212 protein-coding genes, 7 tRNA genes, 1 rRNA gene and 6 pseudogenes (1 of these 226 running past the window's edge) are annotated in these 228,776 nt (G+C 60.4%); 107 read left to right on the top strand and 119 right to left on the bottom strand.

The window, feature by feature from the left end:
• Positions 1-540: the 5' portion of a lipid asymmetry maintenance ABC transporter permease subunit MlaE gene (gene mlaE, locus BM017_RS01145; protein ID WP_003188592.1), read on the bottom strand. 258 nt of this gene lie to the left of the window's left edge; the window shows 540 of its 798 coding nt (coding positions 1-540); it begins with the start codon at positions 538-540; its stop codon lies off the left edge, out of view.
• The gene (locus BM017_RS01140) at positions 540-1,349 is read right to left on the bottom strand and encodes an ATP-binding cassette domain-containing protein (RefSeq protein ID WP_003171811.1); all 810 of its coding nucleotides are present in this window, start codon (positions 1,347-1,349) and stop codon (positions 540-542) included. Before BM017_RS01140 ends, mlaE begins: the two co-directional genes overlap by 1 nt.
• A 298-nt stretch (positions 1,350-1,647) precedes the next feature.
• Between BM017_RS01140 and BM017_RS01135 the strand changes: the two genes are divergently transcribed.
• From BM017_RS01135 to BM017_RS01090, 10 genes are all read left to right on the top strand, one after another.
• The gene (locus BM017_RS01135) at positions 1,648-2,622 is read left to right on the top strand and encodes a KpsF/GutQ family sugar-phosphate isomerase (RefSeq protein ID WP_092240746.1); all 975 of its coding nucleotides are present in this window, start codon (positions 1,648-1,650) and stop codon (positions 2,620-2,622) included.
• Positions 2,623-3,147, top strand: coding sequence for a KdsC family phosphatase (locus BM017_RS01130; protein ID WP_058414321.1), 525 nt, complete (start codon positions 2,623-2,625; stop codon positions 3,145-3,147).
• An 8-nt stretch (positions 3,148-3,155) separates the two neighbouring features.
• A complete protein-coding gene (lptC, locus tag BM017_RS01125; protein WP_071491151.1) occupies positions 3,156-3,728 on the top strand; it encodes an LPS export ABC transporter periplasmic protein LptC in 573 nt (190 codons plus the stop codon).
• Positions 3,715-4,248 (top strand): lipopolysaccharide transport periplasmic protein LptA, encoded by a 534-nt coding sequence (lptA, locus tag BM017_RS01120; RefSeq protein WP_032893554.1) that lies wholly within the window; start codon positions 3,715-3,717, stop codon positions 4,246-4,248. Before lptC ends, lptA begins: the two co-directional genes overlap by 14 nt.
• Positions 4,248-4,973, top strand: a complete 726-nt coding sequence (lptB, locus tag BM017_RS01115) for an LPS export ABC transporter ATP-binding protein (protein WP_016974288.1) — start codon at positions 4,248-4,250, stop codon at positions 4,971-4,973. The genes lptA and lptB overlap by 1 nt, the downstream gene beginning before the upstream one ends.
• A gap of 184 nt (positions 4,974-5,157) precedes the next feature.
• Complete coding sequence (locus BM017_RS01110; RefSeq protein ID WP_016974289.1) at positions 5,158-6,651, top strand: RNA polymerase factor sigma-54; 1,494 nt, start codon at positions 5,158-5,160, stop codon at positions 6,649-6,651.
• A gap of 75 nt (positions 6,652-6,726) precedes the next feature.
• On the top strand, positions 6,727-7,032 hold the full coding sequence (hpf, locus tag BM017_RS01105) for a ribosome hibernation-promoting factor, HPF/YfiA family (protein ID WP_092240743.1): 306 nt from the start codon (positions 6,727-6,729) through the stop codon (positions 7,030-7,032).
• 10 nt (positions 7,033-7,042) lie between these two features.
• The gene (gene ptsN / locus BM017_RS01100) at positions 7,043-7,507 is read left to right on the top strand and encodes a PTS IIA-like nitrogen regulatory protein PtsN (protein WP_092240741.1); all 465 of its coding nucleotides are present in this window, start codon (positions 7,043-7,045) and stop codon (positions 7,505-7,507) included.
• 2 nt (positions 7,508-7,509) lie between these two features.
• Positions 7,510-8,367 (top strand): RNase adapter RapZ, encoded by an 858-nt coding sequence (gene rapZ, locus BM017_RS01095; RefSeq protein ID WP_092240739.1) that lies wholly within the window; start codon positions 7,510-7,512, stop codon positions 8,365-8,367.
• Positions 8,368-8,383: 16 nt separating this feature from the next.
• Positions 8,384-8,656, top strand: coding sequence for an HPr family phosphocarrier protein (locus tag BM017_RS01090; RefSeq protein WP_058422993.1), 273 nt, complete (start codon positions 8,384-8,386; stop codon positions 8,654-8,656).
• Between the two features lie 44 nt (positions 8,657-8,700).
• On the opposite strand, the gene BM017_RS01085 is transcribed toward BM017_RS01090, so the two are convergent.
• From BM017_RS01085 to pmbA, 6 genes are all read right to left on the bottom strand, one after another.
• Positions 8,701-9,594, bottom strand: coding sequence for a ZIP family metal transporter (locus tag BM017_RS01085; RefSeq protein WP_071491150.1), 894 nt, complete (start codon positions 9,592-9,594; stop codon positions 8,701-8,703).
• A gap of 31 nt (positions 9,595-9,625) precedes the next feature.
• Positions 9,626-10,237 carry a superoxide dismutase gene (locus BM017_RS01080; RefSeq protein WP_071491149.1) on the bottom strand — a complete coding sequence of 204 codons (612 nt, stop codon included), beginning with the start codon at positions 10,235-10,237 and terminating at the stop codon, positions 9,626-9,628.
• A gap of 1 nt (position 10,238) precedes the next feature.
• Positions 10,239-10,667, bottom strand: a complete 429-nt coding sequence (locus BM017_RS01075; protein WP_092240737.1) for a hypothetical protein — start codon at positions 10,665-10,667, stop codon at positions 10,239-10,241.
• Between the two features lie 27 nt (positions 10,668-10,694).
• Complete coding sequence (locus BM017_RS01070; RefSeq protein WP_092240735.1) at positions 10,695-12,071, bottom strand: class II fumarate hydratase; 1,377 nt, start codon at positions 12,069-12,071, stop codon at positions 10,695-10,697.
• A complete protein-coding gene (locus BM017_RS01065; RefSeq protein WP_071491146.1) occupies positions 12,064-12,459 on the bottom strand; it encodes a FagA protein in 396 nt (131 codons plus the stop codon). Before BM017_RS01065 ends, BM017_RS01070 begins: the two co-directional genes overlap by 8 nt.
• Before the next feature lie 152 nt (positions 12,460-12,611).
• On the bottom strand, positions 12,612-13,958 hold the full coding sequence (gene pmbA, locus BM017_RS01060) for a metalloprotease PmbA (RefSeq protein WP_092240733.1): 1,347 nt from the start codon (positions 13,956-13,958) through the stop codon (positions 12,612-12,614).
• A 108-nt stretch (positions 13,959-14,066) separates the two neighbouring features.
• Here pmbA and yjgA point away from each other — a divergent pair, with 108 nt between their 5' ends.
• Positions 14,067-14,588: a ribosome biogenesis factor YjgA gene (yjgA, locus tag BM017_RS01055; RefSeq protein WP_058423000.1), complete on the top strand. Its 522-nt coding sequence runs from the start codon at positions 14,067-14,069 to the stop codon at positions 14,586-14,588.
• 45 nt (positions 14,589-14,633) lie between these two features.
• Here the strand turns inward: yjgA and tldD are convergent, their stop codons facing one another.
• The 8 genes from tldD to mreB all read right to left on the bottom strand — a co-directional run bounded on the left by tldD (position 14,634) and on the right by mreB (position 25,824).
• Positions 14,634-16,076, bottom strand: coding sequence for a metalloprotease TldD (gene tldD, locus BM017_RS01050; protein ID WP_092240731.1), 1,443 nt, complete (start codon positions 16,074-16,076; stop codon positions 14,634-14,636).
• Positions 16,077-16,092: 16 nt separating this feature from the next.
• Positions 16,093-16,941, bottom strand: coding sequence for a carbon-nitrogen hydrolase family protein (locus BM017_RS01045; protein ID WP_092240729.1), 849 nt, complete (start codon positions 16,939-16,941; stop codon positions 16,093-16,095).
• 48 nt (positions 16,942-16,989) lie between these two features.
• Positions 16,990-20,805: a YhdP family protein gene (locus BM017_RS01040; RefSeq protein ID WP_092240728.1), complete on the bottom strand. Its 3,816-nt coding sequence runs from the start codon at positions 20,803-20,805 to the stop codon at positions 16,990-16,992.
• Positions 20,806-20,881: 76 nt separating this feature from the next.
• Complete coding sequence (rng, locus tag BM017_RS01035; protein WP_071491141.1) at positions 20,882-22,339, bottom strand: ribonuclease G; 1,458 nt, start codon at positions 22,337-22,339, stop codon at positions 20,882-20,884.
• 70 nt (positions 22,340-22,409) lie between these two features.
• Positions 22,410-23,006, bottom strand: coding sequence for a Maf family protein (locus tag BM017_RS01030; protein WP_071491140.1), 597 nt, complete (start codon positions 23,004-23,006; stop codon positions 22,410-22,412).
• A gap of 51 nt (positions 23,007-23,057) precedes the next feature.
• The gene (gene mreD, locus BM017_RS01025; RefSeq protein ID WP_071491139.1) at positions 23,058-23,546 is read right to left on the bottom strand and encodes a rod shape-determining protein MreD; all 489 of its coding nucleotides are present in this window, start codon (positions 23,544-23,546) and stop codon (positions 23,058-23,060) included.
• Positions 23,546-24,646: a rod shape-determining protein MreC gene (gene mreC, locus BM017_RS01020; RefSeq protein WP_083351538.1), complete on the bottom strand. Its 1,101-nt coding sequence runs from the start codon at positions 24,644-24,646 to the stop codon at positions 23,546-23,548. Before mreC ends, mreD begins: the two co-directional genes overlap by 1 nt.
• 140 nt (positions 24,647-24,786) lie before the next feature.
• Positions 24,787-25,824, bottom strand: coding sequence for a rod shape-determining protein MreB (mreB, locus tag BM017_RS01015; RefSeq protein ID WP_002555108.1), 1,038 nt, complete (start codon positions 25,822-25,824; stop codon positions 24,787-24,789).
• 210 nt (positions 25,825-26,034) lie between these two features.
• Between mreB and gatC the strand changes: the two genes are divergently transcribed.
• From gatC to BM017_RS00985, 6 genes are all read left to right on the top strand, one after another.
• Complete coding sequence (gene gatC / locus BM017_RS01010; RefSeq protein ID WP_071491137.1) at positions 26,035-26,322, top strand: Asp-tRNA(Asn)/Glu-tRNA(Gln) amidotransferase subunit GatC; 288 nt, start codon at positions 26,035-26,037, stop codon at positions 26,320-26,322.
• Between the two features lie 16 nt (positions 26,323-26,338).
• Positions 26,339-27,790, top strand: a complete 1,452-nt coding sequence (gatA, locus tag BM017_RS01005; protein WP_071491136.1) for an Asp-tRNA(Asn)/Glu-tRNA(Gln) amidotransferase subunit GatA — start codon at positions 26,339-26,341, stop codon at positions 27,788-27,790.
• A gap of 10 nt (positions 27,791-27,800) precedes the next feature.
• Positions 27,801-29,246 (top strand): Asp-tRNA(Asn)/Glu-tRNA(Gln) amidotransferase subunit GatB, encoded by a 1,446-nt coding sequence (gene gatB, locus BM017_RS01000; RefSeq protein WP_092240726.1) that lies wholly within the window; start codon positions 27,801-27,803, stop codon positions 29,244-29,246.
• Between the two features lie 158 nt (positions 29,247-29,404).
• Complete coding sequence (locus BM017_RS00995) at positions 29,405-29,776, top strand: septal ring lytic transglycosylase RlpA family protein (protein WP_071491134.1); 372 nt, start codon at positions 29,405-29,407, stop codon at positions 29,774-29,776.
• 58 nt (positions 29,777-29,834) lie between these two features.
• Complete coding sequence (locus BM017_RS00990; RefSeq protein ID WP_092240724.1) at positions 29,835-30,881, top strand: calcium/sodium antiporter; 1,047 nt, start codon at positions 29,835-29,837, stop codon at positions 30,879-30,881.
• On the top strand, positions 30,878-31,261 hold the full coding sequence (locus BM017_RS00985; RefSeq protein ID WP_092240723.1) for a carboxymuconolactone decarboxylase family protein: 384 nt from the start codon (positions 30,878-30,880) through the stop codon (positions 31,259-31,261). The genes BM017_RS00990 and BM017_RS00985 overlap by 4 nt, the downstream gene beginning before the upstream one ends.
• A gap of 107 nt (positions 31,262-31,368) precedes the next feature.
• On the opposite strand, the gene BM017_RS00980 is transcribed toward BM017_RS00985, so the two are convergent.
• The 5 genes from BM017_RS00980 to kdgD all read right to left on the bottom strand — a co-directional run bounded on the left by BM017_RS00980 (position 31,369) and on the right by kdgD (position 37,913).
• A complete protein-coding gene (locus BM017_RS00980; protein ID WP_092240722.1) occupies positions 31,369-32,310 on the bottom strand; it encodes an AEC family transporter in 942 nt (313 codons plus the stop codon).
• Between the two features lie 163 nt (positions 32,311-32,473).
• Positions 32,474-34,027 (bottom strand): galactarate dehydratase, encoded by a 1,554-nt coding sequence (gene garD / locus BM017_RS00975; protein ID WP_092240720.1) that lies wholly within the window; start codon positions 34,025-34,027, stop codon positions 32,474-32,476.
• 11 nt (positions 34,028-34,038) lie between these two features.
• The gene (locus BM017_RS00970; protein WP_071491129.1) at positions 34,039-35,403 is read right to left on the bottom strand and encodes an MFS transporter; all 1,365 of its coding nucleotides are present in this window, start codon (positions 35,401-35,403) and stop codon (positions 34,039-34,041) included.
• Positions 35,404-35,501: 98 nt separating this feature from the next.
• The gene (locus BM017_RS00965; RefSeq protein ID WP_012722211.1) at positions 35,502-36,947 is read right to left on the bottom strand and encodes an aldehyde dehydrogenase family protein; all 1,446 of its coding nucleotides are present in this window, start codon (positions 36,945-36,947) and stop codon (positions 35,502-35,504) included.
• 54 nt (positions 36,948-37,001) lie between these two features.
• Positions 37,002-37,913: a 5-dehydro-4-deoxyglucarate dehydratase gene (gene kdgD, locus BM017_RS00960; protein WP_092240718.1), complete on the bottom strand. Its 912-nt coding sequence runs from the start codon at positions 37,911-37,913 to the stop codon at positions 37,002-37,004.
• A gap of 234 nt (positions 37,914-38,147) precedes the next feature.
• On the opposite strand from kdgD, the gene BM017_RS00955 reads away from it, so the two are divergent.
• Entirely contained in the window at positions 38,148-39,305 is a 1,158-nt protein-coding gene (locus tag BM017_RS00955) for a phospholipase (protein ID WP_092240716.1), read from the top strand.
• 24 nt (positions 39,306-39,329) lie between these two features.
• On the opposite strand, the gene BM017_RS00950 is transcribed toward BM017_RS00955, so the two are convergent.
• The 8 genes from BM017_RS00950 to rplM all read right to left on the bottom strand — a co-directional run bounded on the left by BM017_RS00950 (position 39,330) and on the right by rplM (position 45,127).
• Positions 39,330-40,079, bottom strand: a complete 750-nt coding sequence (locus tag BM017_RS00950; protein WP_092240714.1) for a FadR/GntR family transcriptional regulator — start codon at positions 40,077-40,079, stop codon at positions 39,330-39,332.
• Positions 40,080-40,237: 158 nt separating this feature from the next.
• Positions 40,238-40,657 (bottom strand): ClpXP protease specificity-enhancing factor, encoded by a 420-nt coding sequence (locus BM017_RS00945; protein ID WP_071491124.1) that lies wholly within the window; start codon positions 40,655-40,657, stop codon positions 40,238-40,240.
• A 17-nt stretch (positions 40,658-40,674) separates the two neighbouring features.
• A complete protein-coding gene (locus BM017_RS00940; RefSeq protein ID WP_049710008.1) occupies positions 40,675-41,292 on the bottom strand; it encodes a glutathione S-transferase N-terminal domain-containing protein in 618 nt (205 codons plus the stop codon).
• 149 nt (positions 41,293-41,441) lie between these two features.
• A complete protein-coding gene (locus BM017_RS00935) occupies positions 41,442-42,221 on the bottom strand; it encodes a cytochrome c1 (RefSeq protein WP_071491123.1) in 780 nt (259 codons plus the stop codon).
• Positions 42,221-43,432, bottom strand: a complete 1,212-nt coding sequence (locus BM017_RS00930; RefSeq protein WP_016971568.1) for a cytochrome b — start codon at positions 43,430-43,432, stop codon at positions 42,221-42,223. The genes BM017_RS00935 and BM017_RS00930 overlap by 1 nt, the downstream gene beginning before the upstream one ends.
• Positions 43,432-44,025 (bottom strand): ubiquinol-cytochrome c reductase iron-sulfur subunit, encoded by a 594-nt coding sequence (petA, locus tag BM017_RS00925; RefSeq protein WP_016976232.1) that lies wholly within the window; start codon positions 44,023-44,025, stop codon positions 43,432-43,434. The genes BM017_RS00930 and petA overlap by 1 nt, the downstream gene beginning before the upstream one ends.
• 266 nt (positions 44,026-44,291) lie before the next feature.
• The gene (rpsI, locus tag BM017_RS00920; protein ID WP_002555064.1) at positions 44,292-44,684 is read right to left on the bottom strand and encodes a 30S ribosomal protein S9; all 393 of its coding nucleotides are present in this window, start codon (positions 44,682-44,684) and stop codon (positions 44,292-44,294) included.
• 14 nt (positions 44,685-44,698) lie between these two features.
• Positions 44,699-45,127, bottom strand: coding sequence for a 50S ribosomal protein L13 (gene rplM, locus BM017_RS00915; RefSeq protein ID WP_003188508.1), 429 nt, complete (start codon positions 45,125-45,127; stop codon positions 44,699-44,701).
• Between the two features lie 248 nt (positions 45,128-45,375).
• Between rplM and BM017_RS00910 the strand changes: the two genes are divergently transcribed.
• Entirely contained in the window at positions 45,376-46,416 is a 1,041-nt protein-coding gene (locus tag BM017_RS00910) for an NADP(H)-dependent aldo-keto reductase (protein ID WP_058423021.1), read from the top strand.
• A gap of 113 nt (positions 46,417-46,529) precedes the next feature.
• On the opposite strand, the gene BM017_RS00905 is transcribed toward BM017_RS00910, so the two are convergent.
• Positions 46,530-47,666: an acyl-CoA dehydrogenase family protein gene (locus BM017_RS00905; RefSeq protein ID WP_092240712.1), complete on the bottom strand. Its 1,137-nt coding sequence runs from the start codon at positions 47,664-47,666 to the stop codon at positions 46,530-46,532.
• A gap of 220 nt (positions 47,667-47,886) precedes the next feature.
• On the opposite strand from BM017_RS00905, the gene BM017_RS00900 reads away from it, so the two are divergent.
• Positions 47,887-48,807 (top strand): GlxA family transcriptional regulator, encoded by a 921-nt coding sequence (locus tag BM017_RS00900; protein ID WP_170856032.1) that lies wholly within the window; start codon positions 47,887-47,889, stop codon positions 48,805-48,807.
• 250 nt (positions 48,808-49,057) lie between these two features.
• Positions 49,058-49,318 carry a hypothetical protein gene (locus BM017_RS00895; protein WP_092240710.1) on the top strand — a complete coding sequence of 87 codons (261 nt, stop codon included), beginning with the start codon at positions 49,058-49,060 and terminating at the stop codon, positions 49,316-49,318.
• 62 nt (positions 49,319-49,380) lie between these two features.
• Here the strand turns inward: BM017_RS00895 and zapE are convergent, their stop codons facing one another.
• The 3 genes from zapE to BM017_RS00880 all read right to left on the bottom strand — a co-directional run bounded on the left by zapE (position 49,381) and on the right by BM017_RS00880 (position 52,564).
• Positions 49,381-50,475 (bottom strand): cell division protein ZapE, encoded by a 1,095-nt coding sequence (zapE, locus tag BM017_RS00890; RefSeq protein ID WP_092240708.1) that lies wholly within the window; start codon positions 50,473-50,475, stop codon positions 49,381-49,383.
• Between the two features lie 79 nt (positions 50,476-50,554).
• Positions 50,555-51,910, bottom strand: a complete 1,356-nt coding sequence (locus BM017_RS00885) for a tryptophan--tRNA ligase (protein ID WP_092240706.1) — start codon at positions 51,908-51,910, stop codon at positions 50,555-50,557.
• 24 nt (positions 51,911-51,934) lie between these two features.
• Positions 51,935-52,564, bottom strand: coding sequence for an alpha/beta hydrolase (locus BM017_RS00880; RefSeq protein ID WP_092240704.1), 630 nt, complete (start codon positions 52,562-52,564; stop codon positions 51,935-51,937).
• A gap of 147 nt (positions 52,565-52,711) precedes the next feature.
• On the opposite strand from BM017_RS00880, the gene BM017_RS00875 reads away from it, so the two are divergent.
• Positions 52,712-53,149, top strand: coding sequence for a Z-ring associated ZapG family protein (locus tag BM017_RS00875; protein ID WP_032893585.1), 438 nt, complete (start codon positions 52,712-52,714; stop codon positions 53,147-53,149).
• A gap of 110 nt (positions 53,150-53,259) precedes the next feature.
• On the opposite strand, the gene BM017_RS28735 is transcribed toward BM017_RS00875, so the two are convergent.
• Both BM017_RS28735 and BM017_RS00870 read right to left on the bottom strand, forming a co-directional pair.
• A complete protein-coding gene (locus BM017_RS28735; RefSeq protein WP_139212846.1) occupies positions 53,260-53,532 on the bottom strand; it encodes a hypothetical protein in 273 nt (90 codons plus the stop codon).
• A gap of 96 nt (positions 53,533-53,628) precedes the next feature.
• Positions 53,629-55,353: an ABC transporter ATP-binding protein/permease gene (locus BM017_RS00870; protein ID WP_092240702.1), complete on the bottom strand. Its 1,725-nt coding sequence runs from the start codon at positions 55,351-55,353 to the stop codon at positions 53,629-53,631.
• A 64-nt stretch (positions 55,354-55,417) separates the two neighbouring features.
• Between BM017_RS00870 and BM017_RS00860 the strand changes: the two genes are divergently transcribed.
• The gene (locus BM017_RS00860; protein ID WP_139216837.1) at positions 55,418-58,213 is read left to right on the top strand and encodes a dermonecrotic toxin domain-containing protein; all 2,796 of its coding nucleotides are present in this window, start codon (positions 55,418-55,420) and stop codon (positions 58,211-58,213) included.
• Positions 58,214-58,272: 59 nt separating this feature from the next.
• Here the strand turns inward: BM017_RS00860 and BM017_RS00855 are convergent, their stop codons facing one another.
• Positions 58,273-58,833 carry a response regulator transcription factor gene (locus BM017_RS00855; RefSeq protein WP_003171731.1) on the bottom strand — a complete coding sequence of 187 codons (561 nt, stop codon included), beginning with the start codon at positions 58,831-58,833 and terminating at the stop codon, positions 58,273-58,275.
• Positions 58,826-60,088, bottom strand: coding sequence for an ATP-binding protein (locus BM017_RS00850; RefSeq protein ID WP_058423028.1), 1,263 nt, complete (start codon positions 60,086-60,088; stop codon positions 58,826-58,828). The genes BM017_RS00855 and BM017_RS00850 overlap by 8 nt, the downstream gene beginning before the upstream one ends.
• 205 nt (positions 60,089-60,293) lie before the next feature.
• Here BM017_RS00850 and BM017_RS00845 point away from each other — a divergent pair, with 205 nt between their 5' ends.
• The 11 genes from BM017_RS00845 (at position 60,294) to BM017_RS00795 (ending at position 74,332) form a co-directional block, all read left to right on the top strand.
• Positions 60,294-61,007 (top strand): SIMPL domain-containing protein, encoded by a 714-nt coding sequence (locus BM017_RS00845; RefSeq protein ID WP_071491113.1) that lies wholly within the window; start codon positions 60,294-60,296, stop codon positions 61,005-61,007.
• Positions 61,008-61,097: 90 nt separating this feature from the next.
• Positions 61,098-62,699: an ABC transporter substrate-binding protein gene (locus tag BM017_RS00840; RefSeq protein ID WP_071491112.1), complete on the top strand. Its 1,602-nt coding sequence runs from the start codon at positions 61,098-61,100 to the stop codon at positions 62,697-62,699.
• 258 nt (positions 62,700-62,957) lie between these two features.
• Positions 62,958-64,586, top strand: a complete 1,629-nt coding sequence (locus BM017_RS00835; RefSeq protein WP_092240696.1) for an ABC transporter substrate-binding protein — start codon at positions 62,958-62,960, stop codon at positions 64,584-64,586.
• A 304-nt stretch (positions 64,587-64,890) separates the two neighbouring features.
• A complete protein-coding gene (locus tag BM017_RS00830) occupies positions 64,891-66,495 on the top strand; it encodes an ABC transporter substrate-binding protein (RefSeq protein ID WP_092240694.1) in 1,605 nt (534 codons plus the stop codon).
• A 171-nt stretch (positions 66,496-66,666) separates the two neighbouring features.
• The gene (locus tag BM017_RS00825) at positions 66,667-68,064 is read left to right on the top strand and encodes an OprD family outer membrane porin (protein WP_092240692.1); all 1,398 of its coding nucleotides are present in this window, start codon (positions 66,667-66,669) and stop codon (positions 68,062-68,064) included.
• An 80-nt stretch (positions 68,065-68,144) separates the two neighbouring features.
• Entirely contained in the window at positions 68,145-69,740 is a 1,596-nt protein-coding gene (locus BM017_RS00820) for an ABC transporter substrate-binding protein (RefSeq protein ID WP_092240690.1), read from the top strand.
• Between the two features lie 76 nt (positions 69,741-69,816).
• Positions 69,817-70,827 (top strand): ABC transporter permease subunit, encoded by a 1,011-nt coding sequence (locus BM017_RS00815; RefSeq protein ID WP_025856266.1) that lies wholly within the window; start codon positions 69,817-69,819, stop codon positions 70,825-70,827.
• A gap of 10 nt (positions 70,828-70,837) precedes the next feature.
• Complete coding sequence (locus BM017_RS00810) at positions 70,838-71,749, top strand: ABC transporter permease subunit (protein WP_010213191.1); 912 nt, start codon at positions 70,838-70,840, stop codon at positions 71,747-71,749.
• A gap of 10 nt (positions 71,750-71,759) precedes the next feature.
• Positions 71,760-72,728 carry an ABC transporter ATP-binding protein gene (locus BM017_RS00805; RefSeq protein WP_092240688.1) on the top strand — a complete coding sequence of 323 codons (969 nt, stop codon included), beginning with the start codon at positions 71,760-71,762 and terminating at the stop codon, positions 72,726-72,728.
• Positions 72,728-73,699 (top strand): peptide ABC transporter ATP-binding protein, encoded by a 972-nt coding sequence (locus BM017_RS00800; RefSeq protein WP_016971590.1) that lies wholly within the window; start codon positions 72,728-72,730, stop codon positions 73,697-73,699. Before BM017_RS00805 ends, BM017_RS00800 begins: the two co-directional genes overlap by 1 nt.
• Positions 73,700-73,984: 285 nt before the next feature.
• Entirely contained in the window at positions 73,985-74,332 is a 348-nt protein-coding gene (locus BM017_RS00795; RefSeq protein ID WP_092240686.1) for a hypothetical protein, read from the top strand.
• 57 nt (positions 74,333-74,389) lie between these two features.
• On the opposite strand, the gene BM017_RS00790 is transcribed toward BM017_RS00795, so the two are convergent.
• The 3 genes from BM017_RS00790 to BM017_RS00780 all read right to left on the bottom strand — a co-directional run bounded on the left by BM017_RS00790 (position 74,390) and on the right by BM017_RS00780 (position 76,844).
• A complete protein-coding gene (locus tag BM017_RS00790; RefSeq protein ID WP_092240684.1) occupies positions 74,390-74,644 on the bottom strand; it encodes a hypothetical protein in 255 nt (84 codons plus the stop codon).
• A 96-nt stretch (positions 74,645-74,740) separates the two neighbouring features.
• A complete protein-coding gene (locus tag BM017_RS00785) occupies positions 74,741-74,986 on the bottom strand; it encodes a hypothetical protein (protein WP_071491105.1) in 246 nt (81 codons plus the stop codon).
• A 274-nt stretch (positions 74,987-75,260) separates the two neighbouring features.
• Complete coding sequence (locus BM017_RS00780; RefSeq protein WP_078046847.1) at positions 75,261-76,844, bottom strand: peptide chain release factor 3; 1,584 nt, start codon at positions 76,842-76,844, stop codon at positions 75,261-75,263.
• 295 nt (positions 76,845-77,139) lie between these two features.
• Between BM017_RS00780 and BM017_RS00775 the strand changes: the two genes are divergently transcribed.
• The 5 genes from BM017_RS00775 to BM017_RS00755 all read left to right on the top strand — a co-directional run bounded on the left by BM017_RS00775 (position 77,140) and on the right by BM017_RS00755 (position 82,193).
• Positions 77,140-77,892, top strand: a complete 753-nt coding sequence (locus BM017_RS00775) for an ABC transporter permease (RefSeq protein WP_258539690.1) — start codon at positions 77,140-77,142, stop codon at positions 77,890-77,892.
• Positions 77,893-77,901: 9 nt separating this feature from the next.
• The gene (locus tag BM017_RS00770; protein ID WP_092240680.1) at positions 77,902-78,798 is read left to right on the top strand and encodes a glycine betaine ABC transporter substrate-binding protein; all 897 of its coding nucleotides are present in this window, start codon (positions 77,902-77,904) and stop codon (positions 78,796-78,798) included.
• Positions 78,799-78,809: 11 nt separating this feature from the next.
• A complete protein-coding gene (locus BM017_RS00765) occupies positions 78,810-79,463 on the top strand; it encodes an ABC transporter permease (protein WP_058423040.1) in 654 nt (217 codons plus the stop codon).
• Positions 79,460-80,617 carry an osmoprotectant ABC transporter ATP-binding protein OsmV gene (locus BM017_RS00760; protein WP_071491102.1) on the top strand — a complete coding sequence of 386 codons (1,158 nt, stop codon included), beginning with the start codon at positions 79,460-79,462 and terminating at the stop codon, positions 80,615-80,617. Before BM017_RS00765 ends, BM017_RS00760 begins: the two co-directional genes overlap by 4 nt.
• Positions 80,618-81,029: 412 nt before the next feature.
• A complete protein-coding gene (locus tag BM017_RS00755; protein ID WP_071491101.1) occupies positions 81,030-82,193 on the top strand; it encodes a type III PLP-dependent enzyme in 1,164 nt (387 codons plus the stop codon).
• Positions 82,194-82,242: 49 nt separating this feature from the next.
• On the opposite strand, the gene BM017_RS00750 is transcribed toward BM017_RS00755, so the two are convergent.
• Both BM017_RS00750 and BM017_RS00745 read right to left on the bottom strand, forming a co-directional pair.
• Complete coding sequence (locus BM017_RS00750) at positions 82,243-82,992, bottom strand: tetratricopeptide repeat protein (RefSeq protein ID WP_071491100.1); 750 nt, start codon at positions 82,990-82,992, stop codon at positions 82,243-82,245.
• 1 nt (position 82,993) lies between these two features.
• Entirely contained in the window at positions 82,994-83,674 is a 681-nt protein-coding gene (locus BM017_RS00745) for a Fe2+-dependent dioxygenase (protein ID WP_071491099.1), read from the bottom strand.
• 205 nt (positions 83,675-83,879) lie between these two features.
• Between BM017_RS00745 and BM017_RS00740 the strand changes: the two genes are divergently transcribed.
• Positions 83,880-86,165 (top strand): TonB-dependent receptor, encoded by a 2,286-nt coding sequence (locus tag BM017_RS00740; RefSeq protein ID WP_092240678.1) that lies wholly within the window; start codon positions 83,880-83,882, stop codon positions 86,163-86,165.
• 136 nt (positions 86,166-86,301) lie between these two features.
• Entirely contained in the window at positions 86,302-88,827 is a 2,526-nt protein-coding gene (locus BM017_RS00735; RefSeq protein ID WP_092240676.1) for a sulfite reductase flavoprotein subunit alpha, read from the top strand.
• Positions 88,828-88,899: 72 nt separating this feature from the next.
• Here the strand turns inward: BM017_RS00735 and BM017_RS00730 are convergent, their stop codons facing one another.
• From BM017_RS00730 to ptsP, 4 genes are all read right to left on the bottom strand, one after another.
• Positions 88,900-90,441 (bottom strand): alkaline phosphatase D family protein, encoded by a 1,542-nt coding sequence (locus BM017_RS00730; protein ID WP_092240674.1) that lies wholly within the window; start codon positions 90,439-90,441, stop codon positions 88,900-88,902.
• Positions 90,442-90,624: 183 nt separating this feature from the next.
• Positions 90,625-92,328, bottom strand: coding sequence for a PTS fructose-like transporter subunit IIB (locus BM017_RS00725; protein ID WP_092240672.1), 1,704 nt, complete (start codon positions 92,326-92,328; stop codon positions 90,625-90,627).
• Between the two features lie 11 nt (positions 92,329-92,339).
• A complete protein-coding gene (gene pfkB, locus BM017_RS00720) occupies positions 92,340-93,260 on the bottom strand; it encodes a 1-phosphofructokinase (protein ID WP_092240670.1) in 921 nt (306 codons plus the stop codon).
• Positions 93,261-96,119: a phosphoenolpyruvate--protein phosphotransferase gene (gene ptsP, locus BM017_RS00715; RefSeq protein ID WP_092240668.1), complete on the bottom strand. Its 2,859-nt coding sequence runs from the start codon at positions 96,117-96,119 to the stop codon at positions 93,261-93,263.
• A 294-nt stretch (positions 96,120-96,413) separates the two neighbouring features.
• Between ptsP and cra the strand changes: the two genes are divergently transcribed.
• Both cra and BM017_RS00705 read left to right on the top strand, forming a co-directional pair.
• Positions 96,414-97,409 (top strand): catabolite repressor/activator, encoded by a 996-nt coding sequence (gene cra, locus BM017_RS00710; protein ID WP_071491092.1) that lies wholly within the window; start codon positions 96,414-96,416, stop codon positions 97,407-97,409.
• Between the two features lie 2 nt (positions 97,410-97,411).
• Positions 97,412-98,188 (top strand): TatD family hydrolase, encoded by a 777-nt coding sequence (locus BM017_RS00705; RefSeq protein WP_092240666.1) that lies wholly within the window; start codon positions 97,412-97,414, stop codon positions 98,186-98,188.
• Here the strand turns inward: BM017_RS00705 and BM017_RS00700 are convergent.
• The 5 genes from BM017_RS00700 to BM017_RS00680 all read right to left on the bottom strand — a co-directional run bounded on the left by BM017_RS00700 (position 98,135) and on the right by BM017_RS00680 (position 104,544).
• The gene (locus BM017_RS00700; protein ID WP_092240664.1) at positions 98,135-98,566 is read right to left on the bottom strand and encodes a hypothetical protein; all 432 of its coding nucleotides are present in this window, start codon (positions 98,564-98,566) and stop codon (positions 98,135-98,137) included. The two genes, BM017_RS00705 and BM017_RS00700, sit on opposite strands and share 54 nt — an antisense overlap.
• Positions 98,567-98,691: 125 nt before the next feature.
• Positions 98,692-99,396, bottom strand: coding sequence for a methyl-accepting chemotaxis protein (locus BM017_RS29560; RefSeq protein ID WP_371322044.1), 705 nt, complete (start codon positions 99,394-99,396; stop codon positions 98,692-98,694).
• A 1,539-nt stretch (positions 99,397-100,935) separates the two neighbouring features.
• Positions 100,936-101,772 carry a regulatory signaling modulator protein AmpE gene (gene ampE / locus BM017_RS00690; protein WP_092240660.1) on the bottom strand — a complete coding sequence of 279 codons (837 nt, stop codon included), beginning with the start codon at positions 101,770-101,772 and terminating at the stop codon, positions 100,936-100,938.
• Complete coding sequence (gene ampD, locus BM017_RS00685) at positions 101,769-102,332, bottom strand: 1,6-anhydro-N-acetylmuramyl-L-alanine amidase AmpD (protein WP_071491087.1); 564 nt, start codon at positions 102,330-102,332, stop codon at positions 101,769-101,771. Before ampD ends, ampE begins: the two co-directional genes overlap by 4 nt.
• A 61-nt stretch (positions 102,333-102,393) precedes the next feature.
• The gene (locus tag BM017_RS00680) at positions 102,394-104,544 is read right to left on the bottom strand and encodes a DUF1631 domain-containing protein (RefSeq protein ID WP_092240658.1); all 2,151 of its coding nucleotides are present in this window, start codon (positions 104,542-104,544) and stop codon (positions 102,394-102,396) included.
• 190 nt (positions 104,545-104,734) lie between these two features.
• On the opposite strand from BM017_RS00680, the gene nadC reads away from it, so the two are divergent.
• Complete coding sequence (gene nadC / locus BM017_RS00675) at positions 104,735-105,583, top strand: carboxylating nicotinate-nucleotide diphosphorylase (protein ID WP_092240657.1); 849 nt, start codon at positions 104,735-104,737, stop codon at positions 105,581-105,583.
• A 46-nt stretch (positions 105,584-105,629) separates the two neighbouring features.
• Here the strand turns inward: nadC and BM017_RS00670 are convergent, their stop codons facing one another.
• From BM017_RS00670 to BM017_RS00655, 4 genes are all read right to left on the bottom strand, one after another.
• A complete protein-coding gene (locus tag BM017_RS00670) occupies positions 105,630-105,935 on the bottom strand; it encodes a DUF6388 family protein (RefSeq protein ID WP_033903347.1) in 306 nt (101 codons plus the stop codon).
• Between the two features lie 144 nt (positions 105,936-106,079).
• Positions 106,080-106,152: transfer RNA gene (locus BM017_RS00665), tRNA-Thr, on the bottom strand.
• Between the two features lie 48 nt (positions 106,153-106,200).
• Positions 106,201-107,601, bottom strand: a complete 1,401-nt coding sequence (locus tag BM017_RS00660; protein ID WP_092240656.1) for an O-antigen ligase family protein — start codon at positions 107,599-107,601, stop codon at positions 106,201-106,203.
• 35 nt (positions 107,602-107,636) lie between these two features.
• A complete protein-coding gene (locus BM017_RS00655; protein WP_092240655.1) occupies positions 107,637-108,059 on the bottom strand; it encodes a pilin in 423 nt (140 codons plus the stop codon).
• Positions 108,060-108,252: 193 nt separating this feature from the next.
• Between BM017_RS00655 and BM017_RS00650 the strand changes: the two genes are divergently transcribed.
• From BM017_RS00650 to yacG, 4 genes are read left to right on the top strand one after another with little or no spacing between them, the layout of a single operon-like run.
• Entirely contained in the window at positions 108,253-109,461 is a 1,209-nt protein-coding gene (locus BM017_RS00650; protein WP_092240653.1) for a type II secretion system F family protein, read from the top strand.
• Positions 109,458-110,324, top strand: coding sequence for a prepilin peptidase (locus BM017_RS00645; RefSeq protein ID WP_092240651.1), 867 nt, complete (start codon positions 109,458-109,460; stop codon positions 110,322-110,324). The genes BM017_RS00650 and BM017_RS00645 overlap by 4 nt, the downstream gene beginning before the upstream one ends.
• Positions 110,321-110,944 (top strand): dephospho-CoA kinase, encoded by a 624-nt coding sequence (gene coaE / locus BM017_RS00640; RefSeq protein ID WP_071491080.1) that lies wholly within the window; start codon positions 110,321-110,323, stop codon positions 110,942-110,944. Before BM017_RS00645 ends, coaE begins: the two co-directional genes overlap by 4 nt.
• The gene (gene yacG, locus BM017_RS00635; protein ID WP_092240649.1) at positions 110,941-111,141 is read left to right on the top strand and encodes a DNA gyrase inhibitor YacG; all 201 of its coding nucleotides are present in this window, start codon (positions 110,941-110,943) and stop codon (positions 111,139-111,141) included. The genes coaE and yacG overlap by 4 nt, the downstream gene beginning before the upstream one ends.
• On the opposite strand, the gene BM017_RS00630 is transcribed toward yacG, so the two are convergent.
• Complete coding sequence (locus BM017_RS00630; protein ID WP_003171680.1) at positions 111,138-111,353, bottom strand: hypothetical protein; 216 nt, start codon at positions 111,351-111,353, stop codon at positions 111,138-111,140. The genes yacG and BM017_RS00630 overlap by 4 nt on opposite strands.
• 66 nt (positions 111,354-111,419) lie before the next feature.
• Complete coding sequence (locus BM017_RS00625) at positions 111,420-112,109, bottom strand: energy-coupling factor ABC transporter permease (RefSeq protein WP_092240647.1); 690 nt, start codon at positions 112,107-112,109, stop codon at positions 111,420-111,422.
• A 99-nt stretch (positions 112,110-112,208) separates the two neighbouring features.
• Here BM017_RS00625 and BM017_RS00620 point away from each other — a divergent pair, with 99 nt between their 5' ends.
• Genes BM017_RS00620 through BM017_RS00610 form a run of 3 tightly spaced genes read left to right on the top strand, consistent with a single transcriptional unit; the run spans position 112,209 to position 114,427 of the window.
• Positions 112,209-112,838 carry a DUF1780 domain-containing protein gene (locus BM017_RS00620; RefSeq protein WP_010213242.1) on the top strand — a complete coding sequence of 210 codons (630 nt, stop codon included), beginning with the start codon at positions 112,209-112,211 and terminating at the stop codon, positions 112,836-112,838.
• 56 nt (positions 112,839-112,894) lie between these two features.
• Positions 112,895-113,068: a DUF3094 family protein gene (locus BM017_RS00615; protein WP_046034083.1), complete on the top strand. Its 174-nt coding sequence runs from the start codon at positions 112,895-112,897 to the stop codon at positions 113,066-113,068.
• A 60-nt stretch (positions 113,069-113,128) separates the two neighbouring features.
• Positions 113,129-114,427, top strand: coding sequence for an NAD(P)/FAD-dependent oxidoreductase (locus BM017_RS00610; RefSeq protein ID WP_071491077.1), 1,299 nt, complete (start codon positions 113,129-113,131; stop codon positions 114,425-114,427).
• Positions 114,428-114,620: 193 nt separating this feature from the next.
• On the opposite strand, the gene BM017_RS00605 is transcribed toward BM017_RS00610, so the two are convergent.
• The 7 genes from BM017_RS00605 to rluD all read right to left on the bottom strand — a co-directional run bounded on the left by BM017_RS00605 (position 114,621) and on the right by rluD (position 119,731).
• Positions 114,621-114,697 (bottom strand) — tRNA-Pro (locus BM017_RS00605).
• Between the two features lie 94 nt (positions 114,698-114,791).
• A tRNA-Lys gene (locus tag BM017_RS00600) sits at positions 114,792-114,867 on the bottom strand.
• 5 nt (positions 114,868-114,872) lie between these two features.
• Positions 114,873-114,949 (bottom strand) — tRNA-Pro (locus tag BM017_RS00595).
• Between the two features lie 10 nt (positions 114,950-114,959).
• Positions 114,960-115,035: transfer RNA gene (locus BM017_RS00590), tRNA-Asn, on the bottom strand.
• A gap of 300 nt (positions 115,036-115,335) precedes the next feature.
• Complete coding sequence (clpB, locus tag BM017_RS00585) at positions 115,336-117,900, bottom strand: ATP-dependent chaperone ClpB (protein ID WP_092240645.1); 2,565 nt, start codon at positions 117,898-117,900, stop codon at positions 115,336-115,338.
• Between the two features lie 146 nt (positions 117,901-118,046).
• Entirely contained in the window at positions 118,047-118,772 is a 726-nt protein-coding gene (gene pgeF, locus BM017_RS00580) for a peptidoglycan editing factor PgeF (RefSeq protein ID WP_092240643.1), read from the bottom strand.
• The gene (gene rluD, locus BM017_RS00575) at positions 118,769-119,731 is read right to left on the bottom strand and encodes a 23S rRNA pseudouridine(1911/1915/1917) synthase RluD (protein WP_058423068.1); all 963 of its coding nucleotides are present in this window, start codon (positions 119,729-119,731) and stop codon (positions 118,769-118,771) included. Before rluD ends, pgeF (BM017_RS00580) begins: the two co-directional genes overlap by 4 nt.
• Before the next feature lie 149 nt (positions 119,732-119,880).
• Between rluD and BM017_RS00570 the strand changes: the two genes are divergently transcribed.
• Positions 119,881-120,906, top strand: a complete 1,026-nt coding sequence (locus tag BM017_RS00570) for an outer membrane protein assembly factor BamD (RefSeq protein WP_058423069.1) — start codon at positions 119,881-119,883, stop codon at positions 120,904-120,906.
• A 124-nt stretch (positions 120,907-121,030) separates the two neighbouring features.
• Positions 121,031-121,264 (top strand): PP0621 family protein, encoded by a 234-nt coding sequence (locus BM017_RS00565; RefSeq protein WP_092240641.1) that lies wholly within the window; start codon positions 121,031-121,033, stop codon positions 121,262-121,264.
• Here BM017_RS00565 and thiO read toward each other — a convergent pair.
• The 5 genes from thiO to pilV all read right to left on the bottom strand — a co-directional run bounded on the left by thiO (position 121,251) and on the right by pilV (position 124,563).
• Positions 121,251-122,360, bottom strand: a complete 1,110-nt coding sequence (gene thiO, locus BM017_RS00560) for a glycine oxidase ThiO (RefSeq protein ID WP_092240639.1) — start codon at positions 122,358-122,360, stop codon at positions 121,251-121,253. The genes BM017_RS00565 and thiO overlap by 14 nt on opposite strands.
• A gap of 62 nt (positions 122,361-122,422) precedes the next feature.
• Positions 122,423-122,824 carry a type IV pilin protein gene (locus tag BM017_RS00555; protein WP_071491074.1) on the bottom strand — a complete coding sequence of 134 codons (402 nt, stop codon included), beginning with the start codon at positions 122,822-122,824 and terminating at the stop codon, positions 122,423-122,425.
• 11 nt (positions 122,825-122,835) lie between these two features.
• Entirely contained in the window at positions 122,836-123,366 is a 531-nt protein-coding gene (locus tag BM017_RS00550) for a PilX N-terminal domain-containing pilus assembly protein (protein ID WP_256572930.1), read from the bottom strand.
• A 7-nt stretch (positions 123,367-123,373) separates the two neighbouring features.
• Entirely contained in the window at positions 123,374-124,081 is a 708-nt protein-coding gene (locus tag BM017_RS00545) for a PilW family protein (RefSeq protein ID WP_092240635.1), read from the bottom strand.
• A complete protein-coding gene (gene pilV / locus BM017_RS00540) occupies positions 124,078-124,563 on the bottom strand; it encodes a type IV pilus modification protein PilV (protein ID WP_092240633.1) in 486 nt (161 codons plus the stop codon). Before pilV ends, BM017_RS00545 begins: the two co-directional genes overlap by 4 nt.
• A gap of 193 nt (positions 124,564-124,756) precedes the next feature.
• On the opposite strand from pilV, the pseudogene BM017_RS00535 reads away from it, so the two are divergent.
• Positions 124,757-125,339, top strand: a pseudogene (locus BM017_RS00535) (GspH/FimT family pseudopilin).
• On the opposite strand, the gene ispH reads toward BM017_RS00535, so the two are convergent.
• The 6 genes from ispH to murJ all read right to left on the bottom strand — a co-directional run bounded on the left by ispH (position 125,293) and on the right by murJ (position 132,769).
• The gene (ispH, locus tag BM017_RS00530) at positions 125,293-126,240 is read right to left on the bottom strand and encodes a 4-hydroxy-3-methylbut-2-enyl diphosphate reductase (RefSeq protein WP_071491070.1); all 948 of its coding nucleotides are present in this window, start codon (positions 126,238-126,240) and stop codon (positions 125,293-125,295) included. The pseudogene BM017_RS00535 and the gene ispH overlap by 47 nt on opposite strands.
• A 139-nt stretch (positions 126,241-126,379) precedes the next feature.
• Positions 126,380-126,817, bottom strand: coding sequence for an FKBP-type peptidyl-prolyl cis-trans isomerase (gene fkpB, locus BM017_RS00525; RefSeq protein ID WP_170856031.1), 438 nt, complete (start codon positions 126,815-126,817; stop codon positions 126,380-126,382).
• Positions 126,818-126,824: 7 nt separating this feature from the next.
• On the bottom strand, positions 126,825-127,334 hold the full coding sequence (lspA, locus tag BM017_RS00520) for a signal peptidase II (RefSeq protein WP_058423077.1): 510 nt from the start codon (positions 127,332-127,334) through the stop codon (positions 126,825-126,827).
• Complete coding sequence (gene ileS, locus BM017_RS00515; protein WP_092240629.1) at positions 127,327-130,158, bottom strand: isoleucine--tRNA ligase; 2,832 nt, start codon at positions 130,156-130,158, stop codon at positions 127,327-127,329. Before ileS ends, lspA begins: the two co-directional genes overlap by 8 nt.
• Positions 130,159-130,172: 14 nt before the next feature.
• Positions 130,173-131,111: a bifunctional riboflavin kinase/FAD synthetase gene (ribF, locus tag BM017_RS00510; protein WP_170856023.1), complete on the bottom strand. Its 939-nt coding sequence runs from the start codon at positions 131,109-131,111 to the stop codon at positions 130,173-130,175.
• A gap of 119 nt (positions 131,112-131,230) precedes the next feature.
• Positions 131,231-132,769, bottom strand: coding sequence for a murein biosynthesis integral membrane protein MurJ (gene murJ / locus BM017_RS00505; RefSeq protein ID WP_092240625.1), 1,539 nt, complete (start codon positions 132,767-132,769; stop codon positions 131,231-131,233).
• Positions 132,770-133,022: 253 nt separating this feature from the next.
• Here murJ and rpsT point away from each other — a divergent pair, with 253 nt between their 5' ends.
• Complete coding sequence (gene rpsT, locus BM017_RS00495; RefSeq protein WP_016976313.1) at positions 133,023-133,301, top strand: 30S ribosomal protein S20; 279 nt, start codon at positions 133,023-133,025, stop codon at positions 133,299-133,301.
• A gap of 176 nt (positions 133,302-133,477) precedes the next feature.
• On the opposite strand, the gene BM017_RS00490 is transcribed toward rpsT, so the two are convergent.
• The gene (locus BM017_RS00490; protein ID WP_027606858.1) at positions 133,478-133,963 is read right to left on the bottom strand and encodes an FKBP-type peptidyl-prolyl cis-trans isomerase; all 486 of its coding nucleotides are present in this window, start codon (positions 133,961-133,963) and stop codon (positions 133,478-133,480) included.
• Between BM017_RS00490 and BM017_RS00485 the strand changes: the two genes are divergently transcribed.
• From BM017_RS00485 to BM017_RS00475, 3 genes are all read left to right on the top strand, one after another.
• On the top strand, positions 133,962-134,252 hold the full coding sequence (locus tag BM017_RS00485; protein ID WP_102591632.1) for a DUF3565 domain-containing protein: 291 nt from the start codon (positions 133,962-133,964) through the stop codon (positions 134,250-134,252). The two genes, BM017_RS00490 and BM017_RS00485, sit on opposite strands and share 2 nt — an antisense overlap.
• Positions 134,253-134,331: 79 nt before the next feature.
• Positions 134,332-136,431, top strand: a complete 2,100-nt coding sequence (pta, locus tag BM017_RS00480) for a phosphate acetyltransferase (protein ID WP_058423082.1) — start codon at positions 134,332-134,334, stop codon at positions 136,429-136,431.
• A complete protein-coding gene (locus BM017_RS00475; RefSeq protein ID WP_092240623.1) occupies positions 136,432-137,331 on the top strand; it encodes an acyltransferase in 900 nt (299 codons plus the stop codon).
• 175 nt (positions 137,332-137,506) lie between these two features.
• Here BM017_RS00475 and cysN read toward each other — a convergent pair whose 3' ends face one another.
• From cysN to BM017_RS00460, 3 genes are all read right to left on the bottom strand, one after another.
• On the bottom strand, positions 137,507-139,405 hold the full coding sequence (cysN, locus tag BM017_RS00470) for a sulfate adenylyltransferase subunit CysN (RefSeq protein ID WP_092240621.1): 1,899 nt from the start codon (positions 139,403-139,405) through the stop codon (positions 137,507-137,509).
• A 9-nt stretch (positions 139,406-139,414) separates the two neighbouring features.
• Positions 139,415-140,332 carry a sulfate adenylyltransferase subunit CysD gene (cysD, locus tag BM017_RS00465; protein ID WP_005784641.1) on the bottom strand — a complete coding sequence of 306 codons (918 nt, stop codon included), beginning with the start codon at positions 140,330-140,332 and terminating at the stop codon, positions 139,415-139,417.
• Positions 140,333-140,468: 136 nt separating this feature from the next.
• Entirely contained in the window at positions 140,469-141,227 is a 759-nt protein-coding gene (locus BM017_RS00460; RefSeq protein ID WP_071491061.1) for a Nif3-like dinuclear metal center hexameric protein, read from the bottom strand.
• 101 nt (positions 141,228-141,328) lie between these two features.
• On the opposite strand from BM017_RS00460, the gene algW reads away from it, so the two are divergent.
• Positions 141,329-142,483, top strand: coding sequence for a Do family serine endopeptidase AlgW (algW, locus tag BM017_RS00455; RefSeq protein WP_092240619.1), 1,155 nt, complete (start codon positions 141,329-141,331; stop codon positions 142,481-142,483).
• A 112-nt stretch (positions 142,484-142,595) separates the two neighbouring features.
• Complete coding sequence (locus BM017_RS00450) at positions 142,596-144,692, top strand: TonB-dependent siderophore receptor (RefSeq protein WP_092240617.1); 2,097 nt, start codon at positions 142,596-142,598, stop codon at positions 144,690-144,692.
• A gap of 59 nt (positions 144,693-144,751) precedes the next feature.
• On the opposite strand, the gene hemH is transcribed toward BM017_RS00450, so the two are convergent.
• Positions 144,752-145,777 (bottom strand): ferrochelatase, encoded by a 1,026-nt coding sequence (hemH, locus tag BM017_RS00445; RefSeq protein WP_092240615.1) that lies wholly within the window; start codon positions 145,775-145,777, stop codon positions 144,752-144,754.
• Positions 145,778-145,791: 14 nt separating this feature from the next.
• Positions 145,792-146,691: a TIGR01777 family oxidoreductase gene (locus BM017_RS00440; protein WP_092240613.1), complete on the bottom strand. Its 900-nt coding sequence runs from the start codon at positions 146,689-146,691 to the stop codon at positions 145,792-145,794.
• A gap of 211 nt (positions 146,692-146,902) precedes the next feature.
• On the opposite strand from BM017_RS00440, the gene BM017_RS00435 reads away from it, so the two are divergent.
• From BM017_RS00435 to BM017_RS00380, 12 genes are all read left to right on the top strand, one after another.
• A complete protein-coding gene (locus tag BM017_RS00435) occupies positions 146,903-147,889 on the top strand; it encodes an NAD(P)/FAD-dependent oxidoreductase (RefSeq protein ID WP_071491056.1) in 987 nt (328 codons plus the stop codon).
• Positions 147,886-148,101: a TIGR02450 family Trp-rich protein gene (locus BM017_RS00430; RefSeq protein ID WP_092240611.1), complete on the top strand. Its 216-nt coding sequence runs from the start codon at positions 147,886-147,888 to the stop codon at positions 148,099-148,101. Before BM017_RS00435 ends, BM017_RS00430 begins: the two co-directional genes overlap by 4 nt.
• 112 nt (positions 148,102-148,213) lie before the next feature.
• Entirely contained in the window at positions 148,214-149,173 is a 960-nt protein-coding gene (locus tag BM017_RS00425) for a YbgA family protein (protein ID WP_092240609.1), read from the top strand.
• A 3-nt stretch (positions 149,174-149,176) separates the two neighbouring features.
• Positions 149,177-150,106: a MerR family transcriptional regulator gene (locus tag BM017_RS00420; RefSeq protein WP_092240607.1), complete on the top strand. Its 930-nt coding sequence runs from the start codon at positions 149,177-149,179 to the stop codon at positions 150,104-150,106.
• Positions 150,107-151,546 (top strand): deoxyribodipyrimidine photo-lyase, encoded by a 1,440-nt coding sequence (gene phrB, locus BM017_RS00415; protein ID WP_092240605.1) that lies wholly within the window; start codon positions 150,107-150,109, stop codon positions 151,544-151,546.
• Positions 151,546-151,968 (top strand): nuclear transport factor 2 family protein, encoded by a 423-nt coding sequence (locus BM017_RS00410; RefSeq protein WP_092240603.1) that lies wholly within the window; start codon positions 151,546-151,548, stop codon positions 151,966-151,968. The genes phrB and BM017_RS00410 overlap by 1 nt, the downstream gene beginning before the upstream one ends.
• On the top strand, positions 151,965-152,747 hold the full coding sequence (locus tag BM017_RS00405; RefSeq protein WP_092240601.1) for an SDR family NAD(P)-dependent oxidoreductase: 783 nt from the start codon (positions 151,965-151,967) through the stop codon (positions 152,745-152,747). The genes BM017_RS00410 and BM017_RS00405 overlap by 4 nt, the downstream gene beginning before the upstream one ends.
• Entirely contained in the window at positions 152,744-153,991 is a 1,248-nt protein-coding gene (locus BM017_RS00400; RefSeq protein WP_092240599.1) for an NAD(P)/FAD-dependent oxidoreductase, read from the top strand. Before BM017_RS00405 ends, BM017_RS00400 begins: the two co-directional genes overlap by 4 nt.
• A complete protein-coding gene (locus tag BM017_RS00395) occupies positions 153,988-154,797 on the top strand; it encodes a DUF1365 domain-containing protein (RefSeq protein ID WP_092240597.1) in 810 nt (269 codons plus the stop codon). Before BM017_RS00400 ends, BM017_RS00395 begins: the two co-directional genes overlap by 4 nt.
• Positions 154,784-156,055 carry an SAM-dependent methyltransferase gene (locus BM017_RS00390; RefSeq protein WP_092240595.1) on the top strand — a complete coding sequence of 424 codons (1,272 nt, stop codon included), beginning with the start codon at positions 154,784-154,786 and terminating at the stop codon, positions 156,053-156,055. Before BM017_RS00395 ends, BM017_RS00390 begins: the two co-directional genes overlap by 14 nt.
• Positions 156,048-156,527, top strand: a complete 480-nt coding sequence (locus tag BM017_RS00385) for a DUF2878 domain-containing protein (RefSeq protein WP_092240593.1) — start codon at positions 156,048-156,050, stop codon at positions 156,525-156,527. The genes BM017_RS00390 and BM017_RS00385 overlap by 8 nt, the downstream gene beginning before the upstream one ends.
• A gap of 54 nt (positions 156,528-156,581) precedes the next feature.
• Positions 156,582-156,887: a YkgJ family cysteine cluster protein gene (locus BM017_RS00380; RefSeq protein WP_092240591.1), complete on the top strand. Its 306-nt coding sequence runs from the start codon at positions 156,582-156,584 to the stop codon at positions 156,885-156,887.
• A gap of 59 nt (positions 156,888-156,946) precedes the next feature.
• Here the strand turns inward: BM017_RS00380 and BM017_RS00375 are convergent, their stop codons facing one another.
• The 6 genes from BM017_RS00375 to hemA all read right to left on the bottom strand — a co-directional run bounded on the left by BM017_RS00375 (position 156,947) and on the right by hemA (position 162,313).
• Positions 156,947-157,465 (bottom strand): acyloxyacyl hydrolase, encoded by a 519-nt coding sequence (locus BM017_RS00375; RefSeq protein WP_071491044.1) that lies wholly within the window; start codon positions 157,463-157,465, stop codon positions 156,947-156,949.
• A gap of 112 nt (positions 157,466-157,577) precedes the next feature.
• Positions 157,578-158,372 (bottom strand): glutamate racemase, encoded by a 795-nt coding sequence (gene murI / locus BM017_RS00370; RefSeq protein ID WP_071491043.1) that lies wholly within the window; start codon positions 158,370-158,372, stop codon positions 157,578-157,580.
• Positions 158,365-159,120 carry a molybdopterin-synthase adenylyltransferase MoeB gene (locus BM017_RS00365; RefSeq protein ID WP_092240589.1) on the bottom strand — a complete coding sequence of 252 codons (756 nt, stop codon included), beginning with the start codon at positions 159,118-159,120 and terminating at the stop codon, positions 158,365-158,367. Before BM017_RS00365 ends, murI begins: the two co-directional genes overlap by 8 nt.
• Positions 159,114-159,944: a peptide chain release factor N(5)-glutamine methyltransferase gene (gene prmC, locus BM017_RS00360; RefSeq protein ID WP_071491041.1), complete on the bottom strand. Its 831-nt coding sequence runs from the start codon at positions 159,942-159,944 to the stop codon at positions 159,114-159,116. Before prmC ends, BM017_RS00365 begins: the two co-directional genes overlap by 7 nt.
• Positions 159,945-161,027, bottom strand: coding sequence for a peptide chain release factor 1 (prfA, locus tag BM017_RS00355; RefSeq protein WP_092240587.1), 1,083 nt, complete (start codon positions 161,025-161,027; stop codon positions 159,945-159,947).
• Positions 161,024-162,313, bottom strand: coding sequence for a glutamyl-tRNA reductase (gene hemA, locus BM017_RS00350; RefSeq protein ID WP_058423108.1), 1,290 nt, complete (start codon positions 162,311-162,313; stop codon positions 161,024-161,026). Before hemA ends, prfA begins: the two co-directional genes overlap by 4 nt.
• Positions 162,314-162,495: 182 nt before the next feature.
• On the opposite strand from hemA, the gene BM017_RS00345 reads away from it, so the two are divergent.
• The 16 genes and pseudogenes from BM017_RS00345 (at position 162,496) to BM017_RS00255 (ending at position 176,859) form a co-directional block, all read left to right on the top strand.
• Entirely contained in the window at positions 162,496-164,220 is a 1,725-nt protein-coding gene (locus BM017_RS00345) for a tetratricopeptide repeat protein (protein WP_071491039.1), read from the top strand.
• A 4-nt stretch (positions 164,221-164,224) separates the two neighbouring features.
• The gene (gene lolB, locus BM017_RS00340) at positions 164,225-164,842 is read left to right on the top strand and encodes a lipoprotein insertase outer membrane protein LolB (protein WP_092240584.1); all 618 of its coding nucleotides are present in this window, start codon (positions 164,225-164,227) and stop codon (positions 164,840-164,842) included.
• A 1-nt stretch (position 164,843) separates the two neighbouring features.
• Positions 164,844-165,695: a 4-(cytidine 5'-diphospho)-2-C-methyl-D-erythritol kinase gene (gene ispE / locus BM017_RS00335; protein ID WP_071491037.1), complete on the top strand. Its 852-nt coding sequence runs from the start codon at positions 164,844-164,846 to the stop codon at positions 165,693-165,695.
• A 36-nt stretch (positions 165,696-165,731) separates the two neighbouring features.
• A tRNA-Gln gene (locus BM017_RS00330) sits at positions 165,732-165,806 on the top strand.
• Between the two features lie 46 nt (positions 165,807-165,852).
• Positions 165,853-166,794, top strand: a complete 942-nt coding sequence (locus BM017_RS00325) for a ribose-phosphate pyrophosphokinase (RefSeq protein ID WP_003208392.1) — start codon at positions 165,853-165,855, stop codon at positions 166,792-166,794.
• Between the two features lie 137 nt (positions 166,795-166,931).
• A complete protein-coding gene (locus tag BM017_RS00320; protein ID WP_092240582.1) occupies positions 166,932-167,528 on the top strand; it encodes a 50S ribosomal protein L25/general stress protein Ctc in 597 nt (198 codons plus the stop codon).
• Positions 167,529-167,695: 167 nt separating this feature from the next.
• Positions 167,696-168,280: an aminoacyl-tRNA hydrolase gene (gene pth, locus BM017_RS00315; protein ID WP_092240580.1), complete on the top strand. Its 585-nt coding sequence runs from the start codon at positions 167,696-167,698 to the stop codon at positions 168,278-168,280.
• A 21-nt stretch (positions 168,281-168,301) separates the two neighbouring features.
• Entirely contained in the window at positions 168,302-169,402 is a 1,101-nt protein-coding gene (gene ychF / locus BM017_RS00310; protein WP_003171595.1) for a redox-regulated ATPase YchF, read from the top strand.
• A gap of 312 nt (positions 169,403-169,714) precedes the next feature.
• A complete protein-coding gene (locus BM017_RS00305; RefSeq protein WP_092240579.1) occupies positions 169,715-170,638 on the top strand; it encodes a sigma 54-interacting transcriptional regulator in 924 nt (307 codons plus the stop codon).
• 235 nt (positions 170,639-170,873) lie between these two features.
• Entirely contained in the window at positions 170,874-171,053 is a 180-nt protein-coding gene (locus tag BM017_RS00300) for a hypothetical protein (protein WP_092240577.1), read from the top strand.
• A gap of 126 nt (positions 171,054-171,179) precedes the next feature.
• Positions 171,180-171,548, top strand: a complete 369-nt coding sequence (locus BM017_RS00295) for a hypothetical protein (protein ID WP_092240575.1) — start codon at positions 171,180-171,182, stop codon at positions 171,546-171,548.
• A 5-nt stretch (positions 171,549-171,553) separates the two neighbouring features.
• Positions 171,554-172,354 (top strand): type III secretion system inner membrane ring lipoprotein SctJ, encoded by an 801-nt coding sequence (gene sctJ, locus BM017_RS00290; RefSeq protein WP_092241378.1) that lies wholly within the window; start codon positions 171,554-171,556, stop codon positions 172,352-172,354.
• A gap of 573 nt (positions 172,355-172,927) precedes the next feature.
• The gene (gene sctL, locus BM017_RS00280) at positions 172,928-173,521 is read left to right on the top strand and encodes a type III secretion system stator protein SctL (RefSeq protein WP_092240573.1); all 594 of its coding nucleotides are present in this window, start codon (positions 172,928-172,930) and stop codon (positions 173,519-173,521) included.
• Positions 173,522-174,235: 714 nt separating this feature from the next.
• Positions 174,236-176,365, top strand: coding sequence for a type III secretion system outer membrane ring subunit SctC (gene sctC / locus BM017_RS00265; RefSeq protein WP_092240570.1), 2,130 nt, complete (start codon positions 174,236-174,238; stop codon positions 176,363-176,365).
• Entirely contained in the window at positions 176,362-176,565 is a 204-nt protein-coding gene (hrpT, locus tag BM017_RS00260; protein ID WP_092240568.1) for an HrpT family type III secretion system protein, read from the top strand. Before sctC ends, hrpT begins: the two co-directional genes overlap by 4 nt.
• Before the next feature lie 11 nt (positions 176,566-176,576).
• Positions 176,577-176,859 (top strand): annotated as a pseudogene (locus BM017_RS00255) (transcriptional regulator).
• A 42-nt stretch (positions 176,860-176,901) separates the two neighbouring features.
• Here BM017_RS00255 and sctU read toward each other — a convergent pair.
• The 11 genes from sctU to sctW are packed head-to-tail and all read right to left on the bottom strand — an operon-like array spanning position 176,902 to position 187,003.
• Positions 176,902-177,999, bottom strand: coding sequence for a type III secretion system export apparatus subunit SctU (gene sctU, locus BM017_RS00250; protein WP_092240566.1), 1,098 nt, complete (start codon positions 177,997-177,999; stop codon positions 176,902-176,904).
• On the bottom strand, positions 177,996-178,784 hold the full coding sequence (gene sctT / locus BM017_RS00245) for a type III secretion system export apparatus subunit SctT (RefSeq protein WP_092240564.1): 789 nt from the start codon (positions 178,782-178,784) through the stop codon (positions 177,996-177,998). The genes sctU and sctT overlap by 4 nt, the downstream gene beginning before the upstream one ends.
• 10 nt (positions 178,785-178,794) lie before the next feature.
• On the bottom strand, positions 178,795-179,058 hold the full coding sequence (sctS, locus tag BM017_RS00240; protein ID WP_065888055.1) for a type III secretion system export apparatus subunit SctS: 264 nt from the start codon (positions 179,056-179,058) through the stop codon (positions 178,795-178,797).
• Positions 179,059-179,065: 7 nt separating this feature from the next.
• The gene (gene sctR, locus BM017_RS00235) at positions 179,066-179,719 is read right to left on the bottom strand and encodes a type III secretion system export apparatus subunit SctR (RefSeq protein WP_092240562.1); all 654 of its coding nucleotides are present in this window, start codon (positions 179,717-179,719) and stop codon (positions 179,066-179,068) included.
• Positions 179,716-180,732, bottom strand: a complete 1,017-nt coding sequence (locus BM017_RS00230) for a FliM/FliN family flagellar motor switch protein (RefSeq protein WP_092240560.1) — start codon at positions 180,730-180,732, stop codon at positions 179,716-179,718. Before BM017_RS00230 ends, sctR begins: the two co-directional genes overlap by 4 nt.
• Positions 180,729-181,187: a type III secretion system HrpP C-terminal domain-containing protein gene (locus BM017_RS00225; RefSeq protein WP_092240559.1), complete on the bottom strand. Its 459-nt coding sequence runs from the start codon at positions 181,185-181,187 to the stop codon at positions 180,729-180,731. The genes BM017_RS00230 and BM017_RS00225 overlap by 4 nt, the downstream gene beginning before the upstream one ends.
• Complete coding sequence (locus tag BM017_RS00220) at positions 181,184-181,612, bottom strand: type III secretion system stalk subunit SctO (RefSeq protein ID WP_092240557.1); 429 nt, start codon at positions 181,610-181,612, stop codon at positions 181,184-181,186. Before BM017_RS00220 ends, BM017_RS00225 begins: the two co-directional genes overlap by 4 nt.
• Positions 181,599-182,957: a FliI/YscN family ATPase gene (locus BM017_RS00215; RefSeq protein WP_092240555.1), complete on the bottom strand. Its 1,359-nt coding sequence runs from the start codon at positions 182,955-182,957 to the stop codon at positions 181,599-181,601. Before BM017_RS00215 ends, BM017_RS00220 begins: the two co-directional genes overlap by 14 nt.
• Entirely contained in the window at positions 182,954-183,853 is a 900-nt protein-coding gene (locus tag BM017_RS00210; protein ID WP_170856030.1) for an FHA domain-containing protein, read from the bottom strand. Before BM017_RS00210 ends, BM017_RS00215 begins: the two co-directional genes overlap by 4 nt.
• A gap of 10 nt (positions 183,854-183,863) precedes the next feature.
• Positions 183,864-185,957: a type III secretion system export apparatus subunit SctV gene (sctV, locus tag BM017_RS00205; RefSeq protein WP_092240553.1), complete on the bottom strand. Its 2,094-nt coding sequence runs from the start codon at positions 185,955-185,957 to the stop codon at positions 183,864-183,866.
• Complete coding sequence (sctW, locus tag BM017_RS00200) at positions 185,954-187,003, bottom strand: type III secretion system gatekeeper subunit SctW (RefSeq protein ID WP_092240551.1); 1,050 nt, start codon at positions 187,001-187,003, stop codon at positions 185,954-185,956. The genes sctV and sctW overlap by 4 nt, the downstream gene beginning before the upstream one ends.
• A gap of 261 nt (positions 187,004-187,264) precedes the next feature.
• On the opposite strand from sctW, the gene BM017_RS00195 reads away from it, so the two are divergent.
• From BM017_RS00195 to pgeF (BM017_RS00175), 5 genes and pseudogenes are all read left to right on the top strand, one after another.
• Complete coding sequence (locus BM017_RS00195; RefSeq protein WP_092240549.1) at positions 187,265-187,816, top strand: RNA polymerase sigma factor; 552 nt, start codon at positions 187,265-187,267, stop codon at positions 187,814-187,816.
• A gap of 192 nt (positions 187,817-188,008) precedes the next feature.
• Positions 188,009-188,085 (top strand) — tRNA-Met (locus BM017_RS00190).
• A gap of 189 nt (positions 188,086-188,274) precedes the next feature.
• Positions 188,275-189,062 (top strand): annotated as a pseudogene (locus BM017_RS00185) (PhzF family phenazine biosynthesis protein).
• Positions 189,063-189,098: 36 nt separating this feature from the next.
• On the top strand, positions 189,099-190,916 hold the full coding sequence (gene ggt / locus BM017_RS00180; protein ID WP_092240547.1) for a gamma-glutamyltransferase: 1,818 nt from the start codon (positions 189,099-189,101) through the stop codon (positions 190,914-190,916).
• 27 nt (positions 190,917-190,943) lie between these two features.
• Positions 190,944-191,669 carry a peptidoglycan editing factor PgeF gene (gene pgeF, locus BM017_RS00175; RefSeq protein WP_092240545.1) on the top strand — a complete coding sequence of 242 codons (726 nt, stop codon included), beginning with the start codon at positions 190,944-190,946 and terminating at the stop codon, positions 191,667-191,669.
• Here the strand turns inward: pgeF (BM017_RS00175) and ddlA are convergent.
• Together ddlA and BM017_RS00165 are read right to left on the bottom strand one after the other, a co-directional pair.
• Positions 191,659-192,753, bottom strand: a complete 1,095-nt coding sequence (gene ddlA / locus BM017_RS00170; RefSeq protein WP_092240543.1) for a D-alanine--D-alanine ligase — start codon at positions 192,751-192,753, stop codon at positions 191,659-191,661. The genes pgeF (BM017_RS00175) and ddlA overlap by 11 nt on opposite strands.
• A gap of 44 nt (positions 192,754-192,797) precedes the next feature.
• The gene (locus tag BM017_RS00165; protein WP_092240541.1) at positions 192,798-193,436 is read right to left on the bottom strand and encodes a LysE family translocator; all 639 of its coding nucleotides are present in this window, start codon (positions 193,434-193,436) and stop codon (positions 192,798-192,800) included.
• Between the two features lie 140 nt (positions 193,437-193,576).
• On the opposite strand from BM017_RS00165, the gene BM017_RS00160 reads away from it, so the two are divergent.
• Positions 193,577-194,386, top strand: a complete 810-nt coding sequence (locus BM017_RS00160; protein ID WP_092240539.1) for an AraC family transcriptional regulator — start codon at positions 193,577-193,579, stop codon at positions 194,384-194,386.
• A 6-nt stretch (positions 194,387-194,392) separates the two neighbouring features.
• On the opposite strand, the gene BM017_RS00155 is transcribed toward BM017_RS00160, so the two are convergent.
• The 4 genes and pseudogenes from BM017_RS00155 to BM017_RS00145 all read right to left on the bottom strand — a co-directional run bounded on the left by BM017_RS00155 (position 194,393) and on the right by BM017_RS00145 (position 196,777).
• The gene (locus tag BM017_RS00155) at positions 194,393-194,968 is read right to left on the bottom strand and encodes a flavin reductase family protein (protein ID WP_092240537.1); all 576 of its coding nucleotides are present in this window, start codon (positions 194,966-194,968) and stop codon (positions 194,393-194,395) included.
• Between the two features lie 53 nt (positions 194,969-195,021).
• A pseudogene (locus BM017_RS29555) lies at positions 195,022-195,453 on the bottom strand (methyl-accepting chemotaxis protein); the annotation flags it as partial.
• Between the two features lie 108 nt (positions 195,454-195,561).
• Positions 195,562-196,248: pseudogene (locus BM017_RS29550) on the bottom strand (PAS domain-containing protein); the annotation flags it as partial.
• A gap of 196 nt (positions 196,249-196,444) precedes the next feature.
• Complete coding sequence (locus BM017_RS00145) at positions 196,445-196,777, bottom strand: DUF2790 domain-containing protein (protein ID WP_092240533.1); 333 nt, start codon at positions 196,775-196,777, stop codon at positions 196,445-196,447.
• A gap of 225 nt (positions 196,778-197,002) precedes the next feature.
• Here BM017_RS00145 and BM017_RS00140 point away from each other — a divergent pair, with 225 nt between their 5' ends.
• From BM017_RS00140 to BM017_RS00130, 3 genes are all read left to right on the top strand, one after another.
• Complete coding sequence (locus BM017_RS00140) at positions 197,003-198,322, top strand: OprD family porin (protein ID WP_092240530.1); 1,320 nt, start codon at positions 197,003-197,005, stop codon at positions 198,320-198,322.
• Between the two features lie 343 nt (positions 198,323-198,665).
• The gene (locus BM017_RS00135; RefSeq protein ID WP_071490997.1) at positions 198,666-199,340 is read left to right on the top strand and encodes a heavy metal response regulator transcription factor; all 675 of its coding nucleotides are present in this window, start codon (positions 198,666-198,668) and stop codon (positions 199,338-199,340) included.
• Positions 199,337-200,782 carry a heavy metal sensor histidine kinase gene (locus BM017_RS00130; RefSeq protein WP_092240528.1) on the top strand — a complete coding sequence of 482 codons (1,446 nt, stop codon included), beginning with the start codon at positions 199,337-199,339 and terminating at the stop codon, positions 200,780-200,782. Before BM017_RS00135 ends, BM017_RS00130 begins: the two co-directional genes overlap by 4 nt.
• On the opposite strand, the gene BM017_RS00125 is transcribed toward BM017_RS00130, so the two are convergent.
• From BM017_RS00125 to BM017_RS00115, 3 genes are read right to left on the bottom strand one after another with little or no spacing between them, the layout of a single operon-like run.
• Complete coding sequence (locus BM017_RS00125) at positions 200,697-203,834, bottom strand: CusA/CzcA family heavy metal efflux RND transporter (RefSeq protein ID WP_092240526.1); 3,138 nt, start codon at positions 203,832-203,834, stop codon at positions 200,697-200,699. The two genes, BM017_RS00130 and BM017_RS00125, sit on opposite strands and share 86 nt — an antisense overlap.
• Before the next feature lie 18 nt (positions 203,835-203,852).
• On the bottom strand, positions 203,853-204,959 hold the full coding sequence (locus BM017_RS00120) for an efflux RND transporter periplasmic adaptor subunit (protein ID WP_092240524.1): 1,107 nt from the start codon (positions 204,957-204,959) through the stop codon (positions 203,853-203,855).
• A gap of 18 nt (positions 204,960-204,977) precedes the next feature.
• Entirely contained in the window at positions 204,978-206,198 is a 1,221-nt protein-coding gene (locus tag BM017_RS00115; protein ID WP_092240522.1) for a TolC family protein, read from the bottom strand.
• A gap of 242 nt (positions 206,199-206,440) precedes the next feature.
• Here BM017_RS00115 and BM017_RS00110 point away from each other — a divergent pair, with 242 nt between their 5' ends.
• A complete protein-coding gene (locus tag BM017_RS00110) occupies positions 206,441-207,811 on the top strand; it encodes a GntT/GntP/DsdX family permease (RefSeq protein ID WP_092240520.1) in 1,371 nt (456 codons plus the stop codon).
• A gap of 84 nt (positions 207,812-207,895) precedes the next feature.
• Here BM017_RS00110 and BM017_RS00105 read toward each other — a convergent pair whose 3' ends face one another.
• The 3 genes from BM017_RS00105 to BM017_RS00095 form a co-directional block, all read right to left on the bottom strand.
• Complete coding sequence (locus BM017_RS00105; protein WP_371914414.1) at positions 207,896-208,111, bottom strand: DUF4411 family protein; 216 nt, start codon at positions 208,109-208,111, stop codon at positions 207,896-207,898.
• On the bottom strand, positions 208,108-209,244 hold the full coding sequence (locus tag BM017_RS00100; RefSeq protein WP_092240518.1) for an ImmA/IrrE family metallo-endopeptidase: 1,137 nt from the start codon (positions 209,242-209,244) through the stop codon (positions 208,108-208,110). The genes BM017_RS00105 and BM017_RS00100 overlap by 4 nt, the downstream gene beginning before the upstream one ends.
• 70 nt (positions 209,245-209,314) lie before the next feature.
• Positions 209,315-210,619, bottom strand: a complete 1,305-nt coding sequence (locus BM017_RS00095) for an MFS transporter (RefSeq protein WP_092240516.1) — start codon at positions 210,617-210,619, stop codon at positions 209,315-209,317.
• Positions 210,620-210,804: 185 nt separating this feature from the next.
• Here BM017_RS00095 and BM017_RS00090 point away from each other — a divergent pair, with 185 nt between their 5' ends.
• Positions 210,805-212,223: a short-chain fatty acid transporter gene (locus BM017_RS00090; protein WP_092240514.1), complete on the top strand. Its 1,419-nt coding sequence runs from the start codon at positions 210,805-210,807 to the stop codon at positions 212,221-212,223.
• A 36-nt stretch (positions 212,224-212,259) separates the two neighbouring features.
• Here the strand turns inward: BM017_RS00090 and BM017_RS00085 are convergent.
• Both BM017_RS00085 and BM017_RS00080 read right to left on the bottom strand, forming a co-directional pair.
• Positions 212,260-212,604: pseudogene (locus BM017_RS00085) on the bottom strand (DUF86 domain-containing protein).
• Positions 212,601-212,891 (bottom strand): nucleotidyltransferase family protein, encoded by a 291-nt coding sequence (locus tag BM017_RS00080; RefSeq protein WP_076955290.1) that lies wholly within the window; start codon positions 212,889-212,891, stop codon positions 212,601-212,603. The pseudogene BM017_RS00085 and the gene BM017_RS00080 overlap by 4 nt, the downstream one beginning before the upstream one ends.
• Positions 212,892-213,146: 255 nt before the next feature.
• Here BM017_RS00080 and BM017_RS00075 point away from each other — a divergent pair, with 255 nt between their 5' ends.
• From BM017_RS00075 to BM017_RS00060, 4 genes are all read left to right on the top strand, one after another.
• Positions 213,147-213,467 carry a hypothetical protein gene (locus BM017_RS00075; protein WP_092240512.1) on the top strand — a complete coding sequence of 107 codons (321 nt, stop codon included), beginning with the start codon at positions 213,147-213,149 and terminating at the stop codon, positions 213,465-213,467.
• Between the two features lie 93 nt (positions 213,468-213,560).
• Positions 213,561-215,261: an acid phosphatase gene (gene acpA, locus BM017_RS00070; RefSeq protein ID WP_092240510.1), complete on the top strand. Its 1,701-nt coding sequence runs from the start codon at positions 213,561-213,563 to the stop codon at positions 215,259-215,261.
• A 122-nt stretch (positions 215,262-215,383) separates the two neighbouring features.
• Positions 215,384-216,553, top strand: a complete 1,170-nt coding sequence (locus BM017_RS00065; RefSeq protein ID WP_092240508.1) for a hypothetical protein — start codon at positions 215,384-215,386, stop codon at positions 216,551-216,553.
• Positions 216,554-216,700: 147 nt separating this feature from the next.
• On the top strand, positions 216,701-217,222 hold the full coding sequence (locus BM017_RS00060) for an SET domain-containing protein (protein WP_092240505.1): 522 nt from the start codon (positions 216,701-216,703) through the stop codon (positions 217,220-217,222).
• Here BM017_RS00060 and can read toward each other — a convergent pair.
• Positions 217,219-217,863 (bottom strand): carbonate dehydratase, encoded by a 645-nt coding sequence (gene can / locus BM017_RS00055; protein WP_010213394.1) that lies wholly within the window; start codon positions 217,861-217,863, stop codon positions 217,219-217,221. The genes BM017_RS00060 and can overlap by 4 nt on opposite strands.
• A gap of 154 nt (positions 217,864-218,017) precedes the next feature.
• On the opposite strand from can, the gene BM017_RS00050 reads away from it, so the two are divergent.
• Positions 218,018-218,383: a serine kinase/phosphatase gene (locus BM017_RS00050; RefSeq protein WP_092240503.1), complete on the top strand. Its 366-nt coding sequence runs from the start codon at positions 218,018-218,020 to the stop codon at positions 218,381-218,383.
• A gap of 117 nt (positions 218,384-218,500) precedes the next feature.
• Here the strand turns inward: BM017_RS00050 and rimI are convergent, their stop codons facing one another.
• Together rimI and BM017_RS00040 are read right to left on the bottom strand one after the other, a co-directional pair.
• Positions 218,501-218,953: a ribosomal protein S18-alanine N-acetyltransferase gene (gene rimI, locus BM017_RS00045; RefSeq protein WP_003188286.1), complete on the bottom strand. Its 453-nt coding sequence runs from the start codon at positions 218,951-218,953 to the stop codon at positions 218,501-218,503.
• On the bottom strand, positions 218,946-219,692 hold the full coding sequence (locus tag BM017_RS00040) for an energy transducer TonB (protein ID WP_092240501.1): 747 nt from the start codon (positions 219,690-219,692) through the stop codon (positions 218,946-218,948). The genes rimI and BM017_RS00040 overlap by 8 nt, the downstream gene beginning before the upstream one ends.
• Before the next feature lie 187 nt (positions 219,693-219,879).
• Here BM017_RS00040 and mksB point away from each other — a divergent pair, with 187 nt between their 5' ends.
• From mksB to mksF, 3 genes are read left to right on the top strand one after another with little or no spacing between them, the layout of a single operon-like run.
• Positions 219,880-221,157, top strand: a complete 1,278-nt coding sequence (gene mksB, locus BM017_RS00035; RefSeq protein ID WP_092240499.1) for an Mks condensin complex protein MksB — start codon at positions 219,880-219,882, stop codon at positions 221,155-221,157.
• Positions 221,147-221,854 (top strand): Mks condensin complex protein MksE, encoded by a 708-nt coding sequence (gene mksE / locus BM017_RS00030; protein WP_016974932.1) that lies wholly within the window; start codon positions 221,147-221,149, stop codon positions 221,852-221,854. Before mksB ends, mksE begins: the two co-directional genes overlap by 11 nt.
• Entirely contained in the window at positions 221,851-224,691 is a 2,841-nt protein-coding gene (mksF, locus tag BM017_RS00025; protein WP_092240497.1) for an Mks condensin complex protein MksF, read from the top strand. The genes mksE and mksF overlap by 4 nt, the downstream gene beginning before the upstream one ends.
• Before the next feature lie 61 nt (positions 224,692-224,752).
• Here mksF and BM017_RS00020 read toward each other — a convergent pair whose 3' ends face one another.
• From BM017_RS00020 to rrf, 4 genes are all read right to left on the bottom strand, one after another.
• Positions 224,753-227,056 carry a PqiB family protein gene (locus tag BM017_RS00020; RefSeq protein ID WP_092240494.1) on the bottom strand — a complete coding sequence of 768 codons (2,304 nt, stop codon included), beginning with the start codon at positions 227,054-227,056 and terminating at the stop codon, positions 224,753-224,755.
• Complete coding sequence (locus tag BM017_RS00015) at positions 227,049-227,672, bottom strand: paraquat-inducible protein A (RefSeq protein WP_071490979.1); 624 nt, start codon at positions 227,670-227,672, stop codon at positions 227,049-227,051. Before BM017_RS00015 ends, BM017_RS00020 begins: the two co-directional genes overlap by 8 nt.
• The gene (locus tag BM017_RS00010; RefSeq protein WP_092240492.1) at positions 227,659-228,318 is read right to left on the bottom strand and encodes a paraquat-inducible protein A; all 660 of its coding nucleotides are present in this window, start codon (positions 228,316-228,318) and stop codon (positions 227,659-227,661) included. The genes BM017_RS00015 and BM017_RS00010 overlap by 14 nt, the downstream gene beginning before the upstream one ends.
• 159 nt (positions 228,319-228,477) lie before the next feature.
• Positions 228,478-228,593, bottom strand: a 5S ribosomal RNA gene (rrf, locus tag BM017_RS00005).
• Between the last annotated feature and the right edge of the window lie 183 nt (positions 228,594-228,776).

The raw sequence follows: 228,776 nt of genomic DNA, 5'->3' as shown, positions 1-228,776 counted from the left end.
GTCCACCGCCACCCACGAACCACCCCAGATCCCGACCACGCTGAAGATCATCGCCAGCAGTGGCAGGGAAATGAAGCCGGCCCACAGGCGTGGGGCAACAATGTACTTGAGCGGGTCCACGCCGATCATTTCCAGGCTGGACAGCTGTTCGGTGGACTTCATGTTGCCGATTTCGGCAGTCAGCGCGGAGCCCGCGCGCCCGGCGAACAGCAGGGCGGTCACCACCGGCCCCAGTTCACGCAACAGCGTCAGGGCGACCATCTGCCCCACCGCCTGCTCCGAACCATAGCTGGACAGGATATTGAAGCCCTGCAACGCCAGCACCATGCCAATGAACACCCCGGAGACCACGATGATCACCAGGGACATCACGCCCACCGAATGCAACTGCTTGACCAGCAGGCCAAAGCCGCCGCCAATGCCGCCACGGCCGAGCAATGCGTGGAACAGGAAAATCGTCGAACGGCCCAGCACTTCGACGATGTCGATGCCCGAGCGACCGAAAAGGCGAACCTTCTCGATAAGAGATGTCTTGCGCATCAGCGCTTCCCCAGAAGATCTGAGCGGTAATCCGCCGCCGGAAAGTGAAAAGGCACCGGGCCATCAGGATCGCCGGTCATGAATTGGCGAATGCGCGGGTTGTCGGCGTTCATCAGCTCTTCGGGCGTGCCCTGCCCCAGCACCTGGCCATCGCCCACTACATAGAGGTAATCGGCAATGCTCGCGGTTTCTGCAAGATCGTGGGAGACCACGATGCTGGTGATGCCCAGTGCATCGTTGAGCAGACGGATCAGACGCACCAGCACGCCCATGGCGATGGGGTCCTGGCCGACGAAGGGCTCGTCGTACATGAGAATCTGCGGGTCGAGGGCGATGGCACGCGCCAGCGCCACACGGCGCTTCATCCCACCAGACAATTCATCGGGCATCAGGTCGATGGCGCCGCGAAGGCCTACGGCCTGCAGTTTCAGCAACACAATGTCACGAATCATCTCATCGGACAGCTGGGTATGCACCCGCAGCGGAAAGGCCACGTTCTCGAAAACATCAAGATCGGTGAACAGCGCACCGCTCTGGAACAGCACACCCATGTGCTTGCGTGCATCGAACAGATCGCTGCGCGACAGCGTCGGCAGGTTCTGGCCGTTGACCCACACTTCTCCCGCACTGGGGCGCAATTGCATGCCCATCAGGCGCAGCAGCGTGGTCTTGCCGCAACCGGAAGGCCCCATGATGCCCGTGACCTTGCCGCGCGGAATGCGGATATCGACGTTATTGAAGATGCTGCGCGTCCCGCGCTTGAAGGTCAGTCCCTTCAGCTCGACCGCGTAGGCGTTATCGGCACTCATCTAAACTCCTTGGGATGCAGCCTCTCACTCAGACACCACGCTTGCGACAAACGTTTGCAACCTTTGTGCAATAGTTGGCCACGTGGGCTGGGCGGACCGAACTGGCGGCGAACTATATCACTGCTGGTACAAGGCGCCCAAGGCCGGAACAGTGCTTGTTCAGATTGGGGACAGGGAAAAATCGTTGCTGGGGTTGAATCTCAAGCACATTGCGAACAAACCCTGACGAACTTGCGTGAGGGAATTGATCATTACCGCTATAATCGCCGACTTTTCGTCAGGCTATACGATTTCAGACATGAGCCAATCCAGCGACCTTATTCAATCCGCACAACGCACCATCCGCCTCGAGCTTGAAGCCGTAGAAGGCTTGCTGACGCATATTGACGCGGATTTCGTACGCGCCTGCGAGATGATTCTGGCCAGCAAGGGCCGCGTCGTGGTGGTCGGCATGGGCAAGTCGGGCCACGTCGGCAACAAGATCGCCGCCACCCTGGCCAGCACCGGAACCACCGCGTTTTTCGTGCACCCGGCCGAAGCCAGCCACGGCGACATGGGCATGATCACCAAGGATGACATCATCCTTGCCCTGTCCAACTCCGGCACGACCAACGAAATCGTGACCCTGTTGCCGCTGATCAAACGCCTGGGCATCAAGATGATCAGCATCACCGGCAACCCGGAGTCGACGCTGGCCAAGGCCGCCGAAGTGAACCTGAACGTCCACGTGGACCACGAGGCCTGCCCGCTGAACCTGGCACCCACCTCCTCCACCACCGCGGCACTGGTCATGGGCGATGCCTTGTCCGTAGCACTGCTGGAAGCCCGGGGGTTTACCGCTGAAGACTTCGCGTTTTCCCATCCAGGCGGCGCCCTGGGCCGCCGCCTGCTGCTGAAAGTGGAAAACGTCATGCACTCGGGCGATGAATTGCCTCACGTCCAGCGCGGCACCCTGCTGAAAGACGCGCTGATGGAAATGACCCGCAAGGGCCTGGGCATGACCGTGATCCTCGAGGCCGATGGCCGCCTGGCCGGGGTCTTCACCGACGGCGACCTGCGCCGTACCCTGGACCGCACGATTGATATCCACACCGCCACCATCGACGCGGTAATGACACCCCACGGCAAGACCGCGCGCCCCGAGATGCTGGCAGCCGAAGCCTTGAAGATCATGGAAGACCACAAGATCGGCGCGCTGGTGGTGGTTGATGGCGACGACCGCCCGATTGGCGCCCTGAACATGCACGACTTGCTGCGTGCAGGAGTGATGTAGATGACCAGCGACCTGTTGCAACGCGGCAAAAATATCAAACTCGCGATTTTCGACGTTGACGGTGTGCTGACCGACGGCCGCCTGTACTTTCTCGAAGACGGCAGCGAATTCAAGACATTCAACACGCTGGACGGCCAGGGCATCAAAATGTTGATGGCGGCGGGCGTGCAAACGGCAATTATCAGCGGCCGGAAAACGCCCGTTGTGGAACGGCGTGCACAAAACCTGGGGATTCCTCACCTGTATCAGGGCCGCGAGGATAAACTGGTGGTTCTGGACGAGCTTCTTGGCCAACTCAACCTAAGCTATGAGCAGGTCGCCTACTTGGGTGACGACCTGCCAGACCTGCCGGTGATTCGCCGAGTAGGCCTGGGCATGGCCGTCGCCAATGCGGCGGCGTTTGTTCGCGAACACGCCCATGGCATCACCAGCGCCCGCGGCGGCGAAGGTGCCGCCCGCGAGTTCTGCGAGCTGATCCTGCGTGCCCAGGGCAGCCTTGAAGCGGCCCACGCCGCCTACTTATAGAGCGTTTTATGCCGAGCAAAAAGATTCGCAACTTCCTGTTATTCGGGGTCATCGCCGCGCTGTTCCTGGCGGTGGGCTACTGGAATATCAGCCCGGAGCGCTTTCTCGACCAGCCTGCTGCGCAGGTTGACGAGGGCGCTATCGACTATTACGCCATCAATGCCAAAAGCGTGCAGTTCCTGCCTGACGGCAAGGTGCAATACGAGATGACCTCGGACAAGGTCGAGCATGTGAAGGCCACCGAAGTCACCTTGCTGACCAACCCGGACATGAACATTTACCGCGGTACCGAGTTCCCATGGCACGTCACCAGCAAGCGTGGCGAGGTCAACCCGGACGGTACCGAGGTGGAACTGATCGACTCGGTGCGCATTGCGCGCACTGACGATAAAAGCCGTGAGACCGTGATTACCAGCAGTCGCATGACCGTATTCCCGCAGAAGCAATATGCGCAGACCGAGCAAGACGTTAGAATCGACGGCGCTGGCGGTGTATCGACTGGCAAGGGAATGAAAGCGTATTTGAAAGAAAGCAGGATACACCTGCTATCGAACGTAAGAGGACAGTATGAGGCTCGTTAAAACTCTCCCTATTTTGCTCGGCCTGGGCGCAGCACTGGGAAGCGTGAGCGCCTGGGCTCTGCCGAACGATAGCCAGCAGCCGATCCACATTTCAGCTGATGATGCGCAACTGGATGACAAGCAAGGCGTGGCCACCTACACCGGCGGCGTGATCATCACGCAGGGTTCGATGAAAATCACCGGCAATACCGTGACGCTTACGCGCACCAAGACCGGCGATATCGATGTCGTGACCTCGGTCGGCAACCTGGCTTACTTCGAACAGAAGCAGTCCGCGACCGATACCGGACCGATGAAGGGCTACGGCAAGACCATCCAGTACCATGCCCAGCAGAACCGCATCGTCCTGATCGACCAGGCCAAGGTGCTCAGCCCCGATGGCAACTCCACGGAAGGTGAGAAGATCACCTATGACACCGTGAAACAGATTGCAAACGCCGGTCGTGCCAATGGCAACAAGGTCACCGCGCCTCGTCCACGGATCGACATGGTTATCCAGCCGAAGAAGAAGGCCGAGTAATGGCAACCCTGAAAGCCCAGCATCTGGCCAAGGCCTATAAAAGCCGTCAGGTCGTGCGCGACGTCAGCCTGTCGATCGACAGCGGCCAGATCGTCGGCTTGCTCGGCCCTAACGGCGCCGGCAAGACCACTTGCTTCTACATGATCGTCGGCCTGGTCCAGGCGGACCAGGGGCGCGTGCTGATCGATGACCTGGACGTGAGCCACCAGCCAATGCACGGCCGCGCCCGTGCCGGTATCGGCTATCTTCCACAGGAAGCGTCGATCTTCCGCAAACTGTCGGTGTCGGACAATATCATGGCGATCCTCGAGACCCGCAAGGAACTCGACCGTGACGGCCGTCGCAAGGAGCTGGAAAGCCTGCTGCAGGAGTTCCACATCAACCATATCCGCGACAACCTCGGCATGAGCCTGTCCGGTGGTGAGCGTCGCCGCGTGGAAATCGCCCGCGCCCTGGCCACTGCACCCAAGTTCATCCTGCTGGACGAGCCGTTTGCCGGCGTCGACCCGATCTCGGTCGGCGACATCAAGCAGATCATCCATCACCTCAAGGCCAAGGGCATCGGCGTGCTGATCACCGACCACAACGTCCGTGAGACGCTCGACATCTGCGAAACCGCCTATATCGTCAATGACGGCCAGCTGATTGCCGAAGGTGATTCCGCCACAATCCTGGCCAATGAACTGGTCAAGGAAGTGTATCTGGGTCACGAGTTCCGCCTGTAAACACCGTGGTGTCACGGCGTTCGCCAAGGTGCGCGGGAGTCAATGAAAACCTCCGGATTTTTATTGTTACCGCGCTCTAGGCAAAGCACCCGACATCAGGCATATAATTTGCTTATGTTTGGCGCTCACGCGCCCTGTCGTGGATGGCGCATTGCGCCGGCGAATAAGGTGTTAAGCCCCTGCCATGAAACCATCGCTAGTCCTGAGAATGGGCCAGCAGCTGACGATGACACCGCAGCTGCAACAGGCCATCCGCCTGCTCCAATTGTCGACCCTGGACCTGCAACAGGAAATCCAGGAGGCCCTGGAGTCCAATCCGATGCTCGAACGCCAGGAAGAAGGCGACGACTTCGATAATGCAGACCCGCTGGCCGATAACATCGAGCAAAAACCCAATTCCGACGTGCAGGAACCCTCCTACCAGGAAACCGCCCCCACGGTGGACAACCTTGAGGAAGGCGAATGGAACGAACGCATTCCCAACGAGCTTCCGGTCGACACCGCCTGGGAAGATGTCTACCAGACCAGCGCCAGCAGCCTGCCCAGCAACGACGATGACGAGTGGGATTTCACCACCCGCACCTCTGCCGGCGAGAGCCTGCAGAGCCATCTGCTATGGCAACTGAACCTGGCACCGATGTCGGACACCGATCGCCTGATCGCCGTAACCCTGATCGACTGCATCAACAATCAGGGTTATCTAGACGAGACGCTCGAAGAAATTCTTGAAGCCTTCGACCCCGAACTGGATATCGAACTGGACGAGATCGAAGCCGTCCTGCACCGCATCCAGCAGTTCGAGCCTGCCGGTATCGGCGCGCGCACCCTCAGCGAATGCCTGCTGCTGCAATTGCGCCAGCTGCCGGCCAAGACCCCATGGCTCGCCGAGGCCCAGCGCCTGGTCACCGACTACATCGACCTGCTGGGCAGCCGCGACTACAGCCAGTTGATGCGCCGCATGAAGCTCAAGGAAGACGACCTGCGCCAGGTCATCGAGCTGGTACAGAGCCTCAACCCGCGCCCTGGCTCGCAAATCGAGTCCAGCGAAGCCGAGTACGTGGTTCCCGACGTGATCGTGCGCAAGGACAACGAGCGATGGCTGGTGGAACTGAACCAGGAGTCGGTGCCACGCCTGAGGGTCAACCCGCAATATGCCGGTTTCGTCCGCCGCGCCGACACCAGCGCCGATAACACCTTCATGCGCAACCAGTTGCAGGAAGCCCGCTGGTTCATCAAGAGCCTGCAAAGCCGCAACGAAACCCTGATGAAAGTCGCCACCCAGATCGTCGAGCACCAGCGCGGCTTCCTGGAATACGGCGACGAGGCGATGAAGCCGCTGGTACTGCATGACATCGCCGAAGCGGTGGGCATGCATGAGTCGACCATTTCACGCGTGACCACGCAGAAATTCATGCATACCCCACGGGGTATTTATGAACTGAAATACTTTTTCTCCAGCCACGTCAGCACCTCCGAAGGCGGTGAATGCTCGTCCACGGCGATCCGCGCGATCATCAAAAAACTGGTTGCCGCGGAAAATCAGAAAAAGCCATTGAGTGACAGTAAGATCGCTGGTTTACTGGAGGCACAAGGCATTCAGGTCGCCCGTCGAACCGTCGCCAAGTACCGCGAGTCCCTCGGGATCGCGCCTTCCAGCGAGCGTAAGCGTTTGATGTGACGGGCGGGCCACAGCGTTCCAGTGGCAGGCGCCTTTGCCTGCCGCTTTATGCACTGGCAACGAAGGAGAAGCTGTATGCAAGTCAACATCAGTGGACACCATGTAGAAGTCACCCCTCCACTACGCGACTATGTCGAGCAGAAGCTGAGGAAGCTTGAGGGTCATTTCGACAAGATCACCAACGTGCAGGTCATCATGAAGGTCGACAAGCTTCAGCAGAAAATCGAAGCGACTCTTCAGATACCCGGTGGAGAAGTGGTCGCCAATGCCGAACATGATGACATGTATGCAGCAATCGACTTGCTCACCGACAAGCTTGACCGCCAACTCAAAAAGCATAAGGAAAAGAATCTGAGCCTGCTTCAGGGCACAGGTCGTTAACTCTCCCCCCATGATCCGACTTGAAACCATCCTGACCCCCGGCCGTTCCCTCGTGAACGTGCCGGGTGGCAGCAAGAAGAAAGCCCTCGAACAAATTGCCAACCTGATCGCGCGCGAAGTGCAGGATCTGGAGATGCAGGATGTCTTCGACGCGTTGATTGCCCGTGAAAAACTCGGCTCCACCGGTTTTGGCAACGGCATCGCCATTCCTCACTGTCGCCTCAAAGGCTGCGAAACACCTGTCAGTGCCCTGCTGCACCTGGAAGCCCCCATCGATTTCGACGCCATCGACGGTGCGCCGGTAGACCTGCTGTTCGTCCTGCTGGTCCCGCAAGCCGCTACCGATGCGCACCTGGAACTGCTCCGGCAGATCGCCAGCATGCTCGACCGCAAGGAAGTACGCGACAAACTGCGTAGCGCCAGCAGCAATGAGGCGTTGTACCAGGTTGTCCTGGATGAACAGAGCGGGCAGTAACCATGCGCTTGATCATCGTCAGCGGCCGCTCCGGCTCGGGTAAAAGCACCGCCCTCAACGTTCTTGAGGACAACGGGTTCTATTGCATCGACAACCTGCCCGCTGGCCTGCTGCCAGAGTTGGCGGAACGCGCCTTGATCCATACCGAACTGGCCCAACCGCTTGTCGCCGTTTCGATTGATGCCCGTAACCTGCCCAGCCACCTCGAGCGATTCCCGCAATTGCTCGAGGAAGTGCGGGGCAAGCACATTCATTGCGACGTGCTGTACCTGGACGCCGACGAAGAGACCCTGCTCAAACGCTTCTCCGAGACCCGCCGGCGCCACCCCCTCAGCAGCTCCCATCGCTCTCTGGCCGAAGCCATCGAAGACGAAACCAAGCTGCTGGGACCGATCATTGACCTCGCCGACCTCAAGATAAACACCACCAGCCTCAACCTGTACCAGTTGCGCGATGCCATCAAGCTGCGCCTGCTGAACCAGCCGGAGCCGGGCACGGCATTCCTCGTGGAGTCGTTCGGGTTCAAGCGCGGCATGCCGGTCGACGCCGACCTGGTGTTCGATGTGCGCTGCCTGCCTAACCCGTACTGGAAACCGGAGCTGCGTGACCAGTCCGGGCTGGATCAGCCCGTGGCCGATTACCTGGCGGCGCAACCGGATGTGGAGGAGATGTTCCAGGATATTTCCACCTACTTGCTCAAATGGCTGCCACGCTTTGCTGCAAGCAACCGCGCCTATGTCACCATTGCCATTGGCTGCACTGGCGGCCATCACCGCTCCGTCTACCTGACCGAGCGCCTGGGCCAGGTGCTGCAACAAACTCTCAAGAACGTCCAGGTCCGCCACCGCGACCTTAGCTGAAAGGAACACCCCCGCGATGCCCGCTCTGGAAATTGAAATCATCAACAAGCTGGGCTTGCACGCCCGCGCCTCGGCCAAGTTCGTGGGCGTAGCAGGGCAGTTCCCCTGCCAGATCCGCGCCGGGCGTACACCGGAATCCATGGTCGACGGCAAGAGCATCATGGCCATGATGATGCTGGCGGCCGGCAAGGGCACCCGGATTCACTTGAAGACGGAAGGCGAGCAGGAAGACGAAGCAATGGCCGCGCTGGTGGCGCTGATCAACAATTACTTCGACGAAGGTGAATAACCCTCTGTAGAAGCGAGCTTGCTCGCTCCTACAGTAGACTTTACCTACCCCAAAGCGGTGTCCATCACCATCATCAAGCAAAAACCGATGCACAGGCCCAGGCTGGCGAGTTTTTCGTGACCATTGCGTCGCGATTCGGGGATGACTTCGTGGGTCACCACCAACAGCATCGCGCCAGCAGCCAGGGCCAACCCCAAAGGCAACAACACTTCGGCCAGGCTGACCAGCCAGGCGCAGAGCACAGCGAATACGGGCTCCACCAGACCTGATGCAGCGCCGATCAGGAACGCCTTGACCCGCGACATTCCCGCCCCGGCCAACACCAACGCAATCACCAGTCCTTCGGGCACGTCCTGCAACGCGATGCCCATGGCCAGGCTGTCGGCATCCGGCATGCCACCACCGGCGGAAACGCCTACCGCCATGCCTTCGGGGATGTTGTGGGCGATGATGGCGAACACGAACAACCAAATTCGCGGAGGAATTACCGGCTTGTCCGGCGTGCCCACCAGCATTTCCGGACTCGCCCCGGAGACCTTACGGTCAACCAAGTACAACCCGAATGCTCCCAGCATGATGCCAAAGCTGATCAAACCACTGGCACCCCACGGTGAGAGCCCCAGGCTTTCAGCCGCGGCAATGCCCGGGACGATCAGCGAAAACGCCGTCGCCGCCAGCATCACCCCTGCACCAAAACCCAGCAATGTGTCGCTCAGCGCCACCGGCATGCGTCGGATCACCAGTACCGGGACCGCGCCCAGCGCCGTCCCCAGAGCGCAAATGGAGCCGCCTTGCAGGGCGCGCAGGATACGCGGTTCCAGGTTCAGCCAGGCCAGCCCGTGGGCCACCAGCAATGCAGTACCTGCCAATAGCAGCAGCGAGCCAAACGCATAACGAAACATTCGTCCGCTGCTGATCGCCAGTGTGTCAGTCCCCATAGTCGGCCTTAGATCTTGTCGAGGGTGGTTTTCAGGCCAAAGCGGCCTGATAGCGGGCGGCAACTTCTGGCCAGTTGATAACACTGTAGAAGGCATTGATGTATTCGGGGCGGCGGTTCTGGTACAGCAGGTAGTAGGCATGCTCCCAGACGTCCAGACCGAGGATCGGTGTATTGCCGTTCATCAATGGACTGTCTTGATTACCACTGCTCTCCACCACCAGAGTCTTTTGCGGGGTGACGCTCAGCCAGGCCCAACCGCTTCCGAAGCGCGTCAACGCGGCTTTGGTGAAGGCTTCCTTGAAACTCTCAAAACCACCCAACTGTTCGTCGAGGGCTTTGCCCAACGCACCTTCGGGCTTGCCACCGCCTTTGGGCGACATCACCGCCCAGAACAACGAGTGGTTGGCATGGCCGCCGCCCTGATTGATCACCGCTGCGCGCAGTTTTTCCGGCAGTTGCTGCACGCTGGACACCAGTTTCTCGACCGGCCAGCCCGCAAACTCGGTGCCTTCGACCGCTGCGTTGAGGTTATTGATGTAAGTCTGGTGGTGCTTGGTGTAGTGAATCTCCATGGTTTGCGCATCGATATGCGGTTCCAGGGCGTCATACGCGTAAGGCAAGGCAGGCAAGGTGTAAGTCATTTCAATGTGCTCCGTAGTGGGGCGTGGCGGGCTGCGCCGCAGTACCGCCCAGCAAGCGATGGGTGCGAGGGTATTCGCCGTGATCGCTGATGAAATTCAACAGTTCGACATAGGTTTTGCTGCTCTGGCGCAGCGCCGCTTCCCGCAACTGCGGGCTCAGGCGCGGGTCCTGCATGGTCTGCAACAGACGCTGGTGGATAGCGCAAAGGTATTCCGCGCTTTCTTCCGGCTGGTTCAGCCGCAGGTGCAGGTCCGCCAGGTTGTGATGGGAAATGACGCAAGCCGCCACTGCTTCGTCGGCATCTGCCCAGCGCTCGAACAGCACTTGGGCCAGGGCCAGGGCTTGCAAGTAAGCCTCGCGAGCGTCAACCAATTCACCCGCCATAAAGCAGCGATTGGCCCGTTCGATCGTGCGTTTCCAGTGCTCCATGGTGAGCCTCCAAAGCAGAGTCGGTGATTACACGCCGCCGGCCGTGAGCTTTTCCGGATCCAGCAGGATTTCCAGTTGGCTGCGCGGCAAGTCGGTGTGCTCAAGGGCGACATCAATCACCGGACGGCCCTGCTGATAGGCCTTCTTGGCGATTTCAGCGGCCTTTTGGTAACCGATGATCGGGTTGAGTGCGGTGACCAGGATCGGGTTGCGCGACAGCGCTTCCTTGAGCTTGGCCTCATTGACCTTGAAGCTGGCAATGGCCTTGTCTGCCAGCAAACGACTGGAGTTGGCCAGCAACTCGAGGCTGCTGAGCAGGTTATTGGCGATGATCGGCAGCATCACATTCAGTTCGAAGTTGCCCGACTGGCCGGCGACCGTGATGACCGTATCGTTGCCGATGACTTGTGCGGCCACCATCGCGGTGGCTTCAGGGATCACCGGGTTGACCTTGCCGGGCATGATTGACGAACCAGGCTGCAGGCCTTCCAGCTCGATTTCCCCCAGGCCTGCGAGTGGGCCGGAGTTCATCCAGCGCAGGTCGTTGGCGATTTTCATCAGCGACACGGCGGTGGCTTTCAACTGCCCGGACACAGCGACGGCGGTGTCCTGGGAGCCAATCAGGGCGAAAAGGTTCTTGCCCGGGGTGAATTTCACACCGGTCAGGCTGCTCAATTGCTGACTGAAACGCACCGCGAATTCCGGGTGTGCGTTGATTCCGGTGCCGACCGCAGTACCGCCCTGAGCCAACGCTTGCAAACTCGGCAGAAGGTCCTGCAAATGCCCGATATTGGCCTTGAGCTGCTGCGCCCAACCGTTGAGCACCTGGCTCATGCGCACCGGCATGGCGTCCATCAAGTGAGTGCGGCCAGTCTTGATGAACGGGTGAACCTCTTGCGCCTTCTGCTCGATCACCTGCACCAGATGCAACAGTGCGGGCAGTGTTTGCTCATGCAGCACCAGCGCGGCGCTGACGTGGATCGTGGTCGGAATGATGTCGTTGCTGCTTTGGCCGCAGTTCACGTGGTCATTTGGGTTGACCGGCTCACCCAGCAAGCGGCTGGCAAGGGTTGCAATCACTTCGTTGGCGTTCATGTTGGAGCTGGTGCCGGAGCCGGTCTGGAAGATGTCCACCGGGAAGTGCTTCATGAAGTCGCCTTCCAGCAAGCCTTGGGCGGCATCGACGATGGCCTTGCCCTGCCCTTCGCTGATCTGCTTGAGGTCAACGTTAACCTTGGCAGCAGCTGCCTTTGCCAGGATCAGAGCGCGAATGAATTGCGCGGGCATACGTTGATGACTGATTGGGAAGTTGTTCACCGCGCGCTGGGTTTGTGCGCCATACAAGGCTTCGGCAGGCACCTGCAGTTCGCCCATGCTGTCGCGTTCGATACGGGTGTTACTCATCGTTAGATCCTTGCACCAGGTCAGAAACAGAAATGGAAGGCAGCAATTCGCAGGTCGCCAATTGCCAGGCAAAGGTCTGCCAGCGCTTGAGGCGGCAGGCACAGTGGGAGAGTTTTTCCAGGTCGCGCAGCGGGCGCCAGGCCTGGTCCAGGCACAGGGAACGCCAATGCCACGGCAGTGCGATATCGCTGGCAGTGTCGAGCAACAGGCGGAATGAGGTTTCAGCGATCGTCCACGGATGGGTCGCGGTGCAGCACGCCAGGTATCGACCCTCATTGAGGTAGTGTTCGATCAGGCGCGGCTCGTTGGGGTCTAGGCCGCAACGAATCTGGCGACTCATCCAGCGCCAGCTCTCCAGGTAAGGATCCTCATGCAGGACAGAACTCATGATCCACGCTCACTCGGTAATGATATTTATTATTAAATGATATTGAGAATCAAAACAAGAGTAGCAGGATAATCCTCCTGACACGCAGCCACAAAAAAAGGCGCGCCATCTATAAAGATGGCGCGCCTTCTTGTTGAAGCGCGTCTGAAGGATCAGCTGCCAGCGACGGTCATCCGCTCGATCAACACCGAACCCGTACGGATATTGCTACGCAACTCCAAGTCGTTTCCGACAGCGACGATCTGCTTGAACATATCGCGCATGTTGCCGGCAATCGTCACCTCTTGAACGGCAAACTGAATCTCGCCGTTTTCCACCCAGAAACCCGCTGCACCACGGGAGTAGTCGCCCGTAACCATATTCAGGCCATGGCCCATCAACTCGGTCACCAGCAGGCCACGCCCCATGCGCCGCAGCAACGCCGCCTGGTCTTCATCACCATGAGTAACGAACAAGTTGTGCACGCCACCGGAGTTTGCTGTGCTTGGCAGGCCCAATTTACGACCGGCGTAAGTACCCAATACGTAGGACACCAATTCCCCGTTCTCGACAAACGGCTTGGCATACGTGGCCAGACCATCACCGTCGAACGCCGAACTGCCCATGGCGCGCATCAGGTGCGGACGCTCATCGATGGTCAGCCATTCGGGGAACAGCTTCTGGCCGATCGCACCTTCAAGGAACGACGACTTGCGGTACAGGTTGCCGCCGGAAATCGCCCCCAGGAAACTGCCGAACAAGCCGCCGGCCAACTCCGCCGAAAACAACACCGGCACCTCGCAGGTTGGCACCGGGCGCGCGCCCAGGCGGCTCGCCGCACGCTGTGCAGCGCGCTGGCCAATGCTGACCGGGTCGGCCAGCAAATCGCCCTGGCGGTTCACGTCATACCAGTAATCGCGCTGCATCTGGCCGTTGGCCTCGGCGATCATCACGCAGCTCAGGCTATGGCGAGTGGACGCATAACCACCGATGAAACCATGGCTGTTGCCATATACGCGGCAGCCCTGATGAGTACTCAACGTGGTGCCATCAGCGTTCTTGATGCGGGCATCGGCGTCGAACGCGGCGGCTTCGCAGGTCAGCGCCTGCTCGATGGCCTGCTCCGGCGTGATATCCCAGGCATGGAACAGATCGAAGTCCTTCAGCTCCTTGGCCATCAGCGCCTTGTCGGCCAGGCCCGAGCTTTCATCCTCGGACGTGTGCTTGGCAATCGCCAGCGCAGCGGCGACTGTCTCGCGAATCGCTTCCGGGCCACTGGCCGAGGTGCTGGCCGAACCTTTGCGCTGCCCCACATACAAGGTGATGCCAAAGCCCTGGTCACGATTGAACTCGACAGTTTCCACTTCCCGCTGGCGCACCGACGTCGACAGCCCCTGCTCCAGCGACACCGACACCTCACAGGCACTGGCCCCCTGGCGCTTGGCCTCGGCAAGGATCTGCTCGACTTGTTCCTGCAGTGCCGGTAACGCTTGCGGACCGACGCTTTGGGCTGCACTCATGGTTTTCTCCACTCAAATTCTGCTTTCGGTTAAGGCCATCGAGCGACCGGGCCGGACAAGCGACCCCCGACTGGTTATCATGGCGGCGTTTCTTTGCGGACTGCCACCATGGTTGATTCTTACGACGACTCCCTCGATGGGGAGAAAAGCAAAACCCAGGTCAAACGCGAGCTGCATGCGCTGGTTGACCTCGGCGAGCGCCTTACAACGCTCAAAAAAGATTTAATTGCAAAACTGCCACTGACCGACGAAATGCGCCGGGCCCTGGCCGATGCGCCCAAGCACACCGCGAATATCGCGCGCAAACGGCACATCATGTTTATCGGCAAGCTGATGCGCGACCAGGACATCGACGCCATTCTGACTTTGCTCGATCAAACCGATGCCTCCACTCGCCAGTACAACGAACGCTTCCATAACCTGGAACGTTGGCGTGACCGCCTGATCTCGGGCGATGACGCGGTGCTGGAGAAATTCGTGCTGGACTACCCGGACGCGGACCGCCAGCAACTGCGCTCCCTGATCCGTCAGGCCCAGCACGAGCTGGCGCATAACAAGGCGCCGGCCACCAGCCGTAAAATCTTCAAGTACATCCGTGAGCTGGACGAGACTCAACGCGGCCTGCGTTGATGCCCTTCCCCGGGTGGCGGCCTTCGCCACCCGAAGCTCCACCGCTTACGACCCCGTGCCACCCACGGTGATCGCATCAATCTTCAGCGTTGGCTGGCCGACACCCACCGGTACCGACTGCCCATCTTTCCCGCATGTGCCCACGCCGCTGTCCAGCGACAGGTCGTTACCGACCATCGACACCTTGCTCATGGCTTCCGGACCGTTACCGATCAAGGTTGCGCCTTTGACCGGCGCGGTGATCTTGCCGTCTTCGATCAGGTAAGCCTCGCTGGTGGAGAACACGAACTTGCCGCTGGTGATATCCACCTGGCCACCCCCGAGGTTGGCGCAGTAGATGCCGCGCTTCACCGAGGCGATGATTTCAGCCGGATCGCTTTCGCCGCCCAGCATGTAGGTGTTGGTCATGCGCGGCATCGGCAGGTGCGCATAGGATTCACGACGGCCATTACCGGTACGCGCCACGCCCATCAGGCGGGCGTTGAGCTTGTCTTGCATGTAGCCCTTGAGCACACCGTTTTCGATCAGAGTCGTGCACTCGGTCGGCGTGCCTTCGTCGTCGACGCTCAGCGAGCCACGGCGCCCGGCCAGGGTGCCGTCATCCACGATGGTACAGAGCCTGGACGCAACCATCTCGCCCATGCGCCCGCTGTAGGCCGAACTGCCCTTGCGGTTGAAGTCACCTTCCAGGCCGTGGCCGACTGCTTCGTGCAGCAACACGCCGGACCAACCCGAGCCCAGTACCACCGGCAATGTACCTGCCGGTGCCGGGATGGCTTCCAGGTTGACCAGCGCCTGGCGCAGCGCTTCACGGGCATAGCCCATGGCACGGTCGTCGGTGAGGAAATAACGATAGTCGGTACGCCCGCCGCCGCCATGGCCGCCGCGCTCGCGGCGGCCGTTCTGCTCGACGATCACACTCACGTTGAAGCGCACCAGCGGCCGCACATCCGCCGCCAGGCCGCCATCGGTGGACGCCACCAGGATGCGCTCCCACACGCCGGCCATGCTCACGGTGACCTGCTGGATACGCGGGTCCAATGCACGGGTCGCGGCATCGACACGCTTGAGCAAGTCGACTTTCTCGGCACGGGTCATCACTTCCAACGGGTTTTCCGGCCCGTACAACTGGGTCACATCCTGGGTGCTGAACGCCTGCACCGTGCCGTTTTGCCCGGCACGGGAGATCGAGCGTGCGGCACGTGCGGCCAGGCCCAAAGCCTCCAGGGTGATCGCATTGCTGTAGGCAAAACCGGTTTTCTCACCGGACTGCGCCCGCACGCCCACACCCTGGTCAAGGTTGAAACTGCCTTCCTTGACGATGCCGTCTTCCAACGCCCAGGACTCGGAAATCTGCCCCTGGAAATACAGGTCGGCCGCGTCGATGCCCGGCCCGGCAAGATCGCCCAGCACGGTTTGCAAGCTTTCGATGGTCACGCCACCGGGTGCCAGGAGGTGTTCACTGACTGAGGACAACAACTCGCTCATAGGTATGGCCTTAAATTCATCGTTCCGAAGCAGGTCGCTGTGCGCCCTGCGAGAAAAAGCGCCGATGGCTGACCACCGGCATGCGCGCCCTTATCGACGCCTGTTCACTGCTATCGCGTTCGGCCAGCAACACCGCTTCGCCTTGATCCTGTTGTGTCAGCACGCGCCCCCAGGGGTCGACAATCGCCGCATGACCATAGGTTTCCCGCGGCCCCGGATGCACACCCCCCTGGGCGGCCGCCAGCAGATAGCACTGGGTCTCGATGGCCCGTGCACGAATCAGCACATCCCAGTGCGCAGCGCCGGTCACCGCGGTAAACGCCGATGGCGCGGTAATCAATTCAGCCCCCGCCGCGCGCAATTCGCTGTACAGCTCGGGGAAGCGCAGGTCGTAGCACACGGTCAGGCCCAATCGGCCGACCGGCGTATCCGCCACCACCACATTGCTCCCGAAAGCATAGTCGTCCGATTCGCGATAACGACCACGAGCGTCGGCAACGTCCACATCGAACAGGTGCAGCTTGTCGTAACGGGCAACGATTTCGCCCTGATCATCGATCAACAGCGAGCAGGCGTTGGACTTGGCGTGCGGTTGGTCCTTGGGCGGCAATGGCAAAGTACCGGCCACTATCCATAAGGTGAGGTCGCGAGCAGTCTGTTTCAACCATGGCAGGATCGGGCCTTCGCCCAGCGCCTCGGCGCGGCCGATATCGGCCACGTCACGACGGCCCATGGCGGCGAAGTTTTCCGGCAGTACCGCCAGCTTCGCACCACCAGCCGCCGCGTCTTCCAGCAAGCGACGGGCCTGGGCCAGGTTGACCAGCACGTCGCTCTGGCTGACCATTTGAATTACCGCAAAGGACATGGGCCGACACTCCATAAAGGGCATGGGGCCATGCTACTCCACAGCCTCTCAGTTTGGCTTTTCAAATGGCTTGTCGAAGGTGATTTTCGGGTCCTTCCACGGGCCTTCGACCTTGTACTGGACACTGGCGAAGCGTGAAACACGGTCGCCGATCAGCTTGTCGATCAGGAACAACGCACCACCAATGGCCGGCGCACCCACGATCAACGCCGCGATCGGCAGGTTGTTGGTCACCGGCAGCGTTACCAGCAGCTTGGCATCGACGCGGTCAGCCACCAGGTCCAGGGTACCGTTGAGCTCGAGGTTGCTCGACGGCCCCGTCATGGTGATCGGTTCGCGGGTCACGAACACGCCATTGCTGGCGGCCAGCAGGCCTTTGACCCGGTCATAGCTCAAACCCTTGCCGAGCAGGTCCGAGAAATCCAGGCGCAACCGCCGCCCGATGGAGTTGAAGTTCAGCAGGCCGAATACCCGCAGGGCCTGGGCTCCGCCTTCCACTTCGACGAACTGGCCGTTGCGGAACGCCGCATCCAGGCTGCCGGAGAAACGCTTGGGCCCTACATAGGCCGGAGAACCAGGCCAACGTCCGTCCACATCCAGATGGAAATCCTGGCTGGTGACGGTCGGCGCATACCCCCACCCCTTGAGTACATCGCCAATATTCTTGCCGTCCAGGCGCCCCTTGTACCAGCTGCTGCTGTCTCCCGCCGCGCCCTCCCAGCCACCCGCCCCCTTGAGCTGCATACCCTTGAGACCCAGGTCCAGGTTGTTGAAGGCCAGGCCCTTGGCGGTCGGGCGGATTTTCAGCGACCAGGCGCCGATCAGGTCCGGGCCCTGGAACAATTGATCAATGGCGATATCCAGCGCCGGAATATCCTTGGGGTCGATGTTCGCCAAGGGGTCCGGCGCGTTTTCATCCGCCTGCACCGAAGGGTCTACCGCCGGCAGCTTCACATACTGCAGGTTAATCGCAATCGGTGCGCCCTTGGCGTCCGGCAGGTTGACCGAGCCCTTGGCCTGCTGGCTGTCGAGCTGCACGCCCCACGCTGCAGGCTTGCGGTCCAGTTGCAAATTGACTCGATCGAACTGCGTGCCGAAACCGGTCAGCTTGCCGATCTTGAAGTCAGCGCCGCTGAGCAATTGCTTGGCACTGCCGCCCGGGTCATTGCCCGCATAACGATCCACCAGTTTCTTCCACGGGTCGATATCCAGCTCCGACAGCACCCCACGAATGCGCAAGCCCTTGGCGCCCGGCAGCACAGCATCGCCATCACCGAGGAACAGCTCGCCGCGCCCGTCATTGAATTTGTCCGGCGGTGCAGCAAAGGTAAAGTTGGCCAGCTCGCCATAATCGAACCAATAGCGGCGCTCGGCGCCCTGCAAGGTCATGCGGAACACACTGTCACGCCCCTGGCTGGCCGGCATGCCGAACGGCGCCGGCAGGTCCACAGCCACGCCCTTGAGGTTGGAGCTGACCATCAGTTGGCTGTCGGCGCCATCCAGGGTCACCTGCAACTGGTACGGAATATCGCCGGATACCGGTAACGGCTGGCTGATTTTCAACCAGTCGGTCAGCCGCTTGACCGTAACCTGACCCTTGGCATTCACACGGGTGCTGATATTGCCCGGCTTGCCGTCGGCAACGATCTGCGCGGTGATCGGCCGATCAAACGCCTGAGCGGTGATGTTCTGGCCACTCAGGCCCTTGGCGCTGTCGAAACGGAACTCGCCCTTGAGCTGGGTCAGGTCCAGGGGCGGCTCGGCCAATTGCAGGCGCGCCTTGTCGGTCTTGAAGTCCACCACGATTTTCGGTTCGGCGCCCTTGGCCAACGGAATATCCAGGTCAAGGCCGCCTTGCAGGTCGCCCTCGCCCTTCCAGCCAGAAAAGGTCGATGCAGTGCCGATCGGCGCTTCCTGAAGGATTTTCAGGCCATCGCCCAAGCCACCGGCAAAACCGCCCGTAAGCAGCAGATGACTGTCCTTGCCCGCAGGTGCATGGGGAATATTGACGTAGATGTCCTTGACCTTGGTATCAAGCAACTGGCCCTTGCTGGCCAGGATGCGCACACCGCTCTCCTCGACAAACACTTCGCCGTTGACCTTGCTCACGTGAGGCCAGCCCGGCTGGAACGCCAGCTCGGCATCATGCACCTTGAAGAACAGGCTGATATTGCGTGAAGCCGGCAGCGCATCGTGGTTCAACGACCCCTGATACTGGAAGAAGCCTTGATCCACCGCGCCCTTGAGAATCGCGGTACGCAGCCATTCATCCAGGGCGGGGCTCAACACCGCCGGCAGGTATTTGGGGGTGAAGCGCCCGTCGCCATCGACCATACCGACCCGCAGGTCCATGTAGTCTTCCTGGTTGTGGTCGAAATGCAGGCGGATCAGGAAGTCGGCGGCGATCTTGCCCTCCTCGCCCAGCACCTTGATGTATGGGGCGATCAGGGTGAAGCCTTCTTTGTCCAGCTTCCACGTCAGGCGTGCATTGGCCTGGAGGTACTGCCAGGGCTTGGCGAAGATCGGGTCGAGGTGCAGGGAAAAGTCCTTGCTGTCCATGCGCAACTCGCCCTGACCCAGGTCGCCGCTGATGCTGCCGGATACGTTACGCGCAGCCGGTGCGCCGAAGTAGGCATCGAAGCCGATGCGTTCGAGGTTGGCGGCGAAGCTGACCTTCTTATCGGTCGTGTCCTGGGGACGGAAGTCCACCAGCACATTACGCAGCAGACCAGTGGCCTTGAGGTGCTCGACCGTCTTGGCAAAACCTTCCGGCAGCGGCGCCAGCGCGTTGAGCAATGGTGTGATAGGCGTCAGGTCCAGGCGGTCGGCCTGGAGCTTCCAGACTTCCAGGTCCTTGTCGGTGGCCAGGGTCTGCCGCAATTGCAGGCGGGATTCCCAGCGAGTCTCGCCCAGGCTCATCGCCAGCGAGTCGAACAGCACGCTGAGACCGGTGTCACTGCGTTGCAGGTAGGCCGTAAGCGCGAGGTTTTCGATGTGCACCGGCTTGCGCTCGGCGTATTGGCCCTTCACCTGTGGCGAGTTGAGGCGCACTACCGCACTCTGCACGGCACCTTTGGCCCAGGTCAGCCAGAATTCGCCGCCCGCCTTGAACTGCGTGAGCTTCCACTGTTGAGTCAGCTTCGCCGGGATCCACCTGGCCCAGTCACTCTGGGGCAGGCTCAGATAAGCCTGGACTTCGCCGTCCTTCCACTGGCTGGCGCGGATGCGGGTGCGCAGGCTCATGGCGAGGGGCTGGCCATCGGGCAGGGTCAGGCGTGCATCCAGGCGTTGGCGGGTAACGCCGGTGTGCAGGTTCAGACCGACATACGTCAGGGTCACCGGCGCCTGGTCGAACGGTTGCAGTGTCACCTGGCTGTCGAGCAGTGACACGCGCTTGACCTTCTGCATGTTCGTGAGCAACTGCTCAGGGTCCAGCGGCTGATCGTCCTGAACCGGCAGGCCTTGCAAGGCCCACTTGCCGTCCTTGTCTTCCTTGACGCTGAGTTGCAGGCCACTGACTTGCAGGTGGACAATCCGCACTTCGCGCGCCATCAGGCTGGCCCAGACATCGGGCACCACCTCGACCTGGTCCAGGCGCAAGGCACTGCTGCCCTCGCCCAGCATCACATCATGGGCCAGCAATACCGGCGCGAAGCCGCTCCAGCGGCCTTCGAGGCTGCCGATATGCAAAGGCATGTCCACGGCTGCCTGGGCCTTGGCTTCGACTTCGGCACGGTACTCGGCCACCAGCGGCGTCAATTCACGCCCCAGGCTCACGTACACCGCCGCCAATACCAGCGACAAGGCGCAGAGGCCCAGCCCCCAACGGGTCAAAGCGGCAAAAAAGCGTATCAGACGCTCCATGTCAGGCGACCCTCAAGGCAGTAGTCGGACGGCAGATCAAGGCCTGCCTGTCTCATAAAAGGAAAGCGAATGGGGATCAGAGCAGCACCACGTCGTATTGTTCCTGGGAATACATGGTTTCAACCTGGAAGCGTATCGTGCGCCCGATAAATCCCTCCAGCTCGGCAACGTTGCCGGACTCTTCGTCCAGCAGCCGGTCGACCACTTTCTGGTTGGCAAGCACTCTATAACCTTCGGCCTGGTAGGCACGCGCTTCACGCAGGATCTCGCGAAAAATCTCGTAGCAAACCGTTTCCGGGGTCTTCAACTTACCGCGCCCCTGGCAACTGCTGCACGGCTCGCACAGCACTTGCTCGAGGCTTTCTCGGGTGCGTTTGCGGGTCATCTGCACCAGGCCCAACTCGGTAATGCCGATAATGTTGGTCTTGGCGTGATCACGCTCCAGCTGTTTCTCGAGGGTCCGCAGCACCTGGCGCTGGTGCTCTTCGTCTTCCATGTCGATGAAGTCGATGATGATGATGCCACCCAGGTTGCGCAGACGCAGTTGGCGAGCAATCGCGGTAGCCGCTTCGAGGTTGGTCTTGAAGATGGTTTCTTCGAGGTTGCGATGGCCCACGAACGCACCGGTGTTGACGTCGATGGTGGTCATGGCTTCCGCCGGGTCCACCACCAGGTAGCCGCCGGACTTGAGCGGCACCTTGCGTTCCAGGGCTTTCTGGATTTCGTCTTCGACGCCATACAGGTCGAAGATCGGTCGCTCGCCGGGGTAGTGTTCCAGGCGGTCGGCAATTTCCGGCATCAGTTCGGCGACGAATTGCGTGGTGCGCTGGAAGGTTTCCCGCGAGTCGATGCGAATTTTCTCAATCTTCGGGCTGACCAGGTCGCGCAGTGTGCGCAGGGCCAGGCCCAGGTCTTCATAAATGACGCTGGGCGCACCGATGGTCTTGATCTGGGCGTCGATCTGGTCCCACAGACGCCGCAGGTAGCGGATGTCCATGAGGATTTCATCGGCGCCGGCGCCCTCGGCAGCGGTGCGCAGAATAAAGCCGCCCGCCTCCTTGATGCCTTCGGCGGCTACGCAATCGCTGACCACCTTCTTCAGGCGCTCACGCTCGGCTTCATCTTCGATCTTCAAGGAAATGCCGACATGTGCCGTACGCGGCATGTACACCAGGTAACGCGACGGGATCGACAACTGCGTGGTCAGCCGCGCGCCCTTGGAACCGATGGGGTCCTTGGTGACTTGCACCACCAGGCTCTGCCCTTCGTGCACCAGCGCACTGATGCTTTCCACGGCCGGGCCTTCGCGCAGGGAAATTTCCGAGGCATGGATAAATGCCGCACGGTCCAGGCCGATATCGACGAATGCCGCTTGCATCCCCGGCAGTACACGCACCACCTTTCCTTTGTAGATATTGCCGACGATCCCGCGCTTCTGGGTGCGCTCAACATGGACTTCTTGCAGAACACCGTTCTCTACCACCGCCACGCGCGATTCCATCGGCGTGATATTGATCAGAATCTCTTCACTCATGGCTGGGTCTCGTTCAGGCGTTTTCACAATAGTGACCGATCGCTAAAGGCTGGGCGCTGGAGAACGGCGATCAGCGCGCGGTAAGATTTTGCCAACAGGGTATGCCGAATTGATGGAGCAGTTGTGCGGTTTCGCACACCGGCAGGCCGACGACCGCCGAATAACTGCCATTGAGCCCGGCTGCAAACACCGAGCCCAGGCCTTGGATAGCATAGCCGCCCGCCTTGTCCTGGGGTTCGCCACTGTGCCAGTAGGTTGTAGCCTCCTCGACAGAAATGTCGCGAAAACGTACACGACTGCTTACACAAATACACTCGCAGCGCTGGCCGTCGGTGAGGGCAATGGCGGTGAGCACCTCGTGCTCACGCCCCGACAAGGCCATCAACATCGCCAAGGCGTCGGCCTGGTCAACGGGCTTACCGAGGATCTGACCATCAACGATCACAGCCGTATCAGCCCCCAGCACACAGGCGCCAGACGTATTTGAGAGCACAGCAAAACCCGCCGCAGCCTTACCGCGCGCCAGGCGCTCGACGTAGGAAACGGCGGATTCATTTGTAAGAGGGGTTTCATCAATAGCGGCGCTGACCACGGTGAAGGGCACACCGATCTGGGTCAACAGTTCACGCCGCCTCGGAGAGCCCGAGGCCAGGTAAAGCGAATTCATTGCAGACTCTCCCTGTAGGGCTCGATAACCAGGCAGAGCCTCGCAATCCATTCAATTGATTTTGTAGCGACGACGCAACCCACGCAGACCGAAGCTGACCCATGGCCACAGCAACGCACTGACCAGGGCCGGCAGCACCAACGCAAGGGTGGGCTGGCGGTTACCGGTCAAGGCACTGAGCCACAGCTGAACCAGTTGTGCCAGGCCGAAGATCACCAGGATCACCAGGCACTGTTGCCACATCGGGAACATGCGCAAACGCTGCTGCAACGACAGCACCAGGAAAGTGATCAACGTCAGGATCAACGCGTTCTGGCCCAGCAAGGTGCCATAGAGCACATCTTCCGCCAAGCCCAGGAACATTGCCGTGACCATGCCGACTTTGTGCGGCAGGTTCAGCGCCCAGAACGCCAGCAGCAACGCCAGCCAGAGCGGGCGCAGGATTTCCATGAACTGTGGCAGCGGCGAAACGCTGAGCAACAGGCCGATGGCAAAGGTCAGCCAGACGATCCAACCGTTACGCGAATGAGTACCGGCCATTATTCTTCCCTCTGCCGCGTGGTGGTCGCAGCGGCCGCCGGAGGCTTGGCTGCAGGCGTGGCGGCCGGTGGCTTGGTCGCCGCCGGTTTGGCCGGGCGAGCGTTGTGGGCGGCCGGCTTGACCGGCGTGGCCACAGGCGCGGCCGGGGCAGCGGCGGGTGCGGGCGGCCCCACGAATGCAGGTTTGGGCACCGTCGCAGGAACGATCGGCGCGATGCCGTTTCGCTTATCTTCTGCTTCCTGGGCCTGGGCGGCGTCGTTGGCGCGCTCTTCCGGGGTGCGGTTGTCGCTGAATACCAGCAGCAGGTAGCGGCTGCGGTTCAGGGCTGCAGTCGGCACGGCACGCACAATGGCAAATGGCTGGCCGGAATCGTGGATCACTTCCTTGACCGTCGCCACCGGGTAGCCGGCCGGGAAACGCTGACCTAGGCCGGAACTGACCAGCAGGTCGCCTTCCTTGATGTCGGCAGTGTCGGCCACATGACGCAACTCCAGGCGCTCGGGGTTGCCGGTACCGCTGGCAATCGCGCGCAGGCCGTTGCGGTTTACCTGCACCGGGATGCTGTGGGTAGTGTCCGTCAGCAACAACACCCGCGAGGTGTAAGGCATCAGCTCGACCACCTGGCCCATCAGGCCACGGGCGTCGAGCACCGGCTGGCCGAGGACCACACCGTCGCGCTCACCCTTGTTGATGATGATGCGATGGGTGAAGGGGTTGGGGTCCATGCCGATCAACTCGGCCACTTCGACCTTTTCATTGACCAGTGCGGAAGAATTGAGCAACTCGCGCAGCCGAACGTTCTGCTCGGTGAGGGCCGCCAGCTTCTGCATGCGCCCCTGCAACAGCAGGTTTTCGGTCTTGAGTTTTTCGTTCTCGGCGACGAGCTCGGTGCGGCTGCCGAACTGGCTGGCCACGCCCTGGAACAGACGTTGCGGCAGGTCGGTGATCCAGTAGGTCTGCATCAACACCAGCGACATCTGGCTGCGCACGGGTTTGAGCAGTGCAAAGCGGGCATCGACCACCATCAGCGCGACCGAAAGCACGACCAGCACCAACAGGCGCACGCCCAATGAGGGGCCTTTGGCGAAAAGCGGTTTAATAAGCCGCTCCTCCCAGGCAAATGTTCTCTTTATTCATACGGCATCTAACCGGCCTGGATGCAGATTGAAGAAGATAAACGCCAACAGGCAGCACTGCAAAGTGCTGCCTGCGGGCGAAACATGGGCTCATCAGCAAAGGCTTATTCGCTGGAAAGCAGGTCCATGGTGTGTTTATCCATCATTTCCAGTGCACGACCACCACCGCGAGCAACACAGGTCAGCGGGTCTTCGGCGACGATCACCGGCAGGCCGGTTTCCTGGGCCAGCAGCTTGTCGAGGTCACGCAGCAAGGCGCCACCACCGGTCAGCACCAGGCCACGCTCGGCGATGTCGGAAGCCAGTTCCGGCGGCGATTGCTCCAGGGCACTCTTCACGGCCTGAACGATGGTCGCCAGGGACTCCTGCAGAGCCTCCAGCACTTCATTGGAGTTCAGGGTGAAGGCACGTGGCACGCCTTCGGCCAGGTTGCGACCGCGCACGTCGACTTCGCGTACTTCGCCGCCTGGATAGGCGGTGCCGATTTCCTGCTTGATGCGCTCTGCGGTGGATTCGCCGATCAGGCTGCCGTAGTTACGGCGCACATAAGTGATGATCGCTTCGTCGAAGCGGTCGCCGCCTACACGAACGGACTCGGCATACACCACACCGTTCAGGGAAATCAGGGCGATTTCAGTGGTACCACCACCGATATCCACCACCATCGAACCGCGCGCTTCTTCAACCGGCAGGCCGGCACCGATCGCAGCAGCCATTGGCTCTTCGATCAGGAACACTTCACGGGCACCGGCACCGAGGGCCGATTCACGGATGGCACGACGCTCAACCTGGGTGGACTTGCATGGAACACAGATCAGCACACGAGGGCTGGGCTGCAGGAAACTGTTTTCGTGAACCTTGTTGATGAAGTACTGCAGCATCTTCTCGCAGACACTGAAGTCGGCGATCACGCCGTCTTTCATCGGACGAATGGCAGCAATATTGCCTGGTGTACGGCCGAGCATGCGCTTGGCCTCGGTGCCGACGGCAACGACACTTTTCTGATTACCATGGGTCCGAATGGCCACAACCGATGGCTCATTCAGGACAATACCGCGCTCGCGCACGTAAATAAGGGTGTTGGCAGTGCCCAGGTCAATGGAAAGATCGCTGGAAAACATGCCACGCAGTTTCTTGAACATGGGAAAGGGACCCTAGGCAACGCGTGGGTAAAAAAGTGCGGCAAACTCTAACAACGACAGGGATTTTGGGCAAGGCGCCAATGTGCTAAATTGGCCGACTTTCTGTGCACCTAACCCCACAATCGCGGCCGTAAGACCGTAGAAATGCGGTAGTGTTCCGACAATCTAACACACGGACAGCCTCCGTTCTGTTTTCCACTGGAGATTCCCATGACGCTTGAACGCTCCGACGTGGAAAAAATCGCTCATTTGGCCTGCCTGGGCCTCAATGAAGTCGATCTTCCACAGACCACCGCCGCCCTGAACAGCATTCTCGGGCTGGTCGACCAAATGCAGGCCGTGAATACCGACGGCATCGAGCCCCTGGCTCACCCACTGGAAGCCAGCCAGCGCCTGCGCGCTGACGTCGTGACCGAGAGTAATAATCGCGAGGCCTACCAGTCCATCGCGCCAGCGGTCGAAAACGGCCTGTACCTGGTTCCGAAAGTCATCGACTAAAGGGAAAGAGCCTGCAATGCATCACATGACTCTGGCCGAGATCGCCCGCGGTCTCGCCGACAAAAAGTTTTCTTCCGAAGAGCTGACCAAGACCCTGCTGGCGCGTATCGCCGAGCACGACCCGAAGGTCAACAGCTTCATCAGCCTCACCGAAGAGCTGGCCTTGAGCCAGGCCAAGGCCGCCGACGCACGTCGCGCCAACGGTGAAAATGGCCCACTGCTGGGCGCGCCGATTGCCCACAAAGACCTGTTCTGCACCCAGGGCATTCGCACCAGCTGCGGCTCGAAGATGCTCGACAACTTTAAAGCCCCCTACGACGCCACCGTGGTGTCCAAGCTGGCTGCCGCCGGGGCCGTGACCCTGGGCAAGACCAACATGGACGAATTCGCCATGGGTTCGGCCAACGAGTCGAGCTACTACGGCGCGGTGAAAAACCCGTGGAACCTGGAGCACGTGCCCGGCGGTTCGTCCGGTGGTTCGGCTGCAGCCGTCGCCGCGCGCTTCCTGCCGGCCGCCACGGCCACCGACACCGGTGGTTCGATCCGCCAGCCTGCCGCGTTCACCAACCTCACCGGCCTGAAACCGACCTACGGTCGCGTTTCCCGCTGGGGCATGATCGCCTACGCGTCCAGCCTCGATCAGGGCGGCCCCCTGGCCCGCACCGCCGAAGACTGCGCGATACTGTTACAAGGCATGGCCGGTTTCGATAAACAGGACTCCACCAGCATCGATGAGCCCGTGCCGGACTACAGCGCCAGCCTGAACACCTCGCTCAAGGGCCTGCGCATCGGCGTGCCGAAGGAATACTTCAGCGCCGGCCTCGACCCGCGCATCGCCGAGCTGGTGCACAACAGCGTCAAGACGCTGGAAGGCCTCGGCGCGGTGATCAAGGAGATCAGCCTGCCGAACAACCAGCACGCGATTCCTGCGTACTACGTGATCGCGCCGGCAGAGGCCTCCTCCAACCTGTCGCGTTTCGACGGCGTGCGCTTCGGCTACCGCTGCGAAAACCCGAAAGACCTCACCGACCTGTACAAACGTTCCCGTGGCGAAGGCTTCGGCGCCGAAGTGCAGCGCCGCATCATGGTCGGCGCCTACGCCCTGTCGGCCGGTTACTACGACGCGTACTACCTGAAGGCGCAGAAAATCCGTCGCCTGGTGAAGAACGACTTCATGGCCGCCTTTGAACACGTCGACGTGATCCTCGGCCCAACCACGCCGAACCCGGCCTGGAAACTCGGCGCCAAGAACGGCGACCCGGTGGCTGCGTACCTCGAAGACCTGTACACCATCACCGCCAACCTCGCGGGCCTGCCGGGCTTGTCCATGCCCGCCGGTTTCGTCGATGGCCTGCCGGTCGGTGTGCAATTGCTCGCCCCGTATTTCCAGGAAGGCCGCCTGCTCAATGTGGCGCACCAGTACCAGTTGAACACTGACTGGCACACTCGCACCCCTACCGGCTTCTGAGGAGAACACTATGCAATGGGAAGTCGTGATCGGGCTGGAGATTCATACCCAGCTCGCCACCCAATCGAAGATTTTCTCCGGTAGCGCCACCACGTTCGGCTCCGAGCCCAACACCCAGGCCAGCCTGGTCGACCTGGGCATGCCCGGCGTGCTGCCGGTGTTGAACCAGGAAGCGGTGCGCATGGCGGTGATGTTCGGCCTGGCGATTGACGCCGAAATCGGCCAGCACAACGTGTTCGCGCGCAAGAACTACTTCTACCCGGACCTGCCCAAGGGCTACCAGATCAGCCAGATGGAATTGCCGATCGTCGGCAAGGGCCACCTGGACATCCCGCTGGAAGACGGCACCATCAAGCGCGTCGGCGTGACCCGTGCGCACCTGGAAGAAGACGCCGGCAAGAGCCTGCACGAAGAATTCCCCGGCGCGACCGGTATCGACCTGAACCGTGCCGGTACGCCGCTGCTGGAAATCGTGTCCGAGCCGGACATGCGCAGCGCCAAGGAAGCCGTGGCCTACGTCAAGACCATCCACGCGTTGGTGCGCTACCTGGGCATCTGCGACGGCAACATGGCCGAAGGCTCGCTGCGTTGCGACTGCAACGTGTCGATCCGTCCAAAGGGCCAGGTTGAGTTTGGCACTCGCTGCGAAATCAAGAACGTCAACTCGTTCCGCTTCATCGAGAAAGCGATCAACAGCGAAGTGCGTCGCCAGATCGAGCTGATCGAAGACGGCGGCAAGGTCATCCAGCAAACCCGCCTGTACGACCCGAACAAAGACGAAACCCGCGCCATGCGCAGCAAAGAGGAAGCCAACGACTACCGTTACTTCCCCGATCCGGACCTGTTGCCGGTGGTGCTGGAGGACTCGTTCCTCAACGAGATCCGCGCCACCCTGCCGGAACTGCCGCAGCAGAAACGCGAGCGCTTCCAGGAACAGTTCGGCCTGTCGGTCTACGATGCGAGCGTCCTGGCGTCCAGCCGCGAGCAAGCCAACTACTTCGAAAAGGTCGTGAGCATTGCCGGTGACGCCAAGCTGGCGGCCAACTGGGTGATGGTTGAGCTGGGCAGCCTGTTGAACAAGCAGGGCCTGGAAATCGACGAGGCCCCGGTCAGCGCCGAGCAACTGGGCGGCATGCTGCTGCGCATCAAGGACAACACCATCTCCGGCAAAATCGCCAAGACCGTGTTCGAAGCCATGGCCGGCGGCGAAGGCAGCGCCGACGAGATCATCGAGAAGCGCGGCCTCAAGCAAGTCACCGACAGCGGCGCGATCTCGGCCGTGCTGGATGAAATGCTCGCGGCCAACGCCGAGCAGGTCGAACAATACCGTGCGGCAGACGAAGCCAAGCGCGGCAAGATGTTCGGCTTCTTTGTGGGCCAGGCGATGAAAGCCTCCAAAGGCAAGGCCAACCCGCAACAGGTGAACGAATTGCTGAAAAGCAAACTCGAAGGCTGACAGCGGTGAAGAGACCGAGTGAGACCTCATGCTCAACTCGGCCTACTGTGGGAGGGGGCTTGCCCCCGATGAGGGTGTATCAGCCAGCAATTCTATTGACTGACGCGCCGCTATCGGGGCAAGCCCCCTCCCACATTCAATAGGGGGATAACCTGAAAATGAAGCGTCTACTCGGCCTCCTGGCCCTGTTCTCCCTGTTGGCCGGCTGCGCCAGCGGCCTCATCGACCCCAACGGCTACGACGAAACCGGCACTGCGTCCTACTACGGCGCCAAACACCACGGCAAAAAAACTGCCAGCGGTGAACCCTTCAACCAGAACGCCCTGACCGCCGCCCACCGGCGCCTGCCCTTCGGCACGCAGGTCAAGGTCACCAATCTCGACAACGACCGATCCGTGGTTGTCCGCATCAATGATCGCGGCCCGCATACACGTGGGCGCTTGATCGATCTTTCACGCAAGGCCGCCCAACAGCTGGGTATGATCGGCAGCGGTACGGCGCGAGTTCGCGTGCAAGCCCTGAGCAATTGAAAACGGAGCCCTGGCCATTTTCGGATTAACCGCCCTCTCGCCCTGGAGCCTGCTGGAATTGGTCAGCGGCCTGGTGCTGCTGATCCTCGGTGCCGAAATCCTGGTGCGTGCCGCCGTGCGCCTGGCCGCCAGCCTCAAGGTGCGGCCACTGATCATCGGCCTGACCATCGTCGCCTTCGGCAGCAGCGCACCGCAAATGACCGTCAGCCTGCAAGCCACCCTGGCCGGCAATACCGATATCGCCGTGGGCAGCGTGATCGGCAGCAGCATCTTCAACATCCTGGTGACCCTGGGCCTGTCGGCGCTGATTATTCCGCTGCGGGTCTCACGCCAGTTGGTGCGCCTGGACATCCCCGTGATGATCCTGGCCGGGCTGCTGGTGTTCACCCTGGCGGCCAACGAAGAACTCACGCCCATCGACGGCCTGGTGCTGCTTGTTGCCCTGCTCGCTTACCTCGGCGTATTGCACTACCAGACGCGCCACTCCCGCCGCCCGCGCACCCTGGACACAGTGGCCAGGGCGCCCTGGCTGAGCAGCGTGCTGCTGATGATCGGTGGTTTTCTGATCCTGGTGCTGGCCGGGCATTTGCTGTTGGGCGCGGCGGTGGATGTGGCGAGCGACCTGGGCCTGTCGGAACGTGTGATCGGGCTGACCCTGATCGGTGTCGGCACCTCCCTGCCCTGCCTGGCGACGTCGCTGATCGCCGCCTTGCGCGGCGAACGGGACATTGCCGTGGGTAACGTGATCGGCAGCAACCTGTTCAACCTGCTCGGCGTGTTGGGCCTGACTGCCCTGCTCGCCCCGTCTCCGCTGTCGGTGTCGCCCAATGCCCTGGATTTCGACCTGCCGGTGATGCTCGGCGTGGTGGTGCTGTGCCTGCCGGTGTTCTACACCGGTTACCGCGTGACCCGCGCCGAAGGCCTGGTGCTGCTGGGCCTGTATCTGGCGTACGGGCTGCACGTGATGGCGTTCACCACGGGCATGCCCCTGGCCAACAAGCTTGAACAACTGATGCTGTATTACGTCCTGCCAGTGCTGGTGGCTTTCCTGTTGTTCAGCACGCTGCAAGCCTGGCGCCGCCAACACAAGAGGGAACCGCAATGACCGATCAGAAGAAGCCCGGGGTACAAATGCGCCGCCAGGTCATGGGCGATGCGTTCGTCGACCGCGCCCTGGGCAATGCCACCGAGTTCAGCCAGCCGTTGCAGGATTTCGTCAACGAACATGCCTGGGGCAGCGTATGGAACCGCGAAGGGTTGCCGCTGAAGACCCGCAGCCTGATCACCCTCGCCGCCCTGACCGCGCTCAAGTGCCCGCAGGAATTGAAGGGCCACGTGCGCGGCGCACTGAACAACGGTTGTACCGTGGAAGAGATTCGCGAAGCGCTGCTGCATTGTGCGGTGTATGCCGGTGTGCCGGCGGCGATTGATGCGTTCCGTGCCGCCCAGGAAGTGATCGACGCGTATCAGACCGATCAGCAGTGACGGTCAGATAGCTATCGGGGGCAAGCCCCCTCCCACTTTGACTGTGCTCTCCCGTCCAATGTGGGAGGGGGCTTGCCCCCGATTGGCCCTCACAGGCACCCGAGCGTTCAGATCCAACCACCCGCCTGCAACACAAAGATCCCGATATTCGTGGTCACCGCCGCCATCAAGGTGGTGATCACGATAATCGCTGCCGCCAGTTCATGGTTACCCTCCGCCGCCCTGGCCATCACAAAGCTCGCCGCGGCGGTCGGTGCGCCGAAGTACAGGAACAGAATCCCCAACTCCGGCCCGCGAAAGCCCAGCAGCCAGGCGCCCAGGGTGGCGACCACCGGCAGCCAGACCATCTTCATCAGGCTTGCGCTCAATGCCATGTTGCCGCTCTTGCGCAACGCCGCCAGTGACAAGGTGCCGCCGATGCAGATCAATGCCAGCGGCAAGGTAGTGTCCGCCAGGTACTGCATGGATTTTTCCAGCCAACCGGGCAGGCCGATCTGGAAATAGGCGAACGGCGCCGCCGCGATCACGCTGATGATCAACGGATTGGCCAGTACACTCTTGCAGATGCTCCACGGGTCGGACTTGATCACCGGGCTGTACACCGCCAGCACGATGGTCGACAGCGTGTTGTAGAACAGGATCACCAGCGCTGCGAGGATCGCGCCGAGGGAGATGCCGTAGTCACCGTACATGCTGGCGGCCAGCGCCAGGCCAATCACGCCGTTATTACCGCGAAACGCCCCCTGGGTGTAGATGCCCCGGTCTTCACGCGGGCAACGAAAGATCGCCCAGCCCCAGGCCAGGGCAAAGCTGAGCAAGGTGGCGACGGCAAAATAGATCAGCAAGCCCGGCTTGAGTGCCGAATGCAGGTCGGCATGCAGGATGCCGAGGAACAGCAGCGCCGGCATGGTGACGTTGAACACCAGGGACGAGGCCGTGTGGATGAAGTTGTCGTTGATCCAGTTGATGCGCTTGAGCAGCACACCGAGGAACAGCATGGCAAACACCGGCGCGGTGATGGTGAGGGTGGAGAGGAAAATTGCCAGCATGCCGGGGAGAACCTTGGTGAGCGTCGTTAGGTGGCTAATGATAAGCCAGTGTAGGCCGCTTCGTCTGGTCTACCGCTATCGGGGCAAGCCCCCTCCCACCTCTGACGGTGCTCACCGTTCAAAATGTGGGAGGGGGCTTGCCCCCGATGCAGGCGACTCGGTCTCAGGTAATAGGCGCCGGGTTAAACAAGGTGATGTCGTTATGCAGCTTGTGGTGTTCCGCCCATGTCTGCTTCTTGCCGCTGGCCACATCCAGGTAGAAGTGAAACAGCTCCCAGCCCAACTCCTCGATAGTCGCACGCCCGGTGGCAATGCGCCCGGCGTCGATATCGATCAGGTCCGGCCAGCGCTGCGCCAGCTCAGTACGCGTCGACACCTTCACCACCGGCGCCATCGCCAGGCCGTACGGCGTGCCACGCCCGGTGGTGAATACGTGCAGGTTCATCCCCGCCGCCAGTTGCAAGGTGCCACACACAAAGTCACTGGCCGGCGTTGCGCAAAAGATCAGGCCCTTGCCCTTGAAACGCTCACCCGGACCAAGCACACCGTTGATCGCGCTGCTGCCGGACTTGACGATGGAACCCAGGGACTTCTCGACGATGTTCGACAACCCGCCCTTCTTGTTGCCCGGCGTGGTGTTGGCACTGCGATCCGCCTCGCCCTTGGCCAGGTAACGGTCGTACCAATCCATTTCCCGGACCAGCTCCTGGGCAACTTCCTTCGTCTCTGCACGCGAAGTCAGCAAGTAGATGGCATCCCGTACTTCAGTGACCTCGGAAAACATCACCGTCGCCCCGGCCCGCAGCAGCAAGTCCGAGGCATAGCCCAGCGCCGGGTTGGCGGTGATGCCAGAGAACGCATCACTGCCGCCGCACTGCATGCCCAGGATCAGCTCGGACGCCGGCACCGTTTCGCGACGGCGCTGGTCAAGCTTCTTCAAGCGCACCTCCGCCAGCTCCATGATCTGCTCGATCATCTCGGTAAACCCGTGGCTGGAGTCCTGCAGGCGATACAGCCAGGGCTTACTCAGGTCCACCGAGCTGTCGTTGTCGTGCATCACCTGCCCGGCCTGCAATTTCTCGCAGCCCAGGCTGATCACCAGGGCCTCGCCCCCCAGGTTCGGGTTGCGCGCCAGATTGCGCACGGTGCGGATCGGGATGTAGGCGTCCGTGGCGGTAATCGCCACGCCACAGCCGTAGCTGTGGGTCAGCGCCACCACGTCATCGACATGCGGGTACCTGGGCAGCAATTCATCCTTGATGCGCTTGACCGCATGGTCCAGCACGCCCGTGACGCACTGCACCGTGGTGGTGATGCCGAGAATATTGCGCGTACCCACAGTGCCGTCGGCGTTGCGATACCCCTCGAAGGTAAAGCCCTCCAGTGGCGCCTGGGTTTCAGGCACCTCTGTGGACAGCGGCAAGCTGTCCAGCGGCGGCGCGGTGGGCATGCGCAGTTGATCTTCCTGCACCCAGCTGCCGCGTGGAATCGGCGCCAGGGCGTAACCGATGGTCTGGCCGTAGCGAATGATCTGGCCACCTTCGGGGATATCTTCCAGGGTCACTTTGTGGCTCTGGGGGATGAAATCCACGGTCACCAGGCCGTCCGGGAACTCGGTCCCGGCCGGGACGCCCTGGTCATTGACCACGATCACCACGTTGTCGCGCTCGTGCAAACGAATCGAGCGCGGCGAGTCGGCATGTTCAATCAACTGCATTACATCGCCCCTCAGGAATGCGCTTCGGTTAGGTGGGTCAACTCAGGCCCCTTGGTGGGCGGCTCTTTGAGTACTACACGCTTGATCGGCCCAACGATGACCAGATAGCTGAACACCGCTACCAGTGCGTTGGCGCCGACGAACACCAGGGCCCATTTGAACGAACCGGTGGTGCTGATGATGTAGCCGATGACAATCGGCGTGGTGATCGACGCGAGGTTACCGAAGGTGTTGAACAAGCCGCCACTGAGGCCGGCGATTTGTTTCGGCGAGGTGTCGGACACCACCGCCCAACCCAGTGCGCCAACGCCCTTGCCGAAGAAGGCCAAGGCCATGAAGCCGACCACCATCCATTCGATATCCACGTAGTTGCACGCCACGATGCTGCTGGAGATCAGCAGGCCACCAATGATTGGCGCCTTGCGCGCGAAGGTCAGGGAATGGCCCTTGCGCAGCAGGTAATCGGAAATTACCCCACCGAGCACGCCACCGATAAACCCGCAGATTGCCGGCAACGAGGCGATGAAACCGGCCTTGAGGATGGTCATGCCCCGGTCCTGCACCAGGTACACCGGGAACCAGGTGAGGAAGAAATAGGTGATGCCGTTGATGCAGTACTGGCCCAGGTAGACGCCGAGCATCATGCGGTTGGTCAGCAACTGGCGGATGTAATCCCACTTCGGCCCGTCGGTTTTCTTGCCCTTGCCTTTGTCCTGGTCCATATCGACCATGGCGCCGTTGGCCGCGATATGGTTGAACTCGGCTTCGTTGATCATCGGGTGCTGACGCGGGCTGTGGATCACTTTCAGCCAGATCAACGAGAAAATGATGCCAATCACGCCCATCACGATAAACACGTGCTGCCAGCCGAAGCGGTAGACAATCCAGCCCATCAGCGGCGCAAACAGCACGGTGGCAAAGTATTGCGCCGAGTTGAAAATCGCCGATGCCGTACCGCGCTCGGCGGTAGGGAACCAGGCGGCCACAATCCGAGCGTTGCCGGGAAAGGACGGCGCTTCGGCCAGGCCCACCATGAAGCGCAGCATGAACAGCGCAACCACGGCGGTGGAGACCCCGAATTCACCGACATAGCCTTGCAGCACGGTGAACAGGGACCAGGTGAAGATGCTCAGGGCATAGACTTTTTTCGAGCCGAACCGGTCCAGCAGCCAGCCACCGGGGATTTGCCCGGCCACGTAGGCCCAACCGAATGCAGAGAAGATATAACCGAGGGTGACCGCGTCGATGCCGAGGTCTTTTTGCAGGCTGGAACCCGCGATGGCGATGGTGGCCCGGTCGGCGTAGTTGATCGTGGTCACCAGGAACAGCATGAGCAGGATCAAATAGCGGACGTGGGTCGGCTTGGTCGCTTGCATGTAGAAGTACTCCCACTAATTATTTTTTTTGCGGGTAATGGTTTTCTGTTTTTAGTGTGGGAGCCGGCAGGCATCCGGCTCCCACAAGGTGATGCGTCTTACGAACCGATGTAACTGGTCTTCACCACGGTGTAGAACTCTTGCGCATAGCGACCTTGCTCACGCGAACCATAGGATGAGCCCTTACGTCCACCGAAAGGAACGTGGTAATCCACACCGGCAGTCGGCAGGTTGACCATCACCATCCCGGCCTGGGAATGGCGCTTGAAGTGGTTGGCGTATTTGAGCGAGGTGGTGGCAATGCCCGCCGACAGCCCGAACTCGGTGTCGTTAGCCATGGCCAGCGCCGCTTCGTAGTCCGCCACGCGCACCACGTTGGCCACCGGGCCGAAGATCTCTTCACGGCTGATACGCATCGCAGCTTCGCTGTCGGCAAACAGCGTCGGTGCCAGGTAGTAGCCTTCAGTGTCGCAGGTCACCAGGCCGCCACCGCTCACCAGCCGTGCACCTTCGCTCTGGCCGATGTCGATGTACTTGAGGTCCTGGTCCAACTGGGCCTGGGACACCACCGGGCCGATGTCCGTGCCGCTCTTGAGTGCATGGCCGACCTTGATCGACTTCATGCGCTCCGCCATGGCCGCGACGAACTGGTCGTGGATGCCGGCGGTCACGATCAGGCGGCTGGAAGCGGTGCAACGCTGGCCGGTGGAGTAGAACGCGCTCTGTACCGACAGCTCGACGGCCTGCTTGAGGTCGGCGTCGTCGAGGATGATCTGCGGATTTTTGCCGCCCATCTCCAACTGCACTTTGGCCTGGCGCGAGACGCAACTGACGGCGATCTGGCGCCCAACCCCCACAGAACCGGTGAAACTGATGCCATCGACCTTCGGGCTGTTGACCAGCACATCGCCCACCACGCGACCGCTGCCCATCACCAGGTTGAATACACCGGCGGGGAAACCGGCACGGGAAATGATTTCGGCCAGGGCCCAGGCACAGCCCGGCACCAACTCGGCGGGCTTGATCACCACGCAGTTACCGTAGGCCAGGGCCGGGGCGATCTTCCACGCGGGGATGGCGATCGGGAAATTCCACGGCGTGATCAGGCCGACCACACCCAGGGCTTCACGGGTGACTTCAACGTTGACGCCTGGGCGTACCGACGGCACGTAGTCGCCGGACAGGCGCAGGCATTCGCCGGCGAAGAATTTGAAGATGTTGCCGGCGCGGGTCACTTCGCCGATGGCTTCGGGCAGGGTCTTGCCCTCTTCACGGGCCAGCAGGGTGCCGAGCTCTTCGCGGCGGGCGAGGATCTCGCTGCCGACTTTATCCAAGGCATCGTGACGCGCCTGGATCCCGGACGTAGACCAGGCTGGGAATGCGGCACGGGCGGCATCAATGGCAGTGTTGACCTGAGCGACATCCGCCTTGGCATATTCGCCAATGACATCGGACAACTCCGACGGGTTGAGGTTGACGCAATAGTCGGCACCGGCCACCCACTGGCCATTGATGTAGTTATCGAAACGTTGGGCTTGGGACACAAATCTTCTCCTGACGCAAAAGGCCGCTGATTGCTCAGCGGCCTTGTAGATAGGTTATTGCGCGCCTTGCTTGTCGATCAGCGCGGCCAGGGCTTCGTATTCTTCCGGCAGCAAGTCGGTCAGCGGCGTGCGCACCGGGCCTGCGTCGTAGCCGGCGATTTTTGCACCTGCCTTGACGATGCTTACCGCGTAACCGGCCTTGCGGTTACGGATATCCAGGTACGGCAGGAAGAAGTCGTCGATGATCCTGGCGACGGTGGCGTGATCGTCCTTGGCAATCGCGTGGTAGAAATCCATCGCGGTTTTCGGGATGAAGTTGAACACCGCCGAGGAGTACACCGGCACGCCCAGGGCCTTGTAGGCAGCGGCGTAAACCTCTGCCGTCGGCAGGCCGCCGAGGTAGCTGAAACGGTCACCCAGGCGACGGCGGATCGACACCATCAACTCGATGTCACCCAGGCCATCCTTGTAGCCGATCAGGTTCGGGCAGCGCTCGGCCAGGCGTTCCAGCAGCGGCGCAGTCAGGCGGCACACGTTGCGGTTGTAGACCACCACGCCGATCTTGACCGACTTGCACACCGCTTCAACGTGGGCGGCAACGCCGTCCTGGCTGGCTTCGGTGAGGTAGTGCGGCAGCAGCAGCAGGCCCTTGGCACCGAGGCGTTCGGCTTCCTGAGCGTACTCGATGGCCTGGCGGGTCGAACCGCCGACGCCGGCGAGGATCGGCACGCTGGTGGCGCAGGTATCAACGGCGGTTTTCACCACCTGGGAATATTCGCTGGCGGCGAGGGAGAAAAACTCACCGGTGCCGCCGGCAGCGAACAAGGCAGTGGCGCCATAAGGGGCGAGCCATTCCAGGCGCTTGATGTAGCCCGCCTGGTGGAAGTCACCCTGGGCGTTGAAATCGGTCACTGGGAAAGACAGCAGACCGTGGGAGAGGATGGACTTCAGTTCTTGTGGATTCATTATTCGAACACCCTGGGCGAAGACTTTCTATCGAAAGGTTGTTGTTGGTTTTGGTGATGTCGTACGTCATCGTACAACTATAAAAAGATTCGTCAACTGCAATTGATCAGACTTCATTCAACGAGGGGTTAAAGGGCGCCGTCTTGACGTAGGAAGTTTTTCCTCTATGCTCGCAACAACTGTATATACATACAGCCATTACGGAAGATTCCTACGACATAGCAAGGAGCTAACATGTCAGGTCTTGATCTCGCAGTATCCGAAAAGAAACCACCTGTCCTGCGTTTCGAAGGGGGTGAACACACCGCCATCGGCGACGACACCTTGCTGCGCTTCGCCAAGGACGCCCCGGCAATTCCCGCCCGCCAAGTCGAGTTGCACCTGCCCAACGGGCTGGCGTTGACTTACGGCCAGGTCATTGCCTTGGGCGGCGACTTTTATGGCATCCCCGGCCAACCCATCAGCGATGGCACCTCCCCGGCCGAACGCGTGCAACGCTTTACCGCTGCTTTCAACACGCTCGCCGTGCTGCCCGCTTCACGGGAAGAAGCGCACAAGATCCTCGCGGTGATGCAAAAGGAGATCAACGCGGTCAAACAGGCGATCAAGGATGGCAAGCAAGCCCATGAAGCCTACGACGCCTTGGGTGATACGTTGTCTGAGGAATGGAACCGCATCACCGGCGGTGGCAGCGCGGTGTCGGCGCTGATTCCACTGGGGCGCTATTTGAAGTTGGCGGCGGACAATGCCGATCACTTCGGCGAATGGGCGCTGTCCGCGTACCTGGCAGGGCACACGGCGGCGTTGCAACAAGCCGTCGTGGCCCATCAGACCGGTACCGACCTGGCACTGGAACTGGCCTATGCGATGAACAGTTTTGCTGATCACTTTTTAACCGACCTGTTTTCTGCCGGCCATTTGCGTGTGCCGCGTAAACAACTCGCCGCCGTGGTGACGCCCGGTGAGCTGGGTTCGCTGATCAGCCGCTTCATGCACGATGAAGACAGCAAATTCGGGCTGAAAGTGCGCAATGCCCTGGGCGATCAATGGCACGCGTATGGGGACAAGCGCTACTTCGATGATATCGATGCGGACAACCGGATGCAGGTCAAACGTGCGGTGCAAGCCTCAGCCGATGAAATCTTCGATACGTTTATCAGTGGTGCCGCACCCTCCCCGGCCAACTTCAAGGCACCGCTGTATGTGCCCGACCTGAATGCGGCACAGAACCCGGCGAACAACTTTTCGCCGCTGTTCAAGATGGAGGGAGACAAGGTGCTGCGCCGCAAGGATGTGAATGACCTGAACGACAAGCGCTGGACGAATGATTGGTGGGGGTGGAGCACTTACCTGCTGCTCAAGGACTACAAGCCAAACACCCCGACAAACTGACAACCGCGCCTACAGGCAGCACTTCTAGATGCGCTGCGCCTCCGCCTCTTCATGGGCATGGCGCAGCCGCTCACGGCTGTTGGTCAAATGCAAGCGCATCGCCGCCCGCGCCGCATCCGAATCCTGGCGGGCAATCGCCTCATAGATCTCTTCGTGTTCGCGGCTCAAACGGCTCATGTAGTGCTGCTGGTCATCATGGGCCAGGCGCGCTGAATTCAGGCGGGTGCGCGGAATGATGCTGGTACCGAGGTGCGTCATGATGTCGGTGAAGTAGCGGTTGCCGGTGGACAGCGCGATTTCCAGGTGGAAGGCAAAGTCGGAGGCCACCGCATCGCCTGCGTGGGCCGCGCTTTCATTCAGGGCATCGAGCGCAGCGCGCATGGCGGCCAGTTGTTCGTCGCTGCGACGTAGAGCTGCAAGACCGGCGGACTCCACTTCCAGGCTGATACGCAGCTCAAGAATCGCCAGCACATCACGCAATGTCACCACAGTGGCCGGGTCGATGCGAAAGCCGCTCGGGCTCGGCGTGTCCAGCACAAAGGTGCCGATACCATGACGGGTTTCCACCTGTCCCGCCGCCTGCAGACGTGAGATAGCCTCCCGCACCACCGTGCGGCTGACCCCATGGGCCTCCATGATCGCCGACTCGGTGGGCAACTTGTCGCCCCGCTTGAGCTGGCCATCGCGGATCTGCTCGGACAACACCGTGACCAATTCCTGGGCAAGGCTGCGGCGCTTGCGGGGAAGACGAGGGGCGGTGTTGGCGTTTTCCATGATGAATCATCTTTCTCGGTGAACTTGAGCACGCATCATAGCCCATGGTGGTTGTACGATCACCGTCCGGGCGCGACTTTCATCCACATCCTTCACGCAAAAAAATGCCCCGACACAGGTCGAGGCATTTTTTCGGCAAACCCCGAGGGGAACGCCGTTTATTTCACCACTTTCAGGCTCGGCCGGCCGCTGGGACGCGGTGGCTCGGAATCCGGTGGCGGTTGATCATCGCCCTGTTCGCTTTCGATCGATTCGTCGTCCTCGAAAGGCGACTCCAGATCGAACACCATGCCTTGACCATTCTCCCGGGCATAGATGCCGAGGATGGCGCCAATCGGCACGTACAGCGTATGCGGCACGCCGCCGAAACGCCCTTCGAAGCTGACCGCTTCGTTGTCCATGTGCAGGTGGCGCACGGCACTGGGTGATACGTTCAGCACAATCTGCCCGTCGCTGGCAAAACCCTGCGGTACCTGAACCGCAGGAAATTCGGAATTGACCAGCATGTGCGGGGTGCAATCGTTGTCCACAATCCACTCATAGAGCGCGCGGACCAGGTAGGGTCGACTGGAGTTCATCAGCGGCTCCTTAAGCCTTAGCGCATATCGCGTTCGACACCAGACAGACTCGCCTGGAAAGCCTCACGCGCAAACTGGCGCTCCATGTAATCAAGCAGCGGCTTGGCTGGCCGCGGCAGTTCAATACCAAGAATCGGCAAACGCCAGAGTATCGGTAATAGGCAGCAATCCACCAAACTTTGTTCCTCACTGAGGAAAAAAGGCTTATCGGCGAACAGCGGCGAAACGCCGGTTAGGCTTTCGCGCAATTCCTTACGCGCCTGTACACGTGCCGCCTCTTTGCTGCGGGTATCCAGAATCAAATCCACCAGCCCGCACCAGTCACGCTGGATCCGGTGGATCAGCAGGCGGCTGTTGGCACGCGCCACCGGGTACACCGGCAGCAAGGGTGGATGCGGGTAACGCTCATCCAGGTATTCCATCACGACGGTCGACTCCCACAACGCCAGGTCACGATCGACCAGGGTGGGCAAGCTGCCGTAGGGGTTCACTTCGATCAGTTTGGGTGGATGACGACCTGCTTCCACACTGATGATCTCGGCGCTGACACCCTTCTCTGCGAGCACGATGCGTACTCGGTGGGAATAGTGGTCGGCGGGGTCGGAGTAACAGGCCAACCGGTTGGTCACGCCCATGGCGGTCCTCCTCGCTTGTTGAAATTATCGAAAGCTCAAAAACGAGCGCGCCCAGAGAGCATCTCTGTAACGCCTGGAACAACCAGACCGCTACGTATTCAGAGATGCCGCTGGGCGCGCAAGATTAACAGCAATTGCTTACGGTTGGATCAATGCACATCCTTCCAGTATTCGCGTTTGAGCAGATAGGCGAATACGAAGAAGAACGCCAGGTACAGCAACACATAGGTACCGATGCGCTGATGCTGCAGTTTGACCGGGTTGGCCGAGTAGGCCAGGAAGGTCACAAGGTTCTTGACCTTCTCGTCGAACTGCTCGTCTGTCAACGAACCTGGGGTTTCTATCTTCAGTTGATCGCACGCTTCATGGGTCAAAGGTGTGCCGGTCAACGGATCGTATTGCTTCTTGCCGTCTTCAACGACCTGAATCTGCTTGCATCCTACCACTTGCTTGCCTTGCAGGCCGACCAGAACGTTAGGCATGCCGACGTTCGGGAACACACGGTTGTTCACGCCATAAGGGCGCGCCGGGTCTTCGTAGAAGGATTTCAGGTAGCCGTAAAGCCAGTCGGTGCCGCGTACACGTGCCACCAGGGTCAGGTCGGGCGGTGCCGCGCCGAACCAGGTCTTGGCGTCGGCAGGCTTCATGCCGATGGTCATGTGGTCGCCGATCTTGGCGCCGGTGAACACCAGTTTCTCCAGCATCATTTCATGGGGGATACCGAGGTCATCGGCCACCCGCTCGTAACGCTGGAACTTGGCGCTGTGGCAGCCCATGCAGTAGTTGGCGAACGTACGCGCGCCGTCTTGCATGGCGGCCTTGTCAGACACGTCGATATCGACTTTTTCCAGCGCCGGGCCACCGTGCTCGGCGGCGAAGGACAGGAGCGGCAGCGCCGCAAGCATCAAAGCAACGAATAACTTTTTCATCAGCCAGTCACCCTTTCCGGAACCGGTTTGGTCTTCTCGAGCCGGGTGTAGAACGGCATCAGAATGAAGTAGGCGAAGTACAGGAAGGTGCAGACCTGCGACAGCAACGTACGCTCAGGGGTTGGCGCCAATACGCCGAGAACACCCAGGATGACGAAGGCAATGCAGAACACCCACAGCCAGATCTTGCTCAGCCAGCCCTTGTAGCGCATGGACTTGACCGGGCTACGGTCGAGCCAAGGCAACACGAACAGCACCGCGATGGCCGCGCCCATGGCGATCACGCCCATGAGTTTGTCGGGGATCGCGCGCAAGATCGCGTAGAACGGCGTGAAGTACCAGACCGGAGCAATGTGCTCGGGCGTCTTGAAGGCGTTGGCCTGTTCGAAGTTAGGCTTCTCCAGGAAATAACCGCCCATCTCCGGGAAAAAGAACACGATCGAGCAGAACACGAACAGGAACACCACCACACCGACAATGTCTTTCACGGTGTAGTAAGGGTGGAACGGAATGCCATCCAGCGGCACGCCGTTTTCGTCCTTGTGCTTCTTGATGTCCACGCCATCCGGGTTGTTGGAGCCGACCTCGTGCAACGCCAGGATGTGCAGCACCACCAGGCCCAGGATCACGATCGGCAGGGCCACAACGTGCAGGGCGAAGAAGCGGTTCAGGGTAATGCCGGAGATCAGGTAATCGCCCCGGATCCACTGGGTCAGGTCGTTGCCGATCACCGGGATCGCACCGAACAGCGAGATGATTACCTGGGCGCCCCAATACGACATCTGACCCCACGGCAACAGGTAACCCATGAAGGCTTCGGCCATCAACGCGAGGTAGATCAGCATGCCGAACACCCATACCAGCTCACGCGGCTTCTGGTACGAGCCGTAGAGCAGGCCACGGAACATGTGCAGGTAGACGACGATAAAGAATGCCGACGCGCCGGTGGAGTGCAGCAGACGCAGGATCGAGCCGTACTCGACGTCACGCATGATGTACTCGACCGAGGCGAACGCCTCTTCCGCCGACGGTGTGTAGCTCATCGTCAGCCACACACCGGTGACGATCTGGTTGACCAGCACCAGCAAGGCCAGGGAGCCGAAGAAATAGAAGAAGTTGAAGTTTTTCGGCGCGTAATATTTGCTGAGGTGGTCTTCCCACATTTTAGTGGCGGGGAAGCGCGCATCCACCCAATCCATGAACTTGCTCATCACGCGTTCTCCTTATCGAGGCCAATGACAATGAGGTCGTCAGTTTCGTAGGTGTGCGGAGGAACCGGCAGGTTCAGGGGAGCAGGCTGGGATTTGTAGACGCGGCCAGCGAGGTCGTAGTGGGAGCCGTGGCAGGGGCAGAAATAACCGCCGACCCAATCCTTGCCCAGGTCGACAGGGGCCACTTCCGGGCGGAAGGTTGGCGAACAACCCAGGTGGGTACACAGACCGACCAGCAGCAGGATCTCTGGCTTGATCGAACGCACTTCGTTCTTGGCGTAGGCGGGCTGGTCGGACTTCTCGGATTTGGGGTCAGACAACTGGCCTTCGATCTTCTTGAGATTCCCCAGGATTTCCTCGGTACGACGAACAATGAACACCGGCTGGCCGCGCCACTCAGCAATCATCTGCTGGCCTGGCTCGATCTTGCTGATATTCACCTTCACCGGTGCACCTGCGGCTTTCGCCTTGGCACTGGGAAACCATGACCCCACGAACGGGACCGCAGCCCCCACCGCTCCTGCAGCACCCACCACGGATGTGGCTGCTACCAAGAAGCGACGCCGGCCTGCATTCACGCCGTCATTGCTCATTCAGTCCTCTCCCATCAGCTTTTTGGCCTGTTAAATCAGGCGTCTACTAAGTGTTGAATCTTTACTTATAAAAATTTTGCCGAATGGTAATGAAAAGCCCCACGTCTGACAAGGGAATTGCCCGGGGCTCCGCCTCCAGGCCTTGTAGTATAGGGGGTCTACGGATGTGGCAAGTTGTCACGGCGATTTTTCTGCATAAATCGCAGGCAATAAAAAACGCCCAGCTCCGTGAGGAGGCTGGGCGTTTTTGTGGAACGTAAAGCGGATTAACGCTTCGAGTACTGCGGACGCTTACGCGCTTTACGCAGACCGACTTTCTTACGTTCAACTTCACGAGCATCGCGAGTCACGAAGCCAGCTTTGCGCAGGGCGCCACGCAGGGTTTCGTCGTACTGCATCAGAGCGCGAGTGATACCGTGGCGGATTGCGCCAGCTTGACCACTTACACCGCCACCGATAACGGTGACGTAGATGTCGAACTTTTCAACGGTCTCGGTCAGTTCCAGCGGCTGACGAACTACCATGCGGGCAGTTTCGCGGCCGAAGAAGTTGTCCAGGGAGCGGTTGTTGATCGAGATGTTACCAGTACCCGGACGCAGGAAAACGCGAGCGGTTGCGGTTTTGCGACGGCCAGTGCCGTAATTTTGAGTCGCCGACATAATGAACTATTCCGTTAAAACTTCAGTTCTTGGGGCTGCTGAGCAGCATGAGGGTGTACAGCGCCCGCATAGACTTTCAGCTTGCGAAACATATCGCGACCCAGTGGGCCCTTAGGCAGCATGCCTTTGACCGCGATTTCGATCGGGGCTTCAGGCTTCTTGGCAATCAGGCCTTCGAAGTTGGAAGACTTGATACCGCCTGGGAAACCGGAGTGACGGTAGTACATTTTGTCGCTTGCTTTGTTGCCGGTTACACGAACCTGCTCAGCGTTGATGATCACGATGTAGTCACCGGTGTCAACGTGAGGGGTGTACTCAGGCTTGTGCTTGCCACGCAGACGGCTGGCGACTTCAGTGGCCAGACGACCCAGGGTCTGACCAGCGGCGTCGACGACAAACCAGTCGCGCTGAACTGTTTCCGGTTTTGCAGTAAAAGTTGTCATTCTTTAATAGCCTCAGGGGCCGCCCTGTAAATTAGACGGCGGATCTTACTGAATAGTGCGTACTTTGACAAGTCAAAGGCAGCCGGATACAGACGCTATCGGGGGCTCGGGTCGGCGCGTCCGTTCAACGGCAAGATTCTTCGGCAGGCGGCGCATCACTTCCACTGCAGAAAGAGGTGGGCAATTATGCAGATTGCGAAAAAAAATTCAACCTGCTTTTATGATTGTTTTCCCTGAAGGAGTACCCGATGGATTATCGACAGCTGGGCCGTACGGATCTGAACGTGAGCGCGATAGCCCTGGGCACCATGACCTGGGGCGAGCAGAACAGCGAGGCAGAGGCCTTCGCGCAGATCGAGCGGGCCAAGGGCGCTGGGATCAACTTCCTCGACACCGCTGAAATGTACCCGGTGCCGCCCAAGGCCGACACCTATGCCACCACCGAACGCTACATCGGTAATTACTTCAAGAGCCGTGGCGACCGTGCCGACTGGATCCTCGCCAGCAAGATCGCCGGCCCCGGCAACACCATCGACTACATCCGCGACGGCCACCTGCGCCACAACCGCAAGCACATCGTCGAAGCCCTGGACGCCAGCCTCAAGCGCCTGCAGACCGACTGGATCGACCTCTACCAACTGCACTGGCCGGAACGCAGTACCAACTTCTTCGGCCAACTGAGCTACAAGCACAAGGACGAAGACAACCTCACCCCGCTGGAAGAAACCCTCGAAGCGCTGGATGAGCAGGTGAAGGCCGGCAAGATCCGCCACATCGGCCTGTCCAACGAAACGCCGTGGGGCACCATGAAGTTCCTCGCCCTGGCCGAAGCCCGTGGCTGGCCGCGTGCGGTGTCGATCCAGAACCCCTACAACCTGCTCAACCGCAGCTTTGAAGTGGGCCTGGCGGAAGTCGCGATTCGCGAGCAATGCGGCCTGCTGGCGTATTCGCCCCTGGCGTTCGGCATGCTCAGCGGCAAATATGAGAATGGCGCCCGCCCAGCGAAAGCGCGACTGACGGAATACAGCCGCTTCAGCCGTTACTTCAACCCGCAGTCGGAAGCGGCATGCAGCCGCTACGTTGCACTGGCGCGGGAGCATGGGCTGGACCCGGCGCAGATGGCGCTGGCGTTTGTGACGCAGCAACCGTTCGTGACCAGCAACATCATTGGTGCCACGTCGCTGGAGCAACTGGATAGCAACATTGCCAGTGCGGATCTGAAACTGTCGAAAGAGGTATTGGAAGGGATTGAGGCGATTCAGAAGGATCACCCGAACCCAGCGCCTTGATTGATCTTAAGACCGCTATCGGGGGCAAGCCCCCTCCCACATTTTGATCTGTGAATACATTCAAGTGTGGGAGGGGGCTTGCCCCCGATTTGGCCATCAGCAGAACCGCCCAATCAAAGCGCCCGCGCAATGATCTCCTTCATGATCTCATTGGTCCCCGCATAAATCCGCTGCACCCGCGCATCCGCCCACGCCCGGGCAATCGGGTATTCCCACATGAAGCCATAGCCTCCGTGCAACTGCACGCACTCATCGAGCACCTTGCATTGCAGGTCGGTAGCCCAGTACTTGGCCATCGCCGCCGTGGGCACATCCAGCTTGCCTTCCAGGTGCAACGCCATGCACTTGTCGACAAACACACGGCCAATCTGAATCTCGGTGGCCATCTCCGCCAGCTTGAAGCGGGTGTTCTGGAAATCCGCAATCGCCTTGCCGAACGCCTTGCGCTCGCGGGTGTATTCCAGGGTCCACTCCAACGCCGCCTCGGCGGATGACAGCGCGCCAATCGCCACGGTCAACCGTTCCTGAGGCAGCTCCTGCATCAGATAGGCGAAGCCCATGCCGGCCTGACCGAGCAGGTTTTCCTTGGGCACCCGCACATCCTGGAAGAACAGCTCCGAGGTATCCTGGGCCTTCATGCCCACCTTCTCCAGGCGCTTGCCCTTGTCGAAGCCCGGCGTGTCGGCTTCCACCAGGAACAGGCTGGTGCCCTTGGCGCCGGCCTTGGGATCGGTCTTGGCGACCACGATGACCAACTCGGCCAGGTAGCCATTGGTAATGAAGGTCTTGGAGCCGTTGATCACGTATTCATCGCCGTCCAGCACCGCCGTGGTCTTCACGCCTTGCAAGTCGGAACCGGCGCCCGGCTCGGTCATGGCAATCGCCGTGACCAGCTCGCCGGAGATCAACTTGGGCAGGTATTTGTGTTTCAGCGCTTCACTGCCGTAATGCAGGATATAAGGCGCCACAATGTCCGAATGCAGGGAAAAGCCGATGCCGGTCAGGCCCAGCCGGCTGATTTCTTCGATCACCACCGCGCTGTATAAAAAGTCCGCGCCCAGCCCGCCATATTCTTCCGGCAGGTGAGAGCAGAGCATGCCCGACTCCCCCGCCTTGCTCCACAAATTGCGGTCGATGTAGCCCTGTTTCTCCCATTGCCCATGGAACGGCGCGGCGTCCTTTTCGAGGAAGGTGCGCACGCTCTCGCGGAAGAGTTCGTGTTCCGGGCTGAACAAGGTTCTGGGAATCATGGGTCACCTGCATGGATTGTCGGACAAGAGCGAGCCCACAGAGACTATGCCGCGAAGGCAGCACGGGACACTGGACACATGCGACAAAAAATAAGACGATCCAGCCGTCTGGTGACCACTTTCCCCTATAAGAATAAATGAAATTATGTCTAACCAAATCTCCACGCCCTTGCGGCGCGTCAGCATTTTGGCCATTGATCGGGTATTCGCTTCCACCCTCATGCAAGCCAAGGATTTCTTCCACCTCGCCAGCCTGCGTTACGGCAAGCAACAAGGCCTGGGCCTGACGCCAGGGTTTGAAACACGCCTGGTCAGCCCCGATGGGCAATCGGTGTGCAGTTTCAGTGATGTGATCATGCCGGTGGACGGCGGCCTGGAAGACGCCGACATCATCGTGCTGCCGGCCTTCTGGGATGACTTCGACACCTTGTGCGCCCGCTACCCGCAAGTGCTGCCGTGGCTGCGCGAACAGCATGCACGCGGTGCTGTGTTGTGCGGCGAAGCTACCGGGGTATTCTGGCTGGCCGAAGCCGGCCTGCTCGATGGCAAGGAAGCGACCACCTACTGGCGTTTCTTCAATGCGTTCGGCGAACGTTTCCCCAAGGTCCAGCTCAACCAGGACAAGCACCTCACTGACGCCGACAACCTGTATTGCGCCGGCGGCACCACCTCGGCGTGCGACCTCTACATCTACCTGATCGAGCGCTTCTGCGGCGCCAACATCGCCCAGGCTGTGGCCCGCGATATCCTCTACGAAGTGCAGCGCAGCTATTCGCCAGGACGTATCGGGTTTGGCGGACAGAAGCTGCATCAGGACGTGATCATCCTGCAGATCCAGCACTGGCTCGAAGAACACTTCGCCGACAAATTCCGCTTCGAAGACGTGGCCCGGGAACACGGCATGAGCATCCGCAACTTCATGCGCCGCTTCCAGACCGCCACCGGCGACAAGCCGCTGCACTACCTGCAACGGCTGCGTATCGAGACGGCAAAGGGCCTGCTCTCGGGCAGCCGCAAGAGCATCAAGACCATCAGTTATGAGGTGGGTTACGACGATGCGAGTTTCTTTGCACGGCTGTTCAGGCAGCACACGGAGTTGTCGCCGAACCAGTATCGCCAGCAGTTTCAGCAAGCGGCGTAGGTTCGCCGCTTGACGAAGCAAACGACCCTGTACACCGCAATGGTGCAGGGTCGAATTGAGAACCCTATGCCCGCCTACAAGCCCCTCACCCAATTCCTACTGACGAATAAGATGAAGTCGCTAGGTTGCGCCTTGGGCGCCTGCCATTTTAAACGAGGTCGAAGCCGTTGATTTCTGCCGAGCTACGGTCCGAATGCACAAAGGGCTTTTTCCAAACCGACTTACTTGAAATCAGGACGGAGACTCAATCATGTCATCCATAGGCAGCAACGCTCAATCGTTCAACCCAGCTGTACAACCAAATAAGTTAGACGCAAGTCAATTCAACGAAAATCTGACCGATCAGTTGAATCCACAAATGGATGAGAAAAAGAACAAGGAGGAGAAATATCCGGAGCTGGAGTTAAAAGTAATATTCAAGGGTCCGGACGGCGCGCTCTACGAGTTAAAAAAGGGCGAAATGCTCCTCATAGAACCGGCACCACCCAGCACAGACCAGATCACTTATTAACCAGCGCCCAAACTATAAAAGGACCGCAATCGCTGCGGACCTTTTATAGGCGTTACGTCAAGTTACGGCTTGTGCCCACGCGACAGGAACTCATGGGACTGCATTTCCAGCAAGCGGCTCAGGGTGCGCTGAAATTCGAAGTTTAGGCGACCGCCGGTGTACAGGTCCTTCAACTCAACTTCCGCCGAGATGATCAGCTTCACGTTACGGTCGTAGAACTCGTCGACCATGTTGATGAAACGTCGCGCGATGTCGTCGGTGGTAACGCTCATCTGCTCCACGCCGCTCAGGATCACCGCGTGGAAGATCTTGCCCAGTTCGATGTAGTCGTTCTGGCTGCGCGGGCCGTCGCACAGTTGGCGGAACTCGAACCAGGCCACGTCGTCGCAGGTGCGCAGCGCGATGATTTCGCGGTTCTCGATCACCAGCTTGTCGTTTTCCACCGCCTGGGTGCATTCCGGCGTAAGGGCACGGAAGCTCTTTTTCAGGCTTTCGTGGGCCGCCTCATTGAGCGGGAAGTGGAACAGCTCCGCTTGCTCCAGGTGACGCAGACGGTAGTCGACGCCGCTGTCGACGTTGACGATCTCGGTATGCTGCTTGATCAACGCAATGGCCGGCAGGAAGCGTGCGCGTTGCAGGCCGTCCTTGTACAAACCGTCGGGCACGATGTTCGAGGTGGCGACCAGGGTCACGCCGTTCTTGAACAGCTCTTCCATCAGGGTGCCGAGGATCATGGCGTCGGTGATGTCGGAGACGAAGAACTCATCGAAGCAGATCACCCGCGCTTCTTCGGAGAAACGCTTGGCGATGATGGTCAGCGGGTTTTTCTCGCCCGGCAGGGTCTTCATCTCTTCGTGCACGCGCTTCATGAAGCGGTGAAAGTGCGTCCGGACCTTTTCCTTGAACGGCAGCGCTTCGAAAAAGGTGTCCACCAGGTAGGTCTTGCCCCGGCCCACGCCCCCCCAGAAGTACAGGCCCTTGACCGGCGTTTGGTCTTTCTTGCCAAACAGCTTGCTGAACATCCCTGGCTTGCTTTGCGAAGCCGCGAGCAGGTCATCGTACAGGCGCTGCAGATGACGCACCGCCGTTTCCTGGGCCGCGTCATGGAAGAATTCAGGGCGTTTCAGATCAGCTTGATATCGTTCTAGGGGCGTCATAATTTCGTTAGCAAGGCAACAAAAACGGGCCGTCACTGTAACGACGGCCCTGGATAATGGCAATCAACCCTTGGTCGGGTTAATCCTCGAGGGGGGTCAACGCGACGCGCAGAGCGGCGATGGCCGCATCGCGGGACGCTTCGTCGGCGAACTCAGCACTGTCCGCCACCGTCACGCCGTCCAACCACACGCTGAAGCCCAGGGCCTCGGTACGCAGGTCCAGCGCGTCGCCGCTTTGCAGTTGCTTGGTCACTGCGCCCGCCGCCTTGCCATCGGCAAAGTTGCGCGACAACAGCAGTTGCTCGCCGTCGGCGGCCAGCAGGCGGAAGCGGAAACTGCCGTCGTCTTCACGGAAGCTCACGAAGCGCGCGGCTTTCGCCGCTTTCTTCTTGGCGGCGACTGGTGCCGCAGCCTGGTTGACAAACGAACGCAGGCCCACCGCTTCACGCAGTTCAGCCAGGAACGGCGCCGCCACGGCACGAGCCTTCTTGGCGCCGATCAGCAGCAGGTCTTCCATGTCAGAAGGGCGCGACATCAGTTGATGGTAACGCTCGCGGGCTTCACCCAACTGGCCGTCCAGCAGGTGGAACAGGCGGTTCTTCGCCTCGCCCCAACCCAGCCCTTGCAGCAGTTCGGCACGGAACTCTTCTTCCTGCGCCTTGGTCGCAAACGCCTGGTACAGGGTGAACAGGTGCGAATTGTCCGGGTCCTTGGCTTCGCCCGGAGCGCGGGAGTCGGTGACGATCCGCGAGATGGCGTCCTTCATGTCCTTGGCGCTGGTGAACAATGGGATGGTGTTGTCGTAGCTTTTCGACATCTTGCGGCCGTCCAGGCCCGGCAAGGTGGCGACGCTTTCTTCGATCAACGCCTCGGGCATGGTGAAGAATTCTTTACCGTTGCCGAACAGGTGGTTGAAGCGCTGGCCGATATCACGGGCCATTTCCACGTGCTGGATCTGGTCGCGACCGACCGGCACCTTGTGCGCGTTGAACATCAGGATGTCCGCCGCCATCAGCACCGGGTAGCTGTACAGGCCCATGCTGATGCCCGCATCCGGGTCTTCGCCGGCTTCCACGTTCTTGTCCACCGAGGCCTTGTACGCGTGGGCGCGGTTGAGCAGGCCCTTGGCGGCAACACAGGTGAGCAGCCAGGTCAGTTCGGGGATTTCCGGGATGTCCGACTGGCGATAGAACGTCACCCGGTTCACATCCAGGCCACCGGCCAGCCAGGTCGCGGCGATTTCCATGCGCGAGCGCTGGATGCGCTGCGGGTCATCGCACTTGATCAGGGCGTGGTAGTCGGCCAGGAAGTAGAAGGAGTCGGCATTGGCGTCCTGGCTGGCGAGGATCGCCGGGCGGATCGCACCGGCGTAGTTGCCCAGGTGCGGCGTGCCGGTGGTGGTGATGCCGGTGAGGATACGGGTACGAGTCGTCATGGGTAATCGCTTATCAGACTGCTATCAATTCGAGAGGCGCGGCAGCACCAGATCCTTCAGATCGGTGAGCTTGCCGTGAAAAAAGTGTCCGCATTCTGCCACTTTCAGCAGCTCATGGGGGCGATTCAAGGCGGCGGACCAGTCGTAGACGGTCTGCGGGTCGACCACTTCGTCGGTTTCCGGCTGGATAAGGGTCAGTGGGCAGGCCTGGGGCAGCTGGTCGCTGTCACGCAGGCGCATCACCGCGGCGGCAACCATGAACAGGTGCGAGAGTTTTTCGCCCTTGGCCTCCAGGCGGCCACCCAGGCTGGCGGCCACGTAGCCTCCGAAGGAAAACCCGAGCAAGGTGATCGGCAGGTCGGGGTGTTTTTCCCGCAACCAGGTAGCAGCCGCTTCAGCATCGTCCACTTCACCGGTACTCATGTCGTGGGTGCCGGCACTCGCGCCGACGCCACGGTAATTGAAACGCAAGGTGATCAAACCGGCATCGCGGGCGGTGCGTTGCAAGGTCGATACAACTTTATTGAGCATGGTCCCGCCCTGCACCGGGTTAGGGTGACAGATCAGCGCCAGGCCACGTGGCTCGGGGTGATCCAGGTACAGGGCTTCCAATTGGCCTACCGGGCCATCGATCAAAACGGGGGTTTCACGCATGAGCAAGGAATGAACTCCGTGACCTCTCAAAGGGTCGACTCGTCTAGCTAAAAGTCTGTGCTTGGCATCATTGCGAGCTTAATCGCGGTATACAGCGCAGGTTTGAGCCGTTAACGTAAAGCAAAGCCGTTTATAGAGGAAGGACTCGTGGAACACTCGCTCTTAGTTTGGTTGTTGCCGACTCTTGCCCTGGTTGCCGGTGTCGCCATTGGTTTCCTGGTTGCTCGCTTGCTGCCGAATGCCGCGCCTAACCGCACGCAGCGTCAGCTGGATGATATCCAGGAACGTTTTGACAGTTATCAGAACGAGGTTGTTACCCACTTCAACAGCACCGCGACCCTGGTCAAGAAGCTCACCCAGAGCTACCAGGAAGTACAGGATCATCTCGCCGATGGCGCCAACCGCCTCGCCCTCGACGACATCACCCGCCAGCGCCTGCTGGCCGCGTTGCATTCCGATGCGCCGCAGCCCCCACGGGAACGCCTGACCCCACCGCGGGAAAACCAGGAGCCGCCACGGGACTATGCGCCAAAAACGCCGAACGCCCCTGGCATGCTGGATGAGCATTACGGTTTGAAGAAGTAAGTCGTCTTCAAGTACAAAAAAAGCCCGGCTGATCAATGATCAGCCGGGCTTTTTTTGGGGCCTACCTGCTCGACTGGAATCGCTGCCGGCCGCTGAAAACGGGGCTTAAATCACAGCCTGGTCAACGCCTCGTGGCTGGACCTGTGATTGCAGCCGTCCTGCTTGTTCATCAGATGAATCACCGACGTTGCCAGTCGAGCCAGTGAATTCACGACACTGGCCGCAACCGGCCCGGTACAACCGCTCATGCATCCGCTGTTTTTCTCTTCGGTGGCCATTGCACGGGTAGGCTCAGGCTGGGGAGCGGCTGAAGGTGTGGCACTCTGGGCGGTAGCCGCGTAATAGGAAGGCTGGGTGGTTGAAAAAGCATTCACCGAATTCATAAAAAACCTCTGGATCAGTAGGAAAAATAGGGGATCCCCCCACCCCTTGAGTGAGTGTCCTCCCCAAAACGGTTCCTTTTCTGACCCGGCCTCACATCATACTGGGACTTGTTCCTGCAACTGCCCTCCCTCGATCCGCACATGCCGTCCATGGAAGCGCTTGAGGCTGCTGCGATGGCCGACGCTGACGATGCTCAGCCCCGGCAACTCATCGATCAACGCCTGATACAAGGTCGCCTCATCCTCTTCGTCCATGGCCGACGTCGCTTCGTCCATGTACAGCCATTGCGGCGCGAACAGCAACGCGCGGGCAAAGGCCAGGCGTTGCTGTTCGCCCGGCGAAAGCATGCGCTGCCAGTGGTTGGCTTCCTCCAGTCGGTCGATCAGATGGGGCAGGCGACAGGTTTCCAGGACCTGTGCATAACGTTCTGCCGGGTAGACGCTGTCGTCCTGTGGATAACTCAACACCGCCTTCAACGTGCCAATCGGCAAGTAGGGTTTCTGCGGCAGGAACAGATAGCGCTCGGCCGGCAGGCGAATATTGCCGTGACCGTTGGGCCACAGGTTGCCCATGGCCCGCAGCAACGTCGACTTGCCGCTGCCGGAGCGACCGCTGAGCATCAGGCGCTCGCCCTCGGCAACGGTCAGCTCGGCGCCTTGCAGCAGGTGACGGCCGTCGGCCAGGTCCAGGTTCAGATCCTTGACCTGCAAACCTGCGCCCTGATGCTGCAAGCCAATGCCCATGTTGCGGGTTTCGTTGTCTTGCATGGCCTGGCCGAAACTCAGCAGACGATCACAGGTGGCGCGCCAACTGGCCAGCAACGTATAGGCGTCGACAAACCAACTGAGGCTGCCCTGCACGCTGCCGAACGCCTGGGCCACCTGCATCAGCACGCCCAGTTCGATCTTGCCGGCGAAGTAACGCGGCGCCGCCACCACAAAAGGAAAGATGATGGCGATCTGCGAGTAACCGCTGGTGAAGAAACTCAGACGCTTCTTGAGCTGCATGATGCTCCAGAAGTTGCTCCATACCCGTGCGAAACGCGCGCTCAATTGATGGTGTTCGTTAGGCTCACCGTTGAACAGCGCGATGCTTTCCGCGTTCTCCCGCACCCGCACCAGGCTGAAGCGCAGGTCCGCCTCAAAGCGTTGTTGACGGTTGCTCAAGCCGATCAGTTTTCGACCAATCACATGCGTCAGCCAACTGCCGATCACCGCATACACCAGCGCGGCCCAGAACATATAGCCGGGAATCGTGATGCCCCACACTTCGATGCTGCCGGACACGCCCCACAGGATCACCGAGAACGACACCAGGCTCACCAGGTTGCTGATAAAACCCAGCCCCAGGGTCAGGGTGCTGGCGGTAAATGCATTGAGGTCTTCGGAAATACGCTGGTCGGGGTTATCGGTGTAACCGCCGTATTCCAGGTGGTAGTAGTTCTTGTGGCCCAGCCATTGGGCAAAGTAGCGTTCCGTCAGCCAGCGGCGCCAGCGGATGGTGAGCATCTGTTGCAGATAGGACGTGAACACGCCGGTTACAATCGCCACCACCGCAATCACGCTGAAGTACATCAGCAGGTGGGTAAAAGCGTCGTAGTCCTTGTGCTCCAGCGCGTTGTAGAAATCGCGGTTCCAACTGTTGAACCACACCGATACAGCGACGCTGAACAGCGAAAGCCCCAGCACCACCAACAGCAGCAGCCAGGCGATGCCCTTCTCTTCACTGCGCCAGTAGGGCGTAATCAACCCCCACACCCGCCGTAGAAATTGCCCACGCACCGCGTCGTTGACCGCGGAATACTCAGCGTTCTGATTCATTGTTTCGCTCGGCGCAGTAGTGTGAGTGGATCATAAGGTAGGCTTTAGCGCAGCGGGCAATTCGATGTCGCTCATTCAGTCAGCGTTCAGTATTTATTTGACTTACATCGGCTGGCAACCAGTACTCGAAACCGTCCCACTTACTCTCGGCACTTTGGAACACGCTCAGAGAGAAAAATCCTATATGACCCTTCCCACGTCGATACAATTTGTACGCCTGCCCCCACAGACCATACCTACCGTCCAGGAGCAAACCATAGATGACTCCAGACAACTGCCCGCCTCGCCTGGACGGATCACGGAAGTCTATGAAACGGTCGACGCGTCCCACAGTAGCCAAAGCGTTGAACGCCTTATAAAAAATGCCAGCCAAACCATCCTGACGCCGGCACAGGAAACCTCACAAATAATTGCGCAAGCGTTGCGCAAAAAATTCAACCTGCAGCTGAACCCCGACCATACCTATATCGTAACGACCAACTACGACACGACCAAACCGGCACCGTCGGATGGCAAGATACTCAACCAAATTAGCCTGACCGAGGCCGCACTGACCAACGTACGCAGGAAAAACAATGACGATGAATCGCCTACCGGACTGGCGCGGACGCACCCGACAGCCTCAAGACTGTTGAATATTTTTCATTCCTTTCCTCTCGTGTCAGTCATTCAGATGGCCCACGATTTCATGAGCCCGACATACGAGTACGTCGTTCGAGGCACAGGCACCTCAAAGGACTCAGTACCGAATCTGTCGTCAAAGGTCTCGCTTACGCCACAACAATTTCGGGATCTGGTATGGGAAACCGAGCTGATTACGCCTTACAAATCCTACTTGGACACGTTCTGGGCAACCCATGAAAAACCCTACGAGCTACTCACCAAGATAGCCCTCGTTCAAGCTGCCCTTGCACAGCAAAAGGACGGCAGCCTGAGCAATGAAGAAACCCGCCTGGTCCTACGTGCATCGGGCCTTCAACCTGGAAAGCCTTGGTCTGAAACCAGTGTCAAGAACCTGGAAGCCCCGTATGCCAAGGACCCCGACGTCGACGTTGGTCTACTGTCGATCAATGGCGACGTATCTACCGACCTGCTGTACATCATCGACAAAAAGACCCGCCTGGACAGCCACGGCAAACCGATTAAAACCACCCTGCTGCATATTCCGGGCAACTCATCACCGCTGCACAGGTTTGATAACCCCGAAGCCATGAAAACCTGGCTGGCCGACCAGGCGGCTGACCCGATCAAGCGGACGGCGTTGCTTAACCACTTCACCAAGAACGACCAGGACGACAAGTTTTTTTCTGACGGCGTGAAGCAGTCCCTCGTGGGACTGGGGGGCTGGACCGAAGCACAGAAACCCAATGCGCTGGGCTTTACCTCACTCAGTGATTGGGACCCTCAGCGCTATATTACTCTGGAGCCCCTGAACGGCGACCCATTCAAGGCCATGACCCAGCGTCAAAAAGAGCGCGCCTATGCCGACGCCGATCACGACATCACTACCGATGGCGATGTAATCAAGGACGCCGCACTGAAACTGGCAGAGGCCGCTACTGCCACAGCGTTGCTGCTGACCCCGTTGGCGTTTGTCATGCCGGAGGTAGGCCTGGCGCTGGATGCGATCTACACAGGGGCCGGCATTACAGAGGTGGGCGTCGGTATCGATGATCTGGCCCACGGCAAATCCCGCGGGACCGACCGGATCGTGTTTGGCGTGCTCAATGCAGTGCCCGGTATCGCCGGCAGCGCATCCACGCTCGACAGAGGGACGGCGTCGATTGAATCGGCGGTGGCAGACGAGGCTATCGAAGCACCCAACAGCCCTCCAACCGAAGACGTGACAACGCCGGCACCCACCGAAGCCGCCAATCGCCTGCGCCCCTCTGAATCTAACAACATCAGTGCCCATGCCGTCGAAGACGGCGAAAGGCTTATAGAGCACGCAACGAAGAACGCCAACAACATCTATCACCTCCGTGACGCCGACGGCCTGGACCGGTGGTTCATTCGACACACAGATCATTCGGAGATAGAACGGGTATATGAACTCAAAAGCAATTTTAAACTAACCGATCAGTACGCCGAAATTATTGACCCCACCTCCAGGCAATCGATCATGACTGTGCATCTCGACAAGGAGGGCATTTGGGTACAACTGGACAAAGGCGCAGGTATAAATTTCCCATGGAATGCCAGTAACTCCTCTGCCAAAGCTCAACTTGCGCAAGACATCAGCCGGATAGACAAAGACGAAAATGCACTGAGTAGCGCAGAGCGCGAGCGGGTGCTGGACGAGTTGACCCGCTTGACGCAGACGTCCAGGGCTGAAGATTACGAGAGCCTGAATGAGTACACCGAAGCCGGTTCGGGCGAAATCAATGAAATCCTTCGCACGGAGGTCGATCCAAACAAGTACCCACCGAATGTGAGCGAATTCCTGTCCGACCTGGATGAACAAGCCGAATACAGCGGCAAGGCCTATCGCTACGCCTTTGTTACATCAGAGGGCGCTGACAAACTCAAAAACGGTGTTGGGAGAGTATTCAGGGACAGCGGCATCCAATCGGCGTCGACCCAGGCCTTCAACGCCAAGGGCTGGGCAACCTGGGCAAAAGACACGCTGCCCGTAAAAAACCGCCAACCGGTAATTTATATCTTCGATGAGTCGATTGCCAAAAAGAACCTCTCCAGCAGCATCCTCCCCGACCACGTTGCGATCGAACCGCAAGCCTCACTCGAAGTGAGCGCTGCCAAGATAAAAGACGGTATTTTGTATGTATCCTTCAAAGCCCCCGCCAAGTTGCCGGATCAGCGCTATAACCTGTTCGACGGCCGTGTTGCCTTTCCCTACTGAGTAACCACTCTGGCGAAGAAAAAGCCCGGAACGTCCGGGCTTTTTTGATCCAGCATTGCTCAACGCCGTACCGGACGCTTCTGCAACTTGCGCTGCAAGGTACGGCGGTGCATGCCCAGGGCGCGAGCGGTGGCGGAGATATTGCCTTCGTGCTCGGTCAGTACGCGCTGGATGTGCTCCCATTGCAGGCGGTCCACCGACATCGGGTTTTCCGGCACCAAGGTGTCGAGGTCGGCGTGTTCGGAGAGCAAGGCGGCCAGCACATCGTCGGCGTCCGCCGGCTTGCACAGGTAGTTGCAGGCACCGCGCTTGATCGCCTCGACGGCGGTGGCAATGCTGGAGTAACCGGTGAGGATCACCACGCGCATTTCCGGGTCGAGTTCCAGCAGCTTGGGCAGCAGCACCAGGCCGGAATCGCCGTCCATCTTCAGGTCGAGCGCGGCGTAGTCCGGCAGGTCGGCCTGGGCGATGGTCAGGCCCTCTTCGGCGGAGCCAGCGGTGCTGACGCGAAAACCGCGGCGGCTCATGGCGCGCGCCATCACGCGGGTAAAGGTGGCGTCGTCATCTACCAGCAACAGGTGCGGCAGTTCTTCGCCTTCGACTTGGATCTCGTCACTCATCGATATCTCCTCGTGCGACACGGGGCAGGCGCAGCTCGGTGAGCGTGCCACCTTCCTCATGACTATAGAGCTTCACTGAGCCGCCCGCGCGGGTCACGCTGGCCTTGCTCAAAAACAGGCCAAGGCCGAAGCCTTTGCCCTTGGTGGTAAAGAAGGGCTTGCCGATCTGCTCGGCAATGGCCAGCGGCACACCTGCGCCGTGGTCGCGAATGCTGATGGTCACGTCTTCGGCATCCCAGTCCAGCTGCACACCCAGGCCTTCAGGGCAGGCGTCGGCGGCGTTGTTCAACAGGTTGAGCAGCGCCTGGGTCAGATCCGGTGGTGGCGCCATGCGCGGCACCGTGCCCTGCCCTAATAGATGAAAACGGTAACTGGCTTCGGGGCGCATCAGGTGCCAACGGTTCAGGGCTTCATCGAGCCACTGGGTCACGTCCTGCATCTCCACCGCCAGGCGGCGATTGGCCTCGGCGGCGCGTACCAGTTGCTGCAAGGTCTGCTTGCATTGCTTGACCTGTTCGCGCAGCACGCCGAGGTCTTCCTGCAACGCAGGATCGTGGTGGTCCTGGGTCATTTCGTTGAGCAGCACGCTCATGGTGGCCAACGGTGTACCCAATTCATGGGCAGCGCCGGCGGCCTGGGTGGCGACAGCCAGCAGTTGCTGATCGCGCAGGCCTTCTTCACGGCGAATGGCGCGCAGCTCTTCCTGGCGGCGCAGTTCTTCGGCCATGCGTGCGGCGAAGAAGGTGATGACGGCGGCGGACAGCGCAAAACTCAGCCACATCCCGTAGATCTGCAGGTTTTCCCGGGCGATGGGAAAGGTTTGCAGCGGGTAGAAGCGCGCCAGTAACAGGGTGTAGAGGGTCAGGGCGATGCCCGACAGCACTACCGAATACCGCCACGGCAAGGTCACGGCGGCAATGGTCAAGGGCACCAGGTAATAAGACACGAATGGATTGGTGGAACCGCCGGAGAAATACAGCAACACACTGTGGATAAACAGGTCGCAAGCCAATTGCAGGGCGTACTCCAACTCGGTCACCGGCCAGGTGGTGCGCAACCGGATGGCGGTGAACACGCACAGTACGATGGAGAAACCCAGGGTCACGCCCAGTTGCAGCCACGGCAGAGGCAGCAGGTCGAACCAATAGGCGAGCCCGACGGAGCCGGCCTGTGCGGCCAGCACCAGCGTGCGGATGAACGTCAGGCGCCAGAGGTTCTGGCGGGTGGCGGAAGTCAGTTTTACGGCGGCGAGCATGAGCTCTCCCGGTGAGCGCTGCAGGCGGATCGGCAGGAGTATAAACGAAGCAGACCCACCGGCATGGCGCGTGTGGCTCTTTGCCGCAGGCCGGGCAAATGACCGTTCGTCGGCATCGCTACAACATGTAGGTAATGTGTAAACCCGAAGAACCCGGTGCCACCGTCTACAGTCATACCGAACACGATCACCTCAAGGAGCTTTCATGTCTCGTTTCACTCGCAGTGCAGCTGTTATCACCCTCGGCGTGGCCACCCTGGCCAGCCTTCCGGCCGTGGCCGCCGAAGGACTGAACTACAACCAGATTTCCCTGCGCGCCGAAGTCAGCCAGGAGGTGGCCCGCGACAAGATGATCGTCACGCTGTACACCGAGTCCCAGAACAGCGACCCGGCCAAGCTCGCCGCCGAAATCACCACCACCATGAACAAGGCCCTGGGCCAGGCCCGCGAAGTCAAAGGCGTAACCCTGCGCCAGGGCAGCCGCAACAGCTACCCGATCTACGACAACAAGAACCAGAAGATCACTGGCTGGCGCGAGCGCGCCGAGCTGCGCCTGGAAAGTGCGGACTTCCCGGCGCTGTCCAAGCTCACTGGTGAACTGCAGAGCACCCTGAAAATGGAAAACATGGAGTTCTCCATCGCCGACACCACGCGCAAGTCCAGCGAAGATGCGCTGCTCAAAGATGCAGTCGCCGCATTCAAGGCTCGCGCCCAACTGGCCACTGATGCGCTGGGCGGCAAGGGCTACAAGATCGTCAACCTGAACTTCAACACCAATGGCTACCCGATGCCTTACGCCCGTGGCGGGATGATGATGAAGGCCGCGATGGCTGATTCAGCCCCCACACCTGAAGTGGAAGCCGGCACCAGCCAAGTCAACATGAGCGCCGATGGCGTGATTGAAGTGCAGATGCCGTGACCCCTACCTGATAGACCTGAACGGCGTTACCCTCGGTGGCGCCGTTTTCGTTTGGGCAGCTTATATACACCTGCCACTTCAGGGGTCTCCATGGAAAGAATTGCCTTAAAACCGCTCCTCCTCGCCGCCGGCCTGCTGGCCTTCATGCCAGTGGCCCACGCGGCCAGCACCCTGGTCTATTGCTCCGAAGCCAGCCCCGCCGGCTTCGACCCCAGCCAGTACACCAGCGGCACCGATTTCGATGCGTCGGCCGAGACCGTGTTCAACCGCCTCACGCAGTTCAAGCGTGGCGGCACCGAAGTCGAACCTGGCTTGGCGACAAGCTGGGACATCTCCAAAGACGGCCTGACCTACACCTTCCATCTGCGCGATGGCGTCAAGTTCCACACCACCGATTTCTTCACCCCTACCCGCGATTTCAACGCGGATGATGTGCTGTTCACCTTCAATCGCCTGCTGGATGCCGACAGTCCGTTCCGTAAGGCCTACCCCTCCGAGTCACCGTACTTCACCGACATGGGCTTGAACACCACGATCAAGAGCGTCGAGAAACTTGACGACCATACCGTGCGCTTCAACCTGAACAACGTCGATGCGTCGTTTGTGCAAAACCTGGCCATGAGCTTTGCCTCGGTGCAATCGGCCGAGTACGCCGCGCAACTGCTCAAGCAGGGCAAGGCCGAAGAGATCAACCAGAAGCCGGTAGGCACCGGGCCGTTTGTGTTCAAGCGCTACCAGAAGGATTCGCAGATCCGCTACGTGGCCAATAAACAGTACTGGAAACCCGAGGATGTGAAACTCGACAACCTGGTGTTCGCCATCACCCCGGATGCTGCGTCGCGCTTACAGAAGCTCAAGGCCGGCGAATGCCAGGTCAGCGGCTACCCGCGCCCCGCCGATATCGACGTGATGAAGCAGGACCCGAACTTGCGCGTGCTGCAGCAGGCCGGTTTCAACCTGGGCTTCCTGGCCTACAACGTGACCCACCCGCCGCTGGATCAGCTCAAGGTGCGCCAGGCCCTGGACATGGCCATCGACAAGCCGGCGATTATCAAGGCGGTGTACCAGAGCGCCGGACAATTGGCGCAGAACGCCCTGCCTCCGGCGCAGTGGTCTTATGACCCCACGCTCAAGGACGCGCCCCATGACCCGGTCAAGGCCAAGGCGCTACTAAAAGAAGCAGGGGTTGCACCAGGAACTACCATCAACCTGTGGGCAATGACCGTGCAGCGCGCTTCAAACCCGAACGCGCGCATGTCGGCACAAATGATCCAGCAGGATTGGGAGAAGATCGGCATCAAGGCCAATATCGTCAGCTATGAATGGGGCGAATACATCAAGCGCGCCAAAAACGGCGAGCATGACGCCATGATTTATGGTTGGACGGGCGACAATGGCGACCCGGATAACTGGCTCGGCGTGCTCTACAGTTGTGCTGCGGTGAAGGGCAGCAACTACGCCAAATGGTGTAACCCGGCCTACGACAAATTGGTGCAGCAGGCCAAGGTCAGCAACGACCGCGAACAGCGCATCAAGTGGTATCAACAGGCACAAAAAATCCTTAAGGAACAAGTACCTATAACGCCTATTGCAAACTCGACGGTTTTCCAGCCCCTGCGCAAGGAAGTTCGGGACTTCAAGATCAGCCCCTTTGGCCTGACACCGTTCTACGGCGTGAGTCTAGATAAGTAACAGAAGCGCCCCAACCGAGTGCGCCAGACGCCTCGGATGGGCCTTTTTGGTGCGACGGATGCACCGAAAAAACCCTCGAAATATACGCAAATATGTCGAAACTTTCATAATTGCGACATTCCTGTACGTTCGTACCACTGTTTCAGCCTCGCAACGGTTCAGCATCTTGCAATGGGTATGGCGCCTGCATAAGTATCCGCAGGCCGACTCACGAGGTCGCCCTCACCACCAAAAATGACAACAAATCATGAGGCCAACATGCTTAAACACGCAGTCATTCCGTTAATTGTTAGCGCTGGCCTTATGGCCGCAGCTCCTTTCGCCCAAGCGGCGACTAACCTGGTGTTCTGCTCCGAAGGGAGCCCGGCCGGTTTCGACCCAGGCCAGTACACCACCGGAACAGACTTCGATGCCTCGGCCGAAACCATGTTCAACCGCCTGACCCAGTTCGAACGCGGCGGCACCGCTGTGATTCCTGGGCTGGCTACCAGCTGGGACGTGTCTCCGGATGGCTTGACCTACACCTTCCACCTGCGTGATGGCGTCAAGTTCCATACCACCCCGTACTTCAAGCCGACCCGTACCTTCAATGCCGATGACGTGCTGTTCACGTTCAACCGCATGATCAACAAGGACGATCCATTCCGTAAGGCCTACCCCACCGAGTTCCCGTACTTCACGGACATGGGGATGGACACCAACATCAAGAACATCGAGAAAGTCGATGACCATACTGTCAAGTTCACCCTTGGCACCGTGGACGCCGCCTTCATCCAGAACCTGGCGATGAGCTTTGCCTCGATCCAGTCGGCTGAATACGCCGCCCAACTGTTGAAAGAAGGCAAGGCTGCGGACATCAACCAGAAGCCGGTCGGCACTGGCCCGTTCGTGTTCAAGAGCTACCAGAAAGACTCGAACATCCGCTACACCGGCAACAAGGACTACTGGAAACCTGAAGACGTGAAGATCGACAACCTGATCTTCGCCATCACCACCGACCCGTCGGTGCGCATCCAGAAGCTCAAGAAAAACGAATGCCAGATCACCCTGTTCCCACGTCCGGCCGACCTCAAGGCGCTGGAAGCGGACAAGGACCTGAAACTGCCGAACCAGGCCGGTTTCAACCTGGGCTATATCGCCTACAACGTCATGGACAAGGTCAAGGGCAGCGACCAGCCAAACCCATTGGCTGACCTGCGCGTACGCCAGGCGCTGGACATGTCGGTGAACAAACAGCAGATTATCGACTCCGTGTACCAGGGCGCCGGCCAACTGGCTGTCAACGCCATGCCGCCGACCCAATGGTCGTATGACACCACCATCAAGGACGCCAAGTACGACCCTGAGAAAGCCAAGTCGCTGCTCAAGGAAGCCGGCGTCAAGGAAGGTACTGAAATCGTTCTGTGGGCCATGCCGGTTCAGCGTCCGTACAACCCGAACGCCAAGCTGATGGCAGAAATGCTGCAAAACGACTGGAAGAAGATCGGTCTCAACGTGAAGATCACCAGCTACGAGTGGGGCGAGTACATCAAGCGCTCCAAAGGTGGCGAGAACCAAGCCATGATCATTGGCTGGAGCGGTGACAATGGTGACCCGGACAACTGGCTGAACGTGCTGTTCGGCTGCGACTCGCTGTCCGGTAACAACTTCTCGAAATGGTGCGACAAGAAATTCGATGGCATCGTGAAAGAAGCCAAGGCCACGTCGGACGTCGCCAAACGCACCGAGCTGTACAAGCAGGCGCAACATATCCTCAAAGATGCAGTCCCGATGACACCTATCGCGCACTCGACGGTGTATCAACCCATGCGCAACACCGTACAGGACTTCAAGATCAGCCCGTTTGGCTTGAACTCCTTCTACGGCGTGAGCGTAAGCGGCAAGTAAGAAGCCATGACGGCGACGGTTCATAACGTCGCCGTTATTGCATCCGCCTGGCCCGTAGGAAACAGACCACGCTCGCAATCGTTGCCTCCTACAGCAACGAACTGCGATGCACGGCGCCGTTGCCTACAGGGTCAATCCGATTTGGCGCATTTACTGCGAAGTCCGCGACCCATAACGTCGTAGGACAGCAGAGGCTCCAAACTCGGAAAGGCACTTGCTGCGTGTGGGATCAGTGATGTCCCCCTGGCTGAATGCCGGGGTGATTGCTCGCTGATGACAACTACAAACAAGGATCGGGATCGTCATGCGCCATACCACCGTTCTATCCGCAATTTTTGGTACCAGCCTGCTGGCTGCGGCCACAATGGGCCACGCCGCTGACAAGCGCAGCCTGGTGTTCTGCTCGGAAGGCAGCCCGGCCGGCTTTGACACCGCGCAGTACACCACCGCCACCGATAACGATGCGGCCGAGCCGCTGTATAACCGCCTGGTTGAGTTTGAAAAAGGCGAGACGGGTGTCGTACCTGCGTTGGCAACCAAGTGGGATATTTCGCCGGACGGCCTGACTTACACCTTTCACCTGCGTGAAGGGGTGAAATTCCACAGCAACAAGGAATTCAAGCCGACCCGGGACTTCAACGCCGACGACGTGCTGTTCACCTTCAACCGCATGCTTGACCCCGACCATCCGTTTCGCAAGGCCTACCCCACCGAGTTTCCGTACTTCAACGGGATGAGCCTGAACAAGAACATTGCCAAGGTCGCGAAAACCGACCCGCACACCGTGGTGATCACCCTGAACACGGTCGATGCCGCGTTTATCCAGAACATTGCCATGAGCTTCGCCGCGATCCTGTCGGCCGAATACGCCGAGCAACTGCTCAAGGCCGGCAAGCCCAGCGACATCAACCAGAAGCCCATCGGCACTGGCCCCTTCGTGTTCCAGCGTTACCAGAAAGATTCGCAGATCCGCTATGTGGCCAACAAACAGTACTGGGACCCGAGCAAGGTCAAGCTCGACCAGCTGATTTTCGCCATCAACACCGACGCCTCGGTGCGCGTGCAAAAGCTCAAGGCCGGCGAATGCCAGGTGACCCTGCATCCGCGCCCGGCTGACGTCGACGCCCTCAAGGCCGACCCGAACCTGAAACTGCTGACCAAGCCGGGGTTCAACCTCGGCTATATCGCCTACAACGTGCGCCACAAGCCGTTCGACCAGCTTGAAGTGCGCCAGGCGCTGGACATGGCGGTGAACAAGCAGAGCATCCTGAACGCCGTGTACCAGGGCGCCGGGCAATTGGCCGTAAACGCCATGCCGCCGACGCAGTGGTCCTACGACGAGACTATCAAGGACGCCGCCTACAACCCGGAAAAAGCCAAGGAACTGCTCAAGGCTGCCGGCGTGAAGGAAGGCACCGAAATCACCCTGTGGGCGATGCCGGTGCAACGGCCGTACAACCCCAACGCCAAGCTGATGGCCGAGATGCTGCAAAGCGACTGGGCCAGGATCGGCCTCAAGGTCAAGATCGTCAGCTACGAGTGGGGCGAGTACATCAAGCGCACCAAGAACGGTGAGCACGATGTGAGCCTGATCGGCTGGACCGGCGATAACGGTGACCCGGACAACTGGCTGGGCACCCTCTACAGCTGTGACGCCATCGGCGGGAACAACTACTCCATGTGGTGTGACCCGGCGTACGACAAGCTGATCAAGCAAGCCAAGGTCGTGACCGACCGCGAACAACGGACTGTTCTGTACAAACAGGCGCAGCAACTGCTCAAGCAGCAGGTGCCGATCACGCCCGTCGCCCACTCGACGGTCAACCAGCCGTTAAGCGCCAAAGTCGAAGGGTTCAAGGTCAGCCCATTCGGCCGCAACGTGTTCTCGGGCGTCAGTATCACCCCATAAGAAAATAACCGGATTGCGCAGGGCGGCCCCCGCCTTGCTGCAAACGCGCGGCCTTTTGTTGGGATTTTTCCTACGCCAAACGTTTGCAATGGCTTGAACGAGTTACACACCCAATAGCCGGATCACCAAAAAAGACCGGCATTAAAAAGAGAACCAAAGGAGCTTCAACCCATGAAACTGAGCAGCAAAGCGCTTCTGGCCCTGGCCATCAGCAGCATCACGGCCACCGCCTACGCGGAACCCGCCAGCCAGGACTTCGTGCCGACCACACTGGCCGGCACCAGCGCGCAAAGCGAGGCCAAGGGCTTCATCGACGGTCAAAGCCTGGGCGGTACCACTCGCAACTGGTATGCGAACGAAATGAAGTTTCGCAACGACCGCTTCAGCTATCGCAAAGACGGCGTGAAGACGCCGATCTCGCGCCGTATCAACTGGGCCCAGGGCACCATCCTCAACTACACCTCGGGCTTCACCCAAGGCACTGTCGGGGTCAGCACTGAAGTCGCTGCCTACAACTTCATCGCCCTCGACCGCGACCGCAAAGATATCGCCGGCGGTTCCAACCGTACCCTGGCGGATTCCGGCGGCGACGCTGTAGGCCAGTGGAGCAAACTGGGCCTGGCCAACGTCAAGTTCCGTGTCTCCAACACCACCTTGACCGCCGGTCGCCAGAACTTCAGCACCGGTATCGTCGACACCATCGGCAACCGTGCGCTGCCTTCGAGCTTTGAAGGTGTGAGCTTCAACAGCGAAGAGTTCAGCAACCTGTCGTTCCAGGGCGGTATCTTCGATCGCGTTTCGCCGCGTACCGAGCAGAGCCTGTCGAAATTCCGTTCCGAATACGGCAATGGCCAGGAAACCGACAAGGTCAAGACCCTGGGCTTCAACTACCAGCCGTTCAAGAGCCTGAAAACCAGCGTGTTCGCCGCCAACGTCGAAGACTTCTGGAACCAGTACTACTTTGGCGCAACCCACGAACTGGGTGATGCTCAGACCCTGGCACTGACCACCGGCCTGAACTACTACAAGACCACCGACACCGGCAGCAAGAAGATGGGCAACATCGACAACGACACCTACTCGTTGTCCCTGGGCTTGACCCACCAGGCCCACAGCCTGACCTTCTCGTACCAGGAAGTGAACGGTGACGAGTACTTCGACTACCTGCACGAAACCAACGGCATCTACCTGGCAAACTCCCTGACTTCGGACTTCAACAGCCCGAACGAGAAGTCTTTCCAGATCGCCTACGCCATCAACATGGCCGAATACGGCGTGCCAGGCCTGAAGTTCAACGTCTACTCGGCGCGCGGTTGGGGCATCGACGGTACTCACTACAACGGCACCGCCTACGGCGAAGCCGGCGCATCGCGTAGCGACCTGCGCCTGATGGACGGCGAGAAACACCAGGAATACGGCGTTGGTACTTCCTACGCAATTCAGAGCGGCCCACTCAAGGCCACTACGATCCGTGGCACCTACGTGACTCACCGCGCCAGCGCCCAACAAGCTGACGGCAACATCAAAGAGTTCCGCCTGGTCACCACCATCCCGTTCAACATTCTTTAATCAGCGCCAAGTAAGCGGCGGGCTCAGGACGAGCCCGCCGTCTACGCTTGTCTGGTCCCATCGATTGCAGAGGGCTCCGAATGAAATTGCTCCCACTACAAGCCGCCATGGCTGCCGCGCTGTTGAGCGTGGCCATCGGCGTTTCGGCCAAACCACTGGTGGTCTGCACCGAAGCCAGCCCGGAAGGTTTCGACCCGGTCCTGTACACCACGGCCGTGACGGCTGACGCCGCTGCTGAAACCATGTTCAACCGTTTGGTGGACTTCAAGCCAGGCACCACTGAAATTGTTCCCGCGCTCGCCAAGAGCTGGGAAATCAGTGACGACGGCCTGACCTATACGTTCCACCTGCGCGATGACGTCAAGTTCCACACCACCGACTATTTCAAACCCACGCGTAACTTGAATGCCGATGACGTGCTCTGGAGCTTCCAGCGCCAGTTGGACCCGAAACACCCTTGGCATAACAAATCCACCACGGGTTTCCCCTATTTCGAAAGCATGGGCTTCAAGGAACTGCTCAAAAGTGTCGAGAAGACTGATGACCACACGGTGGTCTTCACCCTGACGCGCCCTGAAGCACCGTTCCTGGCCGATGTCGCGATGCCGTTTACCGCCATCCACTCCGCTGAATACGCCGACAAACTGCTCGCCGCCGGTAAGACCGATGAGCTCAATAGCAAGCCGATCGGTACCGGCCCGTTCATCTTCATCCGCTACCAGAAAGATGCCCAGGTGCGCTTCAAGGCCAACCCGGAGTACTTCCGTGGCAAGCCGCCGGCCGATCCGTTGATCCTGGCCATTGCGGTCGACAACAACGTGCGCCTGCAGAAGCTCAAGGCCAACGAATGCCAGGTCGCGCTATATCCCAAGCCCGATGACCTGCCAAGCATCAAGAAAGACCCGAACCTGAAGGTCGATGAACTGGCGGCGATGACCACCGCCTACACCGCACTGAACACCACACACAAGTACATGAGCGACGCGCGGGTGCGTCACGCGATCAACATCGCGTTCGACAAAAAAGGCTACAACGAATCGCTGTACGGCAAAGGCAACGCTGTCGATGCCACCGGCCCGTTTCCCCCCACGCTGCTGGGCTTCAACGACAAGCTGAAAAACCCACCGCGCGACCTCGACAAGGCCCGTGCCCTGCTCAAGGAAGCGGGTGTGCCGGAAGGCACCGAGTTCACCCTGTTCACCCGTAACGGCGGCGGCCCGACCAACCCTAACCCGATGCTCGGCGCCCAGCGCATGCAGGCGGATCTGGCGCAGATTGGCCTGAAGGTGAATATCAAAGTCATGGAATGGGGCGAAATGCTCAAGCGTGCTAAAAACGGTGAACACGACATGGTATCCGCCGGATGGGCGGGGGATAACGGCGACCCGGATAACTTCCTCACGCCGAACCTGAGTTGCGATGCAGCGAAAAACGGCGAAAACTACGCGCGCTGGTGTAACAACGAGTTTCAAGACTTGATCGACAAGGCGCGCGCTGTGGCTGAACCCGCACAACGCGCTGCACTCTATGAACAAGCCATGGACGTTTTCGACAAGGACCAACCATGGATCCCCATGGCTTACCCGAAAATGTTCACCGCTATGCGCAAGAACGTCGAGGGTTATACCCAAAGCCCTCTGACGAACAATAACTTCGCCACCACCCAGGTGAAGTAAATAAGAAAAACGCTCGGCGCCGTCGACATTGACGGCGCCGGACCTGCCTAACCGGCTGATTGAGGTACACGACAAGATGTTTAGTTTTATTGCCCGCCGACTGGGGTTATTGATCCCCACGTTTTTCGGCATAACGTTGCTCACGTTTGCGTTGATTCGCATGATCCCTGGCGACCCCGTCGAAGTCATGATGGGCGAGCGGCGCGTCGACCCCGAGATGCACGCACAGGCAATGGAACGCCTCGGCCTTAACAAGCCGCTGTATGCGCAATACCTGGATTACGTCGGCAAACTCGCCCAGGGTGACCTTGGCGAATCGCTGCGGACCCGCACCAGCGTGTGGACTGAATTCACCGCCCTGTTCCCCGCGACCCTGGAACTGTCCATGGCCGCCCTGTTGTTCGCCGGTATCCTGGGCCTGTTGGCCGGGGTGATCGCGGCCCTGAAACGAGGATCCCTGTTCGACCATGGGGTGATGGGCATCTCCCTGGCGGGATATTCGATGCCGATCTTCTGGTGGGGCCTGATCCTGATCATGTTCTTCTCGGTGAGCCTGGGCTGGACCCCGGTTTCCGGGCGTATCGACCTGCTCTACGACATCGAGCCGCGCACCGGCTTCATGCTGATCGACACGCTGCTGGCTGACGAGCCGGACGCGTTCTTCGACGCCCTGCACCACCTGATCCTGCCGGCCATCGTGCTCGGCACCATCCCGCTGGCGGTGATCGCGCGGATGACCCGTTCGTCGATGCTCGAAGTGCTGCGCGAAGATTACATCCGCACCGCCAAGGCCAAAGGCCTGTCGCCGACGCGCGTGGTGTTCGTGCACGGCCTGCGTAACGCACTGATCCCGGTGTTGACCGTGGTCGGCCTGCAAGTCGGCACGCTGCTGGCCGGTGCGGTCCTGACCGAGACCATCTTCTCGTGGCCCGGCATCGGCAAATGGCTGATCGAAGCCATTGGCGCGCGGGACTACCCGGTGGTGCAGAACGGCATCCTGCTGATCGCCTGCCTGGTGATCCTGGTGAACTTCGTGGTGGATATCCTCTACGGCTTCGCCAACCCACGCATCCGTCACCAGCGCTGAGATCATGACCATGACCACACCTACTCCAGTGTCAGCAGTCGATCAAAGCCTGCTGTACCCGTCCCCGTACAAAGAATTCTGGCAAGCCTTCTCCAAGAACAAAGGCGCGGTTGCCGGCCTGCTGTTCATGTTGCTGATCGTGTTCTGCGCGATCTTTGCCCCGTGGGTGGCACCGCATAACCCGAGCGAGCAATACCGCGACTTCCTGCTGACCCCGCCAGCCTGGCTGGAGGGTGGGCAGATGCAATTCCTGCTCGGCACCGACGAACTGGGCCGCGACCTGCTTTCACGCCTGATCCAGGGCTCGCGCCTGTCGTTGCTGATCGGCTTGTCGTCGGTGGTGATGTCGCTGATCCCGGGCATTCTGCTGGGTCTGTTCGCCGGGTTCTTCCCGCGCTTGCTCGGCCCGACCATCATGCGTCTGATGGACATCATGCTGGCCCTGCCGTCGCTGCTGCTGGCCGTGGCCATTGTGGCAATCCTCGGCCCTGGCCTGATCAACACCGTGATCGCCATCGCTATCGTGTCGCTGCCGTCCTACGTGCGCCTGACCCGCGCGGCGGTGATGGGCGAACTGAACCGCGACTACGTGACCGCCGCGCGCCTCGCCGGTGCCGGCCTGCCGCGCCTGATGTTCATCACTGTGCTGCCCAACTGCATGGCACCGCTGATCGTCCAGGCCACCCTGAGTTTCTCTTCGGCGATCCTCGATGCCGCGGCCCTTGGCTTCCTCGGCCTTGGCGTACAACCGCCAACCCCGGAGTGGGGCACCATGCTGGCTTCGGCCCGTGACTACATCGAACGCGCCTGGTGGGTGGTAAGCCTGCCGGGTCTGACCATTTTGCTCAGCGTGCTGGCAATCAACTTGATGGGCGACGGCCTGCGCGATGCGCTGGACCCGAAACTCAAGAACGCCGCCTGAGGAGATTCCCATGCCACTGTTAGAAATCAAGAATCTCAACGTGCGCTTCGGCGACAAGACCGCCGTGCCGGTGGTCGATGGCCTCGACATTTCCGTCGACAAAGGCGAAGTACTGGCCATCGTTGGCGAGTCGGGCTCGGGTAAATCCGTGACCATGATGGCGCTGATGGGCCTGATCGAGCACCCCGGCATCGTCACCGCCGACGCCCTGAACTTCGACGGCAAGGACATGCTCAAGTTGAGCAATCGCCAGCGTCGCCAGATCGTCGGCAAAGACCTGGCGATGGTGTTCCAGGACCCGATGACCGCGCTGAACCCCAGCTACACCGTGGGCTTCCAGATCGAAGAAGTGCTGCGCCTGCACCTGAAAATGTCCGGCAAACAAGCGCGCAAACGCGCCATCGAACTGTTGGAAAAGGTTGAAATCCCGGGCGCTGCCAGCCGTATGGATGCCTACCCGCACCAACTGTCCGGCGGTATGAGCCAGCGTGTGGCTATTGCCATGGCGATTGCCGGCGAGCCAAAGCTGCTGATTGCCGACGAACCGACCACCGCACTGGACGTCACCATTCAAGCGCAGATCATGGACCTGCTGCTGGCCCTGCAGAAAGAACAGAACATGGGCCTGGTGCTGATCACCCACGACCTCGCGGTCGTGGCGGAAACCGCCCAGCGCGTGTGCGTGATGTATGCCGGCCAAGCGGTGGAAGTCGGCCAGGTGCCGCAACTGTTCGACATCCCGGCGCACCCGTACAGCGAAGCCCTGCTCAAGGCGATCCCGGAGCACAGCCTGGGCGCCACGCGCCTGGCCACGTTGCCCGGTATCGTACCCGGCCGCTATGACCGTCCGCAGGGCTGCCTGCTGTCGCCGCGCTGCCCGTACGTGCAGGAAAACTGCCGGAGCCAGCGCCCCGGCCTTGATCCGAAAACCAACAGCCTTGCGCGCTGCTTCTACCCCTTGAACCAGGAGGTGGCGTAATGGCCGTCGTTCTTACCGCCCGCGACCTGACCCGTCACTACGAAGTGTCCCGTGGCCTGTTCAAGGGCCACGCCACTGTGCGCGCCCTCAATGGCGTGTCCTTTGAGTTGGAAGCCGGCAAGACCCTCGCCGTTGTAGGCGAGTCGGGTTGCGGCAAATCTACCCTGGCCCGTGCGCTCACATTGATCGAAGAGCCGTCTTCCGGTTCCTTGAAAATCGCCGGCCAGGAAGTGGCCGGCGCCGACAAGGCCCAGCGCAAGCAATTGCGCAAAGACGTGCAGATGGTGTTCCAGAGCCCGTACGCCTCGCTCAACCCTCGGCAGAAAGTCGGTGATCAACTGGGCGAGCCGCTGTTGATCAACACCAACCTGTCCGCCGCCGAACGCCGCGAAAAAGTGCAGGCGATGATGAAGCAAGTGGGCCTGCGCCCCGAGCATTATCAGCGCTACCCGCACATGTTCTCCGGCGGCCAACGCCAACGCATCGCCCTGGCCCGCGCGATGATGCTGCAACCGAAAGTGCTGGTGGCGGATGAACCGACCTCGGCGCTCGACGTATCGATCCAGGCCCAGGTGCTCAACCTGTTCATGGACCTGCAGCAGGAATTCAACACGGCCTACGTGTTCATCTCCCACAACCTGGCGGTGGTGCAGCATGTCGCCGATGACGTGATGGTGATGTACCTCGGCCGCCCGGTGGAAGTGGGCCCCAAGGAAGACATCTACGCACGCCCGCTGCACCCGTACACCCAGGCGCTGCTGTCGGCCACCCCGACCATCCATCCGGACCCGAACAAGCCGAAGATCAAGATCGTCGGCGAGTTGCCTAACCCGCTGAACCCGCCGCCGGGCTGCGCGTTCCACAAGCGTTGCCCGTATGCGACGGCGCGGTGCAGCAGCGAGGAGCCGCAACTGCGGGCCTTGGATAACCGCCAGGTGGCCTGCCATTATGCGGAGCAGTTCGTCGCGTGATGCTCGGCTGGAGCGGTCTCCCCCACTCCAGCTAGAGGTTGACGCTCCGAGTTCCACAGCCCCTGCCACCAGGTTGCGCATCAGCCTAGCGGCAGGGGCTTTTTATTAATGATTCAAAACACACCACGTGTGTAGTCCATCCTTAAATACTGCTGTTTTCAGTGCAACTTTATTATAGTACGCACGCCTCTATTCCTAAACCTGTAACACCATCTAAGCCTCTATTGTTAATTGCAAAATCAATGATTAGATTCAGTCGCCTCATCATTGAAAATCGATAACGCCATGAAATATCGCCCCGTATCACGTTCTCTTGAGCACTTGCTGAACACCATTTACCAGGACGACGACATCACCATGGGTGAGTTTAAGCGGCTTCAGGCCGAGTCGGATATACGCTGGGAAAACGTAATAAAAGAATTGGGCCACAACAACACTCTGATCTCTTTTCAGAGCGCCATGGATGTAGCCCTGCACCTATTGTATTTGTGTGTCGAACATATCAAGCATCAGGAGCTGAGTGATTTTAACGAGGCCCTTGTGAAAGATGCGGTTCATGCACAAGTTGAGACCGTTCGGGCTGGGGCCAATCTTGCACTGAAACAACTTCAGGTCGGACCAAACACGTTATAAGAGGACGGGAGGTGGCTTGCCACCTTCCATCCTTTAAATCCTCCATAGCCTTGGACACTATGTCTGGCTGTCGCCTTCAGCGTCCGGATCATCGCTGTCCGGCTCGTCGGTGGTGGAGTCATCGTCGTCCTCACTGCCACCCTGGCCCTTGTCGCCAGGCTCCGCCTCGGACTTCGCCAGTTGCAGATCCTGGCAGTGCCCCGAAGCCACAACACCGCTCTGCACCGGGCTATGCGCCCAGGCCGACGACATCCCCAACGACAACAGCACCAGCACTTTTATCAACAGCACAACTCGTTGAAAAATACTCATGGTTGATTCCGTCCAGTCAGTAGGTCAATCCCGCGCGACAGCCGTCTACCGCCGCCAGTATTGACGCTAGCCCCGATGCCGGGTTTACGCCAAGTCTCAGGTCTCACCGTCGTCGAAGGTAGCACTGTCCTCCCCCTCGTTATAGGGATTTTCCGCATCCTCCTTGGGCGCAGGCTGGGCCTGGGGCTGCCAGCTGCCAGAGTTGACCTCCTGCTGCTTTTTCTTGGTGACAGGGCCCGTGTCCTTCCATTGGGGCGTGCCGGCGCCGGCCAGGGCCAATGAGGCGAACAAGCCCAAAGCCCCCAGCAGCACCAGTTGAATGACGCGTTGAGTTATACGCACGGTGGCCTCCTATTCCGTCGATGGGTGAGTGAAATACTTCAAACGCTAGACGGGATGTGGGTTTCTCGCCAATAGCCCTGATCGATGAAGATCAAAATGTGGGAGGGGCGGTGCGACGATTCGACTTGCCCCCGATGGCGGCGTACCAGCCAGCGGATTTATTGATTGACCCACTGCTATCGGAGGCAAGCCCCCTCCCACATTTTTATTTGTGTTTGGCCAATAAAAAGGGCGAAGCCATCACAGCTTCGCCCTGTTCTTTACCGCTCAGACCTTAATGGTGCTCACGGGTCGCGCGGAATTTCACATCCGGCCAGCGTTCTTCCATCAGCGCCAGGTTCACCCGGGTCGGCGCCAGGTAGGTCAAGTGCCCACCGCCGTCCACCGCGAGGTTTTCCACGGCCTTGTTGGAGAACTCTTCCAGCTTCTTCTTATCGCTGCACTCGATCCAGCGCGCGGAGTACACGGTGATCGGCTCATACGAGCACTCCACCTTGTATTCCTCTTTCAAGCGGCTGGCGACCACATCGAACTGCAGCACACCGACGGCGCCGAGGATGATGTCGTTGCTGCGCTCGGGGAAGAACACCTGGGTGGCGCCCTCTTCCGCCAGTTGCTGCAAGCCCTGGCGCAGTTGCTTGGATTTGAGCGGGTCGCGCAGGCGTACACGGCGGAACAGTTCCGGGGCGAAGTGCGGGATACCGGTAAAGCCCAGCGCTTCGCCTTCGGTGAAGGTGTCGCCGATCTGGATGGTGCCGTGGTTGTGCAGGCCGATGATGTCACCGGCGTAGGCTTCTTCGAGCTGTTCACGCTCGGAGGAGAAGAACGTCAGGGCGTCGCCGATGCGCACGTCCTTGCCGGTGCGCACGTGGCGCATCTTCATGCCTTTTTCGTATTTGCCGGAGCAGATGCGCATGAAGGCAATGCGGTCGCGGTGTTTTGGGTCCATGTTCGCTTGGATCTTGAACACGAAGCCGGTGAATTTCTCTTCGACCGGTTCCACGGTGCGCTCGTTGGCAACACGGGCCAGAGGCTTGGGCGCCCAGTCGACAACGGCGTCGAGTACATGGTCGACACCGAAGTTGCCCAGGGCGGTCCCGAAGAACACCGGGGTCAGTTGGCCGTCGAGGAACTCCTGCTGGTTGAACTCGTGGCAGGCGCCCTGCACCAGTTCCAGCTGATCGACAAAGCGGTCGTACTCGTCACCCAGGTGGGCGCGGGCTTCGTCGGAGTCGAGTTTCTCGATGATCTTGGTTTCGGTGCGCTCGTGACCGTGGCCGGCGGTGTAGACAATGATGTAGTCATCGGCCAGGTGGTACACGCCCTTGAAGTCGCGGTAGCAACCGATCGGCCAGGTGATCGGCGCAGCCTTGATCTTCAGGACGGCTTCGATTTCATCCAGCAGCTCGATGGGGTCGCGGATGTCGCGGTCGAGTTTGTTGATGAAGCTGACGATCGGCGTGTCACGCAGACGGCACACGTCCATCAGCGCGATGGTGCGGGGCTCGACGCCTTTACCGCCGTCTAGGACCATCAGCGCCGAGTCCACCGCGGTCAGGGTGCGGTAGGTGTCTTCGGAGAAGTCTTCGTGGCCCGGGGTGTCGAGCAGGTTGACCATATGGTCGCGATACGGGAACTGCATGACCGACGTGGTAATGGAGATACCCCGTTGTTTTTCCATTTCCATCCAGTCGGAGGTGGCATGGCGGTCGGATTTGCGGGATTTCACCGTGCCGGCCACTGCGATTGCCTTGCCCATCAGCAAGAGCTTCTCGGTGATGGTGGTTTTACCGGCATCGGGGTGGGAAATAATGGCGAAAGTGCGGCGTTTCGCGACTTCGGCGGCCTGGTGGGTCATGGGAAATCGCCTGGCAGGTGAGTCAAAAAAGGGCGGCGAGTATAGCGCAAACCCAGGAGGACGGACCACCGTTCAGCCCATTGGGGGTGGCTAAATGCTGCCAAGTGTGGAACCTTTTAAAAGGTAGAGACGTCCACTCCCCTGCTACCGCACTCGGAACAGGGGCTGATAAATCAGCAAGTTAGCCTGACGAGGCTGCGCTCATGGCTCGATCGCATACCGCGTTGCCGGTATCGGCGAGCTGCATTTCGCGACCACATTCAGAGGCAGCCAGGAATGGCATTGCCGCCGGAGAATGTGGGCGCCGACAGAAGAAAAAAGGAGTCCGCCTGTGGCTATTCGCTATGGCAAAGGGCTGATAGGAGGAGCGGTTGTCGTCGCCCTCTTGGCCCTGCTGGTCCACTGGATCGGCATCAACACGATCGAACTGTACCGCGACGATTTGTTGTTTTACCTGCAAGCTCATCTGATCCTCGTTCTTGTCTCCATGCTGGCCGCCCTGATTGTGGGCATCCCCGCCGGTATCCTGCTCAGCCGACCGCACATGGTCGGGCGCGCAGAACGCTTCATGCAGATCTTCAACATCGGCAACACCGTCCCGCCCCTGGCCGTACTGGCCATCGCCCTCGGCGTCCTTGGCATCGGCAGCGGCCCGGCCATCTTCGCGCTGTTCCTCGCCTCCCTCCTGCCTATCGTGCGCAACACCTACGAAGGCCTGAAAAACGTCCAGGGCTCCCTGAAAGAAGCCGCCACCGGCATCGGCATGACGCCGCGCCAAGTGCTGTTTCGCGTGGAATTGCCCAACGCCGTGCCAATCATCGTCGGCGGTGTGCGTGTGGCCCTGGCGATCAATGTCGGTACCGCGCCGCTGGCGTTCCTGATCGGTGCCAACAGCCTGGGCAGCCTGATCTTCCCTGGCATCGCCCTGAACAATCAGCCGCAATTGCTGCTCGGCGCTGCGTGCACCGCGCTGCTGGCGTTGTTGCTCGACGGTCTGGTGACTCTGGCCAGCCGCCTCTGGCTGGAACGCGGGTTGCGTGCGTCTTAAGGAACCGACATGAAAAAACTGACATTGATAATGAGCTGCGTCCTGCTCTTGGCAGGCGTTGCACAAGCCGCCGAAAAACCGGTGATCCGCATCGGCGCCCGGGTGTTCACCGAACAGACCCTGCTCGCCGAAATCACCTCCCAGTACCTGCGCACCAAGGGCTATGACACCCGCGTGACCGGCGGGCTGGGCAGCAACCTGGCGCGCAGTGCCCAGGAAAGCGGGCAACTGGACCTGATCTGGGAATACACCGGCGTGTCGCTGGTGGCCTACAACCATGTCGACGAGAAACTCGACAGTGAACAATCCTATGCTCGGGTGAAAGAACTCGACGCGAAAAAGGGCCTGGTCTGGCTCTCTCCATCGCGCTTCAGTAACACCTACGCCCTGGCATTGCCGGAGAACGTGGCGAAGGAATTCCCGCAGATCAACAGCATCAGCGACCTGACCCAGGCCCTGACGGAAAAAACCAAAGGCACACGCCTGGTCGCCCTGGACACCGAGTTCGCCAACCGTTCCGACGGCCTGGCCGGCATGGTCAAGCTGTACGACATGAACCTGACCCGCAAGAACACCCGGCAGATGGACGCTGGCCTGGTCTATACCGCGCTGCGTAATGGGCAGGTGTTCGCCGGTTTGGTCTACACCACCGACGGCCGCCTGAATGCCTTCAAATTGAAGTTGCTGGAAGACGACAAGCATTACTTCCCCGACTACACCGCCGCGCCGGTGGTGCGCCAGGTTTATCTGGATGCGCATCCACAACTGGCCGCCGAGCTCAAGCCGCTGGCCGCGCTGTTCGACGACGAAACCATGCGCCAGCTGAACGCCCGGGTCGACGTCGACCATGAAAGCCCTTCCACTGTTGCCGCCGATTTCCTGCGCCAGCATCCGATCAATCAATAAGAGGAGAAGACATGGAATTCCTGAACGCCTTTTCCCATCTTGATTGGGCCCAAGTCCTGCACTTGACCGGGCAGCACATCACCCTGGTCGGCATTGCCGTGATCCTCGCGATCCTGATCGGCGTGCCCCTGGGCATCCTGATGACGCGCTTCCCGACGCTTGCAGGCCCGCTGCAAGCCAGCGCCACGGTATTGCTGACCGTACCGTCCATCGCCCTGTTCGGCCTGCTGCTGCCGTTCTACTCCAAATTCGGCCAGGGCCTGGGGCCGATGCCGGCGATCACCGCCGTGTTCCTCTACTCCCTGTTGCCGATCATGCGTAACACCTACCTCGCCCTCACTGGCGTGGAGCCTGGCATTCGCGAAGCCGCCAAAGGCATCGGCATGACCTTCGGCCAGCGCCTGCGCATGGTCGAGTTGCCCATCGCCGTGCCGGTGATCCTCGCCGGTGTGCGCACCGCCGTAGTGATGAACATCGGTGTGATGACCATCGCCGCCACCATCGGCGCCGGTGGCCTGGGTGTACTTATTCTGGCTTCCATCAGCCGCAGCGACATGTCGATGCTGATCGTCGGCGCCGTGCTGGTCAGTCTCCTGGCCATCTTCGCCGACCTGCTTCTGCAATGGCTGCAACGCTCGCTGACTCCAAAAGGACTGCTCAAATGATCGAACTTCAAAACCTGTCCAAGACCTTCCAAAGCAACGGCAAGACGGTAACGGCCGTGAACGATGTAAGCCTGACCGTCAACGAAGGCGAGATTTGCGTATTCCTCGGCCCATCGGGTTGCGGCAAGAGCACCACGCTGAAAATGATCAACCGCCTGATCAAGCCCACCTCGGGCAAGATCCTGATCAATGGCGAAGACACCACCGATCTTGACGAAGTGACCCTGCGCCGCAACATCGGTTATGTGATCCAGCAGATCGGCCTGTTCCCGAACATGACCATCGAGGAAAACATCGTGGTGGTGCCCAAGCTGCTCGGCTGGGACAAGCAGAAATGCCACGACCGCGCCCGCGAGTTGATGAGCATGATCAAGCTGGAACCCAAACAGTACCTGCATCGCTACCCGCGTGAGCTGTCCGGTGGCCAGCAACAGCGCATCGGCGTGATCCGCGCACTGGCGGCCGATGCGCCGCTGCTGCTGATGGACGAGCCGTTCGGCGCAGTCGACCCGATCAACCGCGAGATGATCCAGAACGAATTCTTCGAGATGCAGCGCGCGCTGAACAAGACCGTGATCATGGTCAGCCACGACATCGACGAGGCCATCAAGCTGGGTGACAAGATCGCCATCTTCCGTGCCGGCAAATTGCTGCAGATCGACCATCCGGACACGCTGCTGGCGCACCCTGCCGACGAGTTCGTCAGCAACTTCGTGGGCCAGGACAGCACCCTCAAGCGTCTGCTGCTGGTGAAGGCCGAGGATGCTGCGGACAACGCGCCGTCGGTGAGCCCGGAAACTCCAGTGGCCGATGCCCTGGAGCTGATGGACGAAACCGACCGCCGCTATGTGGTCGTCACTTGTGCCGAGAACAAGGCGCTGGGTTATGTACGCCGTCGCGACCTGCACCGTCAGACCGGGACTTGCGGCCAGTATCTGCGCGAGTTCAACGCCACGGCGGCGTACGACGAGCATTTGCGCATCCTGCTGTCACGCATGTACGAGTTCAACCGCTCGTGGTTGCCGGTGATGGATGCGGAACGGGTGTTCCTCGGGGAAGTGACGCAGGAGTCGATTGCCGAGTACCTGAGCTCTGGTAAGTCGCGTGGGGGCAAGACCAGTATCGTGTCGCCAGCTGAAACTGCGTTGGCCTGACACAACACAGGTCAACATGTGGGAGGGGGCAAGCCCCCTCCCACATTTGGCTCTATGGTGGGCCAAGGAAATCCCCCTGATTTGCCCCATTCGGGGAACATCATTCCGTCACACCGGTCGGTTACATAAGTAGCTGCACGCGGCTGTGCGACGAGCGCGTGCAAAAACGCGACATTTTTAGTTGATCTATGGCCCCTCACGTCCTAAAGTTCGCGCCGAACGTCCATGCTGGAAACGATCCATCCGGCTCAAGTACTGACGACGAGACAGCAAGGCCAAGGGAAGCGGTTGATCCCATGGCCTTTTTGCTTTCGGCGACATGCCTTGGGAAGTAGGCGAACCAAAGTGGGGATACGGAGGACGTTCATTTGCACCCATTGACTAAATCAGTTTGCCCTTAGGAGTTCCCAGCATGTCGATCAACGTCGAAGATTATTTCGCGCGCGCCACTTTTGACAAAATGAAGGCGTTCGCCGACAAGCAAGAAACCCCGTTCGTGGTGATCGACACCGCGATGATCAGCCAGGCCTACGATGACCTGCGCGCCGGTTTCGAATTCGCCAAGGTCTATTACGCGGTCAAGGCCAACCCGGCCGTCGAGATCATTGACCTGCTCAAGGACAAAGGCTCGAGCTTCGACATCGCTTCGATCTACGAGCTGGACAAGGTACTGGGCCGCGGCGTCAGCCCTGACCGTATCAGCTACGGCAACACCATCAAGAAGTCCAAGGACATCCGCTACTTCTTTGATAAGGGCGTACGCCTGTTCTCCACCGACTCCGAAGCCGACTTGCGCAACATCGCCAAGGCCGCGCCGGGTTCGAAAGTGTATGTGCGTATCCTCACCGAAGGCTCGACCACGGCTGACTGGCCGCTGTCGCGCAAATTCGGCTGCCAGACCGACATGGCGATGGACCTGCTGATCCTCGCCCGCGACCTGGGCCTGGTGCCGTACGGCATCTCGTTCCATGTCGGTTCGCAGCAGCGCGACATCAGCGTATGGGACGCGGCGATCGCCAAGGTCAAAGTGATCTTCGAGCGCCTGAAAGAAGAAGACGGCATCCACCTCAAGCTGATCAACATGGGCGGCGGCTTCCCGGCCAACTACATTACCCGCACCAACAGCCTGGAAACCTACGCCGAAGAAATCATCCGCTTCCTCAAGGAAGATTTCGGCGACGACCTGCCGGAAATCATTCTGGAGCCGGGCCGTTCGTTGATCGCCAACGCCGGTATCCTGGTCAGTGAAGTGGTATTGGTTGCACGTAAATCCCGTACCGCCGTCGAGCGCTGGGTGTACACGGACGTGGGCAAGTTCTCCGGCCTGATCGAAACCATGGACGAAGCCATCAAGTTCCCGATCTGGACCGAGAAGAAAGGCGAGATGGAAGAAGTGGTCATCGCAGGTCCCACCTGCGACAGCGCCGACATCATGTACGAAAACTACAAGTACGGCCTGCCGCTGAACCTGGCGATTGGTGACCGCTTGTACTGGCTGTCGACCGGTGCGTACACCACCAGCTACAGCGCGGTTGAGTTCAATGGCTTTCCGCCACTGAAATCGTTCTACGTGTAAAACGGCCGCACATAAAAAACCCATGACATGTCATGGGTTTTTTTACACCTCAAGAAAGGCTTACCGCGCGTTGTTGATAGGCACCGGCCATCGCCCGGATCCGCGGATCATTCGCCGCTACCAAGGCCTTGTGCGCCACCCGCAAGAACTTCAGGTTCCCGCCCGCCAACGCCTTGCGCAACCATTCCAGCGCCGCGTCGATCTGACCTCTGTCGGCCAGCACCGCCGCATAGCTGAACTGCCCGCGAAAATCACCGGCCTCGGCTGAGCGTCGATACCAGTCCACAGCGGCGTCCAGGTCCTGTGGGCAGAACCGACCATCTTCCAGGTAACGCCCCAGCAGGTTCATCGACTTGGCATGCCCCTGCTCGGCCGCCCGGCGATAACAGGCCAATGCTTGTCGTTGGTCCTCGGCGACACCGCGCCCCGTGGCCAGCAGATTGGCGTAGTTGTACTGCCCCCAATCCAACCCTGCGTCGGCAGCCGCCCGATATTCCCGCGCCGCCGCCGCCTCATCGACATCACATCCCCAGCCATGCTCGCGGCAACGCCCAACCATGTTGCGGGCCATCAAATGCCCGCTGTGCGCGGCGATCTGGAACCAGCGCAAGGCCAGTGTCTCATCGCGTGCGATGCCGCGCCCTTCGAGCAGGATTTGCCCGAGCAACGCCTGGGCATCGACCACTCCTTCCTTCGCCGCCATCAGGATTGCCTGGGCAGCGCGCACGGGGGAATCGTCGAGCATCGCTTGCAGTTGCTCAACGTTGAGCACCTCTTCCCGACGCAATAAAAAGCCCATGTCAGACCTCGACCCAGCGGCGCAGCAGGTTGTGATACGTACCGGTGAGTTGAATCAGCGCGGGGTGGTCAGGCACATCGGCGGTCAGTTGCTGGATCGCACCGTCCATTTCAAACAGCAGGGTGCGCTGGCTGTCTTCACGTACCAGGCTCTGGGTCCAGAAGAACGAGGCATAGCGTGCGCCACGGGTCACTGCGTTGACTTTGTGCAGGCTGGAGCCGGGGTACAGCACCATGTCGCCGGCCGGCAGCTTCACGCGCTGCAGGCCGAATGTGTCCTGGATTTCCAGTTCGCCGCCGTCGTATTCGTCCGGGTCGCTGAAGAACAGCGTCGATGACAGGTCGGTGCGCACCCGCTCGTGGCTGCCCTTGGGTTGGCGCACGGCGTTGTCGATATGAAAGTCGAAACTGCCGCCCGCCGTGTAGCAATTGAGCAGCGGCGGAAACACCTTGTGCGGTAACGCCGCTGACATAAACAGCGGGTTCTGCCAAAGCCGTTCAAGCATCGCCGCGCCGATTTCCTTGGCCAGCGGGTGGCCCTCGGGCAATTGCAGGTTGTGCTTGGCCTTGGCGGACTGGTGACCGGCGGTGATTTTACCGTCGGCCCACTCGGCGTTTTCCAGGGCCTGGCGGATGCGCTGCACCTCCTCACGAGAGAACAGGCCGGGGATGTGCAGCAGCATGGGGCAGTACCTGAATTCAGAGAGGCGCCAATGGTATTGATTCTTATCCGCCCTGTAAAACGCCAGGACGAACGAGATCGTAAAAACCGTAAGCAAAAAGTGTAAAGAATGTAAATTCAGTGCAATTAGCAATGTATCGCAATTGATAGAAAGTCTTGTTCGCCCTATATTCCGCGACCTCACATCCTTGGGGAAAGGACACGTCATGTCGCGCACCACTACAAAAATACCTGCCGGTTCACCACGCATGCTGGCTTCAGCCATCGGCGTTGCCCTCAGCGCCAGCTCTGTCGCCCATCTGGCACAAGCTGCCGAAGACACTGAACAAAAAGGCCAGCGCAACAGCATTTCCCTGGGCGCCACCAGCATCACCGGGGAAGCGCAGGACAACACCTCCTACCAGGTCGAAAAAGCCTCGTCGCAGAAATACACTGCACCGCTGGTGGATACCCCGCGCTCGGTCACCGTGGTGCCGCAACAAGTCCTCAAGGACACCGCCGCCACCTCGTTGCAGGATGCCTTGCGCACCGTGCCGGGCATCACCTTTGGCGCGGGCGAAGGCGGCAACCCCCAGGGCGACCGCCCGTTCATCCGCGGTTTTGATGCCCAGGGCGACACCTACCTGGACGGCGTACGCGACACCGGTGGCCAGAGCCGTGAGATCTTCGACATCGAGTCGATTGAAGTCAGCAAAGGCCCGAACTCATCGTTCGGCGGTCGCGGTTCAGCCGGCGGCAGCCTCAACCTGGTGAGCAAGACCCCACAAGCGCGGGACTTCACCAATGGCGGCTTCACCTACGGTTCCGACCAGACCCGCCGCTACGTACTCGACGTAAACCGCCAGTTCCTCGATGACAGCGCCGCGTTCCGCCTGAACCTGATGAGCCACGAACAGAACGTGGCTGGCCGCGACGCGGTCAATTACGACCGTTGGGGCGTGGCACCGTCGCTGACCTTTGGCCTGGGCACCCCGACCCGCGTCAACTTCAGCTACTACCACCTGGAAAGCAACGACCTGCCGGATTCGGGGATTCCCTACGGCTATGGTTCGTCGACCGCCACCGCCCATGTGCATGACAAGCCCAACGATGGCGGCGACAGCAATAATTTCTACGGTTTGAAGGACCGCGACTTCCGCAAGACCCGCGCCGATATCAGTACGTTCTCCATCGAGCACGACCTGAACGACACCATGACGCTGAAAAACACCCTGCGCCATGGCAGCACCGGCCAGGACTACATTCTTACCCAGCCGGACGACAGCAAGTTCAACGTCAACCGCTACGGCACCGTGTGGCGTCGCGCCAATAGCCGGGTTTCGACCACGACCACCACCACCAACCAGACCGACCTGTTCGGCAGCTTCCAGGCCCTGGGCTTCAAGCACAGCTACTCCACCGGCCTGGAGTTCACCGGTGAAGAAACCCGCGTCAGCAGCTACACCATCAGCCCCAACGCCAATCCAGTGTGCACCGTGGCCAAAGGCAGCCTGGGCGGCCAGTGCACCTCCCTGAGCAATCCGAACCCGGATGACGCCTGGACCGGCAGCATCGCCCGCAACTACTACGGCACCGCCACCAAGGCCACCAGCCGTGGCGCTTATGTATTCGACACCATCGAGCTGGACCCCAAATGGTTGCTGAACGTCGGCCTGCGCTACGACACCTTCGACACCGTGGCCAACACCGACTCGGCCACCGGCCGCAGCAAAATCAAGGAGGACAGCCAGTTCTTCAACTGGCAGGCCGGCCTGGTCTGGAAGCCAGTGGAAAACGCCAGCATCTATGCGTCCTACGCCACATCGGCGACACCTGCCGGTGGCCTGGTCGGTGAAGGGTCGGACGGCAACCCACTCTCAGCCGGTGCCGCCACCAGCGACCTGCAGCCCGAAGAAACCGTCAACTACGAGTTGGGCACCAAGTGGGACCTGTTCCACGATCGCCTGTCCCTCACCGCTGCGGTGTTCCGCACCGAAAAGAAAAACACGCGCATCCTCGTGGACGCGCTCACCTATCAGAACGCCGGCGAATCCCAGGTCGACGGCCTGGAACTGTCCGCCAGCGGCAAGATCACCGACCAGTGGCAAGTGTTCGCCGGCTACAGCTACCTGGACAGCGAGCTGGTCAAATCCGGCCTCAACGGGCGTAACGGTGTCGTCAGCGCGGGTTCGAACAAAGGCAACCAGATGCCGAATACGCCGAAGAACACCTTCAGCCTTTGGACCACTTACGACGTCACCTCCAAGCTCACCCTCGGTGGCGGTGCGTTCTACGTCGACCAGGTTTATGGCGACGCCGGCAACACCGTCTATGTACCGTCCTACACCCGCTACGATGCCATGGCCAGCTACAAACTGACCAAGAACGTCGACCTGCAACTGAACGTACAAAACCTGACCGACAAGGTTTACTACGACAAGGCCTTCTCGACACACTTCGCCAACCAGGCGGCCGGTCGTACGGCCCTGTTGACCACCAGCTTCCATTTTTAAGCAGCAGCGTCGCGCAGCAGAGGGCCCCACGCATCGGATGCGTGGGGCTTTTGCGTGTAAAACAGAATGTTTCTCGACAAGCCACGGCATAATGCGCGCCGTGCCCTACATATCCGGATAGACGAGGCGGTCAGACGTGTTGAAGAAAACCCTGTTCCAGTTGCACTGGTTCTTCGGCATCACTGCCGGGCTGGTGCTGGCCTTGATGGGGATCAGCGGGGCTGCGGTCTCGTTTCAGGATGAAATACTGCGGGCGCTCAACCCCAGCGTGCTGACCGTGGAAAAACGCGAAGCCGGTGTGCTGCCGCCCGCCGAACTGGTGCGCAAGCTGGAGGCCACCGAAGGCCAGACCGTGGCCATGCTGTTCGTCGAAAGCGAAAGCGGCAACGCCGCCCGCGTGTTCTTCACCGCGCCGCCCGGCGAGCGCCGTGGCCAACTGCGCTATTTCGATCCCTACACCGGCGACTACATGGGCGACGTGCTCGGCCAGGACGTCTTCGGCTTTCTGCTGCAGTTCCACCGTTTCCTGGTGATGGGCGATACCGGGCGCAACATCACCGGCGCGTGCACGCTGATCCTGGTGTTCTTCTGCCTCTCCGGCCTGTACCTGCGCTGGCCGCGCCAGGTGGCGAGCTGGCGGGCCTGGCTGACGCTGGACTGGCGCAAAAAAGGCCGTGCCTTCAACTGGGACCTGCACTCGGTGTTCGGCACCTGGTGCCTGCTGGCTTACCTGCTGTCGGCGTTGACCGGCTTGTATTGGTCCTACGACTGGTACAGCCAGGGCCTGACCAGACTGTTGTCCGACGCCCCGCAACACGAACGGGTGCGCAAGCGCGGCCCGGCGCCCGAGGGTGCGGCGCCAGTGGCCAACTACGATGCGATCTGGAGCAGCATCTACAGCAACGCCGGCCCAGGCTTGAGCGCCTATAACATCCGCATGCCAGCGGTCGCCGGGCAACCGGCCATCGTCTACTACCTGTTGAAAAACTCGCCCCATGACCGGGCGCTGAACCAGATCAACCTCGACCCGGCCACCGGCGAGGTCAAGTCCCACGACCAGTACGCCAGCAAAAGCCTCGGTTCCAGACTGCTGACCAGCGTCTATGCGCTGCACACCGGCAGTTACTTCGGCTTGATCGGGCGGATTGTCCTCACGCTCAGCTCGGTGCTGATGCCGCTGTTCTTCATCACCGGCTGGCTGCTGTACCTGGACCGCCGGCGCAAAAAACGCCAGGTGCGAGATGCGCGCAAAGGCCTCACAAGCAACCCCAGTAACGCTCCGGCCTGGCTGATCGGTTTTGCCAGCCAGAGCGGTTTCGCCGAACAGCTTGCCTGGCAAACGGCCGGGCAATTGCAGGCCGCCGGTCTGCCGGTGAAGGTGCAGCCCCTGGGCAGCGTCAGCCAGGACGACCTGCGCCAGTCGGAAAACGCGCTGTTTGTGGTCAGCACCTTCGGCGACGGCGAAGCGCCTGACAATGCCCGTGGTTTCGAGCGCAGCGTGCTCGGCCAGGACCTGTCCCTCAAGGGCCTGAACTACTCGGTGCTGGCCCTGGGTGATCGCCAGTACGAACATTTCTGCGGCTTTGCCCGCCGCTTGCATTTCTGGCTGACCCATCAGGGCGGCAACCCACTGTTTGCGCCCGTGGAAGTGGACAGCGGCGACACCGCCGCCCTGCTCCACTGGCAACAACAACTCGGCCAACTGACCGGCCACGCCCCGGCATCCGCCTGGCCGACGGCCCAGTATGAAAACTGGACGCTCAGCCACCGCTCATTGCTCAACCGCGACAGCAGCGGCTCGGACGTCTACCTGCTGGGCCTCACCTCGCCGTCGCCACAAAGCTGGCAAGCCGGCGACCTGGTGGAAGTGCTGCCACGCAATTGCCCGTGGGCCATCGAACACTTCCTCGAAGGCCTGGGCCTGGCCGGCAGTGACAGCGTATTGATCGACGGCATGGCGCATACGCTCGACCAGGCCCTGGCCACCCGCCAGTTGCCGACCCATCGCGCGCACCTGGTCGGCCTGCACGCCCAGGCGCTGGTGGACGCGTTGGTGCCGCTGGGCATGCGCGAATACTCCATCGCCTCGATTGCCAGCGATGGCGTGCTGGAACTCATCGTGCGCCAGGAACGTCACCCCGACGGCAGCCTGGGCCTGGGCTCGGGCTGGCTGACCGAGTACGCCGCCCTCGGTTCGAGCATCAGCCTGCGTCTGCGCCGCAACAGTGCGTTCCACCTGCCACAGGCGCCGGTGCCGCTGATCCTGCTGGGCAACGGCACCGGCCTGGCGGGCCTGCGCAGTCTGCTCAAGGCCCGCATCGCCGACGGCCAGCAGCGCAACTGGCTGCTGTTTGGCGAGCGCAATATCAAGCATGACTTCCTGTGCCAGGACGAACTGCAAGGCTGGTTGGCCAGCGGCGATCTGGCGTTGCTCGACCTGGCGTTTTCCCGCGATCAGCAAGAGAAGATCTACGTGCAGGACCGCCTGCGCGAGTCAGCGGATGTGCTGCGTAAATGGCTGGCCGACGGCGCGGCGATTTATGTGTGCGGAAGCCTGCAGGGAATGGCGACGGGGGTGGACCAGGCGCTGGTGGACATCCTCGGCAGTGAAGCCGTGGCGCGGTTGATCGAGCAGGGGCGTTATCGCCGCGACGTGTACTGACCCCCTGAACGAACAACACTCAACCTGTGGGAGTGGGCTCGCCCCCTCCCACAATTTTTAATGCATTCCAAGTCAGGTGGGCTGGAGTTTTTGTTCGAACACCGAGACGCCATCCAGGTCCCGCAGCACCACAGTCAACTCCGCCGTCTGCCCATCAATGTTCACCTCGCCAAAAAACTGAAACCCCGCCAGCGGCGAGGTGTTCTGCGCCGGCGGTGTCTTCTCGAACACCACTTCGGGGCCAAAGGTCTTGTCCAGCGGATTAGGCCCGAAACTCCCGGCGTTCAACGGCCCGGCGACAAACTCCCAGAACGGTTCGAAATCCTGGAACGCCGCACGATCCGGGTGGTAGTGATGCGCGGCGCAGTAGTGCACATCGGCGGTCAGCCACAGGTGGTTGCGCACGTTTTGCGCCCGTAGAAAGCCCAGCAGCTCGGCGATTTCCCATTCGCGGCCTTGCGGCGCACCGGGATCGTTGTTGGCGATGGCTTCCCAGCGCGGCACGCCGGGGCTGACTTCACCGTCGGGCACGCCGAGGCCGATGGGCATGTCGGCGGCGATGACTTTCCATTGCGCCTGGGAGCCCTTGAGTTCCCGCTTGAGCCAGTCCAATTGCGCACGCCCGAGGAAGGGTTTTTCGCCGCCGAGGTTGTCATCGTTGGGCCCGCGATAACTGCGCATATCCAGCACGAATACATCCAGCAGCGGACCGTAGCTGAGCTTGCGATAAATCCGCCCGCCGCCGTCCGCTGCCTGGCGGCGCATCGGTGAGTATTCCAGCCACGCCTGGCGCGCACGGCCGACCAGGGTATTGATGTCCTTGACCCGGTAACGCTCATCCAACTGCTTGCTCGGCGACCAGTTGTTCACCACTTCATGGTCGTCCCACTGCCAGATCTGCGGCACCTCGGCGTTGAAGCGGCGCACGTTTTCATCCATCAGGTTGTAGCGGTAATTGCCGCGATACTCCTCCAGGGTTTCAGCGACTTTACTCTTGGCCTCAGTGGTGATGTTGCGCCAGATGCGCCCGTCTTCGACGGTGAGCTGCGCGGGCACCGGGCCGTCGGCATAGATGGTGTCGCCACTGTGGATAAAAAAGTCCGGCAGACGCAGGCGCATGGCTTCGTAGATACGCATGCCGCCGATGTCCGGGTTGATGCCGAAGCCTTGGCCGACGGTGTCGCCGCTCCACACAAAACGAATGTCACGGCGCTGTTGCGGCACGCTGCGCAGGTGGCCGAACCAGGGTTCGCTGGCGATGCCGGTCTGGGCGTCCTCGAAGTGCGCGCGGTAGAAGATCGCCTGGTCGACAGGCAGCCCGGTGAGCTCGACGCGGGCGGTGAAGTCGCTGCGCTGGTCGGCCAGCGGCGAAACAAAACGACGAGGGTTGCTGAACACGCTGCGGGTGTCCCACTCCACCACCATCTTGGCCGGGCGGTCGCTGCGGCTCCAGATCATGGCGCGGTCGCCGAGCAGGTCGCCGGACTGCACGCCATCGGTGAGCTGCGGCCGGTCCTTGACCGAAGCGATCACCGCCGGCGCCAGGCCCGGCAACAACAGGCCGGCGCCGACGGCTTGCATCACGCGGCGGCGGCCGAGATCGAAGTGGCTCATGCAGGTGCCCTCTTGAGTATCAAAAGGGCCACTAAAGCACGCCCCGATGAAGCAGAGATGACACCTATACAGCGATCAACGGTGGGAGGGGGCTTGCCCCCGATGGCAGAGTGTCAGCCAGCACATTTATGGCTGACCCACCGCTATCGGGGGCAAGCCCCCTCCCACATTTTCTACGCCGCCTCAGACGGTCACGGTCAGTTCTTGCGCTTCGGGGCGTTTGATCAACGCGTAGACCAGACCGGTCAGCAGGCTGCCGGCGACAATCGCCAGCAGATACGGCAATGCATGGTTCATCGCATTCGGGATCACCAGCACAAACAGGCCACCATGGGGCGCCGCCAGTACGCAGCCGAAGTACATGGACAGGGCACCGGTCAATGCACCGCCGGCGATACTGGCCGGAATCACCCGCAACGGGTCCTTCGCGGCAAACGGGATCGCGCCTTCGGAAATGAAGCACAAGCCGAGGATCATCGCCGCCTTGCCCGCTTCGCGTTCGGTCTGGGCGAACTTGCGGCGTGCCAGGAACGTGGCGATGCCCATGCCGATCGGCGGCACCATGCCGGCCGCCATGGTCGCGGCCATCGGCGCGCCGCTGTGGGCCGCCAGCAGGCCGACGGAAAATGCGTAGGCCGCCTTGTTGATCGGCCCGCCCAGGTCGACACACATCATGCCGCCCAGCAGGATGCCCAGCAGTACCGCATTGGTCGTGCCCATGGTGCTGAGAAAATCAGTCAGCCCCACCAGCATGCGCGCGACCGGCGGCCCCACCAGGTAGATCATCGCCAGGCCGGTGAACAGACTCGCCAGCAGCGGGATGATCAGGATCGGCTTGAGCGCCTCCAGGCTCTGCGGCAATTTCACTGCGCGGGTGATCAACTTGACGCAATAGCCCGCGAGGAAACCGGCGAAGATGCCACCGATAAATCCTGCACCCAGGGTGCCGGCCAGCAGGCCGCCAATCATGCCCGGCGCGATGCCCGGACGGTCGGCAATCGAGTAGGCGATGTAGCCCGCCAGCAGCGGCACCATCAGCATGAAGGCGCGGTCGCCGACGGTTTTCAGCGCAGCCGCCAGGGTGCCTTCCTGTTCAAAGGCGTGAATGCCGAACACGAACGACAAGGCGATCAACAACCCGCCTGCCACCACCATCGGCAACATGAACGACACACCGGTGAGCAGGTGTTTGTACACGCCGGTTTTTTCCGGCTTGGCCACCGCGCCGCTGGCCGCGCTTTCCACCGCACCTTCGGCAAGGGCCTTGTTGAGGGTGGCTTCGGACTGCTTGAGCGCAATACCGGTGCCGCACCGGTAGATCTTCTTGCCGGCGAAGCGCTCGGTGGCGACTTCGATATCGGCGGCCAACAACACCACATCGGCATTGGCGATTGCTTCGGCGCTCAATGGCGTACGGGCACCGACCGAGCCCTGGGTTTCGACCTGCAAGTCATAACCCAGGCGCTTGGCTGTCTGCTGCAAGGCTTCGGCAGCCATGAAGGTATGGGCGACGCCGGTCGGGCAGGCGGTGATCGCAACGATGCGCGGCGCGTTCCTGGCCGGGGCTTCAGCCGCGACATACACCTGCGCCTCTTCGGCGCCACGACGCAATACGGCGTCGACATCCGCCAACGCCTGGGCCGGTGTGCTCTGGAACACGCGCTTGCCGACAAAGCGCTGCATCTCCACCGGGGTGCTGCTGACCAGCAACACCCATTCGGCGTCGTCGATGACCGACTGGGACAATTGGCGCTCCGGGCGCTGCACATCCACCACTTCAACGCTGGTACTCCAGCCCTGGCGCTGCGCGGCGGCGTCCAACAAGCGGGCGCACAGCACACTGGTGACCATGCCGTTCGGGCAGGCAGTAACAATGGCTAACTTCATCACAAACCCTCTTATTGTTCTGTCAGCGTGCGCACGTGGACGCCGCTTTCGAGGCGCGCCAACTGCGCGTCATCGCTGATGCCAAAACCGATCTGCGTCACGGCCATGGCGGCAATTGCCGTGGCACGGCGCAAGGTCTGTTCCGGGGTATCGCCGCTGAGCAGGCCGTGCAGCATGCCGGCCAGCAGCGAGTCACCGGCGCCGACGGTACTGGCCACCGTCACCTTTGGCGGCGTGGCCTGCAACGCCGCGCCTGGGCGGTACCAAGTGACGCCGGCAGCGCCATCGGAAACCACCACATGTTCCACGCCTTGCCGATGCAGTTGGCTGATTGCATCCGGGGCATGCCCCAGGGCATCGGCCAGTTCTTCAGTGTTGGGCTTGACCATCCACGGACCCGCCTTCAAACCGGCGCGCAGTGCTTCGCCGCTGGTGTCCAGGGCGACTTTCAACCCGAGGTTTTTCAGTTGCTCCAACAGCCCCTGGAACCACTGCGGGCTGATGCCACGCGGCAGGCTGCCGGCCACCACCACCGCATCGAATTGCGCACCGATATCGGCGATGCGCTTGAGCAGCGCGGCTTGCGCCGCGTCACTGACCACCGGCCCCGGCGCATTGATATCGGTGACACGGCCGTCCTGTTCGGCAATCTTGATATTGCTGCGGGTTTCGCCCGGCACGCGAATGAACGCGTCACCAAACCCACGGCGGGCGATGAGTGCCTCGAAGGCCTGGGGGTTCGCCTCGCCGAGGAAACCGCCCACGCTCACCTGATGGCCCAAATCCGCCAGCACCTGCGCCACATTCACACCCTTGCCGGCGGCATGCGTCAGCAGGGTTTCGCTGCGGTTCACTTCACCCGGTTCCAGGTGCGCCAGGCGCACCGTCAGGTCCAACGCCGGGTTCAGCGTCAGGGTCAGAATCCTTGCCATCTACACGGCCTCCACTAGGGCACGCACTTCGGCGGGCGAGCCCACCGCCAGTGCTTGTTGCGCCAGGCCCTGGGCCTCGCTCAGACTGAATTCACGCACCCGCGCCTTCACTTCCGGAATGCTGCGGGCCGACACGCTCAACTCATCCACACCCAGACCGATCAGCACCGGCACCGCCAGCGGGTCCGCCGCCAGCTCGCCGCACACCCCCACCCATTTGCCATGGGCATGGGCGGCGCGCACGGTGATGTCGATCAGTTGCAGCACCGCCGGGTGCAGGCCATCGGCCTGGGCGGACAAGGTGGGGTGACCACGGTCGATGGCCAGGGTGTACTGGGTCAGGTCGTTGGTGCCGACGCTGAAGAAATCCACTTCCTTGGCCAACACCGGCGCGAGCAAGGCCGCCGAGGGCACTTCGATCATGATCCCCAGTTGCAGGTCCGCCACCGGGATTTCCAGGCGCAGGCGCTCGGTCATATCACGGGCGGCACGCCATTCGTCGACGCTGCCGACCATGGGGAACATGATGCGCAGCGGGCGGCTATCGGCGGACCGTAACAGCGCGCGCAATTGTGCTTCCATGATCTGCGGGCGTTGCAGGGTGAGACGGATGCCGCGCACGCCAAGGAAGGGGTTTTCTTCCTCGGCAATCGGCCAATACGGCAACGGTTTGTCGCCGCCCACATCGAGAGTACGCACCACCAGCGGGCGACCGCCAAGACCGTCGAGCACGCGGCGGTATTCGGCCTCCTGGGTGGCTTCGTCCGGCGCCTGCGGGTGGGCCATGAAAATCAGTTCGGTGCGCAGTAGGCCGATGCCTTCGGCGCCCTGTTCCACCGCGCCGGCAACCCCAGCGCTTTCGCCGATATTGGCGAACACTTCCACGGCATGGCCGTCGCGGGTCAGCGCCGATTCATGGCGTTGCGCCGAAGCGGCTTGCAGGCGTTGTTCGCGGGTGTCGCGCTCGACCGTGGCGCGTTGCAGGGTGGCGGCGTCGGGGTCGACATGCAGGCGACCGCGCTGGCCATCCAGCAGCAAGGAGGTGCCGGAGGCCAGCAGCAACACCGCCGGGCCGGCGCCGACCAGCGCCGGGATACCGAGGGCACGGGCGACGATGGCGCTGTGGGCCGTCGCGCCGCCTCGGGCGGTGAGGATGCCGGCGACGCGCGCGGGATCAAGGCGCGCCACGTCCGACGGACCGACCTCGTCCATCACCAGAATGTAGGGTTCGCTCGGCTCCTGGGCGGTTTCGACGCCGCACAGTTGCGCCAATACACGGCGGCCGATATCACGCAGGTCGGCGGCGCGCTCGGCGAGCAAGGCGTCCTGCAACGATTCCTGCTGCCGGGCGGCCGCTTCGATCACACTCATCCACGCGGCTTCGGCGCTCTCGCCTTGCTTGAGGCGGGTGTCGACTTCGTCGGTGAGTTCCGGGTCGTCGAGCATTTCCTGGTGGGTGATGAAAATCTCGCGGATCGCCTTGGAAGGGTTGCGTTCGATCAGGCCCTGGATGTCGCGGCGCACTTCGCCCAGGGCGCTGTGCAGGCGCTGGCGCTCAATAGCGGAGGACTCGCCGCGCAGGGGGTAATCGAACGTTTGCTGAACCTGGATATGCGCGGGGCCAATAGCGATGCCCGGTGCGGCGGCAATGGCCTGGACCTGGCTGCCGCTGGTCGGCGCACTGACAACCGGCTCGATATCCAGGGCTGCCGGTTGGGCGCTGACCGTCGGTAGCGGCTCGACCTCTTCACCGAGGCCTTCCTCCACAGCGGCGAGCAACGCGGGCAGCGCATCGCCGGCAATCGTCGGCTCGGCGACAAACTCCAGCACCTGGCCACGCCGTGCGCCGAGGCTCAACAGCTTGCTCAGGCTTTTCACCGACACGGCGCCGACCGGGCCGTCAACGATGCGCACGCGGATGTCGCCGTCAAAACTTTTCGCCAACTGCGCGAGGATCTTCGCCGGGCGTGCATGCAGGCCATGGGCGTTGGCCAGGGTGACGCGGGCGCTGGGCCAGTCCGGAGGCAGTTCGCCGCCAAGCACTTCGAGCACGGCTCGGCTGCTGGTGGCGCGGCCCAGTTCCTGGCCGCGACCTTCGATGAGCAAGGCGCACAGGCGCTCCAACAGCGCTTGGTGGGCTTCACCGAGGCTGGCCAGACAGAACAAGCCATGGAGCGGCTGACCGAGGTAACGCATGGGCTTGTCCGGGGTGACAAACGCTAGGCCCGGGCGCTTGACGGTCTGTTCACTGTGCAACCACCACAGGCCATCGCCCAGGGGCAGCGCGTCAACCTGCTGCAACACGGCGGCGAAACCATTGCTCACACAATCGGCCTGGCGCAACAGGCGTGCGCCGCGCCAGACCAACTCTTCGAAGTCGTCGGCGGACACACCCAGGCTGATCATCTGTGCATCCAGCGCCAGTTCCTGCGGTGCGCCTTGCAGCAGTTTCAGCAGGACTTCGGCGCTTCCGGCACGGCGCAATGCCTGGCCCAGGTCGGTTTCACCAAGGGCACGGGTGAGCAGTTGCAACAGGCGCAGGTGTTCGTCGGATTTGGCGGCAATGCCAATGGCCAGGTACACGATCTGGCCGTCGCCCCAGTCCACCCCTTCGGGGAACTGCAGCAGGCGCACGCCGGTAGAGAACACCTGGTCGCGGGTTTCGGGGGTGCCGTGGGGGATGGCAATACCTTGGCCGAGAAAGGTCGAGCCCTGGGCTTCACGGGCCTGCAAGCCACTGAGATAACCCTCGGCGACCAGGCCATCAGCCACCAGTTTGTCAGCGAGCAGGTGCAAGGCAGCAGATTTATCCACAGCCACCTGGCCCATGGAAATCTGCTCTACAGTGAGCTCAAGCATGCCGTTCTCCTAGTTAGTGCGGTGACCGCACTAGGTATTGTTTTAAACAAACAGTGTAATGGGTGTGCATCAATAGCTGACTGAGCAGTCAGTTGGCAGTAGCTACTCAGTCGCGAACGTCGTAAAAATACGCTGGCTGAAACGTTTAATCTAGAATTTATGGCAGATTACGCGTTAATTGCGCATCCTTGAACAACCACTCGGCACTTGAGCTGAGACATTAGTCGAGTGCTGGAATCGGTTACGATTGGACAAAATGTCGGGGCAAGCTCCAGAAAACAAGGAAATCCCGGTTTGAAACTCAGTGATATCGCCCGTCTGGCCGGTGTGTCCGTGACCACCGCCAGCTACGTCATCAACGGCAAGGCCGAACAGCAACGCATCAGCAACGCCACCGTCGAACGGGTGCGGGCTGTCGTCGAAGCCCATGGCTTTACTCCTAACCCACAGGCCGCCGGGCTGCGCAGTCGGCACACGCGCACCCTGGGTTTCATCCTGCCCGACCTGGAAAACCCCAGTTACGCACGCATCGCCAAGCTCCTGGAGCAAGGTGCACGGGCGCGGGGCTATCAGTTGCTGATCGCCAGCTCCGACGATGACGCCGACAGCGAACGCCAGTTGCTGCAACTGTTCCGCGCGCGGCGTTGTGATGCGCTGTTCGTCGCCAGTTGCCTGCCGGCCAGCGATGACAGTTATCGCGAGCTGCAAGCCAAGGGGTTGCCGGTGATTGCCATCGACCGGGTGATGGGTGCGGATCAGTTCTGTTCGGTGGTCAGCGACGACCGCCAGGCGTGCCAGCAATTGACCAGCAGCCTGCTGCAACCGTTGCCCAAGCAGATCGTGCTGATCGGCGCACGACCCGAGCTGAGCATCAGCCAGGAACGTGCCGCTGGTTTCCGTGAAGCCCTTGCCGGGTTCACCGGCGAGGTGATCGTTGAACACGCAGAAGCCTTCAGTCGCGATTGCGGCCGACAGCTGATGGAGCAACTTCTCCAGCGACTGGGGCATTTGCCTGACGCGCTGGTAACCACGTCCTACGTGCTGCTGCAAGGCGTGTTCGACGCACTGCATGACTTCCCGCTCAAGTCGCGCCCGCTGCGCCTGGGAACCTTTGGTGATACCCAGTTGCTGGACTTCCTGCCGCTGCCGGTCAACGCCATGGCCCAGCAGCATCAACTGATCGCCGATACCGCCCTGCGCCTGGCCCTGGCGGCGATCGAAGAAGAACAGTATCAACCCGGCGTGCATGCCATCGGCCGGACGTTCAAGCAGCGTATTCACGAGGCTTGAGCGTGGAGCTGATCGACACCCATACGCACCTGGACTTCCCGGATTTCGACAGCGATCGCCGGGAAGTCCTCGCCCACAGCCGAGCGCTGGGCGTGCGGCGCATGGTGGTGTTGGGGGTGTATCAGCAGAATTGGCAAAGAGTGTGGGACCTGGTGCAAGCGGACGAAGGTTTGTTCGCCGCCTTTGGCCTGCACCCGGTGTACCTCGACGATCATCGCCCCGCTGACCTGACGGCGTTGGGCGATTGGTTGATGCGCCTGCACGGCCATCGGCAACTGTGCGCCGTGGGGGAAATAGGCCTGGATTACTTCCTCGAACAACTGGACCGCGAACGCCAGCAAAGCCTGTTTGAAGCCCAACTCAAACTGGCCGTGGACGTCCAACTGCCGGCGTTGCTGCACGTGCGCCGCAGCCACGCCGCCGTGATCGCCACCCTCAAGCGCATCCGCCTGCCCCGCGGCGGCATCATCCATGCGTTTGCCGGCAGCCTCGAAGAGGCTCGCGAGTACATCAAGCTCGGCTTCAAATTGGGGTTGGGCGGCGCCCCCACCTGGCCCCAGGCCTTGCGCATGCACAAGGTGCTGGCGCAACTGCCGCTGGATGCGGTGGTGCTGGAAACCGACTCACCCGATATGGCGCCGGCCATGTTCCCGGGCCAACGCAACAGCCCCGAACACCTGCCGGCCATCTGCACCGCCCTGGCCGAGCGCATGGGCATCAGCCCGCTATCGTTGGCTGAGGCGAGCACACGCAATGCGTGCGAGCTGTTCAATTGGTAAGACTGGCGCGACCACTTGCAGATCCAACGTGATCCGCTGCCGGTAACGGGCATAGCGCAGCGCCAGGAAATGCACCAGCAGCACCAGCAGTGACACGTTGAACTGCCCGACTACCGTGATCAACCCCACCCATTCTGTGACCAGTGCCACGATCAGCACCATGCAGGTGAACACCGCCATGCTCGGCTGCACCAGCGCCCAATGCCCCAACAACTTGAACGCCCGCAATTGCCGAGGGCAACTCAACTGCAGGAACTGCTGGCAATACGGGCAATCGAAGGGCTCTTCGATGGCGATGGCATTCAACTGCCAAGGCTTGAGTTCAAACCTGATATCACAATGGGCGCAATGCCCTTTGATGCCGACCGCAATGGTCATCGCCGTGCTCCCTGAACTTGAATTTGTCTGAAACAAATTCTCACCCATTCACCCAGCCAGAAAAGACACCCACGGAAATCAGGACAAGCGCTACACCGGCAAGCAATACGCCCTACCTACATTTCCTACACTCGAAACGCACCGATCAATTGCTTCAACTCAATCACCTGCATCGATAGCTGCCGGCTCGCCGCTTCGGTCTGGTGTGCGCCCTGGGCCGCATGCTCGCCGGCGCGGTTGATTTCGACGATGTTCTGGTCAATGTCGTGGGCGACGGCGGTCTGTTGCTCCACGGCGGCGGCAATCTGCTGGTTCTGGTCGACGATCATGCCCACGGCGCCAAGAATATTTTCCAGTGCCTGCTGGACCTTTTCCGACTGCCCGACCGTGCCACTGGCCATGGAATGGCTGGTGCCCATGGTTTTCACGGCGGCTGCCACACCGCTGTGCAGGCGGCTGATCATCTGTTCGATTTCTTCAGTGGAATGCTGAGTGCGCCGGGCCAGGGTGCGCACCTCGTCGGCCACCACTGCAAAACCACGCCCCTGTTCACCGGCACGCGCGGCTTCGATGGCCGCATTGAGTGCCAGCAGGTTGGTTTGCTCGGCAATGCTTTTGATCACCTCCAGTACGCTGCTGATGGACTGGCTGTCAGTGGCCAACTGGTTGATCACCCGTACCGACTCATCGATCTCCGAGGCCAGCCGCGCGATGCTGCCCTGCTGGGATTGCACCAGGCCACGGCCACTGACGGTTTCATCATTGACACTGTGTGCACTGCTGACTGCCGCCGCCGCGCTGCGCGCGACTTCCTGGGCAGTGGACGACATCTGGTTCATGGCCGTTGCCACCTGCTCGATCTGGCTACGCTGCCCGGACACCGCCTGGTTGCTCTGAGCCGAGATCGTTTCCACCTGGCCGGCCTGGAGCTCGACCTGGCTGACGGTGTGCCCGACGCGCTCGATCAGGTCATGGATCTTCGCCACGGTGCCGTTGAACACCTGGCCCAGGTCGCCCAACTCATCGCGACTATGCGCAACAAAAGTGACGGTCATGTCGCCGGCCGCCACCTTGTCCATCATCGCCCCCAGGCGCCGCAGCGTGGTGCGGGTGGACGCGTAGAAACCGGCGTACAAATAGAAGATCAGCAAGAACACGGCGCTCAGGGCCGACACGAGCACCACCATGTGCGTGCGGTTTTGCGCCAGGCGTTGCTCCAACTGCTGTCCGAGGAACGCCAGGGTGGCGTCATCCAGCTGATAGGTCAGGGCCATCAACTGGCTGACGCCGTCGTAGAAACCCTGCCAGGGTGCGTCGAGCGTTTCGGCCATCACCACCTGCTCTTCAAACAACTCGCTGCCATGCTTGAGGCTGGCGTTGCTGGCCGTGGCGAGGTTGTCGAGTGCCGCGTGGGCTGCGGTACTGGAGCCCAAGGCATCCTGCAACTTCAGGCCATATTCGGCCTGGAGTTTTTCCAGTTGCTGTAAAAGCTCGTCAAACCGTGTGCTTGACGAAGAATTGAGAAAACCCTGGCCCAGGGAATACGCGCCCATCGCCCGGCCTTCGCCCAGGGCCTGGGTGACTTGCGGGGTGACGCTGGTGATCAGCTCGCCGAGTTGGCGCAGGTCACTCTGGGCGTCTCGGCTGAGCCCGGATTGGCTGGCGACGATCTGGCTGAGCATCTGCGCCTTGTTGAGCAACTTGCCGATCAATGCACTTTTGCTCAGCAGCGACGTTTCCTGTTGCTGGGTCTTGAAGGCCGAAATCAACTCGTCGCGCTTGGCATTGAAAGCCGCAATCTGCTCGGGCTCGGTGGCCATAGCGTTGAGGCCCTGCAGGCGGTTGAGCACGCTTTGTTCCAGGGCGCTGATCTTGCCGTCAAGATCGCCGGCCTTGCCGGACTGACCGAGGGTGGCGTTGATCTGTACCTGGTTGTTGAGGGTTTCCAGGTCGCGGCGCAGGGCCAGGCTGCTGCCAAGTAAATCAAGGCTTTGCAGTTCGACGCGAGTGCCCTGGAATTCACGCCATGAGTCACGCACCAAGTAATAGTTGGTTGCCAGCATCGGTAGCAGGAACAACACGCTGATCAGGCTGAACTTCATGCCGAAGCTCAGGCGATTCATCAAGGCGACGGCGGGATAGAGCAAGCTCTTCACAGGTGAACTCCCTTTCTTTTATTTTTATTGAGGTGCAGGGCGGCAGTTAGCCAGCATCTGTATAGCTCAATTTGAGAGGGAGTTTTGTAACTTAAGGTTAATGGTTGGGGGGGGGCTGCTTCGCAGCCCAACGCGGGGCAAGCCCGCTCGCCACAAGCAAGCCCGCTCGCCACAGGCGAGACTGCTCACTACGGCGAGCCGGCTTCTACAGGGTCAGGGTAGGACGGTCCAGATGGCGAAGCCGGCGTACCACAGCACCGCTGCGCGTAGCAGCAGCTCCCAGAGTCGGTCCAGGCTGTTGATGCCATCGGGACCGACCGCAGGGGGTGGGATTTCGGCGGCGACCAGGCCGACTTTTTCCACCAGTTGTGCGGCGCTGATGTCCCAGCTCAGCAGTTCATGGAGCATCACACGGCTGACCGCAACGAAATTTCCGACCAGGGCAAAGCTGGCGGCCAGCAGGCGTACCGGCAGCCAATCGAACGCGTGGCGCAGTTGCCCGGCCCGCTCGGCTACCAAAGGGTTTTTGCTGTGTTCACTGGCCAGTGCGAGCAGCCGATAAGCCAGTGCGGCAACCGGGCCCAGCAGGAAGTACCAGAAAATCACCGCGAAAAAACTCTGGTAGGCCTGCCATAACAGATGACCCTGGACGCGTTCGAGCAATTGCTCGCCACTGTCGGCGCTCAGGCTCAGGTCACGTTCGGTCACATGCTCGGCGGCCTGCAGGTCACCCCGTCGCCAGGCATCGCGGAACGGACCAAGCCCGGCGAGCAGGTCACCACGACCCAGGCTGTAGATCACCACCAACAGGTGCACCGGTAGCGCCAGCAGCCCGTACGCCACCGGCTCCAGCACCAGCAGCAACAGCGCCAGCAAGGCCACCGGCAACAACACCAGCAACGCCAGAATCAGCCAGGGCTGCTTGCCCATGCGCGGGCTCGATTCCAGCTTGGCCAGTTCGCGCAACCAACCACCATCTCGCTGCAACCGCTGGCGCAGGGCCGAAAACTTCTCGATCCATACAGCCAGCACCAACACCAGGAAACTCATCGTGCGTGTCCTCCATCCTGCAGGGCGCTGCGAAAGCGCGTCCAATCAAAAGCGGGGCCGGGATCGGTCTTGCGTCCCGGAGCGATATCGCTGTGACCACAAATGCGCTCAGGGGTGATGCCTGGGTAAGCCACCAGCAACTGGCGGGTCAGGTCGATCAGTGCGGCATATTGAGCGTCGGTGAACGGCAGATCATCCGTGCCCTCCAGCTCTATCCCCAGGGAAAAATCATTGCAGGTGTCCCGCCCCTCGAAATACGACACCCCGGCGTGCCAGGCACGGTGGATGCAGGATACAAACTGCGTCACAGCGCCATCACGCTCAATCAGAAAATGCGCTGATACCCGTAGGTCGGCAATCCCTTCAAAGTAGGGATGTTCCGTGACATCCAGGCGGTTCTGGAAAAATTCCTGCACTTTGCCGGTGGCGAACTGCGCCGGTGGCAGGCTGATGTTATGCACCACCAACAGTGAGATTTCGCCGGCGGGGCGCTCGTTGAAGTTGGGCGACGGGCAATGACGGATGCCCTGGCACCAACCGCTGGTGGGGTCCAACTGCATACAGGTTCCTTGAACGATACAAAGTGTGACCAGTATGCCGCGTTAGACCCTCCGGTTGCGATCACTTGCCGCGATTGAGTTGACGCAGCTTGTCCACCACAGCAGTCAGGGCGCGCTCGAACAGGGGCCCGTCTTCCAGCGTGTGCAGTGCGCCACGCTTGAACGCCATTGCCAGTTGGCCGGCGCTCTTTTCCAACACCTTGAGCCCCGTGCGGCTGATGAACACATAAGTGTTGGCCGGCGCCATGATCGCTGTCAGCTTGCAGCGCAGCGTGCTGGCCTGGCCTTCCTGGAAGAGTACCCAGTCGCCCACCTTGAGTTGGAGAGCCTTGTACAGGTCAGGATCGTTACCCGGCAGCTCGGTGACCGGGTCGGGTGACGCCGTACTCAGCACAAATGGCTCACGCACCTCGATCAGCTCATCAACGCCTTCAGGTGCCTGGATATGCAACGCCTGCAAGCGCACAAAGAATTCTCGGGTGCTGAAGGGGTCGAACGCCGCGCTGGTCAAACCGTCGCGCAAGGCCTTGAGCAAACCCGGCAGTTGGTCCAGCAAACGTCGCCCGGCCTCGGTGTCCTGCTGCAGGCCGACGCTCCAGATCAACTCGTCCATGGTGCGCAGCCCAGCTTGCCATTGCACTGACTGCTCGCCGTGCTTGAGGCTCGCCAGCAGCAACACCTGGCTCCAGGCCTGTTGCAGGAACTGCACCACAGGACGCGGCAGGACCTTGCCCAACAGCCGTTTATTCAGCACATCAGCCACACGCTGGCGGGCGGCTTCAGTGCGCACACGCCCGGCTTCGGCATCGCGGGTGTGCTGTTCGAGCAAGTCGCTGCGCCGACGTTCCTCGGCGGCAAACGCGCTGAACTCGGCGAGCAATTGAGAAAAAATCGCCGGATCTTCGACAAATTCGTTGAGCAGGCGCTGCACCACTTGCTCGATGCGCAGGTAGAGAGGGTCGCATGCCTGGCTATCACACGGGCTGCAGCCCATGGCGACGGTCGCGACTTCATTGAGCAGGCGCCGCGCCGGATGGCTGGCGCGACTGAAAAAACTCTTGTCCAGCAACGCCACTTTCAGCAGAGGGATCTGCAAGCGGCCGATCAGGGCCTTGAAGGCATCGGGCACGGTACGGTCATTGAGGATGAACTCAAACAGCAGCGCGACCAGATTGATCACGTCTTCGTCCGCGTCCTCCACCACCCGCGACTTACCACTCTTGACGCTGACACGGGTGAGCAATTGTTCAAGCTGGCTGCGCAGGTCGAAATCGTCCTCCGACTCAGGCTCCGGCACGTACTGCTGCAAATGGGAGAGCAGGCGCAGCAGGTCCTGGGTGGAAATGGGCAACGGCTCGGCGCTGGCCTCAAGCGTCGGCGCCACGCTGCCACGCACCGCCGTCAGCAACGGCTGAAGCGCGGCGAAGGCTTCCTGGCCATTTTCGTCACCGGACCGGTCGGCGACTGGCGAAATTGCTTCGCGCGGATGCTCGGGTGCCGCACGCCCATCGATGCGCCGTGACGGTATGGCCTTGAGTTCAGGCAAGACGCCGGTTGCGACCAGCAGTTGATTGGCTTCACCGTATAGCTGGTCGGCGTCACTGAGCACGTATTTTTCAAAGAGCTTGAGCATGACCAGTTTGACGCGGATCTCCACGCCCAGGCTGCGCCCCGCCCGCAGGAAAAACTCACACAGCAGCGCCGGGCCCAGCGGGTTCTCACGATCATCCAGACGGTTGCCCAGCAAAGCGCTCAAGCGTGCCGTGAGTTGCCCAAGAGCCAGGCCGTCACGGTGGCGCACCCGACCCAACATGGCGTCAAGCGCCACGGCTTTTTCCAGGTCGTCCCTGGTCGAACCCGGCACGCCGTCGTAGGAAACCACCGGCACCAGTTGCAGCTCGCCCCGCCCTGCCTGGCCCAGACTGGCAAAGGCGTCGAAAAGACGCTCCATGAACACACGTTCGAAATTCTTGCGCTTGAGGCGCAGATCACGCATGGCTTCAAAGAAAATATGGTGATCGAGGTTGTTGCGCGCCTTGTCGGCCATTTCGAACAGTGTGTCGTCGGCGTTATCGAACAGCTCCTGCAACCCTTGCTGCAACTGTTGCGCCGCTTTGTCGCGAACCTGCAGCAACACCACCGGCAGTCGGGCGAGCGGCGATGGCGTGGCATGCGCCTTCTTGATTGGCACCACCTTTCCGTCATTGTGCATCCTGGCCTCCTGAAACGGCGGTATTGGGCGAGACGTCAAAGCTATGACGCCAATTGCAAGGCGCGAGATTATCTTGCAAACAAGGGGGTTTGCGCCAGCACACTCTGTCATTTGGCGGTAAATGAGCAGGTCGCTGGGTTCAGACGCGCACTGCCCCTATAATCGGGGCACTTTGTCTGTGGAGCCTGTTATGCCGAACCTCCGTCTTGCCGACCTCACCGCCGAAATCGAAGCCAACGTGCGCCGCGCACTGCTGGAAGACATCGGCAGCGGCGACATCACTGCGCAGTTGATCCCGGCCGAACGGCTGGCCACGGCCACCATCATCACCCGCGATGCCGCAGTGATCGCCGGCACCGCCTGGGTGGATGCGGTGTTCCGCCAGCTGGACCCACGGGTAGCCGTGCATTGGCAGGTGGCCGATGGCGAACGCGTCAGCCCCAACCAGGTGCTGTTCCACCTTGAAGGCCCGGCGCGCTCGCTGCTCAGCGGCGAACGCTGCGCACTGAATTTCCTGCAAATGCTGTCCGGCGTCGCCACGCGTGCCCAATTTCTGGCGGACTTTGTTTCCAGCACCCAGGTCAAGCTGCTGGATACCCGCAAAACCCTGCCGGGCCTGCGCCTGGCGCAGAAGTACGCAGTGACTTGCGGCGGCTGCCACAACCACCGCATTGGTTTGTATGACGCTTTTTTGATCAAGGAAAACCATATCGCGGCCAGCGGCGGCATTGCCCAGGCGATTGCGGCCGCACACCGGATCGCACCCGGCAAGCCGGTGGAAATCGAAGTGGAAAGCCTGGATGAACTGCGCGAAGCCCTGGCCGCAGGTGCGGACATCGTCATGCTGGATGAATTGAGCCTGGAAGACATGCGTGAAGCCGTGCGCCTGAACGGCGGCCAGGCCAAGCTGGAAGCCAGCGGCGGGATCAATGAAGACACCCTGTTGCCCATCGCGGAGACAGGGGTGGACTACATCTCGATTGGCGCGATGACCAAGGATGTGAAGGCGGTGGATTTGTCGATGCGCCTGAGTATCTAGACCGTTGCAAGCGGTAGTGAGCGGGGGCAGCCCGCTCACTCACACTTCAGACTACAAGGTCATTCATCTCGCAGTACTCTTCCCATTCGACACCCAGCACTTCGGCCGCCTCTTTGTGCAAGGCCAGTCGTGCCGCTTCGAATTCTTCCGGTGTCGAGGTGTACTTGAGTGTCAGCTCCCAAGGCTGATAGCCCTGGCTCTCGGCTTCATCCTCGAATGCCCACTGGATCTGGTCGCGCTGATCATCGGCGCTCAGGTCCTTGATCTCTTCTTTAAGCTGCGGCGATTCCTCGAGGTATTTTTCGAGGGCTGCTTGATGCCGAACTTCCTGGGTCATTTCAGTCGTGGTCATGTTGTTCTCTTAGATCGAGGAATGGGGATGCATCTGGGTCATCAAGGTTGCGCAGATACAAAAGAGCAGGCTCAAATGCCGGCTCGTCTGGCCTTCAGAACCATTCTGGGATCATCTGAAAACGGTGTTGCCATGGTGCCTTTTTGCCCGAGACAGGAATCGAACCTGCGACCTTCGCGTTACGAGTGCGCTGCTCTACCGACTGAGCTACACGGGCGGTGGGCTAAAGCTAGCACTGCATTGGGAGTCCGGCAACTTGCGGCCTTCAGCGCGCAATCACGCCCTGGGCCCAGAAACGGGGTTGCAGCAGGCCGACATGAGTGTCCAGGTACTGCTGCTGGGCTTGCTTGATGTGAGGCACATCGCGAGCTGCGATAAAAACCAGCAGACCGACGGCCAGCACACTCAGCACTTTCCAGGCTGCCCAGGCCAGTGGCAACGCGGCGGTCCCCGGGGTTTTCCACACATGCAACGCCATCAGCCAGCCCACCACCAGCGCCAGCCAGACCTGGGAATTGGGCATCACTATCACGCCGTCGACCATGGACTGCACCAACGCCCCTACCAAGGCCGCAAACAGGCATAGCCGCAACAGATCAGCACGAGTGTTGGAAAGCGCTCGTTCACGCAACACACCGAACGTCGCCCAGCCGCCTCGCCACGCCAGGGCCACCACGCACAAGGCCGATGGCACCCCCCATTCACTCGCCCATTGCAGGATGGCCTGGTGCGGATGAGCGGCGATTTCATTGGCAATATCGGCAAAATGCATCGGTCCGAAGCCCAACCATGGACACTCCACGATCATATGCCAAGCCTGCCACCAGATCGGACCGCGGCCCGACAGGGAGGTGGTGAGGCGGTCACTGGCGCTCTTGGAGACCTCGACCCCCAGGTAATCCGCCACTACCGTAAACACCAGCCAGTACAGCAACAGCCCGCCAAACATCGCGGCCAGTTGCCAACCCAGCCATCGTCGCCCCGAGGCGCCAAGTACCGCCAGCACACCCCCGGCCACACACATGCCAAGCCAGGTACCGCGCGTACCACCGGCGATCGCAATCATCCACCACACGCACAGCAACGCGAACACCGCCCCCTTGAGCGGACGCGAGATCACAGGGATCAACAAAGGAAGCGCCAACAGCGGCAGCGTGAACGTCTGAAACTGGCCGTAGAAGCGCTTGTTGGAAAAACCGGACAGCAGCAGGTCAGGGTCCAGCGTACGTTCAGCGCTGATAAACACGAGTGTGCCTGCATACAGGTATTGAATCGACTTGATCAAACACAGCAGCAGCACCACCATGACCAAGGCGCGATCCAAAGGCTCACCACCCTGGCGACGCAGCAAGGCAAACGCCACGGCAATCGACCCGCAACTGACAAACAGCGCCATTTCGGCAAGTGCCCAGAGCGGCTGATGGGCCAGCATGGATGACACCAGGCCAAGCACGATAATCAGTATCAGGCCCAGGGCGGTTGGCCTGTCCAACAATTGGCCGACAGGGGCCACGGACACCCCATACAGCACCGCACACGCCCCGATGGCAATCTGCATAGCCCGCTGCAAATCATGCCCACTGAAGGGTGCACATATTCCAACCACCAGCAGGCACACCACTGTCACCAGGAAAACACTGCCACGCTGCTGTATAGATAAAGCCATCGGCCGCCTCAACTTCCCTGTGGATGGTTCGGCAACTATGCCCCGTCGGCGCCGCAGCCCTTGGCAACATATTTCGCTTCAGCGGTGGTGCTGCATTTCCAACCGGTGGTGGCGTTGCGCGTCAGGCTGATGGTCTTGCCCAACACCGGCGCAGGGGCGTCGAGTATTTCGCAACTGATGGTGCCCGCGCCGGTAGCCACATCCCCTGTCACGTTGATCGTGCAATTGGCGGTGGGGCTAGTGCCGCCGATCAATGCCAAGGTCGGCACTGTGCCCTGATTGAGGGTGTCTTCATACCCGGGCTTCAACGCGGTGATTTCAGCCAGGCCTGCCGTGAACTTGGCCTTGGCCTGGTGCGTGGTGTACATGGGCAGGCCAATGGTGGCCAAAATGCCGATGATTGCAACGACAATCAGCAGCTCGATCAGGGTAAAACCTTTTTGACGTCTCACATTCACTCTCCAGGATAGAACTCATGACAAGGCGCTTCCTGCGCCCCGTGTTGTGCAGCGGCGCCAGTGTACTCATCCGCAGGCCGTCAATCGCGCACAGGACGCACATTCTGACATTTTATCCGCCACCGCCCGCCTGTCCGAATCCGTCACCTGACTAAGCTATACATCTTCAACGACCTCTGTGCGGAACGGTGACATGGACAACGCTTCAACGATCTACGCTTGGGAAGGCATCAACCGCAAAGGGCGCAGGGTGTCCGGGCACAGCACCGGGCACAACCCTGCCCTGGTCAAGGCTCAGCTACGCCGACAAGGCATCAGCCCAGGGCTTGTACGCAAGCATTCTCCAGTTCTAGCGGGCCTCAAGCCATCTATCAAATCAGCGGATATCACCCTGCTCACGCGCCAACTGGCAACCTTGCTGAAGGCCGGGATTCCGCTGCTGCAAGCCCTCGACATCATCAGCGAAGGCTTTGACAACGCTACGCTGCGCGAGCTGCTACAGGGGTTGCAACAGTCAATCGCCGCTGGCACCAGCCTTGCCGACGCGTTGCGCAAGCATCCGCGCTGTTTCGATGAGTTGTATTGCAACCTGGTGGCGGCCGGCGAACAGGCCGGTGCCCTTGAAACCTTGCTGGAGCGCGTAGCGATTCATAGGGAAAAGAGCGAGCAGTTAAAGGCCAGGATCAAAAAAGCCATGACCTATCCGATTACCGTGCTGATAGTCGCCAGCCTGGTCACCGGCGTGCTGCTGGTCCACGTAGTGCCGCAGTTCCAAAGCCTGTTCGCCGGAGTCGACGGCAAACTGCCCGGCTTCACCTTGCAGGTGATCGCTTTGTCCGAGTTCATGCAGCGAGCCTGGTGGGGCGTGGCACTGGGCCTGCTTGCCGCGGGTTTTGGGTTGCGCCACGCCTACCATGCCTTACCGGCTTTCCAGCTGTGGCTGGATGCCGGTTTGTTGAAAGCACCCGTGGCAGGCAAACTGCTGAGAAAATCGGCCGTGGCCCGCTACGCCCGCACGCTGTCCATCACCTTCGCCGCCGGTGTTCCATTGGTGCAGGCGCTGGACTCGGTGGCCGGGGCCGCCGGTTCTGGGCCGTTCAGACAGGCAATCGAGCATATGCGGCACGACGTATCCACTGGCATGCAACTGAATCAATCCATGGCCGTCAGCGGCCTGTTTCCCGGCATGGCCATCCAGATGACGGCCATCGGCGAAGAGTCGGGCACGCTTGACCGCATGCTGGAGAAGGTCGCCAACCATTACGAGGCCGATGTGGAGACCCTGGTCGATCACCTCACTAGCCTGATGGAGCCTCTGATCATGGTGGTACTGGGGGGCATCGTCGGCGCGCTGGTGATTGCCATGTACCTGCCGGTATTCCAACTGGGGAGCGCATTTTGAGCCTGCTGCTGGGCGAGCATCCCTGGGCGTTTGTTGCAATAGCGTCGGTGCTGGGGCTGATCGTCGGCAGTTTTCTCAACGTGCTGGTGTGGCGCCTGCCGAAAATGCTCGAGCGGGAATGGCGCGCCCAGGCCCATGAAGTGCTGGGCTTGCCCGCAGAACCAGCCGGGCCGACCTACAACCTGATGCAGCCCAACTCCTGCTGCCCACACTGCAACCATCCCATACGCCCATGGGAAAATATCCCGCTGCTCAGCTACCTGTTCCTGCGCGGCCGCTGCGCGCATTGCCAAGGGGCGATCAGCATCCGCTACCCCCTCACGGAACTGGTGTGCAGCTTGATCTCGGCCTGGGTGGCCTGGCATTTCGGAGTTGGCTGGCAGGCAGGAATGGTGATGGTGCTGAGTTGGGGGTTGTTGGCGATGAGCCTGATCGACGCCGACCATCAACTGCTGCCGGATGTGCTGGTAATGCCGCTGCTGTGGCTGGGACTGATCGTCAACAGTTTCGGCCTGCTGACAACATTGGCCGACGCCCTGTGGGGCGCCGTGATTGGCTACATGAGCCTGTGGAGCGTGTTCTGGTTGTTCAAGCTGACCACCGGCAAGGACGGCATGGGCCACGGCGACTTCAAGTTGCTGGCGCTGCTCGGCGCCTGGGGTGGCTGGCAGATCCTGCCGATGACGCTGTTGATGTCGTCACTGGTCGGGGTATTCGTCGGCTTGATCCTGATGCGCCTGCGCAGCACCCTGGCGTCGGCACCGATGCCATTTGGACCGTATCTGGCGACTGCCGGCTGGATTGCATTGCTCTGGGGTGGTCAAATAAGCGACTTCTATTTGCAGTCTGTCGGTTTCAGATGACCACTCGTGTTGCAACACCCTGGATTCTTGGCCTTACCGGCGGCATCGGCAGCGGCAAAAGCGCGGCGGCTCAACACTTTATCGACCTGGGTATCGACTTGGTGGACGCCGATCACGCCGCCCGCTGGGTAGTAGAGCCTGGTCGGCCGGCATTGGAGCGCATCGCCGAGCACTTTGGTGCTGGCGTACTGCAGCCAGACGGCCAGCTGGACCGCGCCGCATTACGCAAGCTGATCTTTGAAGTACCCGAAGAGCGGCGCTGGCTCGAAGCCTTGCTGCACCCGTTGATTGGCGAGGAGATCCGCAGCCACCTGGCACGCGCAAAATCGCCTTACGCAATACTGGTGTCGCCGCTGCTGATCGAATCCGGCCAGTACAGCATGACCCAGCGCATCCTGGTGATCGACGTGCCGCAATCGCTGCAGATTCAGCGTACCCTGCAGCGCGACGGCATCAACGAGCAACAGGTGCAGGCGATCCTCAAGGCCCAATCCAGCCGCGAAGACCGCCTGAAACATGCCGATGATGTACTGGTCAATGACCAGGACCTTGCCTGGCTGCACAGCGAGGTCGAGCGACTGCACCACTTTTACCTTACTTTGCGTGGAGGCCGATCATGAGCCAACCCTTGACCGTCGACTGCCCGACCTGCGGCGCACCCGTGGAATGGAAAGCGACCAACCTCAACCGGCCGTTCTGCTCGGACCGCTGCAAACTCATCGACCTGGGCGCCTGGGCCACTGAAGAACACAAGATTCCCGTAGCCCCGGATGCCGAAGACGAGCTGTTTTCCGAAGACCTGCCCCCGCGCCACTAAGGGCGCATGAAGGCGTATTCCTGCTGGTCGTCGAGGTTCTCTGCAAGGTATTGCAGCTCGTCGGCCAGGTCTTCGAAACTGCGCACCCCCTTGCTCTGCTGCACCACTGCGCTGAGCATGGCGCGCAAGGTCAGGCCTGGGTCAAAACCGATTTCCTGTGCCGCATCCTGGCTTCTGCGCAACTCCTGCCGAGCCCATTCGTACACACTCATGATCCGCGCTCCTGGAAAAATTTCGCAGAGCATGGGCCTGCTCGGCGGCGCGGGATTTGATCCAGGTCAACGCTGCGAATCGTCGTCCTTCCAGGGCGCCTGGAGGTAGCGCGTGCGGTTGAAGGTCTCCAGCCATTCGGGGCAAAACACCACCAGGGCACTGATGACCATGCCGTTGATAAAGGCCTCGGGGAAGATGATCAACCACAGGTAGCCGACGAAATCCTCCAACCATTCCGGCATGGCGAAACGCCCGTCGAACCACAACAGCCCCAGCCCACACAGCAGGCACAAGAGCGCCGACAGGGCTGCCGCGAAAAAACCGGAACAGAAGATATACACGAAGGGATTGCGCGGTTGGGCACGCTCGACCAGCAGCGCGCAGGTTTCAGTGACCAGCACCGGTAACCCGATAAGCAACAGGCCATTGACGCCCAGGGCAGCGAGATCCTGGCGCCCCAACAGCATCAAGCCCAACTGGGCGGCAAAACCGCCGACGATTGCCAGGGGCCAGTCCAGCAACAAGGTCACGGCCGTCATACCGATGAAGTGGTAAGACACGCCGGTATCAAAATCCCGCCGCACCAGCCACAGCATGAACAACGCGAACACCGTGCCGAACAGCAAATGCTGGCGGCGCCGGTCGGCGAACAACTCGACCCACGGCGAACGCAGGATCGCCCACAGTACCACCGGCGCGTACAGGAGCGAGCCGATGCTCATGGTTGTCGGCGCCAACATGGCGGCACTGATCACGGATACTCCCCGGGTCGAATAGAGTCGGATGATCAGTCTACACCGACGTTTCACAGGGGTACTTCCTGCGGTCATCGTTTGGGCGCTAAGCTGCTAGCTATGGATGACTCAGATTACTTGCGCCTGCTCACCGTAGCGGCCGAACAAGCCAACGCGTTCTTGTCCAATGCCCGCAAATGGGAGCGTGAGCGTTGGGTCTGCCAGCGCCTGCTGCAAGGCTTGAACGTGCCCTACCGTGCCGAAGAATTCCACGCCGCCGGGCAAGAGCCGCCGGACGTGCTGTTTCGCGACGCCAGCTTCGAGGTGTTTTTCGTGCTGGACGAGGGCCGCCGCCTGAATGACGAATGGCGCGATGAACTGCTGCGTCGGCGCAGTGCGTTTTCCCTGAGCCAACTGGTACGGCGCGAAGCCAAGCCGAGGCGCATCCCGGCCCACGAGTTTCTGCTGCGCCTGGCGCCCACGCTGCGCAAGAAGGCGCATAACTATAAAGAGCGCGGAATGGACCTGGGCGAGCTGGATATCGTCGCTTTCACCAGCCTCAAGCGCGAAGTGCTCGACCTCAACAGCCATTTTCCGCCGCCCACGGAATACCTGCGCCAGGGCTGGCGCTCGCTGTCGCTGGTGGGGCCGACCTTTGCACGGGTGCTGTTCGCTCACCCCGACGCACCGGATTTCTTGCGCAACAACCTGGGCCGCAGCATAGTGTTCGACGTAGGTATCAGCCTCTGAGCCCACCCGGACTGTAACGTGGCGCCCTTTTGCAACGTCTACCTGACGAGGCCTTTATGACCAGCCGCCTGAACCCCGATGACCAACAGCATGTCGAAGAGTACCTGCAACTCTCCCAGAACCGAGTCGAGCGCAAGCCTTTCCGGCCGTGGCTGCTCCTCGGCGTGGTGCTTGCCGTGGTAATCGGCCTCGGCTTGCTGAGTCGCCTTTTGAGTTACCTGACGCTATGAGCTGCCTGGCGCTCGCGGGGGTAACTGCTCCGATTTCTTTTAGCCTTGCGAGATATCCCCATGACCCATCGTATTATTATCGTCGGCGGCGGCGCCGGCGGCCTGGAGTTGGCTACCCGCCTGGGTAAGACCCTGGGCAAGCGCGGCACCGCCAGCATCACGCTGGTGGACGCCAACCTGACCCATATCTGGAAGCCACTGCTGCACGAAGTGGCGGCCGGCTCGCTGAACTCTTCGGAAGACGAACTCAATTATGTTGCCCAGGCCAAATGGAACCACTTCGAGTTCCAACTGGGGCGCATGAGCGGGCTTGATCGTGAACAGAAGAAGATCCAGCTGGCCGCCACCCTCGACGAAGAAGGCCGTGAACTGGTGCCCGCGCGCGTGCTGGGCTATGACAGCCTGGTGATTGCGGTCGGCAGCACCACCAACGACTTCGGCACCGAAGGTGCGGCGCAGCACTGCCTGTTCCTCGACACCCGCAAGCAGGCCGAACGTTTCCACCAGCAGTTGCTCAACCACTACCTGCGCGCCCATGCCGGGCAGACTGACGTGGTAGAAAAAATCAGCGTCGCCATCGTCGGCGCCGGTGCCACCGGGGTCGAGCTGGCCGCCGAACTGCATAACGCCGCCCATGAGCTGGCGGCCTATGGCCTGGACCGTATCAAGCCGGAAAACATGCACATCACCCTGATCGAAGCCGGCCCACGAGTACTGCCGGCCCTGCCGGAGCGTATTGGCGGGCCTGTGCATAAAACCCTGGAAAAGCTTGGGGTGACGGTACTGACCAACTCGGCGGTCAGCGAAGTGACGGCCGATGCGCTGATCACCAGCAGTGGCCAAGTGATCCCGGCCAGCCTCAAGGTATGGGCTGCCGGCATTCGCGCGCCGGGTTTCCTCAAGGACATCGATGGCCTGGAAACCAACCGCATCAATCAATTGCAGGTTTTGCCAACGCTGCAAACCACCCGCGACGAGAACATCTTCGCCTTCGGCGACTGCGCCGCCTGCCCGCAACCGGGCACCGACCGCAACGTGCCGCCACGGGCCCAGGCGGCTCACCAGCAGGCCTCGTTGCTGGCCAGGTCGCTGAAGCTGCGTATCGAGGGCAAGGACCTGCCTTCCTACAAATATACCGACTACGGCTCGTTGATCTCGCTGTCGCGGTTCTCGGCGGTCGGTAACTTGATGGGCAACCTCACCGGCAGCGTGATGCTGGAAGGCTGGCTGGCGCGGATGTTCTATGTGTCGCTGTATCGCATGCACCAGATGGCGCTGTATGGGTTCTTCCGTACGGCGATGCTGATGCTGGGGAGCAAGATTGGGCGTGGCACCGAGCCGCGACTCAAACTTCACTGACAACTCGGCCCCTGAGGGCACTCAATAAATGTGAGAGGGGGCTTGCCCCCGATTGCGGTGAAGCAGTCATTGATTTGTCGACTGACACACTGCCATCGGGGGCAAGCCCCCTCTCACATTTGATTTTCACCGGACTTGAGTTTTGCACGCACAAAAAAAATCCCCGTATCTTTCGATACGAGGATTTTTAATATGGTCGGGGTAAGGGGATTCGAACTCCTGACATCCTGCTCCCAAAGCAGGCGCGCTACCGGACTGCGCTATACCCCGGTAAAAAAAAGGCGACCTCTCAGTCGCCTTCTTCGATCAGCGCTTTTGGCCTCTGATCTTAAGATTCGATTCCAGCGCTAACTGGTCTCAAAAATGGTGGGTCGTGTGGGATTCGAACCTACGACCAATTGGTTAAAAGCCAACTGCTCTACCAACTGAGCTAACGACCCAAATATGGTCGGGGTAGGGGGATTCGAACTCCCGACATCCTGCTCCCAAAGCAGGCGCGCTACCGGACTGCGCTATACCCCGATATTGAAATTGGCTCCGTGACCAGGACTCGAACCTGGGACCCAATGATTAACAGTCATTTGCTCTACCGACTGAGCTATCACGGAACTACATATTTCAAAGTACTACGTTGCTGCTTACTACCTTCTCTTCGACTTGCCCGTATCGCTACGTTCATGTCTCTGAGGCGCGCTATTCTACAATCTTAAAAACCCCTGTCAACCCCTTAAATTGCTTTTAAGACAATGATTTGCGCTTGTTTCTGATTTCTTCTTGGGGAGAAGAAACCCGTGGGCTGACGTTGCTGCGGGGCGCACTTTACAAGCCTTTGCCTTACAGTTCAACGCCCTATCGAAAAAAAAGGCCCCGCAATGCGGGGCCTTCCATTTTGGCTTTGCCCTTTGGGCTTAGTGGAAGACGATCTCGTCGTTTTCCACGGTCGCCTCGACGCTGGTGCCCGGCATGAAGCTGCCCGATAGGATCAACTGGGCCAGCGGGTTCTCGATCCAGCGCTGGATCGCACGCTTCAAAGGCCGTGCGCCATACACCGGGTCGTAACCCACCGCGATCAGCTTGTCCAACGCCTCCTGGCTCAGGTCCAGGGACAGCTCGCGCTCTGCCAGACGGCCGCGCAGACGACCCAGCTGGATCTCGGTAATGCCCGCGATCTGATCCCGCGCCAGAGGCTCGAAGATCACCACTTCGTCGACCCGGTTGATGAATTCCGGGCGGAAGTGCGTAGTCAGCGCATCCATCACCGCCGCACGTTGCGCTTCACGATCACCCACCAGCTCCTGGATCTGCGCCGAGCCCAGGTTGGAGGTCATCACGATCACCGTATTACGGAAATCCACGGTACGCCCGTGACTGTCGGTCAGGCGGCCGTCTTCCAGCACTTGCAGCAGGATGTTGAACACATCCGGGTGCGCCTTCTCGACCTCATCCAGCAGGATCACCGAGTAAGGCTTACGCCGCACGGCTTCGGTCAGGTAACCGCCCTCCTCGTAGCCCACGTAGCCTGGTGGCGCACCGATCAAGCGAGCCACCGAGTGTTTCTCCATGAATTCGGACATATCGATCCGCACCATGGCCTCTTCGGTATCAAAGAGGAACTCGGCCAAGGCCTTGCACAGTTCGGTCTTACCCACGCCGGTCGGGCCGAGGAACATGAACGAGCCACTCGGACGGTTCGGGTCGGACAACCCGGCCCGCGAACGCCGTACCGCGTTGGACACCGCCACCACGGCCTCTTCCTGGCCGATCACGCGTTGGTGCAACAGGCTTTCCATCTTCAGCAGCTTGTCGCGCTCGCCTTCGAGCATTTTCGACACGGGAATCCCGGTCCACTTCGAGACGACTTCGGCAATTTCTTCCTCGGTCACCTTGCTGCGCAGCAGTTGGTTCTCAGGCTTGCCGTGCTGGTCGACCATCTGCAGGCTGCGCTCCAGGTCCGGGATCACCCCGTACTGCAACTCGGCCATGCGGTTCAGGTCACCTTTACGGCGTGCCGCTTCCAGTTCCTGGCGCGACTGCTCGATCTTTTGCTGGATCTGCGCAGAGCCCTGCACTTCGGCTTTTTCCGAGGTCCAGATTTCTTCCAGGTCCGAATACTCGCGTTCCAGGCGGACGATTTCTTCCTGGAGTTTTTCCAGGCGTTTCTTCGCCGCGTCGTCTTCTTCTTTCTTCAGGGCCTGGGACTCGACTTTCAGTTGAATCAGGCGTCGATCCAGGCGATCGAGCACTTCCGGCTTGGAGTCGATCTCCATGCGGATGCGGCTGGCCGCTTCGTCAATCAGGTCAATGGCCTTGTCGGGCAACTGACGGTCGGTGATATAGCGATGGCTCAACTTGGCCGCCGCAATAATCGCACCATCGGTGATCGCCACCTTGTGGTGGACCTCATAACGCTCTTTCAGGCCACGCAGGATTGCGATGGTGTCTTCTTCGCTCGGCTCTTCCACCAGTACTTTCTGGAAACGACGCTCAAGGGCCGCGTCCTTTTCTATGTACTGGCGATATTCGTTGAGCGTGGTAGCACCGACGCAGTGCAACTCACCCCGCGCCAGGGCCGGCTTGAGCATGTTGCCGGCATCCATGGAGCCCTCGCCTTTACCGGCGCCGACCATGGTGTGCAGTTCGTCGATAAACAGAATGATCTGGCCTTCCTGCTTCGACAGCTCATTAAGCAGGGATTTCAGGCGCTCCTCGAACTCGCCACGGAACTTGGCACCGGCGATCAAAGACCCCATGTCCAGGGACAGCAGGCGCTTGCCTTTAAGGCCATCCGGCACTTCACCATTGATGATGCGCTGGGCCAAACCTTCGGCAATCGCGGTTTTACCCACGCCGGGCTCACCGATGAGCACCGGGTTGTTCTTGGTGCGACGCTGCAGGACCTGGATGGTGCGACGGATTTCATCGTCACGGCCGATCACCGGATCAAGCTTGCCCTCTTCGGCGCGCTTGGTCAGGTCGACGGTGTATTTATCCAGGGCCTGGCGCGACTCCTCATGGTTGGGGTCGTTGACCGCATCACCGCCACGCAGGTTGTTGATAGCGTTTTCCAGGGCTTTCTTGCTCACACCCTGGCCCAGCAACAACTTGCCGAGCTTGCTGTTCTCGTCCATGGCGGCGAGCAGCACCAGTTCGCTGGAGATGAACTGGTCACCCTTCTGCTGGGCCAGACGGTCCGCCTGGTTGAGCAGGCGCGCCAGGTCCTGGGACATGTTTACGTCGCCAGTCGGGTTTTGGATTTTCGGCAGTTGGTCGAGCTCTTTGCTCAACTCCTTGCGCAGGCTGTTGACGTCAAAGCCCACCTGCATCAGCAAGGGCTTGATAGAACCACCTTGCTGTTCCAGGAGCGCCTGCATCAAGTGCGCAGGCTCGATGGCCGGGTGGTCGAGGCCCACCGCCAAGGATTGAGAGTCAGACAGTGCCAACTGCAATTTGCTGGTTAAACGATCAATACGCATTAGTCACCTTCCTTTTGAGCAGGCCGGAGCTATAAAACATCCTGAATGAAGAAACCTGCCAGATACCCTTATAGATGGGGTGGATTCTGGAAGATTCAAGCGCGCGACGGCGGATATGGACCGGGTTTGACCCAGATCAAAGGAGTCTAGCGTTCAAGCCAGACAAGGGAGGCAAAACGTCCGGTGCGCGGGCTACGCCGGTAGGAAAAGAAGCGTGGGTCGGTCACGGTGCAGTACCCGCCACCATAGACAGCAGTAACGCCGCGCGCAGCGAGGCGCAGGCGCGCGAGCTTATAGATGTCGGCCATGAACTTGCCTGGGTTGTGGCTGGGCACGAACGCTTCGGCGGTGATCGGCAACGGCTGCATGAAGGCTTGGCGTACTTCCGGGCCGACTTCGAAGGCTTGTGGGCCAATTGCCGGGCCAAGCCACACCAGTACGTCTTCAGGTTCGGCGCCGAGGCTTTCGAAAGCCGCTTCCAATACCCCTGCCGCCAGGCCACGCCAGCCAGCATGGGCCGCAGCCACGCGGGTGCCGGCGCGATTGCAGAACAATGCGGGCAGACAGTCAGCGGTCATTGAGGTGCAGGCGATGCCAGGGGTGCTGGTCCAGCTGCCATCGGCTTCGGCAATGCGTGACGGGTCAGCCTCGACCACGCTTATCCCGTGGACTTGGCGCAACCAGGCAGGCTGAATATTAAATGCGTCGGTAAGACGGCGGCGGTTTTCGAGGACCGCTTCGAGGTTATCCTCAACATGATCGCCCAAGTTGAGACTGTCGAACGGCGCCAGACTGACGCCGCCCGCTCGAGTGGTGACGCAGGCTTTCACCTGAGCCGGCGCGGGCCAGTCAGGTATCAGCCAGTCACTCATCCGACAAACGCCTCGCGATCCTGCTTGAGCAGCGTCAACAACCAGACCAAATCGTCCGGCAGAGGCGATTCCCAGCTCATCCGCTTACCGCTCGTCGGATGATCCAATTCCAGGAAGCGTGCATGCAACGCCTGGCGCGGGAAGTTTTTCAGCGATTCAACCATGGTCTGGCTCGCCGCCGGTGGAATGCGGAAGCGACCACCGTAGGCCGGATCACCGACCAACGGGAAGTTGATGTGTGCCATGTGCACGCGAATCTGGTGGGTACGGCCGGTTTCCAGCTTGACCCGCACGTGGGTGTGGGAGCGGAAACGTTCGAGTACTCGGTAATGGCTGACGGCCTGCTTGCCACCTTCCATCACCGCCATACGCTGGCGTTGCTGGCCGTGACGACCGATCGGGGCGTTGATCTTGCCGCCGGCTACCACCACACCAATCACGATGCATTCGTAGATCCGGCTGACGCTGCGGCTCTGCAACTGTGTAACCAGCTGCGTCTGCGCCTGAATGGTCTTGGCCACCACCATCAGACCGGTGGTGTCCTTGTCCAGGCGGTGCACGATGCCGCAGCGCGGGACATTGATGATGTCCGGCACATGGTGCAACAAGGCATTGAGCAGGGTGCCATCAGCGTGCCCGGCTGCCGGGTGAACCACCAGGCCTGCGGGTTTGTTGATGACCAGGATGTCGTCGTCTTCGTAGACGATATCCAGCTCGATGTCCTGGGCGACCCATTCTCCCTGGGCTTCCTGCTCGGCAGTCAGCTCAAGAATCGCACCGCCATGGACTATGTCTCGCGGGCGGATAACCGCTCCATCCACAGTCAGGCGGCCGTCTTTGATCCAGGCGGAAAGGCGCGAGCGCGAGTGCTCAGCGAATAATTGTGCGGCGACTTGATCGAGGCGTTGGCCGCCCAATTCGGACGGCACCTCTGCGCGAAGTTCAATTTTATCGGACATGCTCAGACTAGGCGTGGCACAGCCTTTGGTTTCGGCTGCGCGCTTGTGGTTAAATACGGCGTCTTTTGCCCCGAGGCTTTCAACGGGGCGCTCATCATAACAGGACGGCCCCGCCCAAGACAGCGGCCGTCATAGGGACGCAAGCCGCCATGCAAGTGAAACACCTGCTGCTGATCGCCATCCTCGCCATGACTGCTGCTTGCTCGTCAACAAAGGAAGTCGTCGACGAAAACCTGAGCGAAGTCGAGTTGTACCAACTGGCTCAGAAAGACTTGGACAATAATAGCTACACCAGCGCCACAGCGAAGCTGAAGGCCCTGGAGTCGCGCTATCCGTTCGGGCGCTATGCCGACCAGGCCCAGCTCGAGCTGATCTACGCCAACTACAAGAACGCCGAGCCGGAAGCCGCCAAGTCCGCCGCCGAGCGTTTTATCCGCCTGCACCCGCAGCACCCGAACGTCGACTACGCCTACTACATGAAGGGCCTGACCTCGTTCGACCAGGACGTTGGCCTGCTGGCGCGCTTCCTGCCGCTGGACATGACCAAGCGTGACCCAGGCGCTGCCCGCGATTCCTACAACGAGTTCGCCCAGCTGACCAGCCGCTACCCCAACAGCCGCTACGCGCCGGACGCCAAGCAACGCATGATCTACCTGCGCAACCTGCTGGCTTCCTACGAGATCCATGTGGCCCACTACTACCTGACCCGTCAGGCATACGTGGCCGCCGCTAACCGTGGCCGCTACGTTGTGGAAAACTTCCAGGAAACCCCTTCCGTAGGTGACGGCCTTGCCGTGATGACCGAGGCTTACCAGCGCCTGCACCTGGACGAACTGGCCAGCACCAGCCTGGAAACCCTGAAGCTCAACTACCCGGACCACCCAAGCCTGAAAGACGGCCAGTTCGTGCCTCAGGTGGCCGAAGCGGACAACCGCTCGTGGCTGAGCAAGTACACCCTGGGCCTGATCGAATCCCGTCCACCGCTGCCGCCGGGCGAAACCCGTGCCAACCAGGACGTGATCAAGCAGTACCAGGACGCCAAGGACGCAATTCCTTCGGAGCTCAAGCCCCACGACGAGAACGGCGACGTGATCGAAGAGGAAGAACCGCAGGCCCTGGGCAATAACCAGGACCGTTCGTGGTTCAGCTACATGACCTTTGGTGTGTTCGACTGATTGCACCCGGCGTCATCAAGAAGGAGCCTTGCGAGGCTCCTTTTTTGTGGGTGGTATTATTGCGCTGTGCGCCTGGCACGTCCTTGGCTAAACTGGCGCATTCCTTGTCGAGAAACTGCCCATCATGCTTCGTCTACTGTTCTGGATTGCCGTCATTGCCGCCGCAGTATGGTTCTGGCGCAAGTTCAAAAGCCCGGCCGCCAGGCAGCAGCGTGCCAGCGAGCCCGACGCGGCCCTGATGGTGCGCTGCGCCCACTGCGGCGTGCATTTGCCGCAGGATCGCGCCTTGAGCTCACGCCAGGAGTGGTATTGCACCCAGGCGCACCTGGAGCAAGGGCCGAAATCTATCCAGCGTTGATCCGACCTTCCGGCGCATAAGGCGCAGGGTCGATGATCGGCGCACGTGCCAGTAGCAGGTCAGCAAACAATTGGCAGGACGCCGGCGCAAGCACCAGGCCGTTGCGGTAATGCCCGCAGTTGAGCCAGAGGCCATTGAAGCCCGGCACCCGGCCTATATAGGGAATGCCTTCCGGCGAACCGGGGCGCAGCCCGGCCCAATGTCCGGCCACCTCGGCGTCCGCCAGGGCGGGGATCAACTCCACCGCTGACGCTTTGAGGCTTTCCAGCGCGGTCAGGGTGGGGGTCTTGTCGAAGCCTTCATGTTCCAGGGTGCTGCCGATCAGAATGTGCCCGTCCCGCCGAGGAATCGCATAGCGGCCCTTGGCCAAGACCATGCTCGACAGGAAGTCCGAGGCACATTTGTACAGAATCATCTGGCCTTTGACCGGTTCGACCGGCAGCGACAGGCCCAACGTGCCGAGCAACTCACCGCTCCAGGCGCCGGCGGCCAATACGACCTGATCGCCGAAGATCGAACCATCAGCTGTGTTCACGCCCACGACATTACCCGCATCCAGGACAAAGCCAGTCACTTCGCACCGTTCATGAATGGTCACGCCAGGCAGCGCCAGCAGCGCGGCCTTGAGGGATTTGACCAGGCGCGGGTTGCGTACATTGGCGACATCGGCCATGTAGATCGCCTGGGAGTAGCCGCCACCCAAGACCGGAACGGCGTCATGAGCGGCCGACACGTCCACTTTGCTCAAGGGTCGGCCTTCACGCGCGGCCCAAGCCAGCGCTTCGGCTTCGTCATCCAGGTCCAGCCAGTAGAGCCCAGTGGTGTGAACCTGCGGGTCAACGCCCGTCGCAGCAAACAGACGCTGCGCCAGCTGTGGATAAAAATCCTGGGACCAATGGGCCAGGGCCGTGACCGCCGGGCTGTAGCGCCACGGATACAGGGGCGAGACGATGCCGCCGCCCGCCCAGGAAGACTCCTGGCCCAACCCTGCGCGCTCCAGCAGCACCACCGACTGCCCCTGCGTGGCGAGGTTGAACGCCGTCAACAAGCCGATGACTCCGCCACCGACAATCACTACCTGCTGTTGCTCTGCCATCATTTGATCCAGCCGATAAATAGGAACAAGCGCACCCGGCGCCCAATCGTCGAGCACCCTCATCATTGCCCCCAGCACAGCTTGCGCGACATCTCCGGCGCAGCGCCCGGGTTGGTTCGCGTGCCCGTGCCGGTCAGGCCGAAGTCACCGCAAGGATCGCCAGCCATCACCGAGTCGGTGACCGGTGTGGCCACCAGTTGGAAGTCCTGAGGGTTCAATGCAGCGGTGATTCTATAGTGATCATTGCCTGCACTGACGCCGCCTGCATCAATAAAACTGCCGTTCCTCGCATAAAAACGCTCCAGGTGCTGGGCTTGCTCGGTCAACAGCGCGACGATTTCAGCGCGATAGACTTTTTTCAGATAGCCGGTGTATCCGGGGTAAGCAATCCCGGCCAGAACCGCAATGATCATCACGGCAATCAGTAACTCGATCAGGGTAAAACCCTGGCTGTCCATGCCCATTCCACTACTCCTTATTGAAGTTGTCGCCACGCCACTCGCCGAAACCGCGAGCCACCCTCCTCTTCTACCCGCGCATAGGTACTCTCCAGCACCGTGCGCAATTGCCCGTGCAGCCCGACTGCCGTCACTCGATACACCGCTGCAGGGATTTGCGCTGGCAAATGCGCGAGCCCTACCGCAGGCCCGAGGGATTGAACCCCGTATAAGCCGCCTTTCAGTGCCACCCAACTGATGCCTGAAACAGGGTCCACTCCAGGCCCGACCACCAAAAATGCCGCCTCCGGCGGTGCACAGTCGACGATCGATTGACATAACGGCAACGCTGCAAATGAACGCTGTATGGCAGATTCGCCGCGCCTCAGGCCACTCTCGGCACTTTGCAGCGACTGATTACGGTGCCAGAAACTACCGGCAATCTTTTGCTGAGTGAGCGCAGCCTGCATCGAGGACAAGCCGATCAGCGATAACAGCAGCAGCAACACCAGGCTGACCAGCAGCACCATGCCTGCCTGTCGTAGACGAAAACCTTCTGCAAGTGTCATGGCAGCCCTACCCCAGCCGGTTCCGCAGCGCCGCCACGACGGCGTAGGTTTGGTCTTTCACCCCGGCAGTCGGGTCTTGCAGCGTCATCACAATGCGCACGCTGCGTATCAAGGATTCGTCGGCCGGGCCGGCGTCGTAGCGCACCACCTCCGTTGACGCAGGCTTGGCCGACACGCCAAAACTGATATCGAACGCCTTCACGTTATCCACCAATACCGCCTTGGCGGGTGATGCAGGTGTACTGAATTTCAACTGCCCTGCTTCGAAGGTGTAGGTAACTTGGCGTAACGCAAAACGGATTTGCCCGGGTGCCGATGCCGGGGCGCTTCCAGCGTAGGCCTGGGCGCTGCCAGTGCAATCGGACAACACAGTCCAGTCAGGCGTGCCGCCCCCAACGGCGACATCCGCGGTCACCAGCGTCAGCGAGGTTGACCCACCTCCGACACGCCAAGCGACAGGCCGGTCAAAAGCGGGCGGGGCGTTGTCGATAAACGCTGTCGCCAGACAGCCGAACATGCCCGCCTGACGGATATCCTGGAGCAGCTTGCCCAGCACAAACCGCGCATCATCCTGCATCAACAAAGCGGCCTGCTGGCTGGCGTTGGTGGCCCTGGTGTTGATTGCCACCTGGCTGGCCCAGAGCACCAGTACCAACCCCATCGCCAAGGCCAGCAGCAACTCCATCAGGCTGAAACCTCGAACAAGACACCTCATTGCGCCACTCCCGGTTCATCGCGGATGCGACTGGTCAGGGTGAAGGTTTCCCGGGCGCCCGGCCTGCCAGTACCTCGACTGTCGTCCCAACTGATGCTGACCGTCACCTCGTCGCCACCGATCGACACCGAGCCTTTGGCGCTCTCCCCGGCAAAACCGCGAATGTTGGCCTCGAAATCATGCAAGTCCAGGTCGCGCACACTGGCGGCAACGTTGCTGGCCAAGGCACGCTCGGTACGCCCCCACGTGTAGTCGGCACCGGAATTGGCACGGATCCGGTCGAGCATATCGTAGGCAATGAAACTGGCCTGGCTGATCATCCTGGAACTGTCGGTGTACTTGAGCGCATTGAGCTGGATCACCGCCGCGCCAAGCAGGCCGATGGTGAGAATCGACACTGCGACCAGCACTTCGATCAGTGTCGTACCGGCTTGGTCGCGGGATAAGGCATTGGGCAAAAAGGGGTTCGTACAGGCAAGCATTACCGTCGTCATCCGTGTCGAGGTCCAAAAAAAGAGCAGTTAAAACCTGCTGTGCGGCCCAAGACTAGCGCCGGTTTTTCACCTGCGCTGCAACCGGAACAAAGGGAAATACTTTGGACATGAAGGCCATCATCCGCCCCCCAGACGGGACGCTATACCTAGGACTGCACCCAAATCCACGGAGGGATGGCCCATGCAACAACGAGGTTTCACCTTGATCGAACTGCTACTCGGGCTGATCCTGAGCGGCATCCTGGCCAACATGGCGCTGCCCAGCTTCAAGAGCCTGCTGGAATCACAGCAGCGACAGAGCGCGGCACATGCCTTGGCGCAAGGCCTGCGATATGCACGCACCGAAGCCATCGCACGCAACCGGGCGGTGGTTATTTATGCACTGAAGGACAATTGGGGCCTGGGGTGGCGGGTCATCGTGGACATCAGCGGGCGCGGCCCCCAGGACGATGACAACCCGGTGCTGCTGGAGCGCCAGGCCAGTGGGCAAGTGCTGATCGTGGGCAATGGGCCGCTCAAGACCCAGGTGCGCTTCAGCGGGCTGGGTGAACCCATCTTTTCAGGAGGAGGTTTCCGTGCCGGCACCGTGCATGTGTGTGCCACGGACCAGGCGCAGAGCCTGCACCAGGTAGTGCTGGCGCCCAGCGGGCGTATCAGCCTGCGCAGCGAGCGTGCCGAGCAGGCATTGTGCCGGAGTTGATCCGGCACACCGGGTCGTCACAGCAGCGAGCGAACCCGCAGCTCCTTGGGCATGGAGAACGTAATGTTTTCTTCGCGGCCAGCCAGTTCATCGGCACCGGTGGCGCCCCAGGCGTGCAACTGCTGGATAACGCCGCGCACCAGCACTTCCGGAGCGGAAGCACCCGCCGTGATGCCAATGCGCTCGACGCCATCGAACCAACTGCGCTGCATATCTTCGGCACCGTCGATCAGGTACGCCGGTGTTGCCATGCGCTCAGCCAACTCACGCAGGCGGTTGGAGTTGGAACTGTTGGGGCTGCCGACGACCAGGACCACATCACATTCGTCTGCCAGTTGCTTGACCGCGTCCTGGCGGTTCTGGGTGGCGTAGCAGATGTCGTCCTTGCGCGGGCCGCCAATGGCCGGGAAGCGACTGCGCAGCGCGTCGATCACGCGACTGGTATCGTCCATGGACAGGGTGGTCTGGGTCACGAATGCCAGGCGCTCGGGGTTCTGTACCTGCAGGTTGGCGACATCCTTTTCGTCTTCCACCAGGTAAATGGAGCCGCCATTGCTGGCATCGTACTGCCCCATGGTGCCTTCGACTTCCGGGTGGCCGGCGTGGCCGATCAGGATGCACTCGCGACCGTCACGGCTGTAGCGCGCGACTTCGATGTGCACCTTGGTGACCAGTGGGCAGGTAGCATCGAAGACTTTCAGGCCGCGGCCTGCCGCTTCGGTACGCACCGCCTGGGAAACACCGTGGGCGCTGAAGATGACGATCACATCGTCTGGCACCTGGTCGAGCTCTTCGACAAAGATGGCGCCACGTGCACGCAGGTCTTCGACCACGAATTTGTTGTGGACGACTTCATGACGCACGTAAATCGGCGGCCCGAAGACTTCCAGGGCGCGGTTGACGATTTCGATCGCCCGGTCCACACCGGCGCAGAAGCCACGGGGGTTGGCGAGTTTGATTTGCATGCTGTGCCTCGTGTCTTGCCCTGTAGGAGCGAGCTTGCTCGCGAAGAGCGTTAACGGCGTCGCGTCCATTCTGGATAAACGCAGCGCCTTCGGGTCTTTCGCGAGCAAGCTCGCTCCTACAGTAGGCCAGAGTCGTCAGTTAGAGCGCTTTAACGTCGATGATTTCAACGTCAAAGGTCAAGGTTTTACCGGCCAACGGATGGTTGAAGTCGATGGTCACTTGCGCGTCATCAAAAGCTTTCACCACACCCGGCAGTTCGGTATTGGCCGCATCGTTGAAAATCACCAGCAGGCCTTCCGACAGGTCCATGTCCTGGAACTGCGAACGCGGGATGATCTGCACGTTTTGCGGGTTGGGCTGGCCAAAGGCGTTTTCCGGCTGGATCTGCAGGGTGCGCTTGTCGCCGGCCTTGAAGCCGAACAGGGCCGCTTCGAAACCCGGCAGCAGGTTGCCGTCGCCGACCTTGAAGGTGGCCGGGGCTTTGTCGAACGTGCTGTCGACCGTGTCGCCATTCTCCAGGCGCAGTGCGAAATGCAAAGTGACTTCCGTGTTCTGGCCGATGCGTTGCTCAGCCAATACCTGATCAGTCATTGACGGTCTCTCCGGTTTTCTTGCTTTTGAACATATCCAGCGCCAGCATGATTGCACCGACGGTGATGGCGCTGTCGGCGAAGTTGAACGCCGGGAAGTAATGGCGGTTCTGCCAATGCACCAGGATGAAGTCGATCACATGGCCCAGCGCAATGCGGTCATACAGGTTGCCGAGCGCGCCGCCCAACACCAGGGCCAGGGCGATGGCCAGCCAGGTGTCATCGCGACCCAGGCGCTTGAGCCACACCACCAGCACCGCACTGACCACCACGGCGATCAGGGCAAACAGCCAGCGCTGCCAGCCACCGCTGTCAGCCAGGAAGCTGAAGGCGGCGCCGGTGTTGTAGGCCAGGGTCCAGCTGAAGTAATCCGGGATCACCACGATTTGCTGGAACATCTGCAGGGAGCCCTCGAAATGAGCCTTGCTGACCTGGTCGATGACCAGGACCAGCACACTCAGTACGAGCCAGCCCAGACGTCCGAAACGACTGGCGTTAGGCATAGTGGCGAACCTCGCCAGCGCCCGAGATGTTGTCGACGCAACGACCGCAGATTTCCGGGTGCTCAGGGTTCACGCCAACATCCTCACGGCAGTGCCAGCAACGGGCGCATTTAGGGAAGGCCGACTTGACCACTTTGAGCTTGAGGCCCGGCACTTCGGTGGCAACCGCGTCCGCCGGGGCCTGGGCGAATGGCGCCAGGCTCGCGGTTGAAGTGATCAGCACGAAGCGCAGTTCGTTGCTCAGCTTGGCCAGGTCGGCGGTGAGACCGTCTTCGGCAAACAGGGTGACTTCGGCTTGCAGGTTGCCACCGACGGCCTTGGCCGCACGCTGCACTTCCAGCTCCTTGTTCACCGCAACCTTCACGGCCATCACGCCTTCCCAGTACTCGCGGCCCAGTTCGAAGTCAGCCGGCAGTTCGGTCAGGCCTTCGTACCAGGTATTGAGCATCACCGACTCGTTGCGCTCGCCCGGCAGGTACTCCCACAGCTCGTCGGCGGTGAACGCCAGGATCGGCGCGATCCAGCGCACCAGCGCTTCGCTGATGTGATACAGCGCGGTCTGCGCCGAACGGCGCGCCTTGCTGTTGGCGCCGGTGGTGTACTGGCGGTCCTTGATGATGTCGAGGTAGAAACCACCCAACTCCTGCACGCAGAAGTTGTGGATCTTCGAGTAGACGTTCCAGAAACGGTATTCGCCGTAGTTTTCCTGCAACTCGCGCTGCAGCAACAGGGTACGGTCCACCGCCCAACGGTCGAGGGCGAGCATGTCTTCGGCCGCCAGGAGGTCGGTGGCCGGGTTGAAACCGGTCAGGTTCGACAACAGGAAGCGCGCGGTATTACGGATACGACGGTACGCGTCGGCGCTGCGAGCCAGGATCTGGTCCGACACGGCGATCTCGCCCGAATAGTCGGTCGACGCGACCCACAGACGCATGATGTCGGCGCCCAGGGTGTCGTTGATCTTTTTCGGCTCGATCACGTTCTTCAGCGACTTGGACATCTTGCGGCCCGTCTCGTCGACGGTGAAGCCGTGGGTCAGCAGTTCGCGGTACGGCGCATGGTTGTCGATGGCGCAACCGGTCAGCAACGACGAGTGGAACCAGCCGCGGTGTTGGTCCGAACCTTCCAGGTACAGGTCGGCACGCGGGCCGGTTTCGTGCCCCATCGGGTGCGAGCCGCGCAGCACATGCCAGTGAGTGGTGCCCGAGTCGAACCACACGTCGAGGGTGTCGCTGATCTTGTCGTACTGCGGCGCTTCATCGCCCAGCAGTTCGGCGGCGTCCAGCTTGAACCAGGCTTCGATGCCTTCCTGTTCAACGCGCTGGGCCACTTGCTCCATCAACTCGACGGTGCGTGGGTGCAGCTCGCCGCTTTCCTTGTTCAGGAAGAACGGGATCGGCACGCCCCAGTTACGCTGGCGCGAGATACACCAGTCAGGGCGGTTGGCGATCATCGAGTGCAGGCGCGCCTGGCCCCAGGCCGGGACGAACTTGGTGTCTTCGATGGCCTTGAGCGAGCGGACACGCAGGGTGTCGCCATTGGTCGGCTCTTTGTCCATGCCGATGAACCACTGCGCGGTGGCGCGGTAGATCAGCGGGGTCTTGTGCCGCCAGCAGTGCATATAGCTGTGCTTGATGGTTTCGGTGTGCAGCAGCGAGCCGACTTCCGACAGTTTTTCGATGATCGAATCGTTGGCCTTGAAGATGAACTGGCCGCCGAAGAACTCCAGCGACGGTGCGTACACGCCGTTGCTCTGCACCGGGTTCAGGATGTCATCGTTGACCATGCCGTAGGCTTTGCAGGTCACGAAGTCGTCCACGCCATAAGCGGGCGCGGAGTGAACGATGCCAGTGCCGGCGCCCAGTTCAACGTAGTCCGCCAGGTAAACTGGAGACAGACGGTCATAGAACGGGTGACGGAAATTGATCAGTTCCAACGCGGAGCCGGTGGTGGTGGCGATGACCGACCCTTGCAGCTCGTAGCGGGCCAGGCAGGCTTCGACCATTTCTTCGGCCAGCACCAGCAGGCGGTCACCGACGTCCACCAGGGCGTAGGTGAATTCCGGGTGCACGTTCAGCGCCTGGTTGGCCGGGATGGTCCACGGGGTGGTGGTCCAGATCACGATGGCGGCCGGCTTGCCCAGGCTTGCCAGGCCGAAGGCCTCGGCCAGCTTGGCGTCGTCGGCGACCGGGAAGGCCACGTCGATGGTCGAGGACTTCTTGTCTTCGTACTCGACTTCCGCCTCGGCCAGGGCCGAACCACAGTCGAAGCACCAGTTCACGGGCTTGAGGCCCTTGAACACGAAACCGCCCTTGACGATTTCGGCCAAGGCGCGGATTTCACCGGCCTCGTTCTTGAAGTTCATGGTCTTGTAGGGGTTATCCCACTCACCGAGCACGCCCAGGCGGATGAACTCGGACTTCTGTCCTTCGATCTGCTCGGTGGCATAGGCACGGCACAGTTCGCGGGTTTTATCCGCGCCCAGGTTCTTGCCGTAGGTCACTTCGACTTTGTGTTCGATCGGCAGGCCGTGGCAGTCCCAACCCGGGACATAAGGCGCGTCGAAGCCCGACAGGGTTTTCGAACGCAGGATCATGTCCTTGAGAATCTTGTTCAGCGCATGACCGATGTGAATCGTGCCGTTGGCATAAGGAGGGCCGTCGTGCAGGACGAATTTCGGACGATCCTTGCCAATCTCGCGCAACTTTCCGTACAGGCCAATACTGTCCCAGCGCTGCAGGATCTGCGGTTCGCGCTGTGGCAGGCCGGCCTTCATTGGGAAGGCGGTGTCCGGAAGGTTTAGCGTGGCTTTATAGTCGGTCATTTAAGGCTCTTCGGTTAGCGATGGGCGCTAGGTGCGGCTAGTGCACGGGCGGCGGCGACATCCGCATTGATCGCCGTTTTCAACGCCTCAAGGGAGGCGAAACGCTGCTCTTCACGCAGCTTTTGGTGGAAAACCACCGTCAAACGCCGGTCATACAGATCACCGGCAAAATCCAGCAAATGTACTTCCAGGTGGGCCTTGCCATCACCTGCAACCGTGGGCCTGACGCCTATGTTGGCGACTCCCGGCCACGATTGGCCGTCGATGGCGACGCTTACCAGGTAAACCCCGGTCAGCGGCACACGACGGCGCTTGAGTTGCACGTTGGCGGTTGGCGTGCCCAGTTGGCGCGCCAGCTTCTGGCCGTGCAGGACCCGTCCGGCAATGCGGAACGGGCGACCGAGCAAACGCTCGGCCAAGGCGAAGTCGGCGGCGGCCAGTGCGTTACGCACCTGGGTACTGCTCACGCGCAGGCCGTCCAATTCGACGGTTTGCGCGGCTTCGACGGTAAAACCCTGGTTGACGCCGGCCTGTTGCAGGAAATCGAAATCCCCGACGCGGTCGCAACCGAAACGGAAGTCGTCGCCGACCTCCAGATGCTGTACGCCCAGGCCATCGACCAGGATGCGGTCGACGAACTCGGCCGCACTGAGGCTTTGCAAACGCTGGTTGAAAGCCAGGCAGAGGACGCGGTCCACGCCCTCTTCAGCCAGCAACTGCAGCTTGTCGCGCAGACGGGCCAGGCGTGCCGGCGCAGTCTCGGGCGTAAAGTATTCCCGCGGCTGCGGCTCGAAAATCACCACGCAGCTGGGCACGCCCAACTCGACCGCACGTTCGCGCAGCCGGGCCAGGATAGCCTGGTGGCCACGGTGAACACCGTCAAAGTTGCCAATAGTGGCGACGCAGCCCCGATGCTCGGGGCGCAGGTTGTGGAGACCTCGAACCAGCTGCATAACGCGCTTCTTGCTCATAAAGTGGTCGATTATAACCACACCCGGCCCCGGACGACAGGCAACTGAACAGGCCAAATGGGTCGAATCGATAAAACAACCGTTTTATCGCGGCAAACTCTCTAACCCAGGGACTTGCGATTGAAATCCCGCAATCGGAAGCCTTGCAGCAGCAACATCCCGAAGTACACCACCACACCGGCAACGACCAGCGCACCCAGGCGCAGGAAGCGCTCCAGCATATGGCCCTCATCCCAAGCGGGCATGAAGTGCATCAACCCCAGCAACACGGCCGACATCGCCCCGACCGCCACCAGCAGCTTGAGGGTGAACAGGCCCCAGCCGGCCTGTGGCTGGAACATCTGCTGCTTGCGCAACTGGTAAAACAAAAGCCCTGCGTTGATGCACGCGCCCGCACTGATGGCCAGGGCCAGGCCGGCATGGGCCAGCGGACCGATAAACACCAGGTTGAGCAGTTGCGTGACGATCAGCGTGAAAATCGCGATTTTCACTGGAGTACGGATGTTTTGCTGGGCGTAGAAGCCTGGGGCGAGCACTTTGATCACGATGATGCCGAGCAAGCCGACGGAATAGGCGACCAAGGCATGTTGCGTCATCAGTGCGTCGTGGGCATCGAATTGGCCGTATTGAAACAGTGACACAGTCAGCGGCTCAGCCAGGATCCCCAGGGCCAGTGCGCACGGCAACACCAGCACGAAGCACAGGCGCAGGCCCCAATCGAGGATGCGCGAGTATTCCTGGCGGTCCTTGCTGGCGTAGGTGCGCGACAGGGTCGGTAACAAAATCGTGCCCAGGGCCACGCCGAGCACGCCGGACGGCAGCTCCATCAGGCGGTCGGCGTAGTACATCCACGACACCGAGCCCGATACCAGCAGCGAGGCGAACGCCGTGTTGATGATCAGGGAAATCTGGCTCACGGAAACACCCAGGATCGCCGGCAGCATATTGCGCATCACGCGCCATACGCCAGTGTCCTTGAGGTTCAGGCGTGGCAATACGAGCATGCCGATCTTTTTCAGGTGTGGCAGTTGGTAGAGCAGTTGCGCCAGGCCACCGGCCAATACGGCCCAGCCGAGCGCCATCACTGGCGGGTCGAAGTACGGCGTGAGAAACAGCGCGAAGATGATCATGCTGACGTTCAGCAGGGTCGGCACGAAGGCTGGCACCGAGAAGCGGTTCCAGGTATTGAGGATCGCCCCGGCCAGGGATGACAGGGAGATCAGCAATATATAAGGAAAGGTCACTCGCAGCAGATCAGTGGTGAGCGCGAATTTTTCCGGGGTATTGGCAAAACCGGGGGCCGTGGCCCAGATCACCCAGGGGGCGGCGAGCATGCCAAGGATGGTCACCAGCATCAGCACCAGGGTCAACAGGCCGCAGACGTAGGCGATGAAGGTGCGGGTGGCTTCTTCGCCTTGCTGGGTCTTGTACTCGGCCAGGATCGGCACGAATGCCTGGGAGAAAGCACCTTCAGCGAAGATCCGCCGCAGCAGGTTGGGCAATTTAAACGCAATAAAGAAGGCATCCGTGGCCATGCTGGCGCCAAAAATGCGCGCCAGCAGGGTGTCACGCACAAACCCCAGGACCCGGGAGATCATCGTGATAGAGCTGACGGCGGCCAACGATTTGAGCAGATTCATTGAAAGAGTTTGCGCCTTTAGATAAAGAGCAGGCGTACAAAGCGCCCACTTATGCGATACTGCGCGCCTGCAACAGCACAGAGCCAAAGCTCGCGAGTTTACAGGTCAAGCGCCGGAAATAAATCACCCGCCTCTTCAGATCGACCACTCAGCAGTTCGCATCAGCCGCCCTTGACAACCCATCAAGTCATCGGCATGATTCGCGGCCTATTTTGTTTGCTATTTCCTAAAAAGTCTTTCGAGGAGCTCGACGGTGGCCAACACACCTTCCGCCAAAAAACGTGCAAAACAGGCTGAGAAGCGTCGCAGCCACAACGCCAGCCTGCGTTCCATGGTTCGTACCTACATCAAGAATGTAGTTAAAGCCATCGACACCAAAGACGCTGAAAAAGCCCAAGCTGCTTACGTTCTGGCTGTGCCAGTTATCGACCGTATGGCCGATAAAGGCATCATCCACAAGAACAAGGCCGCTCGCCATAAGAGCCGCCTGAATGGCCACATCAAGGCTCTGAGCGTTGCTGCTGCAGCCTAAGTGGTAACAACTGCCACGCAGCCCAGGTTGCGAAACAGTTAAGAAATGCCCCGTACCGAAAGGTCCGGGGCATTTTTGTTGTGGGAGGTGGCAAGCCCCCTCCCACATTTTTTCAAGCGCAAAAAAACGCCCCGAACCAGTCGGGGCGTTTTTGCTACCGATTGATCAAACCACAATCAATGGTGGTGACCGCCTTCACCGTGAACGTGGCCGTGGGCCACTTCTTCCTGGGAAGCGTCGCGGATGGCAACGATCTTCACTTGAAAGTTCAGGCGCTGACCAGCCAGCGGGTGATTGCCGTCGACGGTGACGTCGTCGCCGTCCAGATCACGGATGGTGACGATCTGCATTTGGCCGTCCGGCGCGGAAGCGTGGAACTGCATGCCCACTTCCAGCTCGTCGACACCTTCGAACATGCTGCGGCTCAGGGTGCTGACCAGTTCGGCCGAGTACTCGCCGTAGGCATCTTCAGGTTCTACGGCAACGGTCAGCTCATCACCGACGCTCTTGCCTTCCAGGGCCTTTTCCAGGCCTGGGATGATGTTACCTGCGCCTTGCAGGTAGACCAGCGGCGCGCCGCCGGCTGAGCTGTCGATGACCTCACCAGCGTCGTTGGTCAGGGTATAGTCGATGGAGACAGCCTTGTTAGCGGCGATCGTCATGGGGCGAGACCTTTTGCATAAGAATGAAGAACGGACAAGTCTAAACAAGGATTTGCCCGAAAGCGAACAGAACCCGGACAGACGGGACCGATCAACGGCATCCTTCATCATCGGGTTCCACCAGGACGACGACCAGCACTGGGTTGCCGAGCTGTCCTGCGGCCACACCCAGCACCTGCGCCACCAGCCGCCGTGGCAGTCACGCGCCTGGGTACAGGACCCCGCGCAACGTATTGAAAAAATAGGCCAGCCCTTTGCCTGCGGCTGGTGTGCGCGGGAGCGCGAATAACGATAACCTTGGCGCCTGATTCGCGGTAGACGCTCAGCCATAGAGCGCCACCCAAGCCATGCACCTCCAGAGAATCCGCATGCAGACTTTTTTTATCGCGCCCACCGATTTTGGTGTGGGTCTGACCTCCATCAGCCTTGGGCTGGTGCGTACCCTTGAACGGGCCGGACTGAAAGTCGGTTTTTTCAAGCCGATTGCCCAGCCGCACCCCGGCGACACCGGCCCCGAGCGCTCCACCGAACTGATAGCGCGCACTCACGGCCTCAAGCCGCCGCAGCCGCTGGGCCTGGCCCACGTAGAGCGCATGCTCGGCGACGGCCAGCTCGACGAGTTGCTCGAAGAGATCATCACGCTGTACCAGCAAGCCGCCGTGGGCAAGGACGTATTGATCGTCGAAGGCATGGTGCCCACCCGCAGCGCCAGCTATGCGGCGCGGGTCAACCTGCACCTGGCCAAGAGCCTGGATGCGGAAGTGATCCTGGTGTCTGCCCCGGAAAACGAGGTGCTCACCGAACTCTCAGGTCGCGTGGAATTGCAGGCCCAACTGTTCGGCGGCCCGAAAGACCCGAAAGTGCTCGGCGTGATCCTCAACAAAGTGCGCACCGACGAAAGCATGGAAGCCTTCTCGGCTCGCCTGAAAGAACATTCGCCGCTGTTGCGCAGCGGTGATTTCCGCCTGCTCGGCTGCATTCCCTATCAACCGGAACTCAACGCACCGCGTACCCGCGACGTGGCCGACCTGATGGGCGCGCAGATCCTCAACGCTGGCGACTACGAAACCCGGCGCATGACCAAGATCATCATTTGCGCACGCACCATGCGCAACACCGTGGAGCTGCTCAAGCCCGGCGTGCTGGTGGTGACCCCCGGCGACCGCGACGACATCATCCTCGCCGTCAGCCTGGCCGCGATCAACGGCGTCCCCCTGGCCGGCCTGCTGCTGACCAGCGACACCCTGCCCGACCCACGCATCATGGAGCTGTGCCGTGGCGCGTTCCAGGCCGGGCTACCGGTGCTGTCGGTGAGTACCGGCTCCTACGACACCGCCAACCAGCTCAACAGCCTCAACAAGGAAATCCCGATTGATGACCGCGAGCGCGCGGAAATCATCACGGATTTCGTTGCCAGCCACCTCGATGCGCGCTGGCTGCACCAACGTTGCGGCACACCACGGGAAATGCGCCTGTCGCCGGCGGTGTTCCGCTACCAGCTGATCCAGCGCGCCCAGGCTGCCAACAAACGCATCGTGTTGCCCGAAGGCAGCGAGCCGCTGACCGTGCAAGCCGCCGCGATCTGCCAGGCGCGGGGCATTGCCCGGTGCGTGCTGCTGGCCAAGCCGGCTGATGTGGAAGCGGTTGCCCGCGCCCAGGGCATCGAATTGCCCGAAGGCCTGGAGATTCTCGACCCGGACCTGATCCGCCAACGCTATGTCGAGCCGATGGTGGCGCTGCGCAAGAGCAAAAGCCTCAACGCCCCCATGGCTGAGCAACAGCTGGAAGACACCGTGGTGATCGCCACCATGATGCTCGCACTGGATGAGGTGGACGGCCTGGTGTCTGGCGTCATTCACTCCACCGCCAACACCATCCGCCCTGCCCTGCAGCTGATCAAGACCGCACCGGGTTGCACCCTGGTGTCATCGGTATTCTTCATGCTGTTCCCCGAGCAGGTGCTGGTGTACGGCGACTGCGTGATGAACCCGCACCCGAGCGCCGCCGAACTGGCGGAGATCGCCCTGCAAAGCGCTGACTCGGCGGCTGCGTTCGGCATCACCCCGCGCGTGGCGATGATCAGCTATTCCAGCGGCGATTCGGCCAGCGGCGAGGAAGTGGAAAAAGTCCGCGAAGCTACCCTGCTCGCCCACGAACAGCAAAGCTCGCTGCTGATCGACGGCCCGCTGCAATACGACGCCGCCGCCAACGAAAACGTGGCCCGGCAATTGGCCCCCAACAGCCAGGTCGCCGGCAAGGCCACAGTGTTTGTGTTCCCCGACCTGAACACCGGCAACACCACGCACAAGGCCGTGCAGCGCAGTGCCGATTGCGTGAGCCTGGGGCCGATGCTCCAGGGCCTGCGCAAACCGGTCAACGACCTGCCGCGCGGCGCCCAGGTGGACGACATCGTGTACACCATCGCACTGACTGCGATCCAAGCCGCCAACCGACCTATGGATATCTAAATGCTGGATTTTCTACCTGCCGCCGTGCGCGGGGTGATCGCGTCGCTGTTGTTGGCGCTGAATACGATCCTGTTGTGTTCGTTCCTGTTTATCGTGGCGTTGTTCAAGGCCTTGCCGTTTGCCAAGCGCTTCAGCGAATGGCTGATGAACCACACCCATGAGGCCTGGGTGACCAACAACAAGGGCTGGATGAACCTGGTACGGCGCACCCGCTGGCACATCACCGGGCTGGAAGGGCTGGACTACCAGCACTCGTACCTGGTGACCAGCAACCATCAGAGCTGGGTCGACATCATGGTGCTGCAATACGTGCTGAACCGGCGGATTCGCCCACTGAAGTTCTTCCTCAAGCAGGAGCTGATCTGGGTGCCGGTAATTGGCCTGGCGTGGTGGGCGCTGGGCTTCCCGTTCATGAAGCGCTACACCAAGCCCTACCTGGAAAAACACCCGGAAAAGAAAGGCAAGGACCTGGAAACCACCCGCAAGACCTGTGCGAAGTTTCGCGACAACCCCGTGGGTATTTTCAACTTTGCCGAGGGCACGCGGTTTACTGCCGGTAAACATGCCCAGCAGAAATCGCCGTTCCGCTACCTGCTCAAGCCCAAGGCCGGAGGCATCGCGTTTGTGCTGGATGCCATGGGGGAGCAGTTGAAGTCACTGGTGAACGTGACCATTCACTACCCGGCTGGGCGCCCAGGTTATTGGGATTTGCTGTGCGGGAATGTGCGGGACGTGGTGGTGCACTTTGAGGAAGTGCAGATTCCGGCTGAGTTCATTGGCAAGAATTATGAGCAGGATGGGACGTATCGGTTGGCGTTCCAGGGGTGGATCAATCGGTTGTGGGAAGACAAGGACCAACTGCTGGAAAAGCTGCACAAAGACTTCCCAGGTAAACAGTGATCAAAATGTGGGAGCTGGCTTGCCTGCGAAAGCGGTGGATCTGTTGTAAATATATCAACTGGCAGGCCGCTATCGCAGGCAAGCCAGCTCCCACATTGGCAGTGTGCACATTTGTTAATAGGTAAAAAGCCCGCCACCGATCACTCGGTGGCGGGCTTTTTCGTGGCCGCGAGGGTTAGATCGCGCCGCGCTGACGCAACAGCTCCAGCACTTGCTTGACGCTCTCTTCCAGCGACAGGGCCTGGGTGTCGATCACCAGATCGGCATTCAACGGCACGTCGTACGGGAAGGATTCGCCCGGGATGTTATCCCCACCGGCCGCGTACAGGCCTTGCGGATCACGCTCGGCGCACACCAGTGGCGAGGCCTGCACATAGACGGTCAGCAGGCGATCATCGCCGATCAACGCCTTGGCCTGTTCACGGCCTTCGGCATCCGGCGCAACGAACGCAGCCAGGGTCAGCAGGCCCGCTTCGTTGAACTGACGCGCCACATGCGCGGCACGACGCCAGTTCTCGGTGCGACCGGCACGGTCCTGCGGCAAGCCCCTGTTCAGGTCGTGGCGCAGGTTCTGGCCATCCAGCACAAATACCGCACGCCCCATGTCGAACAGCCTGCGCTCGACCGCATAGGCCAGGGTGCTCTTGCCGGCGCCAGACAGGCCGCTGAACAGTACGGTCGCCGGTTGCTGGCCGAAGCGCAGTGCGCGCTCCTCGGTGGCGACATGCGCAAGGCTGCCGTGTTGCGCAGAGCCGCCATGATTGACCGGCGGCGCGATGATCATGCCCGCAGCCACCGTGCCATTGGTCAGGCGGTCGATAACAATGAACGCGCCAGTGGTGCGGTTGCTGTCGTAGCCGTCCAGGGCGATGGCCGCATCAAGGCTGACCTTGACCCGGCCGATCTCATTCAACTGCAACGAACTCGCCGGGCCTTCAGCCAGGGTGTTCACGTCCACGCGATGCACGATGCTGGTGATGGAACCCGGCACGTAGCTGGTGGCGCGCTTGATGTCGTACTTCTTGCCCGGCAGCATCGGTTCTTCGGCCATCCACACCAGCATGGCGTCGAAGGCGTCGGTCACTTGCGGCACGTTGTCGGCATGTACCAGCAGGTCACCACGGGAGATGTCGATCTCGTCTTCCATGGTCAGCGTCACCGCTTGACCAGGGCCGGCGTGCTCCAGCTCACCTTCGAAGGTGACGATGGATTTGACGCGACTGCTCTTGCCCGACGGCAGCACCACGACTTCATCGCCCTTGTGCACGATGCCGCTGGCCAGGGTGCCGGCGAAACCACGGAAGTTCAGGTTCGGACGGTTGACGTACTGCACCGGGAAACGCAGGTCGGTGTAGTTGCGATCGTTGGCGATCTCGACGGTTTCGAGGATCTCCATCAGCGACTGGCCTGTATACCAGGGCGAACGCTCGCTCTTGTTCACCACGTTGTCGCCCTTGAGCGCCGACATCGGCACGAAGGCCAGGGTGCTCGGCTTGAAGGCGATACCGTCGGCGAACTTCAGGTAGTCGGCCTTGATCTGCTCGAATACGCCTTGGTCGAAGCCATTGATGTCCATCTTGTTGACGGCCACCACGATGTGCTTGATGCCCAGCAACGAGGCGATGAAGCTGTGACGACGGGTCTGGGTCTGCACGCCGTAGCGCGCGTCGATCAGGATGATCGCCAGGTCACAGGTGGAGGCACCGGTGGCCATGTTGCGGGTGTACTGCTCATGGCCGGGGGTGTCGGCGATGATGAATTTGCGCTTGGCGGTGGAGAAGTAGCGGTAGGCGACATCGATGGTGATGCCCTGCTCCCGCTCGGCCTGCAGACCGTCGACCAGCAAGGCCAGGTCGATGTCGTCACCGGTGGTGCCGGATTTCTTCGAATCGCGGGTGATGGCTTCCAGGTGATCTTCGTAGATCATCTTGGAGTCGTGCAGCAGGCGCCCGATCAGGGTGCTCTTGCCGTCGTCGACGTTGCCACAGGTCAGGAAGCGCAACATTTCCTTGCGCTCGTGCTGGCCCAGGTAGGCGAGGATGTCCTCGCTGATCAAATCAGATTGATGCGACATGACAGCCCCTTAGAAATAGCCTTGACGTTTTTTATCTTCCATCGAGCCGGCACCATCGTGGTCGATGACACGGCCCTGGCGCTCGGAAGTTCGCGTCAGGAGCATTTCCTGAATGATGTCCGTCAGCGTCTCGGCTTCGGACTCCACCGCGCCCGTCAACGGGTAGCAGCCAAGGGTACGGAAACGTACTTTCTTTTTGACGATTCGGGCTTTGTCTTCGTCGGACAGGTGCTCGAGGATGCGGTCGTCGTCGATCATGATCAACGTGCCGTTCTTTTCGATCACTTCACGTTCGGCGGCGAAGTACAGCGGCACGATTGGAATGCCTTCCAGGTAGATGTACTGCCAGATGTCCAGCTCGGTCCAGTTGGACAGCGGAAACACGCGGATCGACTCGCCCTTGTTGACGTTGCCGTTGTAGACGTTCCACAGCTCGGGGCGCTGGTTCTTCGGGTCCCAGCGGTGCTTGCTGTCGCGGAACGAGTACACGCGCTCTTTGGCGCGGGACTTCTCTTCATCGCGACGGGCACCGCCAAAGGCTGCGTCGAAACCATGCTTGTCCAGGGCCTGCTTGAGGCCTTCGGTCTTCATGATGTCGGTGTGCTTGGCGCTGCCGTGGGTGAAGGGGTTGATGCCCTGCGCCACGCCGTCCGGGTTGACGTGGGTGATCAGGTCCAGGCCCAGCTCTTCGACCATTTTGTCGCGGAACTTGTACATCTCCTGGAATTTCCAGCGGGTGTCGACGTGCATCACCGGGAACGGCAGCTTGCCCGGGAAGAAGGCTTTGCGCGCCAGGTGCAGCATCACGGCGGAGTCTTTACCGATCGAGTAGAGCATCACCGGGTTGTCGAACTCGGCGGCGACCTCGCGGATGATGTGGATGCTTTCCGCCTCCAGCTGTTTCAGATGCGTCAGTTTGTCGACCATGGTTACTCACGGAAAAACGATCTTATGGACGGCCAGCGGGCCGTGTTCGAGCGGGGCATGCTAGCACAGCACCTGCTTCTATTCAGGCGGCCTACTAGACCGAAACGGTATATGAATATGCCCCCAGGTTTGGCCCTCAAATCGGGTTGGGGCAGTCGATGAACAAATGCTCCAACGCGAAGCGCCGCGCCAGGTAATCGCCCAGCGCCTGTACGCCGTAGCGCTCAGTGGCATGGTGACCGGCGGCGATGAAGCTGATGTCGTTTTCGCGGGCGCTGTGGAAGGTTTGCTCGGAAGCCTCGCCGCTGAGGAACAGGTCGACACCGGCCGCAATCGCGTCGTCGATGTAGCCCTGGCCACCACCGGTGCACCAGCCGACGCGGCGGATCATCTCGCTACCTTCGATCAGCAATGGCTCGCGGCCCATGACGTCCTGCACGCGGCGTGCAAAGTCGCGGGGCGACAGGGGCTCGGCGAGCGAGCCGACCAGCCCGACGATTTTGGGATTGTCCGGGTCCAGCGGGCCCTCGACGGTAATGTCCAACTGACGGGCCAACTGCACGTTGTTGCCGACCTCGGGGTGCAGGTCCAGCGGCAGATGGTAGGCCAGCAGGCTGATGTCATGCTTGAGCAGCGTCTTCAGGCGGCGCTGCTTCATGCCAGTGATGCAAGGGTTTTCGCCTTTCCAGAAGTAACCGTGGTGCACCAGGACCAGGTCAGCCTGGGCTTCGACGGCCGCGTCCAACAGGGCCTGGCTGGCGGTCACGCCGCTGACGATGCGCATGACCTGGGGCCGGCCCTCGACCTGCAGGCCATTGGGGCAGTAGTCGGCAATTTTCGCGCTGCCGAGGTAGCGGTCTGCTTCCTCGACGAGGGTGGTAAGGGGGACGGCCATAAAAGACTCCTAAATATCCGGTTCGCAGGCGTCACAGCCTCGTATAATGCGCGACATTATGGGCGCTCTCCCGCCCCCTGCAACCTGTCAGGACTTACTTGATGCTCAAGGCGCTGCGTTTTTTTGGATGGCCATTGCTGGCTGGCGTGCTGATCGCGATGCTGATTATTCAGCGTTACCCCGAGCTGGTGGGTCTGCCCAGCCTGGATGTGAACCTGCAACAGGCGCCGCAAAGCAACTCGGTGGTGCAAGGCCCGGTGACCTACGCCGATGCCGTGGTGATCGCCGCTCCTGCCGTGGTCAACCTGTACACCACTAAAGTCATCAACAAACCGGCCCATCCACTGTTTGAAGACCCGCAGTTCCGCCGTTACTTCGGTGACAACGGGCCCAAGCAGCGTCGCATGGAATCCAGCCTGGGTTCCGGGGTGATCATGAGCCCCGAAGGTTACATCCTCACCAATAACCACGTGACCACTGGCGCCGACCAGATCGTGGTCGCCCTGCGTGACGGCCGCGAAACCCTGGCCCGCGTAGTGGGCAGCGACCCGGAAACCGACCTCGCGGTACTGAAGATCGACCTGAAGAGCCTGCCGTCAATCACCCTCGGCCGTTCCGACGGTTTGCGCGTGGGTGACGTGGCGCTGGCCATCGGCAACCCGTTCGGCGTAGGCCAGACCGTGACCATGGGCATAATCAGCGCTACCGGGCGCAACCAGTTGGGCCTCAACAGCTACGAAGACTTCATCCAGACCGACGCCGCGATCAACCCAGGTAACTCCGGCGGCGCATTGGTGGACGCCAATGGCAACCTGACGGGCATCAATACGGCAATCTTTTCCAAGTCCGGCGGCTCCCAGGGCATCGGGTTTGCGATCCCGGTGAAGTTGGCGATGGAGGTGATGAAGTCGATCATCGAGCATGGTCAGGTGATTCGCGGCTGGCTGGGGATTGAAGTACAACCATTGACCAAGGAACTGGCCGAGTCGTTTGGCTTGACCGGACGCCCAGGCATCGTGGTCGCCGGGATCTTCCGCGATGGCCCGGCACAGAAAGCCGGCCTGCAACTGGGGGATGTGATCCTCAGCATCAACGGCGAACCGGCCGGTGATGGCCGCAAGTCGATGAACCAGGTGGCACGGATCAAGCCGACCGACAAGGTGGCGATCCAGGTCATGCGCAACGGCAAAGAGATCAAGCTGCTGGCGGAAATCGGGCTGCGTCCGCCACCTGCGCCGGTCAAGGAAGAGCAATAAGCCACCTTGAACAGGTGCCCGCTCTCGGGCACCTGTAAACAGATATTTCAAAGCAATTCATTCTCATTAGGCATGTTATATTGTTTCAATATCGCTATTGGAACGCTCTATCATGCCGTCTCGAAGAATCGCCCCCTTGGCTGGCCTGGCCTTGGGTTTGTTGCTCGACCCCGCCTTCGCCGAAGAAAACACCCTGGAACTCGATACCATCAGCGTCACCACCGATGCCTATGAGTCCACCACCGGCCCGGTCAAAGGCTACCGTGCCACCCGCTCCGCCAGCGCGACAAAAACCGACGCCGCCATTCGCGACATCCCGCAATCCATCAGCGTGATTCCCGCCACTGTGCTCAAGGACCTGGGCAGTACCAGCGTGGAGCGGGCCCTGGAATTTGCCGGCGGCGTGTCCAAGCAGAACAACTTCGGCGGCCTGACCCTCTACGAGTACAGCGTGCGTGGCTTCACCACGTCGGAGTTCTATCAGGACGGCTTCAGCGCCAACCGTGGCTATCCGAGTACACCGGACGCGGCGAACATCGAGCGTATCGAAGTGCTCAAGGGCCCCGCCGCCAGCCTGTATGGGCGCGGCGATCCCGGTGGCACGGTGAATATCGTTACCAAGAAGCCCCAGCCTGAAGCCTTCACAACCTTGCAAACCAGCGCCGGCAGTTGGGACCGCTATCGCACCGCCGTGGACGTGAACACCCCGCTGGACAGCGAAGGCAACGTGCTGTCGCGGGTCAACCTGGCGGTGGAAGACAACCACAGTTTCCGCGATCACGTGCAGAGCAAGCGGGTATTCGTCGCGCCGTCGTTCAGTTGGCAACTGGACCCGGATACCAGTCTGCTCGTCGAGAGTGAATTCGTCCGCCACAGCTCTACCTTCGACCGTGGCATCGTCGACGCCCCAGGCGTATCTCGCTCCACCTTCCTCGGCGAACCCAACGACGGCGATATCGACAACCACAACAACCGTCTCCAGGCCACCCTTGAGCATCACCTCAACGATGCGTGGAAACTGCGCCTGGCCAGCCACTACAAACAAGGCAGCCTGTGGGGTGACGCCTCGGAAAACCGTGCACTGAACGCCGACGGTCACACCATCGACCGCCGCTACCGTGAACGCTCCATGGGCTGGCACGACAGCATTACCCAGCTCGAGCTGCGCGGCCTGTTCGACATCGGCAGTTGGCAGCACGAACTGCTGATCGGCACCGAATACGAGGACTATCGCAAGAAAGAGCGCGTCACGGCGATTGGCGGTAGCCGCTACACCATCGACATCTACAACCCGGTCTACGGCCAGGCCAAACCCAACGGCCTGCGTTCCGGCACCGACTTCTTCGAACAGACCAAGAGCCACGCGCTGAACCTGCAAGACCAGATCGTCTTCACCGACCGCCTGCGCGGCATGGTTGGCGCACGCTTCGAGCATTTCGAGCAGCGTATCGACGACTTCACCCGCAACCACGCCAAAGCCGAGCAAACCCACGACGCCTTTACCCAGCGCGCCGGCCTGCTCTATCAGCTCACGCCGCAAGTCGGCGTATTCGCCAACGCCTCTACTTCGTTCAAGCCCAATAGCGGGTTGGGCGCCGACAACAAGTCCTTCAAGCCTGAGGAAGGCGTGGGCTACGAAGTGGGGATCAAGAGCGAACTGTTCGACGAGCGCCTCAGCGCTACGATCGCAGCCTTCCATATAGAAAAGGAAAACGTGCTGACCCTGGACCCGGCCACCAACCTCAACCGCGCCGTAGGCAAGGCGCGCAGCCAGGGCCTCGACCTGCAACTGACCGGGCAAGTGACCGACGCCGTACGGGTGATTGGCGCGTTTGCCTACATTGATGCTGAAGTGACCAAGGGCGACAAAGTCATTCCCGCCGGCAGCCGGATTCTCGGCGTGGCCAAGCGCAGCGGCAGCCTGTTGGGGGTGTACGAGTTCCAGGATGGCGCGTTGCGGGGTTCAGACCTGGGGGCGGCGTTCACCTATGTAGGGGATCGCTCCGGCGAGGCTGGCACGGGTTTCGAGCTGCCGGCCTACCACACGGTTGATCTGCTGGCCCATTACAAGGCCACCGACAACATTACCGTGGGCTTGAACCTCAACAACCTGTTTGATGAGAAGTATTACGAGCGGTCGTACAGCAACTACTGGATCAGCCCGGGCGAACCGCGCAATTTCACGGTCAGCCTGACCCTCAACCTGTAACAAAACCAAATGTGGGAGGGGGCAAGCCCCTCCCACACCTTGATCTTCACTTTATTCGGTTACAGCGCCGTCGGTGCGCGCTCGCAAAGGGTGCTGAGCGCCTTCGCCCACTGCGGATCATCATTCAGGCACGGCACCAGCACCAGCTCCTCGCCCCCGGCCTCGCGGAACTGCTCCAGCCCGCGATCGCCGATTTCTTCCAGCGTCTCGATGCAATCGGCGACGAACGCCGGGCACATTACCAGCAGCTTTTTCACGCCCTGCTGGGCCAATGCTTCAAGGCGAGCCTCGGTGTAGGGTTCGATCCACTTGGCGCGGCCCAGGCGCGATTGGAAGGCCACCGACCACTTGTCTTCGGGCAAGCCCAGGCGTGCGGCAAAGTCGCGGGCGACGCTGAAGCACTGCGCGCGATAGCAGGTCTTGAGCACCTCGGCGGACGCATTCTTGCAGCAGTCGGCATCCTTGAAACAGTGCTGGCCGGTAGGATCGAGCTTGGTCAAGTGGCGCTCAGGCAAGCCGTGGAAACTCAGCAGCAGGTGGTCGTAATCCTGTTCCACGTAGGGCCGCACGCTGGCGGCCAGAGCGTCGAGATATTCGGGCTGGTCGTAGAACGGCTGCAGGATCGAGAATTGCACGTCGAGCTTTTTGTCGCGCACCACACGCTTGGCTTCCTCGATCACCGTGGTCACGGTGCTGTCGGCAAATTGCGGGTACAACGGCGCCAGAGTGACCTGGCGGATGCCTTGGGCTGCGAGGCGGGTCAGCACACTTTCAATCGATGGCTCGCCATAACGCATTGCCAATTCCACCGGGCCCTGGGTCCACTGCGCGGTCATCTGCTGTTGCAGGCGACGACTGAGTACCACCAGCGGCGAACCCTCGTCCCACCAGATAGAGGCGTAGGCATGCGCCGACTGCTCAGGGCGCTTGATCAGGATCAGCGACACCAGCAAGCGCCGCACCGGCCAAGGCAGGTCGATCACATAAGGGTCCATCAGGAACTGATTGAGGTAGCTGCGCACATCCGCCACCGAAGTGGACGCCGGCGAGCCCAGGTTGACCAGTAACAACGCGTGATCCGTCATGCAACATCCTATCTTTAGAGGCGGCCGGACAAGTCATCCAAAGCCGCACGCAACTCAGTGAACTGAAAAGTGAAACCGGCAGCCAGCAAGCGCTCGGGCAGCGCCTTCTGCCCGCCCAGCAACAGGCCGGACAACTCACCCAGGCCCAGCCGCAATGCAAAGGCCGGCAACGGCATGAACGCCGGGCGGTGCAGCACCTGGCCCAGGGTTTTCGCAAACTCGCGATTGCGCACCGGGTGCGGCGCGCAGGCATTATAGGGACCGCTGGCGTCAGGCTGGTGCAGAAGAAAATCAATCAGGGCGATTTGATCCTTGATATGCACCCACGGCATCCACTGCCGACCACCGCCGATAGGCCCGCCCAGCGCCAGTTTGAACGGCAGCAACAGCCGCGACAAAAAGCCGCCCTGCGCCGCCAGCACCAGGCCGGTACGTACCAGGACCACACGAATCCCCAGGGCTTCGGCGCGCTGGGCGGTTTCTTCCCAGGCGATGCACAACTGACTGGGGAAATCGTCCTGCACCGGGCCGCTGGCTTCGGTCAATTCGCGCTCGCCGCCATCGCCGTACCAGCCCACCGCCGAACCGGAAATCAACACCGCTGGTTTTTGTTCCAGGCCCTCAAGCCACGCCAGCAAGGTCTCGGTAAGGCTGATGCGGCTGCTCCACAACAACGCCTTGCGCTTGTGGGTCCAGGGGCGGTCGGCAATAGGCGCGCCCGCCAGGTTAATGACCGCGTCGACCGGGCCGATAACCTCTTCAAGGCGGCTGACTCCCGACACCTGGGCGCCGCATACCTTCGCGACCTGGTCCGCGTGGCGACTCCACACGGTCAGGCAATGGCCCTGGGTGAGCCAGTGTTGGCAGAGTTGGCGGCCAATCAAGCCAGTACCGCCGGTCAGCAAAATATGCATGGGACGCTCCTCATGTAACGTTCGCCGCCGATCACTGGTCTATTTTATAAACAGGGATCATTTGTTAGCAGGCGTAACGCTGGCTTAAGCCTCAGCTTTAACCATAGGTTACGCCGTTAGAACTGGTACGCCAAAACTTATACCAAAAAACAATATTGTACAGCTATTGGTGTCCGCGTAGTCTGTGCACAACGGTAAAACGAGGCCTCCCATGACTGTTCCCATCGCGATCATCGGCACCGGCATCGCCGGTCTCTCCGCCGCCCGAGCGTTACGAGACGCGGGGCACGCTGTACAACTCTTCGATAAAAGCCGCGGCAGTGGTGGCCGCATGTCCAGCAAGCGCAGCGATGCCGGCTCCCTGGACATGGGCGCGCAATACTTCACCGCCCGCGACCGGCGCTTCGTCAACGAAGTGCAACGCTGGCAAAGCAACGGCTGGGCCGAGCAATGGAAACCCCAGCTGTACAACTTCAAGTCCGGCCAACTCACCCCGTCTCCCGATGAACAGATCCGCTGGGTCGGCACGCCGCGCATGAGCGCGATCACTCGCGCCCTGCTCGACGACCTGCCAGTGGAGTTCGGTTGCCGCATTACCGAGGTGTTCCAGGGCAAACACCACTGGAACCTGCTGGACGCGGACAGCGAAAACCATGGCCCCTTCAGCCACGTGATCATCGCCACGCCTGCGCCCCAAGCCACCGCCCTGCTGGCCGCCGCGCCCAAGCTGGCGAGTGCCGCCGCCGGGGTGAAAATGGACCCGACCTGGGCCATCGCCCTGGCCTTCGATAAACCCCTGGATACCCCCATGGAAGGCTGCTTCGTGCAAGACAGTCCCCTCGACTGGCTTGCCCGCAACCGCAGCAAACCTGGGCGCGATACCACCCTCGACACCTGGGTGCTGCACGCCACCAGCGCATGGAGCAAGGCCCACCTGGACCTGCCCAAAGAGGCGGTGATCGAGCACCTGCACGGCGCCTTCGCCGAACTGCTGCACAGCGCGATGCCGGCGCCGTCGTTCAGCCTGGCCCACCGCTGGCTCTACGCACGGCCGTCCAGCAGCCACGAATTCGGCGTACTCGCCGATGCCGACCTGGGCCTGTACGTGTGTGGCGACTGGTGCCTGTCGGGCCGCGTGGAAGGGGCCTGGCTCAGCGGCCAGGAAGCCGCGCGACGCTTGATCGAGCACCTGCAATGAACCGCATCAACCCCGCCAAATTGCTGCTGTCGAAATGGACAGCAGCCCACCCTCGCAACAAAGAAAAACACTTTCTGGTCACCGAGCTGTTTCGTGATGAAGAAGGCACGGTGCTCTACATTGAACTGCAAGCCGTGATGACGCACCGCAGCGAACGCCTGCCCTGGCAAACCCTGCAGGATATGGACGCCTGGAAAATCGGCTGGAAATAGATCACTCGCAAAACTTGTACAAATAATTTGACTTGTACAGCATCGAACCTATGATGAGATTTAGTTGTACAGGATTTATATCTTGTACAGGAATCTTGCAGAGGGTTCGTGTATGTCCAGCACCACCAAACCGAAGATCGCCATCAGCGCCTGCCTGCTGGGCGAGAACGTGCGCTTCAACGGCGGCCATAAACAATCCCTGTTGTGCAGCCAGACCCTCGCCGACTATTTCGACTTCGTGCCGCTGTGCCCCGAAGTCGCCATCGGCCTGGGCATTCCACGCGAACCGATCCGTCTGGTGGGCGATCCCGCCCACCCGCAGGCCGTCGGTACCGTGCACCGCGAGCTGAACGTCACCCAACCGTTGGACGAGTACGGCCAGCAGATGGCCGCGGAACACACCGACCTGTGCGGCTATATCTTCATGCAGAAATCGCCGTCGTGCGGCCTGGCGCGGGTGAAGGTCTACCGCGACAACGGCACCCCTGTGGACGGCGGTGGGCGCGGCATCTACGCCCAGGCCTTCTGTGCACGCCATCCCAACCTGCCGGTGGAAGAAGACGGTCGGCTGAACGACCCGGTGCTGCGGGAAAACTTCCTGACCCGGGTATTCGTCTACGCCAGCTGGCAGAAACTGTTGGCCGAAGGCCTGACCCGTCACCGTCTGCTGGCCTTTCATTCGCGCTACAAGTACCTGCTGATGGCTCACAGCCCGGCGCACTACAAGCGCCTTGGCCACCTGCTGGGCAGCATGAGCAAGGATGCCAACCTCGACGAGTTGGCGGCGGGTTACTTCAGCGACCTGATGTCCGGCCTCACCAAGTGCGCCACCCGTGGCACCCACACCAATGTGCTGCAACACATCAGCGGTTACCTCAAACAGGTCATCAGCGCTGATGACAAGCAAGAAATGCAGACCGTCATCGGCCAGTACCGCCACGGCATCGTGCCGCTGGTGGTACCGCTGACCCTGCTCAAACACCACTTTCGCCAACACCCGGACCGCTACATCGCGCAGCAGGCCTACCTGCAACCGCACCCGGAAAACCTCAGCCTGCGAAATGCGATCTAGACCATGAAAGCTGCCCTGCTAGACGAACCCGGCGACGACATCGCCCAAGCCCTCGAAGACGGCTGGCTGCCGATCCGCGAAGTGGCGCGTCAGACCGGCGTCAACGCCGTGACCCTGCGCGCCTGGGAACGCCGTTACGGCCTGATCGTGCCCCAGCGCACGCCCAAGGGCCATCGGCTGTTCAGCGCCGAGCATGTGCAGCGCATCCATACCATCCTCACCTGGCTCAATCGCGGCGTGCCGGTGAGCCAGGTCAAAGGCCTGATCGACTCGGCCCAATCCCTTCCCGAGGCGGTGGAAAACGAGTGGCACAGCCTGCGCCAGAACCTGGTGCACGCCATCAGCGAATTGACCGAACGCCGGGTCGATGACGCCTTCAACCAGGCCATGGCGCTGTACCCGCCACGCACGTTATGCGAGCAACTGATGCTGCCGCTGCTGCGAGCGTTGGAACAGCGTTGGCAAGGCCAGTTCGGCGCGCAGATGGAGCGGGTGTTTTTCCTCTCATGGCTGCGCAGCAAATTCGGCGCACGCATTTACCACAACAATCGCCAGTTGCACGGCGCACCGTTGTTGCTGGTCAATCAGTCCGACCTGCCCCTGGAGCCACACCTGTGGCTCAGTGCCTGGCTCGCCAGCAGTGCCGATTGCCCGGTGGAAGTGTTCGACTGGCCGTTGCCCGCCGGCGAACTGGCCCTGGCGGTGGAGCACCTGCAACCGCGGGCCGTGCTGCTGTATTCGAGCAAGGCGCTGCATTTGTCGGGTCTGGAAAAACTTTTGGGCGGCGTCCGTTGCCCAAAGTTGGTCGTCGGACCAACGGTATGCATCCACCAGGCCGAGTTGGCCGTATTAGCCCAGGACATCCCTGAATTGTTCGTCGCCGAAGAGTTGTTGTCGGCCCACCAGCTACTGATCCAGCGTGGACTCGTTTAAATGCATTTGATCTGGCTGCGCACCGACCTGCGCCTACACGACAACACCGCCCTGACCGCCGCGAGCCAGCGGGGCCCGATCGCCGCCGTGTACCTGATCACGCCCGAACAATGGCTGGCCCATGACGATGCACCGTGCAAGGTGGATTTCTGGCTGCGCAGCCTGGATGACCTGAGCAAGACACTCGGCGAACTGAACATTCCCCTGCTGATCCGTACGGCAGCCACCTGGGACCAGGCACCCGACGTGCTGGGCACGCTGTGCCGTGAACTGGCCGTGGAGTCGGTGCACGTCAACGAGGAATACGGCATCCATGAAAGCCGTCGTGATGCGGCCGTGTCCAAGGCATTGGAGTCGGCGGGCATCAGCTTCCACAGCTACCTGGACCAACTGTTCTTCCAGCCCGGCAGCGTGCTGACCAAGACCGGCACTTACTTCCAGGTGTTCAGCCAGTTCCGCAAGGTCTGCTACAGCCGTCTGCACAGCGCCCTGCCCCGGATAGTCCCGGCACCCAAGGCCCAGGCTGCGCTCAAGCTGAAAAGCGACCCGATCCCAAAGACAGTCGACGGTTTCGAGCCACCCAGCGAGACCCTGCGTGCCCTCTGGCCCGCCGGTGAAGACGAAGCCCGGCGCCGCCTCGACGCTTTCGCCGACCAACAGATCAGCTACTACAAGGACGAACGCGACTTCCCCGCCAAGCCCGGCACCAGCCAGTTGTCGGCTTACCTCGCCGCCGGCGTGGTGTCGCCGCGCCAGTGCCTGCACGCTGCACTGCAGACCAACGGCGGCGAGTTTGAAAGCGGCGACATGGGCGCCATTACCTGGATCAACGAACTGCTGTGGCGTGAGTTCTACAAGCACATCCTGGTGGGTTACCCACGGGTGTCGCGCCACCGGGCGTTCCGCCCCGAGACCGAAGCCGTCGCCTGGCGCAACGCGCCCAAGGACCTGGCCGCCTGGCAGCAAGCGCGCACCGGCCTGCCGATCATCGACGCCGCCATGCGCCAACTGCTTGAAACCGGCTGGATGCACAACCGCCTGCGCATGGTCGTGGCGATGTTCCTGACCAAGAACCTGCTGATCGACTGGCGCGAAGGCGAGCGCTTTTTCATGCGCCATCTGATCGACGGCGACCTGGCGGCCAATAACGGCGGCTGGCAGTGGAGCTCGTCCACCGGCACCGACTCGGCGCCGTACTTCCGGATTTTCAGCCCCTTGAGCCAATCGGAAAAATTCGACAGCGAAGGGGTATTCATCAAGCGCTGGCTGCCGGAACTGGCCGCGCTGAATAAAAAGGAAGTGCACAACCCCGAAGCCGCCGGTGGTTTGTTCGGCGTGGCCGATTACCCGCGTTCGATTGTCGACCTGAAAAAGTCCCGTGAACGCGCCCTGGCCGCCTTCCGCAGCCTGCCCTCGCGACAAGCCGCTGGGGGCGAGTAATGAGTGACTTCCTGCGTCGCTTCGCCCAGGCCTTTTCCACGCTGGACAAGCACAACCTGCACCTGCTAGACAGCCTGTACAGCCAGGACATCCGCTTCGCGGATCCACTGCATGAAGTGCAGGGCCTGCCCGCCCTGCACCGATACTTCGCCGAGCTGTACAGCAACGTCAGCCAGTTACGCTTCGACTTCCACGGTTTCGATCAGGTGACCGAAGGTGAAGGTTACCTGCGCTGGAAAATGAGTTTCTGCCACCCACGCCTGGCCAGCGGCAAGGTGATCCGGGTGGAAGGTTGTTCGCACTTGATGTGGCGTGACAAGGTGTACCGCCACCGCGATTATTTCGATGCCGGCGCCATGCTGTACGAACACGTGCCCGTGCTGGGCAGCGTCGTTGGCTGGCTGAAAAGGAGAATGGGATGAGCGATACATTGCCTCGACGTTATTGGCTGACCGGCGCCAGCAGTGGCATCGGTGCCGCGCTGGCCGTGGAGTTGCTCAACAGCGGCGCCCACGTCGCCTTGAGCTCACGCTCGAAAGGCCCGCTGGAAGCGCTCGCCCACCGTTACCCTGGCCAGGTGCTGGTGGTGGCCGGCGACCTGACCAACAGCCAGACCGTGCGCGAGATTGGTGAGCGCATTGGCGAGGCCTGGGGCGCCCTGGACACGGTCATTCTCAATGCTGGCACCTGTGAATACGTGGATGCCCGACAGTTTGACTCATCGATCATCGAGCACGTGGTGCGTACCAACCTGCTGGCCAGCAGTTATTGCATCGAAGCCGCCCTGCCACTGTTGCGCGCCGGGCGCACCCCGCACCTGGTAGGCGTCGCCAGCGCCGTGACCTACCTGCCGATGCCACGCGCCGAAGCCTATGGCGCGTCCAAGGCGGGTCTGCGCTACCTGTTCGAATCCCTGCGTATCAGCCTGTCGCCGGAAAACATCGACGTCACCGTGATCAGCCCGGGCTTTGTCGACACACCGCTGACCGAGCGCAATGACTTCCCCATGCCGCTTAGTTGGTCAGCGGATAAAGCCGCACGGCACATTTTCGCCAAGCTGGAAAAGCGCCCGCTGGAAATCGCCTTTCCTGCACTGTTCATCGCTACGTTATGGCCCCTGTCGAAACTGCCGAACCGTGCGCAACTGATCATCGGCAAGCGCATGTTGCGCAGCCCGCCGCCGAAAAAGGACGACCTGTGAAGATCGCCATTATCGGCAGCGGCATCGCCGGCCTGACCAGCGCCTATCTGCTCAGCCGCCGTCACGACATCACCCTGTTCGAAGCGGGCGACCGCATCGGCGGGCATACCCACACCGTCAATGTCACTGTCGAGGGTAAAAACTACGCGGTCGACACCGGCTTCATCGTGTTCAACGACTGGACCTACCCCAACTTCATCCGCTTGCTGGGGCAGATCGGGGTGGCGTTCAAACCGACCGAGATGAGCTTTTCGGTGTGCGACGAGCACACCCGGTTCGAGTACAACGGCAACAACCTCAACAGTTTGTTTGCCCAGCGTCGCAATATTTTGTCGCCGGGGTTCTGGGGCATGTTGCGCGATATCCTGCGCTTCAATCGCCAGGCGCCGCTGGACCTGCAGCAGCAGCGCATCAGCGCTGACATGACCCTGGGCAGCTACCTCACCGCCGGCGGCTACGGCGAGCGGTTTGTCCGGCACTACATCGTGCCGATGGGCGCGGCGATCTGGTCGATGTCCCTGGCCGATATGCTGAAGTTTCCGTTGCAGTTCTTTGTGCGTTTCTTCAAGAACCACGGGTTGCTCTCTGTGAACAACCGCCCGCAATGGTGCGTGATCGAAGGGGGATCAAGCCGCTACATCGAGCCGTTGACCCGCAGCTTTCGCGAACGGATCCGCCTCAATTGCCCTGTGCATAAAGTGGCACGCACCGACGACGGCGTGGTTATCCACAGCCCGGCCGGCAGTGAGGCATTTGATCGCGTGGTGTTCGCCTGTCACAGCGACCAGGCCCTGGCGTTGCTGGCCGACCCGAGCCAGGCCGAACAGGAGATCCTGGGCGCCATGCCCTACGCCGATAACGACGTGGTATTGCACACCGACACGCGCCTGCTGCCCGACCGTAAACTCGCCTGGGCCAGTTGGAACTACCGGCTGACCGGCAATCGCCAGGCACAGGCGGCGGTGACCTATGACATGAACATCCTGCAAGGCATCCACAGCACCACCACGTTTTGCGTCAGCCTCAACCAGACAACCATGATCAACCCGCTGAAGGTACTGGCCCGCTACACCTACGCCCACCCGCAGTACAGCCTGGCGGCGGTGGCAGCGCAGGCACGTCGCGAAGAAATATCCGGCGTGAGCAATACCTTCTACTGCGGCGCCTACTGGGCCAACGGCTTTCACGAAGACGGCGTGGTCAGCGCACTGCGCGTGGCCGAAGCCTTTGGGGAAACCCTGTGAACAGCGCCCTGTACAGCGGGTGGATCGCCCATCGGCGGTTTGCGCCCAAGGCCCATGCCTTTCGCTACCGCATCGGCCTGCTGTACCTGGATTTGAGCGAAGAACACCAAGTGCTGGGGCTTTCGCCCCTGGCCGGGCGCAGCCGCCTGGCCCCCTTCGGTTTTCGTCAGCAGGACTACCTGCGTGAATGGACGCGCAGCGGCATGAACTTGAGCGATGCCGTGCGCCAGGAAGTCGGCAAGGCACTGGGGCGTACACCCCAGGGCGTTATCTGCCTACTGACCCAGGCCCGCAGTTGGGGCCTGGCTTTTAACCCCGTGAGTTTCTTCTACTGCTTCGAGGCCGACGGACGTCTGGCCGCGATCCTGTGTGAAGTGACCAACACCCCATGGCGCGAACGCTATCACTACGTGTTGCCGGCCCAGGCCCTGGACGCCGATGAACACCAGCATTTCGCCGTGGCCAAGGCCTTCCATGTGTCGCCGTTTCTACCCCGCGACCTGGAATACCGCATGAGCTTCAGCCCTCCCTCCGCCAGGCTGGGCGTGCACATGGCCGATTGGCAGGGCACGCAGAAAATCTTCGACGCCACGTTGAGCCTGGAGAAAGAAACGCTGGATCGCGCCAGCCTGCATCGCTACCTGTGGCGTTTCCCCTGGATGACCGCCAAGACCTGCCTCGCTATTTACTGGCAGGCCCTGCGCCTGTTGCTCAAACGCACGCCGATTTTTTCCCACCGGGCCGCCGATGGCGCCTCTCGCACCGCAGTCGGTTACACCAAGGATCGCCGCCATGAAATCCCCTAGCTTATCGGTCAAGACTCACCGCCTGAACGTCAACGGCATGACCGCCGCGCTGCTGCGCAAGGCGGTGTTGCGCCAACTCAGCCAACTGCGCCATGGCCAACTGGTGGTGATCGAGGACGGCGAGCGCCAAGTGTTCGGCGCACAGGAAGCGCACTTGATGGGGGAAATCCAGATCCTGGACTCTGCCGTGTGGGGCCTGGTGGCGGCCAACGGCTCCATCGGCGCCGGCGAAGCGTTTATCCACGGTTACTGGACCAGCCCGGACCTGACCGCCGTGGTGCGCGTGATGGTCAGCAACCTGGACGTGCTCGATGCAATGGAAGGCGGCCTGGCACGCCTGGCGCGGCCGTTCACCCAGGGCCTGCACTGGCTCAACCGCAACACGCGCAAGGGTTCACAGAAAAACATCGCCGCCCACTACGACCTGGGCAACGACCTGTTCGAAGAATTCCTCGACCCGACCATGATGTACTCCGCGGCACAGTTTCTGACGCCCGACGACACCCTCGAACAGGCGCAGTTGAACAAGCTGGAGCGCATCTGCCAGAAGCTCGCCCTCAAACGCACCGACCACCTGCTGGAAATCGGCACCGGTTGGGGCAGCATGGCGCTCTATGCGGCGCAGCATTACGGCTGCCAGGTCACCACCACGACCTTGTCCAGGGAACAGTTCGCCTACACCCAACAACGCATCGACGCCCTGGGGTTGCAAGGCCAGGTCACGCTACTGCTGCAGGATTACCGCGACCTCACCGGCCAATACGACAAGCTGGTGTCCATCGAAATGATCGAGGCGGTGGGCCATCGCTTCCTGCCGACCTACTTCAAACAATGCGCGCGCCTGCTCAAGAACGATGGCCTGATGCTGCTGCAAGCCATCACCATCCGTGAGCAACGCTTTGAACAGGCCAAGCGCAGCGTGGATTTTATCCAGCGCTATATCTTTCCTGGCGGCGCCCTGCCCTGTGTGCAGAACATGTTGCATATCGTCAGCCGCGACACCGATATGAACCTGCTGCACATGGAGGATTTCGGCCTGCACTACGCACGAACCCTGCGCCTATGGCATGAGAACTTTCGCCGCGCCCACGGTCGCCTCGCCGAGCTGGGCTACGACCAGTATTTCCTGCGCCTGTGGGAGTTCTACCTGTGCTACTGCGAAGGTGGCTTCATGGAACGCACCATTGGCACTGCGCAGTTGCTGCTGGCCAAGCCGTCGGCGATCAACCCACCGCTGCTCGGGCGCTTCAGTGCTTAAGACGCTGGCCAATGCCGTGCTGTTTCAGTGCGGCTGGTTTGCCTGCGTGCTTGGCGGGGACAGCGCGTGGTTAATGGTGGGGCTTGCCGTGTTGGCGGTTCACCTGCTGTGGATAAGTTCATGGGCTGAGGACGGTAGGTTGATCCTGCGCGTGATGGTTCTGGGCACCCTGTTGGACACCACGTTGCGCATGCTGGGGGTGTTTGAGTTCACGGAACCGGGCACGTTGATTCCCTTCTGGTTGATCCTGCTATGGGCATTGCTGGCGACGACGTTGCGCCATTGCCTGGCCTGGAGTGCCCGTCCCTGGTGGCGTGCCGCTGTGCTGGGCGCGCTGGGCGGCCCGCTGTCTTATTACGCCGGTAGCCAACTGGCCGGGGTGCAGTTTGGTTTCGGCTTCGCGCCAACAATGGTTGCGCTGGCGTTGCTGTGGGCGATGGTGTTCGTGGGTTTGCATCGGCTGGCGCGCTGACGTCCGTCAGCCGTATCACACGTGCGTCACCCGCTTGCCTTACACTGCACGCCTATGACCAACATCCCCCACATCCAAATCGCCGAACCCGCCGTCACTTGCTCGACGTGTGCGGCCTGCTGCTGCCAGCTGGAAGTGATGCTGATCACCGACACCGGCGTGCCGGAACGCTATATCGATACCGATGACTGGGGCGGTGAAGTGATGCTGCGCCTGGATGACGGCTGGTGCGCGGCACTGGACCGGGACACGATGATGTGCACGATCTACGAGCGACGACCGCTGATTTGCCGGGAATTCGAGATGGGTGCGCCGGAGTGCCTGGAAGAGCGACAGGGTATCGCTACCGCCTACCGCTGATGCTGAATGTGGGAGGGGGCTTGCCCACTCCCACATGGGTTTTGCAGTGTTCTGAAGGGTTACAACGGCAAGGTGTAGTGCAACGAGTAGCTCTCTACCCCGTCGTTATTGCTGCTGATACCCGCGTTGGAGTAATGCGTGGCACGAATGCCCACCTCATGCCCACCCGCGAAGCGCAGGCCGAAACCCAGGCGGTCTTCGAACTGAAAGGCCTGGCCGATGTTATTGTCTTCCAGCTTGGTGCGGGAAAACACCGCCACCCCGATCCCGGCCTCGATATAAGGCTTCACCGACTCCCCGGCAAATTCATACACAAACACCGGCGAGAACGACAGGCTGCTGGCGCTGGCTCGCTTGTCCCCATCCCAATAGGTGTAGGCGCCGCTCCAGTAGCCGGTCAATCGACCGGTATCGCTCTGCCACCAGCTTTTATCCCAGTCCGATGTCAGCCCCAGGCGATAGGTCATGGTCGAATCACTGGTGCTCCCCACCCCGAACTCCAGGCCAGCAGCTTGTGCCGAAACAGAGTGCCCCACTACAGCGGCCGCAATCGCAGCCAAACAGAACAAGCGCTTCATAAGAAACATCCTTTCCGAACGAAGTTATATGGTTGTGTACAGGCTATCTCGCTATAGAAGCTGGCGTGTAGCCAGAAGTTCCAGCTAATAACGCAGGCATTTCACGAAATTTTCACGAGTCGAAGCTTCTCACAACGCCCGGATATTTCCATAGTGTCGGTAGGATATTTCTTAGGTGATACACATCACCGCTGGTCCAGAACTGTGCCGGTGCTGGATTGCCGACGGCCAACAGGTCGCGCTCACCCAGCAAACGCTTGAGTTGACGGGCCACGGCGGCGCCGGTGTCGATGAGGATAATGCTGGGGGGCAGCATCTGCGCCAAGAGCGGCCTGAGGAAGGGATAGTGGGTGCAGCCGAGGATGATGGTGTCGCAACCGGCGCTGAGCAGCGGGTCGATATACCCCTGCAACAACTGGCGCAAGGCCGGGCTGGTCAGGTCACCGCTTTCAATCAGCTCCACCAGGCCCGGGCATGGCTGGGTGATGACCTTCACATCGGTAGCGAAGCGGTCGAGCAACGCGGCGAACTTGGCGCTTTGCAGCGTGCCGGTGGTGGCAAGCACCCCAACCACGCCGCTGCGGGTGGCTGCCGCCGCCGGTTTGACAGCAGGTTCCATGCCCACCAGCGGCCAATCGGGAAAATCCCGACGCAGATCAGCCACGGCGGCAACCGTAGCGGTATTGCAGGCAATAACGAAGGCTTTGGCGCCCTGCGCCTGGAAAAATGCCGCCACCTGCCGGGAGCGCTCAAGGATAAACGCCGGGCTTTTCTCGCCGTAGGGGATGTGCCCGCAATCGGCCACGTACAGCAGTGATTCCTGGGGCAATAGCTGCTGGATTTCATCCAGCACGGTCAACCCGCCGATACCGGAATCGAACACACCGATCGGCGCGCCCTTAACCATGTGGCGCCCCGCACACAGTGCAACCGGGGTCACGCTTGACGCGCAGCTCGCGAAAACGTGTGGCCAAGGCGTCGATCAGCAACAAGCGTCCCACCAACGGCTCACCGAAACCGGCCAGCAGTTTCAAGGCTTCCAGGGCTTGCAGGCTGCCGACCACACCGACCAGTGGGCCGACCACGCCAGCCTCACTGCAGGTCAGTTCGGTATCGCTGCCGTGCCCATACAGGCAGTGATAGCACGGGCTCTCGGCGCGACGCGGGTCGAACACCGACAGTTGCCCTTCAAGACGGATCGCAGCGCCGCTGACCAAAGGCTTGCCGGCACCGACACAGGCCGCGTTGACGGCTTCGCGGGTGGAGAAGTTATCACTGCAATCAAGCACCACGTCTACCGCTTCGACCGCCGCAGCGAGGGAATCGGCATCCAGCGCACTGCGATGGGCCACCAGTTTGATTTCAGGGTTGAGGGCGGTCAGGCGACGCAGGGCCGAGTCGACCTTGGTCTGCCCGACGCTGTCGGTGTCATGGATGATCTGGCGCTGCAGGTTGGTCAGGTCGACCGTGTCGAAGTCCGCCAGATGCAACTCGCCGACGCCGGCGGCAGCGAGGTACAACGCAACGGGCGCACCCAGGCCACCAAGACCTACGATCAGGGCACGGCCGTTTTTCAGGCGAAATTGGCCGTCTATGTCGACATGCTGCAACAGAATCTGTCGGCTATAGCGCAACAGCTCCTGATCGGTCAGCACGGCCGGCGCCCCAGGGTGATGCGTTCGTGGCCACCGAGGTCGATGCGGCTGTGCACTTCTTCGAAACCTTCACTCAACAGCAGGTCACGCACCGCCGGGGCCTGGTCGTAACCATGTTCCAGCAGCAACCGCCCACCGGCATTCAGGTGGGCCGGGGCCTCCTTGATGATCAGGCGCAGGTCGTCCAAGCCATCATGACCGGCCACCAGTGCGCTGGCTGGTTCGAAACGCACGTCGCCGGCCACCAGGTGCGGATCGTTGGCGGCAATGTACGGCGGGTTGCTGATGATCAGGTCATAGCGATGACCTTGCAGCGCGCTGAACCAATGGCTGTTCAGCACCGTAGCGTTAGCGAGGTGCAACCGCTGGCGATTGCGCTCGGCCAGGGCCACGGCTTCCAGCACACGGTCGACGGCGGTGACCTGCCAGGCCGGGCGTTCGCTGGCCAGGGCCAGGGCGATGGCGCCGCTGCCGGTGCCCAGGTCGAGGACCTTGGCGAGGGTGGCGGGCAACAATTCCAGCGCGGTTTCCACCAGCAACTCGGTATCTGGCCGCGGGATCAGCGTGTGAGGCGCGACCTCCAGGTCCAGCTTCCAGAAGCCTTGTTGACCGAGGATATAGGCCACCGGCTCACCGCCACGACGGCGCTGCAGGTAGCCGGCAAAGATCAGCGCATGCTCGCTGCTGACGATTTTCTCGGGCCAGGTGTGCAGGTAGCTGCGGGACTTGCCCAAGGCAGCCGCCAGCAACAATTCGGCATCCAGGCGTGCCGTGGGCGAATCGGGCAGGTCGGCGGCGCGCAGCAGGCTGGCGATGATGGTCATTTATTCACCTATCGCGGCCAGTTGATCGGCCTGGTATTCGGCGAGCAACGGTTCGATCACCGCGTCCACACCACCGGCAAGGATCTCGTCCAGGGAGTAAAGGGTGAGGTTGACCCGGTGGTCGGTGACCCGGCCCTGGGCAAAGTTGTAGGTGCGAATGCGCTCGGAGCGGTCGCCCGAACCCACCAGCAACTTGCGCTCGCTGGCAATCGCGTTGGCGGCGGCGCTGGTCTGCTGGTCATTGAGCTTGGCCGACAGCCAGGACATGGCCCGCGCACGGTTCTTGTGCTGGGAGCGCTCTTCCTGGCACTCCACCACGATGCCCGACGGCAAGTGGGTGATGCGGATCGCCGAGTCGGTCTTGTTGACGTGCTGGCCACCGGCGCCCGAGGAGCGGTAGGTGTCGATGCGCAGGTCGGCCGGGTTGATCTCGATGGCCTCCTGTTCGTCCGGCTCGGGCAATACCGCCACCGTGCAGGCGGACGTGTGAATACGACCTTGGGATTCAGTCGCTGGAACCCGCTGCACGCGGTGCGCGCCGGACTCGAATTTGAGCTTGCCGTAGACGTTGTCGCCCTCGACCCGCGCGATCACTTCTTTATAGCCGCCGTGTTCGCCTTCGTTCTCCGACAGGATCTCGACGCGCCACCCGCGACGTTCGGCATACCGCGAGTACATACGGAACAGGTCGCCGGAGAAGATCGCCGCCTCGTCGCCGCCGGTGCCGGCACGGATTTCGAGGAACACGTTGCGCCCGTCGTTCGGGTCCTTGGGCAGCAGCATGCGTTGCAGGTCGCCTTCCAGCTCGGCGAGTTTTTCCTTGGCTTCGCGGACTTCTTCCACGGCCATTTCACGCATGTCCGGGTCGCTGTCCTTGAGCAGTGCCTGGGCACCTTCAAGGTCCGCCTGCACTTTCAGCAGGTTTTTATAGGTGGCGACCACGGGCTCAACTTCGGCGTATTCCTTGGAATAGGCACGGAATCTGGCCTGATCGGCGATGATCTCGCCATCGCCGAGCAGGGCGGTCAGTTCTTCGAAACGGTCCTGGAGCACGTCCAGTTTATTGAGCAGTGACGCTTTCATTGCGGTTTTTTATCCGAAGAGCTATCTGACGCGCCCTCACCGAGGGCAAAGAGTTCCTGGGCCATGGCCAGCGCATCGAGGCGGCCTTCGGCGGTAAGCTTTTTCAGTTGCACGCTGGGTGCATGCAGCAATTTGTTGGTGAGGCCACGGGCCAGTTGCATCAGCACTTCTTCGGCGCTGCTGCCATTGGCGAGCAAGCGCTGGGCCTTGATCAATTCCTCGTCGCGCAGGCGTTCGCCTTGCTGACGATAGGCCTTGAGCACGTCCACCGCCGCCAGTTCGCGCAAGCGCACCATGAAGTCTTCGGCGCCGGTGCTGACCATTTCCTCGGCGGCCTGGGCAGCACCCTGGCGGCTCTTGAGGTTTTCGGCGACCACTTCGTGCAGATCGTCGACGCTATAGAGGTAAACGTCGTCCAACTCGCCGACTTCGGGTTCGATATCCCGGGGAACAGCAATATCCACCATGAAGATCGGCTTGTGCTTGCGCAGCTTCAGCGCGCTCTCGACCGCGCCTTTGCCCAGGATCGGCAGTTGGCTGGCGGTGGAGCTGATGACGATATCGCTGCGTACCAGCTCCGCCGGAATGTCCGCCAGTAACACCGCATGGGCGCCGAACTGCTCGGCGAGGATGCTCGCGCGTTCCAACGTACGGTTGGCGACCACGATACGCTTCACGCCCAGGTCATGCAGGTGGCGGGCGACCAGGGTGATGGTCTCGCCGGCGCCGATCAGCAGGGCCTGGCTGCGTTGCAAGTCACTGAAAATCTGTTTGGCCAGGCTGACGGCGGCAAACGCCACGGACACCGGGTTTTCACCGATGGCAGTGTCGGTGCGCACCTGCTTGGCGGAATTGAAGGTGGCCTGGAACAGCCGCCCCAGCAGCGGGCCTACTGTGCCGGCCTCGCGCGCCACGGCGTAGGCGGATTTCATCTGCCCTAGAATCTGCGGCTCGCCCAACACCAGCGAATCGAGACCGGCCGCCACACGCATCATGTGACGAACTGCCGCATCCTCTTCGTGCACATAAGCGCTGGCGCGAAGGTCATCGAGGTCCAAATGATGGTAATCGGCCAGCCAGCGCAGTACGACATCCGCTGAAAGATGCTCCTGCTCTATATAAAGCTCGCTGCGATTGCAGGTCGAAAGGATCGCAGCTTCGCGACTGTCGGTGAGCCGGCAGAGCTGCTGCAGGGCCTCAACCAACTGCTCCGGCGTAAACGCCACGCGCTCGCGCACGTCTACGGAGGCAGTCTTGTGGTTAATACCGAGTGCGAGGAAGGCCATTCAATATCGCTGATGATGTCGGGAAGCCGACAATTGTCCTACTTCGAAAGATTCAGAACAACCACCGTCGTCTATTGTCCTAATGCCTTGTGTCTATAAAGGCATCAACTGAGACTCGGTTATGTTTGGCCGAAGGCTTGTGTCATGATGATCCGACCGCAGGTTAGTCGTCCTCTTCCTATATGAATAGATCTTCCGCGTTGCTCCTCGCCTTTGTCTTTCTCAGCGGCTGCCAGGCCATGGCCCCCGTGTCGCCGGACGGTACGCCACCGGTGGAAGACAGCGCCCCCGCCCCTGAAAAGCCCAAGGTTTATTCTTCGTTCACCGAAGAAACGGTGTACAGCCTGCTGACTGCGGAACTGGCCGGCCAACGCAATCGCTTCGACATTGCGCTGGACAACTACGTGACCCAGGCCATCAACACCCAGGATCCGGGGATTTCCGAGCGAGCCTTCCGCATCGCCGAGTACCTGGGGGCCGACCAGGCTGCGCTGGACTCTTCGCTGATCTGGGCGAAAAACGCCCCGGACGACCTGGAAGCACAGCGGGCGGCAGCCATTCAACTGGCACGCGCCGGGCGCTATGACGACTCCATGGTCTATATGGAGAAAGTCCTGCAGGGCAAGGGCGACACCCATTTCGACTTCCTCGCGCTGTCGGCTGCCGACACCGACCAGGACACGCGCAATGGCCTGATGAAGAGTTTCGACCGCCTGCTGCAAAAGCACCCGAAGAACAGCCAGCTGATTTTCGGCAAGGCGTTGCTGCTGCAACAGGATGATGAAGCCGACGCCGCACTGAAGCTGCTGGAGCAGAATCCGCCGGAAGAAGGCGAAATCGCCCCGATCCTGCTGCGTGCACGCCTGCTTCAGAACCTCAACCGTGGCAAGGAAGCGATTCCGCTGCTGGAAAAAAGCCTCAAGAAGTATCCGGACGACAAGCGCCTGCGCCTGACTTACGCCCGCATGCTGGTCGAACAGGACCGCATGGAGGACGCCAAAGTGCAGTTCGCCAACCTGGTCCAGCAATACCCGGACGATGACGAATTGCGTTATTCCCTGGCACTGGTCTGCCTGGAAGCCAAGGCCTGGGACGAGGCCAAGGGTTACCTGGAAGAGCTGATCCAGCGTGAAAGCCATGTAGATTCGGCACACCTGAACCTCGGGCGCATCGCCGAAGAGCGCAACGATCCGCAAGCCGCCCTGCTCGAGTACGCCCAGGTCGGCCCCGGCAACGACTACCTGCCCGCCCAACTGCGCCAGGCCGATATCCTGATGAGCAACGGCCGCACCGACGAGGCGGAGAAACGCCTGGCCGCCGCGCGGGATGCCGAACCGGATTACGCGATCCAGCTCTACCTGATCCAGGCCGAAACCTTGTCGGCCAACAATCAGGGCGAGCGCGCCTGGAAGTTGCTGCAACAAGCGTTGCTGCAATTCCCGGACGATTTGAACTTGCTATACACCCGCGCCATGCAGGCGGAAAAACGCAATGACCTGGCGCAGATGGAAAAAGACCTGCGCCTGATCATCAAGCGCGATCCGGACAACGCCATGGCCCTCAACGCCCTGGGCTACACCTTGTCCGACCGCACCACGCGCTACGACGAAGCCAAGGTGCTGATCGAGCAAGCCCACAAGCTGAACCCGGAAGACCCGGCCGTGCTCGACAGCCTGGGCTGGGTGAATTACCGCCTGGGCAACCTGGACGAGGCCGAACGCTTGTTGCGCCAGGCACTGGAACGCTTCCCCGACCAGGAAGTCGCCGCGCACCTGGGCGAAGTGCTGTGGGCCAATGGCAAACAGCGTGAAGCACGGCAAATCTGGGAGAAATTCCTCAAGGAACAACCCGAAAGCCCCATCCTGCGCGGCACCATCAAGCGCCTGACCGGATCCGAGACCCTTTAAACCTATGTTTTTGCGCCATGTTGTTATTTTCAGCTTCATCGCCCTGCTCGCCGGTTGTGCGGGCATCGGCAGCCGCGAATCCGTTGAAGGCCAGGGCAACCCGGCGCAATGGAAGCAGCACAAGGACCAGCTCAGCAGCATCGATGGCTGGCAGATCGAAGGCAAAGTGGGGGTTCGCGCGCCGAAAGACTCCGGCAGCGGCACCTTGTTCTGGCTGCAGCGCCAGGACTACTACGATATTCGCCTGTCGGGTCCGCTGGGCCGTGGCGCCGCACGCCTGACCGGCCGGCCGGGGCAAGTCAGCCTTGAAGTGGCCAACCAGGGCCGTTATGAGGCGACCTCGCCGGAAGCGTTGCTGGAAGAACAGATCGGCTGGAAACTGCCGGTGTCTCACCTGGTGTGGTGGGTCCGTGGCCTGCCAGCGCCTGATAGCAAGAGTCGCCTGAGCCTGAACGGCGACAGCCGCCTGGCCAGCCTGGAGCAGGATGGCTGGCAGGTCGAATATTTGAGCTACGTGGAGCAAAGCGGCTATTGGTTGCCCGAGCGCGTCAAGCTGCATGGTCCCGACCTTGATGTCACGCTGGTGATCAAGGACTGGCAACCACGCAAACTGGGGCAATAACGTGTCCGTACAAAAATTGACCCTGCCCTCCCCGGCCAAGCTCAACCTGATGCTGCACATTCTCGGTCGCCGTGAAGATGGCTATCACGAGCTGCAGACGTTGTTTCAATTCCTCGACTATGGCGACGAGCTGACCTTCGCCGTGCGCGACGATGGCGTGATCAGGCTGCATACCGAATTCGAAGGCGTGCCTCACGACAGCAACCTGATCGTGAAGGCCGCAAAAAAACTTCAGGAGCAATCCGGCTGTCCGCTCGGCATCGATATCTGGATCGATAAAATCCTGCCCATGGGTGGCGGCATCGGTGGTGGCAGCTCGAATGCCGCGACAACTCTGCTGGGTCTGAATTACTTGTGGCAACTGGGTTGGGACCATGATCGCCTCGCCGCGCTGGGCCTGACGCTGGGTGCCGACGTCCCGGTTTTCGTGCGTGGGCACGCGGCTTTCGCCGAGGGCGTGGGGGAGAAACTCAGCCCGGAATACCCCGAGGAGCCGTGGTATGTCGTGCTTGTTCCGCAAGTATCTGTAAGTACAGCAGAAATTTTTTCAGATCCGTTGTTGACACGTAACTCTTCTCCCATTAAAGTGCGCCCCGTTCCCAAGGGAAACAGTCGAAATGACTGCTTACCGGTTGTAGCAAGGCGTTATCCAGAGGTACGTAACGCTTTGAATTTGTTAGGTAAATTTACCGAAGCAAAATTAACCGGAACTGGAAGTTGTGTGTTTGGGGGCTTCCCAAGCAAAGCTGAAGCTGATAAAGTCTCGGCCCTTCTTACAGAGACCCTTACAGGGTTTGTAGCAAAGGGAAGCAACGTTTCGATGTTGCATCGCAAGCTGCAAAGTCTGCTCTAAAGGAATCGAGTGTCAGGCACTCGTTGCAACAGATACAGGGGCGTCGCCAAGCGGTAAGGCAGCAGGTTTTGATCCTGCCATGCGTTGGTTCGAATCCAGCCGCCCCTGCCATTTTCCTATACTCATCCAGGTTACCCTCAGCCTCTAGGTACTGCGCGTGTCCAAGATGATGGTCTTTACGGGGAACGCCAACCCCGATCTGGCTCGACGTGTCGTACGTCAGCTGCATATCCCTCTCGGTGACATCTCTGTCGGTAAATTCTCCGACGGCGAAATTACAGCCGAGATCAATGAAAACGTTCGCGGTAAAGACGTCTTCATTATTCAGCCGACTTGCGCTCCGACCAACGATAACCTGATGGAACTCGTCGTGATGGCTGATGCCTTCCGCCGCTCCTCAGCGACTCGAATCACAGCTGTAATCCCTTACTTTGGTTATGCCCGTCAGGATCGCCGTCCGCGTTCCGCACGTGTGGCCATCAGCGCGAAAGTCGTTGCTGACATGCTGACCGTGGTAGGCATCGACCGTGTTCTCACGGTTGACCTGCACGCTGACCAAATCCAGGGGTTCTTCGATATTCCGGTAGATAACATCTACGGCTCCCCCGTATTGGTGGATGACATCGAAGACCAGCGCTTTGAAAACCTGATGATCGTGTCCCCGGACATTGGTGGCGTCGTGCGTGCACGGGCCGTTGCCAAATCCCTGGGCGTGGACCTCGGGATCATCGACAAACGCCGCGAGAAAGCCAATCACTCTGAAGTGATGCATATCATCGGTGATGTCGAAGGGCGTACCTGTATTCTGGTTGATGACATGGTCGACACCGCCGGCACCCTGTGCCACGCGGCGAAAGCCTTGAAAGAGCACGGTGCGGCCAAAGTCTTCGCCTACTGCACACACCCTGTGCTGTCGGGCCGAGCGATCGAGAACATCGAGAATTCCATGCTGGACGAACTGGTGGTGACCAACACCATCCCGCTGTCCGCTGCTGCTCAAGCCTGTTCGCGTATCCGTCAACTGGATATCGCACCGGTTGTTGCCGAAGCGGTTCGCCGCATCAGCAATGAAGAATCGATCAGCGCGATGTTCCGCTAAGGGTAAAACCTTCGGCACATCCTACTGACGAAAAGCGCCCCGCCCCGACATTCTGTTGGGGCGGGGCTTTTTTGCCCATGTCGAGGCCGGCGCTGGTCGCAAACGCCGCTCGATGATGGCTATTTTGGAGATACAAAATGACTGACTTTACTCTGAACGCCCAAGCGCGTACTGACCTGGGGAAAGGTGCGAGCCGCCGCCTGCGTCACGCCGCCAACATCCCAGCCGTTGTATACGGTGGTAACAAGCCTGCTGAATCCGTGACCATCCTGGCCAAGGAAATCGCCAAGCTGTTCGAAAACGAAGCGGCCTACAGCCACGTTATCGAGCTGAACGTCGACGGCGCCAAGCAGAACGTCATCGTTAAAGCGATGCAGCGTCACCCTTCCAAGCAATTCATCATGCACGCTGACTTCGTTCGCGTTGTCGCTGGTCAGAAACTGACCGCTATCGTGCCAGTGCACTTTGTTGGTGAAGAAGCTCCGGTCAAGAAAGGCGGCGAAATCTCGCACGTTGTGAACGAAGTTGAAGTAACTTGCCTGCCGAAAGACCTGCCTGAGTTCATCGAAGTCGACCTGTCGGCCGCTGAAATCGGCACCATCGTTCACCTGTCCGACCTCAAAGCTCCTAAAGGCGTTGAGTTTGTCGCACTGGCTCACGGTGATGACAAAGCAGTTGCCAACGTTCACGCTCCACGCGTTGCTCCAGAAGCTGAAGAAGGCGCTGCAGAGTAATCCACTCTGTATTGCCGGAGCTTGAGGAAACATCGCGGACCGAAACGTAGCGAGAAAGCGGGCGATAACGCGGCGTTTACTCTTGAGTAAATGATGTAGTGTCGTCCACTTTCGCCGCACTCAGGTCTGGCGATGTTATCCACAACTCCAAAGGAAGGGCCCCTGTCGTGACTGCCATTAAACTGATCGTTGGCCTGGGAAATCCAGGCGCCGAATACGAACAGACCCGGCATAACGCGGGGGCCCTTTTTGTTGAGCGCATCGCCCACGCACAAGGTGTAAGCCTTGCGGCCGATCGCAAATATTTCGGCCTGACCGGGCGCTTTTCGCACCTGGGCCAGGATGTTCGTCTGCTGATTCCCACCACCTACATGAACCGCAGCGGCCAGGCTGTCGCGGCGCTTGCGGGCTTCTTCCGGATCAAACCCGAAGAAATCCTGGTGGCCCATGACGAACTGGACCTGCCACCCGGCGTTGCCAAGCTCAAGCTCGGCGGCGGGCATGGCGGGCACAACGGCCTGCGCGACATCATCGCGCAGCTGGGTAATCAGAATAATTTCTACCGCCTGCGGCTCGGCATTGGCCACCCAGGCGTCGCCAGTATGGTTTCAAATTTCGTCCTGGGTCGTGCGCCACGCGCCGAACAGGAAAAACTCGATGCCAGCATCGACTTTGCCCTCGGCGTGCTGCCGGATATCCTCGCCGGTGAATGGAACCGCGCGATGAAAAACCTGCACAGCCAGAAGGCCTGACTCTTACCGAGGGGAAACACCATGGGATTCAATTGCGGCATCGTCGGCCTGCCCAACGTCGGCAAATCCACCCTGTTCAACGCCCTGACCAAGTCCGGTATCGCAGCGGAGAACTTCCCCTTCTGCACCATCGAGCCCAACAGCGGTATCGTGCCGATGCCGGATCCACGCCTGGACGCCCTGGCGGCCATCGTCAATCCCAAGCGCATCCTGCCGACCACCATGGAATTCGTCGACATCGCCGGCCTGGTCGCCGGTGCGTCGAAAGGTGAAGGCCTGGGCAACAAGTTCCTCGCCAACATCCGCGAGACTGATGCCATCGCCCACGTGGTCCGCTGTTTTGAAGACGAGAACGTGATCCACGTCTCCAACAGCGTCGACCCGAAACGCGACATCGAGATCATCGACCTGGAACTGATCTTCGCCGACCTCGACAGCTGCGAGAAGCAACTGCAGAAAGTCGCGCGCAACGCCAAGGGCGGCGACAAGGACGCAGTGGTCCAGAAAGGTCTGCTTGAGCAACTGATCGCGCACTTCACCGAAGGCAAGCCGGCACGCAGCCTGATGAAGAACATGGGCGCTGACGAGAAGGCCGTGATCAAGGGCTTCCACCTGTTGACCACTAAGCCTGTGATGTACATCGCCAACGTCGCTGAAGACGGTTTCGAGAACAACCCGTTGCTCGACGTAGTCAAGGCCATCGCCGACGAAGAAGGCGCCATCGTGGTGCCGGTGTGCAACAAGATCGAAGCGGAAATCGCCGAGCTTGATGACGGCGAAGAAAAGGACATGTTCCTCGAGGCCCTGGGCCTGGAAGAACCTGGCCTGAACCGCGTGATCCGCGCCGGTTACGAAATGCTCAACCTGCAGACCTACTTCACCGCCGGTGTCGAAGAAGTCCGCGCATGGACCGTCAAGGTCGGTGCTACCGCACCACAGGCTGCAGGGGTGATCCACACGGACTTCGAAAAAGGGTTTATCCGCGCCGAAGTGATTGCCTACAACGACTTCATCCAGTTCAAGGGTGAGGCCGGTGCCAAGGAAGCGGGCAAGTGGCGCCTGGAAGGTAAGGAATATATTGTTAAAGATGGCGACGTGATGCACTTCCGTTTCAACGTGTAAGTATTACCTGCCCTCTAAACAGTAAAAAAGCCGATGCTTAGCATCGGCTTTTTTGTGGGCGACTATTTATATATCGCACCGATTAAAAGTTTAAGCCAAACATCCAGAAAGCTTCAGACTTCTCCTATCGCCTCTTTGGCCGTTAGCTAAAACACAAAGCATCAATATTAGAATACAACTTATCTTACGCAGCCTGAGGTACATAAAGACCCAAGGAGCACGTGACAACCGTCTTAAAATTCTATCTACTGAAGCGAGCCTTCGACAGCATTACCTGCAATGACGTAATAGCAATTATGGAGTTATCATTCGATGTCGGCGCTCGACCACATGGAAAATGAGACGGAGTTATACCTGATTGACGACCCCGATATTAGAAGCATGTTGGGTAGCACGGCTACGTTTAACATCGATATCTTATTACTAGGGGAAACCGGCACTGGCAAGGATACATTGGCTCAGCGAATTCATCATCTATCCGGCCGGCGGGGTAACTTCATCGCCGTAAACTGCGCAGCTATCCCTGAAAGTCTCGCCGAAAGCCAATTGTTCGGCGTCAACAGCGGCGCTTATACCGGCGCGATACAATCACGCGCCGGTTATGTCGAGGCCGCCCACCTGGGCACGCTGTACCTGGATGAAATCGACAGCATGCCACTGAGCCTGCAAGCCAAATTGCTGCGCGTACTGGAATCACGCGGCGTGGAGCGCCTGGGTTCGACCCGCTTTATCCCGGTGGACATGCGCGTCATAGCGTCAGCCCAGCATTCGTTGCACGAAATGGTAGAGCAAGCCACCTTTAGGCGCGACCTGTACTTCCGCCTGAACGTAGTCAACATTCAGCTACCTACCTTGCGGGATCGACGCGACTGTATCGTTTCACTGTTTCTGGAGATGATCCAGAAAGAAGCAGAATATTTCAAACTTCCTGCCCCTCCTCCACCCGAGAGCCTGCTGCAGCAGCTGTTCGCTCACTCTTGGCCGGGCAACGTTCGCGAGCTGCGTTCAACGGCGAAGCGATTTGTATTAGGACTGCCAGTGCTCTCAAATTCGCCCACGCCCCACCAGGACAAAAAAACAAGCCTGAAGTCAAGTCTGCAGCAAATAGAGAAAATGCTGATTGAGGCGTCTTTGCGCCGCCATGGATACTGTGTAAATACAGTGGCCACTGAATTAAGTGTTTCCAAGCGTACGCTGTACCACAGGATCAAACATCTGGAAATTTCACTGGCGTGAGGCCAATGTCGTTCGTTTTCTGACTAAAAGGCCACAGTGTTTTAATCATAAACATCCCTGGAATGCCTAGCCTATCAAGGCATTGGCTGCATACATAAATACACTCATTGAAATATACAATTAGAAACATTTAATCCCGGCGCACAGGGAACCCAACCTTCTCGACAGCCACACAGATAACACCCAAGCAATTATATGCTGGGATAACTAAACTCAAATATAGCTAGGAGATCATATGACTAATCCAGTCGGTCAAGGCTACGCTCCCAATTTCCAATACCCTGGTCTAAGTGACGCAGAGGCGGAGAGTAAAATAATAAAGGAGAAGATCCTAAGAGACACCTTAGATAATAACTGGCTAGGCGCCGAGATGAAAAACGTTAACGACATGCTACAAAAAGCCAAAGGTCAGTAAATAATCAGTTGATCTACCGGTTGCCTCTTGTCCCTATGGACAAGAGGTAACCCTGTTGCCAGCCTAAAGGTCACTACATCTGCTCTCATACAAAGTTACTTTACGTAATCAATGAGCCCACATGCCATGCGAATAAAAGAAACTTACTTTTCAGATCAGTCCGATAGCGATGGCGTTACCTACTCAGCATCTGAGCAACCAGTTTCCGGTAGTGATGCTAGTTTTTTTTCATCAATGCTTGAAGGCTCAAGCGATGCGAAGGCAGTGCCCTCAAGGTCGGCTGCCCCGCAGCTTTTTATTGAGGCATCCAATCAGCTCAGCGCCTCAATGAACCGTTTTACCAAACTGGTCCGCGCACCTAAAAAAGAGCTGGATTTTGAAGTCTACAAAACGTTCCCTCGCGACTTCTTCAACGCACAACTTACTCCACATCTATTGACGAAATGCCTCGCCAAGACGACCCAAGGCCTCGACAAAATATGTAACCTGCAGTAATGACAATGAGCCCTTCTCTCCTTGCCGTCATGTTCATTGGTATTGTATCCCTATTAGGCGGATGCAGTGATCGCGTGGAACTTCATCGCCAGCTCTCCGAACAGGAGGCAAATGAAGTCGTTGCCGAATTGGCTGATAAACATATTCGTGCCACCAAATTTCCGGCCAAGGACGGTGTTGTCATCACGGTTAACACCGCTGATATCGGGCGTGCCGTAAGAACGCTGGAAGCCGTAGGACTACCCAGAGTCGCGCGCACCACGCTGGGGGATACATTCCGCAAGGAAGGGGTAATTTCAACGCCGCTGGAGGAACGGGCACGCTACATCTATGCCTTGTCCCAGGAACTTGAGGCCACCTTGTCCAACATTGACGGCGTCATCGTCGCACGCGTGCATGTGGTACTGCCTGAACGCATCGCTCCGGGGGAGCCAGTACAACCGGCATCTGCTTCTGTATTCATCAAGCACGATCCACGGCTGGACCCCGATAATATCAGAGCACGGATCCGCAGATTGGTGGCGAGCAGTATCCCTGGCATGTCTACGGCAGTGGACAACTTGCAGAAACTCTCGGTGATATTCGTGCCTGCGGCGATTTACCAGGAACCTCAACGGCTAGTGTACTTCGGCCCTTTCCTGGTGCCCGGGGATGATCTCGGTTTCTGGCAAACCAGCATGATCGTTTTACTACTCGGCATGGTCTCGCTACCGCTCGCCATATTGTTCCTATACAAACGGCGTCAAAACGGTCTTCATCAGGCGGGCTCAACCGACAAATCAACGGTTTCGACTCATGACGCCTAGTCTCGACCATCAGTTTCATGAACACCTGTCGTGGGCGCGATGGTGGGTGTATCCCTGGCAATCTGCCCACGAAGACTGGAAGGGCGAAGAGTACACTGTGATTGAAACGCTTTTTCGTAGTGGACAGTCAGCACCCGACAACCTCTCAGGTTATGCAGCCTGTTTGCCCGTTGACCCACACCCCACAGTAATCCGCCTGGTTCTGGCCTCGAGGGAACAACTCAACCTAATGTTGGCGTTGGTTCACGACACCTTTAACCCCCAGGACTCAGCCCTCCTGACTAACATTCATCACCAATGGTGCAGGCGTCTTTCCAAGGCGCTGCCCCCCGTGATGCTGCCGCCCGGTTCTGACCCGCTACAACTGCTCTATAGCTGGGTAGAACCCGCGATCTGGCAGCGTCTTAGATTGCGATTCCCCCGTAAATGTGTAATCGAGATTGAGGCAAAACACCCTCTGCACGGAATCACAGGTAACCGACTCGACACACTCTGGCAGGCCGTCGTATGGCGCGCTACTACATCGGAGATGTGATGACATGCCCACCGCAGACACACGTGAGGAGTTCAACAATGTTATGCCGCTCCAACATTGAGTTATCCGGGCGCTCGTCTAGCGTGCCACGCAACATAATCCCTCGGGAAGAGCTAGCAGACTGGAAGCATGCTAATCAGTTGTTGCGTGACACAAGCATTCAAGCTGAGGAGTTGATCAGGTGTGCAGAAAAACAATGTGAGGAGTTGCTGGAAAAGGCCTCGCTTGAAATCTGGCAACGCGCCGACGCTCAGCTCAAGCGGTGGGAACGTAGTAGGCAAACGATGTGCGACAACTTAGAGCATTACGCCACCCAGATCACCAAGCAGGCTATTGGTAGCCTGCTTGACGAGACTGTAGCCTCCCAACGAGTGGCAGCCCTCGTTAAGCAATTGCTGAAAAGCCAAGTCGATGAAATCAGCGCGACACTAATGTGCCACCCACATGACCTTACAGAAGTAACGCACTGTTTAGCCCATCATGGGAGCACGCTCTGGAAGCTTACCGCCGACAATTCAATCCACTCCCAAACACTTGTATTGAAGACAGACGAAGGAGATTTCCGAATCAGCTGGCACGACATGCGCAACGCTCTTTACGAACAAGGCAAAGATCGTTGGATCGATGTCTGACCTCGCGACGCTCCAGTCGTTTATTAATATTCCCTATTTAGCAATGAATTTTCCACTCACTCGACAATCATCAGTCATACAGGTAGATCATGGACTTCTATAGCACCTTCACTTCAGAAGTTACAAGAATCCGGAAGAACGCTGACAAGGAATTCAAGTCTTTTTTCAGTGAAGCGTCACCCGACAATTGGGATGGCGAACTTTTTTTCAGGTTGGCACTTAACAAAGAGATGGCCAATTCGTTTGATCAGGATCACGCAAAACTTGTCAATCAGTCACTCAAAACTACCATTGATTTTTTCACGTAAATGAACCATTCAATTGGCAACTGGCTGTGCAACAAAGAAGAACAAATGACATTATTTGAAGAGGACGGTGACGTCACCTTGACCAATCAGACAAACGTTCTGTTGCTTGGCGCCGAACTGACTTCAACTCGAACTGACGGCGTCGCTCTACAGTATTGGGCGCGCCTGGGTACCGCCAATCTCGCGCATTTCCAGCGGGCACTGGCTCAGAATCGAAACACGGGTGCGCTATGGCTTACTCAGCGTCTGAAAGGCGAACTGATGAGGCGCATGTGCTCAACCGTGTGGTCGCCTTGCTCAATCAGCGCGATACATGGCGAGCCATCTTCGCACGTCTTGGGCGCCCCTCCCTGAGCGTCAAGCCCTTCCCACTACGTTCACAGTTGTACTAACCAGAGCACTTTCCATGAATAACAAGACCCGCGAGCGCAGGAGTCTGCGTTTTTATTCGTCCGGCGTTTTATCAAAATGCGCCCTTTGGTGCAGCCTTTGCCTGCTTTGCTCGCTATTGATCCCGCTAAGCAGCACGTTGGCTGCCGTTCCCGCAGAATGGAAAAATACCGCCTACGCCTACGAGGCGGAGCACAAACCCCTACGAGACGTACTCGAGGACTTCGCCCAAACCTTCGGTACTCAATTGCAAATCGAAGGCCTGCTGGAAGGCAACGTCAACGGCAAGATCCGCGCGAATACTCCTCAGTCACTGCTGGACAGACTAGGGATTGAGCATCGCTTTCAGTGGTATCTCTACAACAACACCCTCTACATCAGCACGCTGGACCAACAGGACTCCGCGCGCCTGGAAGTCTCGTCGGAAACGATCAGCGACCTCAAGCAGGCGCTGACTGATATCGGACTGCTCGATAGCCGTTTCGGCTGGGGAGAATTACCGGAAGATGGCGTGGTACTTGTCTCCGGCCCCAAGCGCTACATCGAACAGATCAAGCAGTTCAGCAGTCAACGCCGCTCAGCGGATGAAAAACAGAGCGTACTGAGTTACCCGCTGAAGTTCGCCAACGCAGCTGATCGCCAAGTGGACTATCGCGGCGAAAAACTCAACATCCTCGGCGTCGCCAGCATTTTACGAGGGTTGCTGGAACCACGTTCTGGCTCAGCACTCTCCGCCCTGAGCCAACGCCCCACGCACCAGCCTGCTTTTATCACGCCAAACGTACCTCGGCTGGGCAACCCGCTGCTGGGCCAAATGCTCGGTGCAAACGGCAACACAGGGCAAGTGGACGCAGGGCCGGCGCTGCCCCCACGAGCACCGGTATCCGGCGGCCGAATACGCGTCGAAGCCGATGTGCGCAACAACGCTGTGCTGATTTATGACTTGCCTGAACGCCAGGCCATGTACCGCGAGCTAATCAACCAGCTCGACGTCGCGCGCAAGCTGATCGAAATCGATGCGATCATTCTCGATATCGATCGTACGCAGTTGCGCGAATTCGGGGTGAACTGGGGCTTCCAGAACAGCCGCTTCAAGGTCAACATGGCACCCGGTACCTCATCGCAATTGTCGATTAAGAACCGTGACCGTTTCTACGCCGATATCCGCGCGTTGGAAACAAAGGGACTGGCAACCATGGTCTCGAACCCTTCAGTGCTCACCCTGGAAAACCAACCAGCGGTAATCGACTTCAACCGCACCCAGTACCTCAGTCGTGGCACTGAATACGCAACAATTTTGCCGGTCACCGTGGGCACCAGCTTCCAGGTGGTCCCCAGGGTTACCACCAGTCGCGGCAGTCACCAGATCCATTTGGCAGTGGACATTGAAGATGGCAATTTCGACGAGTCCAACCCTGACCCCAACCACCTTGATGTCCGCCGGGGCAAGGTCAGCACCCAAGCCGTAATGGCGGAAAAGCGCTCGCTGGTGGTTGGCGGTTTCCAGGTCACTGAAAGTGCCGACAAGCAAAGCAAGATTCCCCTCCTGGGCGATATCCCACTGTTGGGCAAAGCGTTATTCTCCTCGACAGAACGCCAGAACAATCGGCGCGAACGCTTGTTCATCCTCACCCCACGGGTTATCGGCGACCAGGACGATCCGTCGCGTTACTTGCCACAAGCTGACCAAGCCGAACTGCAAGCCGCCCTCGCACCGCTGGCAAGGCGCTACTCCCCCCATCAACCGGTAGTAAAACGCAGTGACATCATTACTACCCTGGCACATCTGGTCAGTGGGGAAGTGCCCAAACCTTTCAAGGCGGCACCGATGCCCCTGGGACTGAACACTTTATGCAGCACCCGAGATTTGCTCGCGCTGAATACCGGACGCAGCCAATGGTACGCAGGCCCGGAATTCAACGTAGCGGTGGTGGTGTTGCGCAACCAGTTCAAACGTAACGTACGTATCGACGAGAAAGAGTGCAGCACCGCGCAGACCCTGGCGGTCACCGTATGGCCGCGTGCGTGGCTCAAGCCAGGTGAAGAGGCCGAAGTGTTTATCGCCATGCGCACCGTGGTGAAGGATGAACACCTCAGCGTACCCCGCCCTTCCTTGATCACTCCAGCTCAGAAGGCCCAACCATGAAACACAGCCCGTTATGCGTCATCTTGATCGGCCTGGCATTGCTCGTCAGCGGCTGTACGCCCACCTGCAAAGGCGATTCGTGCTCACGCCCGCAATCGACCAAGGACCAGATGGTGATCTGGTGGCCGTCATCCATGCGCGCCGAACCCGGCCCCGCCGGCGAGCGCCCGGACTACCAGACGGTGTCGCTGGAACGATGAGTCGCCAGGAAATGCCTGACGATCAACGCCAGGTGTTTCTGGACAGTCTGGTGAGTGGCTCTGCCACTCACCAGACCCTTGTACCCGGTAGTGTGTGCACTGCGCGCAGGGAACCGCCCCGGCATTGCCTTGCAGGCCGGCCAATTGCAACCCGTGTCGGAGCGACGCTTTGAGCAGGCACTGGCATTCGATGGGTGTTTTGTTTACCTAGACGCCCAGTACACGCTGGTGATCTGGCACGCACTGCCTGCAACCCACAGCACGCTGGACAGAATCCTTAGCCGGATGCTTTAACTGGCCAACCTGCAAGCCTTGGACATTGGCTCAAGCCGCTGATCAACGGCGTTCAAGCTCCGGCAGTTCGAGGGTTTCGCGCTTGGCTTCATCATCGAGTTCGCGCAAGGTGCGGTAAATCAGCGCCACCGCCTGCAAGGTCTCGCGAGGGATGCTTGCTCCCAGCTTATTCGTGTAGAGCGTGCGAGCCAGCCATACACATTGGATCACCGGCACATCAGCCGCCTTGGCGCGCTGGATCAGTTGGCGGGCCTCAGCATCCGTGCCTTTGCTGACCAGCAAGGGCAGCGGCGTTTTACCTGGGCGGTAGTACAAGGCGACTGCAAAGTGCGTCGGGTTGACCACCAGCATGTCGGACTCTTCCAGTTTGGGCAGTTTGACCTTGGGTTCTTCCTGAGCCAATTGATACGCCAGTGAACGCCGCTGGCCTTTGACGTGAGGGTCGCCCTCCATCTCCTTGTACTCTTTGACCACCTCGACCTGGGTCATGCGCATGCGCTTGGCGAAGAAGTGCTTCACCATGACGAAGTCGATAAGCGCCAGTACCAGCAGCATGCCAAGGCAGGCATGCAGCAAGTGGCGAAACAGCGCTATCAATGCCAGTAGGTAACTTTGCAGATCACTGGTAGCCAAGTTGATCAGCGTACCCAATGAGGGCCAGATCACCACATACAGAATCAAAGCGATAAGGCAGGCTTTCACGATGCTCATCAGTAGGTTCATCAACTGTTGGGCAGAGAACATTTGCTTGACTTGACTGAGCGGATTGAGGCGGTTGAAATCCAGCTTCAGGGTCTCTGGTGCAAACAGCATCCCGAACTGCATCCAACTGCTGATCAGCTTGGTGGTAATTGCCATTGCGGCCATCAGCAGAGCGAATGAGAAAAACACCACCATCCCTTCAAGCAGCACCTCCTCCAACGCTCGCACAAAAGGCTGAGTCAAACGTGATATCGGCAGCAGCATCAGTTGCTGGAAGCGTTGCAGGCTAGTCTCGGCAGTGAACAGGGCAATCTCGCTGATGGCCGTCAACGCCAGCAGCTTTGACACATCCTGGCTTTGGGCGACCTGGCCTTTCTTACGCTGGTCACGCAGTTTCTTGGCTGACGCCGGGTGCTTTTTTTCGCCGGAATCACTCATGGGATGGCGACCTTGATCAGCAGCCTCAACGAGTGTTTAAGATCGCCCAACAACCCCATGCGCCCGATGATCAGGTCCTGCAACAGCGCAAAGTAGAGCAAGAGGATACCTATTCCCGCCAGGCTCTTGACCGGTGGTGCCAACGTACTCACTTGTAACTGCTGGCTGTAAACCCCAAGTAGCGCGATGCCGAACTCCAGCAACAACAGCACCGCAATAAACGGTGCAGCGTAGAGCATCATGTGCCTAAAGGTGTCGCCCAACAGGTCGATGAATACGCTCATGCCATTTGCCGCCGGCAGCGGGAACCACACCGTGGGTGGCCAGATCAGGTAACTGTCCCAGATCACTTGGGTCAGCGTGCCCAACCCCAGGCTCACCATCAGCAGAAAAATCGCCAGCTGCTTGAACAAGTGTCCGATCGGCGTCGCATCCGGCCCCAGCGATGGGTTGAGCTGCCCACCGGCCAAAGCGCCGCGCTGGTTATCGAGCAACGCCCCCACTGACTCAAACATCCAGAACGGCATCGACAGCAGCACACCCATCAGAATCCCCAGGGCCACCTCCTTGAGCACCAGCGCACTCAGCAGCATCGCGGAATAATCCTGACCTGCCAGCGCCGCATGAATACCCGGTGCAGGTATCAATGCCAGGACCATCACGATGGTATGCCGCGGCATGCCCTTTATATGCTGAAAACAGAACGCCGCCACCAGGATGCCACAGGGGTAGATACGCGCCATGCCGACCAAAAGGCTGGGCAAATACTCGAGATACAGCAGCACGGGCAGAGTCTCAGTTCAGGGCCGATCGGCCGATCATGTCAAAGGTCAGGTTGATCAGTTGGATCAGCTCCACGCCAATCCAGCGGCCGGTCATGATCAACGTGATACCCACCGCCACCAGCTTGATGCCGAAGGGTAACGTCTGGTCCTGCACCTGCATCAACGCCTGTACCAGAGACGTCATCACGCCCACCACCACCGCCACGATCAACGGCGGTGCCGATAGAACAACCACCAACAGCATGCCCTGCTTGAACAGCACAATGGGTTCCATAAGCCACTCAGAGATAGGAGAGGAACAGACTGTCAAGCAACCGTGACCAACCGGACACCATCACGAACAACAGTAATTTGAGCGGCAAGGAAATGGTCATCGGCGAGACCATTTGCATGCCCAACGCCAACAGTAGGTTGGAGACAATCAAGTCGATGACAATGAAGGGGATATAGATCAGGAAGCCGATCTCGAACCCCGCCTGCAGTTGCGACAGCACAAACGCCGGGATCAACAGAATCAAGTCTTCGCGTTGCACCTCCCGGGCCAGTTGAGCGGGCCACAGACGTGACGTGTTTTCCAGCAGATGTGTCAGCACATCCGGGTCGACGTTACGCAACATGAAGGCACGCAACGGTTTAATCGCTTCACTTCCCGTCTGCAGAAGCGTCTGCACATTGCTCAGGTCCAGCGGTGCGGCTTTGATGTTCTCAGCTATTTCATACCCCACCGGCGCCATGATAAATAGCGTGGTTGCGAGCGCGATGCCATTGATGGCCATGCCCGGCGGCACCTGCTGCACACCAATGGCGTTACGGGTGATCATCAGCACTATCACGATCTTCAGGAACGCCGTGCAGACGATCAACAGCATGGGCATCAATGACAATGCCGCTAAAAAGACCGCCAGGACTAAGGGGTCCAACCCCTGAAGTATCATCGGCCGAACATCACACGGGATAACTGCAAGCCCAGACGCCCGTCGACTTCAACCAACTGTCCCTGGCCAATCGGTCGATCGCCATAATAGAGGCCAGCCATGCCTGGCGCATAACCGGCGATGCCCAGCACCGCGCCCGGCGCGAGGTTACGCAACTCGCCCAGGGTCAAGTTCAACGTGCCGCAGCGCACGTTCAGCGCCATGCTCAGTTCGTCGAACGGCTCGTGACCGAATACGTCCATCACAGGCTCATCACCCTCATCCCCAGCGTAGTCGGGGGCTAGATATTCTTCGTCCACAGACGTCTCCTCAATTGAAGTAAGGGTCAGGCCTAACGGCCCGCTGTCATCGTCAATGCGCCCATACAGTCGCTGTGTGCCAACCTGTAGGTAGCCGCTGCCCTCGGCCACAAAGAAGCTCTGCTCAAGCACCAGCACATCACCAGTGCGCAGGCTGCGTACCTGGGCGATCGGCAACTGCAGGCGCCCCAGGGTCACTGCAATGGTCAACCGAAACGACGCGGGCATCGGTCGGGCCGTGGCGCGCCATGGGCCGGCGTCGCACAACACCAGAAAACTCTCGGGAGCCAGCCACACATACCCTTCGACCCGGGCTTTACCCAGGGCCACACTGAGCCGGCAGCCAAACGCCTTGGGGAGTTGTTCGGCCTCCAGCAATCGCACATAGCCCAACACGGCTTTCACCTGAGGGCTCAGGTAAAACTGGAACAACGCCCAAAACCAGGAATCCGGATCGTTGCCGGAGGGGGCTAACGTCACGGGGCATTCACCCAGCAGGCTGAGCAACGGCCCAGCTTCAGCGAGAGCCAGCACGCCACACGCGGTTTCGAAGAACATCGCCTGGCCACCGGCGGGAGCACGTCCAGGTTCGAGCAGCATCTGACCTGCCTGCCCGGCCACATGGAACACCAAGCTCATGCCGCGTCCCAGTCGACGTCGCGCAGCAGCTATGTCGCCGTTGATCGAAGGTAATGTCAAAAGCGGCACTATCATGTGCTGCCGATAGTAGGTAGAGACAGGCTGACCGACCGCCCCAGCGTCAGTGCAAACCGATCTTCACACTGTTGCCGTACGCCGCTAAGCCAGCGTGCGGTCGCCTCCTCTTGCGCTTCCAGATCGATACTCCAGCTACTCTGTTCGCGGCGCACACTGGCGTTGATCCGCCCCAGGCGGGGCAAGTACAACACAGCTTGGAGCGGCCACTGCGAAGTGGCCTGCAGACGAGGCACCAGTTGCTCGGTCAGCGCCTCAATCATGGCCGTGCCGCCCGAGGCTTTTGTTCCCCGCAGGGAACCTCGATCGCCTGCCCCCTCATCGTCACCGGCCCAGAACTGGGCGAACAACCGCGTCAATTCCGCCGGCACCACGCCCGCAGTTCCCGGCTCTCGTTCCTCTCGTGACTCATTCGAGCGTGGGCGTTCAGCAGGTTTGTCTGATACCTGGTTCATGTTGGCTCCTGTGCCAGTAAAAGAGATAGTTCCTGGAGTTTTTCCACCTGTCGCAGGCAATCGGTCACCTTTTTCTGAGCAGTGCCAACGCGGGCTTGCTTGTCTTCCCGCTGGTCTTGCAATGCCGCCAATTGCCCCATTTCTCTGCGGGTAGTGGCGGACAACGAGCGCTCCTGAGCACTCCAGGATTTCAGGGCCTTAAGGGTCAATACCTGACCCTGATGCTGATCGAGCAATTGAGTACTTCGTCGAGCCTCCTCCTGCCGAGTCTGCTCAAGTGCATCCTCGGCCTGCCGGATATGCGCAAACAGCGCCTGTTGGGCCCGCTTGGCCTCACGCAAGGCACGCTCTGCCCGGTCCGCTCGGTGGCGGCGCAGGCGTCGCAGCGTCTCGACTTCACCGAGCAGCACATCAGAATGGGACATAGGCAGTCAGCTCCTTGAGTTGATCCAGTGTCGCGGTCATCGGCGAAGGCTCACGCAAGTCCTGGCGCAAGAAACCATCGACAGCCTGGCGACTCTCCACGGCAAGGTCGGTCAGGGCATCACTTCCAGACTGGTACTCCCCCAGCTTGAGCATCAGCTCGATCTGCTGATACGCCGACAACAAACGTCGCAACGCAGTACCCGCCTGGATATCCGCAGGCTCGGCGACGTTGCTCAAGATCCGCGACAAGCTCGCCAGCACATCGACCGCAGGATAGTGCCCACGCTCGGCCAACTTACGGGACAGCACGATATGACCATCGAGCAACGAGCGAACTTCATCAGCCACCGGGTCGTTCATGGAGTCCTGCTCGATCAGCACCGTATAGATCGCCGTGATCACGCCCTCATTTGTTAACCCGGCGCGCTCTACCAGCCGCGGCAACAGGCTGTAGACAGAAGGAGGAAGGCCGCCGCGACCAAGGGGTTCGCCAGCCGCCAGGCCGATTTCACGCTGGGCCCTGGCAAAACGGGTCAGGGAATCGATCAGCAGCAACACACGCTTGCCCTTGCGGCGAAAACCTTCAGCCAGCGCGGTCGCCGTAAATGCTGCACGTGCTCGCTCCATGCTGGAACGATCGGACGTGGCACACACCAGCACCGCCTTGGCACGCAGTTGTGCATCGAGCTCATGATCAAGAAACTCGCGCAGTTCGCGACCCCGTTCGCCGATCAGGCCAAACACGATGACGTCGCACTCCACGTTACGGGCGATTTCGGCCAACAGGGTTGTTTTGCCACACCCTGCCCCCGCGAACAGTCCTACACGCTGTCCTTCGCCCAGCGTCAGCAAACCATCGATCGAGCGAACACCGGTTGCCAGTGCACGGTTGATCCGTGGCCGTTCGGTGGGCAATGGCGCCTCACACAGGACTGCGCTGGTATCCGCCAAGTCAGCTTCGACAAACGCGCTGGGCCCATCTCCCGCGATCGCCCGCCCGAAACCGTCCAGCACCTGGCCCAGCAGTGCCTCGCTGACCCGTACCCGATGGGATACCCCTAGGCGCTCGACACCAGCGCCCACCTGTACACCTTCCAGGTTGCCCAAGGCGCTGAGTACGGCATCCTGCTGGTCAAAACCGATGATCTCGGCGAGCATGCAGTCGCCTGGCCTTTTCTCCACCTGGCACAAATCCCCGATACGCGCCTGGGGCAATCGGCACTGCAGCAACATGCCATTGACACGCTGGATCCGCCCACGCATCGACACGGGCGCGAAGGCGGCCAACGACTGGACCTGATGCTGGTGCCAAGCGTCGAGACGCGCCTGTACTTCCGTGCTCACCAGCGCACCTCATAACGCTGCGCGCCGTCGAACACCACTTTGCCATTGTCGATCAGCACCAGGCGCAGGCCATCCACTTCATCACCAACAAACAGCCGGCTACCTTCCTCCAGCACGACGTGACCATTGGCTCCTCCCACAATCTGCACAATCTTGAACGGCAAGGCTCCATCGCGCGCGCGCACACGGCTGATCACCGGTACCGCGCTGTCGTATTGTTCGCCAAAACGGTTGAGCATGCGTGCGACCAGCTCTACATCGTCCTGGGAAACGTCGCCATCGAGCGCGACCTGGCCATTGATCACCTGCAAGTTGACGCGCTGGCTCAACTCGCGTTCGTTGAGCATCTTCAACAGCTGTTGGCGCACGTCGAACGGTGAGGCCAACGCCTGCTTCTGCACCACTGGCGGCCTCAAGGACGCCTTGGCCTCCGGGTCCCCGGTGTAGGCCATGCCCACCACGATGAAGATGACCGTTATCGCCAGCACCAGGCTGACCAGGCGCTTTTGCTGGGAGTGGGAGATGGTAGACAAGTTGAGTTGCCGCGCCGGCTCATTGAGCGCGGGCGGTGCTACCGGTGCAGGAGCGGGTGATTGAGGCCAGGGCTCATCGGCCAGACTGACACACAGACGCACGCCTCCCACTGAAAATACATCGTTGAGCGCCAGACGCGCGATCTGAGCCAGCACCTGACCATCAGCCCCGCGCAACAACCCGGCCTCGGCCTGCACCGACCAGTTCGCATCAATGAGCCTCAGCCTTGCATGCTGCTCGGCGATACCAGGATCGTGCAGTAACAGATCGGCGTCGGTGTGAGCACCGATGCTCCACTGCTCCCCAAACAAAGGCAGCGCTGCCCCCTGGTGCAGTCCATCAAGCACGCGTAACTCAAACATCATCAAGCCCTCATTCCACAGCACCACGCATCAACTCATGCTGACCGAAGTCGAAACGCCCCAGTACTTTGACCTTTGAGGTGCTGCTCAGCTCGGCAAAGGACAACACCGGTACGTAGTTGAACTCTTCCAGCAACAAGGTACGCAGAGGGCTGCGTAAATCCTGCGCGACCAGCATCACGCTCTTGAATTTCGGGCGCACGGAAAAGGCTTGATTGAGCAGGTTGACCAACGCCGCGCTATGCTCTTCGTCGAGTGCGAAGAACACGCCGGTCTGGGTCTGGCGCAATGCCTCACGCAGGATGTTTTCACTCTGCGGCGACAGCAGCCACGCGTGCAGGCCGTCTGCTTCCCTGTACTGATGGTAGATCTGTGCCTTGAGCGCAATGCGCGCGTAGTCGGCCAGCGCCTCCGGTTCACGCTCATGCTGGCCGTACTCGATCAGTGACTCGACAATCAGCCGCACCGCCCGCAACGGCACACCTTCGCTGGCCAGGCGTTGCAACACTGCCGAAAACCGCGACAGCGGCATGATCCGCTGGAGCTCCTGGACCAATTCCGGTTGGTTGTGCTCCAGCCAGCCGAGGATCGACTTACTCTCTTGAATCCCCAGGAACTGCGGCCCGCTGAGCATCATGGCTTGCTTCATGCGTTCTACGATCAGGCTCGCTGCAGTGAAGCGCTCCAACTGCGGATCATCGAGCAACGGATCATCCGGCGGCACCCAGAGCCAATCCTGCTCATCGCGCTCCGCCTGCCCCGCTATGGCGTGCGCAGGCTCAATGGTGAATGCCTTGCGCTCAATTGCAACCAGGCTGACGACCGATGCCCTGACCATTGGCACCTCATGCACACAAAAGCGCATTTCATCGTCGGCCAGCGTGTCATCGAGTTCCACCTCGAACGATGGCAATGTGAGGCCGATATTGGTGACCAGCGCATTTCGCGCCTGGCGAATCGCATAAATAAGATCGGCCACCTCGGGCGTGCCGCGCAGCACCGGAGAGAACTGCAGCAGGTAGGGCCTTGTGGGGTCGAACCCACGCAAATCCTCATGGCCATTCTCTTCGGGGCGCACCGCTTCCTCGGCTCCAGCGTTGGGTTGTTCCTGCCGTTGGCGCTGGCGCATCAAGTAATACCCCAGGCTTCCAGTGACCAACGCTATCAGGATAAACACCACGGTAGGCATGCCAGGCACCGCCGCAAAGGCGAGCATCCCAACCGAAGCGATCACCCAGCTCTTGGGTTCGCTCGTCATCTGCCGGGCGATTTCGGCGCCCATGTTCGTGATGCCTTTGCGACCATCCGGCGCCACACGGGTGATGATCATGCCGGCGGTGAGAGAAATCAGCAGCGCCGGGATCTGCGCAATCAGACCGTCGCCGATGGTCAGCACCGAATACAGGCTGATAGAGTCGGAAGCACTCAAGCCATGCTGGAACATGCCTGTGGCGAAGCCGCCCAACAGGTTGACCACGACAATGATCAGGCCGGCGATAGCGTCGCCCTTGACGAACTTCATCGCACCGTCCATGGCCCCGAACAGTTGGCTCTCGCGAGACAACTGGTCTCGCTTGTCCCTTGCCTGCATGCCGTCGATGAGGCCGGCACGCAGGTCGCTGTCGATGGACATTTGCTTGCCGGGCATGGCATCCAGGCTGAAACGCGCAGCCACCTCGGCCACCCGCTCCGAGCCTTTGGTGATGACCAGAAAGTTGACCAGCGTCAGGATCAGGAAGATCACCATCCCCACCGCCAGGTTGCCGCCGACCACGAAATTGCCGAAGGCCTCGACGATCTCACCGGCGTCCTGCTCCAGCAGGATCAGACGTGTGGTTGCAATCGACAGCGCCAAGCGGAACATAGTGGTCAGCAACAGAATCGACGGAAACGATGAGAACGCTAATGGCCCCGGCAGGTACAGCGCCAATACGATCAACAGGCACGAGATACAGATGTTGAGCGCAATCAGGATGTCCACCAGCCAGGTGGGCAGCGGCACGATGAAAATGAACACGACGGCCATCACCACCACGGCGCCCAGCACTTCGGCGCGCTGCGCGACTTTCAGCAAAAAACGGTTGATGGCCGAAAGCGCAGTCACGCAAGAGTCTCCGGCGTTGCCGTGGCTTGCAGGTACTCACGCTCCATTTTCGTGAGTTCCCCCATTCTTACCAACAGGTTGTGCAGAAGCTGATCACGCGTCCGGTTGTCAAACCACAATGCCAGAGGGAACTTGTTGAATACCGAGTAAATGGCATTGAGGGCTATCAGGGTGCGGCTGAGTTGGCTGCCCGCTTCCAGTTCCTCCAACAGTCGTTGAAGTTCCTGGGAGTCGATGCCTGTAGTGGTGTAACCCAACAAGCGCTGCATCAGCTTCGACGTAACGCGCTCTATCCTCAGACGCTCGATCAATGCCTGGCACAGGACAAATACTCCACTCAACTGCCAACAGCTTTGCAGGCCCAGGAGCAAGGTACGCAAATGCGCCGAGGGCAATGATGACACCTTCGCCGCGATATCGTCCGCCAAGGCTTTTTGCATCACCTTGAGCCCTTTTGAAAACCGTTCGTCACCGTATACATCCAGCAGTGCCTGCAGGATCTTCATCAGGGATTGGCGCGAAACCACGTTGGTGTAATAGAGCATTCGCAGCGCCTGACGCTCTTGCAGGTCGGCACATCCCGCCCGAAGTGCAGCCGCAGTATTCAGACCTGCCTGGATCTCCCCTTTGAAACGCGCCTCAAGCTTGATGATTGCATCGCGTGCCAAGGTTGCTTCGGTGCCCGACTGGGCTTCCACATTCTTGAGCACAATAAAGGTGAGAGCGGGGTCGCCCTCGCAAAGCCCCAGCAACTTTTCAACCCCGACAAGCATTCGCAGCTGCTGCTTGAATTGCAATATGGCCATTGCCAACGTCTTCTTGGCGGGATGACCCCATTGATCATAAAGCTGATTAAGCAACTGAACCGCAGCCACAGGCAGGATGAGCTGCCGCCGATTCAGTGCCCGGCTGCTGGCTCCCACTTCCTCGTTGAACAGAAGAGCCAGGTCATCGGCTACCTGGCTTGCAGTAGGTGTGGAGGTATGACTGACACTTGGCCGATCCTCGTTGCGAATTTTTTGCAGTTCGGAAGGGAAATCAACCATGACTGGACCTGAACAGGAAGAGTATTTCCCTGTGTGGCAAAAGCAGCCAAAGCGGTTCCATCAACAAATGGTCCACTGCACATTTGAAAAAACTTGCACAAGCCTTCAACGCTTTCTGCAAGCACTTGCACAAAAGCGCGCCAACAAAAAATTTTTATGTATATAAATCAATAGATTATGAAATTTTTCCGCCTGGCACAGCCAGTGCAAATGGGGTTCTCGTCGACACCTTTCGACTGCGTCTACTCCAAGGAAAAATCCATGAATATCCCTATTGAAGCTTTAGCGCACCTGGTTGGCAGCTCGCCTCAATTCATGCTTCACCTGACAGACGACCAGCAAAAAAAACTTCGGCGCTTCATTCACAAGCGCGTACTCAACCCCGAAGATGCAGACGACCTGCTGCAATTGACGTACCTGGAAGCCTGGCGTAACCGTGAACGTTTCAGCGGGAACGCCACGCTCAGCACTTGGATGTGCGGTATCGCGCAAAACCTCATACGCAACCACTTCAGGCGCTTGTATGCCAAACCCGTGCATTGCGAATTCGACGAGTCGCTGTGGCACGGCCAGGAAGACAACCACAATCTGGACTGGGAATTTGAAATCAATCGACGCCTGGAGAAAACCTTGAGCGCCATCGACCACCTACCCATAGAGATGCGCAAGACGCTCTACGCCTCACTGGAAACCGACGGTAGCTACCAGGAGACCGCCGACGCACTGGAGATTCCGATCGGCACGGTCCGCTCGCGCCTCTCTCGGGCGCGCGAACAGCTTAAACGCGCCACTCACAACTCGACGCGTTCTTAAAATCAGACGTTGCGCTGGACGGCAGGGATATCTGCCCACCGCGATCAGGCTTTTCTGACTGCGCAGGCGGGCGAATCGCGAACCACTCGTCGCCCGATCCGGCAATTTCGCTTAAACAGTTGAAAGCGTAGATAAAAATTCAAAATAAATACTTGACGCATTGCCGTTCTACGCGAATAATGCGCGCCACTTGGCTACATAGCTCAGTTGGTTAGAGCATAGCATTCATAATGCTGGGGTCCGGGGTTCAAGTCCCTGTGTAGCCACCAAGTACTAAAAACGGCTTACCGAAAGGTAGGCCGTTTTTTTATGCCTGGAGAAAAGTGCGGGGCATACTCGAAGCGCTCCTCCCCCTACGGCCCAGAGTTGCGCCCGAAAAAAGGCGCCATCTGTATTTTGACGCTCCCTTGACCCGCTGTTAGTGTCCAGCCTCCCCTCTAAGCACGGAGTGCTCCACGGTGAAACTGGACATCTACCAAGTCGACGCTTTCAGCCAGTCCCCCTTCGGCGGTAACCCCGCGGCAGTCTGCCCGCTCACCGAATGGCTCAGCGATGAGCAACTGCAAGCCATCGCCGCCGAAAACAACCTCTCTGAAACGGCCTACTTTGTACCTCGCGGCGAATTCTACGAATTGCGCTGGTTTACGCCCGAAATAGAAGTGGACCTGTGCGGCCATGCCACGCTTGCGGCGGCGTGGGTGTTGATTCACCAACTGACGGACGCGCCAGAGGTATTGCGCTTTGCCACGCGTAGCGGCGAACTTCGGGTGACGCGCAATGGTGATGAACTGTCGATGGACTTCCCCGCCAAGCAACCACAACCCTGCGAACCGCCCGATGGCATGTTGAGCGCGCTCGGCATTGAACAGGCCGACGTGTTCAGCACTGATGACTACATCGTACTGCTGGAAGACGAAGCGCAAGTCGCCGCACTGACACCAGACTTCGCCCACCTCAAGGGCCTGCCCAAACGCGGCATCGCCGTGACGGCCCAAAGCGCGAGGTTTGATTTTATCTCCCGCTGGTTCGGGCCGAATGTGGGTGTGAATGAAGACCCGGTGACCGGTTCGGCCCACACTTCATTGGCGCCATTCTGGGCTGAGCGCCTGGGCAAGAACCGGTTGACCGCCGAACAGGGCGGCAAGCGCCGTGGCCAACTGCGCTGCGAGCTCAAGGGTGATCGCGTGATCGCGTGATCATTTCCGGCCACGGGGTGCTCTACCTGCAAGGCACGATTTACCTGTAAAAAGCACTACCCCAAGGACAACAGATCATTCTCAAAATGAACGGAGTTCAGCGCGTGTTTTCGATTTCCCGCCGTCAACTGTCGGTGATTGCCGCAGCCCTCACCCTGGCTGCCTGCCATACCCCGGTCAACCAACAGCCTCCGGCACCGGAGCTGGGTTCCGGCTATCGCACCGACCTCACGACTCAACACGCCGAGCGCCATATGGCCGCGGCGGCCAACCCGCTGGCAGCCGAAGCCGGACGCGAGATGCTGCGCATGGGCGGTTCGGCAATAGATGCGGCGATTGCAATGCAGGCAGTGTTGACGCTGGTGGAGCCGCAGTCCTCCGGCATCGGCGGCGGCGCGTTCATCATGGTGTGGGACGGGAAAAACGTACACGCGTATGACGGCCGTGAAACCGCGCCGGCCGGGGCCACCGAGCGTTTGTTCCTGAGGGGCGACGGCACACCGATGGCGTTTGCGGAGGCGCAGATTGGGGGACGCTCAGTCGGTACGCCTGGAGTATTGCGCGCGCTCGAAATGGCGCACAAGAAGACTGGCCGGTTGCACTGGGCCACGTTGTTCGAGCCGGCAATCCGCCTGGCGGAACAGGGCTTCGCCATTTCTGCGCGCTTGCATAGCCTGATCGCGGCTGACCATAACATCCCGCAATCACCAGATATGGCGGCGTATTTCCTGAATGCCGATGGCACACCGAAAGCCACCGGCACCGTGTTGAAAAACCCGGCGCTGGCCAATGTGTTCAAACGCATCGCCAAGGAAGGCCCGGACGCGCTGTACCAAGGGCCGATTGCCGATGAGATCGCACGCAAGGTGCAAGGTCATCGCAACGCGGGCAGCCTGTCCCAGGCAGACCTCAAAGGCTATAGAGCCAAGGAGCGCCCCCCACTGTGCACCGATTACAAGCAGTGGAAAGTCTGCGGCATGCCACCGCCGTCGTCGGGCGGGATCGCCGTCGCGCAAATCCTGGGCACCTTGCAGGCCCTGAAAGCCCAGGACATCGCGGCGATGCCTCCGGTAAAAAGCGCATCGCCTGCCGGCCTTGAACCAACGCCCGAAGCCGTGCACCTGCTGGCCGAAGCCGGGCGCCTGGCCTTCGCTGATCGCGGCCTCTACGTCGCGGACGCGGACTTCGTGCCCGTGCCGGTCGCGGGCCTCGTCGCACCGGAGTACCTGGCCAAGCGCGCCGCCTTGATCGGCGAGCGCAGCATGGGCATCGCCAAACCGGGCGTACCAGCGGGTATCCAGGTGGCCTATGCGCCGGACCGCTCGCCGTTGCGCATCTCCACCTCACAAGTGGTGGCGGTGGATGACCAGGGTGGCGCCGTGTCGATGACCACCACGGTGGAAGCGGCGTTCGGCTCTCATCTGATGGTGCAAGGTTTCTTGCTCAACAACCAGATGACCGACTTCTCGTTTATCCCCGAGGAAAACGGCCAGCCGGTGGCCAACCGCATCGAGCCCGGCAAGCGCCCGCGCTCGGCGATGGCGCCGACCCTGGTGTTCGATCGCAACAGCGGCGAGTTACTGGCCACGGTCGGCTCGCCCGGTGGCTCGCAAATCATCGAGTACGTCAGCAAGTCCCTGGTGGCGATGCTTGACTGGAAACTTGACCCGCAAGCGGCCATCAGCCTGCCGAACTTCGGCAGTCGCAATGGTGCCACCGAGCTGGAGACCGGCCTGTTCAGCCCTGCACTGAAACAGGCCCTCAAGGACAGAGGCCATGCCCTGAGCGAGATCGATATGACCAGCGGCATCCAGGCCATCGTTCGCATGCGGGATGCCCAGGGCAAGGTGTCGCTCAGTGGCGGCGCCGACCCTCGGCGTGAAGGCAAAGCGGTCGGCGACTGAACACTTCAAACATCGGAGAAAGCGCTCGTGCAACAGGCAGATAATCTCGGCGCCATCCCTGGCGTCGACCACGGTTTTTGTTCGATCAATGATCCGCTGCGCCCCGATGGGGTGTTCATCTGCAAGCAGGTGCATAGCGCCTCAGTGATCGAGTGGCAAGCCGACCAGGTACCCAATACCGTTGAAGCGGACGGGGTATGCACAGGTGAGCACAAGCCCATCGCGGTGATCACCGCTGACTGCCTGCCCCTTCTGATTGCCGCGCAGAACGGCGAAAAGGTCGCTGCGGTGCATGGAGGATGGAAGGGGCTGCAAAGCGGGATCATCGCCAATGCAATCAAGCGTTTTACCGACGAAGGGATTGCAGTCGACCAGTTGCGCGTGGCGATCGGACCGTCGATCAAACCGTGCTGCTATGAGGTGAGCGAGGGGTTTGTTGCGCAGTTCCAGGCTGACCAGGAGCACCTGTGGGCAACCGGGCGGGCGCCGTGGAGCGCAGCGCAACCCGCACCGTTATTGCCCGCGCAAATTGCACCGCCCCACGCCAGGCAAGCAGCAAGCGCGTGGTTTGACTTGAGCGGGTATGGCGTGATGTTGCTGCAAGCGGCCGGCATCCGGCGTGAACAAATCGAGGTGAGTGAGGTGTGCACTTACTGCACCTCCCCCACCTTTGCCAGCTACCGCCGAAGGACGCATCACCCGGAGGAAGTGAAGACACTGATTTATTCGTGGATTGCTCGCATCACCGACTGATCTTCAACCCCTTGCGCCCCGCATGCCGCTCCAGCGCCAGCTCGATCAGGCGGCTCACCAGTTCGCTGTAGCTCATGCCCGCCGCCTGCCACAGCTTGGGGTACATGCTGATGCGGGTGAAGCCGGGCAGTGAGTTGATTTCGTTGATCAACACCTCGCCATCGTCGGTAAGGAACACATCGACCCGTGCCAGGCCGGAACAGCCCAGCACCTCGAAAGCCTCAATGGCCAACCGGCGAATACGCTCGCTGGCGTCATGACTGATATCGGCCGGCACCACCACCTGGGCGGCCTGGTCGTCGATGTACTTGCTGTCGTAGGAATAGAAACCACTGCTCACCACAATCTCGCCGCAACCACTGGCGATGGGGTGATCATTGCCCAGCACGGCGCATTCGATTTCGCGGCCTTTTACCGCCGATTCGAGCAGCACTTTTTCATCGAAGCCCAGGGCCAGTTCAACGGCAGCATGGTACTCGGCTTCGTCGCCGACTTTGCTCACGCCCACCGATGAGCCTTGGTTGGCAGGTTTGACGAACATCGGCAGGCCGATCTTGTTCACTGCGGCCTCAAACGAAGTACGCGCCGCATTGCTGCGGGTCAGGGTGATGAATGGGGTGACGGCAATCCCGGCATCGCGCAGCAAGCGCTTGCTGATGTCCTTGTCCATGCACACCGCCGAACCGAGCACGTCGGAACCCACGAAAGGCAGGTCGGCCATACGTAACAGGCCTTGCAGGCAACCATCTTCGCCGAGGGTGCCGTGGACGATGGGGAAGATCACGTCGACATGTTCCAGCAGGCCGCTGCCGGAAGTCTCCACCAATTGCTGGCTGGCCTTGCCGGGCACCACCGCCAGTTCGCGGTTGGACTGGTTGAGGGCGATCAACGCCGGGTTTTCCTGGTTGAGCAGGAAGTTCGAGGTGTCGTTGAGGTGCCAATGGCCGGCCTTGTCGATACCGATCAACACCGGCTCGAAGCGCGAGCGGTCGAGCGCATCGACGATATTGCGCGCCGACTGCAACGACACTTCGTGCTCAGCCGAACGGCCACCAAAAATAATACCTACCCGCACCTTGCTCATGACCCGACCTCACTGTTGAACGTAAGGCTTCTTACCACGGGCCGTCAGCGATTCGCTACCAGATGTGCGCCGAACAACACATAGCAGCCACCGGCAAAGCGGTCGAGCCACTTGCGCGACCGGCTGTAGAGCGTGGCCATGCGTTCGCTGGAAAACACCAGTGCCACGCTGGAATACCAACTGAACGACAAGGTGGCCATGGTGATCACCGCCAGGGTCAGCAGCATCGGCGACGGCGAAGGCGGCATGGTTGACGCGAAGATGGTGGCAACAAACAAAGCGGCCTTGGGGTTGGACAGATTACCCAGCAACCCCAGGCGCCACGCGGAAAACAGCGAGCGCCGGGCGTCATCCGGCAGCACGTTCTGGCTCATGTTCGGTGAAGACCGCTTGAACAGTTTCAACCCGAGGTAGATCAGGTAGCAGCCGCCGATGATCTTGAACGCCAGATACAGCATCGGTGCCGCCGTAAACAGCGACTTGATGCCCAGGCCACCCGCCAGGCCCCACATGATCGTACCCGTGGCCACTCCCGCCGATGCCACCACACCATGACGGCGCGAACAGCTGGCGGCCAGTTGCGCCGTGTTGAAAAAGTTGGGGCCAGGCGTGACCACCGCGACGGTCCACAGCAAGGCCAGGGAAACCAGGGGCGTCACATAGGCCGGGTTGAGAAAATCCATGGTGGGCAGCTCCATCAGCGCGAGGCACGAGCGACGATCATAGGCCTCTGCCCTGCCCTGCACAATCGTACAAGACCCCGGCAGACAAGGGATGCAGACTGGGTTAACGTATTTCCCTCTCTTTTTTGTGACCCCTTACCATGGGCAAACCCACCGCCACCCTCGACTGGTTGCACCGCGCGCCCCATGCCAGTGGCCTGGACCGTATCGAGGCATACTTTGCCGGCTTCGCCTTCGACCCGCATCGCCACGACACTTACGCCATCGGGCGTACGTTGACGGGCGTGCAGAGCTTTCACTACCGCGGCGACATGATCCACAGCGTGCCGGGCACAACCATGGTGCTTCACCCCGATGAAACCCACGACGGCCACGCCGGCAGTGAAGAGGGCTTCAAATACCGGATGATTTACGTAGAGCCGTCGCTGATCCAGCAGATTCTCGGCGGCAAGCCGTTGCCGTTTATCCCGGGCGGCCTGTCTACCGACCCCAGGCTGTTGCGCGCCAGCGAAGTGCTGCTGCAGAACCTGGACAACCCCATCGACCCATTGCAGGAACAGGACGCCCTGTTCGACCTGGCCCATGCGCTGAACAACGTCTCGGGCGGGATCATCAGCCGCAAGACTTTCGACTACGTGGCCGCCGAGCGCGCCCGGGAGTTCATCCACAGTGCGCTGGGCCGCAGCATCACCCTGGATGAAATGGCCGACCACGCCGGCCGTGACCGCTGGGCCTTGTCGCGGGATTTTCGCCTGCTGTTCGGCACCAGCCCCTATCGCTACCTGACCATGCGCCGCCTGGACCTGGTGCGCAGCCTGCTGGCCCAGGGCCAATCGCTGGTGGACGCGGCGATGACGGCCGGCTTCACCGACCAGAGCCACATGACCCGGCAGTTTCGCAGCACCTACGGCATGCCGCCGTCGCGCTGGGTAAAGATGCTCGGGCGCTGACTAGGCTTAGAGCGCGTGCCCATCAATCGGCTGGCCGATGGTGAGAAAATGCCCGCCCGCCACATGGTGCAAGGTGCGCAGTTCATCATGCCCTTCGAAGTGCCAGCGGCCGTCGCTGAATACGCGTTCGTCGGCATAGGCCGCGACCACTTCACCCAAAAACAGATCATAGGCCTGCTGGTTATGAGGCTCGGGCAGCAGTCGGCATTCCAGCCAGGCCACGCAACCTTCCAGCAGCGGCGCGTCGATGTGTTCACCGCGGAACGTGTGCAAGCCGTAGGCGGCAAACTTATCCGTGTCGGCACCGGTGGTGTTGCCCACGGTTTGCACAAGGTCGGCCTGGCTCGCGCAAGGCACCTGCAACACAAAGGTGCCGGCGCCTTCCAGCAGTTGGCGGGTCCAGGTGGCCTTGTCCAGCACCACCGCTACCTTCGGCGGTTCGAAATCCAGCGGCATGGCCCAGGCCGCGGCCATGATATTGCGCTGGCCGTTGTGGGCAGCGCTCACCAGCACCGTAGGGCCGTGGTTGAGCAAGCGGTAGGCCTTGGACAGCGGGACGGGGCGACGGTGGGTAGGGCTCATGGACAGTCGACTCTTGATACCAGAAAGCCCCTACGATACCTGAAGCCCTACGCTCAACTCGACAGTTGGTTGGCGAACTGGCCCACCGCGCTGACCACCTTCTGCGCCCCGTCCTGGATCTCCACGATCACCGTGCCCGCTTCGGCAGCCAGCGCCAGGCCCTGTTCGGCTTGCAGGCGACCGTCGGTCATCAGGGCGACCGCGTCGCGGGCCATGTCCTGGTTCTGACGGACCACGCCGACAATTTCCTCAGTGGCCTTGCTGGTACGCGAGGCCAACTGCCGAACTTCATCGGCGACTACCGCAAAACCACGACCTTGTTCGCCGGCACGCGCCGCTTCGATGGCGGCGTTGAGCGCCAGCAGGTTGGTCTGCTCGGCAATGCCGCTGATGGTCTTGACGATGGTGCCGATCACTTGGGATTGGGCGTTGAGCGCCTCGATACCGTCACCGGCCTGTTGCATGTGCCTGGCCAGGTCGCGCATCACATCCACCGCCTGGGTCACCACGGTGGTGCCGCGCTGGGCGCTGTTGTCGGTTTGCAACGAGGTGCTGTAGGCAATGTTCGCCGCGTCGGCGACCGCCTGTTCCTGGTTGACCTGGTCGGTGATCACCGTGGCGAACTTGACCACTTTGTACAACCGGTCATTGGCGTCCAGCACCGGGTTGTAGGTCGCTTCCAGCCACACCACGCGGCCATGGCTGTCGACCCGTTTAAAGCGTGCCGCGACGAACTCACCGGCGTTCAAGCGCTTCCAGAAGTCCTGGTACTCGGTGCTGTTGTATTCCTCTGGCTCGCAGAATATCCGGTGATGTTTGCCCTGGATCTGCGCCAGGCTGTAACCCATGCCCCCGAGGAAACGGTCATTGGCGCTCAGCACGTGCCCGCCGAGGTCGAACTCGATCACGGCGGTAGAGCGCACCAGCGCGTTCATGAGGTTTTCATGCTCGCGGGAAGCCTCGATGGTGCGGGTGAGGTCGCTGGAATAAATCGAAAAATGCTTGATGCGCCCCTCGGAGCTGCGCACCGGCTGCAGAATCGAACGCAGCCAGGCTTCCTGGCCATTGCCCCGCATCAGGCGCACGGTGCCGGCGAAATGCTCGCCGCGCACCAGGGCGTTCTTGAAGCGTTGCTGGAACTCATCCCTGCGCACGTGGGCCGGCTCCAGGTCTTCGATCGCACGCCCCAGCAGTTGGCCACTCTGGTAGGCCAGCTCCTGCAGGAAGTTGGCATTGGCCCATTCCACCCGGCCTTCGGCGTCCAGCGTCAGGCACAGCATTTCACTTTCCAGGCTCTCCTTGACCTGATTCAAGCTGGACAACTCTTCGCGAAGAGCCGACAGCTCCTGCTTCAAACGGGTGTTGAACATGGGGCACCGAGGATCAAATGAGGGAGATGAATCCGACCTGCATCGGCGCTGCCGGCATTTTCTTAAGCGAGCTTGAGGCCCTCGCCCAAGTATTTTTTCGGCCACATCAGCTGCCGTTGTTTCGGCACACGCCCATCACTTGATACTCAAGGGTCTTGAGCTTGCCGCTGGAGTCTTCATAGGTCATGCGCGACGGCACCGCGTTGCACGAGCGGATCGGCGGCGTGACGTTGACCACCTTGGCGATGTCCAGCTTCATGCCATAGCGATACGCCTGCACCTCGGGCGCCGGCTTGCCCTTTTTGGCGGCGTACTCGGCCATGGCTTTTTCATTGCGCTCCATCATCAGTGCGAACGTACGGTCCCCCCCACCTTCGGCCAACGCACCGAACGACAGGATGGCGGTTAAAACACCCAGCGCGACTTTATAAAACTTCATGATTAGTTCCTCGACTGAAAGATTCAGTGCGCAGACTAACCAACTGACCCTGACGCAAACTTCACCAGAGCATTACTTATTTGTTAGATAAGTGTGAGTTTCCAGAATTGTAATCTTCGTGCCACTTCTTCGTTATCTGCGGTTTGCAACTATCAGCCCGGGCCAGATCAATAAGAACGCCCGCTCTCATAAGAAGCTGAAACTGCCAAGCACCAGGAGCGAACCATGCGTATCCGTCACTACAGCCTTCCCCTTTCACTGTGCGCCGCTTTCCCGCTGGCTGCCGTGGCCGTGGAGGACCCGCCCGAGGGCTTTATCGAAGGCAGCCGCGTCAATGTGCTGGCGCGTAATTTTTACTTCAACCGCGATGATCGCAAAGGCCAGTCCAGCCCCACCGGCAATGGCTATTCAGAGGCCTGGGCACAGGGTTTGATCGGCCGCTTCGAATCTGGTTTTACCCAAGGCACCGTTGGCTTTGGCGTGGATGCGTTTGCCATGGTCGGCATAAAGCTGGACTCGGGCACCGGCCGCAGCGGCGGCAAAGGCTCGTTCGGCGTGCAGCCGGTGGACAGCGAAAACCACCCCGAGGACACCTACAGTAAAGTCGGCGGCGCCGCGAAACTGCGCATGCTGAATACCGTCATCAAGGCCGGCGACGTATTCCCGCTGACCCCCGTCGTGGCCTACGGCGATTCACGCGTGTTGCCGGAAAGTTTTCGTGGCGTGACCGCACAGAACACCAGCCTCGAGGGCCTGACCCTGCAAGGCGGGCGCTTGAGCGGCATGAGCCAACCGAGCGAAAGCGGCATGAACAAAGGCTTCGCGACCTTTTACGCAGGCCCGGTCGACTCGCCCTGGGTCGGTTATTTCGGCGGTGATTACACCGTCAACCAACACCTCAGCGTCAGCCTTTACGGCAGCCGCTTGAAAGATGCCTGGGACCAGTACTACGTCGGCAGCGCCGTCAGCTATCCGCTGGGTGAAGATGTCTCGCTGTTCGGCGACGTCAACTACTACAAGGCGGTGGACGAGGGCCGGAAAAAGCTCGGTGAATTCGATAATGCCATCTGGAGCGCCCGGCTCGGAGTGAAGGTCGGCGCCCACAGCCTGGCCCTCTCCCACCAGCGCAACAACGGTGATGACGACTTCGACTACCTGCGCCAGTCCGACTCGATCTTCCTCAACAACTCGATCCAGTACAGCGACTTCAACTCGCCCAAGGAACGCTCATGGATGGTGCGCTATGACCTGGACATGCAGGCATTCGGCATCCCCGGCCTGTCGTTCATGACCCGCTACGGCAAAGGCACTGGCGCCGATTACAGCAACGCCAACGCGGTGTACATGCGTCGCGATGCAGCCGGCGCCCCACTGACCGACCAACGCCGCTGGGAGCGGGATATCGAGGCCAAATATGTGGTGCAAAGTGGAAACTTGAAGGATTTATCACTGCGGCTGCGCCAGGCGACCGTGCGCTCAAGTGCATTCGAGTCGGACTTGGAAGAAGTTCGGCTGATTATCGAGTACCCCATTGCGGTGCTTTAAGGTAGGCCAATTACATTCACTTGCCGATGCGCTACATCTCTTCACAGGTTGAAGTCTGTCAGAACTGTAATATTGGTCTCACCTTCTCGTTAAGTTGCACTTTCTACACTGCACACCGAACACCTCTCATCTCTGCGGCTTTCGTGTAGCTCCTTTGGAACAGAGATGAATTTTTGCGCCCCGGTAGGGGCGTTTTTTTTGTGTGCAGGCTCAGTGACGAATCGTCGCACCTGTCTGACATGGCTTGACCCTAAAGCTACTTCACGGTCCAGAGTTTTCCTACAGCCTCCCCCGCCTCGCCATGAGGCCATGCCCTTTTCGTTTTCTTTAAAGGTAACTCCCCATGCGTATCCTTGTGGTTGAGGACGAGCAAAAAACCGCCGACTACCTGCAGCAAGGCCTGACCGAAAGCGGTTATGTCGTCGATTGCGCCGCCAGCGGCATCGATGGCCTGCACCTGGCCCGGCAGCACAGCTACGAATTGGTGATCCTTGATGTGAACCTGCCCAACACCGACGGTTGGGAAGTGCTGGAGCAACTGCGCCGCGACGGCAATCAGCGCGTGATGATGCTGACCGCACGCGGTCGGCTGGCCGACAAGATCAAGGGCCTGGACATGGGTGCCGATGATTACCTGGTCAAACCCTTTGAGTTTCCCGAACTGCTCGCTCGCGTGCGTACGTTGCTACGGCGCAGCGAGCACATCCCGGTGCCGGACGTGCTGCGCGTCTCGGACCTGGAACTGGACCCGCGCCGGCATCGCGCCTACCGCGGCAACCGCCGGATCGACCTGACCACCAAGGAGTTCGCCCTGCTGCATGTGCTGATGCGCCAGTCCGGCGAGGTGATGACCCGCACGCAGATCATCTCGCTGGTGTGGGACATGAACTTTGACTGCGACACCAATGTGGTGGAGGTCTCCATCAGCCGCCTGCGCGCCAAGGTCGATGACCAGAGCGAGGTGAAGTTGATCCACACCATTCGCGGCGTGGGGTATGTGCTGGAGGCGCGGCCATGAAGACCAGCAGCCTGTCGATGCGCCTGGGGTTGACCGTCAGCCTGATGGGCGCCGGGCTGGTTTTGCTGCTGGCAACCCTGGCGTACCTGGCCCTGACCCACGAATTGGACAAGCTCGCGCGCAAGGGCCTGGAAAACAAAATGGAGCAACTGGCCCATACCCTCGGCCAAGGCCTCGATGAACACCGCATCACCAACCGCCCCCATTCACTGCTGGACCTGGTGATGGGCCACGACAATATCTACCTGACCATCATCGGCGCACGGCCCGATGCACCGGTACTCCTCAGCGTCGGCGCCAGGCCCCAGCAACCGCTGTTGCTCGACGTGCCCACCGGCAAGAACCTGGCCTATTTGAACTGGGTCGATGGCCAGGGCAATCGTATTCTCAGTGCGACGCGCCTGATGCCCCTGCAAGGGGGCGAATACGTACGCGTGTTGTTGTCGCTGGACCGTTCCGATGATGAAGCGTTGCTCAGTGCCTACCTGCGCTCCACGGTAATCGCCCTGCCGATGCTGCTGATCCTGATCGGCATGGGCGCCTGGTGGCTGGTGCAACGCGGGCTTGCGCCCTTGCAGCAGTTCAGCCGGGTGGCGGCCAAGGTCAGCACCCAGGACCTGACCCATCGCCTGGCCCTGGACAACCTGCCCAAGGAACTCGGCGAATTGGCCCAGGGCATCAATTTCATGCTGCATCGCCTGGACGCCGGGGTGCAGCAGCTGTCGCAGTTCTCCGACGACCTGGCCCACGAACTGCGCGCCCCGCTGACCAACCTGATGGGCAAGGCCCAGGTGACCCTGTCCCGCGAGCGGCCTTCGGCGGAGTACAAGGCCGGCCTGGAATCCTGTACCGAGGAAATGGAGCGTCTGTCGCGCATCGTCTCCGACATGTTGTTCCTCGCCCAGGTCAGCCACCCGGCGGCACGGGCCGGGTTTGCCCCGGTGTCGCTGGCCGAGGAAGCGCAACGGGTGATGGCACTGTTCGCGCTCAGCGCCGAAGACAAGCACGTGACCCTGAGCCTGCGCGGCGATGCCTGGGTAACGGGCGACCGCTTGATGATCCAGCGCGCCATTTCCAACCTGCTGTCCAATGCCATTCGCCACACCCCCTGCGACTCCAGCGTGTTGCTACTGGTGGAAAGCTACGACCGGAGCGTGGCGCTGTCGGTCGGCAACCCTGGGCGCGGTATCGAGGCCCATCACTTGCCCCACCTGTTCGAACGTTTCTACCGCGCCGACAGCAGCCGTACCCGCGCGGAAGGCGGCACCGGACTCGGCCTGGCGATTGTGCAGTCGATCATGCACCTGCATCAGGGGCACGCCGAGGTCAGCAGCCAGCCGGGCCGGTTCACACGGTTCAGCCTGGTGTTTCCTCTTCCTTGCGATGGGCCCACTGATACAGGGCCGGCAGCACCAGCAGGGTCAGCAATGTTGAGGAAATGATCCCGCCGATCACCACCGTCGCCAAGGGCCGCTGCACTTCGGCACCGGTGCCGGTGGCAAGCGCCATGGGGATAAACCCGAGGGACGCCACCAATGCTGTCATCAACACCGGACGCAGTCGGGTCAGCGCGCCTTCGTTGATCGCCATCGACAACGAGCGCCCTTCCTCACGCAGGTTGCGGATAAAGGCGATCATCACCAGGCCGTTCAGCACCGCCACGCCGGACAAGGCGATAAAGCCCACCCCCGCCGAGATCGACAGCGGAATATCCCGCAGCCACAGCGCCATGATCCCACCGGTCAAGGCGAACGGAATCCCGGTGAACACCAGCAGGCCGTCCTTCAGGTTGTTGAACATCATGAACAACAGGCCGAACACCAGCAGCAATGCCACCGGCACCACGATGCGCAGGCGCTCGGAGGCTTCCTTCAACTGTTCGAACTGGCCGCCCCAGGTGGTCCAGTAGCCCGCCGGTACTTTCACCTGGGCGATCAAGGCAGCCTCGGCCTCCTCGACAAACGAGCCGATATCCCGGCCCCGCACGTTGGCGCTGACGATCACCAGGCGCTTGCCATTCTCGCGGCTGATCTGGTTCGGGCCGAGCACCAGGTCCAGGCTGGCGACCTGGGACAAGGCGATAAACCCCAACTGGCCAGCCGCATTACCCGGCACCGGAATCAACAGCCGAGACAGCCCGTCGATATCGGTGCGCAACGCGTCGGACAAACGCACGACCATGTCGAAACGCCGGTCACCTTCATACAACGTACCGGCCTGGCGCCCACCGACAGCGACGGCAATGGTGTCCTGCACATCGCCCACATTCAGGCCAAAGCGCGCAGCCTTGTCGCGGTCGATATTGATGGTCAGCACCGGCAGGCCGGACGTCTGCTCAACCTTCACTTCCGAGGCGCCATCAAGCGTCTGCAAGGTCTCGGCGATTTCCCCGGCGGTGGTGTTGAGCACGCCCATGTCATCGCCGAACACCTTCACCGCCACATCACTGCGCACCCCGGAAATCAGTTCGTTGAAGCGCAGTTGGATCGGCTGCGACAACTCGTATGCACTGCCTGGCACAATCGCACTGGCACGCTGGATATCAGCGATTAACGCTTCCCGGGACTTCTTCGGGTCGGGCCATTGGTCCTTCGGCTTGAGCATCACGTAGCTGTCGGAAATATTTGGCGGCATCGGGTCTGAGGCAATTTCCGCGGTGCCGGTGCGTGCAAACACCCGCTGGATTTCCGGCACCTGGGCCATCAAGGTTTTTTCCAGTTGCTGCTGCATCTGCACCGATTGCGTCAGGCTGGTGCCGGGCACGCGCAAGGCCTGCTGGGCGAAGTCGCCCTCACTGAGGCTGGGGATAAACTCGCTGCCCATGCGGCTGGCAACAACGCCGGAGGCGACGATGGTCAACACGGCCAAGCCGAACACCAGCGGTCGGCGCGCCATCACCCAGTCCAGCACCGGTGCGTAGACCCGGCGCGCGGTGCGCATCACACTATTTTCTTCTTCCTTGACCTTGCCGGTGACGAACAGCGCAATCGCCGCCGGCACGAAGGTCACCGACAGGATCATCGCGCCCAACAGGGCGATCACCACGGTAAACGCCATCGGGTGGAACATCTTCCCGGCCACCCCGGTGAGGGCGAAGATCGGCAGGTACACCACCATGATGATCAGTTGCCCGAAGATCAGCGCCCGCCGCGCTTCCTTCGCCGCCGCGAACACCTCATGCAGGCGTTCGCTGCGGGTCAGCAGGCGACCATGACGCTGTTGCGCGTGGGCCAGGCGGCGGATGGCGTTCTCGACGATCACCACTGCGCCATCGACGATAATGCCGAAGTCCAGCGCGCCGAGGCTCATCAAGTTGGCACTGACCTTGTTGGTGAACATTCCGGTAAAAGTGAACAGCATCGCCAGGGGAATCACCATGGCCGTGATCAGCGCAGCGCGGATATTGCCGAGGAACAGGAACAGCACCGCGACCACCAGCAACGCACCTTCGAAGAGGTTTTTCTTCACGGTGGCGATGGCTTTTTCGACCAGGTGGCTGCGGTCGTAGACCGTGACCGCCACCACGCCTTCGGGCAGCGAGCGGTTGATCTCTTCGAGTTTTTCCGCCACAGCCTGGGACACGCTGCGGCTGTTTTCACCGATCAACATGAACACCGTGCCGAGCACGACTTCACGGCCGTTTTCGGTGGCGGCGCCGGTGCGCAGTTCGCGGCCGATCTCGACCTGGGCCACATTGCGCACGCGAATCGGTGTGCCGTCCGAGCTGGTGATAACGATATTGGCGATGTCGTCGATGGACGCCAACTGGCCCGGTGCCCGGATCAACAGTTGCTCGCCACTGCGCTCGATATAGCCAGCGCCGACGTTGGCATTGTTGCGCTCCAGCGCCGTGACCAGGTCATTCAGGGTCAGGTTGTAGGCCGCCAGGCGCTTGGGGTCGGGGGCAATCTGGTACTCCTTGGCGAAGCCACCAATGGTGTTGATCTCGGCCACGCCCGGCACGTTGCGCAGTTGTGGCTTGATGATCCAGTCCTGGATGACCCGCAGGTCGGTGGGTGTGTAAGGCGTGCCATCGTCTTTGCGTGCGCCGTCCTCGGCCTCGACGGTCCACAGGAAAATTTCCCCGAGGCCGGTGGAAATCGGCCCCATGGCCGTTTCGATGCCGCTGGGCAATTGCTCGCGGGCCACTTGCAGGCGCTCGTTGACCAGTTGCCGGGCGAAGAACAGGTCGGTGCCGTCCTTGAAGATCACCGTTACCTGAGACAACCCGGAGCGCGACAACGAACGGGTCTGCTGCAATCCGGGCAAACCGGCCATGGCGGTTTCGATGGGGAAGGTGATGCGCTGTTCGGTTTCCAGCGGTGAATACCCGGCCGCCGCCGAGTTGATCTGCACCTGTACGTTGGTGATGTCAGGTACCGCGTCGATGGGCAATTTCTGATAGCTGGCGATGCCGACACCGGCCATCAACAGCACCGCCAGCAGCACGATGATGCGCTGCTCGATGGCAAATTGGATAAGGCGCTCAAACATGGGGAATCACTCGCAGGATCAATGGGCGTGCTCGGCCGAGCCTTTGCCCAGTTCGGACTTGAGGATGAAGCTGCCGACCGTGGCCACCTGCGCCCCGGCATCGAGGCCCTGGCGCACTTCGACGTAGCCGTTTTCGCTCGCACCAAGCTCCAGGTGACGGGTGATGAAGCCCTCCGGGGTACGTACGAATACCGAGGGTTTGTCCTCGACGGTCTGGATCGCGGCCTGCGGGACGGTCACCTTCGCCTGGTAAGAATCCGTCGCCAGTTGCACGCTGACAAACAGCCCAGGGCGCCAGGCGTCATCGGGGTTGGGCACACTGATGCGCACGGTGGCCGTGCGCGTCTGCTCACCGAGCAGGTTGCCGACGTACGCCACAGTGCCCTGCACTTGGGTGCCCATTTCGGTGGAGCTGACGGTGACCGGTTTGCCGACCCGGACCTTGTTCAAGTCCTTGGGAAACACACCGAAGGTCACCCACACCTGGGACAAGTCCGAGAGGGTGAAAGCGTTGCTGGTTTCGCTGACGACTTCACCGACACCCAGGTGTTTTTCCACCACCACACCGGCGAACGGGGCGCGCAACTCGTAGCGATTGCCGCCAACCAGCACAGCGCTACCGCTTAATGCGGTCATCTTTTGACGAGCGTTGTTCAGGGCAATCTCAGCTTCCTGCAGGGCCTGGCGCGCCAGCAGGTAATCCTGTTCGGCGGAGATCCTGTCCTGCCACAACTGGCGTTCACGCTGAAAGGTGGTACGCGCCAATTCAACCCGGCGCTCGCTGGCGGCCAGCTCACTGCGCTGGTCGGAGATCTGCTGGCTGGCAATCACCGCCAACAGCTCACCCTTCTTCACCGATTGGCCGAGGTTGGCCTTGACCGACTCCACCACACCCGCCACACGCGGGATGATATGGGAGGTGCGATCTTCGTCGAAACGCACCTCGCCCGGGAGTACCAGCATCGTGCTAAGGGTGCGGGGCTCGGCCTGGGCCAGTTGAATGCCAGCGGCCTGGATCTGCTGCTCGGTGAGTTCGAGTGTGCCTTCTTCTTCATCGGCCCAGGCAACGCCGGACAGCATCAGGCCCAGGGCAATGGCAAGTGCCACACCGTGTCGGTTGTTCATAAAGGACTCCAAAGACAATCAAAACCGGGCGAGGTCGCCGTAGATCCGTTCGATACGCACCCAGGCGTCAGTGGCCTGGGCGGTGGCGGTGAGGTACTGGGTGCGCGCAGCGATCAGGGTGCGCTGGGCGTCGAGCACGTCGAGGTAGCTGAACTTGCCCATCTCGAAACCACGGGTGGCGCTGTCCACTGCACTTTGCGCGGCGGGCAGGATCTGCTGGTTGAACGCGCGCACTTCGGTATTAGCGGTTTGCCACAGGTCCAGCGCCTGGCGGGTTTCAGTGCGCAGGCGCAGTTCGGTGGCGTTGCGCAGGTCACGGGCCTGGTCGGCGCGGCGGGTGGCGGCGAGCACGTTGCCCTGATTGCGGTTGAACAGCGGGATCGGCATCGACACGCCCACCAGGTTCACGCGCTCGCGCACGCTGGCGTCGTACTGGCTGCCGATGGACACATCGAGGTCGGGAATGCGTTGGGCTTTTTCCAGGCCGACGCTGGCTTCGTTTTGCAGGATGTTCAGCTCGGCCAGGCGCAGTTCAGTGGTCTGCTCAAGGCGCGTCAACAACTGTGCAAGCGGCGGCAGGGGCGGTGTGGATTGGGACGGTGTAGCGACCGCCTGGAAATCCGCGCCGGCACTGCCGGTGCTGGCGGCCAGGCGGCGATAGGCGTCGGTGAGGCCGACCTGTGCGCGGTTCAATTCCAGGCGCATTTCCGATAGTTGCACCTGCGCACGGGTTGCCTCTACCGGCGACGCTTTGCCCGCCGTGACGCGACCATTGGCAACGCCCAGGCCGCGCTCGGCCACGGCCATGGAACGCTGCGCCAGGTCGAGGCGTTCCTGGGCACGCAGCGCGCCGTAGTAGTTGTCGATGACGTCGACGCGCAGTGTGTTGCGGCGCTGTTCCAAGGTCAGGGCGGCGGCGTCCTGGGCACGGCTGGCCACGTCAATGCGTGCACCACGCTTGCCGCCCAACTCCAGGGCCTGGCTGAGCTTGATGGAGGTGGTGCGAGAGTTGCGACGGGTGTCTTCGGCGTCCCAGGAGAGCACCGGGTTGGGGATCAACCCGGCCTGCTGGCGGCCGCCCTGGGCGATGTCGACTTCCCATTGTGCAGCCGCCAGGTCAGGGTTATTGGCGAAGGCGGTCTGCAAGGCTGAATCGAGTGTGAGGGTCTGTGCCTGGGCCGCGCCGGCAACCAGCCACAACACACCCGCCCCCATGAGTTTTCTAACGGAAATTGCCATAACGAGAGTTCCACGCCCATGAAGTACAAGCGCAGGCAATGTAGCGGCCGCGACTTATCAGGGCGGTGGAGCAAAGATTACAAATCCGACAGCAATGGCTCTGCGGCGGGCATTTCGACCGCCCGCCGCTGATCGCACCAAAACGGTACATAAGCACTTGGCCAGCGCGGTATCGGGTATGCTTTTCGGGCAGGAAACAAAAAGAAACAATTTCCCCAACCTGTTCGATAAGGAGTCCCGCCTTGGAGTTATCGACTGCCGCGTGGATGGTTCACGACACTCGCCTTATGTTTTGTGTACTGCTGGCCATCGCCAGCATCATCGTGCTGATCAGCGCGACCAAGTTGCCGCCATTCCTGTCGATCCTGATCGGCACCTTTATCGCCGGTGTCGGCGCCGGCCTGCCGCCGGAAGAAGTGGCCAAGGCCTTCAGCAAAGGCGCCGGGGCGATCCTCGGTGAAGCCGGGATCATCATTGCGCTGGGCTCGATGCTCGGCGCATTGATGGCCGAATCCGGCGCGGCCGACCGCATTGCCACCACCTTGCTCGGGCTGGGCAAGGGCAAGTCATTGCCGTGGGTGATGGCGCTGGTGGCGATGGTGATCGGCCTGCCGTTGTTCTTCGAAGTGGGCCTGGTGATGATGGTGCCGATCATCTTTGTGATGGCCAAGCGTTCGAACCAGCCACTGCTGAAAATCGCCATCCCGGCACTGGCCGGCATGACCACCCTGCACGCTCTGATGCCACCGCACCCAGGCCCGCTGATTGCGGTAGGCGCCTTGCACGCCGACCTCGGCCTGACCATGTTGCTGGGTTTCTGCCTGGCGGTGCCGGCGGTGATCCTGGCTGGTCCGATCTATGGCAACTGGCTGTCCAAGCGCCTGCAGGTGGATGAACCGGCGGACATCGGTGCACTGTTCAGCGCCCCGCCCAAGGCGCCGCGCCAGCCGAGCTTTACCGTGTCGTTGCTGATCATTCTGTTACCGGTGATCCTGATGCTGGGCAGCACGCTGGCCAAGGTCGCGCTACCGGCCGACAGCAGCGTCGGCCTGACCTTGAAGTTCCTCGGTGAACCGCTGATCGCCCTCGGCCTGGCCGTGATCGCCGCCGTGATCTGCCTGGGCTGGGCCGCAGGCATGCCAAGAGCCGACGTGGGCAACACCCTGCGCAAAGCCTTAGCCCCCATCGCCGTCTTGCTGCTCACCATCGGCGCCGGCGGCGGCCTCAAGCAAACCCTGCTGGATGCCGGCGTGAGCCAGACCATCAGCAAGGTCGCCGAAGGTGCGCACATGCCGTACCTGCTGCTGGCGTGGCTGATCGCGGTGGCACTGCGCCAGGCAACGGGTTCGGCGACAGTCGCCACCACCACGACGGCGGGCATTCTCGCGCCGATGATGGCCGGGTTGGCGGTGACGCAAAGCTCGTTGGTCGCGCTGGCTATCGGCGCCGGCTCGGTGTTCTTCTGCCACGTCAACGACGCCGGGTTCTGGATGGTGCGTGAGTACTTCGGCTTGCAACTGAAGCAAACGATCTGGGTGTGGTCGGTGTTGCAGACGATTGTTTCAGTCGTCGGTCTGGCGGGGACGCTGGTGCTTTGGCATTTCCTGACCTAAAAACGCCGTACTGAGGGGAAGAGCTCTTCCCCTCAATGGTTTTACTGATGCAAAACAAAACGAGCATCGAGCTTGCCAAGCAACTCAAATGTATTCATGTAAGGCACACCGAACAGTGAGCAAACATTGGGTCAAATCGTCATTGCCCCTGGCGAGTTCGACCCTGACCGGCACGATACTGGCAATCTCCAAAGCCTGGTGTTGTTGAAGAATCCATGCCCAGTAACCTGGGCAAACCGTCATTGCGTAATAGCGGTTCTTGGCCTCGATCAGCGTGTTCGAATCCAATAGATGCTTCATGCCGATAGTTTCATCCCATAAGTCTTCAACTTGGCAGGCTGCACACCCAGCAGTTTCCCCGCTTCTCGCAGCAGAATCCGCCCGCTCTGCGCTTCTGCCAGAACAGCCTTGCTCAAACGGGTGCTGTTTCTGATTGCCGCGGTGCGGTAGTAGTCCCCTCCACTGCCGTCCTTATCTCGATACGCCTGCAAGATACGACGGTAATAGGCGCCATATTCATCACTGCTGATGTAGCCAAGATCACGGGCACGACGGGCAATCACCAAAGTGCTGACGCGAAAGCGTCCGGCCAAGGGAGCCAGGTTTCCTTCCCAGTGAATATTCGAATCCCAGTGCCCCCGAAAAACCAGCTCCGGCGCCAAGAACTCTCCCGCGACAGCATTGCAAAAAGCTTCTTCCTGGCGGGCACTGTGACTGTTGCCATCGGAGACACCCGTGCTGCCAATCCAGATATGCGCCAGCTCATGCATCAATGTAAAAAGCCGCGCCGTGGGTGCGTCCGCACTGTTGATGAACACCACGGGAGCCATCGCGTTGCTGATCGCAAATCCTCGAAACTCACTCACATCAAGTTTTCGGTGGGTGTTTCCCATGGCAACACCGCTGCGCATGACGAGAATGCCAGCGTCCTCGGCGCCACTTACCAAGGCCCTGAAATAGTCCTCATAGCTCATACGGGCAAAGTCATCCGTCACACCGAGGACGCGACGAATATCTGCAACCACGTCCTTGATGGGCGAACGACTGCTGAAACTTCCCACGAAAGGCAGCGGAGAACGCTCGTGGTCCTGCAAGTACTCCAAATACCAGTCTTGTTTACGGAGCACGTCTATCACGGTGTCTATTAGATTCAAGCTGGGTTTGTCAGGAAAAACACCCTCCCCAGTACGCAGATCGGGGATAGATAGATGATCCTGCGGCGGAACCTTGAGGAAAAGAAAACCAAAAGGGATATGTGCAATAACGGCCCATTTTTGCGCTTGGTTAAACGTAGGAAGGCTCTGACCTACTTCCCACTCCCTGACACGCCCCAGATGCACCGTGAGACTTTTGGCAACCTTTGCCTCAGACAAACCCGCCCGCTGGCGAGACCAGGAAAGGATGGCGGGATTGATAAAAGCCGTCTGGTTCATAAGGTTCTGAATGCTGCTCAGGGGTGGCCAGGACTATAGAAACGGCGGCAAATCCGGTCAATTGATGGCCCTACGTGGCATTTGTAACAGCATCCACGGCATGCTGTTTTCCAAACAACGCCACACTCCCCACCCCCACCGCCCCCATCACCACGCAATACCCCACGCAGATCCACGGGCTGGTCGGCATCAACGCAATCAGCAGCAGCGGCGTGGTACTCGCCCACAGCGCGTAGGCAATGTTGTAGGTAAAGGAAATCCCCGACACCCGCACCTGCGCCGGAAACAGGCCGACCATCACCGACGGCACCGCGCCGACTACGCCGCAACTGAGGCCCGCCACGACATATGCCGCGCCCAGCCAGATCCCGCCGTTGATCAGGCTGGCGTACAGCACCGCAATCCCCACCGGCAGCATCAGGCTGTAGACCAGCACCGCGCGCCAGGCGCCGATGCGGTCCACCAGCAGGCCGGCCAGGACGCAGCCGATGTTCAGGAACACGATGCCCAACGCGCTCAAGGCGAAGGTATGGCTGGGGCTCATGCCGAAGGTTTTCTGCATCATGGTCGGGGTGATGACCACCAGCACCACCACAGCGGAGGTGAGCACACAGGTGAGGATCATCGCGGGCAGCAACACCGCGCGATGGTCACGCAGCACGGTACGCAGCGGGAGTTCGGCGGCAGCCTGGCGGCGGGCCTGCATTTCGAGGAACACCGGGGTTTCGCTGAGCCAGCGGCGCAGCCACACGCCGATCACGCCGAACACACCGCCGAGCAGGAATGGGAAGCGCCAGGCGTAGTCGAGGATTTCTGCGGGGGTGAAGACCTGCGCCAACAGCGTGGCGGTGAGGGCGCCGAGCAGGTAGCCGAAGGTCAGGCCGGCTTGCAGGAAGCCCAGGGCATAGCCGCGATGGTGGGGCGGCGCGTGTTCGGCGACGAAGGTCCAGGCGCTGGGCACTTCACCGCCGACCGCCGCACCTTGCAGCACGCGCAGCACCAGCAGGATCAGCGGGGCGAAGTAACCGATTTGCGCGTAGGTCGGCATGATCCCGATCAGCAGGCAGGGCAAGGCCATCATCAGGATGCTCAGGCTGAACACGCGCTTGCGTCCCAGGTGATCGGCGAAGTGCGCCATCAGGATGCCGCCCAGCGGGCGCGCCAGGTAGCCGGTGACAAAGATGCCGAAGCTTTGCAGCAGGCGCAGCCACTCAGGCATTTCCGGCGGGAAGAACAGCTGGCTCAAGGTCAGCGCGAAAAACACGAAGATGATGAAATCGTAGATTTCCAGGGCACCGCCGAGGGCGGCCAGGCCCAGGGTTTTGTAGTCGGAGCGGGAAAAACGCTGCGCCTGCGTAGGAAAGGTGGCAGTCATGTGGAGGCTCGGCAGACAAACAAAATGGCGTGCAGGTTATGAGCTGAGCCCAATGATGGCAATCGCGACAGATATATTTGTTTTCCTCATGGATCGATGAAGATAACTGCATTCCCATATCAATGGCCGTAGCGGAACATGCCGGAAAATCGCCTGCACCCTAATAACTATAAGAGGAAAGACTCATGGCCGATGCTATCGAAGAAAGCCGCTATGCCCGATTTGCCCTGCGTTGTTCCAATTTCGCCGAGCGCTGGTTTCCAGACTCCTGGGTATTCGCCGCCCTTGCGGTGATCATCGTTGCCGTGGCGACCCTGGGTATGGGCGCCGCACCGACCGAGGCCGCCAAGGCCTTTGGTGATGGGTTCTGGAGCCTGATCCCGTTCACCATGCAGATGGCCTTCGTGGTGATCGGCGGTTATGTCGTCGCCAGCTCGCCGCCCGCCGTGAAACTGATCGACCGCCTGGCGCGTATCCCAAAGAATGGCCGCTCGGCCGTGGCCTGGGTGGCGCTGATCTCGATGGTCGCCTCGTTGCTGAACTGGGGCTTGTCCCTGGTGTTTGGCGGTTTGCTGGTGCGGGCGCTGGCGCGTCGCACGGATCTGCGCATGGATTACCGTGCTGCCGGTGCGGCGGCGTATCTGGGGCTCGGCGCCGTGTGGGCGTTGGGGTTGTCGTCATCGGCGGCACAGTTGCAGGCCAACCCGGCCAGCCTGCCGCCGTCGATTCTGTCGATCACGGGAGTAATCCCGTTCACCGACACCATCTTCCTGTGGCAATCCGGCGTGCTGTTGCTGGCATTGATCGTGGTGTCGCTGATCATCGCCTACGCCACCGCACCCGGCCCGAACAGCGCCCGCGATGCCAAGGCCTGTGGGGTCGACCCGGCGTTCAACCTGCCCAAACTGCAAGCCCCCGCCCGCCCGGGTGAGTGGCTCGAGCACAGCCCCTTGCTGACCATTCTGCTGGCATTGCTGGCGGCCGGCTGGCTGTTCCATGAGTTCTCGACCAAACCGGCGATCAGTGCCATTTCAGGGCTGAACACCTATAACTTCCTGTTCATCATGACCGGCGCCCTGCTGCACTGGCGCCCGCGCAGCTTCCTCGATGCGGTGGCGCGTGCGGTGCCGACCACCACCGGCGTGCTGATCCAGTTCCCGCTGTACGGCTCGATCGCCGCGCTGATGACCGTGGTCAAGGGTGGCGACGGCCAGACCCTGGCGCACCATATCTCCACCTTCTTCACCTCCATCGCCTCCCACGACACCTACGCGCTGCTGATGGGCGTGTATTCGGCGGTGCTGGGCTTCTTTATCCCGTCGGGCGGCGGCAAGTGGATCATCGAAGCGCCATACGTGATGCAAGTGGCCAATGACCTGCAATACCACCTGGGTTGGGCGGTGCAGATCTACAACGCCGCCGAGGCGCTGCCGAACCTGATCAACCCGTTCTATATGCTGCCGCTGCTGGGGGTGTTGGGGCTCAAAGCGCGGGACCTGATTGGCTTTTCGTTCGTGCAGTTGCTGGTGCACACGCCGCTGGTGTTGTTCCTGCTGTGGGCGCTGGGGACAACGTTGAAGTATTTGCCGCCGGTAATGCCCTGACCAATGGATGAAGCATCTGTTGCTGCAACAGGTGCTTCATTCAGGCGCAACAGGAAAACATTCCAATAGATCAGGCAGGGCGCTCTGGATCGTGTCCCAAACCACATCAAGGTTGATATCGAAATAGCCGTGGGCGATTCGGTTGCGCATTCCGCGCATGCTACGCCATGTGATTTGCGGGTGACTTCACGCAAAATCCGGATACTGGTCCATGATTTTCGTCGAAGCTTCACCAATGATGATCAGGCTCATGATCACCGCTTGCTGAGTACGCTTGTCTTCCAGAAAAACCTCTTTACCCAAGCCATCAACAAAGGTGATCGCATCAGTGGCAGCTCTGCGGATGTGACTCAGATAATCCTCAAGACGGTTCGTTGTCATACCGGCCGCGCCTCGGCCAAGACTTTTGCGCGAAACGTCAAAGGCAAATCGGCCGGCGTCAGTAAATCCACATTTACGCCAAGCAGATCCTCAAGTTCTACCTGCAGCCCACCAAGATCAAAAAGAGTGGTTCCCGGCGGAGCATCGACCAGCAAATCCAGATCGCTGCCCTCTTGGTCGGTACCCAGTAATACAGACCCAAATACTCTCGGATTTGAGATGCGAAAACGGCCTACCACTTCTCTGACGGCGGCTCGCTGTAGGTCAAGGGCGGTTGAAGGTTTCACGGTTCACCTCAGTGGTATCCATTGCAGGTCCAGTCTAGCAGCGCTGACCGTCTGTAGACACATGCATACGGCGCTTTGCGGTGTTACCAAGAGACTCGATACTGCCCAAACATTTGATCCTTATAAACACGGCACATGTCTGATCGAACGCGTGGGCTTATCTCACGCGGATGAATGGCAATCTCTGGCTTCACCCACCAATACCTTTGATTAACCTGACTCGGACTCCTACTCACCTAGCAACAAGGAACTCCGATGACACCCCTATCCAAATCACTGGAAGAGTTGATCACTGATATTTACCAGGACGGCAACGTTTCAGTCGCTGAATACAGGACCTTGCGCGACGACGCAGATCGCCGCATGGACGCGGTGATCAAGGAGTTCGGCCTGCACAACAACGTGACCGCCTTCCAGAAATCGATCGACGTGGCCATGCAGTTGTTGCAGACCACTGTTGTCGATGCAAAGAAGGCCAGGCTGACCGACACAGGCGAGGCCATCGTCAAGGACGCGGTGACGGCGCAGGTGGAGTACTTGCGCGCCGGCAGCGAGTTGGCGCTGCGCCTGCTGTGATCCGCTGATTCAAATCACTGTCTTCGTTCCGTCACATTGCATTGCTACCGTCCTGCGAAATATCTTGCAACACCTCGCCAAGGACTCCCCGCAATGAGCGACGAGCACGAAGACCGCCCTTCCCCCGATTCCGCAGCCCAACCGCCAGTCGACACCAGCCGTCGGCGTTTCCTGGGGGGCGCGGCGGTGCTGGGGGTTGGCGCAACCTTGAGTGCCTGCGGCAATACCAGCGAAGCACCGGGTAAACCAGTGGCGCGGCCGCTGACGCCGCAAGAGTTGGACAAGGCCTTGCGTGAGCAGGTGAAAACCGTGGTGGTGATCTACGCCGAAAACCGCAGTTTCAACAACCTGTTTGCGGACTTCCCGGGTGTTGAGAAACCGCTGTCGGCGCTATCCGCCGCTGACACGCAGCAGCGTGACCGCGATGGCAGCCTGCTGACGACCCTACCTCCAACCTGGGGTGGTGTGCTGCAAGTCGGCCCGCAAACGGTGGACGGGGTGACCTACCCCAGCGAAGTGCAATTCCAGGAAAACCTGCCCAACGCGCCCTTCGCCCTCAAGGGCCCGAACGCCGAAGACCTGCCGCTGAGCCTGGTCACCCGTGACCTGTGGCACGTGTTCTACCAGAACCAGATGCAGATCAACGGCGGCAAGAACGACAACTTCGTCGCCTGGGCCGACTCCGGCGGCCTGGTGATGGGCCATTACGCCCAGAGCCGTTATTCCCTGCGCCTGTGGGACGTGGCCAAGGAGTTTGTGCTCTGCGACAACTTCTTCCAGGGGGCGTTTGGTGGCTCGTTCCTCAACCATCAATACCTGATCAGCGCCACCGCGCCGTTTTACCCGAATGCCGCGCAATCAGTGGCCAAGGCGCAGATCGCCACGCTGCAAAGCGATGACCCCACCGACCCGCGCCTCAAGCCCCTGGACAAGTCCCCCGCCAGCGCGATGACCGGCCCGCCGCAGTTCGGCCCCAGCGCGCTGACCCCGGATGGCTACGGCGTGAACACCCTGGCTCCGCCGTACTGGCCGACCTGGATCCGCGACCCGGAAAACCCGGACTATTCCAAGCCTGACCTGCCCAACGTGCTGGTGCCGCAAACCCACGAACACATCGGCGACAAGCTGTCGAAGAAGAACGTCGACTGGGCGTGGTACGCCGGCGCCTGGCAAGCGACGCTGGACCAGTTCAAGGATTCGGGCGGTATTCCAAAAATCCCGAACTTCCAGTATCACCACCAGCCGTTCAACTATTTCAAGCAGCAGGGCCCCCAGAACCGCGTCGAGCGCGACAAACGCCTGCGCGATGCCGGTTTGGGGGACGAGTCGAGCACCAACAAGTTCTTCGCCGACGCCCAGACCGGCCAGTTGCCCGCCGTGACCTTCTACAAACCCCAGGGCAACCTGAACATGCACGCGGGCTATGCCGACGTGGCGTCTGGCGACCGCCATATCGCCCGTGCCTTGAAGGTGCTGCAAGAGAGTCCGCAGTGGAAAAACATGGTGGTGGTGGTGACCGTCGACGAAAACGGCGGCTGGTGGGACCACGTGGCACCGCCAAAGGGCGACCGCTGGGGGCCTGGCACGCGGATTCCGGCGCTGGTGGTGTCGCCGTTCGCCCGCAAAGGCACGGTGGACCATACGGTATACGACACCGGGTCGATCCTGCGCTTGATCACACGGGTGTTCCAGCTCGAGACTCTGGACGGCCTCAAGCAGCGCGATGACGCGATGATCGCCCGCGGTCAGAAACCCATGGGCGACTTGAGCAACGCTTTGCAGTTCAGCGTGTAGGTTTTCTTATCCAATAGCGACATGCCCGTTGAATTAGCACGCGGTTTTCCTGGTCAGCCGCTACTGTGTGGAGGTGGGCTTTCACCCCGCGCAGACGGGCTTTCGCTGACAAGGAAATAACAATGTTCAAACCAACCAGGCTGTCCTTCACCCTGGCCGCACTGATGGCGAGTGCGGTCGTACAGGCCGATGTCGATGTACCGCTGGGGAGCACGCAGCGTGTGACCAAGCTGTTCGCTTTCCCCAACAACTGTAACGTAATCTGCTTTCGACCCTGGACGCTGGAACAGACTGCCGAGCATTACCTGAATCAGAGCCTGCAACGGGATGGGTACACCCGGGCGAAAGTCAGCGTCAAAACCCATGACGGGCAGGTTTCGGCGACCTTCAGCGGCGTGCCGGACAATTATGGCCAACCGCTGACCAGCTTGCTCAATACCGCTGACCTGGCCTATCAAGGCGCGAGCAAGCTCAACAGCGATGGCAAGTGGGCCTACAACTGGTACCTGTTCCTGCCGCTGGGCATGGCCCTGGACAATCGAAAGAGCATCGAGCTGCTGCACTTCCCGCCGGAATACTCGCTGACCCAGGCCCAGGACTACCTTGAATCGGCCACCACCGACCGCTGGGCCACCTTGCTCACGGAGAATGGCATCCCGGCCACCGAAACGCCGGCCTACCAGACCATCATCGATATCGCCCCCATCGCCGCGCCGTCCAATGCGGGCAAGGACCTGGAAACCGTCTACAGCTACTTCACCGATTACCAGACGCGCATGGTCCGGGAGTTGAGCCTGTCCGCCAAAGGGGCATTGCCCATGGTGGCGTTCGGCGCGCCGGTGCGCAGCTGGATCAAGCAACAATACGGGCAGACCGTGGCAGTGCTGGGCCTGGCGCAGATCAGCCCCGCCGCAGGCCAAACTGTTTCGGTGTTGGGTGCCAACCACCCCAGTTACATCTGGTATGCGGCGAGCCCCGACACCTACGACGGCAACGAGCAGAAAGCCGACGAAGCCGGTTTGAAGGTGATGGGCCAGGATCTCAGCGCCGCCTGCTGGCAGGCCGGGATGGGCCAGAAACCCGCGAGCGATCCGAACGTACTGCTCAAGGCGTGCACGACTACCTGGCAAGTCACCCGCAAGGAGCAGACGTGCGAACTGTTCTACACCTCGGTGCGCAATCTATCCCCGGAAGATGCGAATGCCAAATGCGCCACGCCAACCATCAAGACCCAATTGAAACAGCTGCGCAATGCGGCACCACTCCCGACGATCAGCGCGCCGGTGTTGTAAATTGCACAAAAAACAGCCGATTTCTACTGTCAACATTGACAGTAGAAATCAGGTCCATGTTCGGCGAGTCTTGAACCGCGCCCATCCGCTGCAAGACTGGTAGTCAGCCACCACCCGCAGGTCGATGCAGCCTAAACCAGGAGAGTTATGAAAACTCAGGCCATGGATAAGGCTAAAACCGCTATGAGTGACTGCCTTTACCCTTTCAAGTCCACGCTCGGACAAGGCTACCCAACGGACAGGCAATTCGAGGCGGTGCACAACATTCAAGGGGTGGGCGCGGGAGTCAAGGCGCGCGTGGCCTTTGACAGCCGTGTGTGCATCGCCAAGATCTCAGGCCACGCCCTGAGCGAAAGACGCCTGCACACGGTGCAGTTATCTTCGCGTATCCACCTCTACGACTGCTGGTTCAGTGGCCTGCTGTCGCATTCGTGCAAACCGAACGTGTTTCTCGACTTGCACTACCTGGAGCTCTGGACGTTGCACGAAATCCCGGCCGACACCCTGCTGACCGTGGATTACGCCATGACCGAAGACGTGCTGTTCCGGCAGTTCGCCTGCCAATGCGGCGAATTGAACTGCCGGGGCTGGATTACCGGTCGCAATGAACCATTGAACGCCGAGGGGCAGGCGTTCATGGCCCAGTGGCGCGACCGTAAACGCTCTTAGGCTTCGCCCAGCGGACGCAGGCGGTATTGCGGTGGCAGTTGCTCGAAACCACTGATGGTGGTGTTCAAGCTCTTCCAGCGGCCGTCCTTGATGCCGTAGATGCAGCCATGGATCGACAGGCTCTGCCCACGGTGCCAGGCGTTTTGCACAATGCTGGTGTGCCCGACGTTGGCCACTTGCTGGATCACGTTCAACTCGCAGAGACGGTCGACGCGCTCTTCCTCAGTGGGCAATTGGGCCAGCAGGTCGCGGTTCTCGTAGTAGAGGTCGCGAATGGTGCGCAGCCAGCCGTCGATCAGGCCGAACTGACGGTCCTGCATCGAGGCGCGCACGCCGCCACAGCCATAGTGGCCGGTGACCAGGATGTGTTTGACCTTGAGCACGTCCACCGCGTACTGGATCACCGACAGGCAATTGAGGTCGGTATGCAGCACCACATTGGCCACGTTACGGTGCACGAACAGATCACCTGGCAGCATGCCGACGATCTCGTTGGCCGGTACGCGGGCATCGGAACAGCCGATCCACAGGTATTCCGGGGTTTGCTGGCGGGCGAGCTTGGCGAAGAATTCGGGATCTTCCTGTTTGATCGCGTCCGCCCAGCGTTCGTTGTTATCAAGCAGGTCTTGTAGTTCGTTCATCAGGGAAAGCCTCAGGAATGATGCGCAGTTTTGTGACTGACAACTCCACGTCCAGGTCACGCCCTGCCGGCGAATAACAAGCGTGAATTAGCTTGAATCTTTAGGCCGCGCAGCCTGTCCACACACTATAAGCCCCACAGTATGAGGATTGGCCATGACTGAATCACGACGTCCCTACGGCGCTGCACAGCCCGAACCGATTGATGACAATGAAGATCGCATGGGCTCGATGCGCGAGCTCGATTTTGACGAAGACGCGCCCACCACGCATATCGGCGACGAACGGGTGCGGGAGGCCGGGCTGACTGGGGCTTCGACAGAAGACCATGAAGCGACGGACGATGACATGAGCCCTGAAACGTTGATCCATGAAGATGGAGCAAGGGATGCTCAGGAAGCGGGCGAAGGCGAACCGGCGGACTGGGACCTGAGTGTCGTCGATGAGGATGAGATCGGTGGGGGCAATGGCCTGGATGAGGCCGAATTGGCAGATATTGATCCAGTAGACGGTAACCGCTGACAAAACGTGTCCTACAGGTGGGAGGGGGCTTGCCCACGATAGCGGCATGTCAGACTGATAAGGTAACTGGTACACCGCCATCGGGGGCAAGCCCCCTCCCACAATGGGGCTATGTATTTAGTCGACCAGGGTGCAGGCCATGACGACCGCATCTTCGCGGCCACCGACAGCCGGGTAATAGTCCCGGCGACGGCCGATCTCGTTGAAACCATAGCGCTCATACAGGCGAAACGCGCCGGTATTGCTGTCGCGCACCTCCAGGAAGCACTCCCGCGCATTGGCCGCGTAGGCACGTGACATCAAGTGCTCCAGCAGCGCCAGCCCCAGGCCGCGCCCCTGGTTTTCCGGTTTGACGGTAATGTTCAGCAGATGCGCCTCATCGAGGATGATCTGCACCACGCCGTGCCCCACCTGCTGCTCACCTTCGAACATCAGCCAGATCTGGTACTTGCCCAGCCCATCGAGAAAGATCCCACGGGTCCAGGGGTGGCTGAAAGCCGCGTATTCGATTTTCAGCACGGCGTCGAGGTCGGCCTCGGTCATCGGGCGGAAGGATAAAGCCTCACTCATCGGTTGTTTTCCAGAGCGCCATCAGCCGGCGCATGGCTTGCCAGACATCAGCCTTACGCTGTGGCTCTTCCATTAATAATTCCAGGCCCGGCAGAGCCCACACCAAGCCCAGGCTTTCGACCTGCAGCTCGCGGTACCAGGCTTCGGCATTGGCCTCGCCGGCAAAACGCACAGCGGGCAAGCCGATCAGCCACAGGCACGCGCAGGGTTCGTCTTCCAGGCGCGCCGACACAAAACCTTGCACGAAATCCCGTGCGGCCTCGGGGCCTTGATCCATGTTGCCACGCACCAGCAGCGGCCAGCGCACCGGGTCGCCGACGATTTGCGGGCTGTCGGGCAGGCCGGCGGCGCGCAGCATGTCCTTGAGCAGCATGTAGGCAGGGTCGCGGGTCTGGAAACGTTCGCCGGTGGGTAACTCGACCAGCAGCAGGCAGCGCCCGGCGCGCAGCAATTGCAGGGCAAAGCGCGGTGGCGGCACCACCGGGGCCTTGACCACCGGGGCCGCCTCTTCGGCCACCTTGGCGGTCTTGGTCATCGGCACGGGGCGCGGCACTTCGATCTTGGCGCGCTCGACCACCGGTCGCGTCTCCGGCGTGGGCTTGACCACCGCCACCGGCGCAGCCGCCTCCTCGCCCGAAGACTCGAACGCCTCATAGGGCTCAAGCGCCTGCAACAGCTCGGGCCGCGACGGCGCGGCAAACGGCAGTTCGGTGCGGGGCAGCCAGTTGACCACCTGCATGGCGGTCAAGTAAGCGCGACGTCGGGACTCGATAAGCACAGCTCGGCCACTTGTGGATAACTAAAGAGCGGGGATTCTACCGCTGTTCGGCAACAATCGCCCACTGCGTACTGACCGGCTGTGGATAAATCCCGCGTCCGATGCAGTACAATCGCGACTTTTAATCGCCAACCCGCCGGCCATTCCAATGATCGAACCCAAGCGCGTCTTGCGCGCCCTCGCCGAACACTGGGCCCTGCTTGAGCCACTGTGCGAACACTTCGACCAAGGCACCCTGAGCCTGGGCGAACTGCGCGCACAACTGGCCGCCCAACAACTGGACAGCACGCCACAGGACATCACCAGCCTGCTGGACGTGTGGATTCGCCTGGATATCCTGGTGCCTGTTGCCAAGAGCCCGAACCGCTTCGAGCTCAATGCACAGATCCATGACTTCCTGGCCTATCTTCGCAAGGAGCACCGGCTTGGCCTGTGCCTGGAAATCGAAGCCTACCTGCGCCACCTCGAGCGCCTGGCCGGTTACATCCAGGACGCCTTCGATATCCGTGATGGCCACGACCTGGCCCGTCAGTTGCGCCTGCTCGACATGCGCGTGCGCGACGTGCTGAAAAAACTCGCCAACGACGAACAGGCCCTCGCCGCAGTGGCCGATCGCGCCAAGACCAGCGACCGCCAGATTCCGTTGCGCCAGCGTTATGCCGAGGTCCTCGCGACCTGGGACGAATACGTCGAACCGATGATCCAACTGGTGAACGCCGACGGCGCCTTCGAGCAAGGCGTGCGCAAGGTGGAAAATGTGCTGTTGCGCATGCTCACCGAGCAGCAGCGTCTCGGCCATCTGGTGGACGACGACATGCTGCTGCGCACCCACGCGCGCATCCTGGAGATGCAGACCAGCGCCCAGCTGACTCTGCGCCACGCCCGCGAGCTGCTGCTACCGCTGCGCGAAGAAGCGCGTCGGCACAACGCCGTGACCCGTGGTGCGGCGCTGGCGTTGTCGGCCATTCGCCGTAAAGGCCTGGACGCAGTGCCCCAGGCGGCGATGCCGATGTTCACCCGGCCGCAGAGCACCTTCCTCGGCAGTGCCAGCCAGGTGGAAGCCTACGTGTATGCCCTGGCGAATTTCGAGCCGAAACCGGCGCGTTTTCCCAAGGCGCACAAGTCCCACAAGGGCGACGCCCAGCGCGCACCACGCACCGTCAAGGAAATGCTCGAGCGCTGCGAAGACGCGCTGCCGATGCCGGACCTGATGACCTGGCTGCTGGAGCAGGAACCCGACGGCGCCACCGACGAATTGCTGTACTGGTTCTCGCGCCTCTCGCGGGAAAAACGCTTCAAGCGCGAACGCCTTGAACGCCGCGACTACCACACACACGAGCACCAGGTCAGCCTGCGCTCCTTCGCCCTGCTCCCGGCCAGCCATGATGCAGCCGAGAATTCTGCGAGCACACCTTATGCATCTTGATCTATCCGAACTGTCCCAACTGGCGCCGATCTTTCGCGAGCTGTTCAAGGGTTACCACGTCAGCCGCCGCGACCCGGAGCTGTACGCACAACTGTCGAACTTCCAGGACCAGTACCGCACGCTGTTCAAGGCCCTGGGCTTTGAGCTGGTGTGCGACACACGGGGCTTCTACTACTTCGTGCCGGACACCGCCGTGGCGGCCGCGCAGGTCAACAAGACCGCCCAGCGCCTGGCGTTGTTCACCTTCATCATCGTCGAGCACCTGGCCGACCAGGGCCGCGACCCGATTGCCGTGCTCGACGGTGGCAGCCTGGGCCGTGATGAGTTGCCGTCGTTGCTGGAGAAGTACCGCGACCTGTTTATCCAGGCCGAAGTGCAGACCCAGGAAGAACTCGAAGAAAAAATCATGCGCCGTATGACCCAGCTGGGTTTTGCCAGCGAAGACAACGGCATCTATCGCTTCCTGCCGCCGATGCACCGCTTCCTGGATGTGTGCCTGTCGGTGCAGCAAGACCGCGACCTGGCAGCCAGCGTGCACAGCGTGTTGCCGCTGCCGGCACCGGTGATCATCGACGAAGACAGCGATGAGAAATTGCTGAAAACCGATGACCCACTCGACTTGAGCGACTTCGCCGATGAAAGCGAAGAAGACGCCCTGGCCCGCGCCATTGCCGAAGAACAGGAGACCGATGCATGAGTAAGGAACGCTACGGCATCCGCCGCTTCGCCCTATTGAACACCGCCGGTTACAGCCTGGGTCTGTTCCCGCTGGAAGAGCCGCTGTCGGTATATGGCGCAAACAACCTGGGTAAATCCGCGTCGATCAACGCCTTGCAGTTCCCGATCCTGGCGCGCATGTCGGACATGAGTTTCGGCAAGTACACCCTGGAACAATCGCGGCGCTTCTACTTTGCCACCGACACCAGCTACATCCTCGTGGAAGTCTCGCTGCCCCACGGCCCACACGTGATCGGCGTGGTCGGGCGCGGCCCGGGCGGTGGTTTCGGTCACCAGTTCTTTGCCTATGCCGGCAAGCTGGACCTGGCGCACTACCAGAAGAACGACACCTGCCTGCGTCAGAAGGAGCTGTTCACCAACCTTGAGCGCGAAGGCCTGAAAGCCTACGAACTCAAGCCGGATGAGCTGCGTCGCTTGCTGGTGGGCGGGCATACGTCAATCCCGCTGGACCTGACGTTGATTCCGCTGCGCTCCACCAGCGAGCAGAGCCTGAAGACCTTCCGCGCGCTGTTTATCAACCTGCTGCACATGCGTGAAATCACTGCGGCCAAGCTCAAGCAATTGTTTCTCGATGCCTTCGAACACAGCTTGCGTTCCGGCAGTGTCGATTACATCGCCGCGTGCGAAGAAGCCTTCCGCGATGTAAGGCGCATGGAGCAGGACTACAACTCCCTGGTCGCCGCCGGCCCGCTGGTAGAAGCGCTGTCCAATGGTGTTCGCCAGCGCGACGTGCTGCGTGGCAAATTGCATCGCCTGTCGCCGCTGCTGGATTCGTTGCTGGGCACCTGGTCGGACTACGCCAGTGCACGCAAGGAAGAACTGACGATCCAGGCCGAGCACTACCGCAACGAGCAGGACGCGCTGCAGAACGACCAGCGTGGCGGCACCCAGGAGCTGATGCGCCTGGAGCGGGAAATCAGTGGTATCCAGCGTTGGTTGGGCGAGTTGTCGGTGCTCAAGCATCGATTTGCCCTGGTGGATGACGTCAAGGTGCTGGAACAGCAACTGCTGGCGGCCAAGGATGCCCACGATGAGTTGGCCGGCGCCCTGGCGCAGTCGCGGCAGTTCAGCGCCGAGGATCTGGACGAGCGTTTGCGCGACCTTGAAAAGCGCTTGAAGTCGGTCAAGCAACAGCTCGACCATGCGGACAACAACAGCTACGCCAAACTGCGGGAAGAATTCTCACAGCAAGACGTCGAGCGTCTGATGCGCCTGTTCAACAGTTCGCTGTTCAGCCTGCCGTTGGGCGAGCACGGCATCACGCTTGACGAAGACGGCCAGTGGGTCAAATCCCTGGAGCAGATCCTCGACGGCTTCAAGGGCGAGCGCTTTGAAGTGCCGGGGCTGTCCATCGACATCTCCCATATCGAACCGCCGGCATTGCAGGCCCTGGCAGATCGCGCGGCGTTGCGTGACCAGAAGGAACGCCTGGAAAAAGAACTCAAGCAGTTGAAAACCCAGCAGGCTGTAGCCTCCGACCGTGCCGCGAGCAAGACGCAGACCGAAGCGCTGTACCAGCAGGTGCTCGATGCGCAAAAGGCCCTTGAAGACTTCCGCCGTGCACAAACCCTGAGCGCCGAAGAAGGCGAGAAGCTGGAAAACCTGGCGCAGATGGAAGCGGCGCAGGATGAGTTGAAGCGCTCCAGCGATGCGTTCACCGAGCGCGTTCAGCAGCTGTCGGCCAAGCTGCAACTGGTGGGCCGCCAGATCGGCGATATGGAAGCCAAGCAACGTACGCTGGACGACGCGTTGCGTCGCCGTCAGTTGTTGCCGGCGGATCTGCCGTTCGGCACGCCGTTCATGGACCCGATCGACGATTCCATGGACAACCTGTTGCCGCTGCTCAATGACTATCAGGACAGTTGGCAAGGTTTGCTGCGCGCCGATGGCCAGATCGAAGCGCTGTACGCCCAGGTTCGCCTCAAGGGCGTGGCCAAGTTCGACAGCGAGGATGATGTTGAGCGTCGCCTGCAATTGCTGATCAACGCTTATGCGCACCGCACGGATGAAGCGTTGACACTCGGCAAGGCCCGCCGTGCGGCGGTCACCGATATCGCACGGACCCTGCGCAACATCCGCAGCGACTACGACAGCCTTGAGCATCAACTGGCGTTGTTCAACCGTGAGATCAACAAGCGCCAGGTCTCCAACCTGCAAAGCTTCCGCATCGTACTGGCGCCGAACAAGGAAGCGCTCAAGCATATCGACCAGATCATCCACAGTGCCGGTCAGTATGAAGAAGGCGAAACACTCTCGGTATTCGACCTGAGCCAGAGCGCCGAGCAGGACAACAAGAACGAAGAAGCCAAGGAGTACCTGGCGCGGCTGGTAGCGGCCAACCACAACCAGCTGGGCCTGAAGGATTTGTTCGAACTGGCGTTCGAGATTACCAAGGTGCATGGCCAACCGGTGATTCATACTGACATCGATGGCGCCGCGTCCAACGGCACCACCATGACCATCAAGGCGCTGACCAACATGTACCTGTTGCTGCACTTGATGGACCGCGACCAGGCCGGGCGTGTGCGTTTGCCGTATTACCTTGACGAGGCAGCGGATATCGACGAGAAGAACCAGGCCGCATTGCTGGAGACCAGCTTGCAGTTGGGCTTTGTGCCAATCCTGGCCAGTGTGAAGCCGCAGGTGTCCGCCCAGGTGGCGATCGACCTGGAAGGCGGCAGCGGGCCGAATGGGATCTACATTGATGAGGCGGACTGGAAGTACATTCGCCGTCATGATGTGGTGAAGGCAACGGTTAATGTACAGGCGGATGAGCCGCAGTTGGATGAAGTCTGACGCCCTGCGCTGAAATGCAAAAAGGCCGCGATCTCATGGATCGCGGCCTTTTTTGTGGCGCTTATTTGCCGAGCGGGATTTTAGGTGCCCAGGTCAGCCACTCATCTTCGAACTTGTCGAACAGCGGGAAGGTTTGCTGTGGCCGGGCGGCATTGCCCATGCGCTCGCCATCGGGTGTGGCGAAGGCGATACCGCCGGCGACCAGGGTCTCCAGGGATTCCGTGCGTACGGTGGCGCCTTTGAACAGGCCGAAGTCGAGGCCAAAGCCACTGGTGTTCCAGAACCGGCTCCCGCCACGGACCAGCGGGGCATATTTGGGCTCGATCAGAATGTGGATCAATACACGGTCGGCAGTTTGCCCCAGCTCGTAGCCGGTGACTTTGCCCACAGTGACTTCGCGGTAGGTGACCGGCACGCCCTCCTTCAGCGAACCACGGCGGGCGGCGCTGAGGGTCAGGCTCAGGCCGGCTTCCTGATGGGCGGCTTCAGGGGGCTGGGCGAGCGCGACAAAACTCTTTTGCGGGCCGGCGTTTTTCGCAGCCGGTTGCACTTCGATGTATTGACCGGTGACCAGGGTTTCCAAGTTGGCGGTTTTCATCAGGCCCAGCTCAGGCTTGACCACCCAGAACTGGCTGCCGACGCGGGCGATGCGGTCAGCCACTTGGGTGATACGCGCACTGAGCAGTACCGATTGCATGTCGGCACTGAGGTCGACACTTTCAATCTTGCCCACGTCCAGGCCTTTGAAACGCACAGGAGTGCCGGGACGCATGCCGTCGGCGCGGTCGACCTTAATGGTCACCAGGGTACCGTGCTGGTTGGCAGCATCGCGGTCGGCAAACAGGCGGAAACGCGGGATGCGTTTTTTCAGCGGAACGTTCTGCTCGGGTGTTTCGAAGGCGATGCCACCCGCCATCAGGCTGGCCAGGGATTCACTCTTCACCTGGATTCCACCAGTGAGACCACCGGTCAGGGTGACGCCACTGGCGTTCCAGAAGCGCGTCGAGCCATTGACCAGGTTTTCGTATTCCTTCTCGATGTGGACGCCGATCACCAACTGCTTGTTCTTGCGCGAGAACTGGTAGCTCTGCACCGAGCCCACCTTGACCTGCTTGTAGAGGATCGGACTGCCGACATCCAGGGAACCGAGGTTGTCTGTGAACAGCACCATGTGCAGGCCAGGGGAACGCAGGTCCAACGGTGGCGCCTTGGCCCGTGCGACGTACTCACGCTGTGGAGGCGTCCCTTTGTCCCCCGGGCGAATGGCGATGTAGTTCCCTTTGACCAAGGCTTCGAGCCCTGTGATACCCGCCAGGGAAATAGACGGTTTGACCACCCAGAACTGAGTGTCCTGTACCAGGTAATCTTCAGCCAGGGGATCGAGGGTCAGCTCGGCGTTAGCACTGGAAAGGTCCGGATTGATCTTCAGCGTTTTCAAGCTACCGACCTGGATACCTTTGTACATCACCGGAGTGCGGCCAGCCTGCAGGCCTTCGAAGTCGGAGAGTGTGACCTTGACCTTGATTCCGGCCGCAGCGGCGTCGAAATCTTCGTACAGGCGGAATGGCAGACTTGGGTCCGTAGGCGGACTGTCCTTGCGGTTCTCCGGCGTGGCGAAGGCGATACCGCCGGCAACGATGCTTGAGAGGGATTCGCTGCGCACTTTCACGCCGGAGAGGTTCGCATCGATGCTGATGCCGCTGGCGTTCCAGAAACGTGTGTGTTTACGCACAAGGCTGGCGTAGGTCGGTTCGATATAGACCTTGATCTCGACGGTGCTCTGGTCTTCGGAGAGCAGGTAGCTTTTGACCTGGCCCACCTGGATCTGCTTGTAGAACACCGGGCTGCCACGGTTCAGCGAACCCAGACGGTCAGCCTTGATGGTCAGGTGCAAGCCGGGCTTGGCGTCGGACAAGGGGGGCTCTTCGGAGAGCGCCTTGAACTTGCGCGTGGGCTCACCGTCACCAGGGCTGGCGGCGATGTAGTTGCCCGACACCAGGGTTTCCAGGCCAGTGATGCCGGCCAGGCTGACACTCGGCTTGACCAGCCAGAAACGGGTGTTGGTCTTCAGGTACTGTTCGACATCCTTGTTCATCTCGATGGTAGCAATCACCCCGCGATTGTTACCTTCGTCATCTAGGGCCAGGGCCTTGACCTTGCCCACCGGCATGCCTTTGTAGACCACTTCCGTTTTGTTGACCTGGATACCTTCGCCACTCTCAAAGCGCACCTGGATATCGATGCCCTGTTGAGAATAGGCACGCCACCCCAGCCAGCCACCGATGATCAGGGCAATCAGAGGTAACACCCAAATGGCCGACCAATTGGAGGCGGGGCGGGTTTTAGCTTTTGGCAAATCACTCATGGTCGTCGTCCGACTCCGTGTTATCCCAAATCAGTCGGGGATCAAAAGTTACTGCGGCAAGCATCGTCAAGATCACCACACTGGCGAACGCCGCAGCGCCGAGATTGGCCTCGACACTGGCAAGTCGCCCAAAATTTACAACCGCCACCAGGATGGCGATCACGAAGATATCCAGCATGGACCAGCGGCCAATGAATTCGATAAAGCGGTACATCACAATGCGTTGTTGCGCGGACAACGGTTGGTGACGCTGCACCGAGAACAGTAGCAGACCTATGCCGACCAGCTTGAACGTCGGCACCAGGATGCTGGCGATGAACACCACGGCAGCGATGGGGTACATACCATGCTGCACCAGCTGGATCACGCCCGCCATGATGGTGCTGGGATCACCCTGACCAAGGCTATTGATGGTCATGATGGGCAACACATTGGCTGGAATATACAAGATGGCCGCCGTGATCAGCAGTGCCCAGGTGCGGGTGAGGCTGTTGGGGCGGCGGGCATGGACCAGCGCACCACAACGCGTGCACAGCTGCTCATCGCTATCAGTGTCCTGTTTGTTCAATTCGTGGCATTCGGTACAAATCAGAATGCCTGCATCAATCGCCCGCATGATCATCCTCTCCTGACAACGCTTGCCAGATCTGGTGGGGCGACATCACCACCTCAAGCAGTACTTGAACCATCAGCAGGCTGATAAAACAGACCAAGCCCAGGCCAATGGTGATGGACGCCATATCGGCGAGTTTTACGATCGCCACCAGCACCCCCATCAAGTAGACCTCCAACATCCCCCAATCCTTCATGTGGTGGTAGATGCGGTACAACAGCAGTCCATAACTGCGGCCGATATTCCAACGGATGCTGAGCAGTACTGCCAACTGGCAAATCAGCTTGAGCAATGGGATGCCCATGCTGCACAGGAACACAACGGCGGCGACGCCTTGCATGCCGGTATCGAACAGACCGACAACGCCGCTCCACACGGTATCCTCGGAGGACTGCCCAAGTAGATTGAGCTGCATGATGGGTAGAAAGTTCGCGGGTATATACAGCAACAGTGCAGCCAGCACCAAGGCGAGACTTCGCTCAACGACATTGTGGCGGTGAGCGTAAAGCTCATAACCGCAACGCGGGCATTGGGCTTTTTCGCCGAGGGAGAGCACCGGTTTGCGCATCAGCAAGTCGCACTCATGGCATGCCACCAGGTCGTCCAGTGGTAAATCCGATAGCTCTAGGGCATCAGCCGGATCAGGCATAGATAGGGCTCTGGCTCTAAAAATGGTTAGGTGCCTATTCTAGTGCTCTGGTTCAGAAATAACTGTGCAAATTTGTCGTGGGGTAGGTAGTGCTTGAGTTTCCGACCGCCCAAAACAAAACCCCTGACTGCGTTAGCAATCAGGGGTTCTGGAATTTAATCTTGACGATGACCTACTCTCACATGGGGAAACCCCACACTACCATCGGCGATGCATCGTTTCACTACTGAGTTCGGGATGGGATCAGGTGGTTCCAATGCTCTATGGTCGTCAAGAAATTCGGGTACTGAGTCGCGGCCTGGGCCTCGCTTCAGCAAATTGGGTATGTGACAGCTTTCGGTGTTTTGTGAACGTCGAACTTTCGGTTCATTTTCGTCTTCACACACCGCAATCTGATGCTCGTTAGAGTAGTCAAATTGCTTGGGTGTTATATGGTCAAGCCTCACGGGCAATTAGTA

The sequence above is a fragment of the Pseudomonas sp. NFPP04 genome (genome assembly GCF_900113815.1).
GTDB lineage: Bacteria > Pseudomonadota > Gammaproteobacteria > Pseudomonadales > Pseudomonadaceae > Aquipseudomonas > Aquipseudomonas extremorientalis.
Note: the sequence above shows the minus strand (reverse complement) of the source record. Positions and strands in the feature narration are given on the sequence as shown.

What these genes read in the sequence shown, in the direction of transcription:
- BM017_RS01140 (WP_003171811.1), bottom strand. Translation starts at nt 1,349, where the DNA reads ATGAGTGCCGATAACGCCTACGCGGTCGAGCTGAAGGGACTGACCTTC.
- BM017_RS01135 (WP_092240746.1), top strand. Translation starts at nt 1,648, where the DNA reads ATGAGCCAATCCAGCGACCTTATTCAATCCGCACAACGCACCATCCGC.
- BM017_RS01130 (WP_058414321.1), top strand. Translation starts at nt 2,623, where the DNA reads ATGACCAGCGACCTGTTGCAACGCGGCAAAAATATCAAACTCGCGATT.
- lptC (WP_071491151.1), top strand. Translation starts at nt 3,156, where the DNA reads ATGCCGAGCAAAAAGATTCGCAACTTCCTGTTATTCGGGGTCATCGCC.
- lptA (WP_032893554.1), top strand. Translation starts at nt 3,715, where the DNA reads ATGAGGCTCGTTAAAACTCTCCCTATTTTGCTCGGCCTGGGCGCAGCA.
- lptB (WP_016974288.1), top strand. Translation starts at nt 4,248, where the DNA reads ATGGCAACCCTGAAAGCCCAGCATCTGGCCAAGGCCTATAAAAGCCGT.
- BM017_RS01110 (WP_016974289.1), top strand. Translation starts at nt 5,158, where the DNA reads ATGAAACCATCGCTAGTCCTGAGAATGGGCCAGCAGCTGACGATGACA.
- hpf (WP_092240743.1), top strand. Translation starts at nt 6,727, where the DNA reads ATGCAAGTCAACATCAGTGGACACCATGTAGAAGTCACCCCTCCACTA.
- ptsN (WP_092240741.1), top strand. Translation starts at nt 7,043, where the DNA reads ATGATCCGACTTGAAACCATCCTGACCCCCGGCCGTTCCCTCGTGAAC.
- rapZ (WP_092240739.1), top strand. Translation starts at nt 7,510, where the DNA reads ATGCGCTTGATCATCGTCAGCGGCCGCTCCGGCTCGGGTAAAAGCACC.
- BM017_RS01090 (WP_058422993.1), top strand. Translation starts at nt 8,384, where the DNA reads ATGCCCGCTCTGGAAATTGAAATCATCAACAAGCTGGGCTTGCACGCC.
- BM017_RS01085 (WP_071491150.1), bottom strand. Translation starts at nt 9,594, where the DNA reads ATGGGGACTGACACACTGGCGATCAGCAGCGGACGAATGTTTCGTTAT.
- BM017_RS01080 (WP_071491149.1), bottom strand. Translation starts at nt 10,237, where the DNA reads ATGACTTACACCTTGCCTGCCTTGCCTTACGCGTATGACGCCCTGGAA.
- BM017_RS01075 (WP_092240737.1), bottom strand. Translation starts at nt 10,667, where the DNA reads ATGGAGCACTGGAAACGCACGATCGAACGGGCCAATCGCTGCTTTATG.
- BM017_RS01070 (WP_092240735.1), bottom strand. Translation starts at nt 12,071, where the DNA reads ATGAGTAACACCCGTATCGAACGCGACAGCATGGGCGAACTGCAGGTG.
- BM017_RS01065 (WP_071491146.1), bottom strand. Translation starts at nt 12,459, where the DNA reads ATGAGTTCTGTCCTGCATGAGGATCCTTACCTGGAGAGCTGGCGCTGG.
- pmbA (WP_092240733.1), bottom strand. Translation starts at nt 13,958, where the DNA reads ATGAGTGCAGCCCAAAGCGTCGGTCCGCAAGCGTTACCGGCACTGCAG.
- yjgA (WP_058423000.1), top strand. Translation starts at nt 14,067, where the DNA reads ATGGTTGATTCTTACGACGACTCCCTCGATGGGGAGAAAAGCAAAACC.
- tldD (WP_092240731.1), bottom strand. Translation starts at nt 16,076, where the DNA reads ATGAGCGAGTTGTTGTCCTCAGTCAGTGAACACCTCCTGGCACCCGGT.
- BM017_RS01045 (WP_092240729.1), bottom strand. Translation starts at nt 16,941, where the DNA reads ATGTCCTTTGCGGTAATTCAAATGGTCAGCCAGAGCGACGTGCTGGTC.
- BM017_RS01040 (WP_092240728.1), bottom strand. Translation starts at nt 20,805, where the DNA reads ATGGAGCGTCTGATACGCTTTTTTGCCGCTTTGACCCGTTGGGGGCTG.
- rng (WP_071491141.1), bottom strand. Translation starts at nt 22,339, where the DNA reads ATGAGTGAAGAGATTCTGATCAATATCACGCCGATGGAATCGCGCGTG.
- BM017_RS01030 (WP_071491140.1), bottom strand. Translation starts at nt 23,006, where the DNA reads ATGAATTCGCTTTACCTGGCCTCGGGCTCTCCGAGGCGGCGTGAACTG.
- mreD (WP_071491139.1), bottom strand. Translation starts at nt 23,546, where the DNA reads ATGGCCGGTACTCATTCGCGTAACGGTTGGATCGTCTGGCTGACCTTT.
- mreB (WP_002555108.1), bottom strand. Translation starts at nt 25,824, where the DNA reads ATGTTCAAGAAACTGCGTGGCATGTTTTCCAGCGATCTTTCCATTGAC.
- gatC (WP_071491137.1), top strand. Translation starts at nt 26,035, where the DNA reads ATGACGCTTGAACGCTCCGACGTGGAAAAAATCGCTCATTTGGCCTGC.
- gatA (WP_071491136.1), top strand. Translation starts at nt 26,339, where the DNA reads ATGCATCACATGACTCTGGCCGAGATCGCCCGCGGTCTCGCCGACAAA.
- gatB (WP_092240726.1), top strand. Translation starts at nt 27,801, where the DNA reads ATGCAATGGGAAGTCGTGATCGGGCTGGAGATTCATACCCAGCTCGCC.
- BM017_RS00995 (WP_071491134.1), top strand. Translation starts at nt 29,405, where the DNA reads ATGAAGCGTCTACTCGGCCTCCTGGCCCTGTTCTCCCTGTTGGCCGGC.
- BM017_RS00985 (WP_092240723.1), top strand. Translation starts at nt 30,878, where the DNA reads ATGACCGATCAGAAGAAGCCCGGGGTACAAATGCGCCGCCAGGTCATG.
- BM017_RS00980 (WP_092240722.1), bottom strand. Translation starts at nt 32,310, where the DNA reads ATGCTGGCAATTTTCCTCTCCACCCTCACCATCACCGCGCCGGTGTTT.
- garD (WP_092240720.1), bottom strand. Translation starts at nt 34,027, where the DNA reads ATGCAGTTGATTGAACATGCCGACTCGCCGCGCTCGATTCGTTTGCAC.
- BM017_RS00970 (WP_071491129.1), bottom strand. Translation starts at nt 35,403, where the DNA reads ATGCAAGCGACCAAGCCGACCCACGTCCGCTATTTGATCCTGCTCATG.
- kdgD (WP_092240718.1), bottom strand. Translation starts at nt 37,913, where the DNA reads ATGAATCCACAAGAACTGAAGTCCATCCTCTCCCACGGTCTGCTGTCT.
- BM017_RS00955 (WP_092240716.1), top strand. Translation starts at nt 38,148, where the DNA reads ATGTCAGGTCTTGATCTCGCAGTATCCGAAAAGAAACCACCTGTCCTG.
- BM017_RS00950 (WP_092240714.1), bottom strand. Translation starts at nt 40,079, where the DNA reads ATGGAAAACGCCAACACCGCCCCTCGTCTTCCCCGCAAGCGCCGCAGC.
- BM017_RS00945 (WP_071491124.1), bottom strand. Translation starts at nt 40,657, where the DNA reads ATGAACTCCAGTCGACCCTACCTGGTCCGCGCGCTCTATGAGTGGATT.
- BM017_RS00940 (WP_049710008.1), bottom strand. Translation starts at nt 41,292, where the DNA reads ATGGGCGTGACCAACCGGTTGGCCTGTTACTCCGACCCCGCCGACCAC.
- BM017_RS00935 (WP_071491123.1), bottom strand. Translation starts at nt 42,221, where the DNA reads ATGAAAAAGTTATTCGTTGCTTTGATGCTTGCGGCGCTGCCGCTCCTG.
- BM017_RS00930 (WP_016971568.1), bottom strand. Translation starts at nt 43,432, where the DNA reads ATGAGCAAGTTCATGGATTGGGTGGATGCGCGCTTCCCCGCCACTAAA.
- petA (WP_016976232.1), bottom strand. Translation starts at nt 44,025, where the DNA reads ATGAGCAATGACGGCGTGAATGCAGGCCGGCGTCGCTTCTTGGTAGCA.
- rpsI (WP_002555064.1), bottom strand. Translation starts at nt 44,684, where the DNA reads ATGTCGGCGACTCAAAATTACGGCACTGGCCGTCGCAAAACCGCAACC.
- rplM (WP_003188508.1), bottom strand. Translation starts at nt 45,127, where the DNA reads ATGACAACTTTTACTGCAAAACCGGAAACAGTTCAGCGCGACTGGTTT.
- BM017_RS00910 (WP_058423021.1), top strand. Translation starts at nt 45,376, where the DNA reads ATGGATTATCGACAGCTGGGCCGTACGGATCTGAACGTGAGCGCGATA.
- BM017_RS00905 (WP_092240712.1), bottom strand. Translation starts at nt 47,666, where the DNA reads ATGATTCCCAGAACCTTGTTCAGCCCGGAACACGAACTCTTCCGCGAG.
- BM017_RS00900 (WP_170856032.1), top strand. Translation starts at nt 47,887, where the DNA reads ATGCAAGCCAAGGATTTCTTCCACCTCGCCAGCCTGCGTTACGGCAAG.
- BM017_RS00895 (WP_092240710.1), top strand. Translation starts at nt 49,058, where the DNA reads ATGTCATCCATAGGCAGCAACGCTCAATCGTTCAACCCAGCTGTACAA.
- zapE (WP_092240708.1), bottom strand. Translation starts at nt 50,475, where the DNA reads ATGACGCCCCTAGAACGATATCAAGCTGATCTGAAACGCCCTGAATTC.
- BM017_RS00885 (WP_092240706.1), bottom strand. Translation starts at nt 51,910, where the DNA reads ATGACGACTCGTACCCGTATCCTCACCGGCATCACCACCACCGGCACG.
- BM017_RS00880 (WP_092240704.1), bottom strand. Translation starts at nt 52,564, where the DNA reads ATGCGTGAAACCCCCGTTTTGATCGATGGCCCGGTAGGCCAATTGGAA.
- BM017_RS28735 (WP_139212846.1), bottom strand. Translation starts at nt 53,532, where the DNA reads ATGAATTCGGTGAATGCTTTTTCAACCACCCAGCCTTCCTATTACGCG.
- BM017_RS00870 (WP_092240702.1), bottom strand. Translation starts at nt 55,353, where the DNA reads ATGAATCAGAACGCTGAGTATTCCGCGGTCAACGACGCGGTGCGTGGG.
- BM017_RS00860 (WP_139216837.1), top strand. Translation starts at nt 55,418, where the DNA reads ATGTCGCTCATTCAGTCAGCGTTCAGTATTTATTTGACTTACATCGGC.
- BM017_RS00855 (WP_003171731.1), bottom strand. Translation starts at nt 58,833, where the DNA reads ATGAGTGACGAGATCCAAGTCGAAGGCGAAGAACTGCCGCACCTGTTG.
- BM017_RS00850 (WP_058423028.1), bottom strand. Translation starts at nt 60,088, where the DNA reads ATGCTCGCCGCCGTAAAACTGACTTCCGCCACCCGCCAGAACCTCTGG.
- BM017_RS00845 (WP_071491113.1), top strand. Translation starts at nt 60,294, where the DNA reads ATGTCTCGTTTCACTCGCAGTGCAGCTGTTATCACCCTCGGCGTGGCC.
- BM017_RS00840 (WP_071491112.1), top strand. Translation starts at nt 61,098, where the DNA reads ATGGAAAGAATTGCCTTAAAACCGCTCCTCCTCGCCGCCGGCCTGCTG.
- BM017_RS00835 (WP_092240696.1), top strand. Translation starts at nt 62,958, where the DNA reads ATGCTTAAACACGCAGTCATTCCGTTAATTGTTAGCGCTGGCCTTATG.
- BM017_RS00830 (WP_092240694.1), top strand. Translation starts at nt 64,891, where the DNA reads ATGCGCCATACCACCGTTCTATCCGCAATTTTTGGTACCAGCCTGCTG.
- BM017_RS00825 (WP_092240692.1), top strand. Translation starts at nt 66,667, where the DNA reads ATGAAACTGAGCAGCAAAGCGCTTCTGGCCCTGGCCATCAGCAGCATC.
- BM017_RS00820 (WP_092240690.1), top strand. Translation starts at nt 68,145, where the DNA reads ATGAAATTGCTCCCACTACAAGCCGCCATGGCTGCCGCGCTGTTGAGC.
- BM017_RS00815 (WP_025856266.1), top strand. Translation starts at nt 69,817, where the DNA reads ATGTTTAGTTTTATTGCCCGCCGACTGGGGTTATTGATCCCCACGTTT.
- BM017_RS00810 (WP_010213191.1), top strand. Translation starts at nt 70,838, where the DNA reads ATGACCACACCTACTCCAGTGTCAGCAGTCGATCAAAGCCTGCTGTAC.
- BM017_RS00805 (WP_092240688.1), top strand. Translation starts at nt 71,760, where the DNA reads ATGCCACTGTTAGAAATCAAGAATCTCAACGTGCGCTTCGGCGACAAG.
- BM017_RS00800 (WP_016971590.1), top strand. Translation starts at nt 72,728, where the DNA reads ATGGCCGTCGTTCTTACCGCCCGCGACCTGACCCGTCACTACGAAGTG.
- BM017_RS00795 (WP_092240686.1), top strand. Translation starts at nt 73,985, where the DNA reads ATGAAATATCGCCCCGTATCACGTTCTCTTGAGCACTTGCTGAACACC.
- BM017_RS00790 (WP_092240684.1), bottom strand. Translation starts at nt 74,644, where the DNA reads ATGAGTATTTTTCAACGAGTTGTGCTGTTGATAAAAGTGCTGGTGCTG.
- BM017_RS00780 (WP_078046847.1), bottom strand. Translation starts at nt 76,844, where the DNA reads ATGACCCACCAGGCCGCCGAAGTCGCGAAACGCCGCACTTTCGCCATT.
- BM017_RS00775 (WP_258539690.1), top strand. Translation starts at nt 77,140, where the DNA reads ATGTGGGCGCCGACAGAAGAAAAAAGGAGTCCGCCTGTGGCTATTCGC.
- BM017_RS00770 (WP_092240680.1), top strand. Translation starts at nt 77,902, where the DNA reads ATGAAAAAACTGACATTGATAATGAGCTGCGTCCTGCTCTTGGCAGGC.
- BM017_RS00765 (WP_058423040.1), top strand. Translation starts at nt 78,810, where the DNA reads ATGGAATTCCTGAACGCCTTTTCCCATCTTGATTGGGCCCAAGTCCTG.
- BM017_RS00760 (WP_071491102.1), top strand. Translation starts at nt 79,460, where the DNA reads ATGATCGAACTTCAAAACCTGTCCAAGACCTTCCAAAGCAACGGCAAG.
- BM017_RS00755 (WP_071491101.1), top strand. Translation starts at nt 81,030, where the DNA reads ATGTCGATCAACGTCGAAGATTATTTCGCGCGCGCCACTTTTGACAAA.
- BM017_RS00750 (WP_071491100.1), bottom strand. Translation starts at nt 82,992, where the DNA reads ATGGGCTTTTTATTGCGTCGGGAAGAGGTGCTCAACGTTGAGCAACTG.
- BM017_RS00745 (WP_071491099.1), bottom strand. Translation starts at nt 83,674, where the DNA reads ATGCTGCTGCACATCCCCGGCCTGTTCTCTCGTGAGGAGGTGCAGCGC.
- BM017_RS00740 (WP_092240678.1), top strand. Translation starts at nt 83,880, where the DNA reads ATGTCGCGCACCACTACAAAAATACCTGCCGGTTCACCACGCATGCTG.
- BM017_RS00730 (WP_092240674.1), bottom strand. Translation starts at nt 90,441, where the DNA reads ATGAGCCACTTCGATCTCGGCCGCCGCCGCGTGATGCAAGCCGTCGGC.
- BM017_RS00725 (WP_092240672.1), bottom strand. Translation starts at nt 92,328, where the DNA reads ATGAAGTTAGCCATTGTTACTGCCTGCCCGAACGGCATGGTCACCAGT.
- pfkB (WP_092240670.1), bottom strand. Translation starts at nt 93,260, where the DNA reads ATGGCAAGGATTCTGACCCTGACGCTGAACCCGGCGTTGGACCTGACG.
- ptsP (WP_092240668.1), bottom strand. Translation starts at nt 96,119, where the DNA reads ATGCTTGAGCTCACTGTAGAGCAGATTTCCATGGGCCAGGTGGCTGTG.
- BM017_RS00700 (WP_092240664.1), bottom strand. Translation starts at nt 98,566, where the DNA reads ATGACCATTGCGGTCGGCATCAAAGGGCATTGCGCCCATTGTGATATC.
- BM017_RS29560 (WP_371322044.1), bottom strand. Translation starts at nt 99,396, where the DNA reads ATGTCGTCCACTGCCCAGGAAGTCGCGCGCAGCGCGGCGGCGGCAGTC.
- ampE (WP_092240660.1), bottom strand. Translation starts at nt 101,772, where the DNA reads ATGAGTTTCCTGGTGTTGGTGCTGGCTGTATGGATCGAGAAGTTTTCG.
- ampD (WP_071491087.1), bottom strand. Translation starts at nt 102,332, where the DNA reads ATGCAGTTGGACCCCACCAGCGGTTGGTGCCAGGGCATCCGTCATTGC.
- BM017_RS00680 (WP_092240658.1), bottom strand. Translation starts at nt 104,544, where the DNA reads ATGCACAATGACGGAAAGGTGGTGCCAATCAAGAAGGCGCATGCCACG.
- nadC (WP_092240657.1), top strand. Translation starts at nt 104,735, where the DNA reads ATGCCGAACCTCCGTCTTGCCGACCTCACCGCCGAAATCGAAGCCAAC.
- BM017_RS00670 (WP_033903347.1), bottom strand. Translation starts at nt 105,935, where the DNA reads ATGACCACGACTGAAATGACCCAGGAAGTTCGGCATCAAGCAGCCCTC.
- BM017_RS00660 (WP_092240656.1), bottom strand. Translation starts at nt 107,601, where the DNA reads ATGGCTTTATCTATACAGCAGCGTGGCAGTGTTTTCCTGGTGACAGTG.
- BM017_RS00650 (WP_092240653.1), top strand. Translation starts at nt 108,253, where the DNA reads ATGGACAACGCTTCAACGATCTACGCTTGGGAAGGCATCAACCGCAAA.
- coaE (WP_071491080.1), top strand. Translation starts at nt 110,321, where the DNA reads ATGACCACTCGTGTTGCAACACCCTGGATTCTTGGCCTTACCGGCGGC.
- yacG (WP_092240649.1), top strand. Translation starts at nt 110,941, where the DNA reads ATGAGCCAACCCTTGACCGTCGACTGCCCGACCTGCGGCGCACCCGTG.
- BM017_RS00630 (WP_003171680.1), bottom strand. Translation starts at nt 111,353, where the DNA reads ATGAGTGTGTACGAATGGGCTCGGCAGGAGTTGCGCAGAAGCCAGGAT.
- BM017_RS00620 (WP_010213242.1), top strand. Translation starts at nt 112,209, where the DNA reads ATGGATGACTCAGATTACTTGCGCCTGCTCACCGTAGCGGCCGAACAA.
- BM017_RS00615 (WP_046034083.1), top strand. Translation starts at nt 112,895, where the DNA reads ATGACCAGCCGCCTGAACCCCGATGACCAACAGCATGTCGAAGAGTAC.
- BM017_RS00610 (WP_071491077.1), top strand. Translation starts at nt 113,129, where the DNA reads ATGACCCATCGTATTATTATCGTCGGCGGCGGCGCCGGCGGCCTGGAG.
- clpB (WP_092240645.1), bottom strand. Translation starts at nt 117,900, where the DNA reads ATGCGTATTGATCGTTTAACCAGCAAATTGCAGTTGGCACTGTCTGAC.
- pgeF (WP_092240643.1), bottom strand. Translation starts at nt 118,772, where the DNA reads ATGAGTGACTGGCTGATACCTGACTGGCCCGCGCCGGCTCAGGTGAAA.
- rluD (WP_058423068.1), bottom strand. Translation starts at nt 119,731, where the DNA reads ATGTCCGATAAAATTGAACTTCGCGCAGAGGTGCCGTCCGAATTGGGC.
- BM017_RS00570 (WP_058423069.1), top strand. Translation starts at nt 119,881, where the DNA reads ATGCAAGTGAAACACCTGCTGCTGATCGCCATCCTCGCCATGACTGCT.
- BM017_RS00565 (WP_092240641.1), top strand. Translation starts at nt 121,031, where the DNA reads ATGCTTCGTCTACTGTTCTGGATTGCCGTCATTGCCGCCGCAGTATGG.
- thiO (WP_092240639.1), bottom strand. Translation starts at nt 122,360, where the DNA reads ATGGCAGAGCAACAGCAGGTAGTGATTGTCGGTGGCGGAGTCATCGGC.
- BM017_RS00555 (WP_071491074.1), bottom strand. Translation starts at nt 122,824, where the DNA reads ATGGGCATGGACAGCCAGGGTTTTACCCTGATCGAGTTACTGATTGCC.
- BM017_RS00550 (WP_256572930.1), bottom strand. Translation starts at nt 123,366, where the DNA reads ATGACACTTGCAGAAGGTTTTCGTCTACGACAGGCAGGCATGGTGCTG.
- BM017_RS00545 (WP_092240635.1), bottom strand. Translation starts at nt 124,081, where the DNA reads ATGAGGTGTCTTGTTCGAGGTTTCAGCCTGATGGAGTTGCTGCTGGCC.
- pilV (WP_092240633.1), bottom strand. Translation starts at nt 124,563, where the DNA reads ATGCTTGCCTGTACGAACCCCTTTTTGCCCAATGCCTTATCCCGCGAC.
- ispH (WP_071491070.1), bottom strand. Translation starts at nt 126,240, where the DNA reads ATGCAAATCAAACTCGCCAACCCCCGTGGCTTCTGCGCCGGTGTGGAC.
- lspA (WP_058423077.1), bottom strand. Translation starts at nt 127,334, where the DNA reads ATGCCTAACGCCAGTCGTTTCGGACGTCTGGGCTGGCTCGTACTGAGT.
- ileS (WP_092240629.1), bottom strand. Translation starts at nt 130,158, where the DNA reads ATGACCGACTATAAAGCCACGCTAAACCTTCCGGACACCGCCTTCCCA.
- ribF (WP_170856023.1), bottom strand. Translation starts at nt 131,111, where the DNA reads ATGCAGCTGGTTCGAGGTCTCCACAACCTGCGCCCCGAGCATCGGGGC.
- murJ (WP_092240625.1), bottom strand. Translation starts at nt 132,769, where the DNA reads ATGAATCTGCTCAAATCGTTGGCCGCCGTCAGCTCTATCACGATGATC.
- BM017_RS00485 (WP_102591632.1), top strand. Translation starts at nt 133,962, where the DNA reads ATGGGGCGAGACCTTTTGCATAAGAATGAAGAACGGACAAGTCTAAAC.
- BM017_RS00490 (WP_027606858.1), bottom strand. Translation starts at nt 133,963, where the DNA reads ATGACGATCGCCGCTAACAAGGCTGTCTCCATCGACTATACCCTGACC.
- pta (WP_058423082.1), top strand. Translation starts at nt 134,332, where the DNA reads ATGCAGACTTTTTTTATCGCGCCCACCGATTTTGGTGTGGGTCTGACC.
- BM017_RS00475 (WP_092240623.1), top strand. Translation starts at nt 136,432, where the DNA reads ATGCTGGATTTTCTACCTGCCGCCGTGCGCGGGGTGATCGCGTCGCTG.
- cysN (WP_092240621.1), bottom strand. Translation starts at nt 139,405, where the DNA reads ATGTCGCATCAATCTGATTTGATCAGCGAGGACATCCTCGCCTACCTG.
- cysD (WP_005784641.1), bottom strand. Translation starts at nt 140,332, where the DNA reads ATGGTCGACAAACTGACGCATCTGAAACAGCTGGAGGCGGAAAGCATC.
- BM017_RS00460 (WP_071491061.1), bottom strand. Translation starts at nt 141,227, where the DNA reads ATGGCCGTCCCCCTTACCACCCTCGTCGAGGAAGCAGACCGCTACCTC.
- algW (WP_092240619.1), top strand. Translation starts at nt 141,329, where the DNA reads ATGCTCAAGGCGCTGCGTTTTTTTGGATGGCCATTGCTGGCTGGCGTG.
- BM017_RS00450 (WP_092240617.1), top strand. Translation starts at nt 142,596, where the DNA reads ATGCCGTCTCGAAGAATCGCCCCCTTGGCTGGCCTGGCCTTGGGTTTG.
- hemH (WP_092240615.1), bottom strand. Translation starts at nt 145,777, where the DNA reads ATGACGGATCACGCGTTGTTACTGGTCAACCTGGGCTCGCCGGCGTCC.
- BM017_RS00440 (WP_092240613.1), bottom strand. Translation starts at nt 146,691, where the DNA reads ATGCATATTTTGCTGACCGGCGGTACTGGCTTGATTGGCCGCCAACTC.
- BM017_RS00435 (WP_071491056.1), top strand. Translation starts at nt 146,903, where the DNA reads ATGACTGTTCCCATCGCGATCATCGGCACCGGCATCGCCGGTCTCTCC.
- BM017_RS00430 (WP_092240611.1), top strand. Translation starts at nt 147,886, where the DNA reads ATGAACCGCATCAACCCCGCCAAATTGCTGCTGTCGAAATGGACAGCA.
- BM017_RS00425 (WP_092240609.1), top strand. Translation starts at nt 148,214, where the DNA reads ATGTCCAGCACCACCAAACCGAAGATCGCCATCAGCGCCTGCCTGCTG.
- BM017_RS00420 (WP_092240607.1), top strand. Translation starts at nt 149,177, where the DNA reads ATGAAAGCTGCCCTGCTAGACGAACCCGGCGACGACATCGCCCAAGCC.
- phrB (WP_092240605.1), top strand. Translation starts at nt 150,107, where the DNA reads ATGCATTTGATCTGGCTGCGCACCGACCTGCGCCTACACGACAACACC.
- BM017_RS00410 (WP_092240603.1), top strand. Translation starts at nt 151,546, where the DNA reads ATGAGTGACTTCCTGCGTCGCTTCGCCCAGGCCTTTTCCACGCTGGAC.
- BM017_RS00405 (WP_092240601.1), top strand. Translation starts at nt 151,965, where the DNA reads ATGAGCGATACATTGCCTCGACGTTATTGGCTGACCGGCGCCAGCAGT.
- BM017_RS00390 (WP_092240595.1), top strand. Translation starts at nt 154,784, where the DNA reads ATGAAATCCCCTAGCTTATCGGTCAAGACTCACCGCCTGAACGTCAAC.
- BM017_RS00380 (WP_092240591.1), top strand. Translation starts at nt 156,582, where the DNA reads ATGACCAACATCCCCCACATCCAAATCGCCGAACCCGCCGTCACTTGC.
- BM017_RS00375 (WP_071491044.1), bottom strand. Translation starts at nt 157,465, where the DNA reads ATGAAGCGCTTGTTCTGTTTGGCTGCGATTGCGGCCGCTGTAGTGGGG.
- murI (WP_071491043.1), bottom strand. Translation starts at nt 158,372, where the DNA reads ATGGTTAAGGGCGCGCCGATCGGTGTGTTCGATTCCGGTATCGGCGGG.
- prmC (WP_071491041.1), bottom strand. Translation starts at nt 159,944, where the DNA reads ATGACCATCATCGCCAGCCTGCTGCGCGCCGCCGACCTGCCCGATTCG.
- prfA (WP_092240587.1), bottom strand. Translation starts at nt 161,027, where the DNA reads ATGAAAGCGTCACTGCTCAATAAACTGGACGTGCTCCAGGACCGTTTC.
- hemA (WP_058423108.1), bottom strand. Translation starts at nt 162,313, where the DNA reads ATGGCCTTCCTCGCACTCGGTATTAACCACAAGACTGCCTCCGTAGAC.
- BM017_RS00345 (WP_071491039.1), top strand. Translation starts at nt 162,496, where the DNA reads ATGAATAGATCTTCCGCGTTGCTCCTCGCCTTTGTCTTTCTCAGCGGC.
- lolB (WP_092240584.1), top strand. Translation starts at nt 164,225, where the DNA reads ATGTTTTTGCGCCATGTTGTTATTTTCAGCTTCATCGCCCTGCTCGCC.
- BM017_RS00320 (WP_092240582.1), top strand. Translation starts at nt 166,932, where the DNA reads ATGACTGACTTTACTCTGAACGCCCAAGCGCGTACTGACCTGGGGAAA.
- ychF (WP_003171595.1), top strand. Translation starts at nt 168,302, where the DNA reads ATGGGATTCAATTGCGGCATCGTCGGCCTGCCCAACGTCGGCAAATCC.
- BM017_RS00305 (WP_092240579.1), top strand. Translation starts at nt 169,715, where the DNA reads ATGTCGGCGCTCGACCACATGGAAAATGAGACGGAGTTATACCTGATT.
- BM017_RS00300 (WP_092240577.1), top strand. Translation starts at nt 170,874, where the DNA reads ATGACTAATCCAGTCGGTCAAGGCTACGCTCCCAATTTCCAATACCCT.
- BM017_RS00295 (WP_092240575.1), top strand. Translation starts at nt 171,180, where the DNA reads ATGCGAATAAAAGAAACTTACTTTTCAGATCAGTCCGATAGCGATGGC.
- sctJ (WP_092241378.1), top strand. Translation starts at nt 171,554, where the DNA reads ATGAGCCCTTCTCTCCTTGCCGTCATGTTCATTGGTATTGTATCCCTA.
- sctL (WP_092240573.1), top strand. Translation starts at nt 172,928, where the DNA reads ATGTTATGCCGCTCCAACATTGAGTTATCCGGGCGCTCGTCTAGCGTG.
- sctC (WP_092240570.1), top strand. Translation starts at nt 174,236, where the DNA reads ATGAATAACAAGACCCGCGAGCGCAGGAGTCTGCGTTTTTATTCGTCC.
- hrpT (WP_092240568.1), top strand. Translation starts at nt 176,362, where the DNA reads ATGAAACACAGCCCGTTATGCGTCATCTTGATCGGCCTGGCATTGCTC.
- sctU (WP_092240566.1), bottom strand. Translation starts at nt 177,999, where the DNA reads ATGAGTGATTCCGGCGAAAAAAAGCACCCGGCGTCAGCCAAGAAACTG.
- sctS (WP_065888055.1), bottom strand. Translation starts at nt 179,058, where the DNA reads ATGGAACCCATTGTGCTGTTCAAGCAGGGCATGCTGTTGGTGGTTGTT.
- sctR (WP_092240562.1), bottom strand. Translation starts at nt 179,719, where the DNA reads ATGATACTTCAGGGGTTGGACCCCTTAGTCCTGGCGGTCTTTTTAGCG.
- BM017_RS00230 (WP_092240560.1), bottom strand. Translation starts at nt 180,732, where the DNA reads ATGATAGTGCCGCTTTTGACATTACCTTCGATCAACGGCGACATAGCT.
- BM017_RS00225 (WP_092240559.1), bottom strand. Translation starts at nt 181,187, where the DNA reads ATGAACCAGGTATCAGACAAACCTGCTGAACGCCCACGCTCGAATGAG.
- BM017_RS00220 (WP_092240557.1), bottom strand. Translation starts at nt 181,612, where the DNA reads ATGTCCCATTCTGATGTGCTGCTCGGTGAAGTCGAGACGCTGCGACGC.
- BM017_RS00210 (WP_170856030.1), bottom strand. Translation starts at nt 183,853, where the DNA reads ATGTTTGAGTTACGCGTGCTTGATGGACTGCACCAGGGGGCAGCGCTG.
- sctW (WP_092240551.1), bottom strand. Translation starts at nt 187,003, where the DNA reads ATGGTTGATTTCCCTTCCGAACTGCAAAAAATTCGCAACGAGGATCGG.
- BM017_RS00195 (WP_092240549.1), top strand. Translation starts at nt 187,265, where the DNA reads ATGAATATCCCTATTGAAGCTTTAGCGCACCTGGTTGGCAGCTCGCCT.
- ggt (WP_092240547.1), top strand. Translation starts at nt 189,099, where the DNA reads ATGAACGGAGTTCAGCGCGTGTTTTCGATTTCCCGCCGTCAACTGTCG.
- ddlA (WP_092240543.1), bottom strand. Translation starts at nt 192,753, where the DNA reads ATGAGCAAGGTGCGGGTAGGTATTATTTTTGGTGGCCGTTCGGCTGAG.
- BM017_RS00165 (WP_092240541.1), bottom strand. Translation starts at nt 193,436, where the DNA reads ATGGATTTTCTCAACCCGGCCTATGTGACGCCCCTGGTTTCCCTGGCC.
- BM017_RS00160 (WP_092240539.1), top strand. Translation starts at nt 193,577, where the DNA reads ATGGGCAAACCCACCGCCACCCTCGACTGGTTGCACCGCGCGCCCCAT.
- BM017_RS00155 (WP_092240537.1), bottom strand. Translation starts at nt 194,968, where the DNA reads ATGAGCCCTACCCACCGTCGCCCCGTCCCGCTGTCCAAGGCCTACCGC.
- BM017_RS00145 (WP_092240533.1), bottom strand. Translation starts at nt 196,777, where the DNA reads ATGAAGTTTTATAAAGTCGCGCTGGGTGTTTTAACCGCCATCCTGTCG.
- BM017_RS00140 (WP_092240530.1), top strand. Translation starts at nt 197,003, where the DNA reads ATGCGTATCCGTCACTACAGCCTTCCCCTTTCACTGTGCGCCGCTTTC.
- BM017_RS00135 (WP_071490997.1), top strand. Translation starts at nt 198,666, where the DNA reads ATGCGTATCCTTGTGGTTGAGGACGAGCAAAAAACCGCCGACTACCTG.
- BM017_RS00130 (WP_092240528.1), top strand. Translation starts at nt 199,337, where the DNA reads ATGAAGACCAGCAGCCTGTCGATGCGCCTGGGGTTGACCGTCAGCCTG.
- BM017_RS00125 (WP_092240526.1), bottom strand. Translation starts at nt 203,834, where the DNA reads ATGTTTGAGCGCCTTATCCAATTTGCCATCGAGCAGCGCATCATCGTG.
- BM017_RS00120 (WP_092240524.1), bottom strand. Translation starts at nt 204,959, where the DNA reads ATGAACAACCGACACGGTGTGGCACTTGCCATTGCCCTGGGCCTGATG.
- BM017_RS00115 (WP_092240522.1), bottom strand. Translation starts at nt 206,198, where the DNA reads ATGGCAATTTCCGTTAGAAAACTCATGGGGGCGGGTGTGTTGTGGCTG.
- BM017_RS00105 (WP_371914414.1), bottom strand. Translation starts at nt 208,111, where the DNA reads ATGAAGCATCTATTGGATTCGAACACGCTGATCGAGGCCAAGAACCGC.
- BM017_RS00100 (WP_092240518.1), bottom strand. Translation starts at nt 209,244, where the DNA reads ATGAACCAGACGGCTTTTATCAATCCCGCCATCCTTTCCTGGTCTCGC.
- BM017_RS00095 (WP_092240516.1), bottom strand. Translation starts at nt 210,619, where the DNA reads ATGACTGCCACCTTTCCTACGCAGGCGCAGCGTTTTTCCCGCTCCGAC.
- BM017_RS00090 (WP_092240514.1), top strand. Translation starts at nt 210,805, where the DNA reads ATGGCCGATGCTATCGAAGAAAGCCGCTATGCCCGATTTGCCCTGCGT.
- BM017_RS00075 (WP_092240512.1), top strand. Translation starts at nt 213,147, where the DNA reads ATGACACCCCTATCCAAATCACTGGAAGAGTTGATCACTGATATTTAC.
- acpA (WP_092240510.1), top strand. Translation starts at nt 213,561, where the DNA reads ATGAGCGACGAGCACGAAGACCGCCCTTCCCCCGATTCCGCAGCCCAA.
- BM017_RS00065 (WP_092240508.1), top strand. Translation starts at nt 215,384, where the DNA reads ATGTTCAAACCAACCAGGCTGTCCTTCACCCTGGCCGCACTGATGGCG.
- BM017_RS00060 (WP_092240505.1), top strand. Translation starts at nt 216,701, where the DNA reads ATGAAAACTCAGGCCATGGATAAGGCTAAAACCGCTATGAGTGACTGC.
- can (WP_010213394.1), bottom strand. Translation starts at nt 217,863, where the DNA reads ATGAACGAACTACAAGACCTGCTTGATAACAACGAACGCTGGGCGGAC.
- BM017_RS00050 (WP_092240503.1), top strand. Translation starts at nt 218,018, where the DNA reads ATGACTGAATCACGACGTCCCTACGGCGCTGCACAGCCCGAACCGATT.
- rimI (WP_003188286.1), bottom strand. Translation starts at nt 218,953, where the DNA reads ATGAGTGAGGCTTTATCCTTCCGCCCGATGACCGAGGCCGACCTCGAC.
- BM017_RS00040 (WP_092240501.1), bottom strand. Translation starts at nt 219,692, where the DNA reads ATGCAGGTGGTCAACTGGCTGCCCCGCACCGAACTGCCGTTTGCCGCG.
- mksB (WP_092240499.1), top strand. Translation starts at nt 219,880, where the DNA reads ATGATCGAACCCAAGCGCGTCTTGCGCGCCCTCGCCGAACACTGGGCC.
- mksE (WP_016974932.1), top strand. Translation starts at nt 221,147, where the DNA reads ATGCATCTTGATCTATCCGAACTGTCCCAACTGGCGCCGATCTTTCGC.
- mksF (WP_092240497.1), top strand. Translation starts at nt 221,851, where the DNA reads ATGAGTAAGGAACGCTACGGCATCCGCCGCTTCGCCCTATTGAACACC.
- BM017_RS00020 (WP_092240494.1), bottom strand. Translation starts at nt 227,056, where the DNA reads ATGAGTGATTTGCCAAAAGCTAAAACCCGCCCCGCCTCCAATTGGTCG.
- BM017_RS00015 (WP_071490979.1), bottom strand. Translation starts at nt 227,672, where the DNA reads ATGCGGGCGATTGATGCAGGCATTCTGATTTGTACCGAATGCCACGAA.
- BM017_RS00010 (WP_092240492.1), bottom strand. Translation starts at nt 228,318, where the DNA reads ATGCCTGATCCGGCTGATGCCCTAGAGCTATCGGATTTACCACTGGAC.